Source organism: Streptomyces sp. CA-179760 (assembly GCF_050937045.1).
Taxonomy (GTDB): domain Bacteria; phylum Actinomycetota; class Actinomycetes; order Streptomycetales; family Streptomycetaceae; genus Streptomyces.
The window spans coordinates 1,254,619-1,485,304 of the sequence record NZ_JBNJLZ010000001.1 but is presented as its reverse complement, the minus strand read 5'-3'; the positions used below and the strand labels follow the sequence as shown (position 1 = coordinate 1,485,304).

166 protein-coding genes and 25 pseudogenes (1 of these 191 cut by a window edge) are annotated in these 230,686 nt (G+C 71.5%); 86 read left to right on the top strand and 105 right to left on the bottom strand.

Translation table 11 applies throughout. From position 1 onward, the window contains the following. Positions 1 to 58: 58 nt before the first annotated feature. Positions 59 to 964, top strand: a complete 906-nt coding sequence (locus tag ACQEV8_RS06435) for an NADP-dependent oxidoreductase (protein ID WP_432972484.1) — start codon at positions 59 to 61, stop codon at positions 962 to 964. A gap of 564 nt (positions 965 to 1,528) precedes the next feature. Here the strand turns inward: ACQEV8_RS06435 and ACQEV8_RS06430 are convergent. The 4 genes and pseudogenes from ACQEV8_RS06430 to xylB form a co-directional block, all read right to left on the bottom strand. Beyond that, entirely contained in the window at positions 1,529 to 1,924 is a 396-nt protein-coding gene (locus ACQEV8_RS06430) for a luciferase family protein (RefSeq protein WP_432958093.1), read from the bottom strand. A gap of 144 nt (positions 1,925 to 2,068) precedes the next feature. Beyond that, a pseudogene (locus ACQEV8_RS06425) lies at positions 2,069 to 2,665 on the bottom strand (N-acetylmuramoyl-L-alanine amidase); the annotation flags it as partial. Positions 2,666 to 2,859: 194 nt separating this feature from the next. Then, positions 2,860 to 4,068 (bottom strand): ROK family protein, encoded by a 1,209-nt coding sequence (locus ACQEV8_RS06420; RefSeq protein ID WP_432958092.1) that lies wholly within the window; start codon positions 4,066 to 4,068, stop codon positions 2,860 to 2,862. Between the two features lie 15 nt (positions 4,069 to 4,083). Continuing rightward, positions 4,084 to 5,526, bottom strand: coding sequence for a xylulokinase (gene xylB, locus ACQEV8_RS06415; RefSeq protein WP_432958090.1), 1,443 nt, complete (start codon positions 5,524 to 5,526; stop codon positions 4,084 to 4,086). 161 nt (positions 5,527 to 5,687) lie between these two features. On the opposite strand from xylB, the gene xylA reads away from it, so the two are divergent. Both xylA and ACQEV8_RS06405 read left to right on the top strand, forming a co-directional pair. Then, positions 5,688 to 6,854 (top strand): xylose isomerase, encoded by a 1,167-nt coding sequence (gene xylA, locus ACQEV8_RS06410; RefSeq protein WP_432958089.1) that lies wholly within the window; start codon positions 5,688 to 5,690, stop codon positions 6,852 to 6,854. Positions 6,855 to 7,037: 183 nt separating this feature from the next. Beyond that, positions 7,038 to 7,358, top strand: coding sequence for a hypothetical protein (locus ACQEV8_RS06405; protein ID WP_432958087.1), 321 nt, complete (start codon positions 7,038 to 7,040; stop codon positions 7,356 to 7,358). Here the strand turns inward: ACQEV8_RS06405 and ACQEV8_RS06400 are convergent. Both ACQEV8_RS06400 and ACQEV8_RS06395 read right to left on the bottom strand, forming a co-directional pair. After that, positions 7,347 to 8,624 (bottom strand): SWF or SNF family helicase, encoded by a 1,278-nt coding sequence (locus ACQEV8_RS06400; RefSeq protein WP_432958086.1) that lies wholly within the window; start codon positions 8,622 to 8,624, stop codon positions 7,347 to 7,349. The genes ACQEV8_RS06405 and ACQEV8_RS06400 overlap by 12 nt on opposite strands. Then, positions 8,621 to 11,481, bottom strand: a pseudogene (locus ACQEV8_RS06395) (DEAD/DEAH box helicase); the annotation flags it as partial. The gene ACQEV8_RS06400 and the pseudogene ACQEV8_RS06395, both read right to left, overlap by 4 nt. A gap of 271 nt (positions 11,482 to 11,752) precedes the next feature. Here ACQEV8_RS06395 and ACQEV8_RS06390 point away from each other — a divergent pair. After that, on the top strand, positions 11,753 to 11,935 hold the full coding sequence (locus ACQEV8_RS06390; RefSeq protein ID WP_432958085.1) for a hypothetical protein: 183 nt from the start codon (positions 11,753 to 11,755) through the stop codon (positions 11,933 to 11,935). A gap of 81 nt (positions 11,936 to 12,016) precedes the next feature. On the opposite strand, the gene ACQEV8_RS06385 is transcribed toward ACQEV8_RS06390, so the two are convergent. After that, on the bottom strand, positions 12,017 to 12,910 hold the full coding sequence (locus ACQEV8_RS06385; protein WP_432958083.1) for a hypothetical protein: 894 nt from the start codon (positions 12,908 to 12,910) through the stop codon (positions 12,017 to 12,019). Positions 12,911 to 13,041: 131 nt separating this feature from the next. After that, entirely contained in the window at positions 13,042 to 13,341 is a 300-nt protein-coding gene (locus ACQEV8_RS06380; RefSeq protein WP_432958081.1) for a hypothetical protein, read from the bottom strand. A gap of 99 nt (positions 13,342 to 13,440) precedes the next feature. Here ACQEV8_RS06380 and ACQEV8_RS06375 point away from each other — a divergent pair, with 99 nt between their 5' ends. After that, positions 13,441 to 14,343 (top strand): oxygenase MpaB family protein, encoded by a 903-nt coding sequence (locus ACQEV8_RS06375; RefSeq protein WP_432972481.1) that lies wholly within the window; start codon positions 13,441 to 13,443, stop codon positions 14,341 to 14,343. 9 nt (positions 14,344 to 14,352) lie between these two features. Here ACQEV8_RS06375 and ACQEV8_RS06370 read toward each other — a convergent pair whose 3' ends face one another. Next, positions 14,353 to 14,952 (bottom strand): class I SAM-dependent methyltransferase, encoded by a 600-nt coding sequence (locus ACQEV8_RS06370; protein WP_432958079.1) that lies wholly within the window; start codon positions 14,950 to 14,952, stop codon positions 14,353 to 14,355. A 152-nt stretch (positions 14,953 to 15,104) separates the two neighbouring features. Between ACQEV8_RS06370 and ACQEV8_RS06365 the strand changes: the two genes are divergently transcribed. The 5 genes and pseudogenes from ACQEV8_RS06365 (at position 15,105) to ACQEV8_RS06345 (ending at position 19,995) form a co-directional block, all read left to right on the top strand. Next, complete coding sequence (locus tag ACQEV8_RS06365) at positions 15,105 to 15,878, top strand: MHYT domain-containing protein (protein ID WP_432958078.1); 774 nt, start codon at positions 15,105 to 15,107, stop codon at positions 15,876 to 15,878. 53 nt (positions 15,879 to 15,931) lie between these two features. Beyond that, positions 15,932 to 18,447, top strand: a pseudogene (locus ACQEV8_RS06360) (sensor histidine kinase). Then, positions 18,444 to 18,881 carry a roadblock/LC7 domain-containing protein gene (locus tag ACQEV8_RS06355; protein ID WP_391108126.1) on the top strand — a complete coding sequence of 146 codons (438 nt, stop codon included), beginning with the start codon at positions 18,444 to 18,446 and terminating at the stop codon, positions 18,879 to 18,881. The pseudogene ACQEV8_RS06360 and the gene ACQEV8_RS06355 overlap by 4 nt, the downstream one beginning before the upstream one ends. Before the next feature lie 22 nt (positions 18,882 to 18,903). Further along, entirely contained in the window at positions 18,904 to 19,314 is a 411-nt protein-coding gene (locus ACQEV8_RS06350; protein WP_432958076.1) for a DUF742 domain-containing protein, read from the top strand. Between the two features lie 75 nt (positions 19,315 to 19,389). After that, positions 19,390 to 19,995, top strand: a complete 606-nt coding sequence (locus ACQEV8_RS06345) for a GTP-binding protein (protein ID WP_432958075.1) — start codon at positions 19,390 to 19,392, stop codon at positions 19,993 to 19,995. 25 nt (positions 19,996 to 20,020) lie between these two features. On the opposite strand, the gene ACQEV8_RS06340 is transcribed toward ACQEV8_RS06345, so the two are convergent. Then, complete coding sequence (locus ACQEV8_RS06340; RefSeq protein ID WP_432958073.1) at positions 20,021 to 20,449, bottom strand: PPOX class F420-dependent oxidoreductase; 429 nt, start codon at positions 20,447 to 20,449, stop codon at positions 20,021 to 20,023. A gap of 103 nt (positions 20,450 to 20,552) precedes the next feature. On the opposite strand from ACQEV8_RS06340, the gene ACQEV8_RS06335 reads away from it, so the two are divergent. The 4 genes and pseudogenes from ACQEV8_RS06335 (at position 20,553) to ACQEV8_RS06320 (ending at position 23,256) form a co-directional block, all read left to right on the top strand. After that, the gene (locus tag ACQEV8_RS06335; protein WP_432958071.1) at positions 20,553 to 20,966 is read left to right on the top strand and encodes a roadblock/LC7 domain-containing protein; all 414 of its coding nucleotides are present in this window, start codon (positions 20,553 to 20,555) and stop codon (positions 20,964 to 20,966) included. Between the two features lie 126 nt (positions 20,967 to 21,092). Beyond that, the gene (locus tag ACQEV8_RS06330; RefSeq protein WP_432958069.1) at positions 21,093 to 22,022 is read left to right on the top strand and encodes a DUF6397 family protein; all 930 of its coding nucleotides are present in this window, start codon (positions 21,093 to 21,095) and stop codon (positions 22,020 to 22,022) included. Positions 22,023 to 22,086: 64 nt separating this feature from the next. After that, the gene (locus ACQEV8_RS06325) at positions 22,087 to 22,458 is read left to right on the top strand and encodes a VOC family protein (protein WP_432958067.1); all 372 of its coding nucleotides are present in this window, start codon (positions 22,087 to 22,089) and stop codon (positions 22,456 to 22,458) included. A gap of 10 nt (positions 22,459 to 22,468) precedes the next feature. Further along, positions 22,469 to 23,256 (top strand): annotated as a pseudogene (locus tag ACQEV8_RS06320) (Fpg/Nei family DNA glycosylase). Between the two features lie 60 nt (positions 23,257 to 23,316). On the opposite strand, the gene ACQEV8_RS06315 reads toward ACQEV8_RS06320, so the two are convergent. The 4 genes from ACQEV8_RS06315 to ACQEV8_RS06300 all read right to left on the bottom strand — a co-directional run bounded on the left by ACQEV8_RS06315 (position 23,317) and on the right by ACQEV8_RS06300 (position 28,562). Continuing rightward, positions 23,317 to 24,063 carry an SDR family oxidoreductase gene (locus tag ACQEV8_RS06315; RefSeq protein WP_432958065.1) on the bottom strand — a complete coding sequence of 249 codons (747 nt, stop codon included), beginning with the start codon at positions 24,061 to 24,063 and terminating at the stop codon, positions 23,317 to 23,319. A 15-nt stretch (positions 24,064 to 24,078) separates the two neighbouring features. After that, positions 24,079 to 24,987, bottom strand: coding sequence for a DMT family transporter (locus ACQEV8_RS06310; RefSeq protein ID WP_432972477.1), 909 nt, complete (start codon positions 24,985 to 24,987; stop codon positions 24,079 to 24,081). 151 nt (positions 24,988 to 25,138) lie between these two features. Continuing rightward, the gene (locus ACQEV8_RS06305; protein WP_432958064.1) at positions 25,139 to 26,011 is read right to left on the bottom strand and encodes an acyl-CoA thioesterase; all 873 of its coding nucleotides are present in this window, start codon (positions 26,009 to 26,011) and stop codon (positions 25,139 to 25,141) included. Positions 26,012 to 26,048: 37 nt separating this feature from the next. Further along, complete coding sequence (locus tag ACQEV8_RS06300; protein WP_432958062.1) at positions 26,049 to 28,562, bottom strand: DEAD/DEAH box helicase; 2,514 nt, start codon at positions 28,560 to 28,562, stop codon at positions 26,049 to 26,051. Between the two features lie 144 nt (positions 28,563 to 28,706). Here ACQEV8_RS06300 and ACQEV8_RS06295 point away from each other — a divergent pair, with 144 nt between their 5' ends. Further along, a complete protein-coding gene (locus tag ACQEV8_RS06295) occupies positions 28,707 to 29,501 on the top strand; it encodes a metal-dependent hydrolase (protein ID WP_432958061.1) in 795 nt (264 codons plus the stop codon). A gap of 25 nt (positions 29,502 to 29,526) precedes the next feature. Here the strand turns inward: ACQEV8_RS06295 and ACQEV8_RS06290 are convergent, their stop codons facing one another. The 4 genes from ACQEV8_RS06290 to ACQEV8_RS06275 form a co-directional block, all read right to left on the bottom strand. Next, positions 29,527 to 29,772 (bottom strand): type B 50S ribosomal protein L31, encoded by a 246-nt coding sequence (locus ACQEV8_RS06290; RefSeq protein ID WP_376384044.1) that lies wholly within the window; start codon positions 29,770 to 29,772, stop codon positions 29,527 to 29,529. A gap of 35 nt (positions 29,773 to 29,807) precedes the next feature. Further along, positions 29,808 to 30,278 (bottom strand): DUF5709 domain-containing protein, encoded by a 471-nt coding sequence (locus ACQEV8_RS06285; protein ID WP_432958059.1) that lies wholly within the window; start codon positions 30,276 to 30,278, stop codon positions 29,808 to 29,810. Positions 30,279 to 30,727: 449 nt separating this feature from the next. Next, the gene (locus ACQEV8_RS06280) at positions 30,728 to 32,509 is read right to left on the bottom strand and encodes an ABC transporter ATP-binding protein (protein ID WP_432958058.1); all 1,782 of its coding nucleotides are present in this window, start codon (positions 32,507 to 32,509) and stop codon (positions 30,728 to 30,730) included. Beyond that, on the bottom strand, positions 32,506 to 34,311 hold the full coding sequence (locus ACQEV8_RS06275; protein ID WP_432958057.1) for an ABC transporter ATP-binding protein: 1,806 nt from the start codon (positions 34,309 to 34,311) through the stop codon (positions 32,506 to 32,508). Before ACQEV8_RS06275 ends, ACQEV8_RS06280 begins: the two co-directional genes overlap by 4 nt. Before the next feature lie 226 nt (positions 34,312 to 34,537). Between ACQEV8_RS06275 and ACQEV8_RS06270 the strand changes: the two genes are divergently transcribed. Continuing rightward, positions 34,538 to 36,145 carry a peptide-N4-asparagine amidase gene (locus ACQEV8_RS06270; RefSeq protein ID WP_432958056.1) on the top strand — a complete coding sequence of 536 codons (1,608 nt, stop codon included), beginning with the start codon at positions 34,538 to 34,540 and terminating at the stop codon, positions 36,143 to 36,145. A gap of 175 nt (positions 36,146 to 36,320) precedes the next feature. Beyond that, entirely contained in the window at positions 36,321 to 37,757 is a 1,437-nt protein-coding gene (locus ACQEV8_RS06265) for a cation:dicarboxylate symporter family transporter (protein WP_432958054.1), read from the top strand. 403 nt (positions 37,758 to 38,160) lie between these two features. On the opposite strand, the gene ACQEV8_RS06260 is transcribed toward ACQEV8_RS06265, so the two are convergent. Then, positions 38,161 to 38,610, bottom strand: coding sequence for a MarR family winged helix-turn-helix transcriptional regulator (locus ACQEV8_RS06260; RefSeq protein WP_432958052.1), 450 nt, complete (start codon positions 38,608 to 38,610; stop codon positions 38,161 to 38,163). A 105-nt stretch (positions 38,611 to 38,715) separates the two neighbouring features. Between ACQEV8_RS06260 and ACQEV8_RS06255 the strand changes: the two genes are divergently transcribed. Together ACQEV8_RS06255 and mltG are read left to right on the top strand one after the other, a co-directional pair. Continuing rightward, positions 38,716 to 40,518 (top strand): ABC transporter ATP-binding protein, encoded by a 1,803-nt coding sequence (locus tag ACQEV8_RS06255; RefSeq protein ID WP_432958050.1) that lies wholly within the window; start codon positions 38,716 to 38,718, stop codon positions 40,516 to 40,518. A gap of 43 nt (positions 40,519 to 40,561) precedes the next feature. Then, positions 40,562 to 41,407, top strand: coding sequence for an endolytic transglycosylase MltG (mltG, locus tag ACQEV8_RS06250; RefSeq protein WP_432958049.1), 846 nt, complete (start codon positions 40,562 to 40,564; stop codon positions 41,405 to 41,407). Between the two features lie 87 nt (positions 41,408 to 41,494). Here mltG and ACQEV8_RS06245 read toward each other — a convergent pair. The 5 genes and pseudogenes from ACQEV8_RS06245 to ACQEV8_RS06225 form a co-directional block, all read right to left on the bottom strand. Next, positions 41,495 to 42,570, bottom strand: a pseudogene (locus tag ACQEV8_RS06245) (NAD(P)-binding domain-containing protein). Between the two features lie 52 nt (positions 42,571 to 42,622). After that, entirely contained in the window at positions 42,623 to 43,651 is a 1,029-nt protein-coding gene (locus ACQEV8_RS06240) for an ABC transporter substrate-binding protein (protein WP_432958047.1), read from the bottom strand. 102 nt (positions 43,652 to 43,753) lie between these two features. Then, positions 43,754 to 44,494: an ABC transporter ATP-binding protein gene (locus tag ACQEV8_RS06235; protein WP_432958045.1), complete on the bottom strand. Its 741-nt coding sequence runs from the start codon at positions 44,492 to 44,494 to the stop codon at positions 43,754 to 43,756. After that, the gene (locus tag ACQEV8_RS06230) at positions 44,467 to 45,336 is read right to left on the bottom strand and encodes an ABC transporter permease (protein WP_432958044.1); all 870 of its coding nucleotides are present in this window, start codon (positions 45,334 to 45,336) and stop codon (positions 44,467 to 44,469) included. The genes ACQEV8_RS06235 and ACQEV8_RS06230 overlap by 28 nt, the downstream gene beginning before the upstream one ends. Before the next feature lie 134 nt (positions 45,337 to 45,470). Continuing rightward, entirely contained in the window at positions 45,471 to 45,554 is an 84-nt protein-coding gene (locus ACQEV8_RS06225; protein ID WP_349817350.1) for a putative leader peptide, read from the bottom strand. 121 nt (positions 45,555 to 45,675) lie between these two features. On the opposite strand from ACQEV8_RS06225, the gene ACQEV8_RS06220 reads away from it, so the two are divergent. From ACQEV8_RS06220 to ACQEV8_RS06205, 4 genes and pseudogenes are all read left to right on the top strand, one after another. Further along, the gene (locus tag ACQEV8_RS06220) at positions 45,676 to 46,098 is read left to right on the top strand and encodes a secondary thiamine-phosphate synthase enzyme YjbQ (protein WP_432958042.1); all 423 of its coding nucleotides are present in this window, start codon (positions 45,676 to 45,678) and stop codon (positions 46,096 to 46,098) included. A gap of 1,080 nt (positions 46,099 to 47,178) precedes the next feature. Then, positions 47,179 to 51,821: pseudogene (locus ACQEV8_RS06215) on the top strand (RICIN domain-containing protein). Positions 51,822 to 51,827: 6 nt separating this feature from the next. Next, entirely contained in the window at positions 51,828 to 52,460 is a 633-nt protein-coding gene (locus ACQEV8_RS06210) for a contact-dependent growth inhibition system immunity protein (RefSeq protein ID WP_432958040.1), read from the top strand. 564 nt (positions 52,461 to 53,024) lie between these two features. After that, the gene (locus ACQEV8_RS06205) at positions 53,025 to 54,347 is read left to right on the top strand and encodes an aldehyde dehydrogenase family protein (protein WP_432958038.1); all 1,323 of its coding nucleotides are present in this window, start codon (positions 53,025 to 53,027) and stop codon (positions 54,345 to 54,347) included. A 77-nt stretch (positions 54,348 to 54,424) separates the two neighbouring features. On the opposite strand, the pseudogene ACQEV8_RS06200 reads toward ACQEV8_RS06205, so the two are convergent. After that, positions 54,425 to 55,947 (bottom strand): annotated as a pseudogene (locus ACQEV8_RS06200) (alpha/beta hydrolase). Between the two features lie 122 nt (positions 55,948 to 56,069). Between ACQEV8_RS06200 and ACQEV8_RS06195 the strand changes: the two are divergent. Continuing rightward, positions 56,070 to 57,014: a MerR family transcriptional regulator gene (locus tag ACQEV8_RS06195; protein ID WP_432972473.1), complete on the top strand. Its 945-nt coding sequence runs from the start codon at positions 56,070 to 56,072 to the stop codon at positions 57,012 to 57,014. Between the two features lie 236 nt (positions 57,015 to 57,250). On the opposite strand, the gene ACQEV8_RS06190 is transcribed toward ACQEV8_RS06195, so the two are convergent. The 3 genes from ACQEV8_RS06190 to ACQEV8_RS06180 all read right to left on the bottom strand — a co-directional run bounded on the left by ACQEV8_RS06190 (position 57,251) and on the right by ACQEV8_RS06180 (position 59,249). Beyond that, positions 57,251 to 57,808 (bottom strand): DUF3291 domain-containing protein, encoded by a 558-nt coding sequence (locus ACQEV8_RS06190; RefSeq protein WP_432958036.1) that lies wholly within the window; start codon positions 57,806 to 57,808, stop codon positions 57,251 to 57,253. Positions 57,809 to 58,264: 456 nt separating this feature from the next. After that, positions 58,265 to 58,507, bottom strand: a complete 243-nt coding sequence (locus tag ACQEV8_RS06185; RefSeq protein WP_432958035.1) for an ArsR/SmtB family transcription factor — start codon at positions 58,505 to 58,507, stop codon at positions 58,265 to 58,267. 457 nt (positions 58,508 to 58,964) lie between these two features. Further along, a complete protein-coding gene (locus ACQEV8_RS06180; RefSeq protein ID WP_432958033.1) occupies positions 58,965 to 59,249 on the bottom strand; it encodes an AbgT family transporter in 285 nt (94 codons plus the stop codon). Positions 59,250 to 59,386: 137 nt separating this feature from the next. Here ACQEV8_RS06180 and ACQEV8_RS06175 point away from each other — a divergent pair, with 137 nt between their 5' ends. The 8 genes and pseudogenes from ACQEV8_RS06175 to ACQEV8_RS06140 all read left to right on the top strand — a co-directional run bounded on the left by ACQEV8_RS06175 (position 59,387) and on the right by ACQEV8_RS06140 (position 72,004). Continuing rightward, positions 59,387 to 60,046, top strand: a complete 660-nt coding sequence (locus ACQEV8_RS06175) for a hypothetical protein (protein WP_432958031.1) — start codon at positions 59,387 to 59,389, stop codon at positions 60,044 to 60,046. A gap of 299 nt (positions 60,047 to 60,345) precedes the next feature. Next, positions 60,346 to 63,393, top strand: a pseudogene (locus tag ACQEV8_RS06170) (SpoIIE family protein phosphatase). Between the two features lie 104 nt (positions 63,394 to 63,497). After that, a complete protein-coding gene (locus tag ACQEV8_RS06165; protein ID WP_432958029.1) occupies positions 63,498 to 65,063 on the top strand; it encodes a sugar ABC transporter ATP-binding protein in 1,566 nt (521 codons plus the stop codon). After that, the gene (locus ACQEV8_RS06160; protein ID WP_432958027.1) at positions 65,060 to 66,133 is read left to right on the top strand and encodes an ABC transporter permease; all 1,074 of its coding nucleotides are present in this window, start codon (positions 65,060 to 65,062) and stop codon (positions 66,131 to 66,133) included. Before ACQEV8_RS06165 ends, ACQEV8_RS06160 begins: the two co-directional genes overlap by 4 nt. Before the next feature lie 83 nt (positions 66,134 to 66,216). Continuing rightward, positions 66,217 to 67,379 (top strand): annotated as a pseudogene (locus ACQEV8_RS06155) (substrate-binding domain-containing protein). A 168-nt stretch (positions 67,380 to 67,547) separates the two neighbouring features. After that, positions 67,548 to 68,653: pseudogene (locus tag ACQEV8_RS06150) on the top strand (NAD(P)/FAD-dependent oxidoreductase). A 156-nt stretch (positions 68,654 to 68,809) separates the two neighbouring features. Next, positions 68,810 to 70,209, top strand: a pseudogene (locus ACQEV8_RS06145) (cytochrome P450). Between the two features lie 313 nt (positions 70,210 to 70,522). Beyond that, positions 70,523 to 72,004, top strand: coding sequence for an MFS transporter (locus ACQEV8_RS06140; RefSeq protein ID WP_432972470.1), 1,482 nt, complete (start codon positions 70,523 to 70,525; stop codon positions 72,002 to 72,004). Between the two features lie 18 nt (positions 72,005 to 72,022). Here the strand turns inward: ACQEV8_RS06140 and ACQEV8_RS06135 are convergent. The 5 genes and pseudogenes from ACQEV8_RS06135 to ACQEV8_RS06115 form a co-directional block, all read right to left on the bottom strand. Continuing rightward, positions 72,023 to 74,931: pseudogene (locus ACQEV8_RS06135) on the bottom strand (ATP-binding protein). Positions 74,932 to 75,140: 209 nt separating this feature from the next. Next, entirely contained in the window at positions 75,141 to 76,148 is a 1,008-nt protein-coding gene (locus ACQEV8_RS06130) for a (-)-alpha-amorphene synthase (RefSeq protein ID WP_432958025.1), read from the bottom strand. After that, positions 76,132 to 77,579: pseudogene (locus ACQEV8_RS06125) on the bottom strand (cytochrome P450). Before ACQEV8_RS06125 ends, ACQEV8_RS06130 begins: the two are co-directional and overlap by 17 nt. A 293-nt stretch (positions 77,580 to 77,872) precedes the next feature. Beyond that, positions 77,873 to 79,027, bottom strand: coding sequence for a M20 family metallopeptidase (locus tag ACQEV8_RS06120; RefSeq protein ID WP_432958023.1), 1,155 nt, complete (start codon positions 79,025 to 79,027; stop codon positions 77,873 to 77,875). A gap of 40 nt (positions 79,028 to 79,067) precedes the next feature. Then, complete coding sequence (locus ACQEV8_RS06115; protein ID WP_432958021.1) at positions 79,068 to 80,642, bottom strand: AbgT family transporter; 1,575 nt, start codon at positions 80,640 to 80,642, stop codon at positions 79,068 to 79,070. A gap of 95 nt (positions 80,643 to 80,737) precedes the next feature. On the opposite strand from ACQEV8_RS06115, the gene ACQEV8_RS06110 reads away from it, so the two are divergent. After that, entirely contained in the window at positions 80,738 to 81,844 is a 1,107-nt protein-coding gene (locus tag ACQEV8_RS06110) for an Lrp/AsnC family transcriptional regulator (RefSeq protein ID WP_432958019.1), read from the top strand. A gap of 64 nt (positions 81,845 to 81,908) precedes the next feature. Further along, the gene (locus tag ACQEV8_RS06105) at positions 81,909 to 83,228 is read left to right on the top strand and encodes a M20 family metallopeptidase (protein WP_432972467.1); all 1,320 of its coding nucleotides are present in this window, start codon (positions 81,909 to 81,911) and stop codon (positions 83,226 to 83,228) included. Here ACQEV8_RS06105 and ACQEV8_RS06100 read toward each other — a convergent pair. Further along, a complete protein-coding gene (locus tag ACQEV8_RS06100; protein WP_432958017.1) occupies positions 83,225 to 83,698 on the bottom strand; it encodes an SRPBCC domain-containing protein in 474 nt (157 codons plus the stop codon). The two genes, ACQEV8_RS06105 and ACQEV8_RS06100, sit on opposite strands and share 4 nt — an antisense overlap. A gap of 35 nt (positions 83,699 to 83,733) precedes the next feature. Further along, on the bottom strand, positions 83,734 to 84,153 hold the full coding sequence (locus tag ACQEV8_RS06095; RefSeq protein ID WP_432958015.1) for a DUF779 domain-containing protein: 420 nt from the start codon (positions 84,151 to 84,153) through the stop codon (positions 83,734 to 83,736). A 102-nt stretch (positions 84,154 to 84,255) separates the two neighbouring features. Here ACQEV8_RS06095 and ACQEV8_RS06090 point away from each other — a divergent pair, with 102 nt between their 5' ends. After that, complete coding sequence (locus tag ACQEV8_RS06090; RefSeq protein WP_432958013.1) at positions 84,256 to 85,011, top strand: thioesterase II family protein; 756 nt, start codon at positions 84,256 to 84,258, stop codon at positions 85,009 to 85,011. A 269-nt stretch (positions 85,012 to 85,280) separates the two neighbouring features. Here ACQEV8_RS06090 and ACQEV8_RS06085 read toward each other — a convergent pair whose 3' ends face one another. The 6 genes and pseudogenes from ACQEV8_RS06085 to ACQEV8_RS06060 all read right to left on the bottom strand — a co-directional run bounded on the left by ACQEV8_RS06085 (position 85,281) and on the right by ACQEV8_RS06060 (position 90,984). Then, a complete protein-coding gene (locus ACQEV8_RS06085; protein WP_432958011.1) occupies positions 85,281 to 86,132 on the bottom strand; it encodes an SDR family oxidoreductase in 852 nt (283 codons plus the stop codon). Positions 86,133 to 86,203: 71 nt separating this feature from the next. Further along, positions 86,204 to 87,391: an NAD(P)/FAD-dependent oxidoreductase gene (locus ACQEV8_RS06080; RefSeq protein ID WP_432958010.1), complete on the bottom strand. Its 1,188-nt coding sequence runs from the start codon at positions 87,389 to 87,391 to the stop codon at positions 86,204 to 86,206. Beyond that, positions 87,388 to 87,585 carry a ferredoxin gene (locus ACQEV8_RS06075; RefSeq protein ID WP_432972464.1) on the bottom strand — a complete coding sequence of 66 codons (198 nt, stop codon included), beginning with the start codon at positions 87,583 to 87,585 and terminating at the stop codon, positions 87,388 to 87,390. Before ACQEV8_RS06075 ends, ACQEV8_RS06080 begins: the two co-directional genes overlap by 4 nt. Positions 87,586 to 87,626: 41 nt before the next feature. Further along, positions 87,627 to 88,868 carry a cytochrome P450 gene (locus ACQEV8_RS06070; RefSeq protein ID WP_432958009.1) on the bottom strand — a complete coding sequence of 414 codons (1,242 nt, stop codon included), beginning with the start codon at positions 88,866 to 88,868 and terminating at the stop codon, positions 87,627 to 87,629. An 81-nt stretch (positions 88,869 to 88,949) separates the two neighbouring features. Then, positions 88,950 to 89,327 carry a hypothetical protein gene (locus ACQEV8_RS06065; protein WP_432958007.1) on the bottom strand — a complete coding sequence of 126 codons (378 nt, stop codon included), beginning with the start codon at positions 89,325 to 89,327 and terminating at the stop codon, positions 88,950 to 88,952. A gap of 173 nt (positions 89,328 to 89,500) precedes the next feature. Next, positions 89,501 to 90,984 (bottom strand): annotated as a pseudogene (locus ACQEV8_RS06060) (MFS transporter). 94 nt (positions 90,985 to 91,078) lie between these two features. On the opposite strand from ACQEV8_RS06060, the gene ACQEV8_RS06055 reads away from it, so the two are divergent. After that, positions 91,079 to 91,579, top strand: a complete 501-nt coding sequence (locus tag ACQEV8_RS06055) for a MarR family winged helix-turn-helix transcriptional regulator (RefSeq protein WP_432958005.1) — start codon at positions 91,079 to 91,081, stop codon at positions 91,577 to 91,579. 11 nt (positions 91,580 to 91,590) lie between these two features. Here the strand turns inward: ACQEV8_RS06055 and ACQEV8_RS06050 are convergent. Both ACQEV8_RS06050 and ACQEV8_RS06045 read right to left on the bottom strand, forming a co-directional pair. Next, positions 91,591 to 91,878, bottom strand: a pseudogene (locus ACQEV8_RS06050) (CocE/NonD family hydrolase); the annotation flags it as partial. 3 nt (positions 91,879 to 91,881) lie between these two features. Then, positions 91,882 to 92,103 (bottom strand): annotated as a pseudogene (locus ACQEV8_RS06045) (ATP-grasp domain-containing protein); the annotation flags it as partial. A gap of 244 nt (positions 92,104 to 92,347) precedes the next feature. Between ACQEV8_RS06045 and ACQEV8_RS06040 the strand changes: the two are divergent. After that, positions 92,348 to 92,680, top strand: coding sequence for an SDR family oxidoreductase (locus ACQEV8_RS06040; RefSeq protein ID WP_432958003.1), 333 nt, complete (start codon positions 92,348 to 92,350; stop codon positions 92,678 to 92,680). Between the two features lie 7 nt (positions 92,681 to 92,687). On the opposite strand, the gene ACQEV8_RS06035 is transcribed toward ACQEV8_RS06040, so the two are convergent. After that, a complete protein-coding gene (locus tag ACQEV8_RS06035; protein WP_432958001.1) occupies positions 92,688 to 95,090 on the bottom strand; it encodes a SpoIIE family protein phosphatase in 2,403 nt (800 codons plus the stop codon). A 110-nt stretch (positions 95,091 to 95,200) separates the two neighbouring features. Here ACQEV8_RS06035 and ACQEV8_RS06030 point away from each other — a divergent pair, with 110 nt between their 5' ends. Beyond that, on the top strand, positions 95,201 to 95,332 hold the full coding sequence (locus tag ACQEV8_RS06030; protein WP_432958000.1) for a hypothetical protein: 132 nt from the start codon (positions 95,201 to 95,203) through the stop codon (positions 95,330 to 95,332). A 143-nt stretch (positions 95,333 to 95,475) separates the two neighbouring features. Here ACQEV8_RS06030 and ACQEV8_RS06025 read toward each other — a convergent pair whose 3' ends face one another. Continuing rightward, a complete protein-coding gene (locus ACQEV8_RS06025; RefSeq protein ID WP_432957998.1) occupies positions 95,476 to 96,105 on the bottom strand; it encodes a LysE family translocator in 630 nt (209 codons plus the stop codon). A 111-nt stretch (positions 96,106 to 96,216) separates the two neighbouring features. Between ACQEV8_RS06025 and ACQEV8_RS06020 the strand changes: the two genes are divergently transcribed. Next, a complete protein-coding gene (locus tag ACQEV8_RS06020) occupies positions 96,217 to 96,669 on the top strand; it encodes an Lrp/AsnC family transcriptional regulator (RefSeq protein WP_432957996.1) in 453 nt (150 codons plus the stop codon). A gap of 12 nt (positions 96,670 to 96,681) precedes the next feature. On the opposite strand, the gene ACQEV8_RS06015 is transcribed toward ACQEV8_RS06020, so the two are convergent. From ACQEV8_RS06015 to ACQEV8_RS06000, 4 genes and pseudogenes are all read right to left on the bottom strand, one after another. Continuing rightward, positions 96,682 to 97,635 (bottom strand): phosphotransferase, encoded by a 954-nt coding sequence (locus tag ACQEV8_RS06015; protein ID WP_432957994.1) that lies wholly within the window; start codon positions 97,633 to 97,635, stop codon positions 96,682 to 96,684. Positions 97,636 to 97,683: 48 nt separating this feature from the next. Further along, the gene (locus tag ACQEV8_RS06010) at positions 97,684 to 99,018 is read right to left on the bottom strand and encodes a Gfo/Idh/MocA family protein (protein WP_432957992.1); all 1,335 of its coding nucleotides are present in this window, start codon (positions 99,016 to 99,018) and stop codon (positions 97,684 to 97,686) included. Positions 99,019 to 99,062: 44 nt separating this feature from the next. After that, positions 99,063 to 99,614, bottom strand: coding sequence for a hypothetical protein (locus ACQEV8_RS06005; protein ID WP_432957990.1), 552 nt, complete (start codon positions 99,612 to 99,614; stop codon positions 99,063 to 99,065). A 14-nt stretch (positions 99,615 to 99,628) separates the two neighbouring features. After that, a pseudogene (locus ACQEV8_RS06000) lies at positions 99,629 to 99,850 on the bottom strand (carbohydrate ABC transporter permease); the annotation flags it as partial. Positions 99,851 to 99,866: 16 nt separating this feature from the next. Here ACQEV8_RS06000 and ACQEV8_RS05995 point away from each other — a divergent pair. Beyond that, the gene (locus tag ACQEV8_RS05995; RefSeq protein WP_432957988.1) at positions 99,867 to 100,073 is read left to right on the top strand and encodes a helix-turn-helix transcriptional regulator; all 207 of its coding nucleotides are present in this window, start codon (positions 99,867 to 99,869) and stop codon (positions 100,071 to 100,073) included. A 66-nt stretch (positions 100,074 to 100,139) separates the two neighbouring features. Further along, on the top strand, positions 100,140 to 100,811 hold the full coding sequence (locus tag ACQEV8_RS05990; protein ID WP_432957986.1) for a DUF5701 family protein: 672 nt from the start codon (positions 100,140 to 100,142) through the stop codon (positions 100,809 to 100,811). Between the two features lie 199 nt (positions 100,812 to 101,010). On the opposite strand, the gene ACQEV8_RS05985 is transcribed toward ACQEV8_RS05990, so the two are convergent. From ACQEV8_RS05985 to ACQEV8_RS05950, 8 genes are all read right to left on the bottom strand, one after another. Then, a complete protein-coding gene (locus tag ACQEV8_RS05985; RefSeq protein ID WP_432957984.1) occupies positions 101,011 to 101,538 on the bottom strand; it encodes a toxin-antitoxin system HicB family antitoxin in 528 nt (175 codons plus the stop codon). A gap of 79 nt (positions 101,539 to 101,617) precedes the next feature. Next, positions 101,618 to 102,820, bottom strand: coding sequence for an acyl-CoA dehydrogenase family protein (locus ACQEV8_RS05980; protein WP_432957982.1), 1,203 nt, complete (start codon positions 102,818 to 102,820; stop codon positions 101,618 to 101,620). Position 102,821: 1 nt separating this feature from the next. Further along, positions 102,822 to 103,772, bottom strand: coding sequence for an SDR family NAD(P)-dependent oxidoreductase (locus tag ACQEV8_RS05975; protein WP_432957980.1), 951 nt, complete (start codon positions 103,770 to 103,772; stop codon positions 102,822 to 102,824). Beyond that, on the bottom strand, positions 103,769 to 104,515 hold the full coding sequence (locus tag ACQEV8_RS05970; RefSeq protein WP_432957978.1) for an acetoacetate decarboxylase: 747 nt from the start codon (positions 104,513 to 104,515) through the stop codon (positions 103,769 to 103,771). The genes ACQEV8_RS05975 and ACQEV8_RS05970 overlap by 4 nt, the downstream gene beginning before the upstream one ends. 6 nt (positions 104,516 to 104,521) lie before the next feature. Beyond that, complete coding sequence (locus tag ACQEV8_RS05965; protein ID WP_432957976.1) at positions 104,522 to 105,298, bottom strand: crotonase/enoyl-CoA hydratase family protein; 777 nt, start codon at positions 105,296 to 105,298, stop codon at positions 104,522 to 104,524. Between the two features lie 85 nt (positions 105,299 to 105,383). Then, complete coding sequence (locus tag ACQEV8_RS05960; protein ID WP_432957974.1) at positions 105,384 to 106,550, bottom strand: CaiB/BaiF CoA transferase family protein; 1,167 nt, start codon at positions 106,548 to 106,550, stop codon at positions 105,384 to 105,386. 143 nt (positions 106,551 to 106,693) lie between these two features. Continuing rightward, positions 106,694 to 107,605 carry a LysR family transcriptional regulator gene (locus ACQEV8_RS05955; protein ID WP_432972461.1) on the bottom strand — a complete coding sequence of 304 codons (912 nt, stop codon included), beginning with the start codon at positions 107,603 to 107,605 and terminating at the stop codon, positions 106,694 to 106,696. A gap of 40 nt (positions 107,606 to 107,645) precedes the next feature. After that, complete coding sequence (locus ACQEV8_RS05950) at positions 107,646 to 108,329, bottom strand: CGNR zinc finger domain-containing protein (RefSeq protein WP_432957972.1); 684 nt, start codon at positions 108,327 to 108,329, stop codon at positions 107,646 to 107,648. 90 nt (positions 108,330 to 108,419) lie between these two features. Between ACQEV8_RS05950 and ACQEV8_RS05945 the strand changes: the two genes are divergently transcribed. The 5 genes from ACQEV8_RS05945 (at position 108,420) to ACQEV8_RS05925 (ending at position 112,469) form a co-directional block, all read left to right on the top strand. Continuing rightward, positions 108,420 to 109,211 carry an MBL fold metallo-hydrolase gene (locus tag ACQEV8_RS05945; protein WP_432957970.1) on the top strand — a complete coding sequence of 264 codons (792 nt, stop codon included), beginning with the start codon at positions 108,420 to 108,422 and terminating at the stop codon, positions 109,209 to 109,211. A gap of 110 nt (positions 109,212 to 109,321) precedes the next feature. Further along, entirely contained in the window at positions 109,322 to 109,963 is a 642-nt protein-coding gene (locus tag ACQEV8_RS05940; protein WP_432972458.1) for a DNA alkylation repair protein, read from the top strand. Positions 109,964 to 110,375: 412 nt separating this feature from the next. Continuing rightward, complete coding sequence (locus ACQEV8_RS05935) at positions 110,376 to 110,606, top strand: hypothetical protein (protein ID WP_432957968.1); 231 nt, start codon at positions 110,376 to 110,378, stop codon at positions 110,604 to 110,606. Continuing rightward, positions 110,603 to 111,496, top strand: coding sequence for an XRE family transcriptional regulator (locus ACQEV8_RS05930; RefSeq protein ID WP_432957966.1), 894 nt, complete (start codon positions 110,603 to 110,605; stop codon positions 111,494 to 111,496). The genes ACQEV8_RS05935 and ACQEV8_RS05930 overlap by 4 nt, the downstream gene beginning before the upstream one ends. 10 nt (positions 111,497 to 111,506) lie before the next feature. Continuing rightward, positions 111,507 to 112,469, top strand: a complete 963-nt coding sequence (locus tag ACQEV8_RS05925; RefSeq protein ID WP_432957965.1) for a DUF6207 family protein — start codon at positions 111,507 to 111,509, stop codon at positions 112,467 to 112,469. On the opposite strand, the gene ACQEV8_RS05920 is transcribed toward ACQEV8_RS05925, so the two are convergent. Together ACQEV8_RS05920 and ACQEV8_RS05915 are read right to left on the bottom strand one after the other, a co-directional pair. Next, entirely contained in the window at positions 112,453 to 113,139 is a 687-nt protein-coding gene (locus tag ACQEV8_RS05920) for a DUF4397 domain-containing protein (protein WP_432957963.1), read from the bottom strand. The genes ACQEV8_RS05925 and ACQEV8_RS05920 overlap by 17 nt on opposite strands. Before the next feature lie 139 nt (positions 113,140 to 113,278). Further along, positions 113,279 to 113,860 carry an RNA polymerase sigma factor gene (locus ACQEV8_RS05915; RefSeq protein WP_432957961.1) on the bottom strand — a complete coding sequence of 194 codons (582 nt, stop codon included), beginning with the start codon at positions 113,858 to 113,860 and terminating at the stop codon, positions 113,279 to 113,281. 113 nt (positions 113,861 to 113,973) lie between these two features. On the opposite strand from ACQEV8_RS05915, the gene ACQEV8_RS05910 reads away from it, so the two are divergent. After that, on the top strand, positions 113,974 to 114,993 hold the full coding sequence (locus ACQEV8_RS05910) for a MerR family transcriptional regulator (protein WP_432957959.1): 1,020 nt from the start codon (positions 113,974 to 113,976) through the stop codon (positions 114,991 to 114,993). On the opposite strand, the gene ACQEV8_RS05905 is transcribed toward ACQEV8_RS05910, so the two are convergent. The 4 genes from ACQEV8_RS05905 to ACQEV8_RS05890 form a co-directional block, all read right to left on the bottom strand. Further along, positions 114,982 to 116,481, bottom strand: a complete 1,500-nt coding sequence (locus ACQEV8_RS05905; RefSeq protein WP_432957958.1) for a cryptochrome/photolyase family protein — start codon at positions 116,479 to 116,481, stop codon at positions 114,982 to 114,984. The genes ACQEV8_RS05910 and ACQEV8_RS05905 overlap by 12 nt on opposite strands. A gap of 15 nt (positions 116,482 to 116,496) precedes the next feature. Beyond that, complete coding sequence (locus tag ACQEV8_RS05900; RefSeq protein ID WP_432957956.1) at positions 116,497 to 117,870, bottom strand: cryptochrome/photolyase family protein; 1,374 nt, start codon at positions 117,868 to 117,870, stop codon at positions 116,497 to 116,499. Positions 117,871 to 117,918: 48 nt separating this feature from the next. After that, positions 117,919 to 119,490: an SDR family oxidoreductase gene (locus ACQEV8_RS05895; RefSeq protein ID WP_432972455.1), complete on the bottom strand. Its 1,572-nt coding sequence runs from the start codon at positions 119,488 to 119,490 to the stop codon at positions 117,919 to 117,921. A gap of 209 nt (positions 119,491 to 119,699) precedes the next feature. Then, positions 119,700 to 120,593, bottom strand: a complete 894-nt coding sequence (locus ACQEV8_RS05890; RefSeq protein ID WP_432957954.1) for an SDR family oxidoreductase — start codon at positions 120,591 to 120,593, stop codon at positions 119,700 to 119,702. 144 nt (positions 120,594 to 120,737) lie between these two features. Here ACQEV8_RS05890 and ACQEV8_RS05885 point away from each other — a divergent pair, with 144 nt between their 5' ends. After that, positions 120,738 to 121,364, top strand: coding sequence for a glyoxalase (locus ACQEV8_RS05885; RefSeq protein ID WP_432957953.1), 627 nt, complete (start codon positions 120,738 to 120,740; stop codon positions 121,362 to 121,364). A gap of 34 nt (positions 121,365 to 121,398) precedes the next feature. Here ACQEV8_RS05885 and ACQEV8_RS05880 read toward each other — a convergent pair whose 3' ends face one another. After that, positions 121,399 to 122,007 carry a peroxiredoxin-like family protein gene (locus ACQEV8_RS05880; protein WP_432957951.1) on the bottom strand — a complete coding sequence of 203 codons (609 nt, stop codon included), beginning with the start codon at positions 122,005 to 122,007 and terminating at the stop codon, positions 121,399 to 121,401. A gap of 64 nt (positions 122,008 to 122,071) precedes the next feature. On the opposite strand from ACQEV8_RS05880, the gene ACQEV8_RS05875 reads away from it, so the two are divergent. Then, entirely contained in the window at positions 122,072 to 122,686 is a 615-nt protein-coding gene (locus ACQEV8_RS05875) for a TetR/AcrR family transcriptional regulator (RefSeq protein WP_432957949.1), read from the top strand. Positions 122,687 to 122,708: 22 nt separating this feature from the next. Here ACQEV8_RS05875 and ACQEV8_RS05870 read toward each other — a convergent pair whose 3' ends face one another. The 6 genes from ACQEV8_RS05870 to ACQEV8_RS05845 all read right to left on the bottom strand — a co-directional run bounded on the left by ACQEV8_RS05870 (position 122,709) and on the right by ACQEV8_RS05845 (position 129,519). Further along, positions 122,709 to 123,920 (bottom strand): NAD(P)/FAD-dependent oxidoreductase, encoded by a 1,212-nt coding sequence (locus ACQEV8_RS05870; RefSeq protein WP_432957948.1) that lies wholly within the window; start codon positions 123,918 to 123,920, stop codon positions 122,709 to 122,711. 102 nt (positions 123,921 to 124,022) lie between these two features. Then, positions 124,023 to 124,967: an RNA polymerase sigma-70 factor gene (locus ACQEV8_RS05865; RefSeq protein WP_432957946.1), complete on the bottom strand. Its 945-nt coding sequence runs from the start codon at positions 124,965 to 124,967 to the stop codon at positions 124,023 to 124,025. 101 nt (positions 124,968 to 125,068) lie between these two features. Further along, on the bottom strand, positions 125,069 to 126,073 hold the full coding sequence (locus ACQEV8_RS05860) for a TAXI family TRAP transporter solute-binding subunit (RefSeq protein ID WP_432957944.1): 1,005 nt from the start codon (positions 126,071 to 126,073) through the stop codon (positions 125,069 to 125,071). Further along, complete coding sequence (locus tag ACQEV8_RS05855) at positions 126,070 to 127,461, bottom strand: sensor histidine kinase (protein ID WP_432957943.1); 1,392 nt, start codon at positions 127,459 to 127,461, stop codon at positions 126,070 to 126,072. Before ACQEV8_RS05855 ends, ACQEV8_RS05860 begins: the two co-directional genes overlap by 4 nt. 27 nt (positions 127,462 to 127,488) lie before the next feature. Beyond that, on the bottom strand, positions 127,489 to 128,148 hold the full coding sequence (locus ACQEV8_RS05850) for a response regulator transcription factor (protein ID WP_432957941.1): 660 nt from the start codon (positions 128,146 to 128,148) through the stop codon (positions 127,489 to 127,491). A gap of 21 nt (positions 128,149 to 128,169) precedes the next feature. Beyond that, positions 128,170 to 129,519: an MFS transporter gene (locus ACQEV8_RS05845; RefSeq protein WP_432957940.1), complete on the bottom strand. Its 1,350-nt coding sequence runs from the start codon at positions 129,517 to 129,519 to the stop codon at positions 128,170 to 128,172. 245 nt (positions 129,520 to 129,764) lie between these two features. On the opposite strand from ACQEV8_RS05845, the gene ACQEV8_RS05840 reads away from it, so the two are divergent. Together ACQEV8_RS05840 and ACQEV8_RS05835 are read left to right on the top strand one after the other, a co-directional pair. Further along, the gene (locus ACQEV8_RS05840; RefSeq protein WP_432957938.1) at positions 129,765 to 132,230 is read left to right on the top strand and encodes a SpoIIE family protein phosphatase; all 2,466 of its coding nucleotides are present in this window, start codon (positions 129,765 to 129,767) and stop codon (positions 132,228 to 132,230) included. 216 nt (positions 132,231 to 132,446) lie between these two features. Continuing rightward, on the top strand, positions 132,447 to 133,487 hold the full coding sequence (locus ACQEV8_RS05835; RefSeq protein WP_432957936.1) for a 5'-nucleotidase: 1,041 nt from the start codon (positions 132,447 to 132,449) through the stop codon (positions 133,485 to 133,487). Here ACQEV8_RS05835 and ACQEV8_RS05830 read toward each other — a convergent pair. Beyond that, on the bottom strand, positions 133,429 to 134,616 hold the full coding sequence (locus tag ACQEV8_RS05830; RefSeq protein WP_432957935.1) for a polyamine ABC transporter substrate-binding protein: 1,188 nt from the start codon (positions 134,614 to 134,616) through the stop codon (positions 133,429 to 133,431). The genes ACQEV8_RS05835 and ACQEV8_RS05830 overlap by 59 nt on opposite strands. A gap of 211 nt (positions 134,617 to 134,827) precedes the next feature. Between ACQEV8_RS05830 and ACQEV8_RS05825 the strand changes: the two genes are divergently transcribed. Further along, a complete protein-coding gene (locus ACQEV8_RS05825) occupies positions 134,828 to 135,238 on the top strand; it encodes an MmpS family transport accessory protein (RefSeq protein WP_432957933.1) in 411 nt (136 codons plus the stop codon). A gap of 94 nt (positions 135,239 to 135,332) precedes the next feature. Here ACQEV8_RS05825 and ACQEV8_RS05820 read toward each other — a convergent pair whose 3' ends face one another. Both ACQEV8_RS05820 and ACQEV8_RS05815 read right to left on the bottom strand, forming a co-directional pair. Continuing rightward, positions 135,333 to 137,096: an acyltransferase gene (locus ACQEV8_RS05820; protein WP_432957932.1), complete on the bottom strand. Its 1,764-nt coding sequence runs from the start codon at positions 137,094 to 137,096 to the stop codon at positions 135,333 to 135,335. 241 nt (positions 137,097 to 137,337) lie between these two features. Next, the gene (locus ACQEV8_RS05815; RefSeq protein WP_432957930.1) at positions 137,338 to 137,682 is read right to left on the bottom strand and encodes a hypothetical protein; all 345 of its coding nucleotides are present in this window, start codon (positions 137,680 to 137,682) and stop codon (positions 137,338 to 137,340) included. A 454-nt stretch (positions 137,683 to 138,136) separates the two neighbouring features. Between ACQEV8_RS05815 and ACQEV8_RS05810 the strand changes: the two genes are divergently transcribed. Both ACQEV8_RS05810 and ACQEV8_RS05805 read left to right on the top strand, forming a co-directional pair. Beyond that, positions 138,137 to 143,374 carry a family 43 glycosylhydrolase gene (locus tag ACQEV8_RS05810; protein WP_432957928.1) on the top strand — a complete coding sequence of 1,746 codons (5,238 nt, stop codon included), beginning with the start codon at positions 138,137 to 138,139 and terminating at the stop codon, positions 143,372 to 143,374. Positions 143,375 to 143,474: 100 nt separating this feature from the next. After that, positions 143,475 to 144,467 carry an aldo/keto reductase gene (locus tag ACQEV8_RS05805; RefSeq protein WP_432957926.1) on the top strand — a complete coding sequence of 331 codons (993 nt, stop codon included), beginning with the start codon at positions 143,475 to 143,477 and terminating at the stop codon, positions 144,465 to 144,467. A gap of 230 nt (positions 144,468 to 144,697) precedes the next feature. On the opposite strand, the gene ACQEV8_RS05800 is transcribed toward ACQEV8_RS05805, so the two are convergent. Next, positions 144,698 to 145,282 (bottom strand): DinB family protein, encoded by a 585-nt coding sequence (locus tag ACQEV8_RS05800; RefSeq protein WP_432957924.1) that lies wholly within the window; start codon positions 145,280 to 145,282, stop codon positions 144,698 to 144,700. 74 nt (positions 145,283 to 145,356) lie between these two features. After that, positions 145,357 to 145,506 (bottom strand): annotated as a pseudogene (locus ACQEV8_RS05795) (MFS transporter); the annotation flags it as partial. 88 nt (positions 145,507 to 145,594) lie between these two features. Here ACQEV8_RS05795 and ACQEV8_RS05790 point away from each other — a divergent pair. Beyond that, positions 145,595 to 146,575 carry a winged helix-turn-helix domain-containing protein gene (locus ACQEV8_RS05790; RefSeq protein ID WP_432957922.1) on the top strand — a complete coding sequence of 327 codons (981 nt, stop codon included), beginning with the start codon at positions 145,595 to 145,597 and terminating at the stop codon, positions 146,573 to 146,575. Between the two features lie 117 nt (positions 146,576 to 146,692). On the opposite strand, the gene ACQEV8_RS05785 is transcribed toward ACQEV8_RS05790, so the two are convergent. The 10 genes and pseudogenes from ACQEV8_RS05785 to ACQEV8_RS05740 form a co-directional block, all read right to left on the bottom strand. After that, positions 146,693 to 147,943 (bottom strand): diaminobutyrate--2-oxoglutarate transaminase, encoded by a 1,251-nt coding sequence (locus ACQEV8_RS05785; protein ID WP_432957920.1) that lies wholly within the window; start codon positions 147,941 to 147,943, stop codon positions 146,693 to 146,695. A gap of 60 nt (positions 147,944 to 148,003) precedes the next feature. Beyond that, entirely contained in the window at positions 148,004 to 149,005 is a 1,002-nt protein-coding gene (locus tag ACQEV8_RS05780; RefSeq protein WP_432957918.1) for a TauD/TfdA family dioxygenase, read from the bottom strand. A 23-nt stretch (positions 149,006 to 149,028) separates the two neighbouring features. Beyond that, a complete protein-coding gene (locus ACQEV8_RS05775) occupies positions 149,029 to 149,238 on the bottom strand; it encodes an MbtH family protein (RefSeq protein ID WP_432957917.1) in 210 nt (69 codons plus the stop codon). Between the two features lie 202 nt (positions 149,239 to 149,440). Further along, positions 149,441 to 161,731, bottom strand: a pseudogene (locus tag ACQEV8_RS05770) (amino acid adenylation domain-containing protein); the annotation flags it as partial. 32 nt (positions 161,732 to 161,763) lie between these two features. Beyond that, positions 161,764 to 164,160 (bottom strand): annotated as a pseudogene (locus ACQEV8_RS05765) (amino acid adenylation domain-containing protein); the annotation flags it as partial. A gap of 137 nt (positions 164,161 to 164,297) precedes the next feature. Continuing rightward, positions 164,298 to 165,905, bottom strand: a pseudogene (locus ACQEV8_RS05760) (condensation domain-containing protein); the annotation flags it as partial. 2 nt (positions 165,906 to 165,907) lie between these two features. After that, positions 165,908 to 166,165 carry an acyl carrier protein gene (locus tag ACQEV8_RS05755; RefSeq protein ID WP_432957916.1) on the bottom strand — a complete coding sequence of 86 codons (258 nt, stop codon included), beginning with the start codon at positions 166,163 to 166,165 and terminating at the stop codon, positions 165,908 to 165,910. A gap of 122 nt (positions 166,166 to 166,287) precedes the next feature. Further along, the gene (locus ACQEV8_RS05750) at positions 166,288 to 168,018 is read right to left on the bottom strand and encodes an acyl-CoA dehydrogenase (protein ID WP_432957914.1); all 1,731 of its coding nucleotides are present in this window, start codon (positions 168,016 to 168,018) and stop codon (positions 166,288 to 166,290) included. Next, on the bottom strand, positions 168,015 to 169,760 hold the full coding sequence (locus ACQEV8_RS05745) for an acyl-CoA dehydrogenase family protein (RefSeq protein WP_432957912.1): 1,746 nt from the start codon (positions 169,758 to 169,760) through the stop codon (positions 168,015 to 168,017). Before ACQEV8_RS05745 ends, ACQEV8_RS05750 begins: the two co-directional genes overlap by 4 nt. Beyond that, entirely contained in the window at positions 169,757 to 171,511 is a 1,755-nt protein-coding gene (locus tag ACQEV8_RS05740; protein ID WP_432957910.1) for a fatty acyl-AMP ligase, read from the bottom strand. Before ACQEV8_RS05740 ends, ACQEV8_RS05745 begins: the two co-directional genes overlap by 4 nt. 139 nt (positions 171,512 to 171,650) lie before the next feature. Between ACQEV8_RS05740 and ACQEV8_RS05735 the strand changes: the two genes are divergently transcribed. From ACQEV8_RS05735 to ACQEV8_RS05710, 6 genes are all read left to right on the top strand, one after another. Continuing rightward, a complete protein-coding gene (locus ACQEV8_RS05735) occupies positions 171,651 to 172,610 on the top strand; it encodes an ATP-binding cassette domain-containing protein (protein WP_432957908.1) in 960 nt (319 codons plus the stop codon). Continuing rightward, positions 172,610 to 173,506 carry an ABC transporter permease gene (locus ACQEV8_RS05730; RefSeq protein WP_432957907.1) on the top strand — a complete coding sequence of 299 codons (897 nt, stop codon included), beginning with the start codon at positions 172,610 to 172,612 and terminating at the stop codon, positions 173,504 to 173,506. Before ACQEV8_RS05735 ends, ACQEV8_RS05730 begins: the two co-directional genes overlap by 1 nt. 75 nt (positions 173,507 to 173,581) lie before the next feature. Continuing rightward, positions 173,582 to 174,736, top strand: coding sequence for an LLM class F420-dependent oxidoreductase (locus tag ACQEV8_RS05725; protein ID WP_432957906.1), 1,155 nt, complete (start codon positions 173,582 to 173,584; stop codon positions 174,734 to 174,736). Beyond that, positions 174,723 to 175,433, top strand: a complete 711-nt coding sequence (locus tag ACQEV8_RS05720) for a thioesterase II family protein (protein WP_432957904.1) — start codon at positions 174,723 to 174,725, stop codon at positions 175,431 to 175,433. The genes ACQEV8_RS05725 and ACQEV8_RS05720 overlap by 14 nt, the downstream gene beginning before the upstream one ends. 54 nt (positions 175,434 to 175,487) lie before the next feature. After that, entirely contained in the window at positions 175,488 to 176,312 is an 825-nt protein-coding gene (locus ACQEV8_RS05715; protein WP_432957903.1) for an SDR family oxidoreductase, read from the top strand. A gap of 85 nt (positions 176,313 to 176,397) precedes the next feature. Beyond that, positions 176,398 to 179,079 (top strand): non-ribosomal peptide synthetase, encoded by a 2,682-nt coding sequence (locus tag ACQEV8_RS05710; protein WP_432957901.1) that lies wholly within the window; start codon positions 176,398 to 176,400, stop codon positions 179,077 to 179,079. Between the two features lie 296 nt (positions 179,080 to 179,375). Here the strand turns inward: ACQEV8_RS05710 and ACQEV8_RS05705 are convergent, their stop codons facing one another. The 10 genes from ACQEV8_RS05705 to ACQEV8_RS05660 form a co-directional block, all read right to left on the bottom strand. Beyond that, a complete protein-coding gene (locus tag ACQEV8_RS05705) occupies positions 179,376 to 180,575 on the bottom strand; it encodes a threonine aldolase family protein (RefSeq protein WP_432957899.1) in 1,200 nt (399 codons plus the stop codon). A gap of 72 nt (positions 180,576 to 180,647) precedes the next feature. Next, entirely contained in the window at positions 180,648 to 181,928 is a 1,281-nt protein-coding gene (locus ACQEV8_RS05700; RefSeq protein ID WP_432957897.1) for an MFS transporter, read from the bottom strand. After that, positions 181,921 to 183,168, bottom strand: a complete 1,248-nt coding sequence (locus tag ACQEV8_RS05695) for an ATP-grasp domain-containing protein (protein WP_432957896.1) — start codon at positions 183,166 to 183,168, stop codon at positions 181,921 to 181,923. Before ACQEV8_RS05695 ends, ACQEV8_RS05700 begins: the two co-directional genes overlap by 8 nt. Next, positions 183,165 to 184,796 carry a class I tRNA ligase family protein gene (locus ACQEV8_RS05690; protein WP_432957894.1) on the bottom strand — a complete coding sequence of 544 codons (1,632 nt, stop codon included), beginning with the start codon at positions 184,794 to 184,796 and terminating at the stop codon, positions 183,165 to 183,167. The genes ACQEV8_RS05695 and ACQEV8_RS05690 overlap by 4 nt, the downstream gene beginning before the upstream one ends. Then, positions 184,793 to 185,896, bottom strand: a complete 1,104-nt coding sequence (locus tag ACQEV8_RS05685) for an NAD(P)/FAD-dependent oxidoreductase (RefSeq protein WP_432957892.1) — start codon at positions 185,894 to 185,896, stop codon at positions 184,793 to 184,795. The genes ACQEV8_RS05690 and ACQEV8_RS05685 overlap by 4 nt, the downstream gene beginning before the upstream one ends. Then, positions 185,889 to 186,266: a cupin domain-containing protein gene (locus ACQEV8_RS05680; protein WP_432957890.1), complete on the bottom strand. Its 378-nt coding sequence runs from the start codon at positions 186,264 to 186,266 to the stop codon at positions 185,889 to 185,891. The genes ACQEV8_RS05685 and ACQEV8_RS05680 overlap by 8 nt, the downstream gene beginning before the upstream one ends. Further along, complete coding sequence (locus ACQEV8_RS05675) at positions 186,263 to 187,492, bottom strand: lysine N(6)-hydroxylase/L-ornithine N(5)-oxygenase family protein (RefSeq protein ID WP_432957888.1); 1,230 nt, start codon at positions 187,490 to 187,492, stop codon at positions 186,263 to 186,265. Before ACQEV8_RS05675 ends, ACQEV8_RS05680 begins: the two co-directional genes overlap by 4 nt. A gap of 16 nt (positions 187,493 to 187,508) precedes the next feature. After that, positions 187,509 to 188,732, bottom strand: coding sequence for an ATP-grasp domain-containing protein (locus ACQEV8_RS05670; RefSeq protein WP_432957886.1), 1,224 nt, complete (start codon positions 188,730 to 188,732; stop codon positions 187,509 to 187,511). Positions 188,733 to 188,858: 126 nt separating this feature from the next. Further along, positions 188,859 to 189,323, bottom strand: coding sequence for a hypothetical protein (locus ACQEV8_RS05665; RefSeq protein ID WP_432957884.1), 465 nt, complete (start codon positions 189,321 to 189,323; stop codon positions 188,859 to 188,861). A 128-nt stretch (positions 189,324 to 189,451) separates the two neighbouring features. Continuing rightward, positions 189,452 to 189,586 (bottom strand): hypothetical protein, encoded by a 135-nt coding sequence (locus ACQEV8_RS05660; RefSeq protein ID WP_432957882.1) that lies wholly within the window; start codon positions 189,584 to 189,586, stop codon positions 189,452 to 189,454. A gap of 250 nt (positions 189,587 to 189,836) precedes the next feature. On the opposite strand from ACQEV8_RS05660, the gene ACQEV8_RS05655 reads away from it, so the two are divergent. Then, complete coding sequence (locus tag ACQEV8_RS05655) at positions 189,837 to 190,325, top strand: GNAT family N-acetyltransferase (RefSeq protein WP_432957880.1); 489 nt, start codon at positions 189,837 to 189,839, stop codon at positions 190,323 to 190,325. A gap of 429 nt (positions 190,326 to 190,754) precedes the next feature. Here the strand turns inward: ACQEV8_RS05655 and ACQEV8_RS05650 are convergent, their stop codons facing one another. Then, positions 190,755 to 191,264, bottom strand: a complete 510-nt coding sequence (locus tag ACQEV8_RS05650) for a winged helix-turn-helix transcriptional regulator (protein WP_432957878.1) — start codon at positions 191,262 to 191,264, stop codon at positions 190,755 to 190,757. Positions 191,265 to 191,384: 120 nt separating this feature from the next. Here ACQEV8_RS05650 and ACQEV8_RS05645 point away from each other — a divergent pair, with 120 nt between their 5' ends. Continuing rightward, on the top strand, positions 191,385 to 192,296 hold the full coding sequence (locus tag ACQEV8_RS05645; protein ID WP_432957876.1) for an alpha/beta hydrolase fold domain-containing protein: 912 nt from the start codon (positions 191,385 to 191,387) through the stop codon (positions 192,294 to 192,296). A 75-nt stretch (positions 192,297 to 192,371) separates the two neighbouring features. Beyond that, positions 192,372 to 193,385, top strand: a complete 1,014-nt coding sequence (locus ACQEV8_RS05640; RefSeq protein WP_432957874.1) for an NADP-dependent oxidoreductase — start codon at positions 192,372 to 192,374, stop codon at positions 193,383 to 193,385. 465 nt (positions 193,386 to 193,850) lie between these two features. On the opposite strand, the pseudogene ACQEV8_RS05635 reads toward ACQEV8_RS05640, so the two are convergent. Beyond that, positions 193,851 to 194,060 (bottom strand): annotated as a pseudogene (locus ACQEV8_RS05635) (YceI family protein); the annotation flags it as partial. A 158-nt stretch (positions 194,061 to 194,218) separates the two neighbouring features. After that, positions 194,219 to 194,407, bottom strand: a pseudogene (locus tag ACQEV8_RS05630) (integrase core domain-containing protein); the annotation flags it as partial. Between the two features lie 307 nt (positions 194,408 to 194,714). Between ACQEV8_RS05630 and ACQEV8_RS05625 the strand changes: the two are divergent. Continuing rightward, positions 194,715 to 194,912 (top strand): annotated as a pseudogene (locus tag ACQEV8_RS05625) (transposase); the annotation flags it as partial. Positions 194,913 to 195,072: 160 nt separating this feature from the next. Beyond that, a complete protein-coding gene (locus ACQEV8_RS05620; protein ID WP_432957872.1) occupies positions 195,073 to 197,127 on the top strand; it encodes an alpha-L-fucosidase in 2,055 nt (684 codons plus the stop codon). Positions 197,128 to 197,448: 321 nt separating this feature from the next. Here ACQEV8_RS05620 and ACQEV8_RS05615 read toward each other — a convergent pair whose 3' ends face one another. The 6 genes from ACQEV8_RS05615 to ACQEV8_RS05590 form a co-directional block, all read right to left on the bottom strand. After that, positions 197,449 to 198,534: an NAD/NADP octopine/nopaline dehydrogenase family protein gene (locus tag ACQEV8_RS05615; RefSeq protein WP_432957870.1), complete on the bottom strand. Its 1,086-nt coding sequence runs from the start codon at positions 198,532 to 198,534 to the stop codon at positions 197,449 to 197,451. Positions 198,535 to 198,689: 155 nt separating this feature from the next. Continuing rightward, on the bottom strand, positions 198,690 to 200,282 hold the full coding sequence (locus ACQEV8_RS05610; RefSeq protein WP_432957868.1) for an AbgT family transporter: 1,593 nt from the start codon (positions 200,280 to 200,282) through the stop codon (positions 198,690 to 198,692). Between the two features lie 524 nt (positions 200,283 to 200,806). Then, positions 200,807 to 201,529: a GntR family transcriptional regulator gene (locus ACQEV8_RS05605; RefSeq protein ID WP_432957866.1), complete on the bottom strand. Its 723-nt coding sequence runs from the start codon at positions 201,527 to 201,529 to the stop codon at positions 200,807 to 200,809. 331 nt (positions 201,530 to 201,860) lie between these two features. Beyond that, positions 201,861 to 203,378 (bottom strand): aldehyde dehydrogenase, encoded by a 1,518-nt coding sequence (gene adh / locus ACQEV8_RS05600; RefSeq protein ID WP_432957864.1) that lies wholly within the window; start codon positions 203,376 to 203,378, stop codon positions 201,861 to 201,863. An 82-nt stretch (positions 203,379 to 203,460) separates the two neighbouring features. Further along, complete coding sequence (locus ACQEV8_RS05595; protein ID WP_432957862.1) at positions 203,461 to 203,769, bottom strand: hypothetical protein; 309 nt, start codon at positions 203,767 to 203,769, stop codon at positions 203,461 to 203,463. A gap of 8 nt (positions 203,770 to 203,777) precedes the next feature. Beyond that, on the bottom strand, positions 203,778 to 204,701 hold the full coding sequence (locus ACQEV8_RS05590; protein ID WP_432957859.1) for a GAF domain-containing protein: 924 nt from the start codon (positions 204,699 to 204,701) through the stop codon (positions 203,778 to 203,780). A gap of 317 nt (positions 204,702 to 205,018) precedes the next feature. Here ACQEV8_RS05590 and ACQEV8_RS05585 point away from each other — a divergent pair, with 317 nt between their 5' ends. Beyond that, complete coding sequence (locus tag ACQEV8_RS05585; RefSeq protein WP_432957856.1) at positions 205,019 to 205,519, top strand: hypothetical protein; 501 nt, start codon at positions 205,019 to 205,021, stop codon at positions 205,517 to 205,519. On the opposite strand, the gene ACQEV8_RS05580 is transcribed toward ACQEV8_RS05585, so the two are convergent. Continuing rightward, entirely contained in the window at positions 205,485 to 205,973 is a 489-nt protein-coding gene (locus ACQEV8_RS05580; protein WP_432972452.1) for a hypothetical protein, read from the bottom strand. The two genes, ACQEV8_RS05585 and ACQEV8_RS05580, sit on opposite strands and share 35 nt — an antisense overlap. A 711-nt stretch (positions 205,974 to 206,684) precedes the next feature. On the opposite strand from ACQEV8_RS05580, the gene ACQEV8_RS05575 reads away from it, so the two are divergent. From ACQEV8_RS05575 to ACQEV8_RS05485, 19 genes and pseudogenes are all read left to right on the top strand, one after another. After that, complete coding sequence (locus ACQEV8_RS05575) at positions 206,685 to 208,550, top strand: phage tail sheath subtilisin-like domain-containing protein (RefSeq protein ID WP_432957854.1); 1,866 nt, start codon at positions 206,685 to 206,687, stop codon at positions 208,548 to 208,550. A 33-nt stretch (positions 208,551 to 208,583) separates the two neighbouring features. Continuing rightward, the gene (locus ACQEV8_RS05570; RefSeq protein ID WP_015662275.1) at positions 208,584 to 209,108 is read left to right on the top strand and encodes a phage tail protein; all 525 of its coding nucleotides are present in this window, start codon (positions 208,584 to 208,586) and stop codon (positions 209,106 to 209,108) included. Positions 209,109 to 209,236: 128 nt separating this feature from the next. Further along, the gene (locus tag ACQEV8_RS05565) at positions 209,237 to 209,971 is read left to right on the top strand and encodes a hypothetical protein (RefSeq protein ID WP_432957852.1); all 735 of its coding nucleotides are present in this window, start codon (positions 209,237 to 209,239) and stop codon (positions 209,969 to 209,971) included. Continuing rightward, on the top strand, positions 209,964 to 210,719 hold the full coding sequence (locus ACQEV8_RS05560; protein ID WP_432957849.1) for a hypothetical protein: 756 nt from the start codon (positions 209,964 to 209,966) through the stop codon (positions 210,717 to 210,719). Before ACQEV8_RS05565 ends, ACQEV8_RS05560 begins: the two co-directional genes overlap by 8 nt. Before the next feature lie 73 nt (positions 210,720 to 210,792). After that, positions 210,793 to 211,668: a Pvc16 family protein gene (locus ACQEV8_RS05555; protein ID WP_432957847.1), complete on the top strand. Its 876-nt coding sequence runs from the start codon at positions 210,793 to 210,795 to the stop codon at positions 211,666 to 211,668. A 32-nt stretch (positions 211,669 to 211,700) separates the two neighbouring features. Next, a complete protein-coding gene (locus ACQEV8_RS05550; protein WP_432957845.1) occupies positions 211,701 to 213,677 on the top strand; it encodes an ATP-binding protein in 1,977 nt (658 codons plus the stop codon). Beyond that, complete coding sequence (locus ACQEV8_RS05545; RefSeq protein WP_432957844.1) at positions 213,668 to 213,976, top strand: hypothetical protein; 309 nt, start codon at positions 213,668 to 213,670, stop codon at positions 213,974 to 213,976. Before ACQEV8_RS05550 ends, ACQEV8_RS05545 begins: the two co-directional genes overlap by 10 nt. Next, positions 213,973 to 215,451: an eCIS core domain-containing protein gene (locus ACQEV8_RS05540; RefSeq protein ID WP_432957842.1), complete on the top strand. Its 1,479-nt coding sequence runs from the start codon at positions 213,973 to 213,975 to the stop codon at positions 215,449 to 215,451. Before ACQEV8_RS05545 ends, ACQEV8_RS05540 begins: the two co-directional genes overlap by 4 nt. Further along, entirely contained in the window at positions 215,400 to 220,925 is a 5,526-nt protein-coding gene (locus ACQEV8_RS05535; RefSeq protein WP_432957840.1) for a hypothetical protein, read from the top strand. Before ACQEV8_RS05540 ends, ACQEV8_RS05535 begins: the two co-directional genes overlap by 52 nt. 30 nt (positions 220,926 to 220,955) lie before the next feature. After that, the gene (locus ACQEV8_RS05530) at positions 220,956 to 221,471 is read left to right on the top strand and encodes a hypothetical protein (protein ID WP_432957838.1); all 516 of its coding nucleotides are present in this window, start codon (positions 220,956 to 220,958) and stop codon (positions 221,469 to 221,471) included. Then, entirely contained in the window at positions 221,468 to 221,641 is a 174-nt protein-coding gene (locus ACQEV8_RS05525) for a hypothetical protein (RefSeq protein WP_432957836.1), read from the top strand. Before ACQEV8_RS05530 ends, ACQEV8_RS05525 begins: the two co-directional genes overlap by 4 nt. A 42-nt stretch (positions 221,642 to 221,683) precedes the next feature. Further along, a pseudogene (locus ACQEV8_RS05520) lies at positions 221,684 to 222,384 on the top strand (hypothetical protein). 8 nt (positions 222,385 to 222,392) lie between these two features. Continuing rightward, the gene (locus tag ACQEV8_RS05515; protein WP_432957834.1) at positions 222,393 to 222,770 is read left to right on the top strand and encodes a hypothetical protein; all 378 of its coding nucleotides are present in this window, start codon (positions 222,393 to 222,395) and stop codon (positions 222,768 to 222,770) included. Next, complete coding sequence (locus ACQEV8_RS05510; protein WP_193483452.1) at positions 222,763 to 223,902, top strand: hypothetical protein; 1,140 nt, start codon at positions 222,763 to 222,765, stop codon at positions 223,900 to 223,902. Before ACQEV8_RS05515 ends, ACQEV8_RS05510 begins: the two co-directional genes overlap by 8 nt. Before the next feature lie 53 nt (positions 223,903 to 223,955). Then, positions 223,956 to 224,492 carry a phage baseplate assembly protein V gene (locus ACQEV8_RS05505; RefSeq protein ID WP_432957833.1) on the top strand — a complete coding sequence of 179 codons (537 nt, stop codon included), beginning with the start codon at positions 223,956 to 223,958 and terminating at the stop codon, positions 224,490 to 224,492. 19 nt (positions 224,493 to 224,511) lie between these two features. After that, the gene (locus ACQEV8_RS05500; RefSeq protein ID WP_432957831.1) at positions 224,512 to 224,856 is read left to right on the top strand and encodes a hypothetical protein; all 345 of its coding nucleotides are present in this window, start codon (positions 224,512 to 224,514) and stop codon (positions 224,854 to 224,856) included. Beyond that, positions 224,853 to 225,248: a GPW/gp25 family protein gene (locus ACQEV8_RS05495; RefSeq protein WP_432957829.1), complete on the top strand. Its 396-nt coding sequence runs from the start codon at positions 224,853 to 224,855 to the stop codon at positions 225,246 to 225,248. Before ACQEV8_RS05500 ends, ACQEV8_RS05495 begins: the two co-directional genes overlap by 4 nt. After that, entirely contained in the window at positions 225,245 to 228,355 is a 3,111-nt protein-coding gene (locus tag ACQEV8_RS05490) for a putative baseplate assembly protein (RefSeq protein WP_432957827.1), read from the top strand. Before ACQEV8_RS05495 ends, ACQEV8_RS05490 begins: the two co-directional genes overlap by 4 nt. Further along, positions 228,352 to 230,686, top strand: the 5' portion of a protein-coding gene (locus ACQEV8_RS05485; protein ID WP_432957825.1) for a putative baseplate assembly protein. The gene runs 1,526 nt beyond the window's last position; only the first 2,335 of its 3,861 coding nucleotides appear in the window; it begins with the start codon at positions 228,352 to 228,354; the stop codon falls past the right edge of the window. The genes ACQEV8_RS05490 and ACQEV8_RS05485 overlap by 4 nt, the downstream gene beginning before the upstream one ends.

Sequence of the window (230,686 nt, the reverse complement as noted above, 5' to 3'; positions counted from 1 at the left end):
AGTAACGGGCGTCCAGCGAACACCATCATTTCGACCTATAAAGGTAAGGAAGGGCATTATGCGTGCAGCCCGCTTTCACGAATACGGCGGAGCGGAGAGCCTTGTGATCGAGCAGGCCCCCGACCCCCAACCCGGGCTTGGTGAGATCCGTGTCCGCGTCGCGGCGGCCAGTGTCAATCCCATTGACTGGAAGCTGCGCGCCGGCTCCCTGCGTCAGCTGATTCCTCTGGAGCTGCCCGCCGTTCCCGGGCGCGACGCCACCGGCGTGGTCGACGAAGTCGGTGATGGAGTGCAGGGGGTGAGTATCGGCGACCGTGTCTTCGGGCTGGGCGGTGTCAGCGGCTCAACCGCAGAGCTGGTCATCCTCTCGGCCTGGGCCCACGTCCCCGGCACGTGGAACGATGAGCAGGCTGCGGGTGCCGGCCTCGCGTCCGTGACCGCGATGCGTGGCCTGAACGCGCTTGGCTCCCTCGCGGGGCGCACCCTTCTCGTCGAGGGCGCCGCCGGGGGCGTGGGTAGCGCGGCAGTCGAGATCGCTGTGGCACGAGGTGCTGCCGTGATCGGGACAGCCAGCGAACGCAATCACGAGTTCCTCATCTCTCTCGGCGCCGTTCCCACCACCTACGGCCCCGGCCTCGCGCGTCGCCTGTCCGCTCTCGCTCCGAACGGCGTCGACATCGCGCTGGACACCGCGGCCTCCGGATCCCTGGCCGACCTCGTCGCGATCACGGGCGACCCGTCGCACGTTGCGACGGTCGCCGACCATGCAGGCGGGCAGCGCCTGGGCACACATGTGGTCAACGCGGAGAACGACTCCACTCTCCTGTCCGCGGCTGCGGAACTGGGCCGGCAAGGCCGTTACACACCCCGTGTCGAACAGACCTACCCCCTGGAGCGGATCGTCGACGCTCACATGCACGCCGAGCGCGGACGCACGCGCGGAAAGATCGTGATCTCCATCTGAAGCGGGGCCCTGACACTGAAGCGCCAGCCCGCCAAGCGAGTCCGACTCCTGCGCGCCGGCCGCACTGTGGTCCGCGCCGACAACTGTCCCGGCTCGGCCACCCGAATCCGCATCGATCTGGACGGTGACTGCCGGGTCTTGCTCCTGGATGCCCCGTTTTGGTGGGCCGACAGCACCAGCCTCTACGCGCTGCCGATCGGTGTGACCGCTCCCGTCGGCGCGGAGCCACCTACCGGGCGGCGCCCGAGACCGCGCTGCGGATGGTTGTCTGCGATGCGCCGCAGTGTTCCTTCGGAGCAGCGAGCGAGGACAGGCGACTGCCCGCCGGGCCCGATGCGGTGGGCCAGGTCTGCGGCGATCCGCTCGCACAGACCAATCCCGCTGTCAGCGCTTCCAGCAGGAGGGGGACGACGAAGAAGTCGGCGAGTGCGCGGTACACGGCGGTGCGGTCGTCACCCGCGCGCGTCCTGCCGATGGCGACCAGTACGGTCGAAGGCCGGGACGGGCCGGCGGAGGCCAAGTCCGAGACAGACGGTGCGCATCCTCCGACGGTGTCACCAAGGCTCAGCCGCCCGCGACGGCGTCGCGCGGAAGCACCCTGACACGGTGGAAGTTGCATCCGGCGGGCCGCGGCTCGTCGGCGGTGGGCGGGGTCTGATGGGCCTTGAGCGCGATGCTCACCAGACTCAGCAGCAGGTCGACGTCCGCCTCGCAGTCGAGGTGGACCGTCACCCAGGACGATCCGGGAACCAGGTGGATCGCGCTCGAACCGGCGAGGTCGTAGTGGATGCGCTGGATGGCCCGGCGGGTGAGGTGGAGGTCCACGTCCCGTGCCGAGTGGAAGTGGAGGATCTCGTCACGGACGGAACGGAGCGCCTGTCCGGTACCGCAACTCGCCGGGCCCGGCATCAGGTCGGGCCAGGCCTGCAGGCGCTGCATGGCGCGCTGGGCCAGAGTCATGGCCCCATCGTCGCGCGCTTACCGCGCCGCAACCAGAGGTTGAGCGCTTTGTAACCGGGACGTGAGGTGGGGGGAGGGGCCGGGGGAGGGATGACGGGGGAGAGCTGACGGGGGAGGTGCGGCTCGGGCGGCCTCATCTCTGGCGGCGTCTCTGATGAGTCTCATGTAGCGCTTCCAGTCCCAGTGGTGGCCCGGGTCGGTGTGGTCGCTGCCCGGTACCTCGTGGTGGCCGATGATGTGTTCACGGTCCCGGGGGATGCCGTGCCGCGCGCAGATCGCCGCGGTGAGCCGGGCCGATTCCTCGTACGCGACATCGGTGAAGTACGCGGGCTGGTCGACCCAGCCTTCGTGCTCGATGCCGATGCCGCGCTTGTTGTAGTCCCAGTTCCCCGCGTGCCACGCGATGTCGGCCTCGCGCACGCACTGCGCCACATGGCCGTCGGCCGAGCGCACCACGTAGTGCGCGGACACCTGCTTTCTGGGGTTCCGGAAGATGGACAGGGTGCCGGCGAAGGTCGTCTGCGCGACGTGGATGATCACGCGGTCGACGGGATGGCCGCGGGGGCGGTTCGACGCCGTGTAGTTGGCACCGGTCGCCGGGTGCCACTCGGCCGCGGGGTGGTCGGGGGCTTGGGGCCGGGCCGCGGCCCGTGCGCCGGGGAGCAGGACGTACGGGACGGCGGTGAGGGCGGCGCCCACGAGGATGCCTCGCCTGCCGGGGAGCGGTGCTGTCTGGTCCATGACGGGATGCCTTTCGCTTCGACGGATCATCACGTTACGGCGCCTGCCGGACCGTCAGAGGGGAGCGGCGTGATTCGGTGGAAGGGTCGTTGATTGTGGATAACTCGCCTACACCATCGGGTGATTCGGGGCCGGGCGAGGCAGTCCGGAGGACCCCGCCCGGGTTCGTCCGCCCGTCCGTCGCCGGCCGGTGCTCAGGCCCGCTCGGCGACGGCCGCCGGATCGTCCAGCACCGCCCGCACGACCGAGTGCGCGGCCCCCAGCAGCGGTCCCTCCGGGCCCAGCCGTGACACGGACACGGGACAGGCCGGGCCCGCGGTGCGCCGCGCCAGCTCCTCCCGCAGCGAGGGCAGCAGCCAGGGCGCGAGAGCGGACAGCTCCCCGCCCAGCACCACGCTCTCGGGGTCGAGCAGATTGACCGCCCCGGTCAGGGCGACACCGAGCGCGGTGCCCGCGTCGCGCAGGGCACGGCGTACGTGCTCGTCGCCCTCGGCGGCCCGTCCCGCGAGCAGTCCCACGCGGTCCTCGTCCGGCTCCAGGCCCGCCGCACGCAGCACCGCTTCCTCGCCGGCGTACTGCTCCAGGCAGCCGCGCCCGCCGCACGCGCACGCCGGCCCGTCCGGCCGGACCGGCACGTGGCCCAACTCGCCCGCGAAGCCACGGGTTCCGCGCAGCAGTCCGCCGTCCACGACGACGGCCGCACCGATGCCGATCTCCGCCGACACATGCAGGAAGTCGCGTGGTGTGCCGTCCTGGAGCCAGAGTTCGGCGAGCGCTCCGAAGTTGGCCTCGTTGTCCACCGTCAGCGGCAGGTCGGCCGGCAGCAGGGCACCGAGGTCCGTGTCGTGCCAGTCGAGGTTGGGGGCGCGTACGACGGTCCGGGCGTCGCGCGCCACCAGGCCCGGTACGGCCACGGCGAGACCGGCGGGCCACAGACCCTCGCCCTCCGCCTCGGCGACGACCCGGCCGATCAGCTCGGTGAGTTCGGCTGTGACGGGCCCGGGGGAGCGGCCGCGGTTCGCGCCCTGCCGTATCGCCCGCGCCCTGGTCGTGCCACGCAGGTCGACGGCACAGACCGCGAGATGGTCGACGCCGATCTCCGCGCCGATCCCGGCCGGGCCGCGTCCGCTGACGGCGAGCGCGGAGCCGGGGCGGCCCACTCGTCCGGGCCGCTCCGGCCCCAGCTCCTCGATCAGACCCGAGCGGACGAGTTCGTCGACCAGCGTCGACACCGCTGCCCGGGTCAGCCCGATCCGCGAGGCGACGGCGGCCCGGGACAGCGGCCCCTCGGCGCGGACGGTGTGCAGGACCCGGGCGAGGTTGCGGCGGCGCATGCCCTGCTGGGTGTCGGGCAGCGCGCGGCCCGGCCCGGCGGAGTGAGCCTCGTGCGGCGGTGCGGTCATGCCTGACGCCAGTCCTCAGTGGGTGTCGGTGGGCCGCTCCAGCAGCGGGGCCGCGTCGGAGAGTACCCCGGCGATCCTGGCCAGCGTCTCCTCGTCCCTTTCGACGGCGTCGAGCACCGGCCCGGCCGCGGTGTCCCAGCGGCGTGCCACGGCCGCCGCGTCCTCCCCGGTGAGCAGCCCGGCCGCCTGCGCGGCCGCGCCGAGCGCCACCAGCTCCTTGGCCTCGGGCACCTGCACGGGACGCCCCGACAGCCTTCTTACGGTCTGCTGCCAGGCCGTGCCCCGGGCGCCGCCACCGATCAGCAGCAGGGGCGCCGCCGGGTCGGCGTCCTGGTCCAGGACCAGGTCGAGCGCGCCGAGCAGGGAGTGCACGGCACCGTCGTAGGCGGCCTGGAGCAGCTGGCCGCCGGTCGTGTCGTGGCGCAGGCCGTGCAGCAGGCCGGAGGCGTTCGGCAGGTTCGGGGTGCGTTCGCCGTCCAGGTAGGGCAGCAGGGTGACGGCCGTTCCGGGTTCGACGGCCTCGCGGTCCAGACCCAGCAGCGTCGCCACGCGGTCGACGGCGAGCGTGCAGTTCAGGGTGCAGGCCAGCGGCAGCCAGTCACCGCGCGCGTCGGCGAAGCCCGCCACGGTACCGCTCGGATCGGCGGGCCGGTGCCGGGACACCGCGTACACCGTGCCCGAGGTGCCGAGGCTCATCACCGGCACGCCCGGACGCAGCCCGAGGCCCAGCGCCGCCGCCGCGTTGTCGCCGGTCCCGGGCGCGACCAGAGTGCCCTTGGAGAACGGCAGATCGTGGCTGTGCACCGTGCCCGCCACCTCCCCGGGCCGGACCACACGGGGCAGCAGGGCCGGGTCGAGCCCCACGTGCGCCAGGACCTCCTCGTCGTACGACTCCGTCCCGGACGCCCACCAGCCCGTCCCGGAGACGTCGCCGCGGTCGGTCGTGCCCTGCCCGGTGAGCCGCTCGGTGAGGTAGTCGTGGGGGAGGCGCACGGCCTTCGTGGCCCGGACCGCCTCCGGTTCGTGCTCCGCCAGCCAGGCCCACTTCGTGACCGTGAAGGAGGCGGCGGGGACACTCCCGGTGCGCTCGGCCCAGAACTTCGCGCCGCCCAGTTCCTCAGTCAGCCGACGGGCCTGCGGCGCTGAGCGCACGTCGTTCCACAGCAGGGCCGGACGCACCGGCTCGCCCCGGTCGTCCAGGGTGACCAGGCCGTGCTGCTGCCCGCCGACCGACACCGCGGCGGCCTCGTGCGCCGCGTCACCGCACTGGCGCAGGGCCTCGCACAACGCGTCCCACCACTGGCGCGGATCGCTCTCGCGGCCCGCCCCCGAGGAGACGGTGTGCGAGGCCTGGCCGCTCGCCACGACCCGGCCGGTGGCGGCGTCGACCACCAGGGCCTTCGTGGACTGGGTGGACGAGTCCACGCCGACGACGAGCGGACCCTCGGCTGCTGACATCGGGTTTCTCCCTCTGCTCTCGTCCTTCTCCGGTCCTGCTTCTCTCGTTCAGCGACACCTTGTCTCTTCCCAGAGGGGGTTGTCTCTTCCCAGAGAGGTGCTCGCATACTAATTTGTAAATCGCCATGACGAAATAGTCTCAGCGAACGAGGAGCCGCGGCATGAGCTACCAGCCCACCCCCGAGGACAGGTTCACCTTCGGCCTGTGGACCGTCGGCTGGCAGGGACGGGATCCCTTCGGCGACGCCACGCGGCGTGCCCTCGACCCGGTCGAGTCGGTGCAGAGGCTGGCCGAGCTCGGCGCGCACGGCGTCACCTTCCACGACGACGACCTGATCCCGTTCGGCTCGAGCGACACCGAGCGCGAGGCCCACATCAAGCGCTTCCGGCAGGCCCTGGACGCCACGGGCATGAAGGTCCCGATGGCGACCACCAACCTCTTCACGCACCCGGTCTTCAAGGACGGAGCGTTCACCGCCAACGACCGCGACGTGCGCCGCTACGCGCTGCGCAAGACCATCCGCAACATCGACCTCGCCGCCGAGCTCGGCGCCCAGGTGTACGTGGCCTGGGGTGGCAGGGAGGGCGCTGAGTCCGGTGCCGCGAAGGACGTCCGCGCCGCCCTGGACCGGATGAAGGAGGCCTTCGACCTGCTCGGCGAGTACGTCACCTCCCAGGGGTATGACCTGCGCTTCGCGATCGAGCCCAAGCCGAACGAGCCGCGCGGCGACATCCTGCTGCCGACCGTCGGGCACGCCCTGGCGTTCATCGAGCGCCTGGAGCGCCCGGAGCTGTACGGCGTCAACCCCGAGGTCGGGCACGAGCAGATGGCCGGGCTGAACTTCCCGCACGGAATCGCGCAAGCCCTGTGGGCGGGCAAGCTGTTCCACATCGACCTCAACGGCCAGTCCGGCATCAAGTACGACCAGGACCTGCGCTTCGGAGCCGGCGATCTGCGTGCCGCGTTCTGGCTGGTCGACCTGCTGGAGTCGGCCGGCTACACCGGCCCGCGGCACTTCGACTTCAAGCCCCCGCGGACCGAGGACCTCGACGGGGTGTGGGCGTCGGCGGCCGGCTGCATGCGCAACTACCTCATCCTCAAGGACCGCGCCGCGGCCTTCCGCGCGGACCCGGAGGTCCAGGAGGCGCTGCGCGCGGCCCGCCTGGACGAGCTGGCCCAGCCCACCGCCGCGGACGGCCTCCAGGCTCTGCTCGCCGACCGGTCGGCCTTCGAGTCCTTCGACGTCGACGCGGCCGCCGCGCGGGGCATGGCCTTCGAGCACCTGGACCAGCTGGCGATGGACCACCTGCTGGGGGCGCGCGGCTGAGTTCGCGCGCGTGTACGGATGACCGTGTACGGATGACCGTGTGCGCGTGCCTGTGCGCGTGCCTGTGCGTGCGCCGACCGAACCGCCTGGAATGCTACGGAATCATGCGATCCACGCCATGAGTCCGTAGCAACTCCCGTGCACCGCTCGCGCCTTGAGCGGTGCACGGTGACCCTGGTCGGTATGGCCATGCCGTCCGTACCGCCTCAGCGGCGGAATCCGCTGTTCATCCTGCTCACCGTGCTGGTGGCCCTCGCCGCCGTGTCCGCCGTGGTGCTGATGGCGAGGGCAGGCGACGACTCGCCGGACGGGAAGCAGCCCGCCGAGAGCACGAGCCGCACCCCCGCCCCGTCCTACGGCATCCCCACGAAGCTGCCCAGTGAGCTGCCCAGCGAACTGCGGACCCGGTTGCCGTCGGGCTTTCCGAGCCGATTGCCGAGCGATCTGCCCAGCGATCTCGAATCGCTGCTCCCGTCCCTGGACACCGGCGAGCTACTGCCGTAGGGGCGCCTCCTCCGGAGCGGATCCCTCTCCGGCGGCCGGATCCGCCGATGTCAGGGCCGTCGCCGGATCCTGTGCGGCTCCTCCCGCGGGCATCCAGCGGCCGCGTTCCTCGACGTAGGGCCACCATCGGCCGTCCCGGCCGAGGCGCAGCTGGACCGATGCGCCGACGACCGTCCACCGGTTGCCCCGCGCCCGCAGCTCCGGCCGCTCGTCCGTGTCCCAGGCCGCCTCCAGGGCGGCACGCGCGCGTGCGAGCGCTTCGCCCTCCACCCACCACTCCTCGTCGAGCACGGCCAGCGCGGCCGTACCGCCGAAGTGCCAGGCACGCACCGCCGCTTCGAGTCCCTCCCGGCCGCGTCCCGACCCGTCGGCGAGACGGTCCGCCACCTCGCGTCCGGGATCGCCCGCGGCCAGCCGCACCGCGTCCTGCGTCAGCGTCAGCTCCGCGTCGGAGGTGCCCCGGAGGGCCTCCGCGAGCAGGCGGTGGGCCTGTACGGCGGTCCGAGCGGCCAGGAACTCCAGCGCGTCCGGGTCGATGCCGGGAGCGGGCGGCGTCCCGGTGTCCAGGGACGGCGGCACCCCCGGCTCGTCGGGGAGCCCGGGCAGGGCCGGCAGCGGGGGCAGGATGTCACCGGCCGCAAACGCCTCGTCCGCGTCCACACCCTCCGGCACGGAGGGCTCCGCGGCGGAACCGCCTCCGCGGATCTGGAGATCGTCCAGCAGGGCGGCTTCGTCGCGGCCCCGCATCAGCATCAGGACGAACGGATCCTGGTCCAGCAGCCGCGCCACCTGGTAGCAGAGCGCCGCCGTGTGCCCGCAGTGGTCCCAGGCGCCGCAGTCGCACTCCGGCTCCAGATCGCCCAGGCCCGGCAGCAGTTCGACGCCTGCGTCCGCCGCGTCCTCGACCAGATGCGGCGGCATCTCCCGGTCCAGCAGCGCCGCCACATGCCCGGCCCGTTCCACCGTCATGTCCAGCAAGCGGTCCCACTGTTCGGGCGAGAGCTCCTCCAGCAGGACATCGGCCCGGTGCGCCGTGCGGTCGCGGTCCTGGACGACGGCCGTGAGCCGTCCCGGGCGCACCGACACCGCGCCGACCGCTCCCGCGCGGGCGAGCCGGCGGCCCGTCTTGAGCTGCGCCGAGTCCAGTGCCGTGTCCTCCAGCGCCTTCAGCCACGCCTGGCCCCACCAGGTCTGCGCGAAGCCGCGTCCGTGCGCGGGCGGCAATGCCGCGAACGTACGCTCCATGTCACCGTCGTACCGGGTCATCGCGCCCCTCGCAGTTCGACCAGTTCCGCCAGCTCCGCGTCCGTCAGCTCCGTGAGCGCCGCCTCTCCGGAGCCCAGGACGGCGTCCGCCAGCTCCCGCTTGCGGACAAGCAGTTCGGCGATGCGGTCCTCGATGGTTCCCTCCGCGATGATCCGGTGCACCTGCACGGGCCGGGTCTGGCCGATGCGGTAGGCGCGGTCGGTGGCCTGCGCCTCGACGGCCGGGTTCCACCAGCGGTCGTAGTGCACGACGTGTTCGGCCCGGGTGAGGTTCAGACCGGTGCCCGCCGCCTTCAACGACAGCAGGAACACCGGCACTTCGCCGTCCTGGAAGCGCCGCACCATGGCCTCGCGCTCGGTGACGGGCGTCCCGCCGTGCAGGAACTGCGACGGCGTGCCGCGGGCGGCCAGGTGCCGTTCGAGGAGGCGGGCCATCTGCACGTACTGCGTGAAGACCAGCACTCCCGCCTCCTCGGCGAGAATCGTGTCGAGCAGTTCGTCCAGCAGTTCCAGCTTCCCGGAGCGTCCGGCGATCACCGGGCTCTCCTCCTTGAGGTACTGCGCCGGGTGGTTGCAGATCTGCTTGAGGCCGGTCAGCAGCTTCACGATCAGGCCGCGTCGCGACATGCTGCCGGCGCCGGAGATCTCCGCCAGCGCCTCGCGCACCACCGCCTCGTACAGACCCGTCTGCTCCTGGGTGAGGGAGACGGCGTGATCGGTCTCGGTCTTCGGAGGCAACTCGGGCGCGATTCCCGGGTCCGCCTTGCGGCGGCGGAGCAGGAACGGCCGTACGAGCCGGGCCAGCCGGTCGGCGGCGGCCGGGTCCCGACCGCCCTCGACGGCCTCCGCGTACCGCCTGCGGAACGTGCCGAGCCGGCCCAGCAGCCCCGGAGTGGTCCAGTCGAGGATCGCCCACAGCTCCGACAGGTTGTTCTCCACCGGGGTGCCGGTGAGCGCCACGCGCGCGCGTGCGCCAATGGCCCGCAGCTCCCGAGCGGTCGAGGAGAACGGGTTCTTCACGTGCTGGGCCTCGTCCGCCACGAGCAGCCCCCATGCCACCCCGGCGAGCCGGGGGGCGTCCAGGCGCATCGTGCCGTACGTGGTGAGCACGAACTCCCCGTCGGCCAGGTCGTCGAGGCTGCGCCGCGCACCGTGGAAGCGCCGCACGGGGGTGCCGGGCGCGAACCGCTCGATCTCCCGCTGCCAGTTGCCCATCAGGGACGTCGGGCAGACCACCAGGGTGGGCCCGGCGGACGCGGCGTCGGTCTGACGGTGGAGGTGCAGGGCGATCAGCGTGATCGTCTTGCCGAGCCCCATGTCGTCGGCGAGGCAGCAGCCGAGGCCCAGGGAAGTCATGCCGGCGAGCCAGGTCAAGCCCCGACGCTGGTAGTCCCGCAGGGTGGCCGCGAGGTCGGCGGGCTGTTCCACTGGCTGCTGGGCCGCCTCGGGGTCCGTGAGCCGCTCCCGCAGGGCCGCCAGCCATCCGGTGGGCCGCACCTCGACCCGGCTGTCGTCCACCTCCGCCCAGCCCGTCAGCGCCGCGCCCAGCGCGTCGACCGGTGTGACCTTGTGGTCCTGCCGGGAGCGGGCGAGCCGAACCTCCTGAGGGTCGATCAGGACCCACTGGTCCCGCAGCCGCACCACGGGGCGCTTGGCCTCGGCGAGCCGGTCCAGCTCCTCGCGGCTCAGCCGTCGGTCGCCCAGCGCGAACGACCAGTTGAAGGCGAGCAGCGCGTCGGCGGACAGGAACGACGGCAGGGCGGCGACGGACCTGCCGGACTCCTGTTCCTCGTCCCCGTCCCCGGAGGTGCCCACCGGTCCCACCTCCGCGCGCGTGGTGAACTCGCGGGTCAGCCCCTTCGGCCAGTGCACGTCGACTCCGGCCGACGCCAGTGCGCGGGCGCCCGCGCCGAGCAGCGCGGTGACCTCCTCGTCGGCGAGTTCGACCGCGTCCGGAACGGTCGCCGACAGCAGCGGCGTGAGGGGGTCCCAGGCCCTGGCCGCGCGGCGCAGCGCGAGCAGGGCGTCCATCCGCGCGCGCGGGCCGAAGGCCTCGCCCCTGGCACCGGCCCAGACGTCGGCTGCGTCCGCGACCAGCGCGGGATCGCTCACGCTGTGCACCTGGAGCACGGCCCGGAACGTGAGGTCCGCGTCGGCCACCGTGTCCGTCAGACCGGGTGCCTCGATCCGCAGCGACAGCCGTACGCCCGCGTCGTGGCCCGCGGCGACGTCGGCGGCCCAGGCGCGCTGCTCGGGCAGGTGCACCGGCTCGGGCGACGCGTAAGCGGCACCGCCGGTCACCAGCGGTGCGGCGGGGGAGCGGGGCAGTGCGTCGGCGACGGCGTCGAGGAAGGCGCGCAGGAGCCGCTCCGGGTCGGGCAGCCGCAGCGGCCCCGGGCCCGCGAGCGGAACGGCATGCGCCTCGGGCGGCATCGCGGCGGCGAGCCGGCGGACGGCCTCGGCGTCGTGGGCGCGCAGGGGACCCGCGCGCCAGGCGTCGTGGTCGCCCGGGACAGCCCCGGCAACAGCAGCCCGCGCGCCACGAGGTGCAGGGCGCGCACGGCCGCGGCGCCCCAGAACAGGGTGGACCGGTGCCCCTGTGCGCCGACCCGCGCGCGGGTGAGGACCGGCAGGGCCGCGTGCACCGGCAGCAGGAGGGCGGACACGCTCTCCACCTCGATCCCGTCGCCGCCGGGCACGGCGACGGTCAGGTTCGTGGTGGCGGGCGCAGATGCCGCGGTCGCCGAGGCCACGACCGGAGGAGCCTCGCCGTCGGGCCGCCAGAAGGCGATGCCGCCGGTGCGGGCAGGGTCGCCGGGAAGGAAAACGGCGCGGCAGTCGGCCAGTTCTGAGGACATGACGGAAGGTGTGGAGGAGGGTGCCGGGGGAGTCGAGTGCTCGGCTATGGCTGATTCCTCAAACTTGACTAGTGGGTAGGAGTCGCCGAGGGTACAGCACGTCTGGCGCATACGGGTATGACTGGAGTATGAGCTGGGTCACTATGAGGAGATCAGGGGTGTGTAGGAGGCGCACCTCAGGGATGTCTCAGGGTCGCGGTCAGGAACCGCCGCAGGCGCGGGCCCGTTTTCGAGACAGAGAGCGGCAGTGGCCGCGAAGGAGGCGACAGTCATGTCCAATAACACCAAGATCGCCGCAGGCGGTGTGGCAGTCGGGCTCATCCTGTTGATCTGGCTGCCCTGGTGGGCATCGCTCCTGATCATCCTGGGAGTCCCGGCCGCCGCGTATCTCATGCTGGACCCGTCGCAGCGCCGCAGGCTGCGCCGTGCCACCCGTAAGGAGATCGGCCGCTGAGATGCTGACCCGGCGCGGTCAAAGGCTGTCGCCGGATCGGCCGGATCGGCCGGATCGGCCGGATCGGCCGGGTCAGCCGGATCAGTTCGGCCGTACGGCCATCTTGTCGAGCGCTTCGAGGAGTCCCGGCAGTTCCGGCCCACGGCCCACCGGCAGGACCTCGCCGGGTTCCTCGTCGAGCAGCACGAAGGCCATGTCGTCGGTCCTGGCCACGAGCGACCAGCCCGGGCCGTCCGCCCGCAGGGTCCGTGCGTCGGCCGTCGCGAACGACGACCGAACCCGGCCCAGCGGTGGCGGCGAGTCGATGTAGGTGCGGGCCTCCGCGAGGACCCGCCGGATACCGCTGTGGCCCGGCCCGCCGTTCTCCCCGCTCCCGTCCTGGGCGTCGGCCACCTCGCCCTCGTCACCCGGCCCGTCCGAGCGCTCCGGCTCGTCCGAGGGCTCCGGGGTCCCCGTGGGCACCGGTGCCGGAAGGGGCGAATCGTCGACCTGCTCCCGCCATGTGGCCCACTGCAGCGCGATCTCGTCCGCGCCCAGGCGCCGCTGGGCCGGCCCCCAGACGGTGGTGTCCGGCGGAGCCAGCGGTGGCCGGTCGTCGGCCTCCGGAGCGGGATCGTGCGGTGCGGGCACCCCGGGCGCCGCGACGGCGACCGCGAGCGGCCAGCCGGGCAGCGCCGCGACGACCGAGCGTTCGTCGGGCGACAGCTCGTACTCCATGCCGCAGTCCCAGGAGGCGATCGCGACGGCGACCAGGGAGACGTCGTCGATGGCGACGGTCCACCGGGAGCCGTCGCCGTCCTGGCCGAGCACCAGCCCGTACCCGTCGGCGAGCGGTGCGAGCCCGAGCGCCGCGCACGCCTCCGGATAGTCGTCGCCGAGGACGCTCGGGAACTTCGCAGGTGTCAGCAATACCGCCGTGAGCACATAGAGCGCGTCGTCCGCGGCGGCGACGACGTCCTCGTCCGTCCCGGCCATCCCAGCCTCCCCATCGGTTCGTCCAACCGCGCGCACCCTAGTGCGCGCGGAAGCCGCTTGTCACGGCCCCGCAAGCGCACCCGAGCTGCAGTTTTCCGGCGGACGGGGCGAATCGGCCGTCCGGACCGTGCTCAGGGCGCCGTCGGCAGCCCCAGCAACTCGCGGGCCACGGTCCGCGGCGACTCGCCGCGTTCCCGCGCGAGCGCGTTGACGGCCCGGCAGGCCAGCTCGTTCACCCCGAACGACAGGGCCTCCGGCGATACCCAGCCGGCCGCCTCGTCGGCCCGCTCCTGGTCGTCCTCCGCGCCCGCCGCGACATAGACCGCGGCGGCCTCGAACAGGTTGTGCGGACGTTTGTCCCCGTCGGCCTTGGCCTCCGAGCGCAAGGCGCCGGCCACTCTTCCCCCGGCCCTGCGGAACCTGCCCCACATACTGACCACCTTCCCCCTGTGCGGTTGTTGTGTCTGATCTTTCATCTCCCGGCCCCCAACGTAAAGTTGGTGAACCTGTGGCAGAAGGGGGACGGCACGGTGGAGCGCTTTGACCGGCTGGTGCAGATCCGGCGGATGGACCCGTACGAGGAGGCCACGGAGATCTACCGGCTGAGCGTGGCGTACGAGTTCCCCTGGGACTTCACCCGCGCCCTGGAACTGGCCCTGTACCGCACCTACGCCGTCCCGAGCATCGGCCGGCTGCTCGCGCGGACGGCGGAGCTCACGGAGCGGACGCAGAAGCGCTACGACGACACCTCGCTGCTCCTCGACGCCGTCGTCGAGCACGGGTTCGGCAGCGACCAGGGGAAGACCGCGATCCGCCGCATCAACCAGATGCACCGCAGCTACGACATCAGCGACGACGACATGCGCTACGTGCTCTGCACATTCGTCGTGATGCCCAAACGGTGGATCGACGCCTACGGGTGGCGCAGGATGTCACGCCACGAGATCGTCGCCAGTGCCGTCCACTACGGCACGCTGGGCCGGCACATGGGCATCAAGGACATCCCCGGGACCTACGAGGAGTTCGAGACCTGCCTCGACGACTACGAGGCGGCCCACTTCGCCTGGGACGCGCAAGCCCGGCGGGTCTCGGACGCCACGCTCGACGTGATGGCGTCCTGGTACCCGCGCCCGCTCGCACCGCTGCTGCGCACCACGACCCTCGCACTGCTCGACGACTCGCTCCTGCACGCCTTCCGCTACACCCCGCCGAGCCCCGCCACGCGCGCGTGGGTGCGGCGCGCGGTGCGGCTGCGAGGGCGCGCCGTCCGTCTCATGGCGCCCCGGCGCGCCCCGCACTTCGCCCGCCAGAACTGGGAGATCAAGGGCTACCCGTACGGATACCGGCTCGCCGACCTCGGCACGCGTCCGCTCCCGGGCCTGCGGGGCTGCCCCGTGCGGCACGCGGAGGCGACGGGCACCGAGGGCGGGTGACGCGGCAGCTCAGTCCTCGCGGACGGCGAGCGCCAGGAAGTGGGTGTCCTCGTCGACGTACGACGTCATGCGCCACCCGGAACCGGCCAGCAGTGGACGGAGGTTGGGCTCGGCCCGCAGGTCGTCCGGGGTGAGCGGGCGGCCGTGGCGGGCGGCCAGTGCCGCCCTGCCGATCGGATGGAACAGCGCCAGCACACCACCGGGGCGCACCACACGCGCCAGCTCGCGCAGGTTCTCGGCCGGACTCGCCAGGTGCGAGACGAGTCCCGCCCCGAACACCGCGTCCAGCGACCGCGAGCGCAAGGGCAACGCGGCGACGTCCGTGAGCAGCAGCTGCCCGTCGCGGCCCCGCCCGGCCCGTACGGCTTCCCGCAGCATGGCCGGGGTCAGATCGGCCCCGAGAACCGCCCCCGAGGGCCCCACGGCGGCACGCAGCGGCGGCAGGGCCCGTCCGGTGCCGCACCCCGCGTCGAGCACCCGGTAGCCCGCGCGCAGTCCGAGCTCGGCCACCGCTGCCGCGTAGGCCGGACCGTCGTCCGGGAATTTGCTGTCCCAGCCGGCGGCACGGGGGGTGAAGAACTCCTGGACACGCGTCTGGTCGTCGCTCATGCACCGCATGATTCCTCACCGGCAGGGATGACGCCTCTGTGCACATGTTCGAGCGTGATGCGATCGTTCCGGTACATCCTTGCGTCATATTCCAACACCTTTCGAAATGCGCCCCCTTCACGCGCCCTTGCCGGGTCTAGCGTCCCGGGGCCATGGGACACCTGGACCACGCCGCCCTGGGGTGGCTGACCCCCGCGCTGTCGTACGCGATGGCCTGCACAGGCGCCGCGCTCGGGCTGCGCTGCACCGTCCGCGCCCTTGCCGCCACCGGGCGCTCGCGTCGCAACTGGCTCGTCACGGCCGCCTCGGCGATCGGCACCGGCATCTGGACCATGCACTTCGTGGCCATGCTCGGCTTCGCCGTCACCGGTACCGACATCCGCTACGACGTGCCGCTCACGCTGCTGAGCCTGCTCGTCGCCATGGTCGTCGTCTGCGCCGGCGTCTTCGCCGTCGGCTACGGCCGGGACCGCGGCCGGGCCCTCTTCCTCGGCGGCCTCACCACCGGCCTCGGCGTCGCGAGCATGCACTACCTGGGCATGGCGGCCGTCCGTCTGCACGGCGATGTGACCTACGACCCGGTGCTCGTCGGGCTCTCCGTCCTGATCGCCGTCGTCGCGGCGACGGCGGCCCTGTGGGCGGCGCTCAACATCAAGTCGCCCGTCGCGGTCACCATCGCCTCCCTGATCATGGGCGCGGCCGTCAGCAGCATGCACTACACCGGGATGTTCGCGGTGAGTGTGCGGGTCACTCCCTCGGGGGCGGTACTGCCCGGGGCCACGGCGATGCAGTTCATCTTCCCCCTCGCCGTCGGCCTCGGGTCCTACCTCTTCCTGACCTCGGCCTTCGTCGCGCTCTCGCCGACGGCAGGCGAGCGAGAGGCGTCCGCCTCGGCCCAGCGGCCGGTCGAGGGCGTCGCTCCCTAGGCCGTCTCCGAGCCTGCCGCGCCCGGCCCGAACCACTCCCGAGCGAGGAGTCCATGCGTACACCCCGTAGGACGCCCACAACCGGCGCCGAGGCGCCGCCCCCGCCCGCGCGCGGTCGCCGCGCGCACGCCGGACCACCGGCCGACGAGGGCCCGGAGGCGCCCTTCGGCGCCGCACCGGACGGGACGGTCACGCGCGCGGAGCGCTGGCACATACGTCCGCGCACCGTGCGCGCCAAGATCGTCTGCCTGCTGATGGTGCCGGTCGTCTCCCTCCTGGCCCTGTGGGCCTACGCCACGGTCACCACCGCCCAGGACGTGTCCCGGCTGCGGCAGGTCCAGCGCGTGGACGCCATGGTCCGCGCCCCCGTCTCCGCGGCGGTAGCCGCCCTCCAGGCCGAACGCGCGGCCGCGGTACGCCACGCCACCGACCCGTCGGCCGTACCGTCCGGCGAACTGGACGAGCTCGCGCGGCGCACCGACCGCGCCGTCGCGAGACTGCGGCTCGGCGAGGACAACACCGTCGCCGACAGCGAGGAACTGCCCGCCGGAGTCGCCCGCCGGCTGGAGGCGTTCGTCACGAGCGCCGAGCGACTGCTGCCGCTGCGGGCCGCGGTAGAAGACCGGCGGGTGGGATGGGCCGAGACGTACAGCCGCTACACCCGGACCATCTCGGCGGCCTTCGGCGCCGGCGGTGCCCTCACCGGCATCCAGGACGCCGATCTCGGATCCGACGCGCGCGTGCTGCTCGAATTCGCCCGCGCGGGCGAGGCGTTGGCACAGGAGGACGCGGTGCTGGCGAGTGCCCGCCCTTCCGGCACCCTCGCCGGGGAGCGGCTCCGGCTCTTCACCGGCGCCGTCGACCTGCGCCGCACCCTCACCGCGTCGGCCGTCGCGGACCTGCACGGTACCGAACGCTCCGTGTGGAAGGCCCTCGCCGACAGCAGCGCCTACGAGGGCCTGAGCGGCGCCGAGGAGGGCATCCTCGCCCGCGGGCCCGGCGCCAAAGCGGTCGAGACAGTGCCCGAGAGCACCTGGAACACCGTCCACGCGCGCGTCCAGCTTGGCATGCGCACCCTCGAGGACGACGCGGCGCGCGGCGTCGCGCAACGGGCGGACCCGTTCACCCGCGGACTGCTCACCCCGGCCGGCGCCGCCGTCCTCCTCGGTCTCGCCGCTGTCGCCGCCTCGCTCGTCATCTCCGTACGCATCGGACGCGGCCTGGTGGTGGAACTGGTGAGCCTGCGCAACGGCGCCCTGGAGATCGCCCGGCGCAAACTCCCCGAGGCCATGCGGAGACTGCGCGCGGGCGAGGAGATCGACGTCCGCGCCGAGGCACCGCCGGGACCGCCGGCCGGGGACGAGGCCGGGCAGGTCGCCGAAGCCCTCGACACCGTCCACCGTGCCGCGCTGCGGGCCGCTGTGGAGCGCGCCGAGCTCGCCAGTGGCATCTCCGGAGTCTTCGTCAACCTCGCCCGCCGCAGCCAGATCCTCGTCCACCGCCAGCTGAGCCTCCTCGACAGCATGGAACGCCGCTCCGACGACCCGAACGAGCTGAGCGACCTCTTCCGCCTCGACCACCTCACCACCCGAATGCGGCGCCACGCGGAGAGCCTGATCATCCTCTCCGGAGCCGCCCCCGGCCGGGCCTGGCGCATGCCCGTCGTCCTGACCGACGTGGTCCGCGCGGCCGTCTCCGAGGTCGAGGACTACGCGCGCGTGGAGGTACGGCAACTCCCCGAAGCGGCCGTCATCGGCACGGCCGTCGCCGACCTCACCCACCTGCTCGCCGAGATCATCGAGAACGCCGCCCAGTTCTCACCGCCCCACACACGCGTGCGCGTCACCGGCGAACCGGTCGGCAACGGCTACGCCGTCGAGATCGAGGACCGCGGCCTCGGCATGGGCCAGGAGACCCTCGCCGAAGCCAACCGCCGCATCGAGCAGTCCGAGGCACTCGACCTGTTCGACAGCGACCGGCTCGGCCTGTTCGTGGTCAGCCGGCTCGCCGCCCGGCACGACGTCAAGGTCCACCTGAAGACCTCGCCCTACGGCGGCACCACCGCCGTCGTCCTGCTGCCCACCGCCCTCCTGCACACCGCGGCGACGGAACGATCCCCCGATGAGGCGGCACACCCGCCGCGGCCCGAGGACCGCGCCCACGCACGCGTGTCCGACGACACCCCGCTCCGGGACGTCGTCCCCGCACCGGCCGACCGGCGCGCCCTCGTGGCCCCCGTACCGGCCGCGGCCGAGACCACGAGCCACACCGCACCCCCAGGAGTCGCCACCTTGCGACTGCACCGACCCCAGGAGCAGCCCGAAGGCTCCGAGGACCTCCCGCGTCGCGTACGACAGGCCAGTCTCGCCCCCCAGTTGCGTGACGGGCGCCCCGAGGAACCGCCGCCGACGCCGGCCCCCGGGACGACGAACGCACGCCCGAAGTCGTACGCGACCGCATGGCGGCGTACCGCGACGGCTGGGCACGCGGCGGCGGCAGGAAACCCGGACGCGCCACCACTCCCGGCCCCGCGACGGGCAGAGACAGCAGCGAAGGAGACCCCGCATGATCCAGGACCCGAGCACGCGTTCCGCCCGGCGCTCCGGCGAACTCGACTGGCTGCTGGACGATCTGGTGCTCCGCGTCAGCGACATACGGCACGCCGTGGTCCTCTCCAACGACGGCCTCGCGGTGGGCGCCTCGACCGGCCTGCGCCGCGAGGACGCCGAACACCTCGCGGCGGTCGCCTCGGGCTTCCACAGCCTCGCCAAGGGAGCGGGACGGCACTTCGGTGCCGGTGGTGTCCGCCAGACCATGGTGGAGATGGACGAGGCGTTCCTCTTCGTGGCCGCCGCCGGCGACGGCTCCTGCCTCGCTCTTCTCACCGCCGTGACAGCCGACATCGGCCTCGTGGCGTACGAGATGGCCCGTCTGGTCAAACGTGTCGGCGAGCACCTCGGCACGGCCCCTCGTGCCGGCGCGCGGCCGCCCGCCGCCGGATGAGCCGAGAGAGCGGTCCGCACAGATGACCGAGGACATGACCGGCACCCTGAGCGAGCAGGCCAGCCAGTGGTACGACCACGAGGCCGGACCTCTCGTGCGCCCCTACGCCATGACAGGCGGACGCACCCGGCCCGGCCCCACCGGCGTGCGGTTCGACCTGATCGCCCTGGTCACCCTGGATCCCGGAGCGCCCGGCGTGGACGACGCCCCGCTCGGCCCGGAACACCGGACCCTGCTCGACCTGTGCCGCTCGGAGACCCAGTCGGTCGCCGAACTCGCCGCCGACGCGGACCTGCCCGTGGGTGTGATCAGGGTCCTCCTCGGCGACCTCCTGGAACTCGGCTGCGTCACCGTCAGCCTCCCCGTGCCGCCGGCCCAGTTGCCCGACGAACGGATCCTGCGCGAGGTGATCGCGGGCCTGAGGGCGCTGTAGCGGACCCCACACCCCACCGAGGACCGCACACCCCACCAGTACCGCACACCCCACCCGACACGAGAGAAGTGATCAATGGTCTCCGAGCACTCCGACGCCTCGGGCGGCGACTCCGCCGCGCTGGCGTTGAAGATCCTTGTCGCCGGCGGATTCGGCGTGGGCAAGACCACGCTGGTGGGCGCCGTCAGCGAGATCCGGCCGCTGCGCACCGAGGAACTGCTCAGTGAAGCGGGGCAGTCGGTGGACGACACGGACGGCCTGGACCACAAGACCACCACGACCGTCGCCATGGACTTCGGGCGCATCACCATCCGGTCCGGTCTCTCCCTGTACCTGTTCGGCACACCGGGCCAGGATCGGTTCTGGTTCCTGTGGGACGAGTTGTCCCAGGGGGCGCTCGGCGCGGTCGTGCTCGCGGACACCCGCCGCCTGGAGGACTGCTTCCCGGCGATCGACTACTTCGAGCACCGGCGCATCCCTTTCGTGGTGGCCGTCAACTGCTTCGCGGGCGCCCGGCAGCACAGCGCCCCGGATGTCTCGCGCGCCCTCGACCTCGACCGGGGGACGCCCGTGGTGCTGTGCGACGCCAGGGACCGCGACTCGGGGAAGGAGGTGCTGATCAGGCTGGTCGAGTACGCCGGGCGGATGCACACCGCCCGGCTCCTCGACTCGGTCGGCTGACCGGAGGTACGCGAGGCGGCCGCGGTCAGTCCGCGATGTCCCGCTCCGCCAGGACCCGGTCGACGGCGACACGGACGAGCAGCTCGCCCGGGACGCCGTTGCGCACGCCGAACTCCTCGGCGCGGTCCTCGCCCATGTACCGGGCGCCGATGCGGGTGGCCCAGAGCCGCACCTCGTCGAGGTCGCTCACCAGTCGGGCACGCCCCTGGACCACCACGAAGGAGTACGGCGGCCGGTCGTCGTCCACGCACAGGGCGACCCGGCCGTCACGGGCGAGATTGCGCCCCTTCACGGTGTTCTCGCCGGTGTTGAACACCACCTCGTCCCCGTCCAGCAGAAACCAGATCGGGGCCACGTGCGGACTCCCGTCGGCCCGGACGGTGGAGAGCTTCGCGGTGCGGGTGCCGTGGGAAACGAACTCCCGCCATTGCGCATCGGTCATCTTCTCTGCCATGGCTCCCATCCTCCTTGCCCCGGCAGCGGTCGTGGGGAAGGCTGGCGTGGAGATCCTCCGGCCAGGGGAGAATCGCACGGGGAGAAAACGGGGAGATCGGAACATGGCGCAGAACCAGGGACTCGACTGGCTGCTGGACGACCTGACCGAGCGCGTCCACCAGGTGCGGCACGCGTTGGTCCTGTCCAACGACGGCTTGGTGACCGGGGCGAGCACGGGACTGCGCCGCGAGGACGCGGAGCATCTCGCGGCCGTGTCGTCCGGGTTGCACAGCCTGGCCAAGGGCTCGGGACGGCACTTCGGCGCGGGCAGCGTACGCCAGACGATGATCGAGTTCGACGACGCGGTGCTCTTCGTCACCGCGGCCGGCACGGGCAGTTGTCTGTGCGTCCTCAGCGGCGCCGAGGCCGACATCGGCCAGATCGCGTACGAGATGACACTTCTGGTCAACCGGGTCGGCGAGCATCTCGACGTGGATGCCCGCCAGCCGGAACTGAAACCGACCACGGACGTCTGACCTGCAGATTCGTCTTCCCTCACGGAGTTATCCACAGGCTCGTCACGCAGAGCGCCGGAGCGGTTACGGTTCTCTCACGGTGACCGCACACGGCGTGAGCCGCCGACTCCACGGGGGAGACCGACCATGTCAGGCACCATCGCGAAACTCGACCGCCTCACCTGCGCTCCGAGCCGGGCCGCCCGCGAACTCGACCTCAAGCGCGGTGAGTTCGATCTCGCCGTGAGTCTCGGGCTCATCCGGACCGTCCCCGACGAAGGGGGCGGAGGGCCACGCGTCGCCCGCGCCGAGATCGACCGGCTGCGCGCCGAGGACCGCTTCCCGGACGCGCTGCGCGGGCGCGTCGCGACCGTCGGCACCAGTGAGGGCGCCGGTCTTCTGCGGGTGACACCCGCCAGATTCACGAGTCTCGCCCGCTTCGGCCTGCTCGTGCCGGTGAAGTTCTACCTGAACCGCTACCGGGCGGTCGTCTGGCTGTATCTCGCCGAGGAACTCCGGCAGTTCGCGGCCGAGGGGAGCAACGCCCGGCTGCTGAAGGGGCGCACACCCGCACAGATCCGGGAAGGGCAGAAGGACGGGCTGGACCGGCGGCCCCGCAACTGGCGGGGACGCCACATCGGGTTCCTGACGCGGCAGGCCGGGGACGACGCCTGGGCGCGCGCGGCGGCCGTCGCCGCTCTTCTCGACCCCACCGACGTGGCGGACGCTGTGGCCGACCCCTACGAACGCGCCTACCTGGACCGCCGCCGTCCCCGCCTCCCGGCGCACGGCGCACCCGGCTCACCCGCCGCCGAACGGGCCGAGACGCTCATGACGGCGAGCGAGCCGGACGAAGTGGCCTGGTTCCTGGCGGACCTGGCTCACACGATGGAGACGGCGCGAAGGCAACACGCGGCACCGGGTCCAGCCCTGGAGCCGCCGGCCCCGACACCACCGGCAGTGCCGACCGCGCCCACCCCGGTTCCGGCTGGGGGCCCTCCCGAGCCCCCGGACCGCACCCCTTCACACGGCCTTCTGGGATGGCTGCACCGCAGAGGCCTGCGACGTCCAGGGTGAAGAGCGATGAGTTTCCGGATGCGTCCCGGTCGAAATTCTGAGGAGATGATTCCAGGAGGCGATCATGTTCGGTACGACGAAAGCGTTCAGCGGGTTCTCGGTGAACGACATCGACGCGGCCAGGACGTTCTACGGCGACACCCTCGGACTCCGGGTGTCGGAGGAGAACGGCCTGCTGTTCCTGCACATCGCGGGTGACCGGGACACCCTGGTCTACCCCAAGGAGGACCACACCCCGGCGACGTACACCATCCTCAACTTCCCCGTCGACGACATCGAGGCCGCCGTCGACGAGCTGAACAGGAAAGGAGTCCGGTTCGAGCACTACGACCACCTCAAGGCGGACGACAAGGGCATCTTCCGCGGCGGTGGCCCGCTGATCGCCTGGTTCACCGACCCCGCGGGGAACGTGCTGTCCGTCCTGCAGGAATCCTGACGCGCCGGCGATGCCCGAGCTCCCCGACGTCGAAGGCTTCCGGCAGGTGCTCGAGTCCTGTGCGAGGGGACGGATCATCCGGCGTGTCGACGTGCGGGACGCGGGCGTGCTGCACGGGGTAAGTGCCCGGAGACTGCGGGACGCGCTGGAGGGTCGGCGGTTCGGCACGCCGGAGCGGCACGGGAAGTGGCTGCTCGCCCGCACCGGCGCCGGCCCGACCCTCGTGCTGCACTTCGGCATGACCGGCCGGCTGGTCTGCGGCCATCCCGATGATGCCGTCGAGGCGCACGACCGTGTGCTGTTCACACTGAGCGGCAGCCGCCAGCTGCGCTTCCGTGACCAGCGCAAACTCCAGGGAATCTGGCTGGCGGGCGACGACTTTGACGTCGACCGGATGCTCCGGGGGCAGGGCCCCGACGCACTGGCGGTGGAGCGGACGGATTTCGAGGCCGTCCTGTCCACACGCCGGGGCATCTCAAGACCGCGCTCACCGACCAGTCCGTTCTCGCCGGTCTCGGAAACCTGCTCGCCGACGAGATCCTTTGGCGAGCACGGTTGCGACCCGACCGCACGGCGCGTGATCTCACCCAGGCCGATCGGCGCCGGCTGTACGGCCAGATGCGCCGCACCCTGCGCTCTTCCGTCACCGCCGGCTGCGTCCCGCCGCGTGACTCCTGGCTCACCGGCCACCGCGACGACCCCGACCCGAGGTGCCCACGCTGCGGCACCGGCCTGCGCAGGACGCGTATGGGAGGCCGCGGCACGGTGTGGTGCCCGCACTGCCAGCCGGGCGGGTGATCCGGCAGAACCCTTGAGAACACCGGATCAGTCTGTGGGAGTCAGCTGTGAAACACCAGGTCAGTCCGTGGGAGTCAAGACGGCCGGCGCCCCGGCCAGGATGCCGCCGTCCACGATGAACTCGCAGCCCGTCGAGAAGGTCGCCTCGGCGACGACGAAGAGCACCATCCGGGCGACCTCCTCGGGCTCGCCGAATCGGGGAATGGGCTGTCCCGCGGTGTACGCGTCGCCGAAGCCGGCCGTCATCCGGGTGCGGATGGCGCCGGGATGCACGGAGCAGACCCGGACCCGGTCGGGCGCGAGTTCCAGCGCGGCGACCTTCGTCAGGCCGCGCAGACCCCACTTGCTGGCCGCGTACGCCCCGACACCGGCGTAGGCGGTCAGCCCGGCGAGGGAGGACATGTTCACGATCACGCCGCCCCCGGCCCGGCGCAGCGACGGTGCCGCCGCGCGCATGCCCAGCCAGGCGCCCGTGAGGTTGACGTCGACGACCCGGCGGAACGACTCGGGGCTCTGCTCCTCCATCGTGCCCCAGTCGACGACCCCCGCGATGTTGACCAGGACCGAGAGCGGACCCAGGTCCCGCTCTGTCTCGGCGAGGGCCCGCTGCCAGTCGTCCTCGTGGGTGACATCCAGGTGCAGGTAGCGCGAACCACCGAGCTCGGCCGCCAGGTCCGCCCCCTCGGTGTCCCGGATGTCGGCGATCACCACGGAGGCGCCCTCGGCCGCGAGCGCGCGGGCCACCGCGGCTCCGATGCCCCCGGCCCCACCGGTGACGATCGCCACCTGTTCACTGAGACGCTCCATCGTGACCTCCTCGGTTCAGGGTGCTCCCGCTGTCTGACGTTCCTCGCCCGGAGCCTCGCCCGGAGCCACCAGCGACCGGGTGAGCGGAATCCGCGCTAGGGCGAGCACCCCCGCGGCGATCAACGCGACACCGAACAGCTGGGGCAGCAGCCACCAGCCGGAACGGATGCTCTCCTCGTAGAGGAGGATGCCGAGGGCGAGGCTCACCAGCGCGTCACCGAGGGTGAGCGCGGGCTGCGAGGCGACCAGCGGGCCGGCCTGCATCGCGTTCTCCAGCAGGAACAGCGCGCACACACCGGTCGCGGCGAAGGCATAGGTCTGCCAGGCGGTGAGGAAGGCCACGAGTCCCTGATCGTCGAGGATGTGGGTGGCGGCCTTCATCAGGGCGGCGGTCACCGCGTAGCTGATCGCCGTCGCGGCACCCAGGCAGGCCGCCCGCGCGCGGCCCTCCGGGCGCTTGAGGGCGGCGAGCGCGAGGACGACGACCGCGCCCGCGCACACGGCGAGCGCGGGGATCCAGCGGTCCAGCTCCACATGGGTGCGATTGCCCGAGGGGGACGCGGCGGCGAGCGCCACCGCCAGTCCGGCCACCACCACCGCGACGGCCAGCCAGCCCACGCCCGGCAGATGCCGGTGCATCAGCAGCGAGGCGACGATGAGGGTGAGTGGCAGCTCCAGCACGAAAAGCGGCTGCACGATCGTCAGCGGTCCGGTCGCCAGCGCCAGCGCCTGGCAGACGGCCGCGGCGATCACCGCGAGGATGCCGGCCAGCCAGACGCGCCGGCGCAGCAGATCGAGGATCAGCCCGGCCCGCAGCCCCTGGGAGCGCGGGACGGTGAGCGCCGCCTTGCGTTGCAGCACCGTCGCGACGGCGTTGCTGAGGGCCGCGCAGATCGCGAAGAGGACGGGGAGCACGGTGTGCAGCGTGGCCACCTCCCGGATCGGCGGGCGTGTGACGCCTGCGGTGCCTCCTCCTCCTGCCATGGTCACCGGATCGGGGCACGGGCGCGAACGGAGTGCCGGAGCGCGCGTGCCCCGAGCGGCGGAAAGCCAGGTCGGGCGGGCTGCGGACCGGTCAGTCCAGCTTGCGGAAGAGTCCCTCCTGCACGACGGAGACGACCAGCCGGCCCTCGGTGTCGTAGATCCGGCCCCGGGCCAGACCGCGGCCCCCGACCGCGATCGGCGACTCCTGGTCGTACAGCAGCCAGTCGTCGGCGCGGAACGGACGGTGGAACCACATCGCGTGGTCCAGGGACGCCATGTCGAAGCCCCGCGGGCCCCACAGCGGCTCGACCGGGATGCGGACGGCGTCCAGGAGGGTCATGTCGCTGGCGTAGGTGAGGGCGCAGGTGTGGACGAGCGGGTCGTCGCCCAGCGGCCCGACCGCGCGCATCCACACGGCGCTGCGCGGTTCGGAGTCCCGGGCCTCCTCGGCGCTCCAGCGCAGCCGGTCCACGTAGCGGATGTCGAAGGGCTGGCGGCGGGCCATGCGCTCCAACTGCTCGGGCAGCGCGCCCAAGTGCTCCCGGATCTCGTCCGTGACCGTGGGCAGCGACTCCGGGTCCGGGACCTTGCGGGCCGGCGGCAGCTGGTGCTCGAAACTGCCCTCCTCCGGCTTGTGGAAGGAGGCGGTGAGGTTGAATATCGTGCGGCCCTGCTGCACGGCCGTGACCCGGCGGGTCGTGAACGACCGCCCGTCGCGCACCCGTTCCACCTGGTAGACGATCGGCACACCCGGGATGCCCGGGCGCAGGAAGTACGCGTGCAGCGAGTGCACGGGGCGGTCGCCCTCCGTGGTGCGGCCGGCGGCGACCAGGGCCTGGCCCGCCACCTGGCCGCCGAAGACCCGCTGGAGGGACTCCTGCGGGCTGCGGCCGCGGAAGATGTTGACCTCGATCTGCTCCAGGTCGAGCAGGTCGACGAGTCTCTCGGCCGGGTTCGTCGTCATGAGTGGGATTCTCCTGTGCTCGCTGCGGTCCGGCCGTTCACAGCTGGCCGACGTCGGTGACGCGGACGATGGCGCGGCCCTCCGCGTCGGAGGCGGTCAGGTCGACCTCCGCGCTGATACCCCAGTCGTGGTCGCCGTTCGGGTCGTGGAAGATCTGCCGGACCCGCCACAGGGCGTTCTCCGGCTCCTCCTCGATCAGCAGCAGCTTGGGGCCGCGGGCGTCGGGGCCGGTGCCGAGGTCCTCGTACTCGTCGAAGTACTTGTCCAGCGCCTCGCCCCACGCGTCGGCGTCCCAGCCGGACTCCCCGTCCATCTCGCCCAGCGTCTCGACCTGGTCGAGGGCGGCCAGCTCGACCCGCCGGAACATGGCGTTGCGGACCAGCACCCGGAAGGCGCGCGCGTTGGCGGTGACCGGCTTGACCTCGTCGGCCTTCTCCTGGGCCTCCTCGGCCGTCATCTCCGCCGGGTTCGCGAGCTGCTCCCACTCGTCCAGCAGGCTGGAGTCGACCTGGCGCACCATCTCGCCCAGCCACGCGATCAAGTCTTCCAGGTCCTCGGACTTGAGGTCGTCCGGGACGGTGTGGTCGAGGGCCTTGAAGGCGCTGGCGAGATAGCGCAGCACGATGCCCTCGGTGCGGGCCAGCTCGTAGTGGGAGACCAACTCCGTGAAGGACATCGCCCGTTCGTACATGTCGCGGATGATGGACTTCGGTGACAGCGGATGGTCGCCGACCCAGGGGTGGCTCTTGCGGTACGTGTCGTACGCGTGGAAGAGCAGCTCCTCCAGGGGCTTCGGGTACGTGATGTCCTGGAGGCGCTCCATGCGCTCCTCGTACTCCACCCCGTCGGCCTTCATCAAGGCGACGGCCTCGCCGCGCGCCTTGTTCTGCTGGGCGGCCAGGATCTGCCGCGGATCGTCGAGCGTCGACTCCACGACGGACACCATGTCGAGGGCGTACGACGGGGACTCGGGGTCCAGCAGCTCGAACGCGGCGAGCGCGAACGTGGACAGCGGCTGGTTGAGCGCGAAGTCCTGCTGGAGGTCCACCGTGAGGCGGACGATACGGCCCTCGGAATCCGGCTGGTCGAGCTTCTCGACGATGCCGCCGTCCAGCAGGGAACGGTAGATCGCGATGGCCCGGCGGATGTGCCGCAGCTGCTGTTTGCGCGGCTCGTGGTTGTCCTCCAGCATGCGGCGCATCGCCTCGAAGGCGTTGCCGGGGCGGGCGATCACCGAGAGCAGCATGGTGTGCGTCACCCGGAACCGGGAGGCCAGGGGTTCCGGTTCGGAGCCGATGAGCTTCTCGAAGGTCTGCTCCGACCAGGCGACGAAGCCCTCCGGTGCCTTCTTGCGGACGACCTTGCGGCGTTTCTTCGGGTCGTCGCCCGCCTTGGCGAGCGCCTTCTCGTTCTCGACGACGTGCTCGGGCGCCTGCGCGACGACGAAGCCCTCCGTGTCGAAACCGGCCCGCCCGGCGCGGCCGGCGATCTGGTGGAACTCCCGGGCCCGCAGGGTGCGTACGCGGGTGCCGTCGTACTTGGTGAGGGCGGTGAACAGCACGGTGCGGATGGGGACGTTGACGCCCACGCCGAGCGTGTCAGTGCCGCAGATGACCTTCAGCAGGCCGGCCTGCGCGAGCTTCTCCACCAGGCGGCGGTACTTGGGCAGCATGCCCGCGTGGTGGACTCCGATGCCGTGCCGGACGTAGCGGGAGAGGTTGCGGCCGAACTTCGTGGTGAAGCGGAAGTTGCCGATCAGCTCGGCGATCTGCTCCTTCTCCTGCTTCGAGCACATGTTGATGCTCATCAGCGCCTGCGCCCGCTCCACGGCCTGCGCCTGCGTGAAGTGCACGATGTAGACGGGCGCCTGCCGGGCCTCCAGCAGGTCGGTGAGCGTCTCGGTCATCGGGGTGTAGCGGTACTCGTACGACAGCGGCACCGGACGGGTCGCCGAGCGGACCACCGCGGTCGGGCGGCCGGTGCGGCGGGTGAGGTCCTTTTCGAAGAAGGAGACGTCGCCGAGCGTCGCCGACATCAGTACGAACTGCGCCTGCGGCAGTTCCAGGATCGGGATCTGCCAGGCCCAGCCGCGGTCGCCCTCCGCGTAGAAGTGGAACTCGTCCATCACGACCTGGCCGACGTCCGCGTCCTTGCCGTCGCGCAGCGCGATCGAGGCCAGGACCTCGGCGGTGCAGCAGATGACGGGGGCGTCGGAGTTCACGGACGCGTCGCCGGTCAGCATGCCGACGTTCTCCGTGCCGAAGATCTTGCACAGTTCGAAGAACTTCTCCGACACCAGCGCCTTGATCGGAGCCGTGTAGAAGGTGACCTCGTCGCGGGCCAGCGCGGCGAAGTGCGCGCCCGCCGCGATCATGCTCTTGCCGGAACCGGTGGGCGTCGACACGATCACGTTCGCGCCGGAGACCACTTCGATCAGCGCCTCCTCCTGGTGGGGATAGAGCGTGAGACCCCGCTCGCCGGCCCATGACTCGAAGGCTTCGTACAGGGCGTCGGGGTCGGGGGTCCGCGGCAGCTGATCGATGAGGGTCACGCCCCCATCTTGCCTGGCCTGATGCCCGAGGGGGGAATCGGCTGCGGGCTCGAAGATCACGAACGCTACGCTGGGTCGCCGACGACACGTCAGCGCACCCGGTCAACTGGACAGCGGCACACGAGGAATGGGGCGGCAACGGCCATGATGGGACCAGCACACTCACTGTCGGGCGCCGCCGCCTGGCTCGGCGTCGGCGCCGCGGCCGCCGCGGCCGGGCATCCGATGCCCTGGCCGGTCCTCCTCGTGGGTGCCCTGATCTGCGCCGGTGCCGCGCTCGCCCCGGACCTCGACCACAAGGCCGCCACCATCTCCCGGTCCTTCGGGCCCCTGTCGCGCTGGCTGTGCGAGATCGTGGACAAGCTGTCGTACGCCGTCTACAAGGCGACGAAGAAGCAGGGCGACCCGCGCCGCTCCGGCGGGCACCGGACGCTCACGCACACCTGGCTGTGGGCGGTCCTGATCGGTGCGGGCACCTCTGCCGTGGCGATCACCAGTGACCGGTGGGGCGTGCTGGCTATCCTCTTCGTGCACCTGGTCCTGGCCATCGAAGGGCTGCTGTGGCGGGCGGCGCGCGGCTCCAGCAGCGATGTCCTGGTGTGGCTGCTGGCCGCGACCACGGCGTGGATCCTCGCGGGCGTCCTGGACAAGCCGGGCAACGGCGCGGACTGGCTGTTCACGGCGCCGGGGCAGGAGTACCTGTGGCTGGGGCTGCCGGTCGTGCTGGGGGCGATCGTCCACGACATCGGGGACGCGCTGACCGTGTCCGGGTGCCCGATTCTGTGGCCGATACCGGTGGGGCGCAAGCGCTGGTATCCGCTCGGGCCGCCGAAGGCCCTGCGGTTCCGGGCGGGCAGCTGGGTCGAGCTCAGGGTGCTGATGCCGGTGTTCATGCTGCTCGGCGGGGTGGGCGGCGCGGCGGCGCTCAACTTCATCTGAGCGTTCCGCGGCTTCGCGCTCGGGTTCAGGTGCCGCCGTACCGCCGCTCGAACCGGGCGACCCGGCCCTCCGAGTCCACCGTGCGGGCCTTGCCCGTGTAGAAGGGATGGCTCTCCGAGGAGATCTCCACGTCCACGACGGGGTAGGTCTCGCCGTCGTCCCACTCGATGCGTTCGCCGCTGGTCGCGGTGGACCGGGTCAGGAAGGCGTATCCGGCGGTCCGGTCGCGGAAGACGACGGGGTGGTAGTCGGGGTGCTTGTCCTGCTGCATGGATGCTCCTCGTGCGGCTCGGGCGGGCTTTCGGATCAGCCGGAGAGGGTGTCCTCGTCCACGACGTGCACGGCGGCCTCCTCGGCCGATGCCGCGGCGCCGTCGATGCCCACGTCCATGGCGACCAGCGCGCTCTCCTCGTCCTCGTGCGCCCCCTCGTCGGGTGCCACGAGCCGGCCGGAGCGGACGTCGCCGACCTCGTTGTCCAGGAGTTCCCCGTCGGTGCCCTGGCAGTCCCCGAGACCGTCACCGTCGGGGGCCGCGGCGTCCGGCAGCTCCTCGGCGAGCCGCTGGTCCAGCGTCTCGCCCTCGTGCCGCTCGGCGGCCGTCACACCGAGGTGCTCGACGGCCCAGGGCCGCTCGGGAGGGGACCAGCCCCGGTCCAGGGGATCGTCGACGCCGTCGTCCAGCAGGGTGTCCTCGGCGTCGAGCAGACCGGTGTCCTCTCTCTGCTCGTCTTGATCCGGCTGGTAGACATCGTCTCCCCAACCGTCGGACCTGTTCACGGGTACCTCCAGGGGGTGGGGACGGGCCCGTTCTCACCGGGGCCCGCGCCGGGCCGCCGCCGCACGGAGCACTGGCGCCGCCCGCCGCCGAACCGCTCCGGTTCCCGGGCGTTCCCCGAGCCGGTGCCTGCTTCCAGCCTTCCACCCGGTCTCGTCCCCGCGCAACGCCACGGGCCCCTGCCGGGGGCTTCGCAGCCCAGGCACCCGGGACCGCGCCCGGCCTGCCGCTCGCAGACGCCGACGCGGGGCGCCCCTGCCCCGTGGCAGAGCCCGGACCAGTCGGCAGGACCCGGGGCTCGGCCGCTCGTGCGCGTCACGCGTGTCGGCGCCGAGCGTGCCGAACGGGTCGGGACCAGCGCCCTCGGCCCACCGGCCGGGCACCGGCCGCCGAGCCCCCGAGCCCCCGAGCCCTGGCCGGACCGGCCGGACCGGCCGGACCGGCCGGTGCGTCAGCCGTGCCAGGACCTCCACAGCGCCGCGTACGCCCCCTCCGCCGCCACCAGCTCCTCGTGGCTGCCCAGTTCGCTGATGCGGCCGTTCTCGACGACGGCGATGACGTCCGCGTCGTGGGCGGTGTGGAGGCGGTGGGCGATGGCGACGACGGTGCGGCCGTCGAGGACGCGGGCCAGGGAGCGTTCCAGGTGGCGGGCGGCTCGGGGGTCGAGCAGGGATGTCGCCTCGTCCAGGACCAGGGTGTGCGGGTCCGCGAGGACCAGGCGGGCCAGTGCGATCTGCTGGGCCTGGGCCGGAGTGAGCGCCAGGCCGCCGGAGCCGACCTCGGTGTCCAGGCCGTCGTCGAGCCCTTGGGCCCAGCCGTCCGCGTCGACCGCGCCCAGCGCCGCCCAGAGCTCGGCGTCGACCGCGTCGGTCCGGGCGAGGCGGAGGTTGTCGCGCAGGGAGCCGACGAACACATGGTGCTCCTGGTTGACCAGGGCGACGTGGGACCGGACGCGTTCCGCCGGCATCCGGGACAGCTCGGCCTCGCCCAGGGTGATCCGGCCGTCCCGGGGCGCGTAGATCCCGGCGAGCAGCCGGCCCAGCGTCGACTTGCCCGCGCCCGAGGGCCCGACCAGAGCGAGCCGGGTGCCGGGGGAGACCTCCAGGGACACCTTGCGCAGGACGTCCACGCCCTCCAGATAGCCGAAGTGCACCCGGTCGGCCCGCACATGGCGTCCGTCAGGGGCCACCGAGGCGTCACCGGCCTCCGGTTCGATGTCCCGGACGCCGACCAGCCGGGCCAGCGACACCTGGGCCACCTGCAGCTCGTCGTACCAGCGAAGGATCATGCCCACCGGGTCGACCAGCATCTGGGCGATCAGCGCCCCCGTCGTGAGCTGGCCGACGTCGATCCAGCCCTGGAGGGCGAACACACCGCCGACCATCAGGACCGAGGCGAGCACGGTCACGTGGGTGACGTTGATGACCGGGAAGAGCACAGACCGCAGCCACAGCGTGTAGCGCTCCCAGGCCGTCCACTCCTTGATCCGCCGCTCGGACAGCGCCACCCGGCGGGCACCGAGGCGGTGCGCCTCGACCGTACGGCCGGCGTCCACGGTCTCGGCGAGCGCGGCGGCCACCGCGGCGTACCCGGCGGACTCCGAGCGGTAGGCGGCTCCCGCCCGCCGGAAGTACCAGCGGCAGCCGACCACCAGCAGCGGCAGGGCGAGCAGCACGGCGAGCGCCAGCGGCGGCGCCGTGACCACCAGCCCGCCCATCAGCAGCACCACCCACACCACGCCGATCGACAGCTGCGGCACGGCCTCGCGCATGGCGTTGCCCAGCCGGTCGATGTCCGTCGTGATCCGTGACAGCAGATCCCCGGTCCCGGCGCGCTCCAGCACACCGGGCGGCAGCCCGACCGACCGCACGAGGAAGTCCTCGCGCAGGTCGGCCAGCATCCGCTCACCGAGCATCGCGCCGCGCAGCCGCACCTGACGGACGAACGCCGCCTGGACGGCCAGCGCGGCCACGAACAGCCCCGCCGTGAGTTCCAGCCGCAGGTCGCGCGCCCCGTCGGACACCCGCTCCACGAGCCCGCCCAGCAGCCACGGACCGGCCATCGAGGCGATGACGGCGATCGTGTTGACGGCGACGAGCAGCAGGAACGCCCGGCGGTGCCGGCGCAGCAGTTCGGCCGCGTAGGCGCGGACGGTCGCGGGGGCACCGACCGGCAGGGTGTTCGCCGTCGTCGGGGCCGCCGGGTCGTAGGCCGGTGGCGCGACGCCGATCATGCCTTCTCCTCGATCTCTTCCAGTTCAGCCAGTACGTCGGTCAGGTCGGCCGCGCCGTCCAGGGCGGCCTCGTCCTCGGTCTCGCGGGTGACGACCGCCCGGTAGCGGGGCTCGGCGCGCACCAGCTCGCGGTGGGCGCCGACCGCGGCGACCTCGCCGTCGTGCAGGAACACGACCCGGTCGGCGCGGTCCAGCAGCAGCGGGGAGGACGTGAACACCACGGTCGTGCGCCCCGCGCGCAGCTCCCGCACGCCCTGGGCGATCCGTGCCTCGGTGTGCGAGTCGACGGCCGAGGTCGGCTCGTCCAGGACCAGCACCTCCGGGTCCGTGATCAGCGACCGGGCGAGCGCGAGCCGCTGGCGCTGCCCGCCGGACAGGGACCGGCCGCGTTCGGTGATCCGGGCGTCCATGGGGTCGGCGGCGTCCAGCGAACCCTGCACCAGCGCCGCCAGCACGTCGTCGCACTGCGCGGCCGCCAGCGCCTCCCGCGGCTCCACGGCACCCGACGCGGGTACATCGAGCAGTTCGCGCAGCGAGCCGGAGAGCAGCACCGGGTCCTTGTCCTGGACGAGGACGGCCGTACGGGCCGAGGCCAGCGGGAGTTCGTCGAGCGGCACACCTCCCAGCAGCACCGCGGTGCCCGCCTGAGACGGGTGCCCGCCCAGCCGTTCCGCCAGCCGGCCCGCCGCGTCCGGGTCGCCGCACACCACGGCGGTGAGCCGGCCGGTGGACGCGCGCAGCCCGGTCTCCGGGTCGTACAGCTCTCCAGAGGGGACCTCGGCGGCGCGGGACCCGGCGGTGTCCGTGGCCCGCTCCAGCGACAACACGCCCGCGGCCCGCTTGGCCGAGGGCCGTGAGAAGGCGTACGCCATGGCGATCTCCTCGAAGTGCCGCAGCGGATAGGTGAGGACCATCACCGAGCTGTAGACGGTGACCAGTTCGCCGACGGTGATCCGGCCCTGGCGGGCCAGCTGCACGCCGTGCCAGACGACGGCGATGAGCAGCAGGCCGGGCAGCAGGACCTGGATCGCGGAGATCAGGGACCACATCCGGGCGCTGCGCACGGCCGCGTGCCGGACTTCCTGGGAGGCGCTGCGGTAGCGGTCGAGGAACAGTTCCTCGCCGCCGATGCCGCGCAGCACGCGCAGACCGGCGACGGTGTCCGAGGCGAGTTCGGTGGCACGTCCGGCCTTCTCGCGCTGGGTGTCGGCCCGCCGGGTGGCGCGGGGCAGCAGGGGCAGCACGGCGAGTGCCAGCACGGGCAGGCCCACGGCCACGACCACGCCGAGCGCGGGCTGGTAGACGACCAGGCCGACGCAGACCAGCACGATGGTGACCAAGGCCGCGGTGAACCGCGACCAGGCCTCCACGAACCAGCCGATCTTCTCGACGTCACCCGTGGACACGGCGACGACCTCACCGGCCGCGACGCGCCGGGTCAGCGCCGAGCCCAGCTGGGCGGCCTTGCGGGCGAGCAGTTGCTGGACGCGGGCGGCCGCCGTGATCCAGTTGGTGATGGCGGTGCGGTGCAGGAAGGTGTCGCCGACCGCGTTGCCGACGCAGGCCAGTGCCAGCAGGCCGCCCGCCAGGGCGAGCCGTGCGCCGGAGCGGTCGACGACGGCCTGCACGGCGACACCGACGCAGAACGGCAGCGTGGCGACGGAGGCGAAGTGCAGTAGTCCCCAGGCCAGCGACTTGAGCTGTCCGCCCAGCTGATTCCGGAAGAGCCACCACAGGAATCGGGGACCCGAACGCGCGTCCGGTACGCCGGGGTCGGCGTAGGGAAGGTCTTGAATCTGCATGACGTCCCAGTGGCTCGTGTCAGGGGGATGGGGAAGGGGGAGGGTGGAGGTTCGGCCGATGGCAGCAAACCGTGACAGGTTCGCGTCGCGGCATGGTCGGAGGCAACCGGTTTTACGGCGCGTGCGCGGCCCACCGACGGGAACCGGCCGACAGGGGTGGGAACGGCGCTGCCCGACGGGCGGTTGCTCATTGCGGAGGCGGTGGACTCCCCGTAGAACACCGGCCATGAAGAGACGGATAGTCATGTCCATGCTTGCGGGGGCGACCCTCCTGGCGAGCACCCTCCTCGGAACCGGTCCCGCCCGGGCGGCCGACGTCCCCGCCGATGTTCCCGCCGAGTTCGGCACCGACTGGCACGACCCGGTCACGGCCGCCCCGCCCGTCGGCAGGCCTACGGGCAGGTCCTGCGAAGTCACCGTCGCCCAGGCGCAGTTCCGCGACTTCACCCCGTACCGGGGCAGGTACACCCCGCCCGGCGGCTGCGGCGACCGGTGGAGCAAGGTGGTGCTGCGGCTCGACGGGAAGGTCAAGGGGCGCCAGTACGACCGGCTGGGCTATCTGCACGTAGGCGGGGTCGAGATCTTCCGTACGTCGACGCCGCAGCCCTCGCCCGACGGCATCCAGTGGTCCGTGGAGAAGGACGTCACGCGCTACGGCGACACCTTCCGAGGCCCCCAGGACGTCGAGATGCTCATCGGCAACGTCGTCGACGACACCTACACGGGCGTCCTCGACGTCAAGGTCACGCTGACGTTCTACGAAGGCCGCCCGGACGGCGAGAGCCCCGACCGGGTCCTCACCCTCGACGGCGACTCGGCCCTCACCACCCCGCGCAACAGCGAGCGCGTCGTCGCCGAGGTGTACGCCACCGGCTCCGGAGGCGGCTGCGAGGAGTACTGGTACCTGTCGGTGCCCGATCCCGCGCCGTACTCCTGCAAGGCCGGGGAGGGCCCCTACCGGGAAGTCCAGATCCGCGTGGACGGCCGGCTCGCGGGCATCGCCACGCCCTTTCCGACCGTGTGGACCGGCGGCTGGTCCAACCCCTTTCTCTGGTACGTGACCCCGGGCCCGCGCGCCTTCGACATCAAGCCGATCACCTACGACCTCACCCCCTTCGCCGGGCTCCTCAACGACGGCCGGCCGCATCGCGTCGAGGTCTCGGTCGTCGGTGTGCCGGAGGGACAGGCCGGCTGGAGCACACCCGTGAACGTCCTCGTCTGGCAGGACGAGCGGCGCGCCCAGGTCACCGGAAAGCTCACCGTGCACCGGGAGGGCGACCTCACCGACTCCTCGGCCTACACGCCCGGTTCGGAGCACCAGGTGGACACCGAGGGCGCGCACCGGCTGACCGTCGCCGGATACGTGGACACCTCGCACGGCCGCGTCACCACGACCGTCGGCCGCTCGCTCGCCCACACCTCCGAGCACCGCTGGACCGACGGCGAGACGAGCGACGGGCTCGAGGCCACCTGGACGGACGACGAGTCGGTGACCGTCGACGGGCGCGGACCGGCCCGAAGCACACGCACGCACCGGATCTACACGATGGACGGCACGACCACCGTCGGAGCGGGCGACCGGCTGCGCACCGTGCTGACCCTCGGCGACCGCGCCACTGCCGTCGAGTCGCGGGGCGGCCGGCGCGCCGCCTGGTCGCGCCTCGACGACTCGTACTCGGGCGATGCCACGTACACGGCGAACGTGCCCCGTGACCAGCGGCACGCGGTCGGCACCACGAGTGAGCGCTACCGGCTGTACGGTTCGCACGGCTGCTACGACCGCACCCTGAGCACGGTGCAGGGGGTGCTCACAGGAGACCGCGACCGCTGCTGACGGGGCCCGTGTGGCCGGTGTGACATGCATCACTTAGGCCACTTTTACGTGGCCGAAACATTGCGGTCTTGTGCGCGATCAAGACAGCCTCCAGAGTGATCGGTTACGGAAGCGCCTTTCCGTATCGCAGAAGTCCCCTCCGGCCTCTGTGTAGTCCGTCCCCCAAGGAGGCTCCGTGCCACCGTCCGTACCGTCTCTGCCGCGACGTGTCGCACGCACACTGCGTACCTCGCTTTTCGCGCAGGTTCTCTGCGCGCTCGTTCTCGGAATCGTCGTCGGAAAGCTGTGGCCGGACACGGCCACGGCTCTCCAGCCGCTCGGCGACGGTTTCACCCGCCTCATCAAGACCGTGATCTCGCCGCTGGTGTTCTGCGTGGTCGTGGTCGGCATCGCCAAGGCCGGTGACCTGAAGGCTTTCGGCCGGATCGGGGTCAAGGCCCTGATCTGGTTCGAGATCGCCTCCACGGTCGCCCTGGTCATCGGTCTCCTCGCCGCCAACGTCGTGGGGCCCGGCAAGGGCATGAACGTCGACCCCGCCTCGCTGGACGCCTCCGCAGTGGAGAAGACGACCGGCGGCGAGCATCTGCCCTCGACGTCCGAGTTCCTCCTGCACGCGCTGCCCGAGAGTTTCGTCGGAGCCTTCGCCGAGAACGAGTTGCTCCAGGTCCTGATCCTGGCCTGTCTGGTGGGCGCCGCCCTGCTGCACCTCGGGCACACCAAGGTGCCGAAGATCCTTCCCGCGATCGACCAGGCCCAGGAAGTCATCTTCGCGGTCGTCGGCTTCGTCATGCGACTGGCGCCGATCGCGGTGTTCGGCGCGATGGCCCATCTCGTCGGTAACTACGGGCTGGGCGTGATGAAGACGTACGCCAAGCTCATCGTGCTCTGCTATGTCGCGGCGGCGTTGTTCATCGTGCTGCTCGCCGTCGCGCTACGCCTGGTGACCGGGCTCAGCCTCTGGAAGTTCCTGCGCTACATCCGCGAGGAGATGCTGCTCGCGCTCGGTACCGCGTCCACGGAGGCGGTCATGCCGCGTGTGATGCAGAAGCTGCGGCGGGCCGGTGCCCGCGACGACGCCGTGGGTCTGGTGCTGCCCACGGGCTACTCCTTCAACCTCGACGGCGCCTCGCTCTATCTGTCCATCGGCACGCTGTTCATCGCCCAGGCGGTGGGCGTGGACCTGACTCTGGGCCAGCAGGTCACCGTGGTCCTGGTGCTGATGCTGACCAGCAAGGGCATGGCGGGCATCCCCGGCTCGGCGTTCCTCGCCCTGTCCGCGACCGCCTCTTCCCTGGGCGCCATTCCGGCCGGAGCGGTCGCCCTGCTGCTCGGCGTGGACCGCATCATGGACTCGATGCGTGTCGTCACCAACCTGCTCGGCAACTGCGTCGCCGTGTTCGCGGTGTCCCGCTGGGAGGGGGCCCTGGACACCGACCGGGCGAAGAAGACGCTCGACGGGGACTACGCGGCTCCGCCGGAGGGCGACGACGAGGGTGACGGCGGGAAGGGTGCCGCCGCCGAGGCCCCGGCGGTAGAGCCGACGACGGCCGAGACCCCGGCATCGGCCATCCCCACCCAGAAGCCCAAGGAGCCGGCCCCCGAGGTCGGTTGACCGAAACCGAACGCGCCGCGGCCGCCGCTCCAGCAGAACGAGCGGCGGCCGCGGCCCGTTTCGCGCGCGGTGTCGTCACGGGACTTCAGCCCCTCTGCCACACCGGCTCCCGCCCGACCGTCAAGACCTTCGACGCCACCGGGCCGGCGCCCGTGAGGCTCTTGGCGCCGCCGGCCGGCTCCCGGTCGATCGGCGAGGTGCTTCGTCCCGCCGGGCTGGTGCCTGGTTGACGGGTGAAGCTCTCGGCGCCGCCAACTGGCTCCCAGCCGATCGGCCAGCCCCCTCCCGTCGGGCCGGTGTCCCTTCGGTGGGCGAGGCTCTCAGCGCCGTGGGGTCGGCGCCCGTGTGGTCGGGCGAGGCTCACACCCCCGCAGGGCCGTCTCCCGTTCGATCGGCGCAGCCCTCAGCATCGCCCGATCGGCGCCCCGTCGATCAACGTGTCCAGCAGCCCCCCGAGCGCCGCGCGCTGACCCTCCGTCAACGGTGCGAGGATCTCCTCCGCGGCCGATCTGCGCGCCGCCCGCAGCTCGCGCAGGGCGCCATGCCCGTCGTCCGTGAGCTCGATGCGGATCACCCGCCGGTTCGCCGGGTCCGGGACTCGCCGTACCTTTCCGCTCGCCTCCAGCGCGTCGACCAGCGTCGTCACGGCCCGGGGTACCACCTCCAGGCGCTCGGCCAGATCGGCCATACGCGGCGGCGAGCCCCAGTGCGCGAGGGTGCGCAGCAGCCGGGACTGGGCCGGGGTGATGCCGAGGTCGCGCTGCTCCAGATGGCGCTTCTGGATGCGATGGACCCGGCGGGTGAGCCGCAGCAACTGCTCGGCGAGCAGGCCGTCGGAGTCGGGCGTGGTCATGCGGGAACAATATCAGGATGTAGTTCATTGTGAGTATAGGTAACAATGAGCTACGATCCGACCCGCCCGGCGCCCGCCGGTGCCGTACCGCTCTCGAAGGAGCCCATGCCTCCCGACCACGAAAGCCGCTGGACCCCACCCGACGGCTCGAAGGAGCAGCCCCGGCAGGTCCGCCGCATCCTCAGGCTCTTCCGCCCCTACCGAGGCCGCCTCGCGATCGTCGGCCTGCTCGTCGGCGCCGCCTCGCTGGTCTCGGTCGCCACGCCCTTCATGCTGAAGGAGATCCTCGACGTCGCGATCCCCGAGCGGCGCACCGGCCTGCTCAGCCTGCTCGCCCTCGGCATGATCCTCAGCGCCGTCCTCACCAGCGTCTTCGGCGTGCTGCAGACCCTGATCTCCACGACGGTCGGCCAGCGCGTCATGCACGACCTGCGCACCGCCGTCTACGGCCGGCTCCAGCGCATGTCCCTCGCGTTCTTCACGCGCACCCGCACGGGCGAGGTGCAGTCCCGCATCGCCAACGACATCGGCGGCATGCAGGCCACCGTCACCTCCACCGCGACCTCTCTGGTCTCCAATCTGACCAGCGTGGTCGCGACGATCATCGCGATGGTCGCCCTCGACTGGCGCCTGACCGTCGTCTCGCTGCTGTTGCTGCCGGTGTTCGTGTGGATCAGCCGCCGCGTCGGCAGAGAACGCCGGAAGATCACCACCCAGCGCCAGAAGCAGATGGCCACCATGGCGGCCACGGTCACCGAGTCGCTCTCCGTCAGCGGCATCCTGCTCGGCCGCACGATGGGCCGCTCCGACTCGCTGACCAAGTCCTTCGCCGACGAGTCCGAGGAGCTCGTCGACCTCGAGGTGCGGTCGAACATGGCCGGCCGCTGGCGCATGGCCGTGATCACGATCGTGATGGCCGCCCTGCCCGCCGTCATCTACTGGACCGCGGGCATGGCCCTCCAGCTGGGCGGCCCCGAGGTCTCCATCGGCACGATCGTCGCGTTCGTCTCGCTCCAGCAGGGCCTGTTCCGCCCGGCTGTGAGCCTGCTGTCGACCGGTGTGCAGATCCAGACCTCGCTCGCCCTCTTCCAGCGCATCTTCGAGTACCTCGACCTGCCCGTCGACATCACCGAGCGCCCGGACCCGGTCCGTCTCGACCGCATCAAGGGGGAGGTCCGCTTCGAGAACGTCTCCTTCGGCTACGACGACAAGAGCGGACCGGTCCTCGACGCCATCGACCTCACCGTCCCGGCGGGCAGCAGCCTCGCCCTCGTCGGCTCCACGGGCGCCGGCAAGTCCACGCTCGGCTATCTGGTGCCCCGGCTCTACGACGTCACCGGCGGCCGCGTCACCCTCGACGGGGCCGACGTCCGCGACCTCGACTTCGACACCCTGGCGCGCGCGGTCGGCGTCGTCTCGCAGGAGACGTACCTCTTCCACGCCTCGGTCGCCGACAACCTGCGCTTCGCCAGGCCCGACGCCACCGACGAGGAGCTGACCCGGGCGGCCAGGGCCGCGCAGATCCACGACCACATCGCGTCCCTGCCCGACGGCTACGACACCGTCGTAGGTGAGCGCGGCCACCGCTTCTCCGGCGGTGAGAAGCAGCGCCTGGCCATCGCGCGCACGATTCTGCGCGACCCACCGGTCCTCATCCTCGACGAGGCCACCAGTGCCCTGGACACCCGGACCGAGGCCGCCGTCCAGGAGGCCATCGACGCCCTGTCGGCCAACCGCACCACGCTGACCATCGCCCACCGGCTGTCCACGGTGCGGCGTGCCGACCAGATCGTGGTGCTCGACTCGGGGCGCGCCGTCGAACGCGGTACCCACGAGGAACTCCTGGAGCGGGACGGGCGGTACGCGGCGCTCGTACGCCGGGATGCCCAACTGGAACCGACAAACTGAAGATATGCCAGGTTTATGGCGAAATGCGGGTTACCGTGCCCGCATGCAGCCGAACACTCCGCCACGAAGCGCCATGCGACTGACGCGCCGTGGCCGTATCGTCCTCGTCGCGACCGGAGCCGTCCTGGTCGGCACCGCCGTGGCGGTGCCGCTGCTGATTCTGGGGCCCGGGGACGGCGGTGGCCGGACCGCGACCCTGGTCATCCCGGAGGGCTGGCGCGCGAGCCAGGTCTACGCCGCCGTCGACAAGGCCCTCGCCCTGCCCGCCGGCAGCGCGAAGAAGTCCGTCGCGAAGGTCGCCACGAAACTGCCGGACGACGCACACGGCAACCCGGAGGGGTACCTCTTCCCGGCGACCTATCCGCTCCCCTGGAAGGCCAAGCCGGAAAAGCTCCTGGCGCGGATGGTCGACACCGCCAACGAGAAGTTCAACGGCGCGCCCATCGCAGCGGGGGCGCAGCGCAACGCGATGAACGTCTACCAGGCCGTCACCATCGCCAGCATCGTCCAGGCGGAGGCGGCCACCACGGCAGACATGGGCAAGGTGGCCCGAGTCGTCTTCAACCGCCTCGAGCGCGGTATGCCGCTCCAGATGGACTCCACCGTCAACTACGCGCTGGGCCGCTCAACCCTGCGGACGACGGAGAGCGACACCCGGATCGACAATCCCTACAACACGTACCAGCGCATGGGCCTGCCGCCCACACCGATCGACAACCCGGGCGAGGAGGCGATGCACGCCGCCGTCAACCCGCCCGCGGGCGACTGGCTGTACTTCGTCACGGTCCGGCCGGGCGACACCCGCTTCACCGCGGACTACGCGGAACACCAGCGCAATGTCGCGGAGTTCAACACCCAGGCGAAGAGCACGGGCACAGCGGCCCCATAGGGGCGCGGAGCCGCGTCGATGTGCGGCTCCGCCGCGCGCGCTCGACCGGCCGTGGACGGCCCGCAGCCGACGTCACGTCCGTCGTTGTCACGCCGCGGCCGGCTCTGGTGTCAGCAGTCGCCTGATGTCGCGGACGGCCGACCGGCCGGCCCGGTTCGCTCCGATCGTGCTGGCCGACGGTCCGTAGCCGACGAGGTGGATCCGCGGGTCGGCGGCCGCGCGCGTGCCCTCGACGCGGATGCCGCCGCCCGGCTCGCGCAGCCGCAGCGGTGCGAGGTGGTCGACGGCGGGCCGGAAGCCGGTGGCCCAGAGGATGACGTCGGCATCGAGGTGCCGGCCGTCCTTCCAGTCCACGCCGGTCGGCGTGATGCGGTCGAACATCGGCTGCCGGTCGAGCACCCCGTCCTCGATGCCCCGCCGGATCGCGTCGTTGAGCGGCAGCCCGGTGACCGAGACGACGCTCCTCGGCGGCAGCCCCTGCCGTACCCGTTCCTCGACGAGCGCGACCGCCGCCCGGCCCGCGTCCTCGTCGAAGGGCCCCGCACGGAAGACGGGCGGGCGCCGCGTCACCCAGGTGGTGGCTGCGGCGTGCGCGGCGATCTCCAGCAAGTGCTGCGTGCCCGACGCGCCGCCCCCACCACGACGACCCGCTGCCCGGCGAACGCCTCGGGACCGGGGTACCGCGCGGTGTGCAACTGCCGTCCCCGGAAGGTCTCCTGCCCGGGATAGCGCGGCCAGAACGGCCGGTCCCAGGTGCCGGTCGCGTTGATCAGCGCCCGCGTCGACCAGACTCCGTCCGAGGTCTCCACAAGCAGCCGCCCGCCGGGGCCCTCGCGCACGGCCCGTACGTCGACCGGGCGCCGCACCCGCAGGCCGAAGGTCCGCTCGTAGCGGTCGAAGTAGTCGCCGATCACCTCGGCGGACGGCCGCGCCGGGTCCGCGCCGGTGAGTTCCATCCCCGGCAGCGCGTGCATGCCGTGCACCTTGCCGTACGTCAGCGACGGCCAGCGGAACTGCCAGGCGCCGCCGGGCCCGGGGGAGTGGTCCAGCACGACGAAGTCGCGGTCCGGCTCGTAACCGGCTCGCCGCAGGTGATAGGCGCCGGCCAGACCGGCCTGACCGGCGCCTATGACGACCACCTCGACCTCGCGTGTGTTGTTCACGCTTCTGCCAACCGTGTCGGAGGCCTGGATCTTCCCGCACGGTCAGGTCAGGTCACGAGCCTTCCGAGGGCCGGGGCGCGGTGGTCGACGGCGGCAGGTCGCCGTTGAACCGGGTGTCGGTGAAGTCGGCGAAGTCGACCTTGCGCGGGATCAGCTTCAACGCCGTGAACGTGTCGGCGATCTCCTGCTCGGAGGCGATCAGCGGCTTGTCGACGGCGACCTCGACCCGGGTGGTGTAGGTGCGCTTCACCGCCGCCAGCGCCACGTCCTCGGGGAGCCCGGTGTCCTTCGCCCAGACCTTCGCCCACTCCTCCTCGTGGTCGTACACCCAGGTGTAGGCGCGCCGCAGCCGCTCCAGGTAGTCCTTGACGGCGGCCGCCTTCTTCTTGTCCTTGAGCGCGTCGGGTGCCGCGACCTGGAAGGTGAGCCCGTTGGTCACACCGTCGCCGTCGGACAGCACCCGTCCCTGCTTGGCCTTCAGCACCTGCGAGGTGTACGGGTCCCACACCGCCCAGGCGTCGACCTTGCCGGCGGTGAACGCGGCGAGCGCGTCGGCCGGCTGGAGGTACTTGACCTTGACGTCGCTCAGCTTCAGCCCGACCTTCCTCAGGTTCGCGACCAGCTGGTAGTTCGCGGAGGATCCCTGGGCGACGGCGACCGACTTGCCCTTGAGCTGCGCGGGGTCCTTCAGCGGCGAGTCGTTCGGGACGAGGATGGTGTCGCCCTTGGATGTGCCGTGCCAGGCGGCGACGACCTTGATCTTCGAGTCCGCCCCGGCCGCGAACACCGGCGGGGTGTTGCCGACGCCGCCGATGTCGACGGCCTTGGCGTTGACGGCCTCCAGCAGGGGCGGGCCGGAGGTGAACGTGGACCACTTGATCTTGTAGTCGAGGTTCTTCAGCTCCCCCGCGGCCCGCAGGATGGCCTCCGAACCGCCCTTCTGGTCACCGACGTCGATCGTGACGTCGCCCTGGCCGTCGGTGCCGCCGTCCGACGTGCCGGCGGCCGAGTTCCCGCCGCAGGCGGAGAGCAGAAGGGCGAGGGGGAGAAGCAGGGCGGCGGGGGCGAGGCGTCGTCGCATGGCGGTTCCGTTCGTGTGGGTCGTACGGGTCGTGCGTGAGAGGTTCGCGCAGGTCAGGCGGCTTCGGTCGTACGGGGTCGTACATGAGGTGCGCGGGGCGGTTCAGGCGGCTTCGGCTGCCGCCTCCTCGACGCCCAGGCGTTCGAGGAGGCCGGCGCGCAGCGTGGCGAAGCGCGGGTCGGCGATGCCGCGGGGACGGTCGAGGTCGATGTGCTGCTCGTGGGCGATGACGCCGTTGTCCATCACCAGGACGCGGTCGGCGAGCAGGACGGCCTCCTCCACGTCGTGGGTGACGAGAAGCACCGCGCACCCCCGGCGCTGCCACAGCTCGCCGACCAGCCGCTGAACCTTGATGCGGGTGAGCGCGTCGAGCGCGCCGAACGGCTCGTCGAGCAGCAACAGATCGGGTTCGCGCACCAACGCCCTTGCCAGGGAGGCGCGTTGGGCTTCGCCGCCGGACAGGGTCTTGGGCCAGGCGTCCGAGCGGCGGCCGAGGCCGACCTCGTCGAGGGCCTGCTCGGCGACGGCCCGTTCGGGCTTGCCGGGCAGACCCAGCAGGACGTTGCGCCACACCTTCTTCCACGGCATCAGCCGCGGTGCCTGGAAGGCGACGGCCTTGCGGCGCGGAACCAGGACGCTGCCCTCGATGTCGCGGTCGAGCCCGGCGAGGATGCGCAGCAGCGTCGACTTGCCGCAGCCGCTGCGGCCGAGCAGGGCCACGAACTCGCCCGGCTCGACGTCCAGTCGCAGGTCCTCGATGACGGCACGGCCGTCGAAGGAGCGGGTGAGCCCGTCGACATGGACGGCCTGGGGGGTCACCGGCCGGTGAACGTCGGTCGCCATTGCAGCAGCACCTTTTCGAGAGAGCGGACGATGAAGTCGGCGAGCAGGCCGAGGAAGGCGTAGACGACCAGGCAGACCACGATCACGTCGGTCCGCAGGAAGTCCCGCGCCTGCACCATGAGGAACCCGATGCCGGAGTCGGCGTTGACCTGCTCGGCGAAGACCAGTGCGAGCCAGGCGATGCCGAGGGAGTAGCGCAGACCGGTCATCGCGCTCGGCAGCGCACCCGGCAGCACGACATGCCGTACGAGGCCCCATCGCGACAGTCCGAGGGACTCCCCGGCCTCGATCAACTGGGCGTCCACGCCACGGATGCCGGCGTAGACGTTGAGGTAGAGCGGGAAGGTCACGCCGAGCGTGATGATGGCGACCTTGGGGGCCTCGCCGATGCCGAACCAGATGATGAACAGCGGGATGAGACCCACGAACGGCACGGTCCGCAGCATCTGCAGGGGCGCGTCCACGAGGTCCTCGCCGATCCTGAACAGGCCCGAGAGCAGGGCGAGTCCGGTGCCGACGACCAGACCGAACAGCAGCCCGGCCGCGACTCGCTGGAGTGAGGTGCCCATGGCCGCGGGCAGCGAACCGTCGGCGACCATGTCCCCGGCGACCTGGGCGATACGGCCGGGCGATGCCAGCACGTCCGGCGGCAACGCGCCCGTGCCGCTGAGGAGTTGCCACAACACCAGCAGCAGGGCCGGGCCGGTGGCGCGGCGCAGCCAGCGGGGGACGCGGGTGCGGCGGGAGGAGGTGGGGACGAGGGGCTGGAGATCGAGGCCAGAGACCGACTTGGGTGAAATGTCGGGTGCCGATGACCTCGGCGGGGCATGGCTGATGCTCATGAAGGGGCTCCACAGGGGGAGAGCGAGGGCCGTTGGAGGCACGCCTCGTCATCGCCGCGCCCACGGGATCAGGAGCGATCGGCGGACAGGTGCGACGAAGGCGAGGTGAGGAAGGGTGAGGAGAAGGAAGGGCGTCAGCAGCCGCGGCGACACGCGGCGGAGGCCACCCGCAGCAGGTCGATGTGACCGCGCGTGGTGAGCAGGGCTGAACGCAACATGCGGCTGAACCTAGCCAGGTGGCATGCGCACGGTCAACGGTGTCTCGTCCAGTGGACGCCGGTATCGCCACTCGGTCCGGCGTGACCTGGTGAACCCCCGTGGGTGCGTCAGGATGGAGGCATGTCAGATGTCTTCACCACCCGAGTCCTGAACATCACCTCCGGCTCCACGGAGAAGGTCGTCGACATCACCGGCGACTGCGAGTCCTTCCTGCGCGAGGCGGCCGCCGGGCGCGACGGCCTCCTCAACGTTTTCGTGCCCCACGCAACTGCCGGGATCGCGGTCCTCGAGACCGGTGCCGGGAGCGACGACGATCTCCTGGCCGCGCTGCACACGCTGCTGCCCGCCGACGACCGCTGGCAGCACCGGCACGGCAGCCCCGGCCACGGGCGCGACCACGTCCTGCCCGCCCTCGTCCCGCCCCACGCGACCCTGCCGGTGCTGGACGGCCGGCTGGAGCTGGGCACGTGGCAGTCGGTCTGTCTGGTGGACACCAATAAGGACAATCCCAACCGTCAGGTGAGGTTGAGTTTCCTGGGGTGACCGGGGTGACCGGGGTGACCGGGGTGACCGGGGTGACCGGTGAAACGGGGTGTCTCCAATGCCCGCCGGCACGGGACGCCGCCGACAGCCCGGTGCTCTCGACGCCCCGCGCGAACTGGGTCATCCGCAGCCCCGTGAACGTCTCTGTCCACACCCGTTCAGCCCTCAGCACCCCAAGGCCGTCCCACAACTGTGGTTGCGGACAGCCGCAGCCTGGTCAGGTGCCCGGGTTCTTCCACGGTGCCGCTCCTCCAGGGGCCCGACCGGACGTCTCCGCGTTCAAGGTCGACGGGGACGGGCCGGCAGTCCAACGACTGCTCTCCCACATCGCGCGAGGGTCCCCAGTGAGGCGACCGACGTGGCCGTACTTCCGGCGAATCCGTGACCTGGTCGGTCGACCATGGGTAACTTCCGGTCAATTTTGATGCGGTAATCGCGCCAACTTGACAGGCCTTCACGTCTGCTTCACAGGTAATCCCGAGCTTGAGCACGGAAGTTGTCCACGTCGAGATCCGTGAGCCTCGACTGGCACGTTTGCGCCAGCCAACTCCGACATCAAGATGTGACTTGTCCTGTCCCTTTCATGTGCGCGTATGGTGATCGTCGCGACGGGCGGCTTCTGACCACTCCGCCATCGCGCGTGTCAACCGGCGGCCGGGGGAACGGTGTCGCCACGGGGAGAGGTTGGTCGTCATGCCGCGATTCCGGCACGTCACGCATGCCGTTCCAGTCTGCTGCGCCCTTTTCTCCGGTCTCCGTACCGAGACGACGGCCTGATCTCACCTGTCGCTTCCGCCTCTTGGGACGGTCGTCGCCCCCGCCTGCCTTCCTTTGCGATGAAGGGATGCTCTGTTGCGCCCGAGACCAGGGTTCTTCAGCTCCAGAACCAGTACCAGATCAAGAAAATCCGGCTTCCTCACTCCCGCCGTCACGTCCGTCGTGGCCGTCTCCGTGCTGAGCGGTCTGGCTGTCCAGCCGGACGTGCTCCAGTTGACCGCGGCGAAGTCCGCGGCGGCGAACGACTCGTACGACTGGAACGAGGACACGGCTGCCGAGCAGTTGCGGCAGGACCAGTGCCTGATGGCCGATGTGCTGCGCCTGGGTGGGCCGTCGATGGCCACGACGGCGCAGGACGGTCTCAACCAGACTCCGGCGAAGCTGCGTGAGCTGGCCAACCGGGACCACTGGGAGAACACCCCGCTCTCCGCGGCGTACCAGAAGGACAAGGACGCGGCGAGCAAGGAGCTGAACGCCCTCAACACGCTGCGGGACGGGTGGGGCAAGCCCCTTACCGGGCTGACCACTCCGGCCGGCTTCACCGAGACCGGCTTCCACTGGCCTCCTGGAACGGCCAATGACGGCAAGGACGACTTCTATGGCCAGACCGGCCTGACGAAGTGGACCGCGGAGCGGTTCTGGAAGGACGAGGACGACTTCTACCAGGACTCCACCCCGAGCGCTGACGCGGCGACGGTCAAGGCCGTGAAGGACCTCGGTGCCCCGCTGTACGGCAAGGACCCGGATCCGGGCCTTCCCAGTGACGAGTGGAATCGTGCGCTCGCCGAGCAGGCCGCCTTCGAGCACCTGTCCGACTGGTCGCTGGAGCCCACCGGCGCGGACAACGCCCGTCTCTTCCTCGCCTCCGGTGGCTTCCCCCGTACGGCCCCGCAGCCGGGCACGGCGGAGTACCGCATCGCGGTCGAGGACCTGAAGAGCCGGTTCTCGGCGTGCGCGTGGCGTGACCCGATCGACCCGAGCAAGGTGCTGGGCGACATCTCCTCGACGGCCGCCGCCGAGTGGCAGCAGGAGGTCTCCTCGCAGACCGCGCAGCGCAACCAGATCCTGGGCGCGAACAAGGACGCCACCACGGCGCTGGCCGCGGGCGCGAAGGCGCTGGGCGACATGCTGGGCCACTCCTGGACGGCCGACCACCTCACGCGTTGGCAGGACTACTGGTCCGCGGGCGGCGTCGGCTACGTCGGTGACGCGCCGGCGGTGATCGAGGTGCCGGGCGCGTCGGGCAAGTGCCTCGACATCCCGGGTGGTGCGAAGACCAACGGTTCGCCGGTGCAGATCTACACCTGCAACGGCAAGGCGCAGCAGCAGTGGGAGGTCTACGGCGACGACAAGGGCCTGCACCTGCGCAACGTCAACTCCCTGAAGTGCCTTGATGTGTCGGGGACCAACGAGGCGAACGGCACGAAGATCCAGATCTGGACGTGCAACAGTTCCCCGGCGCAGACGTGGGAGTACAACCTGCGCGCCGCCACGGCCCTGAAGAACACCGCCACGGACAAGTGCCTGGACCTGGCCAACTTCACGAACAGCACTGACGGTCGGCTGTGGACGTGCTCCGGCGGCAACTCGCAGAAGTACCGAATCAAGCCGTCCGGGCACACCGGGACGGTTCCGCCGAAGGCACAGTTCGACAAGGCCAAGGCCGGTGTCACGGCCGCTCAGGCGGCGGCGAAGAAGCAGCTCGCTGTGCTGAAGGCCCAGCTGGGGCAGCGCAGAAGGCCGTCACCACTTCCGACACCGCCGAGCAGGCCGCCTACACGATCGCTGACCAGGCGGGTGCTCCGCGGGGTCGTGGTCTGCTGGTGGGTCAGCAGAAGGCGCAGGTCACCAAGGGTGCGGCGGCTGCGCTGACGGCCATGGTGAAGGCCGGTGAGACCGCTGAGGCGGCCACCCGTGCCGCGGCCGCGGACAGTGAGACGATCACGCAGCGTGCGCTGGCTCAGGCCGCGCAGGCGAAGGCGGAGTTCCGTAAGAAGGCCGCGGAGGCGGCCGAGTGGCAGGCCAAGGCCGCAGCGGACGCCGCGAAGGTGCACCGCGACAACGCCAAGAAGGACAAGGAGACCGCCGAGGCCAAGCTCGCCGTCGCCTTGAAGGCGGAGGGTGACGCGAAGGCGGCTGCGGCCGACGCGCACGCCGAGCGGCTGGCCGCGGAAGCCGAAGAGAAGACCGCGAAGACGGAGAAGGAGACCGCCGAGGCCAAGCAGGCCGAGGCAGCCCGCCACAAGGAGAACGCCCAGGCGGAAGCGTCGAACGCGAAGGAGGCCAAGGAGAAGGCCGAAGCCGCCGAAGGCACCGCGGTCGAGAAGAAGAACGCCGCCGTCGAGGCCCGCGACAACGCCAAGGCCAAGCGGGACGATGCGTGGGACGCCGAGCACAAGGCCAACGCCGCCCGGGCCAAGGCCGCGGCCAAGGACGCGTACGCCCAGGCCCACGAGTCCGACAGCAACGCGAAGGAGTCCAGGGCGGCTGCCGACGCGGCGGACGGACACGCCGACGATGCCGAAGCCGCGGCGGGCAGGGCGCGTTCCGAGGCCGACGCCGCAACCCAGGCCGCAGCGGACGCGGACGCTGCCGCCACCCGTGCCGAGGCGGCCGCCAAGCGCGCCCGCGCCCACGCGGACGCTGCTCAGGCGGCGAAGCTGCGGGCGGATGCCGCGGTGAAGACCTCGACCGCCGCTGTGGCCGATGCCATCAAGGCCGCCGCGCACGCCGCCGCCGAGGCGAAGACGGCTGTCGAGTTGGCCGATGAGGCGGAACAGCACGCCAAGACCGCCAAGTCCCAGGCGGACGAGGCGAACAAGGAGGCAGCCAAGGCCGTGGTGGCCTCGGCCAAGGCAGCAGGCTTCGCCCACGTCACCGCCCAGGCCGCGGTGGACGCGGGCAACGCGGCCGCGCAGGTCGCCCAGCCGGCCAACGACGCGATCCAGCTCGGCTCGCCCTACGTCACCACCGACTCGGCCGCCGGACTGGTCGTCCTGACCGGGCAGGCGTCGAAGTCGATCGCCGAGCAGCAGAAGGCCGTCGCCGACGCCCACGCCAAGAACGCCCAGGAGGAAGCAGCCGCCGCCAAGGCCCTCGCCGAGCAGGCGAAGGGTGACGCCAAGGCCGCCTACCAGCACGCGGCCAACGCGGCAGGGCACGCGGCCGACGCACGCGGCTACGCCAAGGAAGCCCTCGGCTACGCCGCCGACGCCGCCCTGGCCGCGTCCAAGGCCAGCCAGTCACTGGCCCGTTCGATCGAGTACCAGCGCCAGGCCACCGAGGACGCAGCCGCCGCCGACAAGGCAGCCGGCCGCGCCGAGGGCTACGCCAAGGACGCCCGCGACGCAGCCGACCAGGCCGCCCTCGACGCCGCAGCGGCCCGCGCCGCGGCCTCGGAGGCCGAGCAGGCGGCCAAGGACGCCCGCGACGCAGCCGAACGCGCCGATGCCGCCGCGACCGAGGCCGAGGAAGCGGCCAAGGACGCCCAGAAGTACGCGGACTCGGCCCAGCAGGCGGCCGACCAGGCCGGCCGCGAGGACGCGAACAAGCAGGTGCAGGCGGGCGCGGGCACCGGGGTCGGCGGGGTCTTCTCCGTCATCGACGACCTCAAGCAGAAGGGAGACCCGCAGCGTCTGCCCGACGACTGCTCGCGCCTTCCGTGCGACCTGGTGTACGAGGTCACCTTCGACGCCGTCGTCAGCTACTACCTCTGCGCCAACCCGGACGTGCCCGCCACCGAGTCCGGCTGCCCCGCCGAGGACACGTTCTTCCTCACCACGAAGACGTTCCCGAACCTGACCAAGACGGTCAAGGTCTCCTCCTGGGAGGCGACCAAGAACCTGTGGAAGGGCCTCTACGACTCGATCATCGGCGACTTCACCGGCTGCTACCACAAGCTGAACGGTGACGGCTCGGGCAGCTACGGCGACTGCGCCTGGGCCGCGTCCAACTTCATCCCGGGCAAGACCTTCGAGAAGATCGCCGACGCGGTCCGTGCCCTGAACACCGCCCTGCGGCGCGGGGACGGAGTCGACGATGCGCTGAAGTCCCTGAAGGAACTGGACGTCGACCCGGAGACCCTCGCCGACATCGAGCGGACGGTGGACAGGTTCGAGGAGGCGCGGACGGCCTGCCGGACCAACAGCTTCCCCGGCGGAACCGAAGTGGTCCTCGCCGACGGCAGCCGCAAGCCGATCCGGGAGGTGCGGTTCGGCGACCTGCTCCTGGCCACCGACCCCGGAACCGGAACCACACGGGGTGAGACGGTCACCCGCACGTTCTCCCACACCACCGAGGACCTGCTGGACATCATCCTGGCGGATGGGGGAAGTCTCACGAGTACACCGGGTCACCAGGTCTTCGTCGTCGGCCGCGGCTGGACTCTCGCCTCCGACCTGCGCACCGGCGACCGCCTGCGCACGCCGGACGGCACGCTTCGCACGGTCACCGCACTGCGTGACCGGGACGATGCGACGCCCCGGACCGTGTACGACCTGACCGTGTCCGGCCTGCACACGTTCTACGCCGTGGCGGACGACACGCCGGTCCTGGTCCACAACTGCAACGACCTCATCGCCGACGAAGGCCGGTTCCCCGGCCAGGCTCACATTCTCAAGAAGCATGTGGACCAGGACCAGGCCGAAGCGCTCGCGATGGCCCAGGCCGACGGTGAGAAAGTCAGTGTGTTCATCGACCTGCAGACGGCACAGCAGGTCGTGGACTACGCGGTCGTCAACAAGGCAGGGGAGATCTCGAGGTGGCTTCGTGGCTCGGATCAGAAGAAGACGTTGACCGGTACGTTCGGAGCGAGAAACTCTCTCGGCTGGGTCGCCCATCCGGACGGAAGGACGGTCACCCAGGCCGGAAACCGGTACACCCTCGTCCTGAAACGCGCCCCCGGTCATAAGAGTGGCTTCTACGTCTTCACCGGCTACCCAGGGTGACATGTGATGGAGCGACACACGGAGTTCATGTTCGGCGTCCCGTGGATCATGGGATTCTTCCACCAGGACTGGAAGCTCGACGCCTCGACGCCGGCAGAAGCGGTGGCCAACGAGTTCGTGGAGGAGCTTGAGCCGGCAGCCGTGCTGTCGGTGCGGCGTGACGCCCGGCTGCTCCTCGACCATCTCACCTCGGCCCAGATCAAGGCGTTGTGGAAGGGGGGCGCGGAAGCGACGGAGTCCTTCTTCCAGCGCCATGTCGGGGAAGGCGACGAGTGGATGCGGCAGGTGATCGGGGTGTGCGATGCGTGGCTGTCCCGCCGCGCGGACACCCCGGCTCTCTCCGAAGCCGACCGGTACGGGGGCGTGGAGCTGGCCGGTGACGTCCTCGCGGAAGTGCACGAGTTCAGGAGCGTCCTGGACACGGAGGTGACGGATGCACTGGCCGAGTGCGCCCGCAGTTGCACTCCCGATCTCGCTCTCAGGCTGCTCCTGCGAGCTCTGCCCATGAAGAGTGCTTCGTTGTCCCCGGAGTACCTGTATCTGTCGAGGGAGCAGTACGCGAGGTTGGAGGCACTGGGGAACGCGTTCCACTACGGGGAGTACGTCGTGAGCGACATCAAGTACCTCGTGGACACGTAGGCCGACACCCGGCTCGCATTGCCCGGCCCGCGCCTTTCCGCCAAGGGCGCGGGCCGCCTTCGTGGTCCACCGCGACGATACCCATCTCGGTGTGCAGCTCCCGAGGTAAGGCAGTCACCAGCCCTGCGCGAGGCCATTGGCAACCTCCCAGGTCGGCGGAGACGAGGCTGTGCAGGAGCGCGCGCACGTTCACGGCTGTCGCTGGGAGATCTTGGGGACTTCCATTCCCGATCATGTGGGTGGAGCCCGGTGGGTCTCGTGACGGTTGCCTCAACGGAGTTTGGCGGACGCCGACAGGGACCCCCCGAGCGGCAGGGTGCGCTTGAGTTTTCTGGGTTGACCCAGGGCAACCAAGATCGTCCTGGGTTTCGGCCGCCGGTCCCACCGAAGCGCGGTCCGTGGCTGCGCCCAGGTCGCGGAGCCGGACGGCCGGCAGTTCGAACATCGGCGGGCGGACTCGACCTGCTGTGACGCGTGGCACGAATCTGGGGCGGAAACGATGGAATCCAGGGGAGCGGTCAGAAGGTTGGTATATACATCCGACTGTGATCCTGTGAGGTACCCGTGAGCCACTCCACCCCTGAGCAGCCCGCCGACGTCGTCGCCCGCCTGCGTGCCACTTTCCGCACCGGCCGTACCAAGCCCGTCGAGTGGCGCACGGCCCAACTGCGCCGACTGCGCGACATGCTCACGGAGAACGGTGCGGACGTGGCCGCCGCCCTCCACGCCGACCTGGGTAAGAGCGCCACCGAGGCCTACCGTACCGAGATCGACTTCACCGTCCGTGAAATCGACCACACTCTCGACCACCTCGCCGGCTGGCTGAGCGCCGAGCCCGCCCCGACCCCGGCCCACCTCGGCGCGGACGTGACGGCCTGGACGCAGTACGACCCGCTCGGCGTCGTCCTCGTCATCGCGCCCTGGAACTACCCGGCCCAGCTCCTGCTCGCCCCTGTCGTCGGCGCCCTGGCCGCGGGCAACGCGGTGGTCGCCAAGCCGAGCGAGCTGTCCCCGGCCACCTCCGCCGTCATGGCCCGGCTGATGCCGGCCTACCTCGACGCGGACGCGGTCGCCGTGATCGAAGGCGGGGTTCCCGAGACCACGGCCCTGTTGGCCGAGCGTTTCGACCACATCTTCTACACCGGCAACGGCACGGTCGGCCGTATCGTGCTGCGCGCCGCCGCCGAGCACCTCACCCCGGTCACCCTCGAACTCGGCGGTAAATCACCGGCGTTCGTCGACCGTGACACCGACCTGACCGTCGTCGCGGACCGGCTGGCCCGCGGCAAGTTCCTCAACGCCGGACAGACCTGCGTCGCTCCCGACTACGTCCTGACCGATCCGGGGACCGCGGCGGCTCTGGAACCGCTGCTCGCGAACGCCGTGAAGACGCTGTACGGCAGCGACCCGGCCGACTCGGGCGAGTACGGGCGGATCATCAACGAACGGCACTTCGACCGGCTCACCGGCCTGCTCGACTCCGGCCGCACCGTCGTGGGCGGCACGAGTGACCGAACGGCGAAGTACCTCGCGCCCACCGTCCTGGCCGACGTCGACCCCGACGCGCCCGTGATGCGGGAGGAGATCTTCGGCCCCATCCTGCCGATCGTGACGGTCCCCGGCCTCGACGAGGCGATCGACTTCATCAACGACCGGGACAAGCCGCTCGCCCTGTACGTCTTCACCGAGTCCGGGGAGACGCGGCGCCGGTTCGCCGCCGAGACCTCCTCGGGCGGACTGGGCCACGGCCTGCCGCTGGCCCATCTCACCGTCTCCGACCTGCCGTTCGGCGGGGTGGGGGAGAGCGGCATGGGCAACTATCACGGCCGCTACTCCCTCGAGACCTTCAGCCACCGCAAGGCGGTCCTGGACAAGCCGCTGCGCTGACGCCCACGGCGGGTCCGGGGAGTGCGACAGCGCCGCCGCCCTGAACCCGCCGTTCGGCAGTCGCTACCCGATGGGGGTCACCTGGTCAGGTGGGTGACCACCGAGCGCATCGCGTGGTGCAGGGCCGGGCGTGTCTCCTCCGGTGCGTTGAGGGTTTCGAACCCATGGTGGCCGTTCGGGACGTCGACCAGTTCGAGTCGCGCCGCGCAGTCGTCGGCCGCGGTCACGAACGCCTCGACGGTCGCGGCGATCTCCGGTGTCTCCCGCCCGGCGCGCAGGAGGACGACGGGCAGGGACCCCGCCCGTCCGACCGCCCTGGCGGGGTGGAAGCGGCTGCCGGTCAGCCCCAGGCGGGCAGGGGGGCCAGGATGGGATAGGAGGCGGCAAGGCAGCGCAGCCAGGCGGGGGGTTGGGCCAGCCAGTCCGCGGTGAGCAGGCCGCTGCCGGAGAAGAACCACAGGGCGATCCGGTCGGCGTCCACCCGGGCGTCGGCCCGCACCAGTTCCACCCCGGCGGCGATGTCCTCGGCGGCGCGTTCGTAGTCCGCGAGGTCGTGGAGGCGGTGGTCGAGGGTCGCGCCTACCAGGCCCTCGGTGGCGGCCAGGCGGCCATATCCCACCAAGGTCGGCCATTCCCGCGGGCGCGGCCGTGCTCCGGCGGGTACCGGTCCGCCGTGCACGAACACCACGGCCGGTCGCGGGCTCTCGCCGTCGGGGACGTACAGATCGACATGACCCTGGCGGTCGCGAGGCAGCTCGGGCAGGTCCAGCGGGAACGGGCGCAGGTGGGCGGGCAATGGCGCATCGTCGCCGGTCGGCCGCAGGCGGTGCCCCTCACCGGCTGCGGCCCGCAGCAGGACGTCTGTCAGCGCGGCAGGGCAGGACAGCATCGGCCAGTGCCCGGTGGGAAGCTCGAAGAAGGTGGTCTGAGGTTCGGTCAGAACAGCGAGCGCGGGGTCGCCGAAGTCGACGCGCATCTGCACCAGGTCGATGGTGGCGCCGTTCCGGGCGCACAGCACGCCGGTGACGGGAATCGCGGCCACCGCTCCGGCCAGCCGCAGCGGCTGAGTCAGGGTGCCCAACGGTTGAGGCGCTGCCAGGGCGGTCAGCCGCTCCAGGGCTGCCTCGCCGACGCCGTCGGTGCTGCCCCAGCGCTCCCACTCGTCAGGGGCCGGTGGCGCCAGCACACCCTCGCGTTCGCCTGCCTCGGCGCGTTCGGCCAAGCGCGCGCGCAGAGCCTGGTCCGGTACGGCGGCCAGCGCCGGGACACCGTTCTGCGGCATTCCGCAGTCCAGGTACACGACGCGTGCGATGCGCTCTGCCCGCCGGTCGGCGGCGCCGAGCACCGGGTGGATCCCGTAGTCGTGACCGACGAGCACGATCTCCCGCCCGGAGGTCACGTCCACCGCGTCTACAGCCGCGATCACGTCTTCGATGTGCGTTTCCAGATTGACGTGGGCCGGCGGGCCGGGCCGGGCCGGGTCGATGCCCGTCAGAGGGACCGCGTGCGCCGCGCTGCCCGCCGCGACCAGCCGCGCTGCCGTCTCCTGCCAGACTTGGGCCCCGGTGAACGCACCCGCCACCATGATGAACACCTGCACAAAGCCCTCCCCGGACTCGTCACATGACGCCACGCCGGTCGCGTACGCCATCGTTCGCGGGCCACGGCGTCTGCCCCGCCCGCGCACCGGTACCGTAGGAGCTCCCCTTAAGGGAGGTTCAACTGTCCGGTACGCATGAGCTGTTGTGGAGCATCGGGGAGCTCGCCGAGCGCGCCGGAGCCACCGTGAAGACCGTCCGCTTCTACTCCGACCAGGGTCTGCTCCCCGAAGCCGCTCGCAGCAGTGGAGGACACCGCCGCTACGGCCCCCAGGCACTGGACCGACTGCGGCTGATCCGCTCCCTGCGCACCCTCGACCTGCCCTTGCCCGAGATACGCCGAGTCATCGAGGGCGACGACGCGGCCGACCGGGCCCTGGAGAGCGCCCTCGACAGCCGTCTGAGCGAGCTCGGCCGTGAGGTGAAGGTCCTGCGCTGGCGGGAAGCGGCACTCCAACTGGTGCGGGACTGCCCGCCGGCTCAGCGCGCCGGCCGGCTGAGGTTGATCGGCGCGCTGAACACCCCTCCTAGCACCGCACCACTGGCCGGCTTCTGGCGCACCTGGCTGCCACCGCGGATGCCGCGCCTGGCGCTTGCGGCATTCCTGGAGGCGGCCGTCCCCGAGCCACCCGACGAGCCGCACCCGTCCCAGGTACTCGCCTTCGCCCGGCTGCACGCGATGACGACGGCTCCCTGCCCGGGCGGTCGGCAGCCCCAGCCGGTCGTGCACCGCGTGGCGGGACCCCGCGGCGCCGCCCTGCTGTATGCGGGCCTCATCGAAGCATTCGACATCGCGGCCCCCCACCTGCGCCGGGCACACGACCCAGATCCGGGCGAGGCTCTGGATGCCTACGTCGCGGCTTACGCGAGTGCCTACCGCAGCCGTGACACACGCGAGTTCCGCCGTTCGCTCGCCGCCCGTCTGTCGGCCGAGGCGCGCCTGGACCGGTACTGGGAACTCGCCGCCATCGTCCTGACTCCGCCGGGCGGCAGCCCGCAGCCGACCCCGGGCTCCGCGGACGACTGGCTGCGCGAGGCACTGCGGCTGGACAACACCACAGCAGCGTGAGCCGCCCTCGCCCGCCACGTCCGGGCCGCGGCCCGGCGGCGCTGGTGGCCATGCCGGCGGTGAGGGCCCGGCACAGGAGGCGTCCGGTGTACTGGACGGCGCTGGGAGTTGTCCGGTGGGGCAGCGCTGACTTCGAGCCGCTGCACGGACGCGGGTCGTGGAGGAAGAAGCCGGCCGCTGGCAGACCATCCGCGGGCGGCGCCTTTTCAGTGAATCCAGTCGTGCAGGCTTCCTCGTCAGCGAACCTGGTCGCTCGTCGGCCCGATGCCTCGGATCCTGGTCGGAGTTCCGTCCGGGGCGAACGAGTCGTGGAAGGTGAAGGCGTGCGGCGCGGAGCCGTGGCCGTGGAGGTGCTCCAGCCTGGAAACCCCGTCCCGCCAGGTGGGTATCACGCCGTCGCAGACCCACCAGAACACGTGATTCGGGTGCCCTGTCCTCTCGAACCAGTCGTGACGTCTGTTCAGCGCCTCACGGTGCAGACCGGTGTAGACGGCTTCGAAGGCGGGGCCCAGGCCGGTCCAGCGCGAGAGGGTCGCCGCCAGGGCGGTGGTCTCCAGCGTCTGGCCTTTGCCGTACCAAGCCGGTACGGCGAACTCTCCCCACGCACCCCAGTCCGCCTCGAAGAGCGCGCCCCGGTCACCGTCTGCCGCTTCAGCATGCCCGAGGTATCCGGGGTGCCGACTGATCTGGCGGTAGACGGTCTCACCAACGTCGTAGAACTCGCGCGTGAGAGGTCCGGGATCGACGAGAGGTGACTTCAGGACACCGAATGTGTACAGAGCAAGTTGGGGCATGCGTCTCTCCCTGATTGGGGCTGCCCAGCCTGAAGGAACCCTGGGCGACCGTCCGGCGACCGCCGAAGACAGACGAAGGTAGCTACCTCTGCGAGCCATGTCGAAGTTGCGATTTCCCTGTCCGAGTGGCCTCGTGCGCAGGTCCTTGCGTGAATTGGGTCCTTTCGGACGAATTGCAACAACCATCCTTTGACAGTGAACCCAGTCGCTCCGTCGTCCAGCCTCATGGGACGGCCGGGAGGGATCAGGACTTCGGTGCCGGTTCGGTGCCGGTTCGGCGATGCGGGCGGGGAACGAGCTGTGCACCCTGACCCGCAGCCACCAGTACGCGCGCCCCGCCGACGGGCGCCCGCTGCTGTGGACCACCCGACGCGTCCGCCCCGGCCGCGCGGCGAGACGTCCTCGGGCCCGCGCTTCGACCAGGGAGAGGTGTGACAGGCAAGGACGGCCGTCGGTTCACCGCGCCACGGTCGCGAGGACATCGTGGCCCAGTCGCTGCACGACGTCCGTGGCGAGCCGGTGCCGCACCAGTTCGCCGTCCCGGGTGGAGTGCACCGGGCCTGCGTCGCGCAAGGTCCGCAGGGCTCGGGAGACCTGCGGTTCGCTGGAGCCGAGCCGGGTGGCGAGTTCCGAGGTGGTGATGGGCTCGCCCAGCAGATGGCGGCACAGCACCATCCGGGCGGGCGAGGTCAGCGCCATCAGCCGGGCGTGCAGATCCCGCAGGGTCAGCTCCCCGGCCGGGGTGGTGCGGCCACACCCGGGCGGAGGGGACGAGGACGAGGGGCCGCGGGGCCACCCTCACCTCGTCGATCTGCAGCTTGTCCAGCCGTACCCGTTGCCCGGGCCCGACCCGGGCCGCGGTCGGCAGCAACTCGGTGAGCACATCCGCCGGCGAGCGAAGCGAGATGGGGTCCCCCCGGCCGAAGGCTGGGGAGGACCGCCAGTCGGCGGCAGGCAACGGCGTGCGTAGTCCTCGGCGGCGGCGGTGCCGGCCCGCAGCTCGTGGGCCGGCGGCACGCGCAGCCCGGCTGAGCCGAGGATCCCGGGCGCCACCAGTTCGACTGAGTCCTCGACGGGCAGCGCCGCGATGGCCGCGAGCTCCTCGTCCAGGCTCGCCGCGAGCGGCACCGTACGGGGAAAGAACAGGCGGCAGCCGTCAGCTCCGACAGCGCGGAGGGCCGGCCACCAGCAGGTACCAGGCGAAGAACAGCAGCACCCAGACCACCAGCATGATCATGGCAACGGGCAGGGTGAAGGAGGCCAGGGTGCCGATGCCCGCCTTGCGGCGCAGGGTCTGAAGGTAGCCGACACAGAGCGTGAACGAGGTGCTCATCGGGGTGATGGAGTTCGTACAGGAGTCGGCGACCCGGTAGAGCGCCATGGTGGTGGCCGGGCTGGTGCCGAGCAGCATGAGCATCGGCACCAGGGCCGGGGCGACCACACCTTCGAGTGTGGCTCGCAGGAGGAGCGAGCGCCCTGACGTAGCCGGACGGGCCCCGCATCCACCGGCTTGGTGCGCATACGTCATCGGAAGGCGAATGCAGGACGGGCAGGCGCCAGGTCGATAGTTTGACCGGCATGAGTGACGGCATCGCGTGGATGGGCGCACACCACCACACCCCTTCATCGGCCGTGCCCGGCATGCTCGGCGACATCTCGCTGACCTTGGCCCGAGGCGTGGAGACGGACGAGTTCCTCATCAGCCTGGGCGCCGATTTCGACGAGCTGGCCGCGCGCACCCCGTGCAGCGAGGTGCGCGCACCGGCCGGGCAGCCGGGCCAGGCCTCCCCCCGCCTCAACCGCGCCATGTACGGCATGTGCGGTGAGTGGACGTACGTGCTCGAGGACTGGGGGATGGCGACCTGGGCGACCGGCTGCCAAGGCAAGGCCGAGTCGATGCTTCCCCGCGAGGGTGAAGAGGTCCTCTGCCTGACCGCCAGCCGTTTCAGCCCCCCGGCCCTGATCATCCATGCGCCCGATGCCTGCGCGTACCGGGCTGAATTCGGCACCGGTACCGGGCAGGGCTCCACCCTCGATGCCGCCCTCAGTGCCGCGGGCGCGGTGTTCCCGTCGATGGCTGAGGCCAGCGAGGCCGAGGTCGTCGCGTACTTCGAGGAGCATGGGGAGCACCTGCCCGAGCTGGTGTTCACCGCCGTGGGCGCTTATACGGGTGTGGCCATCGACCAGGACGCCGTGAAGGCCGGTGACCTTCCCGGCGTGCTCATCGCTCCGGCCTGACCGTCGGCCGCGCACATGAGACCGGCCCCACTCTGATCGCGTGGTGGGGGGCAACGCCGTTGAGGCCAGGGGGGATTACTCCGCAGCCGGCTGGCCGCCCCCTCATCCGGTGGCGGGCCCTTGTGGAGCCCATGGCCCCGGCAACGAACCGAGAGGACCGCGCTCGAGCTTCCTGGGCTCAGGGCGGCTGCCCTGACGGGTCAAGCGAATCGTGACTCATGACCGCAATGCCCGTATCCTCATCAATGCACGATTCTTTCCGATGAGCGGATTCACCGCAGGCGCAGGTGAGGCGAAGCGTGGTTCGGTCCGGCGAGGAACCCAAGCCGGCGGGGCGTGCGACTGACGGCACGGGGCCCGCCCGTCCTCGCGAGCGGTTTCTCCAGGGCGAGTCCGTCGAGGCGGGCGTACGGACGTCCATCCTGGACTCGTGGCAGCGCTGCCGGACCCTGGGCCTGTCGCCGGACGAGTCCGACCTCCCCTACCGGGACGACTTCGACCCGGGGGCCGTATCGTCCGCGCGGCCGTTCCCGTGCTCGACCGGCTGCAGTCCGCCTTCTCCGGCAGCAAGGTCAACATCTCGGTCGCGGACGCGAACGGGACGGTCCTGCTGCGCCGCTTCGGGGATCCGGCGATGGCCAGGAACCTGCCGGCGATCCAGCGGGTCCCCGGGTTCGTGTTCGCCGAGCGGGTCGCCGGCACGAACGGCATCGGTCTGGCCCTCGCGGAGCGGCAGCTCATCCGCGTCCACGGCGCCGAGCACTTCGCGGAACGCGCCCAGCAGAGCGCCTGCGTCGCGCTTCCCGTCCGTGATCCGCTCAGCGGTCGCATCGAGGGCGTCCTGTGTTTCGGCTATCCGCGCGGTTTCGACCGCCCCGCGCTGGCCGAGGCGATCCGCCGGGCGGCCGAGGCCATCGAGCGGCGGCTGCTGGGCAGAGTTCCGCGCACGAGCGTGCGCTGCTGCGGGCGTATCTGGCGACCGCGCCGGGGGCCGGGGCCGTCGGCCTGCGCGGCGGCCCCGCGGCGGGTGCGCCGGTGCACGAGTTCCACCCTCGTGACCAGGCGGTCCTGCGGGAGAAGGCGGCCGAGCTGATCTCCCGTGCACAGCGAGCCGCCGTCGATGTGACCCTTCCCGACGGCCGGCGGGTGACGCTCGTGAGCCGCCCGATGACGAGTGCGTCCGGGGTGCGGGGCGTCGCCATCGAGGCGGTGCCGCACGACCTCTCGGTGAGCGGCTCCCTCCTCCTCCCGCCACGGGCCGACGGACTGCCGGCCCTTCCCGCCGTCCCGGGCGCCCCCATGGCCGCCCGGCCCTCGCTCACCCTCCCGTCCGGGCGCCCCGCCGGACCCGGCCCGGTCCTCTCGGCCGACGGCGGCCGGGGGGCAGGGAAGCCCGGCGGGGGCGTCACGGACGACGGCGATCGGAGTGCCGCCGGGCTTGGCGAGACCGTCGCCGACGGGCCGGGCGACTCCGTCGCGGCCAACGGCGAACGGGGCTCCGACGGCCCCAGCGGGACCGCCGCGACCGGGCCGGGCGACGCCGTCGCGGCCGACGTGCGTCGCGACGCCGAGGCCGACGGAGGCCGCGACGGTGGGGACAACGGAGGCCGCGACGGTGGGGACGATCGCACCGAGGCACCCTTCCCGGCCCGAGGGCTCGTGATGCTGGGGGAGCCGCACGTCGGGGCCTACGCCCTGGCCGCGCGCCGGCGGCTGGAGCTGCTGTCCGAGGCCAGCGCCCGCATCGGCACCACCCTGGACGTGCGCCGCACAGCAGAGGAACTGGCCGAGACGGCGGTCCCGCGACTGGCCGACTACGTCACCATCGACCTGCCCGACGCCGTCCTGCGCGGCGAGGAGTCCGCCGATCCCCTCGCCGACCTGCGCCGCACGGTGCTGTACGGCGTACGCGAGGGCCTGCCCTTCACCCCGCCGGGCAAGCGCATCGACTTCGGTCCGACCTCACCCCAGCTGCGCTGTCTGAACAGCGGCGAGGCGGTGCTGGAACCGGATCTGAAGGCCGCTGCGGGCTGGCTCGCCCAGGACCCCGAGCACACCGCACGCCTGCTGTCCCACGTCCACTCGCTCATCGCGGTGCCCCTGCTCGCCCGCGGTGTCCTCCTGGGCATCGCCAGCTTCTACCGCGCCGGGGGCTCCTTCGACGATGACGACTGTTCGCTGGCCCAGGAGCTCGCCACCCGGGCCGCCCTGTCCATCGACAACGCCCGGCGCTACACCCATGAACGCACCATGGTCCTGGCCCTGCAGCGCCGGCTGCTCCCGCACGGTCTGCCCGACCAGGACGCCGTCGAGGTCGCCCACCGCTATCTGCCGGCCGAGTCCGACGTGGGCGGGGACTGGTACGACGTCATCCCCCTCTCCGGTGCCCGCGTCGGGCTCCTCGTCGGCGACGTCGTCGGCCACGGCATGCTCTCCGCGGCCACCATGGGCCGGCTGCGCACCGCCGCGCGCAGCTTCGCCGAGCTCGACTTCCCCCGGACGAGGTCCTCGTCCACCTCGACAACCTCGTGGGGCGCCTGGACCGTGAGGACCCCGACGGCAAGGGCGCCGGCGTCATCGGCGCCACCTGCCTCTACGCCGTCTACGACCCGGCCTCGCAGCGGTGCCTGATGGCCCGCGCCGGGCACCCGCCGCCCGCGCTCGTCCACCCCGACGGCACCGTGACCTACCCCGACCTCCCGGCCGGGCCCCCGCTCGGCCTCGGGGGCCTGCCCTTCGACTCCGTCGAGGTCGACCTCCCCGCGGGCAGTCAGCTGGTCCTCTACACCGACGGCCTCATCGAGGACCGCAACCGCGACGTCGACGTGGTCCTGGAGCAGTTGCGTGCGGCCCTGGCCCACCCGGAGCGCGCGCCCGAGGACACCTGCCAGGCGGTCCTGGACACCGTGGCGCCCGCGCACCCGCACGACGACATCGCCCTGCTCGTGGCCCGCGTCCACGCCCTGGACGCCGACCGGATCGCCACCTGGGAGCTGCCCGCCGACCCGGCACTCGTCGGCGAGGTCCGCGCGGACGCCATGCGGCGGCTGACCGAGTGGGGGCTCGAGGAGACCGCGTTCGCCGCGGAGCTGATCCTCAGCGAGCTGATCACCAACGCCATCCGGCACGGCGCCGCGCCCATCCGGGTACGGCTGCTGTACGGCCACGCCCTGATCTGCGAGGTCTCCGACGCCAGCAACACCGCTCCGCATCTGCGCCGGGCGGCCAGTACCGACGAGGGCGGACGCGGGCTGTTCCTCGTCGCGCAACTCTCGCAGAGCTGGGGCACGCGCTACCTCCCGGAGGGCAAGGTCATCTGGGCCGAATGCGGGCTCGACGCCGCGTGACGCGTACGCGGCCCGGCTGGAGCCGCAGCGCTCCGTCGGAGCCCCAGCGCCCGGTCGGAGCCCTAACGTCCGGCAAAATGCCCGAAATGCTGTAATTTGATCGAGTGCGCGACGCTCCCGACACACCGGCGAAGGCGGCTTCGCCCTTCGGACCGGAGCCCTTGGTCCGTATCCGCGGGCTCAGCAAGCGGTTCGGCGGGACCGTCGCGCTGGCCGGAGTCGACCTCGATGTGCACGCGGGCAGCGTGCTCGCCTTCCTCGGGCCCAACGGGGCCGGAAAGTCGACGCTGATCAAGGTGCTCGCCGGAGTCCATCACGCCGACGCGGGGCAGATCACGGTGGACGGGCAGCCGCTCGGCAGTCCCGCCGCCTCCCGCGGCATGTCCTTCATCCACCAGGACCTCGGTCTCGTGGAGTGGATGACGGCAGCCGAGAACATCGCCCTGACCGCCGGGTACGGGCGCCGGACCGGGCTGATCTCCTGGCGCCGCACCCGGGAGCGCTGCGTCGACGCCCTGCGCGTCGTCGCCCACCTCGACCCCGACGCCCCGGTCTCCGGTCTCGCACCGGCCGACCGCTCGCTGGTCGCCATCGCCAGGGCCCTGGCGGCACGCGCGAAGCTCATCGTCCTCGACGAGCCCACCGCCCGCCTGCCCGCCACGGACAGCGCCCGGCTCTTCCACGTCCTGCACGACCTGCGCGACCGCGGCCACGCCGTCCTCTACGTCAGCCACCGCCTCGACGAGGTCTACCAGGTCGCCGACACCTTCGCCGTCCTCCGCGACGGTCGCCTCGTCAGCCACGGCAGCTTGAGGGGCCACAGCCCGGCCCGCCTGGTCCAGGACATCGTCGGCGAGGAGGACCCCCTTGCCGTCCGCACCGCTCCTGCTCACCCACCCACGCCCCCGGCGGCAAGCGCACCCCCCGTCCTGACCCTCGACTCCGTACGCACCCCCCTGGCCGGACCCGTCAGTCTGGAACTCGCGCGCGGGGAGGTGCTCGGGCTGGTCGGGCTCTCGGACGCCGGGCACATGGACCTGGGCCGGGCCCTCGCCGGGGCGCGGCCGGTCCTGGGCGGGCGGGCCGTGCTGCACGGGCTGTCGTACCACCCCCGTACGGTCGCCGAGGCCGTCGCCCTCGGTGTGGGGTTCGTGCCGGGGGACCGGCTCCGGGAGAGCTGCCTCGCCGAGCTGAGCGTGCGGGAGAACCTCCTGGCCAACCCGCGCGCGGGAGGCGTGCCGGGACCGCGCTGGATCGGTCCCCGCCGCGAACGCGCCACGGCCGCCGCTCTGATCGACCGGTTCTCCGTGCGCCCCCGCGACAGCGAGACCCCCATCGCCACGCTCTCCGGCGGCAACCAGCAGAAGGTCGTGATCGGCCGCTGGCTGCGCACGGACCTGCGGCTGCTGATCCTCGAGGAGCCGACCGCGAGCGTGGACATCGGCGCCAAGGCCGCGATCCACCGCCTGCTCGACGAGGCCTTGGAGGCAGGCCTGGCGGTCCTGCTCCTGTCCACCGACTTCGAGGAGGTCGCGAGCGTGTGCCGGCGCACCCTGGTCTTCGTCCGCGGGTCGGTGACGGCCGAGCTGAGCGGCAGGGCGCTCACCGTCGCCGGGCTCACCCGGGCCGCCTCGGCCATGCCCCCGTCCACCGCCGCGACGAACCCATGACGACCCCCCGGACCAGACCGCGCCGGCCAGGCGGGCACCACATCGGCGCCTACGGCCTGCTCGCCCTCACCGCCGTGCTCTACCTGGTCTTCTCCCTCGCCCTGCCGAACACCTTCCCCACGCTGGACACCCTCGACTCGATCCTGTCCAACCAGTCGATCCCCGCCGTCATGGCGCTCGCCGCCATGGTCCCCATCGTCACCGGCGCGTTCGACCTCTCCATCGGCTACGGCATCGGCCTGGCCCACGTCATGGTGCTGCAGCTCATCGTCAACGAGTCCTGGCCCTGGCCGCTCGCCTGCCTCACGGTGATCGCCGGAGGCCTGGTCGTGGGCGTCCTCAACGGCGTCATCGTCGAGTTCGGCCGCATCGACTCCTTCATCGCCACCCTGGGAACCGGCAGCATGCTGTACGCCGTGACCGGCTGGATCACCGACGGCAGCCGGGTCGTCCCCGGCCCGCAGGGCCTCCCGCCCGCGTTCACCGACCTCTACGACTCCTCGTTCCTGGGCCTTCCGGTCCCCGCCTTCTACGTCCTCGCCCTCGCGGGGGTCCTCTGGCTGGTGCTGGAACGGCTGCCGCTCGGCCGGTACCTGTACGTCGTCGGGTCGAACCCGCGCGCGGCCGACCTGGTCGGCATCCCGACCCGCAAGTACACCGTCTACGCGTTCGCCGCCTCGGGGCTGATCGTCGGCTTCGCCGGTGTGCTGCTCGCCTCCCAGCAGCAGATCGGCAACCCCAGTGTCGGCCTCGACTATCTGCTGCCCGCCTTCGTCGGCGCCCTCCTCGGCTCCACGGCGATCAAACCCGGCCGGCCCAACGCCCTCGGCACCGTCGTCGCCGTGGCGGTCCTCGCCGTCGGCCTCACCGGCATCGCCCAGCTGGGCGCCGAGTTCTGGACGGTTCCGCTCTTCCACGGCGGCACCCTGCTCATCGCCGTGGGCCTGGCCGGATACGCCGCCCGGCGCAGGCTGCGCGGCGGGGCCGCGGCACGCGACTCGCCCGCTGCGCCGCCCCCGCCCCCGTCCTCCCCGACGCCCGAGGCCGGAACGGCGGGAACACCCCCCTGACGCCCGGCACGACCCGTGCCCCACCGGTACGTCCCGCGACTCCCGGCAGGTCCCGCCGCGTCGATCCCCTCACAGGAGCTCCCGTGCACCGCAACCACAAGCACGCCCCCGCGGTCCGCACCGCGCGGCTCGCCTCCTGCGCCCTGCTGGCGACGGCGGCCGCCCTGGTCGGCTGCGAACGCGGTTCCTCGGACGGCGCGGACGAGACCGCCACGGGCCCGAGCGGCTGCCCCACCGTCCACGCCAGGGCCCAGGCCGCCGTCACCCGGGCGGAGCGGACCGACACCCCCTGGGGCGGTCCCACGAGCGGCCCCGCGGCGGTGTCCGGCAGGACGATCGTCTACGTCGCCCAGACCATGACCAATCCCGGCGTCGCGGGCGCGGCGAAGGGGGTGCGGGAAGCCGCGCGGGTCATCGGCTGGGACGTCCGGGTGATCGACGGCGGAGGCACCCCGGCCGGTATCCAGGCGGCCATGAGCGAGGCCGTGGCCCTCAGGCCCGCGGGCATCGTCATCGGCGGCTTCGACCCCGACTCCACGGCACAGCAGGCCGCGCGGGCCAACGCGCAGGGCATCCCGCTCATCGGCTGGCACGCGGTCCCCGAGCCCGGCCCCAGCCGCCGGCCCGACCTCTTCACCAACGTCACCACCCGCGTCCAGGACGTGGCCCGCATCAGCGCGCAGTGGATCATCTCCGACTCGGACGGCCGCGCCGGGGTCGTGGTCATCACCGACGCCTCGATCCCCTTCGCCAGGAACAAGTCCGACCTGATCAGAAAGGAACTCGCCGCCTGCTCGGGTGTGAAGCTGCTCTCGGTCAAGAACATCCCGATCCCCGACGCGAGCAGCCGCACCCCCCGGGAGATCTCCTCCCTGCTCTCCCGGTTCCAGGAACGCTGGACCCACTCCGTCGCCATCAACGACCTGTACTTCGCCGACGCCGCCCCGCCTTCCGTGCGGCCGGGGAGAAGGGTTCAGGCCCGCCCTTCAACATCGGGGCGGGCGACGGCGACCCGTCCGCCTTCCAGCGCATCGACAGCGAGCAGTACCAGGCCGCCACCGTGCCCGAACCGCTCACCCTCCAGGGCTGGCAGATCGTCGACGAGTTCAACCGCGCCTTCGCGGACCGTCCGGCCAGCGGGTACACGGCCCCCGTCCACATCGCCACCGCCGGAAACAGCGAGGGCGCCACGACCTGGGATCCGTCGGGCTACCAGGAGGCGTACCGGAAGATCTGGGGGAAGTGACGGGCGCTCAGGGTGCCGATCCCTTCACGGAACATGCACGGAACCTCAGAATCCCTTTAACTTTCAAACGCTAATCTCACCGTCAGTCGAGTGGCCGCCGGGGGTCGATCCGAGCGGGGCCCGTCCGCGGCGGCACTCGCACCCCCCACCAGGCACAGGAGACTCGGTGTGTACGACGGCGACGTAGTGGTGATCGGTGGCGGCTACGCCGGTGTCCGGCTGGCGAAACGGCTGGACGGCCTCGCCCGGGTCACCCTGGTGGACCGCAAGGAGGTCTTCTTCCACCGAGTCGCCTCCCTGCGTGCCGGTGTCCGCCCCGAGTGGACCCACACCCCCTTCATCCCGTACGACCGGCTGCTCGGCAACGGCCGGGTCGTAGCGGGCAAGTGCGTCCGCATCGACACCGCCGAGCGGCAGGTCGTCCTCGCCACCGGCGAGCGGCTGCCCTACGACGTCGTCGTGATCGCCACCGGCGCCGACTACCCCGAGCCGGCCCGCTTCACCGGTACCACCACCGAGGAGGCGGCCAAGTCGTTCGCCGAACACCAGCGCAGCGTCGCCGCGGCCGAACACGTCCTCGTCGTCGGCGGCGGCCCCGGGGCGTGGAACTCAGCGCCGAGGTCCGCCTCGCCCGCCCCGACGCCCGGGTCACGCTCGCCCACTCCGGGCCGGCGCTGCTGGACTCCACGGGCAGCACCCGGCCGGGGCGCAAGGCCCTGGCCTGGCTGGAGTCGCATGACGTCGAGGTGCGGCTCGACGCCTTCATGTCCCCCGGCAACGACTTCGGCACCTACCGCGACGCCCGCGGCGCCGTCATCGAGGCCGACCTCTCCTTCTGGGCGACGGGCACCACCCCCAACACGCTCTGGCTCCGCCTGGCCGGACTCGGCGACTGGCTCAACAGGGACGGACACGTCAAGGTCGACCGGACGCTGCGCGTCGAGGGAAAGCTCGACGTGTTCGCCGTCGGCGACGTGAACGACGTCAGCGAGCTCAAGATCACCCCCGCCGCCCTCGCCCAGGCGGACATCGCCGCCCACAACATCCGTGCCTACCTGCAGAGTTCCGGCAAGCACCGCAAGGAGCCGCGCTTCTACCGGCCGATCCAGCGCACCCCGCTCATCGTGCCGTTCGGCCCGGCCGACGGACTGACCGTGCTGCCCGTGCCCGGCGGCGAGTCCGCCGTCCTCGGCAGCCGCACCACCACCCTGGCCAAGGCGAAAACGCTCATGACGCCCTACATGCGCCGTCAACTCGGCTACACGGCCGCCTGATCCACGCCGCCCCGCCGCCGGGCCGCTCCCGTCACCCCGCCACGTCACCCCACCCCGTCGTTACCCACGAGTTCGCCCTGGGGTAGGGTCCCCACCGTTTCCGGTTACCGGCTGATGGGGTGCCGGTACGGGGCGTGTCGGAGGGGTGGCAAGACGATGGAATCCCAGTGGGGTGACGGCGGATCAGTGGACCTGGACGACACGCGGCTGGAGGGGTTGAGCCCCGAACCGCTGCTGACCCGGGACTACGAGACACGTCCCTCGCTCGTCTACGAGCGACTGCGGCACGAGCACGGCCCGGTCGCGCCGGTCGATCTCCTGGGCGTGCCCGCCTGGCTGGTCCTGGGCTACCGCGAGTCGCTCCAGGTGCTCCAGGACAACGACGGCTTCCCGAAGGGGCTGGAGAACTGGCGGGCCCGCTCCGAGGGCAGGGTGCCGGCCGACTGGCCGCTCGGCCCGTCCCTGGAGGTCAACCACATCCTGATCCAGGGCGGCCCCGGCTACCGGCCGCTGCGGTCCGCGTGGGACGTGGCCCTCAAGCCGTTCCAGGACCCGCGCCACCCGCAGGCGAAGCGCCTGAAGTCCGCCGTCACCGCCTACGCCGACGAGCTGATCACCCTGGTGGGGCAGGGCGGCAGGACCGGTGTGGCGGACCTGTCCGCGCAGTTCTCCCGGCCGCTCCCGCTGATGGTGGCGAGCCATCTGCTCGGCTTCCCCGGCTCACAGGGCGACGACGCGCTGATGGACATGTGGCGCGTGCTCGACGCCGGCCCGGACGCCGAGGCCGCGCTGGAACGCCTGCTCGCGACCCTGGCGGAACTGGCCGCGGGCAAGCTCCAGAAGCCGGGCGACGACTTCCCCTCGTACCTGCTGGCCGCGCACCCGGACCTCTCGCTCGACCATCTGGCCCGCGAGCTGTTCATGCTGCTCGGCATGACCTCCGACCACGTCGGCATCCTCATCTCCAACACCGTCGTCGAGGTCATCTCGGGGGAGAGCAGCGTGCGCGCCAGCCTGTCCGCCGGGATGGTCAGGGAGAGCATGAACCGGGTGGTCATGCGCAAGCCACCCCTGGTGAACTTCGTCCCGCGCTTCGCGGCCCAGGACACCCCGCTCGGCAACTACACGATCCGGGCCGGCGACCCGGTCTGGGTCTCCCCGGGTGCCGCGCACGCCGACCCGCTCTTCGCCGACCACGTCGCCTCCGGTACCACCATCAGCACCCGGGCGCATCTGTCCTGGGGAGCCGGCCCACGCCAGTGCCCGGCCCGGGAGCTCGCCTCGACGGTCGCGGCGGCCGGGGTGGGCCGCCTGTTCGAGCGGTTCGACCACCTCGACCTCGCGCTGCCGGCCGACCAACTGCCCTGGCGTTCCTCCCCGTTCATGCGGGGCCTGCGCTCGCTGCCCGTGCGGTACGAACTCGCCTCGGCGCCCGCGCGCCCGGCGGCGGACGACCCCGCAAGGGGGTGGCGGAGGAGGTCCTGCCGGATCCGTCCGCCCGGCAGCGCTCCTCGTTGTGGCGCTATCTGACCGGTCTGATCCGCGGCGGCCGCTGACCGCACGGCCGGCCCGGCGACCGGCCGGAACGCCCACCTCGTATCGCCGTTTCCCCCGGTCGCGGGATGACGGTCTCACGCCGCACGCGTGACGAACGGTGGTGTCGCGTGGCGCCTCGCCCTGGGACGCTCGTCAGAGATCCCGGGAAGCGCGTGAGGGCCCGCGGGGGCAACCGCAGGAGCTGACGGTGATCGAGTGGTGAGGTCCAGGGGGCGGGCGTACCGTCGAACGGTGGACACCGCAGGCAGCAGCCCGCAGCCGGCTTCACCACAGGCGACCACCACCAAGGACACCGGTGGTGGCGGTAACGCGATGGCGCTGCTCGTCATCGCCTCCTGCCAGCTGATGGTGGTCCTCGACATCACCATCGTGAACATCGCGCTGCCGCACATCCAGAGCTCGCTGGAGTTCTCCACGACCAGCCTGTCCTGGGTGGTCAACGCCTACACCCTCACCTTCGGCGGCCTGCTGCTGCTCGGCGGCCGGGCCGGCGACATCCTGGGCCGGCGGCGCGTCTTCGTCTTCGGAGTGCTGCTCTTCGTACTGGCCTCCCTGCTCGGCGGGTTCGCCCAGAACGCCGGCCAACTCCTCGGCGCCCGCGCCCTCCAGGGCGTCGGCGGCGCCATCGCCTCCCCGACGTCCCTCGCCCTGATCAGCACCACCTTCCGCGAAGGACCCGAACGCAACCGCGCCTTCGGTGTCTTCGCCGCGGTGTCGGCCGGCGGCGGCGCGATCGGCCTGCTCGCCGGCGGCATGCTCGTGGAGTGGCTGAACTGGCGGTGGGTGCTGTTCGTGAACGTGCCCATCGGCCTGCTCATCGTGCTGGCCACGCCCCGCTACATCAGGGAGTCCGAACGCCACCCCGGGCGCTTCGACATCACCGGCGCGCTCACCTCCACCGCGGGCATGGTGCTGCTCGTCTACGGCTTCATCAGAGCCGCGCAGGACGGCTGGCGGGACCCGCTCACCCTCGCCTCGTTCGCCGGGGCGGTCATCGTCCTGGCGGCCTTCATCCTGATCGAGCGACGCTCCAGACAGCCCATCACGCCCCTGCACATGTTCGCCGACCGCAACAGGGCGGGCACCTACGGCATCATGCTGTGCCTCGCCGCCGCGATCTTCGGCATGTTCTTCTTCCTGACGCTGTTCGTGCAGAACGTGCTGGGCTTCAGCCCGCTGGCGGCCGGGCTGGCCTTCCTGCCGGTCAGCGCGGTCATCGCCGTCGGCGCCGGACTGGCCTCGCGTTTCCTGCCCGTCTACGGGCCCAAACCGTTCATGGTGGTGGGCGCGATCCTGGCAGCGGCGGGCCTCGCCTGGCTCACCCTGACCGATGTGCACTCCACCTACGCGGGCAGTGTCCTCGGCCCGATGCTCGTCTTCAGCCTCGGCATGGGCATGGAGTTCGTGTCACTGACCCTCATGGCGCTGTCCAACGTGCCCACACCGGAGACCGGCGCGGCATCCGGACTCCTCAACGCCACCCAGCAGGTCGGCGGCTCGCTCGGACTGTCCATCCTGGTCACGATGTACGGCACGGCCAGCACCAACGAGGCGGAGAAGCAGATCCCGGACTTCCTCCGGCAGGCGACCCCGGCCGAGCGCCTGCGGTTCGAACAGACCGGGCAACTGCCCAAACCCTGGTCCGACGAGATCCTCACCGCCGGCGTCTCGGCCGCCTTCATCATGGCGGCGATCTTCACCGCCATCGCCGCGCTGATCGCCCTGATCGTCATCCAGGTCCGCCCCTCCGACCTGGAACGCCTCAAAGGCGGGGCGGGCCCCGGCCCGATGTGAGGCCCGCCCCCGGGCCCGTTACCGCCCCGGCCGGGCGCAGTTCTCCAGGGCGTCGGCGAGGCCCGCCGTGTCCGTGCCGAGCTTGCGGTACACGGAGGACAGCAGCTGCCGTACGCCCTGCTCGGTGATCCGCAGGTCCTTCGCTACCACCGGCGCCGGGTGGCCCTGGGCCGTCATCTCGGCGGCCCGGCGTTCCGGGCCCGTCAGCATGTCCGTCTGCGCGTAGCGCAGGGGCAGCGGGCGCAGTCCCGCGGCGGAGAGTTCGCGCCTCGCCCGGTCGGCCAGCCCCTCGGCACCGCAGTGCACCGCTCCCTCCAGCCCCTGGTAAAGCCGGTCGGCGGCGTCGTGCAGCCGGCCGCTGCGGACCAGCGCGGCGCCATGGCCCACCAGGGCACGGGCCAGTTCGTACGCCGCGGGCGACCGCTCCAGATGATCGACGGCCTGCGTGTGCAGCTCGAGTGCCGCCTGCCCGCCCGTCACCTCCGCCTGAACCCGCAGCGCCTGGCCGATCGCGGACGCCGCGCCGAAGTCGCGGGCTCGCTTGGTGGCGTCCTGCGCGTGCAGCACCGCCTGGTCGGGAGCGGTGCGGGCGAGTGCCGAGGCCAGTCCCAGCTGCCAGGGGCACCACGACGGGTTGTGCCAGTCCCGCCCCTCCAGCCAGTCCCCGACCTTGGACAACAGACGCGCCGCCTCGGAGAGTCGGCCCTCCGCCAGGAGCAATTCGGCGTAGACCGTGCGGGGGTCGGGGAAGATGACGGCGTTGGGCACCACGTCGCCGTAGTGGTAGGTGTCGGCGAGCCGGCGCGCGTCGGTGGTCCGCCCGCGGGCCAGCAGGATCTGGATGAGGATGCCGATGGCGAACCACTGGGCGGGCACCGCTCCTTCGACGCGCTCGGCGGTGTGCAGCCCGGCGCGGACGAGTTCCTCTGCCTCGGGCAGGCAGCCCCGGCGGTAGCGGATGTAGCCCAGCAGCGTCTGGCCCTGCGCCAGATGGGAGCCACGCCACCCCCGGTGCTCGCACTCGGCCATTCCGTCGGCGAACAGGTCCTCGGCCCGCCGCGGCTGGTCGCAGTACATGAACAGCAGGGCGACCGCGGCGGGCACCTCGAAGCCGCGGTTCTCGTCGGTCCAGCTCATCCCTCCGCTCAGCGCCTCCTCGGCATACCCGAGGGCGCTTCGCCGCGACTCGCCGCGCACGAGGGCGTCCCACGCCCGCAGACCGAGGATGTAGCGCTCCTCCAGGCCCCGGCCGGTCAGCTTGTCGGCCAGCTTCGCCAGCCGGCGCGAGCGGGCGGGGAGTCGGACTCATCGGCGCGAAAGGCGCTCCACACGAGGTGATCCGCCTGCATGCGCAGTTTGACGCGCGGGTTGGTGGCGCGCCGCGCCTCGTCGTCGGCCACGGTCGCGGCCTCGGTCAGCCGGTCGGTGTGGGCCAGCGCCTGGGTCAGCCGGTAGACCATGGAGGCGCGCAGGCCGGGGTCGATTCCGGGTTCCTTCAGCGCCTCCCGGAGATGGCTCACCGTGGCCGTGGGATCGATCAGGAAGGTCGAGCCGGCCAGCTCGTGGAGCAGAGTGGCGCGGTCCTCGGCGGGCGGCGGTTCCCGCAACGCACGGGTCAGCACGCGCCGGGCGGCCTCCGGGGCGCCGGCGCGGAGGTACTCACCCGCGGCGGCGCGCAGGCACGCGACCGTCTCGGGCCGCCCGTCGCAGGGCACCTCCAGCAGGTGGCGGGCGGCGGCGGTGGGATCGGAATCGACCGTCCGTGCGGCGTTGGCGGCCGCGTCGTGCATGCCGACGCGCAGGCCCGAGGGGATGTCGCGGTAGACCGTCGTGGCGATCAGCGGATGGACGAACTCCAGGGCGCCCACCGCCTCGTCGGCGTCCCTGAGGATGCGGCAGGCGCGCAGCTTCTCGGTCGCTTCCACGGCCTCCGCGCTGCCGACCACGGCGAGATCCGCGGCGGCCTCCGCTTCGAAGGGACCGCCCAGGACGGCCCCGGCCCACGCGAAGCGGACCGTGCCCGGGCCGAGGCGCTTGAGGCGCTCGATCAGGCCCGGTCCCTTGACCGCCGCGGCGAGGTCCCGCATCACGGGCACCTCGTCCTGGGTCCCCCGCAGCCGCCGCTCGCGGAGCCTGATGGCCAGTTCGACGGCCTCGAAGGGGCTTCCGTTGGTGACCGTCCAGCACTCGCCGCAGAACTCGTCCTCGGCTTCCTCGCCCACTTCCTCCCTGATGATCCGCGCCACGCCGGCCTCGCCGAGCGGAGACAGGACGTGCGGGCGCTGCTCGTGGCGTTCGACGAGCGTACGGAAAGAGGTCGCGTCGGGCGGGAGTTCATGCGGACGGTAGCCGACGACGACCAGGAGCGGGAGGTCCGCGACCCGGGGCGCGAAGGAGGCGAGCCAGTCGAGGGATTCGGTGTCGGCCCAGTGCAGGTCGTCCAGGAGCAGAACGACGGGCGCGTTCAGCATCGTCAGGCGCGTCATGACCCAGTCGAGGCCGTCGCGCACTCCGGTCGGGTCCGGCATCCGGCCGGTGTCCGTCGCCTCGAGACCGAGCGCGGCACCGACGATGTCGTACCAACTGCCCAGGAAGTCCCGGCGCTCAGTCCCGCTCATCTGGGCCAGGACGGGCTGCATGACCTGGCGGACGACGCGGAACGCCAGCCCCTGCTCGTTCTCGCCGCCCTTGCCCGAGAACACCGTGAACCCCAGTGCGGCGGCGCGGGCGCGCGCCGCCGCGATCAGGGTCGTCTTGCCCAGCCCGGCCTCACCCGTGAAGGCGAGCAGCCCACCGCGCGGGACCCGGGGCACGCCGTCGACGGCGTCCCGGAGCCCCGCCAGTGCGCGGTCGATGGCCCGGAGCTCCTCGTCGCGTTCGAGGAGAGGCCGGTGTTCGGTGATCGGTTGCCGCAGCCCATGGGCCATGTGATCCACCGCTTCCTGTCGTTGCTCCCCGCTGGACGGGGCGAGCGTACGCCCAGAAACAGGTCGTTTGGCCTGGTCGTAACAGGAGGTAGACAGGGCGAGTGAATTTCCCGCAGCAGCGCTTTGGATCCCCGCCTTTCGGGGTAGCGTGGCCCGTTTCCGCCCCTTTCGGGAGTCCTGAGGGGGGAGGCGACCGGTCGCGTCAACGGTCAGAGCTCTGCGGGTGCCGCCATCGTGTCGGCGTACCGCGGCACGGTCCGGGACCAGAAGTAGCATCCGCGGATCCAGCCGGCCATGCCCTCCACATAGCCGACGCCGGAGGGACTCAGCTCCGGCCTGATCTCACCGTAGAGCTCCTCGAACTCGTGGATCGTGCGGTTGATGTGCCGTACGGCCAGGGTGACGGCCACCGGGAGGGAGCACCGGTGCGTCCGCTGGTAGGCGAGGGCCAGGTTGATCATGCCGCCCGCGCGCTGTTCCTTCACCGCGGAGAAGAGGTCGGGTATCCACACCGCCGCGTCGGCCGACAACCGGCTCAGGCGTCGCATGACGGGGTGATGGATCTCCTGCGGCGTCAGTTCGCACGGCTGCGCGGCCTCGCACAGCGGGTAGAACGGCTCGACGCCGGCGATGAGGGAGCGTATGGACCGGCACAGCCCGCTGCCCACCGGGTCGGAATGGGCCTGGGCCACCGCCTCGTACAGGAGGCCGTGCACGTACTCACGGCTGTGCCAGGCCCATCGTGCGGCCTGATCGGGTGTGCACCGCTCGCGGACCTGTCGATACAGGTCGGCCAGGGCCGCCCCGAGCGGGGTGGCGGGCGGCCGGCCGTCCCGCAGGATCGCGACGCTCTCGCTCAGCATGGGCAGCAGCCGGCCCGGCGAGCGCCGGCCGACGTCCTCCGCCCGGTCGTCGAAGACGAATTGGTAGGCGATCTGATTGGCCACGATCTGGAGGAGCCCGGAATCCATGGACGGACTGTTGCAGGCGGCGAGTTCGGCGGGGCGTGTATAGGAGATCATGGCCGCCACGGCCGGGTCGTCGGTCAGCCCCCATGCGCTCAGCCAGGTGTCGACGCCCGCCGACGCTTCGGAAGCGTGAGGACTGCGCTCGAACGGGAACGGCATGTAGAGGTTCGCGTCGATCAGTTCCCGCAGATCGACCGCCTGCATTCCGTCCTGCGCGGCGAGCGCTATTTCCTCATGCGTCGTGGACATCGTTGCCACCTGCCGTTCGGGAGTTGTGGGCGACGGGCACGGCAGCTGTGCCCGCCGGCCTCCTGACGCGCTGTTCGCAGGTCATGACCAGTCCCCGCGGCCCCAGGGACGCCGCCGGACGCAGCCGCTCCTCGTAACCGGGCAGATGACGCAGCCGCCAGTGGCGGGTGATGAACGCGACGGCGACCACGGCCTCCGTCAGGGCGAGTGTCTCCCCGATGCATTTCCGGCGGCCGGCCCCGAACGGGATCATCGCTCCGGGGCGGGCGACGGCCTGCCCGGGCAGCCAGCGGCCGGGAGGAAGCGGTCGGGGTCGGGGAACAGGGCGGGGTCGTGGTGCAGGAGGTACGGGCTGAACACGACCGTGGTGCCCCGTGGGAGCCGGTGCCCGGCGAGCTCCGTCTCCTTCGTGGCGACGCGGGTGAAGAGCCAGCCGGGAGGGCGATGGCGAAGTGTCTCGGTGAGGACGGACCGCGTGTGGACGAGGCGCGCCAGTTCGTCGGGGCCGGGCGGCCGTCCGGAGGCGAGCACGGTGTCCACCTCGGAGTGCAGACGGCGCTCCTCCTCGGGGTGCCGCCCCACCAGTTCCAAGGCCGAGGAGAGGCACAGGGCGGTGCTCTCGGCGCCGGCGAACATCAGCGTGATCACCTGGCCGTGGACTTCCTGATCGGTGATCGGTTTCTCCCCGCCTTCCCCGCGCGCGGCCGCCAGCAGGGTGCCCAGCAGATCGTCCCGGTCGTCCCGGCAGGCGCCTCGCCGGCGCTCGGCGACAGCCGCGTCGACGATCGCGCGCAGGCGGTCGGAAGCGTGCCGGTAGCGCCGGTTCGCCGGAGTGGGAACACGGAACAGAGCGTCGACCGGCATGACCGTCCGGACGAACATGCCGCGGACCACGATGGCAAGGCACTCGCGCATCTCGGTGGCGGTCGCGGCGTCGAGCGAGTCGGAGAAGAGGAGGCGGCTGATCACGCGGGTCGACAGATCCATCATGGTCGCGCTGACGTCGACCGCCTGCCCGCTCCGCCATCCGCGGCACACCGACTCCACTTCCTCGCCCATCAGTTGCACCTGGCCGGCGACGCGGGCCTTGCGGAAGCCGGGCTGGAGCAGCCTGCGCTGGCGCCGGTGATCCTGATGGCGGCAGGTGCCGACGCCGTCCCCCAGCAGTATCCGCAGCCGGTCGTAGAGCGGGCCGCCCTTGTCGAACGTCTCCGGGTCCGCGAGTACCTGGTGGACGAGATCCGGGTGACAGGCCATCCAGGCACGCTGCGGACCCAGGCGTATTTCGACCAGATCCCCGTGCGCGGACAGAGATTCCAGAAAAGCCAGCGGGCGACGGACCAAGTCGATACCGTGGCCCAGGAATGGGAATATGCCTGGAGCAGTGCCCACTGTCCAATTTCGGGCCGGTCCGGGAACGGAGCCGCTCATCGAATACCACCTGCCTCGGTCGGCACACGGGATTGTGGTGCGGTCGCGTCGATTTGACGCATGCCTCAGTCCTGCCCAGTGAAATCTGCCGACGGCTCGCCGAATCCTTTCTCCATAGGGGCGCACGGAAGCACGGAGGGGCGTCGAGTGCCTCACGATTGCTGCGTGCATTCAGTTGGTCAATGAATTTCTGTGCACGGAGGAATCCGTGTTCCGGCTGTGCTCCTGTAGCTCGCCGCTGTCGTTCTGTGTGCCTGGCATGAACATGGAGGGTGGAGCGACGGGAGGTCCCGCTAAACGGCTGCCGCCAGGAGAATCCCGGCCAACAGCGCGGTACGCGGCGGGACATGGTCCAGCAGGACGTGTTCGTGCCGGGCGTGGGCGCCGTCGCCCACCGCTCCCAGGCCGTCGAGGACGGGACGGCCCAGCGCGGAGACGAAGTTGCCGTCGCTCGCACCACCCACGGCGGTCTCCCGCAGCGCCCACCCCAGTTCCGCCGCTGCCGCGCGCGCCTGCTCGAACAGGAGTCGCGAGGCGGGTGCCGGCACCATCGGGGGACGGTTCCATTCGCCGGTGACCGCGACCCGCACCCGGGGATCGGAGGGGACGAGGGAGGTCAGTGCGGCGTCGACGCGGTCCGCTTCGGCGGGGTCGGTGATCCGCACGTCGATGCCGCAGCTCGCCCGGCCCGCGATGACGTTGCGCCCCGTACCACCGCCGATCAGCCCGACGTTGACCGTCGTCCCACGCTCCCGCGAGCTCAGCCCGGCGATCCGGGTGACCAGTTCGGCGAGCGCGTGCACGGCGCTGGCACCCTTGTCGGGGTCGAGACCCGCGTGCGCCTCCACGCCCTCCACCGTCGCCTCGAACAGACCGACCCCTTTGCGGGCCGTCTTGAGCGCGCCCTCCGGCCCGGCCGACGCCTCGCACACCAGCGTGGCCGTCGCGTCCTCGCTCAGCCGCTCGATCACCGGCCGGGAGGCCGGGCTGCCGACCTCCTCGTCGCCGTTGAGCAGCAGCCGTACCGAAGGGCGCGGCAGATCCAGCTCCCGCAGCAGGCGCAGCGCCCACACCGCCTGCACCAGGCCGCACTTCATGTCGAAGACGCCCGGCCCCGTGGCCCGGCCGTCCTCGCTCACCCGGAAGGGCCACTCGGCGAGGGTGCCGGCCGGCCACACCGTGTCGTAGTGGCACAGAACCAGCACCACCGCGGGCGACGTGCCCCGGTGGAGCAGCTCCAGGATGTCGCCGTGGGCGCCGCCGTCATGGCGCCGTGACTCGTCCGGCGGGCCGAGCCGGCGGTGCGTCCAGGCCTCGACGGCGGCGAGCCCGGCGGTCAGCAGCGCCTTGTCGTCGCTGGGTGTCTCCAGCTCGACCAGCGTCCGCAGATCACCGGTGATCTCCGGCAGGGCGGCCCGGGCCAGCGACTCGACACGGGTCAGGGACATGCGCGCTCCTTGTCGTACGTACAGCGATGCGGCACGGCGGTCAGCGGACGGGTACGCCCGGGCCCAGCGGAATCCCCAGCGCCCACCAGGCGTAGAACAGCAGAGTCCAGGCCACCAGCATGACCAGGCACAGCGGCAGGGTCAGCGACAGCAGCGTGCCGATGCCGGCCGAGCGCCGGTAGCGCTGTACGACGCTCAGGGTCATGACGAAGTAGGCGCTCATCGGCGTCGCCGCGTTGGTGCACGAGTCCGCGATGCGGTACACCGCCTGGGTCACCTCGGGCGGGATGTCGAGCAGCATGAACATCGGGACGAACACCGGGGAGACCAGGGCCCATTGGGCGGACCCGCTGGTGACCAACAGGTTGATCACCGTGCAGATGAGCAGGACGCCGAGGAACGCGACCGGTCCCGTGATGCCGGCCGACTTCAGCAGGCCGGCGCCGCGGATCGCCAGGACCTCGCCGACACCGGTCCACTTGAAGTACGCCAGGAACTGGGAGATGGCGAAGAACAGCACCAGGATGGGCGCCATCTCGCGCAGGCCCTGCGCCATCTGGTCGGGGATGTCCCGGCCCCTGCGTACCGTCCCCACCGTCCGCCCGTACACGGCGCCCACGATCAGGAACGCCACCGCCAGGACCACCGCGATGCCGGTGAGCACCGGCGACTGCACGATGCTGCCGCCCTCGCCGCGCAGCGGCGACCCGGCCGGGACCATCACCACCACGACCAGCGCCGCGTACGCCAGCAGCACCAGGCCGGCGTTGCGCAGTCCCCTGCGCTCCTCCGGGCGCAGCGTCAGACCCTCGGAGACCTCGCCCGCGCCCTCGGGGACGTCCTCCGGCTCCGGCTCCTGAGGCATCGCCGCCACCCGTCGGGCGATCACCTTCTCCGTGACGACCGTGATCACCAGGGCCAGGACGACGGACGAGACCAGGGAGAAGAAGTAGTTGGACAGCGGGTTGACCACGTACGACGGGTCGACGGTGTGCGCGGCGGCCGTCGTGAGCCCGGACAGCACCGCGTCCGTCGGCGTGACCAGCGGGCTCGCGTCGTAGCCGGCGGCCACCGAGACGAACGCCACCACGGCGCCCAGCAGCGGGCTGCGCCCCACCGCCCGGAACGCCATCGCGCCCAGCGGCACCAGCACCACATAGGCCGCGTCGGACGCGACATGCGCGACCATCGCCGTGAAGGCCAGCGTGAACGTCAGCCGGCGGGCCGGGACCCGGGCGACGGCCGCCCGCAGCATCGCGGGCAGCAGCCCCGACCGGTCGGCGACGGCCACGCCCAGCATGACCACCAGGATCGTGCCGAGCGGCGGGAACGTGGCGTAGTGGGTCACCGCGTCGGAGATCATCATCCGCAGCCCCTCGCCCGAGACGAGACTGCGCACCCCCACCGTCTTGCCGGTGGCCGGATTGAGCGCGGAGGCGCCGGTCGCCGACAGGAGCCAGCTGACCAGGGCCAGTACGACGCTCAGCACTCCGAACAGCCAGAAGGGGTGGGGGAGTCTGTTGCCGAGGCGTTCTATGCGACCGAGTACGGCGAGCAGCCGGGAGAGCTGCTTCGAGGGGGCGTCAGGCGGTGGGGGTGAAGTGGTGGTGGTCACACCCCTATTGACGACGCCCTGACGAAATCATGCAAGTGAAAAGGTTGTTGCGGTCGTATCGGTCGCGTGAAGCCGCTGGTTGACGGATTCGTTCCATGAAGGGATGGGCGCTGATGGACCCCGTGGAGAACGCCCTGGACGACGACGACCTCGATCTGGTCGCCGCGCTCCAGCGTGCGCCGCGCGCCCCGCTCAGCCTGCTGGCCCAGGCACTGGGTGTGTCGGCCAGCACCGTGGGACGGCGGCTGGCCCGGCTGGAGTCGAACCGGCTGCTGCGGGTGATCGGCCAGGTCGACCTGTCGGTGTCCGGCGAGGGCACGCCCTGGCACATATGGGTGACCGCGGCGCCGGGACGCACCGACGACGTCGCCCGGCGGCTCGTCGCCCTGCCCGAGACGGCCCATGTCGCGGTCACCGCAGGGCAGGCCGACGTCTACTGCGTCGTCCAGCCCACTCGCCGCACCGACGCCCACGACCTGCTCACCCGGCGCGTCGCCGCACTCCCCGGCGTGCACTCCACCCGCACCGCACTCGTCCTGCGCGCCGACACCAAGTCCGACTCCTGGCGGCTGCCCCGGCTGACGGCGGACCAGCACCGGCTGCTCGCCGAGTACGCGGCGCAGGACGGCGACGCCGCACCGGACGGCGCAGACCGGCCCGCCCGCCTCGCCGGCGACGAACTGCGCACACTGCGGCTGCTCGCCGCCGACGGCCGCATGACCGCCGCCCAGGTCTCCCGGGAGCTCGGCATCGGCCGGTCCACCGCCTACCGCGTCACCCAGTCCCTGCTCCAGCGCGAACTGATCCGGCCCCGCGTGGAGATCGAGCCCGGACTGCTCGGCTACGCCCTGGAGGCGGTGGTCGCTCTGACCGTGTCACCGAGCGGAGTGGGTGAGGCCGCCCGGACACTCGCCCGGCACCCCTCCGCCCGCTACGTGTCGACCAACGCGGGCCCCTTCTCCGTCGTCCACCAGGGCGTCTTTCGCGACGAGGCGGGCCTCGCCGCGTTCCTCACGCGCGATGTGGCGGACCTTCCCGGGGTGCTCTCCTTCGACGTCTCCGTGGTGCTCCGGGCGCTGCGGCGGCACTGGCTCGACCGGGAGGACGGCCGCCTGGCGAACGCGCCCGGACCGGCGGACCAAGGGCGGGACCGCATGCCGACGCTCGAACGGGACAGCGACCAGTGGGAGTGCAGCACATGACGACACGTGAGACCGCCATCGGCCTGGCCGAGGCCTACTACGACTCGGGGAGTTCCTCGCCGACCTGCGGCGCCGGGTCGCTTCCCCGACCCAGAGCCCACCGCCCGACGGCACGGGCCCGCTGCGCACCTACCTCACCGACGAACTCGCCCCGGCCGTAAGCCGTTTGGGCGCGACCGTACGGATCGTCGACAATCCGCTGCCGGGCGCGGGGCCGTTTCTGCTCGCCCACCGGCACGAGGCCGACGACCTGCCCACCGTCCTGGTCTACGGCCACGGTGACGTCGTCCCCGGCCAGGACGACCGGTGGCGCACCGGCCTGTCCCCCTGGGAACTCGTCGTCGAGGGCGACCGCCTCTACGGGCGCGGCACCGCCGACAACAAGGGCCAGCACACCGTCAACCTGGCCGCGCTCGAGCAGGTCCTGGCGGCCCGCGGAGGCAGGCTCGGCTTCAATCTGAAGGTACTCGTCGAGACCGGGGAGGAGTCCGGCTCACCGGGCCTGCACGAGACGTGCCGCCGGCTGAAGGACGACCTGGCCGCCGACCTGCTGATCGCCTCCGACGGGCCACGCCTCGCGGCCGGCCGCCCGACCCTGTTCCTCGGTTCGCGGGGTGCCGCCAACTTCCGCCTGCGCGTGGCGCTGCGCGAGGGCGCCCACCACTCGGGCAACTGGGGCGGCGCCCTGCGCAACCCCGCCACGGTCCTCGCCGGAGCCCTGGCGACCCTGGTCGACGCCCGGGGCCGCATTCTCGTGGACGGACTGCGACCGCCCGCGCTGCCAGGGCCCGTCGCCGCCGCCCTGGCCGAACTCACCGTGGGCGGCGGGGACGACGACCCGGACGTGGACACCGACTGGGGCGAGCCGGGCCTCACCCCGGCCGAACGCGTTTTCGGCTGGAACACGCTGGAAGTCCTCACCCTGGCCGCCGGCGACCCCGCCAAGCCCGTCGGGGCCATCCCCGGCACCGCCCATGCCGATGTCCAGCTCCGTTTCGTCGTCGGCACCCCCTGGCACGACCTCGAACGCATCGTCCGCGACCACCTCGACGCCCACGGCCTCACCATGGTCGACGTCGAGGTGCTGCAGGCCGTCCCCGCGACCCGCCTCAGCCCCGACGACCCGTGGGTCGGCTGGGCCGTGGACTCCCTGCGCCGCACCACGGGCAAGGAACCGGCGATCCTGCCCAACCTCGGCGGCACGCTCCCCAACGACGCCTTCGCGGACATCCTCGGCCTGCCCACCGTCTGGATCCCGCACTCCCACCCGTCCTGCTCCCAGCACGCCCCCGACGAACACCTGCTGGGAGCGGTGGCCCGAGAAGGGCTGGGCATCATGGCGGGCCTGTTCTGGGACCTCGGCGAACGATGCCCCGCGCCCTAGACGGCGTCCGGGCCGGACTCGACGAACCGGGCCAGCTTCGCCAGGGCCATGCGCGTGCCCGTCTCGTTGTCCGCGGCGGGCACGACGTCGGGGATGCCCTCGTGGACCATGAGGACGTGCGTGCCGCCGCCCTCCGCGTCGGTGAGCGTCGTCGTCATGGTCATCGAGCCGCCCAGCGCGGGGTCGGCGGACTCGAACGCGAGCACCTCGACCACCTGCTCGTCGGGCACGAGCCGCGCGAAGTGGCCGTGGTAGGTGTCGGTGTGCGCGGCCGACTTCCCGGTGGCGTCCGGCGCGTCGTACGTCAGCGAGACACGGAACCTGCCGCCCTCGCGGGCATCGAACTCGTGCACCTCGCTGCTCATCCCGTCCGGCACCCGCCAGCGCGCGATCGCCTCCGCGCTCACCAGGGCCCGGTAGACGGCCGGACGCGCCGCGTCGACATGGCCCGAGACCCGCGTCGTGTACATGCGACCACCCTACGGCGACGCGCGCACCGAGCCCTTCAGGCCCGGCCGGGCTCGTCCGCCCCGGTCGGCAGCGGTGGCTCCGCCTCGATGTGCCGCAGTTCCTCGTCGGTGAGCAGCCGGGAGCGGATCAGGAAACGGACGCCCTCCGGGGCCTCCAGGGAGAAGCCGCTGCCGCGGCCGGGGACCACGTCCACCGTGAGATGGGTGTGCGACCAGTACGTGTACTGGTCCCCGCTCATCCAGAACGGGGTGTCCCCGGCGACCTGCCCCAGCAGGACGTCCGAGGCGCCGACCCGGAACTCGCCGCGCGGGTAGCACATCGGGGCGCTGCCGTCGCAGCAGCCGCCGGACTGGTGGAACATCACCGGCCCGTGGGTCCCGGCCAGCCGCCGCAGCAGTTCCTCGGCGGCCGGGGTCAGTTCGACACGTTCCGTGCGGGTGGGGTGGTTCGTCATGCGATCCCTCCTGGCCGGTCGGTCCGTCTATCTTGGCAATCGGTACGAGCATGTCGTTCCGAGCATGAGAAGTCGTTCCGAGCATGAGAACAGGAAGGCCCCATGACCGCCACCGATCCGTGGATACGACGCTTCTTCCCGAGCCCCGACGCCCCCGTACAGCTGGTCTGTCTGCCCCACGCGGGCGGTTCGGCGTCCTTCTTCCGGCCGGTGGCCCAGGCGTTGCACCCCCGGGTCGAGGTGCTCTCCGTCCAGTACCCGGGCCGTCAGGACCGGCACCACGAGCCCATGATCGACACCATCGACGGTCTCGCGGACCTTGTCAGCCGGGCCGTGACGCGCACGGTGGACCGCCCCTTCGCCCTGTTCGGGCACAGTATGGGAGCGACCGTGGCCTTCGAGGTCGCCGTACGGCTGGAGCGGGCCGGGCGATTCGCCGAGCGGGTCTTCGTCTCGGGGCGCCGCGCTCCGTCGTGCCACCGCGACGAGCGGGTGCACCGGCGTGACGACGCCGGGATCATCGCCGAACTGCGCGGGCTCAGCGGCACCGACCAGCAGATCTTCGGAGACGAGGAGCTGATGCGCATGATCCTCCCGGCCCTGCGCAACGACTACCGAGCGGTGGAGACCTATGTGTGGGCGTCGGACCACCGGCTCCGCAGCCCCCTCACCGCCCTGACCGGAGACGACGACCCCAAGGCGAGCCACGACGAGGTACGCGCCTGGAGCGCCCACACCGAAGGCGACTTCGAGATGAAGCGCTACCCCGGCGGACACTTCTTCCTCATCGACCACGCGCCGGACGTGATCGGCGTCATCGACGAGCGGCTGGCCCGGCCCGCCACGACCCCACGCTGACGCACCGGCCGTTCAGATACGCCAGTACGGCCGGCACCCTGCGGTGACCGCTGTCGCCGGGCGGCAGGCCGAGCGCCTCACCCGCCATCCACGCCCCGACGACGGAGACCGCGGCGATCGCCGTGAGCAGCAGCACGGTGATGAACAGGTACAGGCCGAAGGCCGGCGGCGCGGCGGTGAACAGCTGGAGCGTGGCCCGCCCGGCCTGCCACGACGCCGCGCTCAGGCGCGCCGGGCCGGTGACCGGAAGGCCGGGCCGGCCACCGTCATCAGGGGCGCCGCATGTGCCGGCGGATCCAGGCCGCCTGCCCGCCGTCGACGAGCAGATCGGTGCCGGTGACGTACCGCGCCTCGGGGCCGGTGAGGAAGGCCACGGCGTCGGCGATCTCGCCCGGCGTGCCCGGCCGGCCCGCGCCGCACGCGTCGAGCATCTTGAGCATGTGTCCGTCGGCGTCCGAGTCGGCCTCCGCCTTCGCCATGGCGGTGGCGATGACACCGGGGCTGAGGGTGTTGACGCGGGCGCCGAGCCGGTTCCAGGCGAGGGCGGCGGCCTGCACGCGGACGTGGTTGGCGCGTTTGGCGAGGATGTACGCGGCGGTCGCGTCGTCGCCGAGGGCCGTCACGGCGTCAAGACCGAGCAGTTCCTCGGCGGGAGCCGTCGCCAGGGCGGCCTCGTCCTCGGCGCCGACCGAGGCCATGTGCCCGGCCAGGCTGGCGACACAGACGAGCGAGGTGCCTCTGACGGCCACTTTCTCGAATGCCTCGATCACGTACACCGTGCCGAGCAGATCCACGTCGAGGATCCTGCGGACCGAGGCCGTCGCGGCGGCGACCCCGGCGGTGTGCACCACCGCGGTGATCCGTCCCTGCACCGCCGCGGTCCGGGCGAGTTCCTCGACCGAGGCACGGTCGGAGACATCGGTCGGTACGCCCTGCACGGCGTACCCTTCGGCGCTCAGCTCGGCCACCACCTGATCGAGCCGCTCGCGCGAGTGGTCGGCGAGGATCAGCGTCCGTCCACTGCCCAGGCGGCGCGCGACCGCCGTTCCCATCCCGCCCGCTCCGGTGACGACGACCACGTCACGGGGGTCGTCCGTACGGTTCTGCATCTGGTCCTCCATCTGCGATCTCCTTGCTGAACGGGCGGGGGCGGCGACAGGGCCGCCCCCGCCCGGGGTCGATGTGCCGAAGGTCAGGCCGCCCCGGTGCCGGCGGCCGGTACGGCGTCGTTCCAGGCCGTCCCGCCCGCGATGGCCTGCCGCCAGCCGCGGACGGCCTTGGGCGGCATGCCGACCGCCAGGGCGCCGGTCAGCCGCTCGCCGGTGCGATAGGCGGCCACGAACCTGCGCTCGGCCAAGTCCCCCTCGACGACCGCGACTTCGTCGTGCCCGCGCAGATGGCCGTACGCCTGGATCTTCGTGTCGTACTGGTCGGACCAGAAGTACGGCACCGGCGCGAACGGCCTGCGCGCATCCGGCTCGGCGAGCAGGTTGCGGGCGGCGGCCATGCCCTGCTCGGCGGCGTTCGTACGGTGCTCGATCCGCATCGACGTCCCGAACAGCGGGTTGTCCCAGCGGGCCACGTCACCGGCCGCGTACACACCCGGCCCGGCCGCGCAGTACGCGTCGCAGAGCACACCGTCGCCGACCGGCAGCCCGCTGCCAGCCAGCCACTCGGTGTTGGGCAGCGAGCCGACGGCGACCAGGACCTCGTCGGCCTCGACCGGTTCGCCGTCCGCGAGCCGCACGCCCCCGTCGGTCACCTCGGCGACGGTGACGCCGGTGCGCAGCTCCACGCCGTGGTCGAGGTGGGCCCGCGAGAGCACCTGCCCGACCTCGGTGCCGACGGCGTGCGCCAGCGGCACGGGAGCCGGTTCCAGCAGGGTCACCCGGGCGCCGAGCCCCCGGGCCACCGCGGCAGCCTCGGCGCCGAGGAACCCGGCGCCCACCACGACCAGCCGGCAATCAGGCTTCAGCCGCTCGCGCAGCGCCAGGGCGTCGTCCAGGGTGCGCAGCACGTGTGCGCCACCGTCACCGGGCAGCCGCCGGGGACGCACCCCGGTGGCCACGATCAGCCCGTCGTAGGGCACTGACTCCCCGTCGGCCAGACACACCGTACGGTCCGTCATGTCCAGCCCGGTCGCCGCCGACCCCAGCCGCAGGTCGAGGCCGAGGGCGTCGAGGTCGGTCCGCCGGCGCAGCGGCAGCCGCTCGGCGCTCCACTCCCCGGAGAGGATCTGCTTGGACAGCGGGGGACGGTCGTACGGGGCGCGCGGCTCGTCACCGACGAGGGTGAGCGTGCCGTCGTAGCCCGCCCGGCGCAGCGTCTCGGCCGCCGCGAGCCCGGCGGCAGAGGCTCCGACGACCACGACGCGCCTCACGACTCCACCAGCCGGATCGCTGCGGCCGGGCAGATCGCCACGGCCTCCTCCACCTCACCGCGCAGCTCCTCGCCGGGCCGCTCCGCCAGCAGGATCGCGACACCGTCGTCCTCCCGCTGGTCGAAGACGTCAGGAGCGGCCATCACGCACTGCCCCGACGCCACGCACTTCGGCACGTCCAGTTCCACACGCATGCTTGTCATCTCTTGTTCCTTCAGGAGGGGAGAGGGAGGGTTCACCAGGCCACGGGCAGGCTGTGCACGCCGTAGGTGGTCCCGGTGTGGTCGAACTCCAGGTCCTCGACGGCCGCGTCCAGCCGCAGGGTCGGGATGCGGCGGTAGAGGGTGCCGTAGACGACCTGGAGCTCCAGGCGGGCCAGGTTCTGGCCCAGGCACTGGTGCGGGCCGTAGCCGAACGCCTGGTGGATACGGGCCGGGCGGGTGATGTCCAGCCGCTCGGCCTCGGGGAAGACCTCCGGGTCCCAGTTGGCGGCGTGCAGGTCGAAGATGATGCCGTCGCCCTTGCGGATGACGACGTCACCGATCTCGATGTCGTCCTTGGCGACCCTGCGTACGCCGGTCTGGACGATGGACAGATAGCGCAGCACCTCGTCCACCGCGTTCGCGACCAGCTTCGGGTCGTCGGTCTCGCGCAGCAGGGCGAGCTGGCCGGGGTGCTGGAACAGGGCGAGGGTGCCGAGGCTGATCATCGTCGCGGTGGTCTCATGACCGGCGATCAGCATCGCGACGCCCATGTGGACGGCCTCGGTGTGCGTCATCTCGCCGGCCTGGACGCGGCCGGCCATCTCCGACAGCACGTCGTCGTCCGGGTCGGCCGTCTTCAGCTTGATGAGGTTGTCCAGGTAGGCGGCCAGAGCGCCGCTGGCCTTCGTGGCTTCCTCCGGTGCCGCCGAACTGTCCAGAACCAGGCTGCTGCTGCGCTGGAAGAAGTCGTGGTCCGCGTACGGCACTCCGAGCAGCTCGGCGATGACCAGCGACGGCACCGGCAGCGCGAGCGCCCCCAGCAGGTCGGTCGGGTTGGGGCCCGCGAGCATCCGGTCGACGAGTTCGTCGACGATCTTCTGCACCGGCTCCCGCATCTTCTCGATGCGCTTGACCACGAACGGTCCGTTGACGGTCCGCCGCAACCGCGTGTGCTCCGGAGCGTCCGTGTTCGTGATGAGCCGCGGAGTGACCGGCGCGATCTCCGCCCGGTGCGCGTTGACGTACGGGAAACCGGGATCGAGGTCGTCGTCGCTGACACGGGAGTCGGGCAGCAGGGCCCGCTGGTAGGCGTGGCGGGTGACCAGCCAGGGCGTGGTGCCGTTCCAGATCCGCACCTTGGTGATCGGCTTCCGGTCCCGCAGTTCCTGGGCGACCGGGGCCGGAGCCAGTGGGCACTCCGCCGCCCGCGGCAGCGGGTACTCGGGCAGCGGGCCGGTGGCGCCGGTGACGGGGCAGGACGGGGCATCGGACATGACGTCTCCTCAGTGAAGTGAATTGAAGTGAAGTGGGGTTAGGAAGGGGCAGAGTTCGGACACCGGTGCGGACGCGGAGCCTCAGGCGTGGGCCGCACCGCGGTGGTTGGCGAGGATCCCGCCGGCCGCGCCGAGGGAGACCAGCCCCATGGCGGCAGCGGCTGCGATGGCCTTCACACCGTCCAGGGCGAGATACATCGCCACAGCAGCACCCCCGTTGAACAGGAACAGGAACCACAGCGTGCCCGGCCTGGACAGGAAGCCCTTGATCTTCGGCTTCTTCGCGAGGCGCGTACCGGTGACGAGCGCGACGGCGGACCCGGCGATGGTCGCCACGTCCTTCCCGGTGCCGTCGAGGGCTGCACCGGCGCCCAGGGCGGCGCCGAGACCGACGGTGAAGAAGCTCCAGAGCAGCAGGTTGGCGACGAACGATTTGACGGTGGCGAGGAGCGCGGACATGGAGGTACCTCTCGGGGTGGAATGCGGGGGAGGGAAGGGTGGGTTCGGAGTTGCCGACCTGCTCACCACGATCCCGTCCGCCGTGTGCCGCGACGAGGGAGCGCGCTCCCGGACCGGGGGTGCAGCGGGCTGCACCACGGCCGTCCAGGGGCCGGCGTCTCAGCGGACCCGCACTAGGAGCGCGCTCCGGAGATCTCCGCCGGTTCGGCGGGGGCTTCGGCCGGCCCGGCCGGTTCGCCGGCTGCCTGCCGTCGTGGCAGGAACGAGGCGAAGAAGAGGGCCAGCAGGGCGGCGCCGGCACCGATGGCCATGACCGTCTTGAAGCCGTTCTCCGAGGGCAGGGCGTGCCCCCGAAGTCGGTGGTCAGCTGCGCCAGGATGACGCCCGCGAGGGCACTGGCGAACGACGTTCCCATGGAGCGCATCAGGGTGTTGAGGCTGTTGGCCGCCGCCGTCTCGGAGGCCGGCACCGCGCCCATGATCAGGGCGGGCATGGCCCCGTAGGCGAAGCCGACACCGCCGCCGATGACACAGGCGACCAGCATGATGTGCCAGACCTCGGACATCAGCACGAGGCTCAGTCCGTACCCGGCGGCCACGACGACCGCGCCGATCATCAGAGTGACCTTGGGGCCCTTGGCCTTGGTGAGGGCGGCGGACACCACGGACATGGCCATCATCACCAGTCCCTGCGGGGCCAGGATCAGGCCGACGGCCAGCATGGACCTGCCCAGCCCGTAGCCGGTCTGCTCGGGCAGCTGGAGGACCTGCGGCAGGACGAGCGACATGGCGAACATCGAGAAGCCGAGCGCGACCGAGGCGAGGTTGGTGAACAGCACCTGGCGGCGGGCGGTGGTGCGCAGGTCCACCAGCGGCTGCGCGGTGCGCAGTTCGTACCGTCCCCACAGCAGGAAGACCACGACCGCGGCACCGAACAGCCCCAGCGTCGTGCCGCTGGTCCAGCCCCAGTCGCCGCCCTTGGATACGGCGAGCAGCAGGGACACCAGTGCGGCGGACAGGCCGAGGGAGCCGAGCAGGTCGAAACTGCCGCCGGTGCGGACCTTCGACTCGGGCACGATCAGCACCAGGAGCGCCAGGGCGACGACCGCGAGGGCGGCGGAGATCCAGAACAGCATGTGCCAGTCGTAGCGGTCGGCGATGAAGGCGGCCGCGGGCAGGCCGAGGGCGCCGCCGACCCCCAGGGAGGCGCTCATCAGGGCGGTGGAGCCGGCGAGCCGCTCGGCGGGCAGGACGTCCCGCATGATGCTGATGCCGAGCGGGACGACGGCCGCGGCCAGGCCCTGGAGCGTTCGGCCGACGATCATCGGGACGAGCGAGTCGCTCAGGGCGCAGACGACCGAGCCGGACACCAGCAGCACGACACTGACGAGCAGCATGCGGCGCTTGCCGAACATGTCCCCGAGGCGGCCGACGACCGGAGTGGCGACGGCGGCGGCCAGCAGGGTGGCGGTGATCGCCCAGGCCGCGTTCGCGGGGGAGGCGTCCAGGTACCTCGGCAGCTCGGGAACGATCGGGATCACCAGGGTCTGCATCAGCGAGACCACGATCCCGGCGAAGGCCAGTACCGCGACCACGGCGTTCGGTCTGGGTGGGGCGGGTGATCCGGCCTTCGCGTGGCCGGCGACGGGGTGGGACATGGAAGCCTCCGTGAGCGACGGGACAGCGCGGTTGCTTGACTTAGGCAAGCAGATTCTTCTTGCCTAAGTCAAGCAACTTTTTTAATCTGTTCCCATGCCCACACCCCATCCCGTGGCGGAGCCCGCCTCGACGGCCCTGGCCGAGATCGAGCAGGCCCTTACACGCATCACGTACCTGGCCGGCCGGTCCCGGCAGCACGAGCGTCTGATGGCCGAGTCGGGACTCTCGCTGGACCGGGCCGCCGTGGCGATCCTGCGGTACGTCGCCGAGAGCGAGCCGCTGCGGCCCGGGGTGCTGGCGGCCCGGCTGTCGGTGGAGGCGTCCCACGTCACCCGGCAGCTTCGGCAACTGGAGCGGGCCGGCTACGTGACCCGCGTCCCGGACCCGGACGACCGCCGCGCCCAGCGCGTCCGGCTGACCGAGGCCGGTCTGGCCGCGGCCGATCGCATGCGGCGGGTGCGCCGCCAGGGCATGGAGCTGGCCCTGGCGGCATGGTCACCCGAGGAACTGCGGCAGCTCGCGGTGCTCTTCCACCGGCTCGTGGACGACTTCGTGACGCACACCGAGAGTGACCTGCCGGGCCGTCCCGCGTAGCCGGCGCGTTTCTACAGCAGGTCGCGCGGCACCTTCTCGTTCCAGGTGCGGGAGAAGACGCGGCGGTCGGCCTCGTACGCGTGAAGGGTCGCGTCCACGAAGAAGTCCGTCTCGTCGCACCGGAGCTGGGTGTGCGTCACTACCGGTACGTCCCAGTCGTCCCGCTGGAACCGCATGGTCCACGTGGACTCGCCGGAGGCCGAGGTGAAGTCGTCGGCGATCGCCGTGTAGCGCTCGTGGGCGCGGAGGCCGGCCTCGACGCCGATGTCGTCGAAGCGGACCGTGCCCCGGTCGTTCATGACCCAGTAGCCGACGATCGCGTCGATGCTCCCGTCGAAGGCGTCCAGCACGCCCTGGGCCTTGTCCGGCAACGTGGGCAGGTGTACCTCCCCGACCTGGAGTTCTTCGACGGTCAGCAACTGGTGAAAACGCAACCGCTGAGCTCCCGGAACCTGCCGGAGGGTCGGCAGATTGGCCTCGTCGAGCCCGATCACGAACACGTTCTTCACCGTCTCATCAGACACGGCTCTGCCTCCGTCGGCGTCCGGCTCGAAGCCGGGCTTGCAAGATCGTCGGAGTACCCGTCGTGACTGCCCGCATGCCGATCCCGGTACATTGCCCCTTCCGGGCAATGCGGAACAGGCCTGCCGCCGTGCTGGGAACGCGGTGCCGGAAAGAACGGCGCGGCCCTCAGGTGAGCATCGCCGTGGACGGCAGCGGTGAAGGGGAAGCTCTTGCGGCCCGAGCAGGAAATCCGCACCCCAGGTCGTGTCCGAACCGGGCAGTACCACGATGATCGACTACGCGGCGTCCAAGGCCGCGCTGATCACCCTGACCAAGTCCGTCGCCGTGCAGCTGGCCAAGCGGGGGGTGCGTGCCAACGTGGTCGCGCCGGGCCCGACCTGGACGCCGCTCAACGGGGCGGACCCGGACATGCCGCCGGACGGGCTCGCCCACATCGGCAGCGAGGCCCCGCTGGAACGCGCGGCCCAGCCGGAGGAGATCGCGCCGACGTGCGTCTACCTCGCCTCCGACGCCGACTCCGGTTGCACCGTCGGTGAGGTCATCGCCGTGACGGGCGGCATCGTCGACACCCGGTAGCCCCGGCTCATGTCCCGCCGGACAGCGGCTGTTCCGTCCAGATCGTCTTGCCCGTGGGGGTCTGGCGGGTGCCCCAGCGGTCGGAGAGCTGGGCGACGAGGAGCAGTCCGCGTCCGCCCTCGTCGAAGACGCGGGCCCGGCGCAGGTGGGGTGCGGTGTTGCTGCCGTCGGACACCTCGCAGATGAGGGTCGAGTCGCGGATCAGGCGCAGCTCGATGGGGGCGCCGCCGTAGCGCAGGGCGTTGGTGACCAGTTCGCTGACGATCAGCTCCGTGGTGAACGCCGCCTCCGTCAGTCCCCAGGCGGCCAGTTGCCCGCCCGCCAGCTTGCGCGCCCGGGCCACGGCAGCGGGGTCCGGTGGCAGCTGCCAGGTGTGCACCTGCCCGGCGTCCAGCGCGGCGGTCCGGGCCAGCATCAGCACGATGTCGTCGGCGGAACGGCCCGCCAGCACGGTGCGCAGCACCTGGTCACAGGTCTCCTCGAGCGCTTCGACGGGGTTGCTGAGTGCCTGGCGCAGCAGGCCGAGCCCGACCTCGATGTCGTGGTCGGCGGCCTCGATCAGCCCGTCGGTGTAGAGGGCGAGAAGGCTGTTCTCCTCCAGCCGCACCTCGCTCGCCTCGAACGGCAGGCCGCCCAGGCCCAGCGGCGGTCCGGCCGGCAGATCGAGGAACCGTACGCCGCCGTCGGGTGTGACCAGCGCCGGCTGCGGGTGCCCGGCGCGGGCCATGGTGCAGCGGCGGGACACCGGGTCGTACACGGCGTACAGACAGGTCGCTCCGACCTGACCCGACGCCTCCGCCGAGCGCCCGCGCACATCCGGGCCCTCTTCCCGGTCGAGCCTCAGGACGAGATCGTCCAGCTGGGTGAGCAGCTCGTCGGGGGCGAGATCGACATCCGCGAGCGTCCGTACGGCGGTCCGCAGCCTGCCCATCGTGGCCGAGGCGTGGATGCCGTGGCCCACCACGTCGCCCACGACCAGGGCGACCCGGGCGCCGGACAGCGGGATCACGTCGAACCAGTCGCCGCCGACCTCCGCCCCGGAACCGGTCGGCAGATAGCGGTAGGCGACCTCCATCGCCGCCAGTTCCGGAGGCCGGTCGGGCAGCAGACTGCGCTGGAGCGCCAGAGCCGTACGGCGTTCCCGGGTGTAGCGGCGGGCGTTGTCCACGCTCACCGCCGCCCTGGCCACGATCTCCTCCGCGAGCAGCAGGTCGTCCTCGCTGAACGGGTCCGGGGTCCGGTGCCGCAGGAAGTGCACCAGCCCCAGGGTCACCCCCCGGGCGCGCAGCGGCACCATCATCACCGAGTGGATCATGTGCGTGGTCACGGACTCGGCGCGGGCGGGCGAGGACCTGATCCACTCCCGCATCCCCGGCTCCCCGGGCCGGTGCCGCGTGCCCCGGCCGGCGACGAGCGTCCGCACCGGCAGCGTGCCCACCGGGTAGAGGGTCGTGTCCCCGGAGGGGATCACCGACTCGGGGCAGCCCTCCAGCACCGACCGCTGTGCGGTGCGCCGTACGGTGACCGGCGCGTCCGGCGGCAGCGGTTCCGGCTCGTCCCCCAGGGCGACGGATTCCAGCAGGTCTACGGTGACGAAGTCCGCGAACCCGCTCACCGCCACCTCGGCCAGCTCGTCCGCCGTCCGGGCCACGTCCAGCGTGCTCCCGATGCGGAGACTGGCGTCGTTGAGCACCGCCAGCCGGCGGCGCGCCCAGGACTGCTCCGTGGTGTCGAACACGGTCGCCGACAGCCCCTGGACCGTGCCGGTCTCGTCCTTCAACGGCGACATGAACATGGACCAGGCGTGCGGCCGGGTCTCGCCCGGGGCCAGGCCGTGCTCCTCGTGGAAAATCATCTCGCCGGTGCGCAGCACCTCCCGCTGGAGGCGGTCGTACTCGTCGAAGGGCCAGGTGGGGTGGATCTCCCACAGGGTCAGGCCCCTCATCTCGTCCTCGGTCCGGCCCATCACCTGCGTCATGACCTCGTTGGCGGCCACGAGCCGGGCCTCACGGTCGTAGACCGCCACCGGTACCGGGAGCTGGGAGAGCGTGAGGTCCCACAAGGCCAGGGCTCCGGGCTCGGCCCGCCGCGCCGTGTGCGCCGGTGCGATGCCGGTCACCAGCCAGAGCCGCTCGCGGCCGGTGTCCGTCAGCGGTGTTCCCTGCAGCCGCACCACGACTCGGTGGCCCTCCCGGTGCCGAAGCGCCACCTCGCCGGCCCAGCGCTGCCGGTCGGCCACATGCCGCCGGGTGGATTCCGGGAGGTCGGCGGTGAGCAGCTCGGTGACGGACCTGCCCACGATCTCGGCGGCGTCGTATCCGAGCAGGCGGCGAGCGCCGTCACTCCAGGCCATGATCGCCCCGCGGGCGTCGACGACGACCGCGAGATCCTCCGGTACGCGTCCCTCCACGGTGCCTCCGCAGGTGACCCCGACCTGTTTTATGCCCTTTCTATTCGCATCTGACCATATTCGGAGGCGGGTACCCCGACAGGGCGCCCGCTATCGCGACTCCCGGTGGGGTGGATCAGGCGGCCCGGCTGCGGCGGGTCAGAATCGAACGCTGTGTCCACTACATGATCGCCCAGCTCCCCGAGGGCGACATCGCCCCGCACCTGTGGGCCACGTCGGCGGGACGGCCCCGCCCGGGCTGAGACCCAGGGACCCCGGGCCTCTCGTCGCGCTGTCAGATGGCCGCTCGAACCGCCCGCTCGAACCCCTCGACGTGACCGCGGGCGAGCTGTGCCGCCTTCTGCTCTCCTTCGGTGGCGGGCACCGGGTGCGGGGGTGGATTTCGTCAGCCGGCCAGGCGTTCCACGATCAGGAAACCCCCGATGGCGATCATCATCGCACCGGAGACGCGCGTGACCGCCAGGGCCGCGGAGGGCCTGGTCCTGAGGACGGTGCGGGCGAGGACGCCGACGGCGAGATAGACGACGGCGCAGGCGGTCATGTGCAACGTGCCGAGCAGGCCGGTCTGCCCGGCGACCGGCCAGCCGCCCGCCGGGTCGATGAACTGCGGGAACAGCGAGAAGTACAGCAGCAGGGCCTTGGGGTTGAGGCCGGAGATCCCGGCGCCCCTGAGCATGGTTCGCAGCCGGGAGGATCCGGAGGTGGCCACCACCTCCGCCTCGGATGCCTCGAGGACGGCCGGCTGCCGCAGCACGCCCCAGCCGAGCCACACCAGATAGCCGGCCCCCGCCATGGTCAGCGCGGTCAGCAGCGTCCCCGAGCTCGCCACGATCACCACCAGCCCCGCGACCGCGAGCAGTGTGTATCCGGCGTATCCGGCCACCAGCCCGGCGACCGCCGGCACGACCGACCGCTCCCGAAGACCCGCCGAGATCGCGTAGGCCCAGTCCGCGCCAGGGGTGAATATCAGCAGCAGATCCACGGCCAGAAATGCCGCCAGCGTCGTCGTTTCCATGGATCGGCCCCTCTCGCGTGCAGTGTTGCGAGAGGAAGGCTAGGCCGGATCTGCCCGAAAGTGTTCCCTTCTTTTCTCCTTGATCGCGGGATCTGGGGCAGAATCTTCTCCATGGATGCCCTGGATCGGAAAATTCTTACCGAGCTGCAGTTGGACGGCCGTCTCACGGTCACCGAGCTGGCCGCGCGCGTGAAGCTGAGCGTCTCCCCCTGCCACCGCCGCCTGCGCGATCTCGAACGCGAGGGCGCGATCCGGGGCTACCGCGCGGTCGTCGACCCGTCCGCCGTGGGCCTCGATTTCGAGGCCCTCGTCTTCGTCACCATGCGCCGGGAGGACGCCGACACCGTCACCGCCTTCGAGGAGGCGGTGGCCGCCGTCCCGCACGTGCTCCAGGCCCAGCGCCTGTTCGGCGACCCCGACTACCTCCTGCGCGTCGCCACCACCGACCTCGCCGCCTTCCAGCAGCTCTACGACCAGCAGCTCGCCCGCCTCCCCGGCATCCAGCGGCTGACGTCCACCCTCGTCATGAAGCACGTGGTCGACGACCGGCCCTTGCCGGAGTGAGCGGAGCCCCGGTCACCCGGCTCCCAGGCCACCCGCGAACGGCATGGTCCGCCACTGCTCGACCGCCGGCTTCAGCGCCTCCACGAGCAGGGGCAGTTGCGGGGCGAGGGCGAGGCATGCCACCGCGCGGGACATGCCCACGGCGTTGACGAAGCGCAGCACGCCCTCGTCGAGCTGCCGCAGACCCCGGCGTTCGGCGGCCGTGTTGTACGCGGCCTCGCACTCGGGGCCGAGTGCCGCCAGGTCCCACTCGACCGGGCCGAGCGTGGTCAGCTCGAAGTCGGAGTACAGCTCGCCGTCCGCGGTGGAGACGATGTTGGCGGCGGGGGAGTCCCCGTGGACCGGCTGGAAGTCGATGCCGGGGAACGCCGCCTCGAATGCCGCGCGGGAGCTGACGACAGGCTCAAGGATCTCCCACTCGCGCCGCGCGCGGTCGAGGTCGGCCGGCTCCAGGAGGTCGGGCCGGCCTTCGAGCACGGCAAGCCCCTCGGAGACGAACCGCGGTTCGGCCGCGGACAGGAACGGCAGCTCACCGGGGTACTCGCGCAGCGCGGCGTGCAGATCGGCGACCAGCGCGGAGTTGTGCGCGTAATCCGGCTCGGCGCTCTGGTCCAGCTCGACGAACTGCCAGAACGTCATGGAGAAACCGTCCCGCTGTACGGGCTCCCGCGGCACGAGCGGGCTCGGCGGAATCACCGGGTGCCCCTGTTCCGCGAGCCACGCCACGACATCGAGCTCCATCCGCTGCCGCGCCGACTGGAAGCCGGGGTCGGAGTACGACGGCAGGACGGTCGGCACCCGCACCACCACCGGCGACGGAGCGAGATGCACCACGACGGAGAACACGTCGTAGATCACCGTCGCGTCGGTCACCGTGAGCCCCAGATCACGACCCGCGGCGACGGCGGCAGCGAACGCACGAAACTTTCGGGCCTCGATCTGATCAGGCATCAAGAATCCATCCATGCGGCCGATCGTGTCACGCCAGGGACGCGCCGTGCGATGAATTAACGATCAGTCAGGAGGGAGCAGGTCCCGCGTCCGCACCGGGAGTCCCGTCTCGAAGGAGCGGTTCGCGGCCAGACCGGTGACCAGGGAACGGGCCCCGTCGGCCGCGTCCGCCGCGCGGTGCAGGGGGTCCGGGGCCCGCGTGCCGAACAGATCCTCCAGCATGCGCACGTCGCCGCCGCCGTGCCCGCCCTCGCCGCTCGCCACCTTGATCTCGCGCGGCTCCTCCCAGAAGGGGCGCAGCAACAGCTCGGTACGTCCGGCGGTGTCCTCGGCCTCGGCACCGTGCAGAACGGGGTCGGAGCCGTTCACACCCACCCGGGGGCGGGTCCACGTCGACTCCTCCACCAGCAGCTCCAGGCGCCCCCGGCTGCCGTTGAAGGCGACCCGGTAGCCCTCCCACGGGGAGTACGCGGTCAGGTGGTACGTCAGGGTCGCGCCGGTGGCGTACCGGACCAGCACCGCCATGTCGTCCTCGATCGTCACCCCGGGCCCGAACACGTTCTGGTCGCGGTGGTAGCCGTCCTCCGCCTCCGCGTCCAGGTACAGCGCGCTGAGCACGGACGAGTCGGAGAGGTGCACGGCGAACGGGTCGGCTTCGGCGGCCGGGGACCCATGAGCGCGGACGTACTCCTGGGCGAGGTTCCGGCGCCGGCCGGCCTCGTCGCCGTAGAAGAACAGGCCGCCCTGTGCGAAGACCGTCTCGGGACGGGTGCCCAGCCACCAGTTGACCAGGTCGAAGTGGTGCGTGGACTTGTGCACCATCAGGCCGCCGGAGTTGGCCTTGTCGCGGTGCCAGCGGCGGAAGTAGTCGGCGCCGTGCCGCAGGTCGAGCAGCCACTCGAAGTGCACCGAGCCGACCTCGCCGATCTCCCCGGAGGAGATCAGTTCCCGTACGGCCGAATGCGCCGGGTTGTAGCGGTAGTTGAAGGCGACCCGGACCTCGCGCCCGGTGCGCCGCCGCGCTTCCAGGATGCGGCGGGCCTTCTCGGCCTCCGTGGTCATGGGCTTCTCGGTGACCACGTCGCAGCCCGCTTCCAGGGCCCGCACGATGTAGTGGTCGTGGGTGTGGTCCACCGTGCAGACCACGACCAGGTCGATGCGCTCGCGGCGCAGCATCTCCTCGAAGTCGTCGGCCGGGTACGCCGGTACGGGAGGCAGCCCCGGGCGGGCGTCCGCGATCCAGGCGTTGTGGACCGCCATGCGGTGGGAGTTGACATCGCAGAAGCCGGCCAGTTCGAACCGGTCCGCGTAGGGACCGGCCAGCGCCTGGGCGAACAGCCGGGCGCGGGCACCCAGGCCGACCACGGCTGCTCGGCGGCGTGCGGTGTCGGACGACATGCAGGTCTCCTTCGGTTGAGGGGGAGGGGAACGTACGGGGTGGCTCAGGGCGTCACGGGCCGCCAGGCGTCCGCCGCAGTCGCGGCGAGGGCCAGCGGGCCGAGAACGACGAACAGCACCACCGGCGTCAGGGCCAGCAGCACGACCGCGGCGCCGACGGCCCCGGCGAGCAGTACGGGCGCGAGCGGGTACCGCGGCACAGACCGGAACACGACGGTGAGCGTCGCACGCCAGGGCGTTCCCTCACGCCAGGCGGCGGCGCAGCGCAGACCGAGCGCCGCGAGGACCGCTGCGGCGGCGGCGAAGGCGGCACCGGGGCCGGGGCCCCGGGCGTCCAGGGCCAGCGCGTCCAGCCACAGCAGCGCCAGTGCGGCGGTGGGCACGGCCCACACGGCGGGACCCGATCTCAGCACAGCACGCAACCGCCTCAGGAAGTTCCTGGCCGTCACCCCCGCGCCGTCACCGGCCTGTTCGCGCAGCACCGCGCATCCCGCGACCAGCGCCGGGAACGCGGTGACCACCGGCAGCGAGGCGAGCAACAGCAGGACGCCGAGCAGCAGACAGTCGGCGAAGCGGGCGAACCACGTACGGGTCATGGCGGGTTGTCCTCTCAGCCCTTCAGGCCGGTCGTCTGCACGCCCTCCACCAGCATCCGCTGGAAGGCGAGGAAGAACAACAGCACGGGAACCAGGGTGAGGACGGACATCGCGAACATGGGGCCGAACATGGCGCTGCCGTCCATGTCGACGAACATCCTCAGCCCGAGCTGGAGCGTGTAGGTCTCCGGCTCGACCAGGTAGATCACCTGGGAGAAGAAGTCGTTCCAGCTCCAGCTGGAGGGCGTCACGGTGGGGGAGTGGATCCGGACGCAGCGCCTCGAACGGTGCCGCAAGGATCTGCTGCTGTCCCCGGCCCCGGCCCACGGGGTCGCGACCGTCGCCCGGCGCTGGGGCTTCGTGAGCCCCAGCCATTTCAGCCGTGCCTTCCGGGCGGCCTATGGTGTCACGCCCCGTGAGTGGCGGGAGAACGGTCTGTCCGGCCGATTCGATGCCTGAGTCCGGGAACGTCCCGGCGATTCGCCGCGTTGCATCGATGTTCACGCCGCCGACCCAGGGAGCATCGTGCCCGAGACCACGCCCGGAACCACCGCCGTTCTGCCCGTACTCCCGGCCCTGACCGCGCAGGCAGAGCGACTGATCGAGACGGGGGTGCACGAGATCGCGGGCCTGCCGGCCGCCGAGATCCGTACGTACGCGGCCGACGCCGAGGCCTCGGTGGGCAGCGAGGGCGCCCTGCTCGCCGTTCACCCGGACCGGGCGCCCGCCTCCGCCCTCGCACCGCTGCTCCGCCGCGAGGGCAAGCCCGGCTTCGTCGTCGTCGACATGTCCGACGTCGACGAGTTCACCCCCACCGGCGTCGAGCTGCCCGACTCACCGCTCTACGTCCTCACCGGCCTCGACCGCGGTGACCACATGAGTAACTGGAGTCCGGACGAGGCACTGCCCGCCCTCACGAAGGAGGACCGCACCCCGCTGCTGCTCACCGAGGGCATCCACTGGGTGCTCCAGCAACAGGACGTCCTGGACCGCAACCTGTGCTTCATGACCATCGGCTCCCGGCTGCGCAAGCCGAACGGCACGTTCGACGCCCGCACCCCGGCGATCTGGATCAGCAACGGCACCGGCCGCGACGGCCGTGAGCGCCGCGAGGCCCCGAAGGTCGGCTGGTGCTGGTGGAACAACCGCCACACCTGGCTGGGCTTCGCCTCCACCACGGGCCGCAAGCACTACTAGCCTCCGGGCACCGGCCCGCCCTTCACTGCACGAGCGGGCCGGCCGGTGCCGGCCGGCCCGCGGCCAGGGCGGCCAGTCCCGCGTGCGCCTCGTCCCGTACGTCCGCGGGGACGCGGTCGCCGAGGGCGAGCACGGCACGGTACTCGGCGGCGGCCTCGGCCTTCTCAGCCCGTGGCGCGACGGATGTCGAGGGAGGGCGTCAGCGCACCCAGCCGGTGTAGCGGTTGCCGCCGCCGCGGGTCGACTCGGTGGAGCGGGCCCGGGTGCCGTCGCTCTCCACGGCCGCGTTCACCGCGCGCACCAGCCAGGCATTGACCGACAGGCCCTCGCGTGCGGCGGCCTCCTCGGCGCGCCCCTTGAGGTGGGCGGGCAGGCGCAGATTGATCCGCGCGGTCGTGCTGTCGTCGTCGGCGGGCGCAGGGGCCGGTGCCGGTGCCCTCGGCGGCTGCGGGCGCGGGTCCGGCTCCTCGAAAGAGCCGCCGGCCGGCGGCGGTGTCACGACGAAGGCGGGGTCGAGCCCGCGCAGCCGTACGTCGACCGAGCCGGGGGCGAGTTCGCGCGTGACCTCGTCCATGGCGGCGGACAGCACGTTCAGCAGTGTCAGGCGGGCCGCCGACTCCAGCGGAGCGGTCAGCCGCTCGGCCAGCTCGCGGGCGTCCTCCCCACCGGCTTCGGCAGCCACCGCGAGTTCCCGGCGGAGTGTGTCGACATAGGGCGTGAGGTCCATGGCGGCATGATGGCATCAAGGTGGCGCCATGAGAAAACCCCAGGTCGAAGGACCTGGGGGTTCACTGTTGCCGCATGTGTCACACGAAGGCGCTCTGGCCTGTGATCGACTTGCCGACGATCAGGGTGTTCATCTCGCGGGTGCCCTCGAAGGAGTAGATGGCCTCGGCGTCGGCGAAGAACCGGGCGATGTCGTGCTCCAGCAGGATTCCGTTGCCGCCGAAGATCTCCCTGCCCCAGGCGACGACCTCCCGCATCCGGGAGGTGACGAACGCCTTGGCCAGCGCGGAGTGTTCGTCACGGAAGATGCCCGCGTCCTGCAGCCGGGCGAGCTGAACCAGCATGCCCCAGGACGCCGTGATGTTGCCCAGGCTCTTGACCAGCAGGTCCTGCACCAGCTGGAAGCCGCCGATCGGGCGGCCGAACTGGCGGCGCTCCCGGGCGTAGTCCAGGGCGAGTTCGTAGGCGCCGACCATCACGCCCAACGCCTGCCAGGCCACTCCGCTGCGGGTGGCGCGCAGAATCTCGGCGACGTCCCGGAAGGAGTTGATGTTCCGCAGGCGGTTCGCCTCCGGCACCCGGACCTCGGTCAGCGTGATCTCGGCGTTCTCCACGATCCGGAAGGCGATCTTGCCCTCGATCTTCACCGGCTCGAAGCCGGGCGTGCCCTTCTCGACGACGAAGCCCTTGACGTGGTTGTCGTCGACATCGCGGGCCCAGACCACGACGTAGTCGGCGAAGGTCGCGTTGCCGATCCACTTCTTGGCGCCGTTCAGGACCCAGCTCTCGCCCTCGCGCCGGGCGGTCGTACGCATGCCGCCCGCCACGTCGGAGCCGCCGAGCGGTTCCGTCATGGCGAACGCGCCGATCTTGTCCATCGCGGCCATCTCAGGGAGCCAGCGGTCCCGCTGCTCCTGGTCGCCGCCCGAGTGAATGGAGTACATCGCCAGGCCGTTGTGGACGCCGAAGAAGGTGGACACGGAGGCGTCGGTGCGGGTCATCTCCAGGGCGAGCATGCCGCTCAGGAGGTTGCTCACGGCCGGGCGGTGTTCGCCGTAGCCCTCGTAGGGCAGCCCGGCGAGGCCGCTGTCGCGGAACAGCGAGATGAGCTCCGTGGGGAAGCGGTCCCTGGCCCAGTTCTCGTTCACCAGCGGCTTGACCTCGTCCCGCATGAGGGCGCGGGCCTTGAGGAGGATCTTGCGCTCCTCGTCCGGCAGCAGGGCCTCGTAGCCGTAGAAGTCGGCGGTCAGCTGGTCGTCGAGCGGTTCCATGAAGGTGGTCATCTCAGTTCTCCTCCTTGTCGGCGCCGTCCAGGGCGGACAGCACGGCGAGTTGCCTGCGGTCGCGCGTCTCGGTGAGTTCCGGGTACGTGGAGGAGCCGTAGGCCTTTTCCACGGCTTCGATGAGCCGTTCCTGTTCTTCCTCGTTCTGCGACGGCGTGCCGAGGCCCGCCCACATCTGCTTCATCGAGGCCCCGATGTGCTCGGCCATGTGCCGGTAGCCGCCGGGGCCGCCGCCCAGGTGCGAGCCGAGGAACGGCCCGACCGTGGCCCAGCGCAGGCCCAGCGAGTTCGTCATCACCTTGTCGAGGTCCTCGGGGGTCACCACGCCCTGCTCGACGAGGTACACCGCCTCGCGGCTGAGCGCGTTCTGCAGCCGGTTCCCGACGAAGCCGGGGATCTCCTTGCGCTCGACGACCGGAGTGCGGCCGACCGAGGCGTAGAAGTCCACCGCGTCCTGCACGGCGTCCTCCCCGGTGCGCTCCCCGGGCACGACCTCGACGAGCGGGACCAGGTGCGGCGGGTTGAAGGGGTGGCCGATCAGGACCCGGGCGGCGGCCTCGTCCGGCAGTTCGCGTGTGAACGCGCTGGACGGGATCGCCGACGAGGAGCTGAGCAGCAGCGCGTGGTCGGGTGCCTCACGGACCAGCGTGGCGAAGAGGTCCCGCTTGAACTCGACCCGTTCGGGGCCGTTCTCCTGGACGACGTCCGCGTCCCGGACCGCCTCGGCGACATCGGCCGCGATGTGCACCCGGTCGGCGAGGTCCGTCACGTCCAGGCCACGGGCGGCCAGATGCGGGGCGTTGCGGTCCAGGGCCTCGGCGACGGCCTCGGCGAGGTCCGGCCGCGGGTCGGTCACCTTGACGGTCAGGCCGTGCGCGGCGAACAGCGTCGCCCAGGACAGTCCGATGGTCCCGGCGCCGATCACGGCGGCCGTACGGAAGGCGCGGGTCATGACAGGGCTCCCTTCAGGTAGTCGTGGACCGGCTCGACGCCCGCGAGCGTCAGGTCGGTGAGGATGTGGCTGGCGGAGACGACCTCCAGCACCGGCAGGTCGGCCAGCGGGGCCAGCACGTGCTGGAAGAGCTGCAGCCGGGCAGGGCCGGTCCAGGCCTCCTTGACGGTGAGGTCGGTGATGCGGGTGCGGACGAGTTCCTGCACACGCGGCAGACCGTCGTAGCCGGGAACGGTCTTGAGCATGAAGGTCGGCACGGTGATCTGCGCCGCCGCCTCGTCCCGGTCCAGCTCGTGGTGCTTGTAGCCCATGGTCGCGGTGGCCACCCGCTGCGTGCCGTGGTCGAGGGTGCCGACGAGCGCGCCGGTGTCGACGCGGAGCGCCGGGGAGCCCATGACCTTCGGGTAGGCGGAGACCTCGCGGCCGGACGCGGTCGCCGGGAAGTTGTCGAGGTACATGGCGTGCAGGTATTCGCCCCGCTCGCCCTCGAAGCTGACGGGGATCGCCTGCCCGGCCTCCGTGTAGGGGCCGTAGCCGCTGACGTCGCCCATCTTCATGACCTCGAACCGGACCAGCGGATCGTCGATCCGCAGCGGCTCGGGGACGACCGCCCGCAGTGCCTCGGAGTCGGTGCGGTAGACAACGTTGAGGTACTCGCGGTCGGTGAACCGAGGCACCATCGGCGCGTACGCCGGGCTGCTCAGGGGGGTGGTGACGTGCTGTCGTACGTCCTCGGCACGCATGTCGCCTCACCGCCCCGTCCACCGCGCGGGGCGGCGCTCGGCGAAGGCGGTCATGCCCTCGCGGACGTCGGCGGAGGCCATCAGGGTCTTCATCTGCTCGCGCTGGAAGGCGAAGGCCTCGGCGTCGGGCGCCCCGTCGGCGGCGCGGACGACGCGCTTGACGGTGGCGAGCGCGAGCGGGGCGTTCTCGGCGAGCCGTTCGGCCAGCCGGAGCGCCTCGGCGACGGACCGGCCGCTGCCGGTGACCCGGTTGGCCAGGCCCAGTTCGCCGGCGCGGCGACCGTCGACGGGCTCGCCGGTCAGCAGCAGTTCCATGGCGAGGTGGTGCGGGATCCGCTTGGGCAGCCGGATCACGCCGCCGCCCGCCGCGATCAGCCCGCGCTTGACCTCGGGCAGGCCGAACCGGGCGTCCTCGGCCGCGACGATCAGGTCGCAGGCCAGGGCCAGTTCGAAGCCGCCGCCCATGGCGAAGCCCTCCACGGCGGCGATCAGCGGCTTGGCCGGCTCTGACTCGGTCAGTCCGCCGAACCCGCGGCCCTCGACCTCGGGAGACTCGCCGCGCAGCGCCGCCTTGAGGTCCATGCCGGCGCTGAAGGTCCCGCCCTCACCGGTCAGGACACCGGCCCGCAGGGCGGGGTCGGCCTCCAACTCGTCAAGCGCTGAGGTCAGTTGGGCGGCCACCGCCGCGTTCACGGCGTTGCGGGCCTCGGGCCGGTCGAGGGTGATCAGCAGGGCGGAGCCGATGCGTTCGGTCCGTACGACAGGGGTTTCGGGGGTGCTCATGGTTGTCCTTCTGTCCTTCTGTGACGGCCGTCGGGGAGCACGGGCCGCTCCCCGACGGCGAGATGGGGGGGGAGGGCGGCGGCGCTCAGCGGGCGGCGTCGAGTTCCGCGAGGACGTCCTCGGTGTCCTGGCCCGCGACCGGCGCCAGCCGGCGGATCGAGCCGGGGGTCGCGGAGAAGCGCACCGGGATGCCGATGGTGCGGACGGTGCCCTCGGTCGGGTGCTCCACGGTGTCGAGCAGGTGGCCGTCACGGACGTAGGGGTCCTCGTGGGCGTTCTCCAGCTCCAGCACCGGGGCCATCGGGATGCTGTGCTTGGCGCAGACCTCCGCCCACTCCTCGGTGGTCAGCGCCGGGGCGCACACGCCGATCAGCTCGGCGAGTTCCTCGTGGTCGGCGCTGTCGATGGCGTCCCCGCCGACGCGCGGGTCCTCGGCGAGGTCCGGGCGCCCGGCGGCCGAGAAGAAGTCACGGTAGTTACGCGGGTTGTACGGGATGACACAGGCCAGGCCGTCCTTGGTGCGCACCGCCTTGTGGCCCTTGAGCATCGACAGCGGGAAGCCGGTGGGGCTGGTCTCGGGCACGTGGGTGTGTCCCGCCAGGTGCTCGACGAGGTTGAAGGCGATCAGCGTGTCCGTCATCGGGATCTCGACCTGCTGGCCCCGGCCGGTCCTGTCGCGGTGCAGCAGGGCCGCGAGCACGCTGTAGGCGATGGTCAGGGAGGAGACCTTGTCGCCGATGATGGTCGGCAGGTAGACGGGCTCGCCCAGGGCGCGGTCGGCGATGTCGACCAGACCGGACGCGGCCTGCACGGTCTCGTCGTAGGCGGCGTGACCGGCGCGGTCCGAGTCGCCGCGGAAGCCCTGCGCGTGCGCGTACACGAGCCGCGGGTTGCGGGCGGCGACTTCGGCGTACGACAGACCCAGGCGGTGCAGCGCGCCGGGCCGCATGTTCGTGATCAGCACGTCCGCGGTGTCGACCAGTTCGAGCGCGCGCTCCCGGTCGGTCTCGTCCTTGAGGTTGAGGGTCACGCTCCGCTTGTTGCGGTTGACGTTGAGGTTCAGCGGGGTCATGCCCGGCGTGGTGCGGTAGTGGCCCACGCGCACGGTGTCGGCGGGCGACTCGATCTTGATCACGTCGGCGCCCAGGTCACCGAGGATCTGGGCGGCGTACGGGCCCATCACCACGGTCGAGAGGTCGATCACGCGCACGCCGTCCAGGGGGCCGGCGGTGGTGTCCGTGATTTCCGTCATCGTTACCTTCACTCCTAGCTTCGCCGCATGTGTGTATCTGGAAACTAAGTTAGCAAGGGTGGGTCTCGAACGGAATGACCAAAGAACGAAAGGCGGTATGACCGCAGTGGTCATACCGCCTTTTCGGGAGGTGTTCCTGGAATTCAGGCGTGCAGAGGTTCGGCGAATACTTCGCGGGCGGTGGCGACGACTTCTTCCAGGTCACCGCCATCAGCTCGGTCCTTGCGCCAGAACAGGCCGGTCTCCAGTGTCGGATGGAAATCAGAGAAGGGGAGGACCGTCACATTATCCAGACGGTAATTCTGTACCGGGCTTCTGGAATCCAGCATGGAAATGGAGAATGCCAGCCCGCTGGCCACTATCTCGGAAACTCCGTCGAAGGTGACGCTGCTGAGTTCGATTCGCTTCTTGATGCCGAGATCGGACAGTTGCTGGTCGAGTCCGCGGAGATACGCGTTGGTCACGGCCGTGGGTGAGCCGGCGTAGGCGAGTTCGGCCAGCTCCGCGAGCGCGACCGACTCCCGCCCCGGGAAACAATCCCTGGGCACGACCGCGCCGAGCCGCTCCGACATCACCGGCAGCTGTTCCAGGGCGGGGTCGCCGCCGACCGGGAGCCGGGCCAGTGTCAGCGCGAGCCGTCCGTCGCACACCGCGTCGACCAGCCGGTCGGTGCCGCCCGGCCAGCGTTTGATCTCGAACCGGTCGCCGACCCGTTCGGCGAGGGTGTCCATCCGTTCGCGCAGGTCCGGATGGATGCCGCTGGGGACACCGAGCAGCAAGGTGGTCCGTCGTGGCCGGGCCGTCTCGTCCAGTCGCCACCGGATGGAATCGACCTGCTCCAGAACACCGCGCGCGATCGGCAGCAGCGCGGTACCGGCGGCGGTGAGCCTCACCTTGTGCGTGTCGCGGTCGAACAGCCGGTGCCCGAGTTCGCTCTCGAGATCCTTGATCCGCCGGCTCAGCGGGGAAGCCGCCATGTGCAGTTTGCGGGCCGCGGTGGAGAAGTTCAGTTCTTGGGCGACGGCGACGAAGTAGCGCAGGTGTAGGAGCTCCACACGGCCCACCCTAGCGACCGCACATCCGGATGACGGGGCCTCACCCACCCCCCGGGTGCGTCCCGAGCGTGGAAGCCCCGGCCCCGGCCCCGGACCCGCCCCCGCCTTCGCCTGCACCTGCGCCCCCGGCCCGGGTCCGGCGTGCGTAGGCGCGGGCCGCGCGTGCGCGGTCGCCGCAGCGGGTCGAGCACCAGTGGCGGCGGCCGTGGCGCAGCAGATAGCGGCCGCAGGGCGGGGAGTCGCAGGCGGTGAGGCGCTCGGCGTCGGGGCCGGTGAGCAGGTCGGCCGCGTCGGCGGCCAGGGTCGCCAGGGCGTGGTCGACGATCTCGGTGGTCGGGTGCGGGGGCGCGCGGTACGGGCCGTTCTTCTCGTCCCACTGGAGCAGCGAGGCGGTGGGCACCTTGGTCATGGCGTCGTTGACGGCCGACAGGGCGGCGGGCAGGGCCGGCAGCGCCTCGACGCGGGAGGCGAGCAACGACCTGATCTGTTCGCGCAGCGACCGCAGTTGTGCCGTGCACATCTCCCGGAGGCCCGCGTCCACGGGGGCGAGACCGCGGTCCGCCAGCCACTGATTCGCCTGCCCCGGTGTGCCGAGGAAGTCGGTGATCCTTCCGCCGGGCGAGGCGATGGCGCTGTTGGCGAAGGCGAGGGCCAGGTGCTGCTCCTCGCCCGGCGCGGGGGGCACGGCTGGTTCGGCGAATCCGGCGGCGGCGTTCACATCCATGGATCTCATGGTACGGCGTGCCCGTATCCGTGAGAGGCGTGCTACGGTCTCTCACGGATAAACCGACTCCATCCGTGAGGTGTTTCTTCTGTGGCTCCTTCAGTGACGACCCGTGAGCAGTTCCCCGTCCGCGTCTTCGGCGGCCCGACCGCTCTCTTCGAGTACGGCGGCCTGCGGTTCCTGACCGACCCCACCTTCGACGCTCCCGGCGACTACCCGGAGCCGGGCGGCCCGGGCCTGACCAAGACCGCCCCTGCCTCCGGCAGCCCGGCCGAACTCGGCCCCGTCGACGTGGTCCTGCTGTCTCACGACGAGCACGCCGACAACCTCGACCGCGCCGGCCGGGCCCTGCTCGCCGAGGTACCGCTGACCCTCACCACCCCCGGTGGCGGCAAGCGGCTCGGCGGCAAGGCCAGGGGGCTGGCCGACTGGGAACCGGTCGAGCTGGACCGCCCCGACGGCGGCACGGTCACCGTGACCGGCGTCCCCGCCATCCACGGCCCCGGTCCGCGCGAGGAGACCGAGGCGATCACCGGACAGGTCGTCGGATTCGTCCTGACCGGAGACGGACTGCCCACCGTGTACGTCAGCGGTGACAACGCCTCCCTCGACGCGGTCAGGGAGATCGCCGAGCGTCTCGGACCGGTGGACGCTGCCGTCCTCTTCGCGGGCGCACCCCGCTTCGCCGGCCTGTTCGACGGAGGCACCCTCGTGCTGGACAGCGCCCAAGCCGCCGAAGCCACGCGGATCCTCGGCGCCCGCCGGGTCGTTCCCGTCCACTACGACAGCTGGACCCACTTCACCGAGGGCCGCGACGAACTCCAGGCCGCCTTCACCGCCGCGGGGCTGGCCGACCGACTGGACTGGGGGCACTCGGGCTGATCGCGGGCACCGCGGCAGCCGGATTCCGTCGTAGGGTGAATGCCGCTCGCGAGGGACGGGAGGCCGAGGTGGCCGAGACGACGCAGCCCGGGGCGACGGTCGCCGAGGTGATGGCCGAGCTGGCCGCGCTCGAGGACCCGAAGGCGCGCGCGGTGAACGAGAGGCACGGTGACGATCACGGTGTGAACCTCGGCAAGCTGCGCGCGCTCGCGAAACGGCTGAAGACACAGCAGGAACTCGCGGTCCGGCTCTGGGAGACGGATGACACCGCGGCGAGACTGCTGGCGATCCTGATCTGCCGCCCGAAGGCGTTCGAGCGTGCTGAACTGGACGTCATGCTGCGCGAGGCGCGCATCCCCAAGGTGCACGACTGGCTCGTGAACTACGTGGTGAAGAAGAGCCCGCACTCCGAGGAGCTGCGCCTGGCCTGGTTCGCCGATCCGGATCCCGTGGTCGCGAGCGCCGGCTGGGCGCTGACCGCCGAACGCGTGGCGAAGAAGCCCGAGGGCCTCGACCTCGCGGGACTGCTCGACGCCATCGAGGCGGAGATGAAGGACGCCCCGGACCGCTTGCAGTGGGCGATGAACCACTGCCTGGCCCAGATCGGGATCGAGCGCGCGGAGTGCCGCAGCCGTGCCATCGGCATCGGCGAACGCCTGGAGGTGCTCAAGGACTATCCGACGTCCCCCGGCTGCACATCCCCGTTCGCGCCCGTCTGGATCACCGAGATGGTGCGCCGGCAGCGCGGCTAGCGCTGTGTGCCGGCGGCTCCCGCCCAGCACGGGGTCTGGGCGGGAGCGGTGCGGTCCCCTCCGGTCGTTCTTCAGCACGAAGGGACCGCTCGTCCTTCCGGACTGGAAGGTGCGACGCCCGGGGAGGCGTCCGCGTTCCATGGTGCGCCTTGCTCCCGGTGTCGCGACGAGAAGTACGTTTCCGCCTCCAAAAGCGTTCGATCCGCCATGTTTTGCACGTGCCTGTGACCGACATGGCTCGGTGCGGCGCGCTGCGGACACAGGGGCACCCGGCTGGCATTGTTCCGTAACTCCATGATCACGTTGAGTGTGCGGCGGTCGACACACCATGCTGACGTCCAACTCCTCCGCAGCGCCTCAGCACCGCCGTGGAAGAGCCTTCCGGACGCCTCGAGTTGAGAGACAAGGTGCGATGTCCAGTAAGCAGGTGTTGACCGTCGTCGTGATGGTGGCGGTCTTCGCGTGGAGCACGGTGATGACCGTGCTGGGGCACCTCGCGGCGGTGGCCGCGCTGCTGCCGTCGCTCGGACTGCTCGTACAGCAGATCGTCGCCGCCCTCCACGCCACGCAGTCCCCGCGCCACACCCCGGTGGACCCCGCCCCGACGGCCATAGCGGCCGGGCCCGAGGAGTCGGTGCGATGACCCCCTTCTCCGCGTACGAGCAGCCCGACGGCGAACCGCCGAGCAGGCGCGGCCGCAAACCGGAGTCGATCGGGGAGCAGGTGGGCCCCTCCCACCGGGCCTGGCTGGAGCCGGTGCGCAACAGGCTCTTCGCCACTGGGCTCACGCTCGACGACCTCGTCGGCCGCTCCGGCTACTCCAAGGCCCGCATCAGCGAACTGCTGCGCGGCAAGGGCTACTACCCCGGCTGGGAGATCACCTACAGCGTGGTCCGGGCCCTGGACATCCCCGTCTGGCCGCTGCGCCGGCTGTGGACGGCGGCGGCACGTGAGGCGGCCAAGGACCCCGCCTGGATCGAGAGCCGCATACACGCCGTCCAGCCGCTGCCGCCGGAACGGCCCCCGCTCGCACATCAGGGCTTCACCGAGGCCATGCGCCACCCCTACACCGCCTACGCCCGCGCCTTCCTGCAGAGCGACCGGCGCGCCCACTGGGTCGTCTCGGAGGCCAGCGACATCCTCTGGCTGGGCTGGGACGACGCCGTCGCCGGCCCCAACGTCCCCCGCCACGCATGGCGGCTGCTGCGCTCCCGCGTCCTGTTACGCGCGCACCTTCACCCGGCCGGACACCCCGATCTGCGCCCGGCGGCGTTCCAGACCGTCGACCAGAGCCGGATCGACGACCTGACGGCCCGCTTCGCCCGCATCGGCCGGCTCGCAGACTTCTTCGACGCCGTCGCCCGGCTGCCCCAGAACCAGCTCGACGTCACCGTCCTGCGCTATCTGTGCGGCATCCACCCCGACGCCATCCCCGACGTCGTCGGCCTGTCCACGGCCATCACCCAGTCCATCGACCACCACGCCCGAGGCGCCCTGGAAGGCACCTACCACCGCCATGACAACCGGGAGTGAGCACCCCGCCATGACCGCCATCGACGATCTCCTCTCCCGCTCGCTCCTGCTGCACGACCCCCACGTGCCGTCGGACACCGTCCCGTACGAGGACACCGCCTACCCGGCCTTCGCCCCGGACGGCACCCCGCTGTGGGACGTCGTCGGGGGCGACCTGGCCGACGACAACGCCGCCCGGAGCCTGCGGGCCCTGTGCGAGGCCGTCGTCGTCCACTCCACCCCCGGCCAGCTCGCCGACTTCGTCACCGAACAGCTGCCCTCCCCGCGAGGCGCCTGGATCCTGGGCTGCGTCCTGCAACTGGCCGACGAGCGGGACGGTGCGCGCTTCTGGTGGCAGTACGCCGCCGGGGCCGGTGAACCCGCCGCCTCCTACTGCCTCCACCTGCATCACCTCGCGCTCGGCGACAGGCAGGCGGCCGCCCTGTGGCACAAGCAGGCCGGCGACGACGCACCGGCCGACAGCGGCCTCGGTGTCGACACCAGCATTCCCACGGTCCTGCGCATCCTCAGCCGACTGGCCCCGACCGCCCCACGTGACCGCACCGAGGCGTTCACCGCGGTCAAGTCCTACGTCACCAACGCCGTCGCCGCCGGATACGCCCGCAACCCCGGCTACGAAATCCCGCTCCCCGGCCCACACTTCGCCGAACAGCTCGAGATCATCCTGGCCGCCACGTCAGCGGTCTCCCGGTCCGTGCGGCAGGCCGAGCCGCAAGCCGCCGGTCTGCCCAACCGCATCAGGCCGCGAGCCGACGCCGGGGACCGCTCCGGCGAGTCCGCGCACGAGCCGGAACGGGTCCTGGTGGAGACCGCCGCACGCGACGAGTCCGCCTCCAGCTTCTTCCGGGAAGCCCTCGCGGCCTGCTGGGAAACGGCCGTCGCGGACCGTACGGCCAGGGGAGCCGACCGTCGTGATGTGCGGCTGCGCTACCTCCTGGACCGCCGGCCCACCGAACCTACTTCGTGGCGCTGAGCGTCTGTGTCGCCAGAGCCAGGTTCTTGTCCTCGGCGCTGCCCCAGGCGTAGACGACATTGGCCGTCCCGTCCTTGAGGGGCAGGTCGGCCGGGCCGATGGCCACGGTGTCCGTGCCGGCGAGCACGACATCGGCACTCACGGTGCCCGCCGCGACCTCGGCGGTGTCCTCCTTGGGGTTCTCAAGTCCGGTGAAGAGCGGCTGCCCGTTCGCGCGGACGTCGACCGCCGGGGCTGCGGCGACGTGACGCACCGTGAGACGTGCCTTGCCGTCATCGACCTGCGCGACATCGTTGGTGAAGGCCGTCAGCTGGGGTTCGCCGGCGGCGGTGAGGTGGGCGGCGATCGTGGCGTTACCGCCCTCGGGCACCTTGATCTCCTTCTGGAGGGCGGGTGTGCCGTCCGGGTTCTGGTCCGCTTCGAAGATCTGTATGTCGTAGGTCCCGGCTTTGAGGGCCTGCGGATCGGTCACCGTGCCGGGCTTGAAGTCGCCGAGCAGTTCGTCGCCATTGGCGTAGACATCGACGGTCATCCCGGGGATGCCGTGGAAGACGGACACCATGGCCTCGTTCTGAGAGGCGGCACCCGCCATGGCGGGTGCCGTGGCGCCCAGGGCCAGGGCGCAGGCGGCGGCCGACGCGGCGACAGCGAGAGAGGTCCGGGAAGTCATGGGGGTCATCCCTTCGAATGGGCTCCGCACGTTGCGGGGTCTCGCTGTCGTTTCGCGCAGGGCGACCGCCGCGGATGCGGGGGCGGCACCTTTCGTCGGTGGCTTCGTCCGGCTTTCGCCGGTGGGCCCGGTGACGCGCCTAGACGCCCGTCCAGCGGACCTGGCCCGGTTCGATCGCCCTGCGCAGCCGCTGCAGGCCGCGGCGGGCGTGGCTCTTCACCGTGCCCAGGGGCATTCCGGTCCGTTCCGCGATCTGGGCCTGGGTCAGGTCCTCGTAGAAGGCCAGGCACAGCACGTGCCGCTGGTGCCATGGCAGACAGGACAACTCGTGCACCAGCAGGACCCGGTCCAGGACGTCCTCTGCCGCCGACTCGTCCCGTCCGAGCGTGTCGTCCGTGTGGGCGAGCGAATCGGCGAGAGCCAGCCGTCTGGTCCGGGCGGCCAGCGCGTCGACGATCTTGCGCCGGGTGATGCCCACGAGCCAGGCGCCCAGCGGGCCCCGCTCCGGGCGGAAGCCGGCCTGACCGCGCCAGGCGCCCAGGAACACCTGCTGGGTGACGTCGTCGGCCTCGTGCGTGTCGCCGAGCGACCGGGTGGCCATGGTGTGGACCAGGGGCGCCCAGCGCCGGTAGACCGCGGCGAACGCGTCCTCGTCGGCGGCACGGAAGCCATGGGCCAGCTCGTCCTCGTACCGGGTTTCTTCTCGGGTGTCGATGGTCATGGCCTGGTTCCTCCTGCCATGCGCGATGTGCGGCCGTCCGCACACGTCCCAGTCTTGTGACGCACAAACGACGCAGGCAACATGCGTCGTTTGTGCGTCGTACAGTGAGGCCCGTGACCAGAGGTGACGGCGACAGCCGGCACGACGAGGACCCGCGGCGCGGCGGGCTCACCACCGGAGAGGTGGCGAGACGCTTCGGGGTGGCGCCCACCACGGTCCGCTCCTGGGACCGCCGCTACGGCATCGGTCCCGACGCGCACACCGGCGGCAGGCACCGGCGCTGGACCGCCGGGGACGTGGCCCGCCTGGAGCGGATGTGCGCCCTGACGGCCACCGGTCTGCCCCCTGCCGAGGCCGCGCGCATGGCGCTCGGTGATACGCCGCCGGACGCGGCCCCGGCCACACGCGTGCATCTCCCGCCACCGCCACCGCCACCGCCACCGCCACCGCCGCCCCGCGGCCGCAGCCGGGCAGGGAGCGGCATGCGGCTCGGAGATGTGCGCAAGGAGTCCAGGGGGATCGCCCGTGCCGCCCTGCGTCTCGACGCCGCCGCTCTGGACGAACTGCTGCTGGCGGCCATCGCCGACCACGGACTGGTCACCGCCTGGACCGAGGTGATCATGCCGACCCTGCAGGCGACCGGCCGCAAGTGGGAGAGCTCGGGGGAGAAGTACGTAGAGGTGGAGCACTTCCTGTCGTGGCACGTCTCCGGGGCGCTGAGGCGCAGCGCGCCACCCGTGGTCGCCGACGGCCCCGGCATCACCACGGTGCTCGCCTGCGTACCGGGGGAGAACCACACCCTGCCGCTGGAGGTGCTGTCCGCCGCACTGGCCGAACGCGGATTGCCGGTACGCATGTTCGGTGCCGCGCTGCCCGTCGAATCGGTCGTCGCGGCGGTGCGCCGGACCGGCCCGGCCGCGGTGGGCCTGTGGGCGCAGTCCCGCACCACGGCCAGCCGGCCGCTGGCTCAGCACGTGGCGGCGATGGAATGGGGGGTGCGCGGTGCCCGCAGGAAGCCGGTCGTCCTGACCCTGGGCCCGGGCTGGGCCGGTCAGACCCTTGCCGGGCTGCCTCATCCTCCCGGTCTGGCCGAGGCCCTCGCGGTGCTGGAGTCGGTCGTGTCAGGGCGGTGAGTCACCCCGGGCCCGCTCCTGGCGACGCACGTCGGCGAGGTCGACGAGCCGGTCCAGGCCGCGCACCGCCTGTGCCATGCGGTGGTTGTGCTCCAGCCCGGAGCGGTGCCGGTCGAGGAAGGACCAGTAGCCCGCGGTGTAGGGGCAGGCGTGTGCGCCGGTCCGCTCCGCGGGCCGGTAGACGCACGAGCCGCACAGGTCGCTCATCCGGTTCACATAGGCGCCGCCGGACGTGTACGGCTTGGTGGTCATCCGGCCGCCGTCGGCGTACTGGGACATGCCGACGACATTGGGCACCATCACCCAGTCGTAGCCGTCGACGAAACAGCGGTGGAACCAGTCCGTGACCGCGGCCGGATCCCAGCCCCGCTGGAGCGCGTAGCTGCCGAGGATCATCAGCCGGGGGATGTGGTGGGTCCAGCCCGTGTCGCGTACCTGGGACAGCACCGTGCGCAGACAGCGCGCCTCCACGTCGTCCGCGTCCAGGTCGTTCCACCAGTTGGGCAACGGGGCGGTGTGGCGCAGTGCGTTGGAGTTCCGGTAGTCCTCGCCGAAGTACCAGTACAGCTGCCACACGTACTCGCGCCAGCCGGCGATCTGCCGCACGAAGCCCTCCACGCTGTTCAACGGCGCCCGCCCCTCGCGCCACGCCGTTTCGGCCCGTTCGACGCACTCGGCGGGGTCGAGCAGGCCCAGGTTGAGCGAGGACGACAGCAGGCTGTGGCTCATGACGGGGTCGGCGGCGAGCATGGCGTCCTCGTACGGGCCGAACGCGGTGAGCCGGCGCTCGACGAAGCGCCGCAGTGCCGCCCGGGCCTCGGCGCGGGTCGCGGGGAACAGGCGTGGCCCGTCCCGCCCGACGAAGCGCACGTCGCCGTCCTTCTCCCAGCGGTCGAGGTCGTGGCGGACCTCCTCGTCGATGCCGTCCTCGCGCGGCCGGTAGGGACGGTCGACCGGCAGGGCGGCCGCGTCACGGGGCGGCGGCTGCCGGTTGTCGTGATCGAGGTTCCACCGGCCTCCCACGGGCCGGTCACCGTCCATCAGCAGGTCGTGTCCGCGCCTGACCCAGCGGTAGAAGCTCTCCTGCCGCACGCTCCCGCCGCCCTGACCGTCGGCCCACGCGGCGAAGTCGTCCATGGGCACCAGGAATCCGCGCGCCGGGCCCGTCGTGACCTGCGGCAGCGAGCGCACCAGCCGCAGCGCGGCGTACGAGGTCGGGTGGTGAACGGTCAGGGCCCGTCCGCGCGCCGCCCGGGCGAGCCCTTCGCGGTAGGTGCCACTGCGAATGTAGGTGACGCGGTCGCCGAGTTCGGCAGCCCGGTGACGCATGGCGGACAGCACCAGGTGCGCCTTGGCACGGTGGAAGCGCCGGCGCCGGAACACCGACCGGGCCTCGATCATCAGCAGCGGTGTGTCCCGGGTGAGACCGCTGTCCTCCGACGGCCGCAGGAAACGCGGACCCAGCTGATCACCGAAGAGCCAGTGCATGCGGCGCTCCCGCCGTCAGTCCCGGCCGCGCGCGTGCTTGAACCGTGCCAGGCCCTCACCGAGATCGATGAGCGGCTGCGGGTAGTCCACCCGCGCCCGTTCCTCTTCGGGCAGCCGCCAGGGCTCATGGATGCGGGCATCGGGCACGTCCGACAGTTCCGGCACCCACCGCCGTACGTATCCGCCCGCCGGGTCGAAGCGCTTGCCCTGGACGACCGGGTTGAGGACGCGGTGGGGGCGGGTGTCGGTGCCGGTCCCGGCGACCCACTGCCAGTTGAGCTGGTTGTTGACGATGTCGCCGTCCACCAGCAGGTCCAGGAAGTGCCGGGCGCCGATCCGCCAGTCCACGTACAGGGTCTTGACCAGGAAGCTCGCCACCAGCAGCCGCGCCCGGTTGTGCATCCACCCCTCGTGGCGCAGCTGGCGCATGGCCGCGTCGACGACCGGGTAGCCGGTGCGGCCCTCCCGCCACGCGGCGATGTCCTCGGCTGCCTCGTCCTCGGACCGCCACCGGTCGTGCCGCGTCCGGTAGTCCTGACCGGAGGCGTCGGGGCGGGCCGCCAGCACCTGGTGGTGGAAGTCGCGCCAGCACAGCTGCCGTACGAACGCCTCCACGCCCGGTCCGCCGCGTTCGCGGGCCCGCTGGACCAGCTCCACCGGCGACAGGGCACCGAAGTGCAGATACGGCGAGAGCCTGGAGGTCGCGTCGCCCGCCAGGTCGTCGTGCCGGTCCTCGTACTCGGAAAGGCCGCTGCGGGCCCACCGGTCGAACCGGTCGCGCCCGGGTGTCTCGCCCCCACTGGGCAGGCCCGGCGAGATGCCGGACAGCTCCTCCCGGGAGGGCAGCGGCTCGCCCCGCACGGCGTCGGGGACGCGGACGACGCGCGGCGCGGGGCAGACGTCCCTCAGCCGCTCCAGCGACCACCGGCGGAAGTAGGGGGTGAACACGGCGAAGTGGTCGTTGCCCGCGGGCGTCACGGCGCCGGGCGCGACGGCCGTGATCACGCTGTCGTGCACGTGCAGCGCCACGCCCTGCCCGCGCAGCGCGTCCCGCAACTGCTCCTCCCGCCGGTGGGCGTAGCCGGTGACGCCCGCCGCGATGTGCACCTCCGTCGCCTCGCACTGCGCGGCCACCGCGCAGACCTCCTGGACGACCGGCCCCTTGCGCACGACGAGCCGGCCGCCGCACCGGCGCAGCGAGGCGTCGAGGTCGGCCAGGCAGTCGGCGAGGAAGGCGCTGCGGTTGGGCACGTCGAAGCCCGCCGCGTGGACACCCGGGTCGCGGACGAAGAGAGGCACCACCTCGTCCGCCCACGCCAGTGCGGCGCGCAGCGGCGGATGGTCGTGCACCCGCAGATCCGAGGTGAACAAGACGACCGCGACGGTCATGGCGATTCTCCCGAGGGTGCCGTGCGATGTGGATCGCGATGTGGATCTCTACTGCCTGACTTTTCGGTCGCGGCGCGTGATCCGGATGCGGCCGGGACGCGGACCCGCCCGGCGCGCGCTCATGCCCTTGGCGGCGGCCTGGGTGATGTTGCGGGCCATGCCGCCGAAGACGACGGCGTGAAACGGGGCGAGGGACCACCAGTAGGCGTGACCCAGCAGACCCCGGGGATGGAAGAGGGCGCGCTGCCGGTAGCGCGTACGGCCCGCGTCGTCCGTCTCCGCGTACATCTCCAGCCACGCCAGGCCGGGCAGGCGCATCTCGGCCCGCAGTCGCAGCAGGCGGCCCGGCTCGATCTCCTCGACCCGCCAGAAGTCCAGTGAGTCGCCGGCCCGCAGGCGCTCGGCGTCACGTCGTCCGCGGCGCAGACCGACACCGCCGACGAAGCGGTCCAGCCAGCCGCGGACCGTCCAGGCGAGCGGGAAGGAGTACCAGCCGTTGTCGCCGCCGATGCCCTCGATCACCTTCCACAGCGATTCCCGGGACGCGTCCACCGGGAGGTGCCGCTCGTCCTCGTAGAGGCTGCCGCCCGCCCAGTCCGGGTCGGTGGGCAGCGGATCGCTGGGCGCCCCGGGCACGGCGGCGGACGACCAGCGGGTGACGACCTGCGCCTCCCGCACCTTGCGCAGCGCCAGTGCCAGCGCCGCGTCGAACGGCAGCGGCCGGCCCGGAAGGTCGGGCACGTACCGGGCGATGTCGTGCTCGCGGCACACGACCTCGTGGCGCAGCGACTCCGTCAGCGGCCGGGCGAGGGCGGCGGGCACCGGGGTGACCAGGCCGACCCAGTGGCTGGACAGCCTCGGGGTGAGCACCGGCACCGGAACGATGAGCCTGCGCCGCAGCCCGGCCACCTTGGCGTACCGGTCCATCATGTCCCGGTAGGTGAGGACATCCGGCCCGCCGATGTCGAACGCACGGTCGACGTCATCCGGCATCGAGGCCGAACCGACCAGGTACCGCAGCACGTCCCGCACGCCGATCGGCTGAGTCCGGGTGTGCACCCAACTGGGTGTGACCATGACCGGCAGCCGCTCGGTCAGATAGCGCAGCATCTCGAAGGACGCCGAACCCGACCCGATGACGACCGCCGCCCGCAACACGGTGGCCGGCACCGGCGCGTCCAGGAAGACGCGTCCCACCTCGGCCCTGGACCGCAGATGCGGAGAGAGGGACTTCTCGGGAACGCCCTCGGGTGTGAGCCCGCCGAGGTACACGATCCGCCGCACACCGGCGGCGCGCGCCTGCTCGGCGAAGACCCGGGCCGCCCTCCGGTCGGTGTCCTCGAAGCCCGGACCGGTGCCCAGGGCGTGCACCAGGTAGTACGCGACGTCGACACCGCGCATCGCGGCGGCGACCGAATCGGCGTCCGTGACATCGCCCCGGACCGTCTCGGCGTGCCCCGCCCAGGGGTGATCGCGAAGCTTGCCGGGGGAGCGGGCCAGGCACCGGACCCGGTAGCCGGCCTGGAGCAGTTCCGGCACCAGACGCCCGCCGATGTACCCGGACGCCCCGGTCACCAGACAATGCGGTGGCTGTGCGTCCCGTTGTCCGTCCGTCTCCACGATCGGCTCCTCCACGCATGCGCTCCGGCGGTGCGGCCTCGTTCCCTCGATCATGGCCGCACCGGCGGGACCGCGCCTGTCGCGGCGGGGCGACCGGCCGCATTCGCTCTCACGCGACCACTTCGGACTCGTCGCGGCCGACGGATGCACGACGCCGCCGACGGATGCCCGACGATGCCGACGGACGCACGACGCCGCCGAGCCGGCGTTCAGCCGGGCGGAGCGTCGGCGCCGGCCGCCTGGTCGGCCCGGCCACCGGCGCCGAGCAGCCCCGTGGCCGTGAACGGCTCGCGGGCGGCGAGACGCGGCAGTTCACGGCGCGACAGCCGCGTGACGACCGGCGGCATCGCCGCCCGCACCAGCTGGGTGTACCGCAGCCAGCGGGGCATGTAGACCGACGGCCGGCGCCGTTCGACCGCCGTGACCAGCCGGCCGGCGACATACGACACGGGGTACACCTTGCGCGCCGGCGCCGGCATGTGGCCGCGCAGTTCCCGCAGCACCGGGTGCGCGTCGGCGTCGCGGACCATGTCCGTGTCCGTCCAGTTGATGTACGCGATGCCCACACCCACGTGCTGATGGGCGACCTCCGCCTGCAGCGCGTGGGCGAACGACTCGACCCCGGCCTTCGACGCGCAGTAGGCGCTCATCATCGGCGCGGCCCCGATGGACGCGAGCGACGCGACCTGGAGGAAGTAGCCCCGCGTCTCCAGGAGGTCCGCCAGGAACGTTCGCGCGGTGACGGCACTGCCGACGAGGTTCACCTCGACGACCCGGCGCCAGACGTCGAGATCGGCCTCGGCGAACGGCCCGCCCTCGGCTACCCCCGCGTTGGCGATCACCACCGAGGGCGGCCCGAACCGCGCACGGATCCCGTCGGCGGCGCGAGCCATCCCGCGCTCGTCCGTGACATCGACCTCCCAGCACTCGGACACACCCCGAAGCCCGTCCCGCACCCGGGCCAGCGTCCGCTCCTCACGGCCGAGCAGCGCCACCCGCGCCCCCCGGCGGCACAGCTCCCGGGCCATCGCCTCCCCGAGGCCGCGCGCCGCACCGGTCACCACGGCGGTCCGGCCGTGCAGGGGACTCCGGGCGACCGGCATGGGACGTTCCTCTCCGCGGCGGCGCTGGCCAGGCCCACGTTAGGCGCGGACCGGGCCGTCGGCACGCCGGGCATCGCGGCCCGGTCGCCGTTCCGGTCAGGATTCGAGAAGCGTGTGTTCCGAAGCCGCTCTAGCGTCGACGGCATGACTTCCATCGCATCCGTCACCCTCGAGGCGTCCGACCCCGCCGCCGCCGAACGCTTCTGCACCACCGCCTTCGGCCTGGGCGGACAGGTACGCCTGCGGGCCTCGCAGGCACCGACCTCCGGCTTCCGCGGGTTCACGCTGTCGCTCGTGATGTCCCAGCCGGCCGACGTCGACGCTCTCGTCGACGCCGCCGTGAACGCCGGTGCCGAGACCCTGAAACCCGCCGCCAAGTCGCTCTGGGGCTACGGGGGCGTCGTACAGGCCCCCGATGGGACGCTCTGGCAGGTGGTCTCGTCGTCGAAGAAGAACACCGGCCCGGCCTCCCGGCAGATCGACGAGATCGTGCTCCTGCTCGGCGTGGAGGACGTGAAGGCCAGCAAGCGGTTCTACGTCGATCACGGCCTCGCCGTGGCGAAGAGCTTCGGCGGCAAGTACGTCGAGTTCGCCACCGGGCCGGGTCCGGTCAAGCTGGCGCTCTACAAGCGCGGGGGCCTGGCCAAGCTCGTCGGCATCTCACCCGACGGCACCGGCTCGCACCGCCTCACGGTCGACAGCGACGCCGGGACCTTCACCGACCCGGACGGATTCGCCTGGGCGACGGCGTCGGAGAACGCCTCGCTGTGAACCTGGTGCCGTCCGGGTGGTCCGCGGCCCTCGGTCACCGGGCCGCGGGATTCGTACGGGGTGTGCGCGGGGTGCGGGCCGCCAGTTCCAGCAGTTCGTCGACCAACCACTGGTCGTAGACGTGCTCGCCGTACTTGGCGGCGAGGACGCGCCCGCCGGGTGCGATGAGGAAGTCGGCGGGCAGGCCGAGCCGGCCGCCGTGCGGGCTGGTCGAGGGCAGGTGCTCCCGCCCGCGGGCAACCTCCCGTACGCCGCTGAGGACCGCGCGGACGATAGGTCCCCAGGCTCGCGGGCTGAGCAGGGCGCGGGGCGACCGCTCCACACCGAACTCCCTGTACAGCCTCCTGGTGGGATCGGCGACGACGGCGAACGGCAGGTCGGTCGTGTGCGGCGACAGTTCCTCGGCGGGCGAGTGGAAGACCACGACCTCGCGTACACCGGCGGCCTCGATCTCCCCGTGCCGCCGTGTCACCGACCGCAGGTGCAGGTTGCAGACCGGGCAGCCGGCGAACCGCCGCAACTGGAGATGGACCAGCCGGTCGGGGTCGGGAACGGCGACCTCGTCGCCGGCGACAGCGGTGAGCGTGCGTGCGTTCACGGTGGACCCAGGCTTCACCGGACTACGGGACAGGCGCATCGACATTCCCTCTGTTGGCGTACGGCATACGCCTACCAGCGTAGGCGTATGCCGTACGCTGTCAACCGTCATGCCTCGTCCCCGTTCCCTCACGTCTGATCAGCTCGCCTCGGCCGCCCTCGCCGTCATCGACCGCCACGGGCTCGCCGGGCTGTCGATGCGCGCCGTCGCCCAGGAGCTCGGCATGAGCACCATGGGGCTCTACCGGTATGTGCGCGACCGCGAGGAGCTCGAACGGCTCGTCGTCGAGCTCGTACTGAGCGCCGTGGACACCGAGCCGCCGGATCCCGACGCGTCATGGCGCGAGCGGATCGAGGTCATGGCGCGGCGCCTGCGCGGCGCCGTGGGCGCCCATCCGGCGGTCGTCCCCCTGACCATCACCCACCGGCACCGCTCCCTCGGCGGACTTCGCTGGTCGGAGACCGTGACCGCCATCCTCACCGAGGCTGGGATCGAGGGCGACCGTCGGGTCGTCGCCCTGCGCGGCCTGCTCGGCTACATCATCGGAGCGATCCAGCTGGAACACCTCGGGCCCCTGTCCGGACCGGGGACGACAGCCATCACCGAGCTGCCGCCCGACGAGTTCCCCCACATGACCGAAACCGCGCGAGACGCCCGGAACATCAGCGCGGACCAGGGGTTCCTGGGAGGGCTCGCCGTGCTGCTCGACGGCCTCGGGGCATGAGGCCGTCGGGCTGCCGTGCGCGTCAGGCCGCTGTCCTGACCGGCGAGGCCGTCCGGGCCGGCTGCGGTACGACGCGGCGGCGGCGGGTCGGCAGGCCGAGCAGCGGGTTGGCGACGGCCCAGGCCGCGCCCTTGCAGATCAGTTCCTTGTAGACGGCGGCGAGCCGGCCCGTCAGGGCAGCCCGGACGGCGCGGTCGTCGGCGGTGACGTACTGGATCAGGCCTTCCTTGCGGCCCAGCGAGATGCACTGGTTGAAGTAGCGCAGCGGGACGGTGGGGAGCTTCCCGCCGGTCAGACGGGCCGCGATGGCGTCGGCGGCCTGCCATGCCATGGGGGTGCCGGAGGCGCAGGACATCCGCAGCGGCTTGTCGCAGGGGCCCATGGCCAGGGCCGCGTCGCCGATGGCGTACACGTCCGGGTGCGAGACCGAGCGCATCGTTCCGTCGACCAGGATCTGGCCGGTGTCGGTGACGTCCAGGGTGGTGGCCCGCGCGAGCGGGTGGACGGCGAAGCCGGTGGTCCACACGGTGGCGGCGGCGGGGATCGTCTCGCCGTCGGCGGTGATGACGCGGTCGGCCTCGACGCCGGTGACGGAGGAGTTCTCGTGGACCGTGATGCCGAGCTTGCCGCAGACCTTCCGCAGGTGCCGGCGGCCCTTGGGCGAGAGCCAGTCGCCGAGTTCGCCGCGCGCGGCGAGGGCGACGTCGAGGTCCGGGCGGGCCTCGGCGATCTCGGTCGCGGCCTCCAGGCCGGTGAGGCCACCGCCTACCACCACCACCGGCTCTCCGGCATCCAGGCGGGCCAGGCGCTCGCGCAACCGCAGTGCCCCGGGGCGGCCGGCGATCTGGTGGGCGTGCTCGGCGACGCCGGGGACGCCCTGGTCGTTCCAGCCGCTGCCCAGCGCGTACACGAGGGTGTCGTACTCCAGCTCCTCGGTCTCCGGTTCCCCGGGGCGGCTCTCGTCGACGACGGCGACGGTCCCGCGGTCGACGTCGACGCCGGTGACCTTCGCGAGCTTCAGCTCGACACCGGTACCCGCGAACATCTCACCGAAGGGCCGGGGCCTGAGATCCTGGCCCGCCGCGAGCTGATGCATCCGGACCCGCTCGACGAAGTCGGGCTCGGCGTTGACGAGGGTGATGGCGACGTCTTCACGGTGCAGCCGCCTGGCGAGGCGGCCGGCGGCGATGGCTCCGGTGTAGCCGGCTCCGAGGACGACGATGCGGTGCTGCATTTCGGGCTCCTGTCTCGAGCGGGATTCGCCCCTTGAACCGGGCGGCCCGCCGATTCCTGACAGGAACGCGGTGTGAAGCACGTCACATCACCGTCGGCGGTGTCAGAAGACCTTGAGCAGGGGATCGCCGTGGTCGGTGGCCGCCCACTGCCTGGTCGCGCGTTCGAGCTTGTCGGGGTTGACCTGGTTGCGGAACGCGGCGATGCCCTCAGCGGTGATCTCCAGGCACATCACGCCGATGACCCGCCCGTCGAGGACGACCACGAGGGCCGGGTCGCCGTTGGCGGTCGTGGCGTAGACGTCGGGCGATCCGCCGACCAGGTCGCGCTTGGCCTTGCCGGGCTTGAACAGACCCCGCATGAACTTCGCGACCGCGAGGGCACCCTCGAACGCCCTGGCACGGGCCGGGACCTTCCCGCCGCCGTCGCCGACCGCGATGGCGTCCTGGGTGAGCAGCCGCACGAGCGGCTCGGTCCGGCCGCTGGTGGCGGCCGCGAGGAACTCGTCGACGACCCGCCGGGCGGCGGCCTCGTCGACCTCGGTGCGGGCCCTGCCGTCCGCGACGTGCTTCTTGGCACGGTGGAAGATCTGCTGGCCGGCGGCCTCGGTGATGTCGAGGATCCCGGCGATCTCCCGGTGCGGGTAGCCGAACGCCTCCCGCAGGACGTACACCGCCCGCTCGTTGGGTGAGAGGCGCTCCAGCAGGGCGAGGACCGCGTACGAGACCGATTCGCGCTGCTCGGCGGTGTCGGCCGGGCCGAGCATGGGGTCCCCGGCGAGCACCGGCTCGGGGAGCCACTGGCCCACGTAGGTCTCGCGCCGAGCGCGGGCCGAGGTGAGCTGGTTGAGGCACAGGTTGGTGAGCGCCTTCGTCAGCCAGGCCTCGGGGACCTCGACGCGGTCGATGTCCGCGGCCTGCCAGCGCAGGAAGGTCTCCTGCACGGCGTCCTCGGCCTCGCTCGCGGAACCGAGGAGACGGTAGGCGATGGCCTCCAGGCGGGGCCTGGCAGCTTCGAACCGGTCCACGTCGTTCATGGTCAGGGCCATGACCGGGATCTTAGCCCGCGCGTGGCCGCTGAGGGACGGGACCGGGGCGGCGTCGCCAGGCCCGCCCTCCGGGCTGACGACAGGACTTTGCGGACAGGCCCTCAGCCGTGCAGTTCGCGATACGCGGCGACCGCCCCCGGATGCAGTGGGACGGCGCCCGTGGAGATCAGGCTGCGGGCGTCGAGGAACTGTGTGCCGAGGGCCGGGGCCGGGACCAGGCGGGTGGCGCGGCGGACCAGGACGTGGGTGAGAGCGGCGGCGACGGGGGCAGGGAGGTCGGGCCGGCAGAGCAGGAGGTTGGCGACGCCGATGGTCGGGACCTCGGGGGTCTTCCGGTAGGCCCCGGCCGGCACCGACACCGCTTCCAGACCCGACCCCGCCGGGCCCAGGCCTGCCCGCAGCCTGGGCAGCAGGCCGGACAGGGGCAGCAGGCGGATACCGGGGTGCGTGTCGAGCCCGGACAACACGGGGAGCGGAACGCCCCCGGCGACCAGCAGGGCGTCGATCGTTCCGGCCCGCATCGCGCGCGCAGCCTCCGGCATCAGCAGATGCCGGACCCGTACGTCGGTGCCGGGGATCAGGCCCGCGACACGCAGCAGCCGGTCGCCGAGCACCGCCCCGCCGGACGCGGCCGCGCCCAGCGAGACGGTACGGCCGGCCAGGTCGGTCACCGTGCGGATCGGCGCGTCCGAGCGCACGGCCAGCTGGACGTAGTTCTCGTAGACCCGGCCGATCGCGCGCAGCGGGACGCGGCGGCCGAAGGGGGCGGTCCCGCCGTACGCCGCCCACGCGATGTCCGACAGGGCCGGCGCCACATCGGCCCGTCGGGCCCGGAGCAGCCGTACGTTGTCCACGCTGCCCTCGCTGTTGACCACCTCGCAGGACAGTCGCGGGTAGACGGCCGCGACCTGGGCGGCGAGCAGTCGGCCGAAAGCGGCGTAGAAGCCGTCGGTCTCGCCGGTCGCGATCCGCAGCTCTCCCTGCGGGCCGTTGTCCGCGCGGCGCGTGTCGGCCGCCGCCGAGCCTGCGAGCAGTCCGGTGCCCGCCGCGCCGAGCGCGGCGCGCAGGGCGGTGCGGCGGGTCGTGGCGTGGCCGGGGCCGGTCATACGGTGCGCCCCTTCGGGAGCACGACCCAAACGCGCAGGCCGTGCGGTTCGGCCGCCGTGAATTCGACGCGTCCGGCGTGACCGGCCACCAGCCGCTCGGCGATCGCCAGCCCGAGGCCGCTGCCGCGTACCTCACGGTGCCGTTCCGAGCGCCAGAAACGGGTGCCCGCCCGGGGGAGTTCGGCGGTCGCGAGGCCCGGCCCGTCGTCCCGTACCTCGAGCACCGCGTCCGGGCCCTCGGTGAGGCAGCGTGTCTCCACACGCGCGCCGCTCCCCGCGTACTTGATCGCGTTGTCGAGGAGGATGCCGGCCACCTGGGCCAGCTCTCCCTCCGGACAGGCCATGAGGACGGCGGGGCCGGTGACGAACTCCAAGCGGACTCCGGCCTGTTCGGCCACCGGCTGCCACAACCGGGCCTGGGCCGCGGCGACCGCCGTCGCGTCGCAGCACGACTCGTGTACGTCCGTGACGGCCAGTTCGCCCGCGCGGTGCTCGGCGTTCGCCAGGGTGAGCAGATCGTCGAGGAGATGCTCCATGCGTTCGAGTTCGGCCGTCACCCCCGTGTAGGTGCGGGTGGCGGAGGTGCGCAGATGCGGCTGGAGCGAGTCGATGCGCAGCCGCAGGGCGGCCAGGGGGTTGCGCAGCTGGTGCGAGGTGTCGGCGACGAGCCGGCGCTGCTGTTCCAGCGCGGTGGTGACCCCGTCGGCCATGCGGTTGAAGCCGGTGGCCAGCTGGCGCAGCTCCGGCGGGCCGCCGGCCCGCGCGTGCTCGGGCGGCAGCCCGGCGGCCAGGGTGCCGACCGCGCGGTCCAGACGGTGCAGCGGCCGTACGACCCACTGCGTGGCCCGGCGGGCGAGCAGCACACAGGCCACGGCCAACAGCCCGGCGCCGGCCAGGACCAGCGCCCAGCGCAGGGCGATGTCGTCCGCCGCGACCCGCACCGAGGCGCGCAGCACCACGGCGCCGGACACCCTGGTGCCGGTGCCCACGGGACGGGCGAGCAGCCGGTCGGCCCGGGACCAGGGCCGCAGCGTCCCGCCGGGGGAGACGGGCTGGTTGCGCAGCGCCGCGTCGACGAGCCGGGCGACGGCCGGGTCGGCGGCGCGCAGGCCGCCCGTCTGCACCACCGGGGCGCGGCGGGCGTCCACGACCACGACGGCCTCGCCGTACAGCTCGGTGTAGCGGCGTACGTCGGCGATGAGCGCGCCGGTGTCGTCGCTCTCGGCGGCCTGCTCGGCCAGCCCGGCGAACCGGTCGAGGTCGGCGGTGCGCGCCGAGACGAGCTGCTGGGTGCGCTGCGCCGAGGTGACGGCCAGCAGCGGGACGGCGAATCCGGCCACGGCGAGGACCACGAAGGCCAGGACCACGGTGAGGACGCGGGTGCGCATGAACAGGCCTGCCGTGAGAGACCCGGCTCAGTCGCCGAAGCGGTAGCCGAAGCCGCGGATGGTGGTCAGCACCTCGGGGCGGCCGAGCTTGGCCCGCACCTGGGTGAGGTGCACGTCGAGCGAGCGGGACACGGCGAGGAAGGCGTCGCCCCACACCTCGTCCATCAGCTGCTGGCGGCTGACCGCCGTGCCGGCCCGGGCCGCCAGCGCGGCGAGGACCTCGAACTCCTTGGTGGTCAGCCGCACCTCCGCGCCGCCGACCGTCACCCGGCGCGCGTCGAGGTCGACCTCGACGTCGGCGACGCGGACGGTGCGCGACGCCGGTGCGGCGGGTGTCGTGGCGCGGCGGGTGACGGCCTCGATACGGGCCAGCAGCTCGGCCAGCCGGACCGGCTTGACCAGGTAGTCGTCGGCGCCCAGCCGCAGGCCGCGCACCACCGACCGTTCGTCGCCCCGCGCGGTGAGCACCACCACCGGCAGGGGGCTGACCGCGCGCAGCTTGCGCAGCACCTCCAGACCGTCCAGGTCGGGCAGGCCGAGGTCGAGCAGCAGCAGGTCCGCCTGCCGGTGGCGGGCGAGGACGTCCTCGCCGCGCCTGACCCTGGCCGGCTCGTGGCCGTTGTCGTACAGGGCCTCGGTCAGCGCGCCCGCCACACCGTCGTCGTCCTCGGCCAGCAGCACCCGCACGGTCGCCTCCTTCCCGCCTCGTCAGTCGCGAGACCGGGACACGTCCTCGTCCAGCGGCGACGCGTCGGAGGTCTCGCGCATCCGAATGTAGACGAGCAGCGAGATCAGGACACAGGCGGTCACGTAGTAGAAGTACCAGTTCTCGTGTCCGGCCTTCTTGAACCACAGGGCGATGTACTCGGCGGTGCCGCCGAAGACGGCCACGGTCAGCGCGTACGGCAGGCCGACGCCGAGCGCCCGGATCGAGGTCGGGAACAGCTCCGCCTTCACCACCGCGCTGATCGATGTGTACAGGGAGCTGACGGTCAGCGGCCCGACCATGAGCAGGAACGCGTACACGGGGTCGCTTGTGTGCGACAGCAGAGTGAGCGAGGGCACCACCACCACGGTGCCCAGTACCCCGAACGCGATCAGCAGGGGACGCCGCCCCACCCGGTCGGAGAGCAGCCCCATGACCGGCTGGAGCAGCACGAACACGAGCAGCGCGAAGAAGTTGATCCAGGCAGCCGTAGGCTTCTCGATGCCGCTGGTGTTGACCATGAACTTCTGCAGGTACGTCGTGTACGTGTAGAAGAACAACGTGCCGCCCATGGTCAGGCCCACCACGACCAGGCACTGGCGCGGGTATGAAAGCAGCAGCCGCAGGCTGCCGCGGGCCGGGCCGTCCTGCTCCTTCTCGTCCTCCGACGCGGCGCGCTCGAAGCTCTCGGACTCGTCCATGCCGCGCCGCAGCCACAGCACGATCACCGCCCCCGCGGCACCGACGACGAACGCGATCCGCCAGCCCCAGGAATCCATCTGCCCGGGGCTGAGCACCTGCTGCAGCACGATCTGCAGGCCGAGCGCGGTCAGCTGCCCGGCGATGAGGGTGACGTACTGGAAGCTGGAGTAGTAGCCGCGGCGGCCGGGGGTGGCCACCTCGGACATATAGGTGGCGGAGGTCGAGTACTCACCTCCCACCGAGAGCCCCTGCAGCAGCCGCGCGGTGACCAGGAGGACCGGCGCGGCCACCCCGATAGAGCCGTACGACGGGGTCAGCGCGACGATCAGCGAACCGGCCGCCATCAGTGTCACCGACAGCGTCAGCGCCGCGCGGCGGCCCCGGCGGTCGGCGTAGCGGCCCAGGACCCACCCGCCGATCGGCCGCATCAGGAAGCCGACGGCGAACACCGCGGCGGTGTTCAGCAGCTGCGCGGTCTGGTCGCCGGAAGGGAAGAAGACGGACGCGAAATAGACGCTGAACGCGGTGTACGCGTACCAGTCGTACCACTCGATCAGATTGCCGATCGATCCGCGCATGATGTTGCTGACGACCCTGCGTTCGTCGCGACGCGGCTTGCGCGCACGCTCGGCTGTGGTCTGTGTGGCCATCGGAACTCCCTTGTCTGCGGCCCGGAAGCACACAGAGTCGACGGCCCGAACAGGGCAGTTCAACGCCGGGAGCCAAGTCCTTACAGTCCCTTAGGGCTTCCCCGAGCGACATGATCGGCACGGCGACGGTTAATGCGGAGATCCGCTCAGCTGGTGACCACGGATGAATACTCAATTATCCTGGTTTGCAATCAATACCGTGTATAACGATCAGGGTCCGGTGCTGCTTTGGGCAGGATGGCGCGATGACGCAACCGGGAACCACCGGGGGCGAACCGGTTGCGGAGCCGGTGAGGTCCGACGGCGAGGCGGCAACGGCCACGGCGGTCGTGGACGCCCACGGCAGGCTGACCGGGTGGAGCGAAGGCGCGCGGCGGCTGCTGGGGTACGAGGAGCCGGAGGTCACGGGCCTTTCCGCGGCCGTGCTGCTCGCCGACGAGCCGCCCACCGGCACGCTGCGGTCCATCATCGCGGGACTACGCCGGTGGAACGGCTCGGTGGACCTCCGCCACAAGGACGGCCGCCTCGTCCGGGTGAGCCTGCTGGCCCACCGCCGAGAGCGGGACCCCTCCGGCGACGGCCGCGGCCCCGAGTGGCTTCTGGTCTCTCCGGTCGCCCGTTCCCGTACGGAACCCGAGGAGGACGGTCTGCTCGGGTGGTCACTCACCCAGTCCCCGTGCACCACGGCGCTCTACGACACGGAGCTGCGGCTGCTGCGGGCCAACGCGGACATGGAACGCGTGATGGGTCTGACCGAAGCCGAGATGCGCGGGCTACGGGTGTCGGAGATCGTCCTCGACGCGGAGAGCCGCCGCACCGAGGACTCGATGCGGCGGGTCCTTGCGACCGGCGAACGACAGCACCTGCGAGCCGCCCTGCAACTGTCCGGCGATCCGCGGGAGAGTCTGTGGTCGGTCACCCTGGCACCGGTGCACGACCCCGACGGCATGGTCCGGGGTGTCCTCCTGTCCGCCCACAACATGACCGAGGAGCACCTGGCCCGGCAGCGCCTCGCCCTGGTCGCCGAGGCCGGGGTCCGCATCGGCACCACCCTCGACCTGACCCAGACCGCTCAGGAAATGGCCGACGTCGCCGTCGGGCAACTGGCGGACTTCGTCACGGTGGACCTGCTCCCCGACATCGAGGACGACCAGGAACTGCGCGCCATGACCCTGCCCAGTCCGGTCATGCTGCGCCGGGTCGCCAACCAGTCGGTGCTGCCGGGCTGCCCCGAAGCCGTGGTGCCGCTGGGCACGGTCGCGGTCTACCCGAACGTGTCACCGGCGGCCGAGGTCCTCGCTTCGGGACAACCCCTGATCCACGAGGTGACCCCGGCCGCGGTGGCCAAGTGGGAGAGCCAGGCGCCGGACCGGGCGGAACGGGTGCGACGCTTCGGCTTCCACTCGGTCCTGGCGGTGCCGATGCGGGCCCGCGGCATCACGCTCGGCGTGGCCACCTTCACCCGGCACCGGAATCCGGAACCCTTCACGGAGGACGACCTGCTCCTGGGACAGGAGATCACCGCCCGGGCCGCGCTGAGCATCGACAACGCCCGCCGCTTCACCCGGGAGCGCACCACCTCGCTGACCCTGCAGAGCAGCCTGCTGCCGCAGGGACATCCCCGGCAGCCCGCGGTCGAGACCGCCTCGCGCTATCTGCCGGCCAGCGCGCAGGCCGGTGTGGGCGGCGACTGGTTCGACGTCATCCCGCTCTCCGGCGCCCGGGTGGGCCTCGTCGTCGGCGACGTCGTAGGGCACGGGATCCAGGCCTCGGCCTCCATGGGGCGGCTGCGCGCGACCGTGCGCACCCTGGCGGACGTCGACCTCCCGCCCGACGAGCTCATGACACACCTGGACGATCTGGTGGACCGGCTCTCGGCCGAGGGCGAGGACGACGCACCCGGCAGCGCCGCCGCCGACATCGGAGCCACCTGTCTCTACGCCGTCTACGACCCGGTCAGCCGGCGCTGCTGCGTGGCACGCGCGGGCCACCCGGCGCCGGCGCTGCTCATCCCCGGCAGCGAACCGTTTCTGCTCGATCTTCCCGCCGGGCCGCCCCTGGGGCTGGGAGGCCTGCCGTTCGAGTCGACCGAGATCGAACTGCCCGAAGGCAGCCTGCTCGCCCTGTACACCGACGGTCTCGTCGAGGCGCGCGGGCGCGACATCGACCAGGGAGTCGACGACCTGCTCAAGACGCTGGCCCGAGCGGGTTCCTCGCTGGAGAGCACCTGCGACGACGTGCTGCAGGCCCTGCTCCCGGACCGCGCGGAGGACGACGTGGCGCTGCTGCTGGCCCGGACCAAGGCCCTGGACTCGGGCCATGTGGCCACCTGGGACGTTTCCCCGGAACCCTCCGAGGTGGCCCGGATCCGGCGCAGCGTCACCCGGCAGTTGCAGGAGTGGAACCTGGAGGAGGACGCGTTCGTCACCGAACTCGTGGTCAGCGAACTGATCACCAACGCCATCCGCTACGCCGAGCCGCCCATCGAACTGCGCCTGATCCTGGACCGCAACCTGATCTGCGAGGTGTCCGACACCAGCAGCACCGCACCGCATCTGCGCCGCGCCCTCACCTACGACGAAGGCGGCCGCGGCCTGCTCCTGGTCGCCCAGCTCAGCCGGAGGTGGGGCACCCGCCACGCCCGCCGCGGGAAGATCATCTGGGCGGAACAGGCCCTGTCGACCGGCGACGCGGGGCCGGCCAGGACGTGATCCGGCTGTGGCGGGGGCGAACTTCCCAGGGGCGGAGTCGCGCGGGCTCTCCCGCAGCGTCTGTCAATGCCACACTGTGCCCCCGGGAAAAAGGGGGCGGGCATGGGATTCGGATTCCGTGTCGGTGTGGACGTTCAAGCCTCCGTCCGAGCCATGGTCATCGTCGAGCTCTGGACGGCGCCCGGCTCACCGTAATTCTCACCAGGGGGAACCACCATGCCGCCTTACAGTCTCGAGAACCGGCTGGTCATCGGGATAGCGTCAAGCGCCCTCTTCGACCTCGAAGAATCCGATGGCGTGTTCCGGCAGGAAGGTGAGAAAGGATATCGTGTATATCAGCGGGCCAATCTCGGCAACACACTCCAGCCAGGTGTCGCTTTCCCTTTCATTCGCCGCATCTTGTCGCTGAACGACTTGAACCCGGAAGGCGATCCGCTGGTCGAGGTGATCATCCTTTCCCGCAACGACCCTGACACGGGACTTCGAGTCATGCGGTCCATAGAATCGCACGGCCTGCCCATCAGCCGTGCCATATTCATGCAGGGCCGGGCGCCGTACAAGTTCATGCGCGCCCTGCACATGTCCCTCTTCCTGTCCGCGGATGAGAGCGACGTACGGGAAGCAGTGGCCGCCGGGCTACCTGCCGGGCGGGTCCTCGGGTCCGTCGTTGCCGACGACCCGGAGGACAGGGACCTGCGGATCGCCTTCGACTTCGACGGCGTTCTCGCCGGCGATGAATCGGAGCGTGTCTTCCAGCAGGGCGGCATGGAAGGATTCCGTGCCCACGAGACCATGAACGTCGCCACCCCTCACGACGCGGGCCCGCTCCGCGACTTCCTGCGTGAAATCAACAAAGTGCAGCGAAGGGAGGAAGAATGCCGCGGGGAGGACGAAAATTACGCGATCCGCGTCCATGTATCCATCATCACGGCCCGCAGTGCACCGGCGCATGAGCGCGCGATACTGAGTTTGAACAAGTGGGGAGTAACGGTCAATGACGCCTTCTTCCTCGGTGGCATCGACAAGAGTTCGATCATGGATGTACTGCGCCCCCATATCTTCTTCGACGACCAGGAGATCCACCTCAGGGGGACTTCCGGGACAACGCCGAGCGTCCACATTCCCTTCGGGGTAGTCAATCAAGGGGAGGGGGCCGAGAGGTCTGATCAGGTACCTGGGAGGAGGGCTCAGTCAGGCCCTACAGCCCCGCGATCCCGTTCCACCGCTTCCCGAACTCCACCCGCTCCACCGAGGTGATGTCACGTGCGACGGCGAGCCTGCCGCGCAGCTCCGCGTCAGGAAAGACCAGCGGGTTCTCGGCCAGGGTCGCAGTCTCCTCGTCCTTGGCGGAGGCGAGGATCTCCTGGGCGGCCGGGACCGGGCAGACGTAGTTGACCCAGGCGGCGAGTTCGGCGGCGACCTCGGGGTCGTAGTAGTAGTCGATCAGCCGCTCGGCATTCGTCTTGTGCCGGGCGAGGTTGGGGATCATCAGCGACTCGGCCCACAGCTCGGCTCCTCCTTCGGGGACGACGAACTCGATGTCCGGGTCGTCCGCCTGGAGCTGGATCACATCACCCGAGTAGGCCTGACAGGCCAGCACATCCCCGCTCGACAGATCCTTGATGTAGTCGTTGCCGGTGAAGCGGCGGATCTGTCCCCGGCTCACCTGCTCCTCCACCTGATCGCAGACCGTGTGGAAGTCGTCGGCCGTCCACCCGGTGATGTCGACTCCGTTGCCCTGCATCAGCAGCGCGAACGCCTCGTCCAGGCCGGACAGCAGCGTGACCCGGCCCTTCAGGTCGCTCGCCCACAGGTCGGAGACCTGCCGTATCTCCCGGCCGGTCCTGCGCCGGTTGTACGCGATCCCGGTGATCCCGGACTGCCACGGCACCGTGCACCTACGGCCGGGATCGAAGGCCGGCGAACGCAACTGCGGGTCCAGGTACCTGGTCACGTTGGGCTGCCGCGCCCGGTCCATCTCCTGCACCCAGCCGAGGCGCACGAACCGCGCGCACATCCAGTCACTGACGACGATCAGATCGCGGCCGGTGGACTGATGGTTCATCAGTGCGGGGCTGACCTTGCCGAAGAACTCGTCGTTGTCGTTGATCTCCTCGACGTAGTCCACCGATACGCCAGTGCGCTTCTCGAAGTCCTCCAGCGTCGGCCGCCGCGCCTGATTCTCGTCGTCCGTGTCGATGTACAGCGGCCAGTTCGCCCAGATCAGCCGCCGATCGGTAGCGGACAGATCGGCAGCGGCCCGGTCACCGGGCCGTACATACGCGGCCGGCACACCGCACCCGGCCAGTCCGCCGAGCACCGCACCGGAACCGAGCGCACGCAGCAGGCCGCGCCGGGAGAGCGGAGGGATCGTCTTCAGGGGCATTCGGGCAGCATGCCGCGCCCTTCGGGGCCGGACAATTGACACCCCGTCCGGAAGCCCGGCCTGCGCCCGGACACCTTGTCGAGGGGTGGGCACCGCTGTCGCTTGCGGCAGTCCCTTGACCTGCGAATTCATTGGTCCGCATGGCAGTTGACTTTGCTTTCCCTTTGCGGTTGGCTGCGGACTCGACCATCACGATCCGGGGGGGATCTCCATGCACCGCACCATCCGCGCTGCCGTCTGTTCCGTCGCCGTCATCGGCCTCGCGCTCGGCCTCAGTTCGTGTTCCGAGGCGGTCGACCAGGTCGACAAGGCCGTGGACGAGACGTACGAAGTCACCTACGAGGTGACGGGGAAGAACGTCGACTCGATCGAGTTCCACGGCGGCGGTGGCAAGGCCACGGATCCGAAGATCGAGTCGGTGTCCGGGCCCGAGCTGCCCTGGAAGAAGACGGTCGAGCTGCGCGGCATCATGCCGGCGGCGGTCATGCCGGTCGCGGCGGACCCCGAAGGTGCCCAGGTCGCCTGCAAGATCACTTACAAGGGCAAGGTGATCGAGGAGCAGAGCGCCAAGGGCCTGGTGACCGCCGGCGGTTGCACCGCGGAGTCCCCGGTCACGGGGTAACCCTGCAAAGGCTTCGGCGGGACCCCGGCAGGAGGTCCCGCCCCAGCTTCAACCGGCCGTGCCGCGAGGGGTCATGCGATCCGGTCCCCGAATGTCAGGAAGGTGACGCGCGACCTACGCGGCGGCGCTGCGACAGACGGCACTCGGCATGGGTGTGCCCGTGGGCGCTGACCGGCACTGGTTCGGGCCGGTGGACGCCGCGCGGCCGGTAGCCGAGTGCGTCGGAGACGCCGGCCAGGTCGGCGAGGTACCAGACGATGGCGAGCCACATCTCGGTGCCCTGCAAGCCGGGGCGGGTCTGTCGCTCGCCCATGGTGGTGGGGTGCGGGGCGCGGAAGGCGAATCCTTCACCGTCCACCCAGTGCTGGAGCGCGTCGGCGAGCAGTTGCCGTGCCAGGGTGACGACGTCGTCGGCGCGGTGGCCGGTGGCGCGGGTCAGCCACAGTGGATGGGCGATGTCCAGGATGTTGCAGGCGGTCTGCCTGTCCCGGCGGGTGTAGCGGGCATCGCGGGCGTGCCGGAGCACGGAGTCGATGGTCTGCTCGGGGTAGGGCACGGGCAGTCCGTACTGGGCGAACGTGCCGCGGCTGGCGCGGTAGAAGCCGTTGACGACCGGCATCAGACCGTCTGCGGCACTGGGTGTGCCCCACAGGCCGGTGTGCGGGTCGGCGTGGCTGAGCAGCCATCCGAGGAGGGCGTCGAGCGCGCCGGGCTGTCCGCGGACTCCCTTGCCGCGGTTCCACATGAGGGCGGTGCCCAGGGTGTCGGCCCAGTCGCCGCTGTACCAGGGGTTCTCCTGCCAGGGCAGAGCCTCCAAGTGCTCGACGACGTCACCCGCGGTCAGCGCGGCGACGCCCTTCAGGGGATGCGCGAACTCGCTGCCCAGCAGGTCGAGGGCGTAGCCCACGCACAGGAAGTGGTAACCGGTCTCCTCGCTGAAGGGGAGGGCGCCGACAGGGCGTTGGCGTCCGTCCTCGTCGAGCGCGCCGACGATGCCGGTGTGGGGGTCCTGCCAGGAGCGCAGTCGTGCGATCTGCTCGTCCGCGGACAGCGGCAGCGGGGCGCGTCCGAGGAGCAGGTCGGCGATCTCCACGGCGTCGCACTGGGCGCGCACGGTGGGCGGACCGCCGGGTGCGTCGACGAAGAGCCCGCCACCGTCGGGTCCGGGCACGAAGCAACGGGCGATGACGTCCTCGGCCTGGGCGCGGGCGGTGTCCGCGAACGCGGCGAGCCGGCCGGCCAGGTCCGTCGGTGTCCCGTGGGGTTCTGTGGGAGGTGCTCCGCGTCGACGCAGGAGGCGGGCGGGGTTGCCGGCGACTACGGCCCTGGCCGGGACGTCCTTGGTCACCACGCTGCCCGCTCCGATCACGGCACCGTCGGCGACGGTGATCCCGTCGAGCACTACGACGTGGGAGCCGATCCATACGTCGTCGCCGATCCGGATGCCCTGGGAGGACATCGGCTGCCGGAACACCTCGGTGTCGGGGTCCTCGAAACCGTGATTGAAGGCGAGCAGGGAGGTGTGGGCGCCGATGCGTACACCGTCGCCGAGTTCGATGGTGCCGCGGACCACGGCGTAGGGATTGACGGTGCAGTCCCGTCCCGCGCGCAGGGTGCCGGTCAGGTAGGCGCCGGCCGCGATGTAACTGCGGGGGCCGAGCCGGAGGCGCTCGTTCTGGACCGCGGCCAGCGGTGAGACGTAGCAGTCCTCGCCGATGCTGTACTCGTCGCCCGCCTCGCACAGTGTCTGCTGGAAGTGGTGCTGCCGGGCGCGGTCGTCGGCGGTGGCCCGTTCCCAGTAGTGCCAGGGCGAGTAGTCGAACAGGGCGGGCGGGGCGGCGGCGTTCGAGTCCGTCATGGGGTTCGTGTCCCTTCGGGTTCTGCAAGGTCATGTTCTCCGACCCGTCGATGACGAAAACCCCGCTGTGCGCAGGGCGAGGTGTCCGGCGACGGTTCGGGTCGGACCTTCTCCCGGGGCCACACCCGACGCCGTTTCGCTCTCCGGCACCGCGGGCGGGCAGTCCGGTAAGGCGCCCGCTCGCGGAATCGCCGGCGGAGTCACACGGCTCGGGCCCCGTCACGGTCGGTTCGACCCACGCTCAGCAGGGAGCGGTGACGTTGCCGCAGTAGATCCAGCCGTGGACGGTCTTGGGATGGCCGTTGCCGAACGTGTACTCGACGTAGTACCAGAGGTTGTTGTGGGTGTTGTACGCGTTGTGGCTCCAGTACACCGTGTCGCCTGCGTTCGTCCGTGCGACCACGTCGCACGTGGCCGCGTAGCACTTCCTGATCGGGGCAGCGCTCAGTGTGGTCGTGGGGGTCCACGCCGCGGCTGAGACCTCGCCGCTGCCGGGGTTGTCGCCGGCTGCCGCGGGCGTGGCCGCGAGACCGGTGGTGAGTGCGGCGGTGGCTGCCGCGAGTGCGAGCATGCGTCGGATTCGCATGATCTTCCTCCTCAAGTCGGTGGCACGAGAAGTCGGTGGCACGAGCGTGAGGTGGGGCCGGCCGGCGGGACAAGGTGTGCGGGTGTCCGGGGGCGTCCGAGACAGCCGCGGGCCGCTGACCTGCGGTGTCCGGGTGGTGTCCGGGGCGGCCGACGAGGTTGGGATCCGGACCCGCGGAGAACCTGCGACTCCTCTGTGGGCGCTGCGACCGTCGCAAGGGCGTGGGCTGACGAGGAGAGGGCCGACCACCGCGACCCGGTCGGATCTGTTCGACCTGTCGGACATTGTTCGAAACCTATTGACGCTGCCCTGGGCGTCGACTGAGACTCTCGCAACACACGTCACCTGCGTGTAACGGCAGGCCCACGGCAAGAGATTGCCGTCGCCCGGTCGGCACCTCGTTCCGCGTTCCGCCTTGCCCGCAATCAGCCATGCCTCAGCAGGGAACCTCGACATGACGCACGTCGCACGATGCGCACGACTTCGCAGCCGCGCGAGACGCCTGGCGGGCCATCTCGCCGGACTGACCGCCGCGTCGATGCTGTTCACCCTCGCCGGACCCACCGCTTCCGCACAGGCGGCACCGGCGGCGCCCGCGGCACCGGCGGCAGAAGCCGCGGACATCACCGACGGCCTGGCCCTGTGGTACAAGCTCGACGCGGGCTCCGGCGGAACCGTGACCGACGCCTCCGGCAACGGCCGCAGCGGCACAATCAGCGGCACCGCCGACTGGTCGGCATCCGGTCAGGGGCTCGCCTTCAACGGGTCGGACACCTACATCAAGGTCCCGGACGACGTCATGAAGGGCATGGACGCGATCACCGTCTCCATGGACGTACTGATCGACTCCGCCCAGAGCACGCCCTACTTCCTCTACGGCTTCGGCAACACCAGCGCGGGCAGCGGCAACGGCTACCTGTTCACCACCGGGAACTCCCTCCGCACCTCCGTCGCGACGGGCAACTGGTCGACCGAGCAGACCACCAAGCCGTCCGACTCCCACAACCTGACACGCGGCGTGTGGAAGCACCTCACCTACGCCCAGACCGGCTCCACGGGCGTGCTCTACGAGGACGGCGTCGAGGTCGGCCGCAACACCTCGGTCACCACCACGCCCGGCGCCATCGGCTCCGGCACCACCAAGGCCAACTACATCGGCAAGTCCGTCTACGACGGCGACAAGCTCTTCAAGGGCCGGATACGCGACTTCCGTGTGTACGACCGGGCCTTGGCCGGCTCGGAGGTCGAGCAGCTCTCCCTCCCCGTCGCCACACAGGGCGTCGCCGACGACAAGCAGGCCCTGAGCCTCGGCGACACCAGCGGCGTCACCGCCGACCTGGACCTGCCGAAGACCGGTCCGGCCGGCGGCTCCGCCATCAGCTGGGACAGCGACAACCCGTCCGTGGTGTCCGACACCGGCAAGGTGACCCGCCCCGAGGCCGGCTCACCGGACGGCCGCGCCACCCTCACGGCGACCCTGAAGAAGGGCACCGTGACCGGCACCAGGACCTTCGACATCACGGTCCGGCCCGCACTCGACGACGATGCCGCCACCCGCGACGCCGCCGAGGCACTCGCGGTCCACAACCTCGACGACGCCCGCGGCAACCTCACCCTGCCCAAGAGCGGCAAGTACGGCACGGCCGTCACCTGGTCCTCCGCGAAGCCCGACGTCGTCTCCGCAGATGGCGAGGTCCACCGCCCCGCGCACGGCGACGGCGCCACCACCGTCGAGCTGACCGCCACCGTCACCAAGGGCGAGGCGAAGGCCACCCGCGTCCTGACGGCCAAGGTGCCCGAACAGCCCGCCGAAGCGGCCCTCAAGGGCTACATGTTCAGCTACTTCACCGGCGAGGGCACCTCGGACGGCGAACAGCTCTACGCCGCCCTCAGCAAGGGCGACGACCCGCTGCACTGGCGCGAGCTGAACGACGGCAAGCCGGTCCTCACCTCCACGCTCGGCGAGAAGGGCCTGCGCGACCCGTTCATCATCCGCTCCCCGGAGGGCGACAAGTTCTACCAGATCGCCACCGACCTCAGGATCTACGGCAACGGCGACTGGGACGCCTCCCAGCGCACCGGCAGCAAGTCCATCATGGTCTGGGAGTCCACCGACCTGGTGCACTGGACGAACCAGCGCCTGGTCAAGGTCTCACCCGACAGCGCGGGCAACACCTGGGCGCCGGAGGCGTTCTACGACGCCGAGCGCGGCGAGTACGTGGTCTTCTGGGCGTCGAAGCTGTACGACAACGCCGACCACTCCGGCGACACGTACAACCGCATGATGTACGCCACCACCCGCGACTTCTACACCTTCAGCGAGCCAAAGGTCTGGATCGACCGCGGCTACTCGGTCATCGACTCCACGATGATCCGGCACGACGGCACGTACTACCGGCTGTCCAAGGACGAGCGGAACAACAGCTCCTCCACGCCCAACAGCAAGTTCATCTTCCAGGAGAAGAGCGACTCGATCCTGAACCCGTCCTGGACGCCGGTCGCCGAGGGCATCGGCAGGGGTGCGATGAACGCCGCCGAGGGACCACTGGTGTTCAAGTCCAACACCGAGGAGAAGTGGTACGCGTTCCTCGACGAGTTCGGCGGCCGCGGCTACATCCCGTTCGAGACGACCGACCTCGACTCCGGCACCTGGACCCCCTCCACCGGCTACGACCTGCCCGCAAAGCCCCGCCACGGCACCGTGCTGCCGGTCACCAAGGCCGAGTACGACCGGCTGCTGCGCGCCTACCAGCCCGACCAGATCGTGAAGAGCGTCGAGGACGTGTCGGTGAAGACCCGGGTCGGCTCCGCCCCGGTCCTGCCGGCCACGGTCGTCGCCGAGTACGCCGACGGCGTCAAGCGGCCCGTCTCCGTCGACTGGGCGGACGTGCCGGCGTCGTCGTACGCGCGGCCCGGCACCTTCACGGTGACCGGCAGCCTGCCGAACGGCGCCGCGATCCCGGTGCGGGCCGAGGTCACCGTGTCGGAGCAGGGATCCGACGTTCCGGCCGATCTGCTGCTGCACTACGACTTCGACGAGACGGGCGGCAGCATCGCCCGTGACTCCAGCGGCCACGGCTACCACGGCACCTACGTCCGCACGCCCGACTTCGGCACCGGTGTCGAGGGCGGCTCGTTCAAGATGTCCGGTGACTCGTCGAGCTCGCCGTACGTGAAGATCCCGAACGGTGTGCTGAAGAACGCCGACAGCGTGACCGTGTCGACGTACGCCAAGTGGAAGGGCGGCAGCGGCTTCCAGTGGCTGTTCGGGCTCGGCCCGGACAGCGACAAGTACCTGTTCGCCACTCCGTCCAACGGCGGCTCCAGCCTCTACTCGGCCATCACGAAAGCGAGTTGGTCGGCGGAGTCGAAGCTGACAGCCGGCTCGCAGCTCACGCCCGGTCAGTGGCGGCACGTCACGGTGACGCTGGACGGCGCCACCGGCACGATGGTCCTCTACGCAGACGGCGTCGAGGCGGCCCGCACCACGACCACCATCAAGCCGTCCGAGCTGTACAGCGCGGCCAAGGACTACAGCGGCTACATCGGCCGCTCCCTGTACGCGGCCGACCCGTACTTCGGCGGCGAGGTCGACGACTTCCGCGTCTACGACCGCGCCCTCACCGGCACCGAGGTCATGGAACTCAGCGGCAACACGGCGGGCATCGCCAAGGTGACGCACCCGGCACTCAAGGTCGACGCGCTCATCGACAACGGCAGCGGCACGATCACCCTGCCGATGAAGGCGGGCACCGATCTCACCGCGCTGGCACCGGAGTTCACGCTGGCCGAGGGCGCGACGATCAGCCCCGCCTCCGGCAGCGTGCGCGACTTCACCAAGCCGGTGACGTACGAGGTCACCGGGTCGGACGGCAAGAAGCGCACCTGGAAAGTCTCGGCGCTGATCATGAAGACCCCGGTCCTGCCGGGTCTGAACGCCGACCCGAACATCGTGCGCTTCGGTGACACTTTCTACATCTACCCGACGACCGACGGCTTCGAGGGCTGGAGCGGCACACAGTTCAAGGCCTGGTCCTCCACGGACCTGGTCCACTGGAAGGACCACGGCGTCATCCTCGACCTGGGGCCTGACGTCAGCTGGGCGGACAGCAGGGCCTGGGCGCCGGCGATGACCGAGAAGGACGGGAAGTACTACTTCTACTTCTGCGCCGACGCGAACATCGGCGTGGCCGTCTCCGACTCGCCCACCGGCCCCTTCAAGGACGCCCTGGGCAAGCCCCTGCTGAAGGCCGGTGACTTCCCCGGCCAGATGATCGACCCGGCCGTCTTCACCGACGACGACGGCAAGCAGTACCTCTACTGGGGCAACGGCCGCGCCTACGTCGTCCCGCTGGGCGACGACATGACCTCCATCGACACCTCGAAGGTCACGGACATCACCCCGAGCGGCTACAACGAGGGCACTTTCGTCATCAAGCGCAAGGGCACCTACTACTTCATGTGGTCGGAGAACGACACCCGGGACGAGAACTACCGCGTCGCCTACGCGACCGGCCCCTCGCCCACCGGCCCGTGGACCAAGCAGGGCGTGATCCTGGAGAAGGACCTCTCCCTCGGCATCAAGGGACCGGGCCACCACTCCGTCGTCCACGTCCCGAACACCGACGACTGGTACATCGCCTACCACCGCTTCGCCATCCCCGGTGGCGACGGCACCCACCGAGAAACAACCATCGACAAGCTGGAGTTCGACTCCGACGGCCTGATCAAGAAGGTCGCCCCGACTCTCGGCGGCATCGACCCGGTCACCGTCGTCCACGCCGGTCCGGACGCCACGGGCACCGAGGGCGGTCCGATCACGCTCGCCGGCACCGTCTCCGGGGCGGGAACCCCCAAGTGGAGCGTCCAGGACGGCGCCCCGTGCACCGTCAAGGACCCCGCGGCAGCCCGCACGACCCTCACCTGCACCGACGACGGCACCTTCCAGGTCACCCTGGCCGGCGGACGCGGCACCGACACCGCGACCGTCAAGGTCGCCAACGCAGCCCCGGCGATCACAGCCGCCAAGGGCCCCGGCTCGCCCCTCCCGGTGGGCAAGGCCGCCGTCGTCACCGCCTCCTTCGACGACCCGGGCACGGCCGACCGCCACACCTGCACGGTCGACTGGAAGGACGGTGGCCGGCCGACGACCGGCACGGTCACCGGCACCGGCTGCCGCGCCGCACACGTCTACGACGACGCGGGCATCCACCGCCCGGTCGTCACGGTCACCGACGACGACAAGGGCACGGACACCACCACGCTCGCGGAGCTGATCGTCTACGACCGTGCCGCCGGACCCGCCGCCGGCGCAGGCACGATCACCTCCCCGACGGGCGCCTACCCGGCCAGGCCGGGGCTGACCGGAAAGGCGGCCTTCGCCCTGGGCGCCCAGTATCGGAAGGGATCCACCGTCCCCAGAGGCAAGGCCACCTTCGTCTTCGGCCCCGCCCGGCTCACCTTCCGTTCGACCGGCTCCGACTGGCTCGTGGTGAACGGCTCCCGGGCCGTCTACCAGGGCACCGGCACGGTGGACGGCAGGGGCGGCTACGCCTTCAGAGTCACCGCCACCGACGGCCCGGACACCTTCCGCATCAAGATCTGGAAGAAGTCCACCGGCGATGTCCTCTACGACAACAGGACCGGCGCCAGGACGAAGGGCATCGTCACCATCGGGAACCAGCGCGGTTAGGCGGGATGCTGGAAGCCGTGTGGCAGGTGTGTGTCACCGCGGTGCGGGACGCGGAGTTGTGCTTGCCTAGAGCGCACTCCACGCGACTAGCGTGCAGTCCATGAAGTACACGCAGCTCGGACGCACGGGACTCAAAGTCAGCCGGCTCGTCCTCGGCACCATGAACTTCGGTCCCCAGACCGACGAGGCCGACAGCCACGCGATCATGGACGCGGCGCTGGACGCGGGCATCAACTTCTTCGACACGGCGAACGTGTACGGCTGGGCCGAGAACAAGGGCCGTACCGAGAGCATCATCGGCAACTGGTTCGCGAAGGGCGGCGAGCGGCGCGACAAGGTCGTCCTCGCCACGAAGGTGTACGGCAACATGGGCGCGGACGGCGCGGCCTGGCCCAACCACGACAAGCTGTCGGCGGTGAACATCCGGCGGGCCGTGGACGCGTCGCTCAAGCGGCTCCAGACCGACCACATCGACGTCTACCAGTTCCACCACATCGACCGGGACACCCCGTTCGAGGAGATCTGGCAGGCCATCGACGTACTGGTCCAGCAGGGGAAGATCCTTTACGTCGGGTCCTCCAACTTCCCGGGCTACAAGATCGCCCAGGCCAACGAGATCGCCGCCGGTCGCGGCGGCACCATCGGCCTCGTGAGCGAGCAGTGCCTCTACAACCTCTACGAGCGCCGCGCCGAGATGGAGGTCATCCCGGCCGCGCAGGAGTACGGCCTCGGCGTCATCCCGTGGTCGCCGTTGCACGGCGGTGCGCTCGGCGGCGTACTGAAGAAGGAGGTCAAGGGCGGTCGCCGCAGCGAGGGGCGAGCCGCGGGCGCCATGTCCGGTCCTGAAGTACACGCGAAGATCCAGGCGTACGAGGACCTGCTCGACAAGCACGGTCTGGAGCCCGGCGAGGCCGCCCTGGCCTGGCTGCTCACCCGTCCCGGCGTGACCGGCCCGATCGTCGGCCCACGCACGGAGGAGCAGCTCGAATCCGCCCTGCGCGCCATCGAGTTGGATCTGAGCGAGGAGCTGCTGGCCGGGCTCGACGAGATCTTCCCGGGACCGGGACCGTCTCCGGAGGCCTTTGCCTGGTAGCGGTCGAGCCGCAGTCGTTCGCAGTCGCCGCCACCGCGACCAGGACGAACATCATCACGAGTGCACTGGCCATGATCTGGTTCCGGGTTATGGGATTCACAGGACCGAGCCTGACCGGCCCATACGAGCGGCCGGCGGACGACCGCCTCAGTGGCGGGACTGCTCGCCCGCCGCCGCCGGCGCCCTGCGCCCGCTGTGCGAGCCGATGCCAGGATGCCTGATAAGCCCGACTAAGCCTTGATCGGTGCGGCCGACCTGGCGGCCTGCTCGATCTTCGCGCAGTAGGCTGCACGGGCTTCCGCGTCGATCCGCTGCTCGTTCTCGGCGCGCACCCCGGTCCGGCCGTCTAGGCCCTCGCGCAGGATGTCGGCGTGCCCGGCATGCCGGATGGTCTCGCCGAGGACATGGACCATGACGGCGAACAGGTTGGTGTTGGGACAAGGCTCCGGCCACCACGGCACGTGGCCGGGGGCGTCGAGGAGAAGCTCGTTGATCGTTGCGTCCGAGTGCTCCCACGTGCGCCGGTAGAACCCGATGATCTGATCGCGGGTCTCGTCCTCGGTCGCCCACTGATCGCTGCCGTCGGAGTCCTGCCACCGGGACAGTGATTCCGGGGAAGGGCGGTCGAAGACCTCGCCGAAGTACCTGGCCTCGACGGTGGCCACGTGTTTGACCAGGCCGAGGAGGTTGGTCCCGGTCGCCGTCAGAGGTCTGCGAGCGTCGTACTCGGACAAGCCGTCGAGTTTCCAGAGCAGTGCCTCGCGGTCCCGCCGCAGTCTCCCGTGCAGGTTGTCCTTCGCGAATTCATCGATCATGTGGCATGAACCTTCCATGGGCTGTTCGTGGTCTCAAGATCCCGTACGTGGTCCGCGACGGCCGGCAGAGCCGAGACCAGCACCGAGAACGTGGTGATCCGCAGCGAGCCCGCAGTGATCGCGACGGCGCGGGTCGAGAAGAGCAGCCGGAATCGCGGCTCGGCCAGCACCTCCCCGTAGGTGGCACGGTGGTTGACCTGCGCGGGTTCGGCGGTTGGGGTCATGACGCCCAGCCTCGCCGTGCGCCCGAGCCACTCACCAATGATTCGTCGCTGGACGAATCGGAACAGACGCCAGGCGTAGCATCACAGGGTGCTCCGCTTCGAAGTCTCCGTCGAGGACCTGCTGCGCAGCCGCTTCGCACTGTCGCCCGCGATGGACCTCTGCTTGCTGCTGCGCTCGCTCGCCGGCCAGAACCGGCCGCTGCCGCGAGCCTGGGCCGCCCGGCTCCTGCCGGCCTTCGAACGGCTTCGCCGCGAGACCGAACTGGACGCCGCCCTCGCCCTGCACACCCCGCGATCCGGACCGAACTTCGTCGCACCGCCCCCGCGCGGTCTCCACCAGACCTGGGCAGACGACCTGGCCATGATCCGGGCCACACCGCTGGAAGCGGCCCGCCACGAATTCGCCACCACCGCGACCGGCCCGTCCGCCCATGATCCCCGGGTACGCGCGGTGCTGGACTCCACGGACGCCGTCTCCAGGATCGCCGAGGCGATGGACCAGGCGTGGCACGAGCTGCTCGCCCCGGACTGGCCGCAACTGCGCGCGATCTGTGAGCGCGATGTCGTGCACCGGGTGGGTGTGATCGGCGAACACGGATGGGCCACGACCATCGAGAGCCTGCACCCGAGCATCGCCTGGCGCGCCGGCGGCATCGAGATCGGCTTCTTCCCCCCGGTCGGAAACGTCCGCCTCGCCGGCGACGGGCTCCTGCTGATCCCTTCGGTCTTCGTCGGGAACATCGCCGCCCACCTGGAAGACCCCTGGCCCAGGACCTTGGTCTATCCCGCCCGCGGCACCGCCGCTCTGTGGGGCGAACAGGCGACCGTCCCCCGACCGGACGCGCTGACCGCTCTGGTCGGCCGGGCCCGAGCCCGGCTGCTGTTGGCGCTGGACGCCCCGGCCAGTACCAGCCACCTCGCCCGAAGCCTCGCCATGGCACCCGGCGCGGTCGGAGACCACCTCGCCATCCTGCGAGGCGCGGGGCTCCTCGTCCGCGCCCGGTCCGGACGGTCGGTGCTCTACCGGCGCACCCCGCTCGGCGAGGCGCTGGTCGCCGGTTCGGGCTGAGGGCTCAGCGGCGTCGGCCGAGGCCTGGGAAAGCGGCATCCGTCAGATCGCCCCGTCCCATGATCGCAACAAAGAACCCAGGCACGGGGCAGTCACATGATCGCCCGGACAGCACACCTAGGCCGTAGCGAGTACCTGGACGGTGTCGCCCACAGTGTCCGCCACCTTCTTCCACTCGGTGAGGGAGATCGTCAGGGGTGGCAGGAGCTTCAGTACATGCCCCGACCCCGAGGTCTCGGCGACGATGCCGCCGCGGAACAACGCCTCCCGTATCCGCCCGGCCGTCCCGGGGGCGGGGAACCTCAGTCCACTCATCGCTCCCTTGCCGACGACTTCGGCGGCACCCACCGGGAGGGCGTCGGTGATGCTCGCGAGGCTGGTGCGGATCGCGGTGGTCAGTTCGGCGGCGTGGGTGGTGAAGTGCGGGTCGGTCCAGTGGTCCAGGGCCGCGGAGCCCGCCACGAAGGCGAGGTTGTGGCCACGGAACGTGCCGTTGTGCTCGCCGGGTGCCCAACGGTCGATCTCCCGCCGGATCAACAGCGCCGCCATCGGCAGCCCCATTCCGCTGAGGGACTTCGACAGGCAGACCAGGTCGGGGCGGAGTTCGGGGGCGTCCTCGAAGCTGAAGAAGGTACCGGTGCGTCCGCAGCCCGCCTGGATGTCGTCGACGATCACCAAAGCGCCGGTGGTATCGGCGAGTTCGCGGATCCGGGCCAGCCAGGGGCGGGGCGCCGTGTGGAGTCCGCCTTCGCCCTGGACCGTCTCCAGCAGGATCGCCGCGGGCGGGTCGGCGGCCTCGGCGCGGTCCAGGGAGGCGACCGCGTCGTGGGCATCGCCGTACGGGAGGACGGTGACGTCGGTCAGCGGGACCCCCGCCGCTCCGCGCAGCAGCGGTGAGGTCGTGGCGGCGAGGGCTCCCAGGGACGCGCCGTGGAAGCCTCCGGTGAAGGCGATCACCTCGGTGCGCCCGGTGACCTTGCGGGCCAGCTTCAGGGCGGCTTCGACCGCCAGGGTTCCGGCCGGTCCGGGGAACTGCGTCACGTGGTCGCCGAGCCCGCGCGGTTCCAGGACGAGGTTCGTGAACCGCTCCAGGAAGTCGGCCTTGGCCACCGTGTGCAGGTCCAGGGACTGCACCGGGCCTCCGGCCCTGAGGTAGGCCGTGACCCTTTCGACGATCGCGGGTGGGTTGTGGCCGTAGTTGAGCGAGCCGGCCCCGCACAGCAGGTCGACGTAGCGGCGCCCGGAGGTGTCCCACAGATGGTGTCCGGCGGCTCGCTCGAAGACCACCGGGAAGTCGCGGCAGTAGCTGCGTACGTTCGACTCGTGACGTTCGAACACCGCGACGGGCGTCCGGGCGGTCTCTGTCATGTCAGCGCGTACCTTCCATCGGATTTCGTAACGCGTAGGGGGCCGACGTCACTTGAGATGTCACCTGACCAGCACCGTTCCGTCACCGGGGCGGTGGTCGCGGGAGCGGCGCAGGTCGCTGAACGCGAACGTCCGCTGCAGCCAGCGGTCACGGCCGTCGTAGCGCGGGCTGAACGCCGAACGGCCGTGCAGGGTGACGCGGTTGTCGACGACGGCGAGGTCGCCGGGGCGCAGCAGCACCCCGGTGTATGTCCGGTGCGCCACCTCGGCCACTTCGGCGAGGGCGGCCCCGCCCTCGGGGGTCACCGCCTTGGTGGCCGCCTCGTCGAAGCACCAGTCGGGGTCGTCCGGGTCTCCGGTGAGCACGGCGTGCGCGGTGCCCTCACCGGTCAGGCCGAAGGACGGTGGCGCCTCCGTGAGGTATTCGGGCCTGCCGAGCGCCTCGCGGGTGCCGGGCGTGAGCAGCGGCAGGACACGCCGTGCACAGCTGGTGCGCAGTTCCGCGACACCCTCGTGGTCGGGGCGCAGGCAGAGCAGCATCACGTGGTCGGGCCGGTGGGGATGGAAGGCGTTCTCGGTGTGGAAGGTGAGTTCGACCGAGCCGACGTTGCCCTGGACCGCCTCCTGGCCCGGCACCGGCACCACGTCCTGGACAAGGGCACCGGACTTCTCCGCCCCGAACGCGGCCGGGTCGCCGAGCCCGGCCGCGAACAGCAGCAGCGTCGCCGCCGGCAGCGACGGGCTGTGCTGGACCGAGCCCCTCACCATGGGGGTCGGCGGCAGGTGCGCGGCACCGATGGGCAGCCTCCGGAGGACGAGGGCGCCGTCGGGGCCGGAACACCTGCGGAACTCCCTCACGGTGCGCCGCAGTTCGGCGGGGACGTCCTCCCAGGCGTGCCGGGCGAGGGCCACCCATGCCGGGTCGTCGACCAGGTCGCCCGCCTGGTCCAGCAGTTCCGCCGCCACATGGCCCAGCCGGGCCAGGGTGCGGGCGTCGCACCGTACCGTGCCGTCGGCGCTCGCCGGAACGTACGGTGCCTGCGTCATGTCGACGCTGCTCACGTGTGTGTCCCCTTTCGCCGGTGTCACTCGCCCATGGCCTGCACGAGGCTCTTGGGGCGCAGGTCGGTCCACTCGCGCTCGACGTACTCCAGGCAGGCGGTGCGGCTGTCCGGGCCGAAGACGGTGGTCCAGCCGGCGGGCACGGCGGTGAAGTCGGGCCACAGCGAGTGCTGGCCCTCGTCGTTGGCCAGGACCCGGTAGACGCCGTCGGGGTTTTCGAAGGGGTTGGTCATGATGGGTCGGTGTTCCTTTCGGGAGCCGGGAGGCGCTTCGCCTCCCGGTGCGGGGGAGTCGAGCCACGGTTGCGGCCGGTGGTCCGGGCGGTGTGGCCGGTCAATCAGGTCAATGCGGAGGGCTGCGGCCGAGCCTCGGTGCCGACGGACGGTCACTGGTCTGTGGAAGCCGGGCCACCGAGGCCGGTCCGCGCGGCTCGCCTCACCGCTCGACGAAGTCCCAATAGCGGGAGATCGCGGCCTCGTCGACGTCCGGGATCGCGACCGCCAAGTCCCGCAGCCGCTGAAGCGTCCTTTCGTTCTCGAACTCCAGAGTCGGCTGCTGCGGGTCCGGAGCCTTCCTCGCGTGCTCTTCGAGATACGCCTGGTAGGGCAGGATCGGCAGGTCCTGTCCCCGTTCGCTCGCGCGCCGCAGGCACCGCAGCCACTCGGTGAGCGGGACCGCTTCGGAGACCGTCCCGCGCATCCGGTCGTACCCGCTCATGAAGTCACCGGCTCCGACCCCGCGCGGGTGGTGGAGGTGGTGCACACGGGCGGTTCCGGCCCCGGTCAGGATCAGCTCCACGACGGCGCGGGCCAGGACATCGACGGGGAGCAGCGCTTCCTCCAGACCCGGTCCGGCCGGATGGCAGCCGAGCGCGGCGCAACTGGTGAGCAGTCGGGAGAACATGTCGTCCGGACTGACGGCACCGGTCGAGGTATGCGCCCAGATACGGCCGAGCCGGTGGATGGCGCCAGTGGCACCCCGCTCGAAGGCACGCTCCACCAACCGGTCTGCGACCCATTTGCTCGCCGCGTACCCGTTCCCGAAGGGGTGTTTCTCACCGTCGATCGGTGAATCCTCCGTGACCAGCCGGGAGTCCTGGGCGGGCCTGAACACACCGAGGGTGGAGAGGTGGTGGAACGCCTTCGGCCGGCCCTCGGCGGCCAGGCGCAGCAGGGTCCGGGTGCCCTCCACGTTGGCCGCTTTCAGCCGGGTGTACGGCGAGAGGTGATGGACGTGTGCGCCGCTGTGGACGATGGTGTCGATCCGCTCGCGCAACCTCGCCCAGTCCGCAGGGGCGAGGCCGAGGTCGACTGCCGCCAGCTCTCCCCGGACGACGTTCAGCCGCGGGTCGTCCGGCGTCGGCCCGAGGCCGATGCCGTAGCGTCGCATGGCCCCGGTCAGCCGCTCGATCGCCTCGGCGTCGGTCCGCGCACGGACGAGGCAGTGCACCCGCGCCGAGGTCCGGTGCAGCAGCTCGGTCAGGAGGAAGGCTCCGATGAACCCTGTGGCTCCGGTCAGCAGGATCTCTTGAGGGTCACCGTCAGACGGGCCGGCATGGGGCATGTCGGGTGGGCCGGCGGGGGATGTGCCGGACGTGAAGTGCAGGGTGGCACTCAGCTCGGCTTCCGAGTCCGGTACCCATGACGCGGCGTGCGGGCCGCCCTCCATGAGGTGGCGGGCCAGTCCCGCCGGGGTCGGTGCTTCGAGAAGCGCAGACAGGTTGAAGCGGACCGCCAGAGTCTCACCGATCCGGCCGGCCAGACGGGTGGCGAGCAGGGAGTGACCGCCCGACGCGAAGAAGTCGTCGTCGGCGGATACCTCGGGCACCCCCAGCACTTCGGCGAACAGCCCGCACAGCAGGGCCTCCTGTTCGGTCCGCGGCGCCCGGCCGGTACCGGTACCGGTGGTGGTGTCCCGAGGGGCGGGCAGTGCCCTGCGGTCGAGCTTGCCGTTGGCGTTCAGCGGGATCGCGTCGACCTCGACGAACGCGGACGGTACGAGGTGGGCGGGCAGCGTGGCGGAGAGTTCGGCCCGCAGGTCGTCAGGGTCGAGCGGCGCCACGCGCTCCGCTGGATGGGCCGTGCGTTCACTGCGGGCCAGTGGGGGCTGGTCGCGCGGTTCCCCGAGCCCCCTACGGGGCGCGGTTCCGCGCCCGCCTTCGCAGAGGCCACTCCTGGAGGCGTGACGCGGCACGACGTAGGCGACCAGCCGCTGGTCGCCCGAGCGGTCCTCGCGGGCGGTCACGGCGGCTCGGGCCACCCCGTCGAGTGCGGTCAGCGCGGTCTCGATCTCGCCGGGCTCGATCCGGTAGCCCCGGACCTTGACCTGGTCGTCGACGCGTCCGGCGTACTCCAGCACCCCGGCACGGTTCCAGCGGGCCCGGTCGCCCACCCGGTACATACGGGTGCCTGGCGGGCCGTACGGGTCGGCGACGAAGCGTTCGGCACTCTGACCGGGCCGCCCGGCGTAACCGCGGGCGAGTCCGGCGCCGGCGAGGTACAACTCGCCCCACACACCGTCGGGGACGGGCTGGAGGCGGTCGTCGAGCACGTACACCCGCGCGCCCCCGATGGGGCGGCCGATGGGCACCGGCCCCGCGGCGAGGTCGTCGTACGGTTCGAGCCGGTGGACGACACAGCCGACGGTCGCCTCGGTCGGGCCGTACTCGTTGATCACCACCGCCTCGGGGTGCCGCTCGCGCCACGCCTGGAGGGCGGTGCCGTCGAGTGCCTCGCCGCCGATGACCAGGTTTCGGGCGTCACTGACGCGGTCGGGCAGCGACTCCAGCAGCCGCAGGTGGCTCGGGGTGACCTTGAGCAGGTCGGGGGTGGGTGTGTCCTCGTCCAGTTCCCCGAACCGCACCCGGCCGCCCGTGATCAGCGGAGTGAACAGCGTGGTCACCGGCATGTCGAAGGCGAGGGAGGTGTGGACCAGGGATTCGCCCGTGGCGGCCGGGTACATCGCCGCGGCCTCGCTCAGATAGGCGGCGAGCGAGCCGTGTTCGACGACCACTCCCTTCGGGCGGCCCGTCGATCCGGAGGTGTAGATCAGGTAGGCGGCCTGCCGAGGGTGGACGCGGACGCCCGGGGCACCGTCCGCGCCGGTGTCCGGGGCGGCGGCGAGGGCGTCCTCGTCGAGCACGATCGCGGCGCCCGCGTCGGTGACCAGGGCGTCGATTCGCGCGCGGGGGTTGGCCGGGTCGATCGGCAGGTAGGCGGCCCCGGTCTTCAGGACGGCGAGCAGCGCCACGACCACGTCCGGGCGGCGAGGCAGCACCACGGCGACGACGGTCTCCGGTCCGGCCCCGAGGGCGGCCAAGTGCCGGGCGAGCCGGTTGGCGCGGCGGTTCAGCTCCTCGTACGACAGCTCCGTACCGTCCGCGAGTTCCGTACCGTCCGCGACGACGGCCACGGCGTGCGGGGTGCGCGCCACCTGTGCCTCGAACATCTCCGGCAGCGATGCCCGCGGCAGGGGCCGGGCGGTGTCGTTGCGGCGGACGAGGGCGTCCTCGCGTTCGGAAGGGGTGAGCAGGGGCAGGGCGTGCGGAGGCCGCGCCGGGTCGGCGGTCACCTCCTGGAGCAGGCGCAGATAGCGGGCGGCGACGCTCTCGGCGGTGGCACGGTCGAACAGGTCCGAGGCGTACTCGACCCATCCCGACCAGCCGCCCTCGCCGCTCTCGGCGAGCATCAGCGACAGGTCGAACTTGGCCCGGTCGCCGGGCACGTCCCCGACAGTCACCTCAAGCCCGGGCAGCGTGGGTGCGACGGCCTCCTGGTTGACCGTCAGCATGACCTGGAACAGGGGGTGCCTGGAGCGCGAGCGCGCCGGGTTGAGGACCTCGACCAGCTGCTCGAACGGCACGTCGGTGTGGTCGTACGCCGCCACGTCCGCCGCTCGCACCCGGTCGAGGAGTTCCTCGAACGTGGGTGCGCCGGAGGTGTCGGTGCGCAGCACCAGGGTGTTGGCGAACAGCCCGACGAGGTCTTCGAGCGCGGCGTCCGGGCGGCCTTCCACGGGCGTGCCGATCACGATGTCGTCGCCGGCGCCGAGCCGGTTCAGCAGGGTGACGAGCGTGGCGTGCAGCACCATGAAGGCGCTGGCGCCCCGGCCCCGGCCGAGCGCATCGACACGCTCCCGCACTCCGGCCGGGACGGTGAAGGGCACCGTGCCACCGCGCTGGGAGGCTACGGCGGGCCGGGGCCGGTCGGCGGGCAGCTCGATCTGGTCGGGGATCCCGGCCAGCTCCTTCGTCCAGAAGTCGACCCGGTCGGCGGGCAGTTCCCGCTCCCACAGCGCGTAGTCGGCGTACTGGACGGGCAACGCGGCCCAGTCGGGGGCGCGGCCGGCGAGGCGGGCGGCGTAAGCCGTGGAGAGGTCCTCGGCGAGGGGCCGCATGGACGCGCCGTCGCCCGCGATGTGGTGCAGGAGCAGCAGCAGGGCGTGTTCGCGGTCCCCGTCGGTGAACAGCACGGCACGGACCGGTAGTTGGTGGTCCAGGGAGAACGGCGCGATGGCGGCCTCCGCGATACCCGCGTCGAAGTCGGCCGGCTCGTACGACCGGATCACGAAGCGCGGTTCTGTGTCGACGACGACCTGGTGAGGCCCCTCCGGCCCCTCGGCGATCACCGTGCGCAGCACTTCGTGCCGCCGGACCAGGTCGCCGAAGGCGTCCCGCAGGGCGTCCCTGTCGAGGGCGCCGGTCATCCGCAGGACGACGGGGATGGTGTACGTCCGCGCCTGTCCGTCGAGCCGGTCGAGGAACCACATCCGCCGCTGCGCCGCCGACAGGGGCACCCGCTCGGGCCGTTCCCGGCGGACCAGCGGCGGCCGGGAGACGTGGATCGGCCGGCCCGACAGCAGTTCCGCGAGCCCGGCGACGGTCGCGTGCTCGAAAACCTCCCTGATGGACAGTTCGGCGCCGAGGCCGGCCCGGACGCGGTTGACCAGCCGTGCGACGAGCAGGGAGTGGCCGCCGAGGCGGAAGAAGTCGTCGTCGGCGCCCACCTCGGGCACGCCGAGGACGGCGGCGAAGAGGTCCGCCACGCGCCGCTCGGTGCCCTCGGCGGGCGGTCGGCCCGAGCCCTGCGAGCCGAGGTCCGGGGCCGGCAGCGCCTTGCGGGCGATCTTGCCGTTGGCGGTCAGCGGCAGGGTCTCCAGGACGACGAAGGCGGCGGGGACCATGTAGTCGGGCAGGGCCCGCGCGGCGGCGGTGCGCAGGGCGGCCGGGTCCGCCGGGCGGTCCGGCTCGGGCACCACGTAGGCGACGAGACGCTTGTCGCCGGGGGTGTCCTCGCGGACCACCACGGCGGCCGCGTCGATGCCGGGCCGGCCCGTCAGAACGGCCTCCACCTCGCCGAGTTCGATGCGGAACCCGCGGATCTTCACCTGGTCGTCCACGCGGCTGACGAACTCCAGCAGCCCTGCGGCGGTCCAGCGGGCCAGGTCACCGGTGCGGTACATCCGGGATCCGGGCGGGCCGAACGGGTCGGCGACGAAACGCCCGGCGGTCAGGCCGGGGCGGCCGTGGTAGCCGCGGGTGACGAGGTCGCCCGCGACGTACAGTTCGCCCGCCGTGCCGACGGGGGCCGGGCGCAGCAGCGCGTCCAGCACGTACATCCGCGTGTTCCAGGCCGGGGTGCCGATGGTGATGACGCCGGGCGGCACCGGGGCGCCGGGGTCGATGCGGAACAGGCTGCAGCCGATGGTCGTCTCGGTCGGTCCGTACTCGTTGAGGACGGTCACCCCGGGGTGCCGGGCGCGCCAGGCGTCCAGCACGTCGCCGAGCAACGACTCGCCGCCGACGACGAGTTGGCGCTCCGGGGAGTACTCCTCGGGCACCACGCCCAGCAGGTGCAGATGGCTCGGCGTGGCCTTGACGAAGTCGGGCCGGGTGACGTCGGCGTCGGGATCGGGGCCGCTCGAAGTCCAGCGGACCAGTTCCACGGTGCCGCCGGAGATCAGCGGGCCGAACATGCCGGTGGCGGTGAGGTCGAAGGAGACCGGCGAGTGCACCAGGACGCGCCGGCGCAGGCTCTCGTACTCGTGCGTCGCCCAGGCCAGGTAGGCGACCAGCGAGCGGTGCTCGACGACGACCGCCTTGGGGCGCCCGGTCGAGCCCGAGGTGTAGATGACGAACGCGGCGTGCTCGGGCCGCCGGACCACTCCGGTGAGCGGGGCGGACGACTGTTCCGCGATCGCCGGATCTTCCGTGTGGATCACTGGTGCGTCCGTCAACGGCCCAACGGCATCCGCCAGTCCAGCCGTCGTGACCACCGCGGCCGGCGCGATGTCCCCCAGCATGAAGGCGAGCCGTTCCGCCGGGTGCGCCGGGTCGAGCGGCAGATAGCCGGCACCGGTCTTCAGCGCCGCCAGCAGGGTCACCGGGAGGTCCTCGCCGACCGGCAGCAGCACGGCGACATACCGCTCCGGGCCGGCGCCCAGGCCGATCAGGTGCCGGGCCAGCCGGTTGGCGCGGGCGTCGAGTTCGGCGTACGACAGCTCGGTCGCCCCGAAGACGACGGCCGGGGCGACCGGGGTGCGGGCGGCCTGGGCCTCGATCAGGTCGGTGAGGGTGGCCGACGGCACCTCGTGGCCGGTGGTGTTCCACTCGGTGAGCAGCAGCCGCCGCTCGTCGTCGTCCACAACGTCGAACTCCCGTACCGGGCGGCCGGGTTCGGCGGTGACGGCGGCCAGCAGACGGGTGAAGCGCTCCGCGATCCGGGCGGCCGAGTCGCGGTCGAACAGGTCGGTGGCGAACTCCAGGAGCCCGCTCACCCCGCCCTCGGGCTGCTCGGTGAGGAAGAACGACAGGTCGAACTTGGCGGAGGGCGACGCGACCGGCTGGACGCGCGCCGTGAGCCCGGGCAGGTCGACGGCGAGGTCCAACGCCGCCTGCTGGTCGGCGTTGTTGAAGTTCAAGCCGGTCTGGAACAGCGGGTGCCGGGCGGTGGAGCGCGCCGGGTTCACCGCCTCCACGACCCGCTCGAACGGCACGTCCTGGTGGGCGTAGGCGGCCAGGTCGGCGGCCCGCACCCGGCGCAGCACCTCGGTGAAGTCGGGGTCGCCGGTCAGGTCGGTGCGCAGCACGAGGTTGTTGGCGAAGAAGCCGACGAGGGGCGTCAGGGCGTCGTCCGTGCGGTTGGCGACCGGGGAGCCGATGACGATGTCGTCGCCCGCGCCGAGCCGGTGCAGCAGGGTGGCCAGGACGGCGTGCACGACCATGAAGACGGTCGTGTGGTGCTCCCGGGCGAGCCGGACCAGGGCCGCGTGGACGTCGGGTTCGACGGCGAAGGGCACCGTGTCGCCGCCGTGGGTGGGCACGGCGGGCCGGGGCCGGTCGAAGGGCAGCTCCATCTGCTCGGGCAGCCCGGCGAGTGCGGCGCGCCAGTGGTCGAGCTGCCGGGCCAGGGCACTGTCCGGGTCGTCGGCCGCGCCCAGCGCCCGCCGCTGCCATACCGCGAAGTCGGCGTACTGGACGGCGAGTTGCACCCAGGCGGGTTCCTCACCCTGGGTCCGGGCCGCGTAGGCGGTGGCGAGGTCGCGGGCGAGTGGGGCCATGGAGGCGCCGTCGCCGGCGATGTGGTGCAGGACGAGGAGCAGCACGTACTCCCCGGCGCCGAGGTCGAACAGGGTGGTCCGCAGCGGAGGCTGGGCGGTGAGGTCGAACGGGGCACGGACAGCTTCGGCCATGCGTGCGGCGAGCCTCTCCTCGTAGACCCGCACGACGGTCAGCGCCGGTACGGACGGCAGGACGACCTGGTGGACGCCGTGTCCGTCCTCGGCGAAGACCGTGCGCAGCGCCTCGTGCCGTGCGGCCAGGTCGTCCAGGGCGGTGGTGAGCGCGGCGGCGTCGAGGTCGCCGGTCAGCCGCAGCGCGACCGGCAGGTTGTACGTGGGGGACGGGCCTTCGAAGCGGTGCAGGAACCACAGCCGTTCCTGGGCGTACGACAGCGGCAGGCGCCCGTCGCGCGGCTGTGCGGTGATGCCACGGCGGCGCGGTCCGTTGCCGTCCAGCCGGGTCGCGAGCCTCGCCACGGTCGTCGCCTCGAACAGCACCGACAGTTCGATGTCGGCGTCGAGGGCGGCGCGGATGCGGCTCGCCAGCCGGGTCACCAGCAGGGAGTGGCCGCCGAGCGCGAAGAAGTCGTCGTCGATCGACACTTCGGGGACGCCGAGCACGTCGGCGAACAGCCCGCACAGGATCTCCTCCTGCGGGGTGCGCGGCGCGCGTCCGGTGGTGTGCGTGACGTCGGGGGCGGGCAGGGACTTGCGGTCGAGCTTGCCGTTCGGGGTGAGCGGCAGCATGTCGAGGGTGACGATCTGGGCCGGGACCATGTACTCGGGCAGCCGGGCGGCGAGCCGGTCGCGGATGTCGTCCGCGGCGTCGAGCGGGGTGTTCGGGTCGGCGGGGACGACGTAGCCGACGAGCCACTGGCCGTGGACGGCCGCGGCGGCCTGGGCCACGGCCGGATGGTCGGCGAGCGCGTCCTCGATCTCGCCGAGTTCCACCCGGAAGCCGCGCAGCTTGACCTGGTTGTCGGCGCGGCCGAGGTACTCCAGTTCGCCGTCCGCCGTCCAACGGGCCACGTCACCCGTGCGGTACATACGGGATCCGGGCGGGCCGTAGGGGCTCGCGACGAACCGCTCGGCGGTCAGGGCGGGCCGGTCGAGGTAGCCGCGAGCGAGCTGGACGCCCTCGCAGTACAGCTCCCCGGGCACGCCCGGCGCGACCGGGGCCAAATCGGCGTCCAGCACGTACATGCGGGTGTTGGGGACGGGGCCGCCGATCAGCACGGTCTCGGTGTCCGGGCCGGCCGGCCAGGTGGTGACGTCGACGGCGGCCTCGGTCGGGCCGTAGGCGTTGAGGAGTACGGCGGCCTCGTTCGCCGCGTGCTCGTGGAATCGGCGGACCAGTTCGGCGGGCAGCGCCTCGTCGCCGGAGACGACCAGGCGCACCGAGTCCGGCAGCCGGGTCTCGGCGAGGTAGGCGCCCAGCATCGAGGAGCTGAGGTGGACGACCGTGACGCGCTGCTCGCTCATCAGCCGCTCCAGGTAGAGCGGGTCGCGATGGCCGTCGGGGCGGGCGACGACGAGGGTGCCGCCGTGGCTGAGGGTCCAGAAGACCTCCCATACGGAGACGTCGAAGCTCACCGGGGTGGACTGCGACACCCGGTCGTTGGCGGTCAGTTCGTGATCGCGCTGCATCCACCACAGGCGGTTGGCCATGCCGGCGTAGGTGTTGACGGTGCCCTTGGGGCGGCCGGTGGAGCCGGAGGTGTAGATGACGTAGGCGGCGTTCTCACCGTGCACCGGCACACCCGGGTTCTCCGCGCGCTCCCCGCTCTCGGGTCCGATCCGGTCGAACCCGTCCACGTCCCGGTCGGAGATGAGCAGGGTCGCGTCGGAGTCCTCAAGGATGTAGGCGATCCGGTCGGCCGGATAGCCGGTGTCGATGGGCACGTACGCGGCGCCCGCCTTGAGCACCGCCCACAGCGCCACGACCAGGTCCACCGAGCGCGGCAGCTTCACCGCGACCCGAGACTCGGGGCCGACACCCCGGTCGCGCAGGGCGTGCGCGAGGCGGTTCACGCGGGCGTTCAGCTCGCCGTAGGTGACGCGCTCGCCCTCGAAGCGGACGGCCTCGGCGTCCGGGTCCTGCTCCTCGAAGCGTTCCACGATCGAACGCGGGTCGTCCCAGGCGAGGCCGGTGCCGTTCCAGCCGTGCAGGACGAGGGCGCGGTCCTCGGCCCCGAGGACGTCCACCTCGGACAGGCGCTGCGCGGGATCGGTGGTGACGTGCTCCAGGACGCGTACGAACCTGGCGGCGAAGCTCTCCGCCGTGCGCCGGTCGTACAGGTCGGTGGCGTACTCCAGGCGGCACAGCAGCCCGCCGTCCTCGTGGACGTGGCAGTCGAAGTGCACGTCGAACTTGGCGGTGCCGCTGGTCACCGGGCCCGGGTCGGCGGTGACGCCGGGCAGGTCGAAGCGGGCCTCGGTGAGGTCCAGCCAGGCCAGCATCACCTGGAAGAAGGCGTGCCGCGAGCGGGAGCGCTCCGGGTTCAGCTCCTCCACCAGGCGTTCGAAGGGGACGCCCTGGTGGGCGTAGGCGGCGAGGCCCGTCTCCCGGACGCGGACCAGCAGCTCCTCGAAGCTCGGGTCGCCGGAGGTGTCCATGCGGTAGACGAGGGTGTTGATGAAGACGCCGACCACGTCGTCGAGCACCGAGTCGGGCCGGTCGGCGATCACACCGCCGAGCGGGATGTCCTCGCCCGCGCCGAGCCGGGTCAGCAGCAGCGACACGGCGGCCTGGAGGATCATGAACGGGGTGGTGCGGGTACGGCCGGCCAGGTCCAGCATCCGCTGGTAGAGCTCCGGGCCGACGGGGAACTCCACGTGGTCGCCGCGGTGCGTGGCCACCGCCGGGCGCGGCCGGTCGCCGGGGAAGGTGACCTCGGGCGGGAGGCCGTCGAGGTGCTGCTTCCAGTAGTCGATCTGGCGGGGCAGGTCCGCGGCGAGTGTCCCGCGCTGCCAGATCGCGAAGTCCGGGTAGTGGACGGCCAGTTCGGGGAAGCCGGATGCGCTGCCGCCGGTGCGGGCACGGTAGGCGGACGTGATGTCCTCGGCCATCGGGCGCAGCGAGGCGCCGTCGGCCGCGATGTGGTGCACGACCAGCAGCAGCACGTGGGTGCCGGGGCCGGTCTCGTACAGCGTCGTCCGCAGGGGCACGTCGCGGGTCAGGTCGAAGGGGCGGGCGGCGTCGGCGGCGAGGTCGGGGGCGGCGTCCCGTACGACCTCCGTGGTGTACGGCGTCTCGGGGGGCATGACGACCTGGTGCGGGCCGTCGGCGTCCTCCGGGTAGACGGTGCGCAGCGCCTCGTGGCGGGCGACGAGGTCGGCCAGCGCGCCGGCGAGGGCGTCGGTGTCGAGGGCGCCGGTCAGCCGGATCTGGAGGGGGATGTTGTACGTGCCGGAGGTGCCCTGGAGCCGCTGCAGGAACCACATGCGTTCCTGGGCGAACGACAGCGGGACACGGTCGGGCCGCTCCTCCGCCGTGAGGCGCTTGGCCTGAGGGGAGAGCCGGGTCAGGCGTTCGGCGACGCCCGCGACGGTCGGGGCGGCGAAGAGGTCCCGCAGGGACAGGTCGACGCCGAACTCGTCGCGTACCCGGTGGACCAGGCGGATCATCAGGATCGAGGTGCCGCCGAGCGCGAAGAACTCGTCGTCGACACCGACCCGTTCGACGCCGAGGACATCGGCGACGATGGCGCACAGCGTCCGTTCCTCGGGCGAGCGAGGCTCACCGCCGCCGACGGTGGGGGCGGTCCTCGCGGGGGCCTCTGCCGTACGGACGCCGGTGACGAGCCGCCGGTCGTCCTCGCTCACCGCGGTCAGCTCACCGGTCCGGACGTCGAGTCCGGCCGCCGCGCCACCGATCAGGTCCGCCAGGAGGCCGGCGAGCCGTGCGACGGCCGTCGCGTCGAAGGCACCGGCGAGGTACGAGAACCGCAGCCGCAGCCGCTCCTCCGGGAAGACGGACAGGCTGACCGGGTAGTGGGTGCGCTCGACGAGCTCGGCGTGGGCGAGGCGCAGTCCGCCGGCCACGATGCCGTCGCTCATCGGGTAGTTCTCGAAGGCGACGACGGTGTCGAACAGGGCGTCGAAGCCGGACGCGCGGGTCATCTCCGCGAGGGAGGCGTGCTGGTGGGGGTGGAGGGACCGCTGCTCGTGCTGGAGCCGGGCCAGCAGCGCGGCCAGTGACTCGTCGCGGTCGACGCGGACGCGGACCGGGAGGGTGTTGACGAACAGTCCGACCATCGACTCCGCGCCGGGCAGCTCGGGCGGGCGCCCGGAGACGGTCGCGCCGAACACGACGTCGTCGCGGCCGGTGAAGGCACTCAGTAACAGGCCCCACAGCCCCTGGACGACGGTGTTGAGGGTGAGCCGGTGAGCCCGGGCCGTCGCCGACAGGGCGTCGGTCAGCGTTTCGGGCAGGACGAGCTCGTGGACGTCGTGCTCGTCCGAGGTGCGGTCGGCGGGGGCGAGCAGGGTGGGTGCGGCGAGGCCGGCGAGCTGCCGGCGCCACACCTCGGCGGAGGCGTCGTGGTCCTGCCGGCCGAGCCACGCCAGGTAGTCGCGGTACGGGGCGGCCGGGGGCAGTTCGGTGCCGCCGTACAGGGTGAACAGGTCGCGCACCAGCAGCGGCAGGGACCAGCCGTCCAGCAGCAGGTGGTGGTGGGTCAGCACCAGGCGGTCGCCGAGCGCGGTGAACCGCAGCAGGGGCGGCCGGACGACACTGAAGCCACGGGCCCGGTCACGGGCGAGGAACGCCTCCAGGTCGTCCTCGTCGCGCTCGTCCCAGTCCACCTTGACGTCGGCGGGGACCACCTGCACGGGGGCACCCGCCGAGCGGCTGCGGAAGGCGGCGCGCAGGTTGGGGTGGCGGTGCAGCAGGGCCGTGGCGGCGGCCCGCATCCGCGCGGGATCGAAGCCGCCGTCGATCTCCAGGACGAGCTGGCCGACGTACGGGTCGTCGGGCTCGTACAGCGCGAGGAACAGCAGTCCCTCCTGGAGCGGGGAGAGCGGCAGGACGTCCGTGGCGCCGCGGAAGCGGTCCAGTTCCTCCTGGGTGATCCGCACGTGGGGCACGTCGGAGACAGTGAGGCCGCCTCGCGTGTGCGCGGCCAGCTCGGCCAGGGCTCGGGTCCACGCCTCGGCGAGGGCGCGCATCTCGCCGTCCGTGAGGACGCCCGGGGGTAGGTCCACTCGGCGGTGAGCGCGCCGTCACGGACACAGGCGTCGACCTGGACGGCGTGGGTGAGGGCGAGGTCGTCGTCGGCGAGCAGTTGAACGGCCGTTTCGCCTTCGGCGAGGCGCCAGCCACCGAGATCCCGTGCGTCCAGCCGCCCCAGATAGTTGAAGGAGATCTGGGGCGTGGGCAGTCCGGCGAGGTGGTCGCGCAGCAGGTCGTGGCCGCGCCCGCCGTGCGGGACGGCGCGCAGTTCCTCCTTGGTGCGCTTGATCAGGGCGGCGTCGATCCCGGTGCCGGGGCCCAGGCGCACCGGGTGGATCCGGGTGAACCAGCCGACGGTGGTGGACAGATCCATCCCGTCGGGCAGGTGGTCGCGGCCGTGGCCCTCCAGGTCGACCAGGACCGGTCCTTCGCCACGGTGGCGTTGTACGGCCGCCGAGAGCGCGGCGAGCAGGATGTCGTCCGGGGTGGCCCGGTAGGCGGCGGGCAGGGTGGTCAGCAGGGTGCCGGTGAGGTCGGCCGGGACGGTGACGGTGATCGAGCGGGCGGTGCCGTGGACGTCCTCGGCGGGGTCGAGCGGGCGGGTGCCGAGGACCGGCTCGGAGACGGACAACAGGTCTTTCCACAGTGGGAGTTCGTCGTCCGGGGCCGTGCCGAGGTGTTTGGCCCAGCGGCGCAGGGACGTCCCGGGCGGGGACAGTGCGCCGTCGGCGAGCGCCTCGGCGAGGTCGGTCAGCAGGATGCGCCAGGAGACTCCGTCGACGACCTGGTGGTGGAGCACCAGCAGCAGCCGGCCGGACTCGAACCACACGGCCCGCATCATCACCCCGTCGTCGGGCGACAGGGCGCGCCGGGCGGCCTCCTTCTGCCCGGCCACGTCCTCGTCCCCGGCGCGGGTCAGGCAGTCCTCGGCCCGTACGGCGCCCATGGGCCGGATGTGCCGGCCTCGCATGCGCAGGGCGTCATGCCGGTCGAGCAGCTTCTGGAGTCCGGCGGCCAGCGTGTCGTACGACAGTCCGGGCCGTGCGGCGAGGAGGAGCGACTGGGCGAATCCGGCAGTGTGGCCGCCGCGTTCGGCGAGGCGCCGGGCCATCGGCGTCACGGGGAGCTCGCCGACCGGGTCGTCCTCGACGTGCGGAGGCGTGGCCGGGGCCGTGGTGGCGACGGCGGCGAGCCGGGCGACGGTCGGGTGGTCGAAGACGTCCTGGGGGGTGAGGTGGAGGCCCTGGCGGCGGGCCCGGCTGACGAGCTGGATGGCGTGGATGCTGTCCGCGCCGAGGGCGAACAGGTCGTCGTCCACGCCCAGTTCGGGGCGGCCGAGCAGGTCTGAGGCGAAGGCGTGCAAGGTGCGTTCGGTGGCGGTCCCGGGCGCGCGTCCGCCGGCCGGCCGGTCCGGGACGGGCAGGACGCGGCGGTCGACCTTGCCGTTGGGGGTCACCGGGATCGACGGCAGCACGAGCACGCTCACCGGCACCATGTGCGCGGGCAACCGTTCCGCGAGGTGGGCCCGCGGGTCGGTCTCCGGCGTGCCGGTCACGTAGCCGATGAGCTGCCGGGCGCCCGCCGCGGACTCATGGACGAGGACCACGGCCTGCCCGACGCCTGGCACCGACGCCAGTACGGCCTCGACCTCGGCCGGCTCGACGCGCTGTCCGTTGATCTTGACCTGGTCGTCGGCCCGTCCGACGAACTCCAGGTCGCCGTCCACCCGGCGGCGCACCAGGTCCCCGGTGCGGTACATGCGGGTGCCGGCCGGGCCGTGAGGGTCGGCGACGAACCGCTCGGCGGTAGCTCCCGGCCGGTCGAAGTAACCCCGCGCGAGCTGAACGCCCGCGAGGTACAGCTCGCCGGTGACACCGTCCGCCACCGGTTGCAGGGCCGGATCGAGCACGTAGGCACGGGAGTTGTGGGTGGGGAAGCCGATGGTGACAAGCTCGCCGGGTGCGCAGGCGTGGGAGGTGGCGGTCACCGAGAACTCGGTGGGACCGTAGGAGTTGTGCAGCCGCGCGCCGCACTCGCGCTGGAAGCGGTCGGCGAGCCCGGCGGGCAGGGCCTCGCCGCCGCAGCTGACCATGCGTAGGGAAGCGGTCGGGATGTACTCGTCGAGGAACGGGCCGAGCATCGCCGGGACGAAGTGGATGACGGTGACGTGCTCGTCGCGGACCAGGCGGGCGAGGTAGGCGGGGTCGCGGTGGCCGCCGGGGCGGGCGACGACGAGGGCCGCGCCGCGGGTGAGGGTCCAGAACACCTCCCACACCGACACGTCGAACCCGACCGGCGTCTTGTGCACGACCCGGTCCGCCGGGGTGAGCCGGTACTCGTCCTGCATCCAGGCGAGCATGTTGGCGATACCGGCGTGGGTGACGACGGTGCCCTTCGGCCGGCCGGTGGTGCCCGAGGTGTGGATGACGTAGGCGGCGCTGTCCCCCGCGGGACGACGCCGGGGTTCGAGTCGGGCTCGCCCTCACCGAGGACCCGTACGTTCTCCTCGTCGAGCACGAACGACACGCGGGCGTCGGCGAGGACGTAGGAGATCCGCTCGGCCGGGTAGCCGGTCTCGACGGGCACGTACGCGGCACCGGTCTTGAGCACCGCCCACAGCGCGACGATCAGGTCGAGCGAGCGGGGCAGGCGCACCGCGACCCGCGACTCCGGCCCCACGCCCCGCCCGCGCAGGGCGTGCGCGAGACGGTTCACGCGCGCGTGGAGTTCGCCGTACGTCAGCCGCTCACCCTCGCAGACGACGGCCTCGGCCGCCGGGTCCTGGGCCTCGAACAGCTCCACCAGGGAGCGCGGGCCGGCCGGGTGTGCGGTGGCGTTCCGGGCGCGGAAGCGCTCCCGTTGCGTGTCGTCGAGAAGGTCGACCGCGCCGATCGGCAGCTCGGGATGCTCGGTCACGGCGGCCAGCAGCCGGATGTAGCGCGCACGGTGCTCGGCCGCCGTGCCGGGCGTGAAGCGGCCCTGGTGGGCGTTGAGTACGAGCTCGATGCCCTCCGCGGCCCCGGGATCGCCGAACGCGTGCAGGGCCAGGTCCCGGACCGGGCCGGAGCCCAGCTGGTGGGCCTCGGCCTCGACGGTGCCGAAGGGCACGCGGGGGGAGGCGAACGACAGGATGTTCACGGACGGCCCGCCGAGACTGCCCGGGTGGGCGGCGGCGGTGAGGTCACGGCGCAGCGACTCCTGCGGATAGCGCTGATGCCGGGTGGCCTCGCCCAGGCGGGCGGCGACCCGGTCGAGCAACTCGGCAAAGCTGGTGGAGCCGTCGACGGACACGCGCAGCGGTACCTCGTTGACCAGCATGGCGGGCGTCGCCAGGGCGTGCGGGCTCAGCCGGGCCGCCATGAACACCCGGACGAGCACGTCGTGGGCGCCGGTGACGCGGTGGGTGTAGGCGGCCACGGCGGCGATCACGGGCAGGGACCAGCGGGTCCCGGTGAAGCCGCGCAGCCGGTGGGTCACGCCCTTCGGCAGCCGGCCGGCCGCGCTGGGCAGACTGGGTGCGAGGCCGGAGGTACCTGAGCCGAGTTCCGTGGAGTCGGGCAGATCCGCGAACTCGCCCTGCCAGTAGGCGGCGTCGCGCTCCCGGCGCCCGGAGGTGCGGTAGGCGTCCTGCTCGGCCAGGACCTCGCCGAGGCCGGCGAAGCCGGAGGCGGGCGGTTCCTCGCCGGCGGCGAGCGCCGAGTACGTCTCCAGCACCCGGCGCATGTGCAGCACCTGTCCGCGGCCGTCGAGGAGGATGTGGTGATAGCCGAAGTGGAACCAGTGCCGCTGGGGTCCGAGCCGCAGCAGGGTGTGCCGGAACAGCCGCTCGCCGTCCACGTCGAGGCGCATCGGCCGTGTCTGCCCGGCGTCGGTCCAGGCCCGCGCGGCAGCGGCCGGGTCGCTCTCGCCGCTCACGTCGACGTACGCCGACTCGCCCGTCACGGACGGGTCCAGGAGCTGGCGTACCTCGCCGTCGGTCTCGTGGAAGCGGACCCGCAGGGCCTCGGTCTCGGCCACGGCCCGCTCCACGGCGTGGGCCAGCAGGGCGCGGTCCACCGGTCCGGGGACGTCGAAGTAGATGCCGCAGGTGTACATGGGGCTGTCGGGGGCGAGCCGCTGTGCGACCCACACCCCGTGCTGGGCCGCCGTCAGGGGGAGCGCGGTGTTCATCGTCAGGCCTGCTTCCCGCCGACCAGCCCGGACAGAGCCGCGCTCAGCGCGTCGACCGTGGGGTGGTCCCAGGTCAGCGCGTCGTCCACGGTCACCTCGAACTCGTCCTCGATGTCGGCGGTGATGGCGAGCGCCGTCAGGGAGTCCAGTCCGTAGTCGGCCAGCGGTACGGACGTGTCGATGTCCTCCGGCGAACGCCGCAGGTAGGTCGCCACGCGCTCGGTCAGCCAGATGTGCACGTCACGGTTGCCAGCGGTCATGAGGGGTCTCCTTCTTGAGCGGAGAAGCAGGAAAGACGGAGCGAGGACGAGGCAGGAGCCCGCGCCGGCGAGGCTGCGGACACGCAGCGGCACGGGGTACGGCCTTGAGGTGGTGTGCGGCGTCAGAGCACGGACGGTCTGTACGCGGCCAGCGGTCGTCCGGTCAGGCCGAAGGAGCGGCCGGTGGCCCGGCGGTCCAGAAGCTCGTCGAAGAGCATGTCCTCGACCGGGGAGGGCAGTGGGCCCGGCCGGTGCGGGCCGGGTGCCGAACGGTGCAGGGCCGCGCGCACCCAGGCCGGGTCGGTGAGGAAGTCCCCAGGTCCGGCGTGCCGCCAGACCTGGACGCAGGCGGTCCGGGACAGGAGGCGCACGTACCGGGTGACGAGGTCGTAGTGCTCGGGGCGGGCATCGACACCGAGGTCCACCGGCGACAACGTCCCGCACACAGCGGCCAGTTCGTACAGTGCGGCGAGGTCGGCGGTGACGGCGGCCCGCAGATCGGCGTGCTCCGGCGTCCAGGGCGCGTCGAGCAGGGCGTGCAGGGAACCGGCGATCGGGTCGCGGCCGGCGGCGTGCAGGGCCAGCCGGTCGTACCGCAGGGGCGGAAGCGCCCGGTCGAGCGCGAACAGGTCGCCGGGCGCCTCGGTGCCGGGACGGTCCCAGGTGCGGCGGGCCAGCAGCGGGAGCTGCGGCAGCAGGCTCATCTGGCACGCGGCGCGCGCGATGTGTCCGAAGCCGACGGGGGCGAGGTCGCGCAGCAGCTTCTGGAACAGCGCGGTCGGTCCCTCGCGCAGGTAGAAGTGGGCGCCGAGGAGTTCCGCGAGCCTGTCCATGGCCTCCAGGAGCAGCCGGGACACCTCGAACTTGACCGCGGAGGCGTACACGCCCGCCGCGCCGGGCACCAGGTGCAGCGCCCGGGCGCCGACCGCGCCGAGCGCCTCGGCGCGCAGCAGGTCGGCGAAGACGCCGGCCAGAACCGAGCGGACGTGCGGGATGGCGATGGCGGGGCCGCCGTAAAGCCGACGTTCTGTCAGGTGGTCGACGGTGATGCGCAGTCCGGTGTCGAGGATTCCGCTGGCCATCGCCGGCAGGACCGTGCGGGTGATCTGGAGGGCCTTCAGCGCGGTCTCCAGTCCGGAGCCGACGGGTCCGAGCACCGCGGCGGCGGGCACGGGCAGTTCGTCGAAGCTCAGGCCGCCGAGCTGGACTCCCCGCATGCCCACCGTGCCGAAGCGCGGCAGGTCGGTGAGGTGCGCGGGGTCGACGCTCGGCCGGTCGACGAGGACCAGGGAGTGGCTGCGCGGGCCGGGCCGGGGATCGGTGCGGGCGAGGACGACCATGGCGTCGGCCCGGGCGATGTTGGTGACCACCTCCTTACGGCCGCTCAGCCGCAGGCCGCCGTCCGGTGCGGTGTGCGCGGCGAACTCCGTGCCGGCCATGTCGTTGCCGTGGGCCAGTTCGTGGAAGGCGATGGCGATGCGCCGGCCGTCGAGGAGCAGGCCGGCGGCGTGTTCGGTCTGCCGTTCGTCGCCGGCGGTCCACAGGGTGACTCCGGCGATGAGCGAGCTGGCGCCGTAGCCGAGGCCGAGTGCGGGGTCGCGGCGGTAGAGGACGCGCATGACCTCGGCGAGATGGTCGGCCCGCTCCAGACGGCCGCCCAGCTCGGGGGGTACGAACTCGGCGTTCAGCCCGTAGGCGTGCAGCAGTGTCTCTCCGGCGGCGAGCGTCTCGGCACGCTCGTCGGCGGCGAGGACGGCGCTCGCGCCGGTGGGGTTGGCCGGGTCGGAGAGGGCGCCGAGCAGGTGGTCCAGTTCGTCGGCGCGCTTGGGGGCCAGGCCCGTGGCGGTGGTCATGCGGTGCCTCCCCACAGGGTGAACTCCGTCTCGGGCGTGGCGAGAACGACATCGGCCAGGGCGTCGAAGACGTCATGATCGCTGTCGCTGTCGCTGTCGCTGTCGCTGTCGCTGTCGCTGTCGCTGTCGCTGTCGCTGTCGCTGTCGCTCGCGCCGGCGTCGGCGTCCTCGCCGAGCAGGGCGGTCAGACAGGCCCGCAGCCACAGGCCGCCGGTGCCGAGCGGTCCCGTGCGCAGCGTCGGGTTCTCCCGCCACAACAGCAGCACGGCGGCAGCGGCGTAGGCGCGTTCGTAGGCCTCGGCAAGGCCGAAGGCGGTGCTGGGCAGTCCGCCCGCCACCGGCAGGAAATCCGCCGAGTCCGCCTCCAGCCGGGCGAGTTCGGCGAGCAGCCGGTCGACGAGCGCGCCCGCCTGCGGTGGCCCTTCCTCCCGGATGCGCTCCGCCAGGTCCGGCAGGGCCTGCACGGCGCTGCAGCCCGTGACGGACAGCAGCGTCATACGGTCCCGGTCGAACGGGGGCAGGGGCGCGGTGAGGTCGGCGGCGGCCCGCAGGCCCTCGGCGTCGGTGCGGCGACGGCTCAACTGACGAACCAGGCGCGGCATCTGGTGGAGCAGGGCAGCGCGGTTGACGACCGTGCTGCCGTCGAAGATCGCGCAGATGCGGTGGTCGCGCTCCAGTTTGGCGAAGCCACCGCCGGGCGGTGAGGTGAGGAAGCCGCGTACGCCCAGCAGTTCGCCGAGCGAGCCGAGCGTCTCCTGAGTCAGCGCGGGGACGTAGGCCTTGGTGATCGCCGAGATCGCGCTCAGTTCCCCGGGCAGGGTGTGCACCGAGCGGGCGGAGAGGGCGCTCACCGCCTCGGCGGTCAGCGCGGCGGCTGCGGCCCGGCCGAGGATGCGCCGTACGTGCGGGACTTCGGCCAGGCGGCGGCCGTACAGTTCGCGTCCGGAGACGAAGTCCCGGGCCAGCCGCAGTGCGTGGTCCGCGGCGCCGAGGGAGAGCGCCGTGCAGGCGATGCGGGTGAGCTGGAGCGTTTTGAGGACCACGGCGACGCCGTCGCCTTCCTCGCCGACGAGGGCGTCGGCGGGAACCGGGGCACTGTCCAGGACGAAGCCGCTGATGTCGGCGCCGCGAATGCCATGGGTACGGACCTTCGGCAGGCTCAGCCAAGCACCCTGTGGCAGGCGGCGCTTGTCCACGACGAAGAGGCTGAAGCCGCGTCCGCCGCCGGCCGGGTCGGTGCGGGCGAGGACGCAGGCGAGGGAGGCGCGGGTGGCGTTGTTGATGAGCCACTTCTCGCCCGTGAGCCGCCAGCCGCCGATGCCGCGGGTCCCGGTGTCCGTGTCGGGAACCGCCGCCAGCTCACCCGCGAGCAGGTCGGCGCCGTGGTCGCGCTCGGTCAGTCCCCAGCAGACGGCCTCGCCCCCGCGGACCCGCTCTGCCAGCCGGGTGGCCTGGTCCGGGGTGCCGGCCACCCACACCGGTGCCGTCCCGAGGAAGGTCTTGCCGTGCGCGATGGCCACGGTCAGATCGCGGCGCGCGACGGCACGCAGCAGCCGTACCGTCTCGCTGACGTCGCCGTCCGGGGGCAGGACGTAGTGGGCGGGCAGCCCCGCGTCGTCGAGGACGCGGACCGCGTCGCCGGGGAACTCCTCACGGGCGTCGAGCTCGGCGAGCGCATCCGGCGAGAAGGCGTCGCCCTCGTGAGCGGCGAGCAGGGACTCCAGGTCGGTCGTGGTGGTCATCGCGCGGTCACCCGCCGGTGTTCGGCCAGGGCCTCGGTGAGGAGCTTGTCCTCTCCGAGGTGGAGGGTGTCCAGTTCGCCGGCGAGGTAGAGGGCGCGCATCGCCGAGCGCTGTACCTTGCCGCTGGTGGTGCGCCGGACTCCGCCGGGCCGTACCAGGGCTATGGCCGCCACCGGCACGCCGAACTCCCGGGCCACGGTCTGTTTCATCTCCACCGCGATCTGGCTCAGCCGCTCGGTGCCCCAGTGGGCGCGTATCTCGTGCACGGCGACGATCGCGGGGGAGAGGTCCACTCCGTCGTCGTCTCCGACCATGAAGGCGGCGCCGTGCAGGCCGTCCAACTCCTCGTGCTGGGACCGTAGTTCGTACTCGATGTCCGAGGGGTGCAGATTGCGCCCGTGCAGGACGAGGACGTCCTTGCGGCGGCCGGTGATGTACAGGTCGCCGTCGAGCAGGCCGCCGAGGTCGCCGGTGCGTAACAACGGTCCGCGTCCATCCCCTGTGTACGCCCGGAACGTGGAGTCCGTCGCGTCCTCGTTCTCCCAGTAGCCCGCGGTGACACAGGGGCCGCTGAGCCAGATCTCGCCGATGCGTCCATCGGGCAGGGCGTCCTCGGTGCCGGGATCGACGATCAGCACATCGGACCCGGCGGGCTCGCCGCACCCGATCAGCACGCGGGACGCGTTCGTGCCGTCGGCCCGCCTGAGCTCCCGGTTCTCGAGTGCCGTGGCGTCGACCGTGGTCCGCAGGGGTGGCCGCCCGGTGGTGCCGGAGGCCATCAGAGTCGCCTCCGCCAGGCCGTACACCGGGATGACCGCGTCGGGCCGCAGCCCCGCGGCGGCGAACCTCTCGGTGAAGGCCGCGACGACGTCGGCGCGGACCGGCTCGGAACCGTCGGCGGCCTTGAGCCGGGACAGGTCGAGGGTGGCGAGCTGCTCGTCGGTGACCCGTCGTACACAGAGCTCGTAGCCGAAGTCGGGTGCGGCGGTGAATCCGACGTCGCAGGCGTCCAGCATCCGCAACCAGTGGTACGGGCGGCGCAGGAAGGACATGGGGTCCATCTGCACATACCCGCTCCCGCTGAGGAGGCCGGGCAGCATCAGGCCGATCAGCCCCATGTCGTGGTACAGGGGGATCCAGCCGCCGTACGTCGTGCCGCTGTCGTTACCGAACAAGCGGACCATCCGGTCCACATTGGCGACCAGATTGCCGTGGGTGACCATGACGCCCTTGGGGTCGCCGGTCGATCCCGACGTGTACTGGAGCAGTGCCAGGGTCTCGGAGGACACCTCGGGAGCGGTCCAGGCGTCCACGTCCCCCTCACCGGAGTCGGTCGCTTGGCAGACCGCGCCGACGACACCCTCCTCGGCGATCCACTTCTCGACGTCCGGGAGATCGCTTCGCTGCGTCAGGACGGCTCGCACCCCCGCGTCGCGTGCGATGGCGGCGAGCCTGCGGCGCTCGTGCCGGTAGCGGCCCGGGAGTGGCGCGGGAACGGCGATGACGCCGGCGTAGAGACAGGCGGAGAACGCGGTGGTGAATTCGATTCCCGGGGAGTAGAGGAGCAGCGCCCGGTCCCCTGGGACGAGTCGCTCCTGGAGCGAGGAGGCAATACGCCGGGAGTGCATATCGAGTTGTGCGCGGTCGCGCACCGTGCGTCTGATGTCGCTGACGTCCGAAACGAATGTCACGGCAGGCTGCTGCGGATCACGCGCTGCCCGTTCCCTCAGGGTCCTGAGTAATTCTGGCACGGCAGAAACCGTACGCACTCGTGATTCCAGAACCAGTACTGAAACATTAAAGCAAGCTTCAAACAATGCCATGGAACGTACAAGAATCCTTGAATAATCCTGGATCGACTTCGGTCGTCGGCAGACGTAGAACGGGTCTGTGCATACCCAAACCGCGCCGGCCGTCGCCGCTCAGGGCTTACGCAAGAAATTTCAGGAGAGTCACGCCTTATGCGGCGTCGACCTGCAGGTGAGCCCGGGAGAAGTGCTTGGCCTCCTGGGTCCGAACGGAGCCGGAAAAACCACGCTGGTAAAGATCCTGACGACTCTCCTCAAGCCGGATTCCGGACAAGTTTTCGCCAATGGCTGGAATGTGACGGCCGAGCCGGAGAAAGTGCGCTTCACGATCGGAGTGGCTGGCCAGTATTCGACTGTCGACGGCACGCTGACCGGGTTCGAGAACCTCTACCTCATCGCGAAACTGCGCGGTGTGGGCCGCCGTACGGCCCGCCGTACCGCCGATGACCTGCTGTCCCGGTTCCGGCTCTCCGCCGTCGCGGGACGCCCGGCGAGCACCTACTCCGGCGGTATGCGCCGACGGCTGGATCTGGCCGCCGCCCTCGTCGGCTCCCCACCCGTGGTCGTCCTGGACGAGCCCACCACGGGACTCGACCTCGAGAGCCGACTCGACACCTGGGACGCGGTCGGGGAACTCGTCGCCGGCGGCACCACGGTCCTGCTCACGACCCAGTATCTGGAGGAAGCGGACCGTCTCGCCGACCGGATCACGGTGATCGACCGGGGCAGGGTGGTGGCGGAGGGCACCAGCGACGAGCTGAAGGCAGCCGCCGGAAACCGGCTCGTGGCGTGTGTCGCCGAGGACCATCAGCTCGACGCGGCGGCTCGGGCCGCCGCACAGGCCACCGGCACGGCCCCGACGGTGGACCGTCGTACCCGGCGTGTGGAGGCGGTCGCCGCCGACGGCCCGGCCGCACTGGGTCGCGCCCTCACCGCATTGCAGGACGCCGGGGTCGAGGTGCTGGAGATCGGGCTCAGCCGCAGCACCCTGAACGACGTGTTCCTCGGCCTGACCAGCCGCGCCCGGCAGACGGCGGCGTGATGAGCGCGCCCACGGACGTCCACAGGACCGGCTCCCCGCACCGTGGCGCACCCGCCACCGGCCTCCCCCCGACCGCGGTCCCGACCCGCGCCAGGCGCAACCCCGCACTCCGTGTCGTCGCGGAGAGCGCGGACCTCGCCCTGCGCAATCTCCTGCACCTGCGGCGCACTCCGGGGCTGCTCATCTCGTGTCTGGTGGAGCCGGTCGTCTACGCGATGCTCATCGGGTACGTCTTCGGCAACAGCCTGGGCGGCACGGCCTACCGTGAGTACATGGTGGCCGGGCTGATCGCCCAGACCGTGGCCTTCACCACCACCTTCACCACGGTCGGGCTCTCCCGGGACCTCGACGAGGGCATGGTCGACCGCTTCCGCACCCTGCCGATCTCCCGCGTGGCCCTGCTGCTCGGCCGTACCACCTCCGACCTCACCACCTGTGTAGCGAGCGCCGCCATCACCACCGTGTGCGGGCTGCTGATGGGCTGGCGACCGCACACCGGACCGGTCGAGGTGGCCGCCGGCGTCCTGCTGGTGCTGCTGTTCTCCTTCGCGATGTCGTGGATCGGCGTGTTCGTCGCCCTCATCACCCCGAACGCCCAGGTGGCCGGCAGCCTCGGCGTGATCTGGCTGTTCCCCGCGACGTTCATCTCCTCCGGCTTCGTCTCCGGCGCGACCCTGCCCGGGCCGTTGGCCACCCTGGCGGCCTGGAACCCGATCACCTCACTGGCGAACGCCCTGCGCCGCCTCTTCGGCAACACCGCCCCGCCCGGCTTCCCGGTGCAGCACTCCTGGCCCGCCCATCACCCCGCGCTGTACACCGTGGGCTGCTCGGTCCTGGTCATCGCCGTCTTCATCACGTTGTCGACCTGGCGCTACCGCACCCGCACCAGCCGCTGACCGCGGCCGCGCACCCCTCCCGATAGCCCCGCGCCCGGCCCGGGAACCGGCCCGCGCGTCCGTACAGGAGCCCCCATGACCGTCCCCTCTCTGCGTCTCGGCCTCAACCTCGGCTACTGGGCCGGCGGCAACGACGCCTCCAACCTCCCCCTCGCCTCCCTGGCCGAGGACCTCGGCTACTCGGCGGTCTGGGTCTCGGAGGCCTACGGATCCGACGCCGTCACCCTGCTGTCCTGGATCGCCGCCCGTACCTCCCGCATCGACGTCGGCAGTGCGGTCCTCCAGATCCCGGCCCGTTCGCCCGCCATGACGGCGATGACCGCCGCCACCCTCGACACCCTTTCCGGCGGACGGCTCAGGCTCGGGCTCGGCGTGTCCGGCCCCCAGGTCTCGGAAGGCTGGCACGGCGTCAGGTTCGCCTCGCCACTGGGCCGTACCCGCGAATACGTCGACCTCGTACGCCGAGCACTGCGCCGGGAGCCCCTGGCGTACGAAGGCAGCCACTTCACGCTTCCGCTGCCGGACGGCCCCGGAAAGCCCCTCACCCTCACCATCCGGCCACCGCGCGAGCGGATCCCGGTCTATCTGGCCGCCCTCGGGCCGAGGAACCTGGAACTGGCCGGGGAGATCGCCGACGGCTGGCTGCCGGTGTTCTTCTCCCCAGCCCACGCCGCCCAGCAGTTGGAATCGCTCAGGGCCGGTCTCGCGAAGTCCGGGCGCACCCTCGACGGATTCGACATCGCCCCCGGCGTCCCCCTGGTGACCGGCACCGACTGGCGGGCCTGCGCCCGCCGGGTACGGGGGTACGCCGCGCTGTACCTCGGTGGCATGGGCGGCCGGACGGACAACCACTACACGCAGCTGGCCGAGCGCATGGGCTTCGGCCCCGAGGCCCATGCCGTCCAGGAGAGATTCCTGGCCGGGGACTACCCCGGCGCCATGGCCGCCGTTCCGCTCGCGTTCCTCGACGCCACCTCGTTGCTCGGGCCCCGGGAGCGGATCGCCGAGCGGATGGCGGCGTTCGCCGAGGCCGGTGCCACCACGCTCAACGTCATGCCGGTCGGCCCCGGCCTGCCCGGCCCGGAACGTGCCGCCGTCGCGCTGCGCACCGCCGTCGAGGCGGCGGAACTCGCCGGCCTGCTCGCGTCCGACGCCCCCGCTCTCAACGGTTCGCGCCCACCAGGCCCGCTCGACTCCCAAGGAGACACCCGCATCCATGACCATGCATGACACGACCAAGCTGATCTGCCTCCCGTACGCCGGGGCGGGCGCCTCCACCTACCGGCCCTGGACGGCGCTGGCCGGGGACGCGGTGGAAATCGTTCCCTTGCAAATGTCCGGCCGGGAATGGCTGATCGACGAGGAGCCGTACCGCAACGTGCCCCAGGCCGTGGACGGTCTCCTGACCGAACTGCGGGACAGGCTCGGTGCCGGCGGCGGCAGGGTGGCCCTCTTCGGGCACAGCCTCGGCGCGGTGCTCGCCTACGAACTCGCCCACCGGCTGGCCGCCGAGCCCGGCATCGAGCTGGTCCACCTGTTCGTCAGCGGGTCGCCGGAACCGGCCCGGGGCCGCGAGCGGCGGGCCACCGGTCTGTCGGACGAGGAGTTCCTCGCCCAGGTCGGCGAGTTCGCCGGCTACCACCATCCCGCGCTGGACGACCCGGAGATGCGCGAGATGATCCTGCCGGCCCTCCGTGCGGACGTGGAGATGCACGAGAACTACGTCCCCTCCACCGGCCTCCCGCTGGACGCACCCCTCACGGTGGTCCGGGGCGAGGACGACGACCTCGTCGACTACGACGACGCGGAGTCCTGGAGCAAGGTCGCGGGCCGCGAGTTCGAGCACGTCGAGGTCCCCGGCGGCCACATGTACCTCACCGACGCCGCGCCCGCCTTGGTCCGGCTGATCGTCTCGACGGTCCTGTAGCCCAGCCCGTCAGCCCCACCCGTTCGCGCTTCCTCGAGCTTCAAGGAGTACCCGATGCGACTCGACGGCAAGTCGGTCCTCGTCACCGGTGCCGCCCGCGGACTCGGCAGGGCCACCGCGCTCGCCTGTGCCGCCGAGGGCGCCGACCTCACCTTGCTGGACATCTGTGCCGACCTGCCCGGTGTGCCCTACCCGCTGGGCGCCCCGGGGCAGTTGGCGCACACGGCCGCGCTGTGCCGGGAGGCGGGAGCGGCCGTCCTCACCGCCGAGGCCGACATTCGTGACCTGCGGGCCGTACGGGAGGCGGTGACCCGTGCCGAGGACCGGTTCGGCCGGATCGATGTCGCCGTGAACAACGCGGGCATCGCCGCGCCCTCGGGCAAGCCGGTGCACGAGATCGACGAGGACGAGTGGTCCCTGATGATCGACGTGGACCTCTCCGGCGCCTGGCGGGTGATCCGCGAGGTCGGCAAGGCGATGGGCGCCCGGCGCGCCGGAAGCATCGTCAACATCGCCTCCACCGCGGGCCTCGTGGGCTACCGGCACTTCGCCGGGTACGTCGCCGCCAAGCACGCCGTGGTCGGGCTGACCAAGGCCGCGGCGCTCGACTACGCGCCGACGAAAGTGCGCGTGAACGCGGTGTGCCCCGGGTCGGTGCGCGACGACGCCCAGGCCGAGGGCCGGATGCTCGCCGAGATCGCACGGGCACTGGAGGTTCCGCCAGACGAGTACGAGAAGGTCTTCGTCGAGGCGCAGCCGATGAACGCGCTGATCGAGCCCGAGGACGTCGCCGCCGCGGTGGTCTTCCTCGCGTCCGACGAGTCCCGGCAGATCACGGGCTCGGTCCTGACCGTGGACGGCGGATTCAGCGTCCGCTGAGCTCGCGTGCCCCGCATCCGCCCTCCGGAACAACTCCCCGCAACAACTTCCGAAACAACTCGCCGGACCAGCAAGGAGTATGACCGTGTCAGGCCTACTTCACCCCACGGCCCGCTGCCACGCGGTGCGCATCCGCTCGGACCGCTCGCCGTATCCGACGGCCCCTCCGGGACTGTGGACCGAGGACGTGCCCGTGCCGGCGGCACACCCGCTCGCCGAACGCCGCCGCGCCACCGAACTCGCCCGCCCGGCCGACGGACTTCGCAGGGTCCTGCTGTGCTACACCGACGGCCCCTGCGACCTGATCCTGGTGGCTCCGCGCGACCGCTGGGACCGTGCGGCCCTCGCACGGCTGGCGGCCGGTGAGCCGGTCGAGCCGGAGACCGGCCATCCCATAACCGAGGCACCGCCGGCCGGCCACGCGACCCCCGCGGCACCGGCGGCCGACCACCGCGCCTCCGAGGCACCGGCCACCGCGCCGGCCCCTGCGTGGGGACTGGGCGACGACGGCCTCACCGTCCCGCACCTGTTCTCCCTGGCCGACGGAGGCGACGAGGCGAGCTGGCTCACGGCCCTTGCCATCACCCTGCGCCGCTACGACGCCGAGACCCCGCCGGTCATAGGCACCGAACACGGCTCCTTCACCGTCCCCGAGGCCCCCACGCTCGGCGAGCTGAAGCCCGCACCCGCGGACGGTCCCGTACTCGCCGGTCTGCTCTTCGACGAGGCGGAGCTTCCGGGCGCGTACGTGCCGTGCCTCGCACCGCCGTTCCCGCTCACGCTGTCGGTGTTCAAGGACGCCGACGGCTGGCGGCTGCGCTGCGACCACGTCCGCGGGTACGTCTCCACGGAGATCGCCGCCCAGTTCGCCCGGCACCTCGTACGCGTGCACCAGCTCGTGCTGGGCTCGCCCCGGACCCCGGTCGAAGAAGTCGACCTGCTCGACGAGGCCGAACGCGACCGGGTGGCGGCACTCGGCCGCCCGCCCCACACACTCGTCACCACGCCGGTGACCCTGCCGGAGGAGTTCGCGCGGATCACGGCGGCGACTCCGGACCGCATCGCCGTGACCGACGGCGCTGCCGGACTGACCTACCGCGAACTGGACACGCGGTCCGCCCAGTTGGCGCACGGCCTGCGGGAGCGCGGAGTCAGCGCCGGCGACCGGGTGGGAGTCTGCCTGGAGCGCACCGCCGAACTCGTCGTCACCCTGCTCGCCGTACTGAAGGCCGGCGCGACGTACGTACCCGTCGACCCGGCCCACCCGGCGGACCGCATCGCCCATACCGCACGGGACGCGGGGCTGCGCATGATGATCACCCGGCTACCGGAGTTCCCGGACGTAACGGGCTGCGTGCCTGCCACTCCGGACGAACTGCTGGACGCCGCCCAGCGGTTCGCCGACCTCCCGGTCCCGCCGGCGGCCACCGCGCCCGACGCCGCCGCCTACGTCATCTACACGTCCGGCTCCACCGGTCGCCCCAAGGGCGTCGAGGTGCCGCACCGCAATGTGATCGCCCTGATCGACGCGACCCGCGACGAGTACGGGCTGGGGTCGGGCGACGTGTGGACCTGGTTCCACTCCAGCGCCTTCGACTTCTCGGTGTGGGAGATCTGGGGGTGCCTGCTGACCGGCGGACGGCTGGTCGTGGTGCCGTACTTCGTCTCCCGCGAACCCGACCGCTTCCGCGATCTGCTGGTGGCCGAGAAGGTCACCGTGCTCAGCCAGACCCCGTCGGCCTTCGCGCAACTGCTCGACGTGGACCACACCCGGGTCGCGGTCCGGCTGGTCGTCTTCGGAGGCGAGCCACTGGACGCGCGCATGCTGCTGCCCTGGTTCGACCGGCACTCCGAGTCGGTCTGCCGACTGGTGAACATGTTCGGCATCACCGAGACGACGGTCCACGTCACAGAGCAGACCCTCACCCGGCGACTGGCGCTCGCCGCCACCCGCTCCGTCGGACGGGCACTGCCCGGCTGGCACCTGTATGTGACCGACCCGTCCGGACGGCTGCAGCCACCCGGAGTGGCGGGCGAGATCTGCGTCGGCGGGGCCGGGGTCGCGCTCGGCTACCTCGGCCAAGAAGAGCTGACCGCCCGGTGCTTCGTCCCGGACCCGTACACCGGCGGCACCATGTACCGCAGCGGCGACCTGGGACGCCTGCGCCCGGACGGCCGTCTCGAACACCTCGGGCGCATCGACAGCCAGGTCAAGATCCGCGGCTTCCGCATCGAGCTGGACGAGATCCGCTCAGTGCTGCTGGAAGATCCGGAGGTCCGGGCGGCGGCCGTGGTGGTGCGGCGCGACGACCCGGGCGACGCTGCCACCGCCAGGATCGATGCCTACGTGGTCCTCTCCGGCGGCGATCCGGTGACAGTCCGCAAGCGGGCCGCGGGCATCCTCCCCGACTACATGCTCCCCACCACAGTCACCGCCCTGGGCACGCTGCCGCTGACAGCCAACGGCAAACTCGACACGGCACGGCTCCCCACACCCACGACGCCCGCCGCTCCGGCCCGGGGCGCCGAGCCCGTCACGGCCGAGGATGACCTCACCGACCGGCTGCGGCAGATCTGGAGCGAAGTGCTCGGCACGCCCGTCGGCCTGGACGACGACTTCTTCGAGCTGGGTGGCAACTCACTGTTCGCCGTCCGCATCGGCGCCGCACTACGCGCGCGCGGTCTGCCGTCGCTGCGGCTACGGGAGCTGTACCGCCATCGGACCATCCGCGGCACGGTCAGGAGCCTCGCCGCCTCGGACGGCTGAAGCCACCGAGGTACGCGCCGGTCAGGCTGTGACGCAGTACGTGCGCGTGCTGGTGAACTCGCGGATGCCGGCGACCGCGAGCTCCGGGCCGTGACCGCTGTGCCTTGTGCCGCGGAAGGGCATGTGAGGTTCGGAGGCGACCGGTCCGGGTCCCATGTCGTCAGGCCCGAACATGATCACCGACCATGCGCGTCGGCGGCCTGCCGAGCAGTGGGACCTGGAACCGGACGACCTCTTCGTGCTTCTCCTGCCCGGGGGGCAGGGCGCTCGCCCGGCCTCCCAGGCTCCGCCGCCGGCTACTTCGTCTTGCGGTTCGCGGAGAAGGCAGGCTCTTTCCCGAGCGCTTCGATCGTCTCTTCCATTTCGCGGACCTTACGGCGCAGTTGCACCAGTTCCTCGCGCTCGGCCACGGTCAGCGCGCCCGACGGTCCTTGGCCTCGCTCCGCCGCCAGTTCCTGCGCAATCGCCGCCGCGAACGCGTCCACGTCGCCCTCGGTGGTGTCGAAGGAGGTCATCCAGCGGACCTCGCCGGCCTGCTCGTCCCAGGTGTAGAAGCGGAAACGCTTCTGGAGACGCTCGGTGACGGCCGGCGGCAGGACGGCGAAGATCTGGTTGGCCTGCACCGGGCGGGGGATCTCCAGGCCCGGCAGTTCGCGCACCGCCTCGTACAGCCGCTGGGTCATCACGTTGGAGCGGGCCGCCGAGCGCAGCCAGAGGTCGCCGCCCAGCAGCGCCTCGAACTGCACCGACATGAAACGCATCTTGGAGCCCAGCTGCATGCTCGTCTTGCGCAGGTGGGCCATGCCGCGCACCGCGTCCTCGTTGAGCACGATCACCGCCTCGCCGAAGAGCAGCCCGTTCTTGGTGCCGCCGAGCGAGAGGACGTCCACGCCGGCGTCGGTGGTCATCTCACGCAGGGACACGCCGAGGGTGGCGGCGGCGTTGGCGAGCCGGGCGCCGTCCAGGTAGACGAGCATGCCGAGGTCGTGCGCGTGGTCGCAGATCGCACGGATCTCGTCCGGCGAGTAGCAGGTGCCGAGCTCGGTGGACTGGGCGATCGAGACGACCCTGGGCCGGGCCCGGTGCTCGTCCTCGAAGCCCCATGCCTGACGGTCGATCAGCTCAGGGGTGAGCTTGCCGTCCCATGCGGGCACCGTCAGGAGTTTGATCCCGGCGACCTTCTCGGGCGCCCCGCCCTCGTCGACGTTGATGTGGGCCGACTCGGCGCACACCACGGCGTCCCAGCGGTCGAGCATGGTCTGCAGCGCGACCACGTTCGCGCCGGTGCCGTTGAAGACCGGATACGCCTGCGCGGTGGGGCCGAAGTGGCCGCGCACCACTTCCTGGAGGCGCTCGGTGTAGACATCGGCGCCGTAGCTGACCTGGTGGCCGCCGTTGGCCAGGGCGATCGCCGCAAGGATCTCGGGGTGCGCACCCGCGTAGTTGTCGCTGGCGAAGCCGCGCTCGTCCGGGTCGTGTCGTCGCTGAACGGTCATGGTGCGCTCGCTTACTTGTTTCGGTCGTAGGGGTGTGACACATGTGGTCCGGACGTGCGCCGGCCGGTCCGCTCAGGCCGGCGCCGGCTCCGTCCGCGCGCGGGCCCTCTCCAAGCCGCGCACCAACGGCGGCGCGGCGAGCCCGAGCAGGGCGAAGAGCGCCGCGAGGACCAGCCAGCCGGTCCCCGCCGCACCGACGACCAGGGAGGCCATCAGCCACGGCCCGGCGAACTGCTGGAACCCGCGCCCCAGGGAGAACACCGCCTGGTACTCCCCCTGCCGGCCCGCCGGGGCGAGCCCGAAGGACAGGCCCCAGCTCGCCGACGCCTGGTACAGCTCGCCGAGGACGAGCACCAGCGCACCGCCCAGCAGGGCCGCACTGTCCAGAAGCGCGCCGTGCCCCCCGCTCACCGCGAAGACAAGGCAGGACGCCCCCAGCGCCCACCCCGCCCAGCGCAGCATACGGGCCGCTCCCGCCGGGGTACGCGCGCCCTTGCTGACCGCGACCTGGAACAACAGCACCAGGACGGTGTCCAGGATCAGCAGGCCCGACACCAGCAGTGCGGGCGCGTCGGTGCCGGTGACGATCCACAGCGGCAGACCGACCGTCAGCAGCGGGTGATACAGCTCCAGAGCGCCGCAGACCAGCGCGACCGCCACATAGCGCACGTCCCGCAGCGCGGCGCTGCGCAGCACCCCGCCCGGCGCCTCGGCGGCGGGGGAGCGGAGCCCGGCGCCCGCGGGCAGCCGCATCCCGAGCAGCACGGTGACGGAGACCAACTGGAGGGCGGCGTTGGCGAGGACCGTGGCGTACAGGGCGGTCGAGGTGCCGGCCGCGATGGCGGCTCCGGCCAGCGCGGCGCCGCCGAGGAAGCCCAGATTGAACAGGCTGCGCATCTGCGCGCTCACCCTGACCCGCTCCGTCTCGCCCACCAGCGCGTCGGTGAGCGACGCCTGGAGCGCGCCCGCCGAGGTCTCCAGGACCGCGATGGCGCAGGCGACCGCGAGGAAGGCGGCGAAGCCGTCCACCAGGCAGTAAGCGGTGAAGCCGACGGCCGCGAGCAGGAAGTTGACGGTGAGCACCCGGCCCGCGCCGAGCCGGTCCGCGAGTCGGCCGATGGGCACGGTGCAGAGCAGACCGCAGAGCCCGGCGACCGACAGGGCGAGGCCCACGCGCTGGGCGGGGATGCCGATGGTCCGGGTGAAGAACACGGCGCTGGAGGTGAGGAACACCCCGAGCCCCAAAGACTGGATGAGTGTGAGGACGCCGAGTCTGCGCGCGTTCCCGGCGGCCGGAAGGGTCTCCCGGAACCAGGCGCGCGGCACGGCGCCGTACCGGCGTGCCTCAGCCATGCGACCCAGCTCCCTCGGCCCGCTCGGTCCGCAGCCCGTACACCTCCATCGCGGTGTGCACGGCGGCCCGCACCCCCGCGGCGCTCCGCCCCCGGAACCGGAAGATGCCGCAGCCCTCGTCATAACTGCCGGGGCCGGTCATGATCTGCCCGATCGCGGGCAGTTCCTCGTGGTAGACCTCGGGGACGGCCGACCTGGGCGAGGTACGCGCGACGACCCGTCCGGGCAGCTCGCGCGGAGCGGGGTAGATGAGCCAGCCGCCGGCCCGGGGCCCGACCGGTTCGGACGGCTGCCACAGCGGGGGCAGGCCCAGGGCCGCCCGGAACGCCTCGGCGAACAGGTCGATGCCGTAGAGGTCGACGTGCAGGAACGGCACCTGCGCGCCGCCCGGCCGCAGCCCGACCTCCAGGAACACCAGCTCGCCTCCGGGACGTCGGATCGCCTCCAGGTGGAACGCGCCGTCGCGCAGCCCGAGCGCCCGCAGACAGCGGTCGGCGAACGTGGTGAGCTCGTCGCGGTCGGGGCCCGGGTCGAGCAGGACCGAGCCGAGCGGGCGGCCGTGTGCGTAGTCCAGGCAGGTGTGGACGTACTGGGAAGCGGTGACGAAGTGGAGGCGGCCGGAGCGGCGGACGCCGTCGACGTGGAAGATGTCCCCCTCGACGTACTCCTCGCACTCGTACGCCGCGGGGTCGACGCGGCCCAGCGCGTCGCGCAGTTCGTCGGCGCCGCGGACGACCGTGACTCCCTGGGAGCCCGCCTCGGCGCGCGGCTTGAGGACCAGGGGCAGACCGCCGAGGGCGTCGACGACCGCCTCCGCCGAGGGTGCGTCGTCGAGACGCAGGAACCGGGGAACTCGCAGTCCGGCCGCGCCCACCGCGCTCTTCATGGCGGGCTTGTCCTTGAACCGCTCGACGAGGCCGAGACCGTAGCCGCCGGGGACGCCGAGTGCGGCGGAGAGCCGGGCGGCTGTCAGGATGTCGTACTCGGACTGGCCGAAGACGGCCTCGGGCGTGCCGTGCCGGTCCGCGATCTCCCGTACGAGGGGCAGCAGGTCGTCGTGGGCGAGGCTGTCGCGCACATGGACCTCGGTCGCCCCGTCCTGGTCGAGCGCGGGCAGCCCGCCGGGCGTGGTGAGGTACACCGTCCGGCAGGGGTGGCCGTCGAGGAAACGGTGGTACTCGCCGAACTCGTCGCCTGAGCGGTTGAGGACGACGTACAGCGGTGTGGTCGGGTCGGTCACGCGTCCGCTCCCGGTCGCAGGGTGTCGGGCAGGCAGGCGTCCAGATCGGCGGCGCTCACCCGGCCGAAGCCGGGCGCGGGCCGGTCCCGGTGGGCCGGGGTCCTGGCGAGGAAGGCCGCCGCGCGAGGCTCCCCGGCGCCGCCGAGGCGGTGCCAGAGGAGCTCGGCGAGGTCCGGCATCACCGGGAACGCCAGCAGGGACAGGCCCTTGAGCCACCAGTAGGCGCCGTCCTCGGCCGCGTGGGCGACCGCGTCCTCGGCGCACCAGCGGTCGAGCGCCGCGACCGCGCGCCGGGTCGAGACACGGGCGGCGTCGAGCGCCGCGGACTGCTCGGCGAGCAGGGACTCCAGCAGGTCGGCGACGGCCGGGGCGGGCGCCTGCGGCGCCCCCTCGGGCAACCGGCTCCAGGCGGCGTCGATCCGCTTGCCGAGGCCGTCGGCGAGCGTGGCGTTCGCGGTCCGAAGGAAGTCCGCCGTCTCGAAGCTCGCCGCCCCGGACTCCAGATCGGCCCCGGCGAGGTGGTACCGGACGGTGTCCACGCCGATGGCGGGCGACGCGGCGATGTCCGCCGCCCAGATGGCGTGCCGGGCGCTGGTGGAGAACTTTCGCCCGGCCAGCCGGTAGAAGTGGTTGATCAGGCACCGGTCGTACGGCTTCATGTCGCCGTGCAGCAGGCTGGTGCCGACGATCGAGACCAGGGTGGGGATCACGTTGTCGACCCCGAGGGTGGTGATCGTGGTGACCCCGGAGTCCGGGTCGAAGGCGTTCACGCCGGTGCCGGAGAGCCGGCCGTGGACGGCGCCGGCGAGGCGGGCGAACATGAAGATCCCGGCGTACGGGAAGAGAGCGCGCGGCACGTCCGGCTCCGCCGCGGGCAGCGGAAGTCCCCACGTCTGCGGGGCGCTCAGCCGTACGGCCAGGCCGTCGCGCTCCAGGAAGCGCGCCACGGTCGCCCGGTAGCGGTCGGCGACGCCCAGGTCCACGAGCGTGGCGTCCAGGAGGTCGCGGTCCGGCAGCCGCAGGAAGAGGCTGGAGATCTCCCGCCAGGTCAGCGGCCCCTCGTCGAGCAGGGGGCGCGGCTCGACGACCGACTCGGGCAGGAAGTGCGCACTGCACTCCTCGCAGAAGTAACTGGCGATGCCCGCACCGCACTCGGGGCAGCGGCCCTGGAGCCAGCCGCCCACCACCCAGCGGTCCGACGCCGCGCAGTGGGGCACGCGCTCGGTGCGCGTCAGCACCGCGCCCCGGGCCGTCAGCCGCTCCATCGAGGCGGCGACCTCCTGCTCGAACTGCTCTCGCCAGGGCTGCTGATCAGGGACGATGAACGCGTCGATGCCGATGCGCAGGGCCGCCAAGTCGTCCTGGATGCGCTGTCCGTAGCGGGCGGCGACCTCGCCGGGCGTGGAGTCCTCGGCGTGCGCCTTGAGCGCCACGTACGACTCGTACACATCGCTGCCGGTGATCACCAACGGCAGGTCGCCGCGGACCCGCAGATGACGCGCGATCATGTCCGACCACAGGAAGGGGCCGCCGATGTGGCCGAGGTGCAGGGGGCCGTTGGGCGTGGCCTCGGGCGGCACCAGGAGGTAGTGCCGGGGGGTGTGCGTGCCCCCGGTCAGCAGGCTCATGTTCGAGGTCTCCCGTCGAGCAGGTTCAGTGCGTCCTCGGCCATGGCCGGGGCGAGTCGATAACCGGAGCCGGAGCCGCCGATGGCCATGACCACGTCGTCGCCGCCGACCGTGTCCACGACCGGCAGATGGCCGGGGGTGAAGCAGTCGCTGAAGACCCGCCCGCCGAGCGGATGCGGCAGGAATCCCGGTACGTGCCGGGCGAGCAGGGCCCGGGCGAGTTCCCGGTCGCGGGCGTCGATGGCGAGCGGCTCGTCGGGGCCGCGGTCCCAGTCGGGCGAGGTGATGCTGAAGATCCAGTGGCCACCGGGGCGATGGGGCAGCAGGAAGGCGTCGGCGTCCTCCAGGACGAGTGCCGGGGCGAGGGGCGGGGGCGGCGTCATGATGTGGAACGCCACCACCTTCTTGACCCGGGCCCCGCACTCGCGGGCCGCCACCGCCACCGGGCCGTCGAGGGCCCAGGGGCCCGGCGCGAGGACGGCTTTGGCGGCGGTGATCCGGCTGCCGTCGGCGGCGACCAGTTCGACGTGCCCGCCCCTGCGGCGTACTTCGGTGACCCGGAAGCCCTCCAGGAGGGTGTTGTCCGGTCGGCCGAGGACCTCGTCGAGAAGCCGGTCCGTGAGCCATTGCGGCTGACCTGTCGTCATGGGAGCGGTAGCCAGAAGGACTTGGTCGTCGCCGTGGGCCAGCCCGGGGAACGTCCGGTCGAGCAGGGCCCGCTGCTCCCCGGTGACCGGGCGGGTGCGGCCGCCGTCCGCCATGGTCGCGTCGAGCGCGGCCGTGTTCTCGCGCGCCACCAGCCAGCAGACGTCGACCGGCGCGCGTCCGGTGTCGCCGAGTCCGGCGGCGAGCTCTTCGAAGAGCGCGGTGCTGCGGGCGGCCAGGGCGCGCTGGGCCGGGTTGTGCCCCGTGGGCGTGTCGAACCCGGCCGACAGACGGGTCGCGCCCGTCCCCCGTCCGGCGTGCGTGATCACGGCGACGCGGCGGCCCGGGTCCCGGCGCACGGCGTAGTACGCGGCGAGGGCGCCGACCGCGCCCGCGCCGACGACGGCCAGGTCGTAGTGGGGCGCCTCACCGGTCCCGGTGGTGCGCTCACTCATCGGTCGCCGACCACCAGAAGGAGTAGATGACCAGTTCCTCGCCCTGGTCGGCGAAGATCTCGTGAACGGCCTGCGAGGCGAAGCCCACCAGGGAGCCGGGCCCGACGAGCGACCGTTCGCCGTCCACGTCCAGGATGCCGGATCCGGCGTGGACCACCCAGATCTCCTGGACCGCGTGCTGGTCGGGCGAGCTGGTCCCGCCCGGCGGCACGGTGAAGCGGGCCGTCTTGAACGGCACGCGGGGGAAGACCGAACGGGCGAAGTCCGCCTCGGCGACGGTCACTCCGTCGGGTTCCACCTCGGTCGGGCCGAAGGGGACCAGGACGCCGACCGCCTCGGCCTGGAACTGTGCGACCTGACGAGCGGTCATACCGGATACCTCGTTTCACCGAGCACGCTGTTGAGGATGACCGCGCTGCGCCAGGCGAGCAGGCTGAGATTGGGATCGGCGACGCCCCAGGAATGCCGGGCGCCGTTCTGGAGGTAGATCCGGTTCTCCGCGGGCCCGTCCCACGCGACCGAGAAGTCGTCGCCGACGACGAGCATCCCGCTGTCCCGCCGCAGCCGGGAGTCCAGCGGAGCCATGAAGTCCGGCAACGCGTAGACGTATCCGGTGCTCAGGATCACGATGTCGGCGGCGACCACGGCGGGTGCGTCCGGGCCCGGGGACTCGACGACGAGCTTCCATTCGTCGGGGCCACCCTCGACCGCGGTGACCGCGCAGTCCGCCAGGAAGCGCAGCCTGCCGGGGTGGTCCTCGATGAACTCGTCGCGGTAGCTCAACCGGTAGATGTCCTGGAGGACTTGGAGGTCGATGCCGTCGCTGGTGTACCTCTGCCGCTCCAGGAGCCGGGCCTTGTGGTCGGCGGGCAGCGCGTGGAAGCGGCGTACGTAGTCGGGTGTGTAGAGGTCGTTGGCGAACGGCGAGTCGTCCATCGGCAGGAACGACGCGCGCCGGCTGACCCAGGTGATGCTCTCGGGGGCCGTGCCGGCCGCCAGGTGGCGCACGATCTCCGCGCCGCTCTGCCCGCCGCCGACCACGACGACCCGCCGCCCGGTCACCTCCGGGGCCCGCAGCAGGAACTCCCCGGAGTGGAAGACGGTGGGGCCGAGGAAGGGGCGGAACGGCTCGGGAACGGACGGGGCGAGCCCGGTGCCGAGCACAAGGTGACGTGCCGCCACTTCGTGCTCGCCGGTGCGGAGGTGGAAGGCCCCGTCGTGGAAGTCCACGCTGTGCACGTCCGCCCCGAAGGTCAGGCTCGGCAGCCGCCCGGCGACCCACTGGAGGTACTGGTTGAACTCGGCACGCAGGACGGCCGGGAAGTCCGCGGCCAGGAACCGGTAGAGCCGGCCCTCACTCGCGAGGAACGACAGGAACGAGAAGGGACTGGTCGGATCGACCAGCGTCACCAGGTCCTTGAGCAGCGAGACCTGGAGGGTGGCCTCGGGCAGCAGCAGTCCGGGGTGCCAGGAGAAGCTCTCACGGCGTTCCAGGTGGGCGCCGCGCAGCCCTTCGACGGGATGCGCGAGCGCGGCGAGGCTCATGTTCGCGGGGCCGACGCCGACGGCCGCGTAGTCGAGTATGTGTGCGTCCATGGTGGGCACCGCCGGGTCAGACCGGGACGACGAGGTCGCCGAGCGCCTGCCAGCGGTCCAGGGCGCCCTGCGGCGAGTCGGCGGTGAACAGGGCGTGGCCGAGGCGCGAGCGGCAGTCCTCGACGCCCGGGATGGTCTCGCCCGGTGCGAAGTACACGGCGGTCTCGGTGACTTCCGGCAGTGCCTCCAGCTCCGGCCACCCGGTGAGCTCCCGGTACGAGGAGCGGCCCGCGGCGGAGAAGAAGCGGATGCCGGCGCTCTCGGCCTGCGGCCGCGCGAAGGCACCGGCCGCCTCCAGGCCGACGCGGAGCGCGGTGGCGACGGCCACCCTGGGCAGGCTGACGCCGGTCACGAGCCGCAGCAGCTCCACGATCCGGTCGCCCGGCAGCCGGGCGCCGATCTCGATGAGCACCGGACCGTCGGCGCTCAGGCGCAGTTCGCAATGGAAGGGGCCGCTGGTGATGCCGACGGCGCGGACGACGTCGCCGACGTACGCCTCGACGTTCTTCAGGGTGGTGTCGTCGACGAGCGCAGGGGTGAGGTGGCCCAGCTCCACGAAGTCGGGCTCGGGACCGAGCAGCGTGCGGCTGAGGGCGACGACGGTGACCTCGCCGCTCTTGAGGACATAGCCGTCGGCGCTGAACTCGGGGCCCTGGACGTACTCCTCGACGAGCACCCGGTGCTCGTGCGGCTTGCCCATGTCGGGCTTCGGGTCGGTCACGAGCCGCTGGAACGCGGCGGTGAGCTGGTCGAGGTCGTCGGCGCGGCTGACGTGGATGCTGCCGGAGCAGGCGACCGGCTTCAGCACGCAGGGGAAGCCGACCCGTTCGGCCGCGGCGCGCAGTTCGGCGTCGGTGGTCGCCTGGGCGAAGCGCGGGGTGCGCAGCCCGGCGTCCGCCACGGCGGCTCGCATGACGCTCTTGTCCCGGACCCGGTCGACGGTCGCCACGGGCAGGCCGGGCAGGTCCAGTGCCGCGGCGACACGCGCGGTCGCCGTGACATAGATGTCGGAGCCCGGCAGCACCGCCTCGAACGGCTCGGCCCGGTGCAGTTCGAGCACGGCCGCTTCGAGGGCGGCCTGGTCGTTGGTCTCCACCATGAGCACCGAGTCGGCCGCCGCGCGCACGGCGTCGGAGAGCCGGCGGTCGCCGGAGTCGGCGGTGGCGACGACGACCCGCAGTCCCATTTCGGCGGCGACGCCGATCAGGGTGGCGCCTCCGGAGGAGGCGGGCTCGACCACGAGGACGCGGGCAGGACGAAGTGCATCTGTGTGCGGCAAAACGAAATCCCCCGGGGCAGCGCTGTTGGACCGGACTCGGATCGCGATCCTGGTCGTGATCTTTCTATCCGGGCGCCTTGGTCCCGGTCAACGGATCACCGCAAAATTGTCTGCGGGGGCGAACCTGAGCCGCATATTTTCCGGAATGAGAGCCCCATCGGCGCATGCTCCGCTCTCGGGAGTGACCGAACGCCTTCGTGGATCATGCCGTCGCCGCCGGTCGCCCGGCGGGGGCGGCCGACGACGACTCGCCGCCTCCCGGTACAGGTCGCAGGATCGCGTCATGGCTTCCGGTGCCGTGGCGTGCCGGGCGCCCATGGCCTGCGCGTGGACCAGCTCCTCGTCCGGGGTGAGCAGGTGCCGGCCCTGGCGCAGCCGCGTCGGGACCCGCTCGGCGTCGGCCGGCAGCGGCTGCGGCCGTGCGGCGCACTGCTTGATCCTTTCGAGGAGTGCGGTCGATTCCGTACCGTCCAGGAAGGCGTTGCGCTCCGCGTTGCCCCCGGGCCGGGCGGCAGCGTGGGCAGGATGACGGTCCCGCCGCGTGGCAACCACGCGCCCGGCTCCCGCCTTGTCGCGAAGTCGGCGAACTCCGCCGCGGCCGTCGTCCTCCGCAACGGCCGCGTCCTGCTGCAGCGCGCGACCGGGGAAAGCCAGGACTGCTACTTCCTTCCCGGCGGAGGTCAGAACCCCGGTGAGCCGCTCGACGCGACGGCCAGCCGCTGCGTCCAGAAGAAGCCCAGCTTCTTCCGCGAGTACGACACCAGCAGATTCTGGTTCAGTGGGGGCGCGTATGTCCAGGTCAGGGCCTTGTGCAAGGGCAGCGTCCATGAGGTCTGTGATTCCTGTGCGATAGATGGTGACACGGCTGGGCCCGTCGGAAGCCGTACCGGCGGGGCCTCCGCGCGGAGCCGTGAGACGCCGGAGCCGCACCGGATCGCTCCGGCGCGGCCTCCGGGTGAGGTCGGTTGTGCTCGCACGGGTGGTTCCCGGGAGTCGTGCGGGAACGCCTGCCCGAGCAGCCGACCCGTGGCAGGAAGGCACTCTGCGGTGCGAAATACTGTCCCGATGGGTTCACGCACTTCCCCGGTCAGTCAGCCGATCACGATACGGAGGGCCGTCGCGCGGGATGCCAAGCGGCTCACGCGGCTCGTGCGTGGCTCGGGCGCCTACGAGGGTAAGTACGCATCCGCAGTCGCGGGCTACCGGGTCGGTCCTGATTACATCGAGGCCCACCGCGCCTTCGTAGCAGTGGGGGCCGACGAGCATGGCGGCCGGGTCCTCGGGTTCTACTCCCTCGTCCTCGCACCACCGGAGCTCGACCTGCTGTTCGTCGCCGACGAAGCGCAAGGACGGGGTATCGGACGACGGCTCGTCGCGCACATGCGGTCCGAGGCGCGTGCCGCCGGGCTCGACCGTGTCAAGGTCGTGTCGCATCTTCCCGCCGAGGGCTTCTACCACCGCGCCGGCGCAGTGCGGACCGGGACCGCGTTTGCGAACCCGCCCGCCGTGCCCTGGGACCGCCCCGAGTTCGAGTTCCGCATTCCTTCGGAATGACGCGGTGCAGGTTCGCAGCGCACCGGCTTCGCCTGCATGGTGGCTGGCATGCGGGAGCCGCTGGACGCCGCGCGCTGCCGGGTGTGCCGTCGTCCCTGCCCTGGCGGGGAGATCGCCTGCGATAGTCGCCGCCACCGGCGACTCCCGCAGCACTGGTCAACCGTTTCCAGCCCATGATCAATATCTGACCGGACCGACGCGCGCTCGGGCTACAGCGTGCCTACGGCCCGGGGGCTCTGCCCGTTCCCCCACACTGTGCGCCAGGCGGCGGAGATGGGGTGCCATGCCTTCCCATGCGTCGGAGGGCGGATTGTCACCCCACGCAGGTGCAGGGTGCGGGCTTGGTGGTGGCACAGTCCACCGGGGACTTCGCCGTGCACAGCCCTCGGGATGCAGTCCTGTCCCCACCGTCGGCGCAGTGGAAAGATCTCATTGGGCCTGTTTCATGCGGAACCCGGGGCCGGGGATGCTATCGACGTCGTCGGCCTGGACGGGGTGGCCTTCTGAGCAGCGGATCTGAGTGTGGACGTGGGCGCCGCATCCGCGGTGCCGTGTCAGCACGGCCGGTCCTTCCGGGTCTGCGCGGTAACGGTCACCCCACTGCAGGAGCCCCATCACGGCGGGCACCAGGTCCATGCCCTTGGGTGTGATCACGTACTTGGGCCGGCTGCGCGCGCCGGGTTCCTTGTAGGTCTCGGTGGCCAGGATCCCTTCCTCCACGAGCATGCGAAGCCGGGTGGCGAGGAGGTTGCGGGGACAGCCCAGGACGCGTTCGAAGTCACTGAAGCGGGACGAGCCGTACCAGACCTCGCGCAGGATCAAAATCGTCCACTTTTCGCCCACGATCTCAAGGGTCCGGGCGATCGAGCAGTTCGACGTGTCCCGGTCGAGTCGTGGATCCAAGCCGGTGTCTGTCAGTGCCTCGCTCAATGCATCCATGTGGTGATACTAACCGCATCTGAGTTTACTTTTCTATACTCAGCGCGTAGCGTCATCACCAGCACACCGACCTCGCCGCGCACCGAACACGGGCGCGACCCCCTCGCAAGGAGCGCCACCATGGCAGTCAGCCGGCAAGCACACGAGTTCGCGGAGTTCCTCGCCGGCGTGAGCGCGAAGGCGTCCACGCCGGGTCTCGACCTGGCCGTGGTCCGCGACATCGTCGACTCCAACCACAAGGCCTCCACCGAGCCGGAAGGCGTCTCCTACGCCGAGGTCGACGCAGGCGGCGTACCCGCCCTGTGGGCCATCCCCGAAGGCGCCGACCCCGACAAGGCACTGCTCCACTTCCACTTCGGCGGCTCGGTCACCGCGTCCATGCACTCCGACCGCAAGGCCGCCGGCCACATCGCCAAGGCAGCCGGCGCCCGCTCCCTCGTCGTCGACTTCCGCCTCGCCCCCGAACACCCCTACCCTGCTCAGCTCGACGACGCCGAGACCGCCTACCGCTGGCTGCTCTCGCAGGGCTACGAGCCCCGCAACATCGGCAGCACCGGCCACTCCATCGGCGGCACCCTCGCCGTCCTGCTTCCCCTGCGCCTCCTCGCCAACGGCGAGGCCGCCCCCGGCGCCATCGTCAGCGTCTCCCCCTGGACGGACCTCACCATCCAGAACCCCTCGGTCGACGAGAACGAGGACAACGACAAGATGCTCAGCAGGGCCACGCTCGAACTCTTCCGGGCCGCCTGGCTGCAGGAGCCCGGCGTTGACCTCACCGACCCCCGCATCAGCCTCGTCAACGCCGACCTCACCGGCCTGCCGCCCACCACTGTCCACTACGGCGAGTACGAAACCCTCGCCGACGACGGCGCCGACCTCGGCCGCCGACTCGTGGACTTCAAGGTCACCTCCGAAGTCCACGCCATGCCGGAAGGGCAGCACTCCTTCATCCTCGGGGCGGGGCGCGTACCCGAGGTGGACCAGGCGATCCAGCAGATGGGTCAGTGGCTCCGTCGGCACCTCGGCAACTGAACGCACCAGCTGCCCGAACAAACGCACCCACCGTGAAGAAGCCCCCGAAGAAGATCACGCAGAAGGCTGACTGACATGAAGGCATTCGTCGTCGAGAAGTACGGCAAGGACGGCGCACGCGCCGCAGAGCTACCCGAGCCCACCATCGGGGACCGTGACGTGCTGGTCAGAGTGAGCGCCACCAGCGTCAACCCGCTGGACAAGATGGTCCGCAACGGGGAGTTCAAGCAGCTCCTGAAGTACAAAACTCCGTTCGTGCTCGGCCACGACGTGGCCGGCGTGGTGACTCGGATCGGCTCCGCCGTACGCGGCCTCGAGGTCGGCGACGAGGTCTACGCCCGCCCGCGCGACCTGCGGATCGGAGGCTTCGCGGAGTTCATCGCGATCGACCAGGACGACGTCGCACTCAAACCGGCCTCGCTGACCCACCAGGAGGCGGCCGCGGTGCCGCTGGTGGCCCTGGCTGCCTGGCAGGTTCTCGTCGACCGTGCCGCTGTGAAGCCGGGCCAGAAGGTACTCGTCCACGCCGGTGCCGGCGGCCTCGGATCCACGGTCATCCAACTCGCCAAGCACCTCGGCGCCACCGTGGCGACGACCTCCGGCACCGATTCCGAGACATTGGTCAGGAGCCTCGGCGCCGACGCCGTCGTCGACTACACCAAGGAAGACTTCTCGAAGGTGCTCTCCGGCTACGACCTGGTCCTGGACTCCGTGGGCGGGGCGAACCTGACGAAGTCGCTGACCGTGCTGAAGCCCGGCGGCCTGGCCATCAGCGTCGTCGGTCCGCCGGACGCCGGGTTCGCCAAGCAGCTCGGCGCCCCCTCGTTCATGGGCTTGGTGATGAACACCCTCAGCCGCAAGATCCGCAAGCAGGCCAAGTCGCTGGGCGTCCGCTACCAGTTCTTCTTCATGCAGGCCAACGGCTCCCAGCTACGCAAGCTTGCCGCGCTCTACGACAGCGGGAAGCTCCGCCCGGTCATCGATCGGACCTTCCCTTTCGACCAGACGCTCGAGGCGATGGCATACGTCGAGCAGGGCCGCACCAAGGCCGGCAAAGTCGTGGTGTCCATGGTGCCCGACAACGATTGAGAGTGCCGAGTCGGGTCGCTACCCGGACGGCGACCGAACCGCCGCTTGTGCGGCCGGAGTCGGCAAGCAAGGCGTTCGCCGCCTGTCGGGCAGCCAACGGGCTGCGCACTCCGGCGAACAGCGGCGGACGCTCCGTTCGCCGACTGCCACGGCTGGTCTCTCCCGGACATGTGGCAGGACGGTATACCGGCGACCATGGGCCTGGTGCGCTGGTCGCCGTGAGTGAGCGCAAGCCCTGCAAGACCGACCTGTCCGACACTCAGTGGGCGCTGGTTCGAGCCGGTGATCGCCGCGGGGCAGGCCGCGCACCCGTCGGCCCGGCGGCTATCAGAGCCGGTACGCGATGCGGGAGATCGTCAACGCGTGTGTCTACCAGGGCCGCACCGGCTGCCGGTGAGACCTGCTCTCGCACGGCTTTCCCTTCGCCCGGCGCGGAGTTCTGACCGGGGCCGGGGCCTGGGCTGTTCAGGCTGCTGTTCGCGCGAACTTGAGGGTGGCAGTGATCGTGGCGTGGCCGCGGATCATGCCGAGCAGGTTCCAGTCCATGCCGAACTGTGCGCGGTCCACGGGGAATTCGGCGTCCAGGGTGAGCGCGTCGGTGTCGGCCCCCGCCAGGTGGGCGGTGAGGGAGAGCGGCCTGCTGATGCCCCGGATGGTCAGCTGCCCGATGACCTGGACCGTCTGGTCGGCGAGGAGTCCGGCGCTGCGAAATCAATACTGAGAGTGCCTGTCGTGCTCGGCTGGGCGGCGCCAACGGTGCTCGACTCACTCTGACCGTCGCGGTGCCGGAGCGCCAGGTGTATTGAGCCCGCAGCGGTTGCTCTCACGGCTGATGGGGGGCGGTCGCAGAGTGCGGTGTGGCAGCGGTGGTGGTCGTAGGTGTGCAGGAAGTCTGCCAGGGCGGCGGTGCGTTCGGTGCGGGTGGTGTGGGGCCGCTGGTAGGCGGTAGGCCCACTGGTCGAGCAGGGTGCGGTTTGTAGCGGTTCGACCTTGCCGATGGTCTGGGGCCGGTAGGCGCGGGTGGGCGAGCGACTGTTGTCGGCGAAGCGCACCCGGCGGGACTCGGTCAGCTGGCGCGGCTCTCGGTACGTATCCCCATAGATCCGATGTATGCAGTTGGCTATAGCGAGCGGGCGCTCCCTCGGACTGTCCTGAACGCGCTTTAGAAGTCATCTCATCTGGCTGGGTAATTTGCCCGTCGTGGTGGGGATCGTGGAGCGGCTGGTGCCGGACGAGTTGTGGGAGCTGTTCCAGCGGGGGAGCTGACGGGTCCGAATCCTGTGGACCGGGGCAAGTACGGCTCAAAGATCCACTCTATCCGGCCGGGGCATCCGGCATCGCATCCCCCGCAAGGGCGTCGAGTCCTCGCAACGACTCGGCCGCCACCGCTGGACCATCGAACGCACCATGGCCTGGCTCGCCGGATGCCGGCGCCTGCACCGCCGCTACGAACGCAAAGCAGACCACTTCCTTGCCTTCACCAGCATCGCCTGCACCCTGATCTGCTACCGCACACTCGCCAAATGAGATGACTTCTTAGCTCCATTTGTAGTTGACCTTGCCTCACCTCTAGACATGACCACCGTCGGGATCCTTAAATTCATCCGATGTCTCCTCTCGGGGAGCGAGTACGGAATCAGGCGCCCCCCCTGTCCCCGCCGCCTTGCCCTACCCACGGAGTCCCGCCATGTCCTCAGCCCGCCTCAGCAGACGCTCACTGATGAAGGCCGCCGCCCTCGCCGGAGGAATGTCCGCCGTCGGCCTGCCGCAGGTCCTGTGGCCCTCCACCGCCGAGGCGTATACGGTCCCCTCGAAGATGGACTGGTGGTACCAGGCCAGGTTCGGCATGTTCATCCACTTCGGGTCCTACTCGCAGCTCGGCCAGGGCGAGTGGGCGTTCGACAGCCAGCGGTGGAGCAAGGCGGACTACCAGAACCAGGTCACCCAGAAATTCGACCCGACCGCGTTCAACGCCGCCGCCATAGCCGAACTGGCCAAGAACGCCGGCATGAAGTACCTCGTGATCACCGCCAAGCACCACGAGGGCTACGCGATGTGGAACTCCGATGTGGCGGGCTTCACCGACACTTCCGGCACGAAGCAGTACAACCTGCACGACTACAACGGCATCCAGAGCGACCCGCTCATGAACCTCAAGGCCGAGTGCGAGAACCGGGGGATCAAGTTCTGCCTGTACTACTCGATCCTCGACTGGAACCACCCGTCCCAGACCGACCGCCACCAGGGCGGTCTCACGACGATGTCCTCGCAGGCCGCCCGTACCGCCTACCTCGCCGACATGAAGGCGCAGCTCCAGGAGCTGCTGGACCGCTACGACCCGGCACTGCTGTGGTTCGACGGCGACTGGTTCGCCGAGCCCTCCAGTCCCACCCTGGAAGACTGGTGGCTCGAAGCGGACGGCATCGACCTCTACAACTGGCTGATCGCCCGCAAGCCCGGCCTCATCGTCAACGAACGGGTCAAGCGGGACCACGGTCTCGGCGACTACGCGGTCGCGGAGTTCGGGATACCCGGCGAACCGATGGGCCGGCCGTGGGAGCGGTGCGCCACCATGAACGGCGCCTGGGGTTACAACGCGGCTCTGGAGAACTCCTACCGATCCGTCAAGGACATCGTCCAGGAGCTCGTCACGGTGGTCTCCCGGGACGGCAACCTCCTGTTGAACATCGGTCCCAAGGGCGATGGCTCGGTCACGGCGGGAACGCAGACCGTCCTGAACGGCCTGGCCTCATGGATGTCGACGTACAGCGACAGCGTTCACGGCACCAGCGGCAGCCCGTTCGCCACCGAACCCGCGTGGGGAAAGGTCACCAGGAAGAGCGGCAAGCTCTTCGCCCATGTCTTCTCCTGGCCCACGAACGGCCGGCTCCGGATTCCGTTGGTCGACAACACGATCAGCCGCGTCTACCTGCTGAACAACCCCTCGGTGTCGCTCCCTTACACCGTGACCGACCAGATCGACGTCAGCGTGCCGGCCACCGCGCCGAACGCGAACGCCTCGGTGGTGTGTGTCGAGGTCCAGGGCATGCCCGTGAGGGCTTGCGCCATGGTGTTCCGGAACGTCGGCTACGACGCCGGTCGCGCCGTCCTGCCGCTGGGCAGTTACACCTCTTCCCAGCTGTCCGCCGCCGGGCTGGCGCCCGCCACGGCCTCGTCCGTCCTGGTGCCCGACGGCTTCCAGGTGACGGGCTACTCCGGCGACAACTTCACCGGCACCGCCTGGACGTTCACCGCGAACACCCCCGACCTTCGGTCGACCGGCAACAACGACGCGATCAGGTCACTGAAGGTGACGTTCAGGCCCGACAAGTACTACCGCCTGACCAACGTCACGAACCACTTGGTCTTGGACAGCGGCGGCAATGTCCCCAGCGGATCGATCCTTAAGCAGTGGGAGGCAGTAGTCCACGCGAACCTCCAGTGGCAGGCGATCGAACTCGGCAACGGCTACTACAGGCTCGTCAACCGCACCAACGGCATGGCCGCCGACGGATGGGGCGCCACCAGCAACGGCGAGCCGGCCCGGCAGAAGGCCTGGGACGGCAGCAACACCCAGCAGTGGCAGATCACCCACCGCGGCCAAGGCCAGTACTCGATCGCCAACCGAAGCACGGGACTGGTCCTCGACGGCGGCGGACTGGTCGCAGAAGGTGCCGCGACCAAGCAGTGGACGTGGCAGCAGAGCACCAACCTGCTGTGGACGTTCGGCCCGTTCGCCTGACCGGCGCGCCACCCTGGTGCCAACCCGCGGCCTTCGCCTGCGGGTTGGCACGGGCCGGTAGCTCGCGGGGCGGCACGGGGCACCGCACCCCATGGGCACTGCTGACGTTCCCCACTCCTTCCGGCTTGCCGAGAACCCGCTCGCCCTACGGCCGGGTTCCGTCGCCGAGTGGTTGTCCGGGCACACGGTGCCCGGGGGAGCGGCCCTACGAGGCCGGGCCGTAGGCGTGGACCATCCGCACCCGGGCCAACCACCCGTACACCGCGCTGACACGGCGGCCTCGACCGGGGCCGCGATACCGGTGCGCTCCCTCTCAGTGGGTCAGCAGACCGAACCGTCGATGAAGGCCGCTCGGATCGATCCGACGTGGGAGCCGAGCAGTCCCAGGGACTCTGCTGTCCTGCCGTCGGCGACGAAGTCTCGTCCGCACAGGGTGTTGCTCAGGGTGATGAAGGAGTCGGTCAGGGGCATAGCGAGGCCGATCTGGGCGGCCAGTGAGCTCCAGATGACCAGTCCGAAGGGGATGTCCTCGGTGAAGTAGCGGTGGTTGACCGAGTCGGGTTCGGGGAATGCCTGGCGGCCGTAGCCCTGCGCGATGCGTTCGACGAGGGTGCCTTCGGTGACGCCGTAGGCGCTGGAGAGGAAGTCCCAGAAGCTGGTCGCCTCCACTCCGAGTGCGTGGGCCAGGCTGAGGCGTTCGCGGTCGAGTGCGTCGATGACCTCGGCGATGCGGGGTGTCACGAGGGTGTGTTGCGGGTGGCAGGCGGCCTCCTCGACCGTCTTGAAGTTCAGCACGGCCGGCGGCACGTGGTAGATGGGGTTGCAGTTGAAGAGTCCGACGGACAGAGCGTCCCCGCCCGACACGTACCGCTGGCCGAAGTACGTCCGCAGTATCGCCAGGGCCTCGGGGGTGTCCGTGCTGGGTACGGCGGCCAGGGGGACGGAGTTCTTGATCGCCCCGATGTAGACGTGGGCGGGCTCGCGCAGGCGGCAGGTGTAGAGGCTGGTCGGTGTTTCCGCTATGAGGCAGCGCTTGCGGCCGGCGAGCGCGAACATGCGGGCGAGTTCGACGCCGCTGCCCAGCACCCCGGGCTGTATCAGGACGAGCTGGGAGGGTTCCAGGATCGCCGCGAGTTCCTTCGAGATGAAGGCATGCGCGAAGGCCGGCGCGGCCACGACGACGACCTGCGCTCCGTCGACGGCTTCCTTCAGGTCGGTGGTGAGCAGGGACGGCCTGCCGTGGCCCTCCACCTCGCCGACCAGGTCGATGCCGCCGCCATTGGCCCTGATCGGTTCGAGATCGTGGCCCCACCTGTCGAAGAGCCGTACGTCGTGGCCCTGGAGCGACATATGGCCGGCGATGGCCTGGCCGACGTTTCCGGCGCCGATGATGGCGATGCTACCCATGTGAGGGGTTCTCTCTTTCTGTTCTGGTCTGCGAGCTGGCCTCGGTTTTGCCGAGGATCGAGATTGCGTAGGGGCTGCTGAGGCGGTGAGTACCGCCCTGGGGTCGTCGGGCGCCGGCTGCTCGCAGGGGGCTGTGGGCAGCCGGCCCGCCGGGCTCATCTGATGGGCACGCCTGGTCCGAGGGGGATTCCGAGCGTGTACCAGAGGGCGAAGAAGGCCGACCAGGAGATGAGCACCGTGAGTCCGATGGGGACCGTGAAGGACAGCACGGTGCCGATGCCGGCGCCCCTGCGGAACTGCTGGACGAATCCCAGGGCCAGGACGAACCAGGCGTTCATCGGGGTGGGGTTGGTCACCGAGTCGCCGATCGCGAAGGCGACCATGGCGGCCTGCGGGGCGAGCCCGATGTACATGGCGAGGGGGATGATCACGGGGGCGAGGATGGACCACATGGCCGAGCCGCTGCTGATGATGATGTTGAGGCCGCTGATGGCCACGGCCAGCACCAGCAGGAGCACGAGGTGGGGCGCGTCCAGCGATTTCAGGAGCTCGGCGCCTTCGACGGTGATCACGGAGCCGATGCCGGTCCAGGTGAAGTAGGCGAGGAACTGCGCGACCGCGAAGAAGAGGACGATCACGGGGGCGATGGACCGGATGCCGTCGGCCATGACGGACGGGACGGACGACAGGGTGGGGATCGTGCCCATCTGCCTGCCGTACACGATCCCGAGGAGCGCGAACAGCAGCGAGATGAACACCGCGATGTTCGCGACGACCACGGACTGGACGATGCTGCCGCCCTCACCGAGGAACGGGGATCCCGGCAACAGCAGCGCGGCCACTGCAAGGACGTAGACCACGAGCACCGCGGCGGACACCTTCATGGCCCGCTTCTCGACGGCCGTGAGCGCGATCGTGTTCGGGGCGCCGGTGTGTTCGCCGGTGTCCGGGTGCCCTGCGTTGAAGATCTTGTCGGCGGCTGCCTCGTCCTCGGGGTTCGGCGTGAACTCCGGCCGCTTCGCCAGGAACAGGTCGACGGTGAGGGCGATGACGGCGGCGAGGAACACCGAGGACGCCGCGGTGAAGAAGTAGGTGGCGACCGGGGTGATGACGTAGTGAGGGTCGACGGTGTGTGCGGCCGCGGTCGCCAGCGAGGAACGAATGGCGTCGGACGGTGTCACAAGCGGGCTGGCGTTGAACCCGATCGCCGTCGACGCGTAGGCGACCAGCAGGCCCAGCAGAGGGCTGCGTCCCGCGCTCCGATAGGCCAGCGCGCCCAGCGGGATCATCACGATGTAGGCCGAGTCGCTCATGACGTGCGCGGTCATGGCACTCAACGCGATGGAGAAGGTCAGCCAGCGGCTGGGCATCCGGCCGATCGTGACGCGCAGGAGAGCGGTGAGCAGGCCGCTGCGCTGCGTGACGCTGACGCCGAGCAGAACCATCACAAGGACCGCCAGGGGCGGAAACCCGGCGAAGTTGTCCAGGGCGGACTCGGCCGCGAACTTGGCCCCAGCGGTAGAGAGCAGGTTCTTCACCGTGACGGCGTCGCCCGTCGAGGGCAGCGTGACGGACACGTGGGCTGCGGCCAGCACCGCGCTCGTCACAGCGAGGACCGCTGCCAGAATCCAGAAGAGCCAGAACGGATGAGGGAGTTTGTTTCCCGCTCGCTCGATGGCGCTGAGCACCCGGAACAGTCGTTTATCGGAACCGTCGGCGACCGGTCTGCTGCTCGCAGTTTGGGTCATCTCAGAGGCCTTTCGAGTCGATAGCTGGAGCGGTGAGGGCAATGGCGATGGTCCTTCCGACTCGCGCGTTGGACGGTGCAGGTGCATCCGTGCGGCGAGGGCCGGCTCGGTGGACGACGAATCGCCTGGACGATCGGGGCGGAGATCTGCCGTGTGAAACCGCGTCCGGGGAATGTGGACGCGACTGGGCGCTGAGTGGGCCGGGCGGCGCGACGGCCAGGCAGGTTCATCGGGGAGAGCTGATTGGTGAAGGCACCCATCTGACCTACTGTGGGAGCTCAAGCAGATGGGCATGATCGGCCGAGGCCGTGCGGGCACACTGTGGAGGCTTGCTTTAGAAAAGCGCTGGCCGAAGTGGCGCTGCGCGATCTCGATCGCGGGCCCGCAATCGCACGGAAAGGCCATGGCTCCGCGCGAACAAAACCGCATGTTTGGTGAAGGGCTCGACGAGACCTTGGCAGACGGTGTGCTGCGTAGCCTCGGTGAGCGGGCCCCGGTCGGGTCAACCGGCGGGTTTCAGGGGACTAGGAGCCCGGTGCGGGCTCAATAGTCTGTTCGAGATAGAACTCGATGAGGTCGGGGCGGGTGATGTCCCACCTCGCTTCGGCGAGTTTTCCGTCGATCAGCCAGGTCAGTCGGCGCAGCCGGATCACCGTCTGACCCTCGGGTACGCGCAGCTGTGCCGCGGTTGCGGCGTCGAGCGCGATGGGATCGATGTAGATGCGGGATTTGGCCGCGAGAATGCCCATGCGGGCGAAGTAGTCGTGCACCGTCAGGTGGCCGAGATCCTCCTCTTGCAGTCGCGGTGCCAATGAGAACGGGATGACGGAGAGCTCGACGGCGATCACGTTGTCGTCGACGTCGAACTTCAGCCGCCGCAGCTGATGCACAGGCGTGTCCTCGGCCACACCCGGCATCTCCAGGCCCGCATCGCGGGCCTGGACCACCGTCGCGGACTCCACCGCATGGCGCCCGAGGATCTTCGGCCCCGGCAGGGACGTGTTGACGAAGCGCAGCAGGTTCTCCTGCCGAGCTCCCTCGGTGACGAAGGTGCCCCGCCGCCGGTGGCGCTCCACCAGCCCAGCTTGCGCCAGCTCACTCAGCACTCGCTGCGCGGTCGCGCGACCGATCGAGTACAGCTCCTGGAGCTCGGCCTCCGTGGGAAGCCGGCTACCGGGAGGAAGTGTGCCAGAGCGGATCTGCTGCTCGTACTCGTTGCGGATCCGCAGGTATGCCGGGACTGCCATGGCCAGAAATGTAGACCCACCCAATTGACCGGTCAATAGCCGATTTTTGCAGTCAATTGTTCTCTGGTTACAGGGGCCCCACGCCGAACCGTTCGATGTGCACGCGGAGGAGACGTCCATGCGGGAGTGGGGCCGCGTCAATCCAGGAACGGTGCCTGACGGGTGAGTCCGGGGATTTGGTCCGTGACTGGTCCGGAAGAGCTGGTCAGGAGCGGTATACGTGTGGGAGATACTTGGGAGTTATGACTTGAACCGGGCTCCGTGTTGAAGGGGCTGAGCGCGAGGCGCCTGATTGGGTGCAAGCCCAGGTCAGGCGCCTTTTCGCATGCGTCTAGAAGAAGCCCAGCTTCTTCGGCGAGTACGACACCAGAAGATTCTTCGTCTGCTGGTAGTGGTCCAGCATCATCTTGTGCGTCTCCCGGCCGATCCCGGACTTTTTGTAGCCGCCGAACGCCGCGTGGGCCGGGTAGGCGTGGTAGCAGTTGGTCCACACGCGGCCCGCCTTGATCTCACGGCCCAGGCGGTAGGCCGTGTTGCCGTCGCGGGTCCAGACGCCGGCGCCGAGGCCGTAGAGGGTGTCGTTGGCCAGTTTGAGGGCCTCGTCGACGGAGTCGTAGGTCGTGACCGAGACGACCGGGCCGAAGATCTCCTCCTGGAAGATCCGCATGTCGTTGCTGCCGCGGAAGATGGTCGGCTCGATGTAGTAGCCGCCCTCGAGGCCGGGGACCGTGCGGGGGTTGCCGCCAGTGACGACCTCGGCGCCTTCCTTCCTGCCGATGTCGAGGTAGGAAAGGATCTTCTCGTACTGGTCGTTGCTCGCCTGCGCGCCGATCATGGTGTCCGGGTCCAGTGGGTCGCCGCCGACGATGGCCTGCGTGCGGGCGACGCAACGGGCCATGAAGTCCTCGTAGATGGAGGAGTGGATCAGGGCGCGGGACGGGCAGGTGCACACCTCGCCCTGGTTGAGGGCGAACATCACGAAGCCCTCGACGGCCTTGTCCAGGAAGTCGTCGTCCGCGTCCATGACGTCGGGCAGGAAGATGTTCGGGCTCTTGCCGCCCAGCTCCAGAGTGACCGGGATGATGTTCTCGCTCGCGTACTGCATGATCAGGCGGCCGGTCGTGGTCTCCCCGGTGAACGCCACCTTCGCCACGCGCGGGCTGGAGGCCAGCGGCTTGCCCGCCTCGACACCGAAGCCGTTGACCACGTTGACCACGCCCGGCGGGAGCAGGTCGGCGATCAGCTCGATGACGTAGAGCAGGCTGACCGGGGTCTGCTCGGCCGGTTTGATGACGACACAGTTGCCCGCGGCCAGTGCGGGGGCCAGCTTCCAAGTGGCCATCAGGATCGGGAAGTTCCAGGGGATGATCTGGCCGACCACGCCCAGCGGCTCGTGGAAGTGGTACGCGACCGTGTCGGCGTCGATCTCCGCGATGCTGCCCTCCTGCGCGCGGACGACACCGGCGAAGTACCGGAAGTGGTCGACGGCCAGCGGGATGTCGGCGGCCAGGGTCTCGCGGACCGGCTTGCCGTTCTCCCAGGTCTCGGCGACCGCGATCTTCTCCAGGTGTTCTTCCAAGCGGTCCGCGATCCTGTTGAGGATGCCCGCGCGTTCCGCGGTGGACGTGCGGCCCCACTTCTCGGCCGCCCGGTGCGCCGCGTCCAGGGCGAGGTCGACGTCGGCGGCGGAGGAGCGGGCCACCTCGCAGAAGACCTTGCCGGTCACGGGGCTCGGGTTCTCGAAGTAGCGGCCCTCGACCGGGGCGACGAAGTCACCGCCGATGAAGTTGTCGTAGCGCCGGGCGAAGCTGACGATGCTGCCGTCGGTTCCTGGCTGCGCGTACACCATGGCGGCTCTCCTCGGTGAAGGGCGGTGGCGGATGACGCCCTTCATGGTGCTCCCGGGAGGTTGGTGCGAGGTTGGCGCCGCGTCAGTCGCGCAGGGCCGTGGTCAGTCGGCCGGCCGCGATCGCGCGGCGGGGGTCGCGCGGCGCGAGGAGACGCAGTGCGTGCTCGTGGATCTCCGCGTCGTACGGGGCCCGTTCGCCGTAGCGCAGGGCGTGGTCCGGGCGGGTGCTCGCCAGTACGGCCTCGCGTACGGCCACTTCGAGGCGGGTGCGCCACTCCTCGATGCCGGGTGCCACGGAACGGGGAAGCAGGGGACCGCGGTAGCGGCGCAGGGCGGTGTCCGTGTCGCCCTGCTCCAGGGCGCGCAGGACGTCGGCGGCGTCGCAGGACACCGGGATCGTCAGGGCGTAGCGGCGGGGGCGATGCCGCCGCCGAGGGCGCGGCGCAGGTGGGAGATCTCCGCCTTGAAGGTGGACGCGGTGACCGGCCGGTCGCCGTACAGGGCGGCGCGCAGCCGGTCCGGGCAGAAGCCGCCGGGTTCGAGCGTGAGCAGCGTGAGGATCTCCAACTGGCGTGGGCGCAGGGAGAGTTGTCGACGATCCGGTACGGCGTGGACTGCTTGCTCGGCGCCCAGGCAGGTGAGCCGCAGCTGACTCGGCGGCTGGGGCAGCCGACCCGGGCGGACCTGGTCCGTGGCGAGGCGGGCCTCGATGGTGGACACCAGTGTCCGTACGGTGGACATGGCCAGGGGGTGCGAGCGGTCCCAGGTCGTGGACAGGTCCAGGACGCCGAGGACGCGGCCGTCCGGGCCGTGCACGGGGGCGCAGTAGCAGACCCAGCCGTGCAGCGCCGAGACCAGGTGCTCGGCTGAGAAGACGGAGCTGGGGCGGCCGGTGCGCAGGGCGAGGGACAGGGCGTTGGTGCCCATGGCCTGCTCGTCCCACCGGCCGCCCGGTGCGAAGTTGACCCGCTCGGCCTTGCGGCGCATGGTCGGGCCGCCGCAGGTCCACAGGATGGTGCCGGACTCGTCGGTGACCGCCGTGACGAAACCGGCGTCCTCGGCGATGCTGTGGAGTTCGCCGGCGAGCCCGGAGACCGGCCGGTACAGCGGTGAGGACGTCCAGCGCTGGTGCACCGGGCCGCCGTCGGTGACCGGGGCGCTGTCGCGGCCGGGGTCCACGCTGTCCAGCGAACGCGCCCAGGACTCGGTCACCTCGTGGCGCAGCGCCGCGCTGTCGTCCGGCCGCGTGCCGGGGACGACAGCGCCGCGCTGTCGTCCGGCCGCGTGCCGGGGACGCTCAGCCGCGGTACCCAGTGGGACCACTCATGCTCCAGCACGGCCCTGCGCTGCCGGAGGTCAGGGCGCTGTGACATGGCCTCTCCCTGCCGTCGTAGCCGTCGCACCGGTTCTCGGCGTGAGGTCAGTGTTACCGGATGCGCCGGGCCCGGTCGAGGAAACCGGCGGACCGGGGCCGGGGAGCCGTACGACTGACCGGGAAGTGCCCTGCTCTGAACGGGTGACCGCCTGACTGGATGTTTGTCCGGACCCCGCGTGCCGCCGTACGGGTGACGGGTTCACTCGACCCGACGGACGGGGTCCCGGCCGCGTACCACCGGCGCGCGGCGTCGCGTTGCCCTGGCATGGACAGCACTGCGACGGCGCGGCGCCCGCTCGGGAACGACGCCGCGCCCCGGCCGTACGCCGAACTCACCAGCGGATACTCGGGCCATCCGCCGATCTACGCGGCCCTGGTCGCCGAATGGGAGGCGAGGGGGCACACCGTCCCGGAGCACCGTGACGGCCAGTGGGTCTCCTTCGCCGCGCCGACCGAGAGCGAGACCTGGACCGCGGTCCCCGCGTGGAACACCGGCCCGCACCTGGGCCCGGTCGTCGTCCCCGGGAGCGCCCACCCGGCTGCCGTCCGGCACACAGGCCCGGTCGTCCCACCCGCAGTACATCCGGCCCAGAGCCGGTACGCAGGCATGGTCGCCTCATCCGGTCTTCGCCCGGCCGCCGATGGGCACTCAGGCGCCCCGGCCGCTCCTGCCGGCGCCCGCCCGGCCCCCGGCCGGCAACCACGCCCGGCCGATCCCCCCACCACCCGCCTCACCAGCCGTCAAGCGCCACCGGCTCCGCGCTGACCGGTGCCAGTACCGCGAGGGTGCCCGTGGCCTCGCGCAGGGCCGACTCGAGGGTGCCGGGGGCGTGCAGGGCGCCGGTGCCGTCCGGCGGGACGAGCCACTCCAGGCGGCCGGCGGGCCGGTACGGCGGCGGTACGGCGACCCAGGAACCACGGCCGACGTGCCGGACCCCGAAGCCGACCCACTCGCTGACGGGGTCGGGCGGCAGGAAGAAGCCCACTCTGCGCGCCGTGCAGTCCACCAGTGTGGGTCCGGGCACCTTCAGCGGGTCGCGCCACAGGTAGTCCAGGGCGAGCAGGCCGAGCCGGTCGGGAACGCTCAGCACGTCCCAGTACCTTCCGGCCTCCACGAGGACCGTGCCCGCGCCGTAGTCCCACTCACGCTTGCACTCCTGGGGGTCCGTGGCGGCCGCGGCGAGCCACTCGACGGCTTGCTTCCACATGACGCTCTGCATGGCCACCCCAGGCACAGTCGGCGCGCCCCGAAGGACGCACGCGGGACACGGGCCGGTGGCCCGCGGAGATCCGGGAGATCCGCGGTGCCGGCCCGGCCCCAGTCATGCTCGTAGATATTTCTAGGCGCCGGAAGGGGTGGCGAGGCCTGGCGTTTGGGTCGGGCATGTCCCGGTCGAAACAGGGCACTCGAGGACGCAACGCGTAAGGCCGCGGTCAACTCCGAGCGCGTCCATGTCGCCCATACGAAACCGGCCAGTGGCCGATGAACGACTCGGGGAGAACTCGGGGAGCGTGCCGGGCGGATGGGGCCTCGTCGCCGGAAATGCGCGGCCGTCCAGGCGTGCCCGCCACTCCGTGTTCGCGGCAGCTGTGTGCGAGGTGTGGACCAGTCCACGAGGGCACGCGGGCAGGATGTGCGAATCAGGGAAGTTTGCCTTCACAAAACCTTCCAGTGTGCTGGCCAGAACCCGTCTTGTTCGGTCAACTCCGAACGCACCAAGGTGGATTGAGCACTTGAGCATCAGGAGTCACAAGCGCGCTGCTTGACCCGTGCGACCGAACCGCACGGGTACTGACGGGGGAACTGATGAGGTGCGCGTGCCCACCGCCGACGCTCGGGGGGCAGTTTTTTCGCGCACGGCCGGAACGTCCCTCCCTCACCGTCTCTTGGTGCCTTCATCCGGTGCCCGAGCCAGGGATTAGGAGGGGGAATGCCGATGAGTGCAGTGAACGCCGCCAGGCCGACGTATCCCGGTGTCTACGTCGAAGAGCTTCCCAGCAGCACCCGCACCATCTCGACCCTGACCACTTCGGTGACCGCCTTCGTGGGTCACACCCGCCGCGGTCCGCTGAACGAGCCGGTGCGCGTCACCAGCTTCACGGAGTTCGAGCGCCGCTTCGGGGGATTGAGCGCCCAGAGCGCCGTCGGCTACGCCGTTCACCAGTTCTTCGGCAACGGCGGCACCGTCGCCGTCATCGTCCGGGTCGCCAAGGCCGGCAGCGGCCAGGCCGCCTGCGTCACGCTGGAGTCCACCGAGGGCCACAGCGAGTGCGACGTCCTCAAGGTGCATGCCAGGGAACCCGGCGTGTGGGGCAACGGCCTGCGGGTCGCCGTCGACTACGACACGCCCTGCCCCGACGAGACCTTCAACCTGCGCGTCCACGACGCCAAGGGCGAGGCCCGCGAGAGCTTCACCGGCCTGTCCGCCGACCCGTCCAGCGGCCGGTACGTGCAGACCGTCGTCAACGCCGGATCCCGGCTGATCCGCGTCGAGGTCGTCGGCGAGGGCCGGCCCGACCCGTCCGGCACTGTCTCCAAGCCGTTCGGGCACGAGCTGCCCGACCTCGCCGTCGACCTCACGGTCAAGATCGGCGACGTCGAGCGGGAGTTCACGCTCCACGCCCCCGACTGCGACGGCGAGGCCCCGTCCTCCGTCGCCGAGCTGGCGCTGCTGCTGGAGCGCAAGCTGCGGGCCCTGCCCGACGCCCCCGGCAAGCACGCCTTCGCCGGTGCCGAGGTCACCTCCTTCGGCCGGCGTGTCCAGGTCGTCGCGGGCTCCACCGACCCCGAGGACGTCGTCCGCTTCGTCGGCGAGTGCGCCAACGACCTCGGCCTCGAGGCCTCCGTCAACCCGCCCGTCTTCCCGCTGGAGGGCGGCGAGGACGGCGAGGCTCCCGGCCCGCGCGACCTCATCGGCTCCGAGGCCGACAAGTCCGGCATCCAGGCGCTGCGAGGCGTCGCCGACGTCAACCTGCTCGTGCTGCCCGAACTCGCGGCGTACGAGAAGGCGGAGGACGCCGTCACCGTCGTCTCGGCCGCCCAGCGGCTGTGCCAGGAGCGGCGGATCTTCCTGCTGGTCGACGCGCCGAGCACCTGGGTCAGCGTGGACACCGCCCGTGCCGGGCTCGCCGCGTTCGACGCCGTCCGAGGCAACCACGCCGGCCTGTACTTCCCGCACCTCCAGCTCACCGACCCGCTCACCGGCCGGCTGCGTTCCTTCCCGCCGTCCGGCGCCGTCGCGGGCGTCATCGCCCGTACGGACTCCGAGCGCGGCGTGTGGAAGGCCCCGGCCGGCACCGAGGCGCGGCTCGCGGGCGTGCACTCGCTCACGGTCAACCTGACCGACCGCGAGACCGGCCTGCTCAACCCGCTCGGCGTCAACGTCCTGCGGACGTTCCCGGTGACCGGCCCGGTCGTCTGGGGCGCCCGCACACTGGAGGGCTCCGACGCCCTCGACAGCGAGTGGAAGTACGTGCCGGTGCGGCGACTCGCGCTGCACGTCGAGGAGAGCCTCCAGCGGGGTCTGCAGTGGGTGGTGTTCGAGCCCAACGACGAGAACCTGTGGCAGCAGATCCGCCTCAACGCCTCCTCCTACCTGCACACGCTCTTCCGCCAGGGCGCCTTCAAGGGCGGCACACCGCGCGAGGCCTACTTCGTCAAGTGCGACGGCGACACCACGACCGACGAGGACATCGAGAACGGCATCGTCAACGTCCTGGTCGGCATCGCTCCCGTCCGCCCGGCCGAGTTCGTGATCGTCAAGATCCAGCAGACGTCCGGCCAGTTCGCGCTCTAAGGAACGCTCCAAGGAACCCCTGAGGACATTTCGATGGCAGAGTTCACGGTCAACGCCCATCGTTTCGACCCGTACAAGAACTTCAAGTTCCTGGTCCTGTGGGACGGTCGGACGGTCGCGGGCATCAGCAAGATCAGTCCGCTGAAGCGGACCACCGAGGTCGTCAAGCACCGCCACGGCGGCGACCCCTCGTCCCCGCGCAAGTCGCCGGGCCGCTCCGAGTTCGAGGGCATCACCCTGGAGCGCGGCGTCACGCACGACCCCGAGTTCGACCGCTGGGCCAACAAGGTCTGGCAGGTCGGCGCGGGCCTCGGCTCGGAGGTGTCCCTCGCGGACTTCCGCAAGGACATCGTCATCCAGGTCCTCAACGAGGCCGGCCAGGTCGCCGTCTCGCACAAGCTGTACCGGACCTGGCCGAGTGAATACCAGGTCCTCGGCGAACTGGACGCCAACGCCAACGCGGTGGCCATCCAGACGCTGAAGCTCGAGTGCGAGGGCTGGGAGCGGGACTACGAGGTGCCCGAGCCGGAGGAGCCGTCGTTCCTGAACCCGGCGTAGGCGCTCCGCTGGGTGCGCCGAGGTGGGGTTGTCGTTCGTCTGCGGGTTCGTGGGGGCTGGTCGCGCAGTTCCCCGCGCCCCTTTGGGGACGCACCCGAAACTGCTGAGACACGGGTACTGGGGGAGGCATGGCCATCACGCGGGCGGCCGACGTCCTGGCCACCTGGGAGACCGGGCTGGCTCAGGCGCCGGCCGGGCGTGCCCTGCTGCTGCACGGGGCCGCGCGGCCCGAGCTGGGCGGTGACCGGGAGCGCCTGCTGTCGCTCCCGGTGGGGGAGCGTGAGGCGGATCTCTTCGCCCTGCGCCGGGCCCTGTTCGGCGAGCGGATGCAGGTGCGTCTGGAGTGCCGGGCGTGCGGCGCGGACATGGAGTTCGAGCTGGACGCCGGGGAGTTCGGCCGGACCCTGGCCGACCGCGGCGATCCGCTGGTGCGGGTCGCCGAGGACGGCTGGGAGGTCGAGTTCCGGGTGCCGGGCGTCGCCGACCTGACGGCGGCGGCCCGGGACGCCGACCCGCGCCGGGCGCTGCTCGCCCGATGTGTGGTCACCGCCGTACGCGACGGGCGGCCCGTGTCCGCGGACACGCTGCCCGTCGCCGTACAGCGGCGGATCGCCGAGGCGGCGCAGGCCGCCGACCCGGGGGCCGACGTCACGCTCGCCATCGCCTGCCCCGAATGCGGGGAGCCCACCCGGGCCGAGCTGGACATCGCCTCCTACCTGTGGACCGAACTGGACGCCTGGGCCCGGGACCTGCTGCTCGACGTCCATCTGCTCGCCACCGCCTACGGCTGGAGCGAGCCGGAGATCCTGGCGCTCAGCCCGCTGCGGCGCCGCTACTACCTGGAGCTGTGTGCGGATGTCTGACTCCACCTCGCAAGGGCGGCCGGAGCCCGACTTCCTCGACCGGCTGCTCGCCCGGCACGCGGCGCCCGCCGCGCGGCGACCCGGCGTGGTGCGGGTACGGCCGCGACTGGCCGGCCCGTTCGAACGCGTCGAGGCGGTACGGGCCGCCGCAGCCGGCCCGGACGGCACCGAGCCGCTGTGGCCCGTCGCCGCACCGGCAGCCGTCACCCGGCCGGACGGGACGCGCCCGGCGGCCCGCGAGGTGGTCCGTACGGAACGGGAGCGGACGGTCGTAAGGACCGAGCCCGCCCCGGCACTCGACGAGCCCGCACTTCGTCCGGCCGCCCGGCCTGCCGAGTCCGAAGGGCCGCTGCTGCGACCCGTCACACCCACGGGCCCCGTGCTGCGGCCGGTCCCCGACACCGCCCGCCGTGCGGCGGGCCGGGGCCGCATCGAGCGGGCGGCCCCCACGAACGCGGCGTCCGTCCCGACCCCCCCTGGTGCGGACGCCGCTTCCCGCGCCGCCGTGTCCGCCCCGCTGCTCCCCAGCGCGGCGGACACGGCGGCCGCACGGGACGCCGTCCGGCAGGCGGCGGCCCGCCGTCCCGGGCGCCCGGCCGAGCAGGTGGTGCAGGTGCAGATCGGGCGGCTGGAGGTCACCGCGGGCGGGGCGCCGCAGGGCGCCGGAAACAGGCCCCGGCCACGGGACACGGAGCGCCCCCGGGCCGCGGTCAGCCTCGCGGACTATCTGGACAGGGGACGCGAGTGAGTGAGCCGCGCCGGCACGGCAGCCGTACGACGAGAAGGACCAGGACCAGGAGAGGGACCGAGGAACCGACGCCATGAGCAACGCACTTGCCCTCGCCCACGTCACCCAGGCCCTCGCCCTGCTGATCGAGGCCAACCTGCCGCCGGACATCGACATCGCGGTGAAGGTCGAGCCGCGCAAGCCGCCGGCGGATCCGCCTCTCGAGCCGACCGTCACCGTGTTCCTGTACCAGGTCACGCCCAACACCTCGCAGCGCAACAACGACCTGCCGGCCCGGGCGTCCGACGGGACCCTGGTCCGGCGGCCGGCCGCCGCGCTCGACCTGCACTACCTGATCAGCGCGTACGGCGAGGAGGCGGAACTCGTCGGGCAGCGCCTGATCGGCTCGGTGGTGCGCACTCTGCACGAGATACCCGTACTGCCCAGGGACATCATTGAACTCGCCGGTCAGCGCCCGCACTTGAACGGGAGCGACCTGGCCGAGGCCGTGCAGCGGGTGCGGTTCACGCCCACGGCGATGGACGTGGACGAGACGTCCAAGCTGTGGGGGATGCTCCACCAGACGCCGTACACGCTGTCGGTCGTCTACCAGGCGGTCCTGGTCCTCATCGACGGGCGCGAGACGCCGGTGCCGGCGAAGCGGGTGGAGCGGCCGGAGGTGCGGGTGCTGCCGTTCGGGGCGCCCGAGGCGCCGTCGCCCGAGGCGGTGTCGCCCGGGGCCGTGTCGGACGAGCCGGGCCGACCTTCGCAGACGGCCGAGGAGTCCGCCGACGTGCCGGCGAAGGCCGTGGCCAGGACCGAGGCGAAGGCGCCCGCCAAGCCGGCCCGGGGCCGCAAGCCGGCACAGCCGGCCAGGACGGCGAAGAAGCAGGCCGCCAGGCCTGCGAAGTCCGCACGGTCACAGCCGTCGGCCAAGAACGCGGACGGCAGTGAGGACACGGAGAACTGAGGCACATGGAAGCGACGGGGGCAGGTGAGGACATGGGAGCGCAGGGAACGGCCAAGGTCGCCGCCGCACCGGGCGACGGCACGACGCTCACTGCGGAGATCCGGCGTGTCCTGGGCCGCGTCGACGCCCACGCGCTCCGTGGGACGGACGGGACGACCGAGGGGCAGGAGGAACACACATCCCTGCCCGAGCCCGCCGACGGCCCCGGCACCGCCCCTCTCGACGCCCTGGTCGCCTGCTTCGGGCTCACCGTGTTCGAGCGTGACCTCGTGCTGCTCGCCGCCGCGCAGGAGCTGGAGCCGACGACCGGCGCCCGCTGTGCCGCCGCGAGCGGTGATCCGGAGCGGGCGTACCCCACCTTCTCGCTCGCCCTGGCCGCCCTGGACGAACCGCACTGGAGCGCGCTGCCGCCCGTGTCGCCGCTGCGTCGCTGGCAGATCGTGGAGCCGGACGACGCGTCGCGGCTGACGACCTCCCGGCTCCGGCTCGACGAACGCATACTGCACTTCCTGCTCGGCTCGCCCTACCTGGACACCCGGCTGCACGGCCGGCTGCGCCGCACGCCGGTGCCCGACCGGCTGCCACCGTCGTACGATCTCGCCGCGAGCGGGGTCGCGGCCGGCTGGACGGACGGCGCCCGACCTGACGCGCCGCTGCTCGTCGAACTGGTCGGCGGCGATCTGCGCAGTCGTGCCGACATCGCCGCCGCGGCCGCCGCGCGCGCCGGACTCGGGCTGTACGCCCTGAGCGCCGAGGACATCCCCGTCGACCCCACTGAACGCGACCGGTTCGCCCGGCTGTGGCAGCGCGAGGCGATCCTGCTGCCCGCCGCGCTGCTTCTGGAGTTCGGCGAGCCGGACAGGGATCAGCAGGCGGCCACGGAGGCGTTCCTGGCCGGGGCCGCCGTACCGGTCGTCGTGTCGAGCGCCGACCCGCGCCGCACGGACCGCCCGCACGGCACCCGGGTCAGCGTGCCGCGCCTAAACGACGAGGAGCAACTCGCCCTGTGGACGGACGCGTTCAGTGACGTGGCCGACATGGAGGAGCGTGAACTGCGGTCCCTGATCGCCCAGTTCCAGTTGCCACCGCACGTCGTACGGTCCGCCGCCGCCACCGTCCGCCGTGAACTGCCCCACGAGGACGAACTCGACGCCGCCGGCCTGGCCTGGCGGGCCGGCATGGACGAGGCCCGGGTCGGCATGGACGAACTCGGCCGCCGCATCGAACCGCAGGCCGGCTGGAACGACCTCGTACTGCACGAACGGCAGACCGGCGTGCTGCGGGAGATCGTCGCTCATGTGCGTCAGCGCGCCATGGTCCACCAGGAGTGGGGCTTCGCGGCCACCCTGCGCCGCGGCCTCGGCGTCACCGCGCTCTTCGCGGGCGGCTCCGGCACCGGGAAGACCCTGGCCGCCGAGGTGATGGCGAAGGAACTCGGCCTCGACCTGTTCGTCATCGACCTCTCGCAGGTCGTCAGCAAGTACATCGGCGAGACCGAGAAGAACCTCCGCCGCGTCTTCGACGCCGCCGAACGCGGCGGCGCGCTCCTCCTCTTCGACGAGGCCGACGCCCTGTTCGGCAAGCGCAGCGAGGTCAAGGACAGCCACGACCGGTACGCCAACCTCGAGGTCAGCTACCTGCTGATGCGGATGGAGGCCTACCGCGGCCTCGCCATCCTCACCACCAACATGAAGAAGGCCCTGGACAACGCCTTCCTGCGGCGCATCCGCTTCGTCGTCGACTTCCCCTTCCCGGCCGAGCACGAACGCGCCGAGATCTGGCGCCGCGTGCTGCCGCCACAGGCCCCGGTGAAGGACATCGACCCGCGGCTGCTCGCGCAGCTGACCGTGGCGGGCGGCTCGATCCGCAACATCGCCCTGTCCGGCGCGTTCCTCGCCGCCGAGGAGGGCGAACCGCTCCAGATGCGGCACATGCTCGCCGGGGCCCGCACCGAATACCTGAAGCTGGAACGCTCCTTGACGCCGACGGAGGTCCGCGGATGGGTGTGACACAGACGGGTGCGACGCCGTCCGGAGGGGCACCGGCGCCGCGCGAGATCCGCGTCGAGATAGGCGAGCTGGTCCTCGACGGCTTCCGCGCGGACCCCGATCGGGTCTCGGCCGCCTTCGAGGACGAGCTGACCCGGCTGGTCCGCGAGCGTGGCGTGCCCGCCGACGGTCCCTGGACGGCCGAAGTCCTCTCCGGCCTGCCCCCGCTGCCCGCAGGCCTGTCCGCCCGCCGCCTCGGGCAGGAACTGGCGCGCGCGGTGCACGAAGGCCTGTGCGGCCGCGGGGAGGTGACGTCATGAGCAACTCTCCGACCCAGGACAGCCGTTCCGAGCAGTCCGCCGAGCAGCGCCGCCGCAAGCGCAGGGAGCGTGCGGCGACGTCCCGCGCCCCCGAGCCGAAGAACATCGTCAGCGGCGCGGGCCAGCCGCTCGACCCCGGTGTCCGACGGGACCTGGAGGAGCGCCTCGGGCACGACCTGAGCCGCGTACGCCTGCACACCGGCCGGGACGCGGGTCAGCTCGCGGACCTGCTCGGCGCGGACGCGGTCGCCGTCGGCCAGGACATCTTCTTCGGCGAGGGAGCGTACCGGCCGGGCACGGACGAGGGCCGCCGCCTGCTCGCCCACGAACTCCTGCACACCGTCCAGAACCCGCACGGCCTCGGCACCCTGCGCGCCGGCCGTGACCTGGGCGCGGTGAGCCTGCCGCAGCAGGCCATCGAACGGGAGGCCGAGTCGGCCGCGCAGGACCTGGTCCGGGACACGGAACCCGGGCCGGACGCCGCCGCGGACCTCGACCAGGCACAGGCCACCCCCGGCTGGCTCCGCTACGCGACCGTCGACGCCGACCGCCGCCGCACGGAGCAACTGGACCCCGCGACCCTCGTGGACCGCCTCGCCAACGGCCTCCTGCGTTCCCTGCGCGGCGACCCGGAGGACCGGTCGGGCCGCGTCCGGATCCAACTGGCCCGTATGGCGCCCGAGGTGCAGGACAGCGTCCTGGACCGGCTGGAACTGCGGCTGCCCGTGCCCGTCGTCGACCGGCTGCTGGAGGGCGTGGAGGAGACGGAGCGGGCAGGACCGCTGCCGATGGACGCCGCGGCGGCTCCGCTGGCCGTCCCCGGTGCGGCGGAGGAGATCGAGGAGGAGCGGCGCGCTCGCGAGGACTCCGAGTCCGATCCCGTCCCCGAGCAGGACGTACGGCCCAACGATCCCGGCAAGCCGGACGGGAAACCGCAGGACGGCCGGCCCGTGCCCGGGGGCGACCGGGAAGAGGACGCCGGGAACCAGGAGGACGGAGGACCCGCCTCTGGCGACGCCGACCAGGAGAACGCCCAGGGCGGCGCCGGCTCGGCCGGGCGGCAGCAGGAGGGCTCCCGGGCCGAGCAGGAGCGCTCGCAGGACCAGCAGGAGGACAAGGACGCCTCCGGCCGGGACGCCGAGAAGGACGCCGCCGACGAACGCAAGGACGCCTCGGACACCGAGCGCGACCAGCAGGACCAGGACAAGCAGGACGAGCGTGACGCCGAGGAGGACCAGGGCGGCCCGAGGACGAGGCCGCCCAGGAGCCCGAGAAGCAGGCCGGTGAGCAGGAGCGGCGCGAGGACGAGGGCGCGTCCGAGGCGACCCGCCGCCAGGCCCCTGCCCCGGGCACCGTCGACCGCAGCGGCGCCGAACCCGGGGAGAAGTCCCGGACCGGCGGGGACACCGGAACGGCCCGTGCGGTGGGCGATCCGGAGAACGAACAGGACGCCGACGACGAGCCGTTGGGGCTGAATGCGGAGCCCGCGCAGGTCGAAACGGAACGGGAAGCGGGAGACGACACAGCCGGGGCAGCCGGCGCGCAGCCCGTGCCCGATGCCGACCTCGTCGGTTACACGGACGCGGCGAAGAACCCGAGCCTCGTCGAGGAACGGCGCAAGGGTACGGCGGCCCCTCTGCCCAGCCTGTCGTCCGCCTCCGGCGCCCTGGCGCCGGACACGGCACCGCAGGAGGCCACGCCCGGCACGTCCCGGGACGCCGCGGCGCGCTCCGAGGAGGAGGAAGGCAGCGGCAGCGAGTCCTTCGAGGACCTTCTGAGCGGTACGGCCGACGGGCGGCAGACCGATTCGTCCGGAATCGACGGTGCCCTCGGTGCGACGTCTGCCGGTGCGGCCTCGGCGGCGGAGACCGCCGGGGTGGACCGGGACCGGGAGCAGTCGGACGAACGCAAGGAGGACACCGAGGCCGCACGGCGCGACGAGGAGGCCCGGACCTCGGACGCCGCGGCGACCGGTGCGGCCGCGGGACCCGGTGAGACCGCCGCGCCGGACCAGTTGGCCAAGTCGGGCGAGGACGCTCGTACACAGGCTGCCGGTGCACCGTCGAGCACCGGGGCCGGGACGGACGGCGCGAGCCAGGCACAGAGCGCCAAGAAGCCGGAAGCCGGAGCTCCCGACCGCAGTGGCGGGAAGGAGGCGGGCTCCGGCGCGGAGAAGGGCAAGGACAAGCAGGCAGACAAGCCCGAGGGCACGACGACCGGCCCTGCCGGCCCACGCGACACCGCCGGGGACCAGGGGACCACGGCTCCCGCACCCGAGACCTCCCCCGGCGGCCAGGAGGCCACCGAGGGCAAGGGCCCGGCCACCACTCCCGGCCCGGCGAGCGGTCCGGACAAGGTCTCCACTCCGGGACCCGCGAGCGCGCCGAAACTGGCACCGGGCAAGGGGCCTTCGCCCATGGCCGCGGGTCCGGAAGCGAAGACCAACACCCCCAAGAGCACAGAGTCCCCGGCATCCGGCGGTTCCACGGGCTCGCGCTCCCGCCCGACGGGCAGCAAGCGCCAGGCGGCACGAAAGGCCGCGAAGACCGTGGCGCGCCGTGGCGGAGGCGGCGGAGGCGGAGGCCGCAAGTCCCCGGCTCCCGCACCCGTCCGCTCCGGCGGCCGCGGCGGCGGTGGCCGTGCCGCATCCGGCGGCTCCAATGCCAAGGCCAAGAAGGAGACCCCGCCCCCGGACGTCTCCAACGCCACCCCCGAGTCGGGCCTGTCGACGGCCGCGGGGCTCAAGCCGCACCAGGCTCTGGAGACGCTCAAGGGCGTCGGCAGCGCGGTCGGCCGCTCGGTCGACAAGGAGCGCACCACCCTGCGCAAGGCGCCGCCGAAGATGCAGCGGCCCTCCGGATCCCCGCGCACGGTCCCCGGCGGCCCGCGGGCGGCGGCCCCGGGCACCTACACGAACGCCAAGGTCGCCCGTACGGACGCGACTCAGGGCAAGACGCCCGAGATCAGCGGCGAACAGAAACCAGAAGGCGAGGTTCCGGGCGCGAATGTGCCGGAGCCGAGCTGGTGGGACATCGCCGTCACCATCGGCGCCCAGCTGTTCGGCAAGCTGCTGAAGGAGATCCTCCCGCTCGACGACCTGATCGACTCCATCCTGGGGCTGCCGACCAAGGACGAGGGGCTGAAGAACGCCCGCGTGGGCGACGCCCCGAGGCTTCCGCTGGAGAACGACTCGGACCCGCAGCGCACGGACGAGCAGGGCCAGAAGCTCGACGAGCGGAAGAACGAACTGCACCAGTCGGGACGTGACGACGCGGCCCGCCCGATGGGCGAGGACCAGATCTATCCCGACGTGCCCAAGGAGACCCTGACCGGCAAGGTGGCCGGCGGGAAGAAGACCGCGAAGTCCGGCGGCGGCCGGTCGGTGTCCGGCGGCGGTGTGCCGATCGAGTCCGCCTCCGCGGTCGCCGAGCACGACCGGGGCCCGCAGATCCAGGCCGGCTTCTCCCAGGGCCGGGACAAGATGGGCCAGGAGCGCCAGACCAAGGACAAGAAGGCGGCGGACGACCGCAAGCAGCACGACCGTGACCTCCAGAAGGAGGTCACGGCCAGCGGCAAGAAGCAGTCCGACGCCCGCGGCAAGGGCCGTTCCGACATCGCCGACTCCCGGGACCGGTGGCGCAAGGAGCAAGACGACAAGGTCTCGGAGATCGACGGCAAGAAGGGCAAGAAGTACGACAAGGTCCGCGACGACATCAAGAAGAAGGACGAGGACACCGACAAGGACGTCGACAAGCGGACCGAGGACGACAACAAGAAGATCGACGACGAGCAGACGGGCGCCGAGAAGGAGGCGGAGAGGAAGCAGGAGGACGGCAAGGACGACGCCGACAACTGGCTCGAAGAGGCCATCGAGAAGCTGAAGGAGTTCTTCGAGAAGCTCAAGAACGCCATCAAGAGCGTCTTCGAGAAGGCTCGTCAGGTCGTCACCGATCTCATCGACAAGTTCAAGCAGCAGGTCTTCAAGCTCATCGACGACGCCCGCAACTGGGTCATCGACCAGATCAACACCTTCGCCGACGCGCTGATCGCCCTCGGCGACGAACTCCTCGCCGACTACCCGGCGATGCGTGACAAGTGGCGCAACACGATCGACGGCGCGCGCGACTGGGCGGTACAGAAGGTCAACGAGTTCGCCGACGCGCTCAAGGAGGTCGCAGGCAAGCTCCTCGACGGCCTGTGCGGAGCGCTCCTGGCGGGCCTCGACGCGCTGGAAGGCGGCCTGCTGGCGGCGGTCGACATCGCCGAGACGGTCACCGTCGGCGCGCTGGAGTTCGGTGCCGCCGCGGTCGCCGCGCTCGGTGAGTGGGCGGCGATCTTCAACGACATCGTCTCCGACCCGGGCGACTGGATCAGCAAGGCCGGTGCCGCAGCGGAGACGGGCGCCAAGGAACACCTCTTCGAGGAGATCAAGACCGCGGTCAGGGCCTGGTTCAACCAGAAGGTCCAGGAGATCATCGGTGTCCCGATGGAGGACTTCCAGGAGCTGATCTCCGGCGGCGTCACCGTCGAGCAGATGGCGCAGATGGCCTGGGACGAGGCGTTGCCCCAACTCCCCGTCATCATCGGCGTGATGGTGGTCGAGAAGGTCGTCGCCAAACTCATCCCCGGCGCCGGCTGGGTCATGGCCGTCATCGACGCCCTCCAGACCGCGTGGGGCGCCCTCAGCGAGATCCTCGCCGCGTTCGGCCTGTTCATGGACTTCCTGAAGTCGGTCAAGAGCGGCAACGGCGCGCTGCCCTTCGCGAAGGCGGTCGCGGCGGGAGTCGTGGCGCTGCTCGAGCTGGTCTACGAATTCCTCATCGAGGGCGTCAGCCGTTTCATGGGCAAGGTGGCCGAACGACTCGGTGACATGCTCAAGGGCCTCCGCAGGAAGAAGAACAAGCAGGGCCCGTCCGACGGCCCGGACCAGCCGGACGCCCCCACCAGACCGAAGGACGAGCGCACGGCCCCGTCCGACGACCGCACCCCGGCCCCGGACCGCCCGGCCGACCGGCCGGACCGAACGGACGACAGGCCCGCCGACCGCCCGTCGGCGCCGCGCAAGCCGTCCCCGGACAAGACCTCCCGTCCCCCGTCGAAGCCCCGCCCCGGCAAGCGCTCCACGCCGGAGAAGAAGCGACGGCCCGCGCACACCACCCGCCCGAAGAAGCGCCGCGACGACGACGAACGCCGTGACGAGGGCCGCGACGTGAACGCCGCCCGGAAGCGGATGCGGGACGCGGACCGCAGGATGAAGGACGACGACAGGGACGACCGCCGCGACACTCCCACCCGCCGCGGCCCGGCCCGCGACACCGCCCGCCCGGACCGCCGCCGCGATTCGAACGACCGCGATCGTGAGCGCGACCCCAAGGACACGCGCTCTGGCGACCGCCGCGCTGACGACCGCCGCCGCGCCGACGACCGCCGCCGTGACGACGACAAGCGCCGCGACACCGGCAAGGACCGCCCCCGCCGCCGCCCGCTCCGCCGTGCCCGCCAGACCATCAAGTCGGCGGTCAACAGGGCCCGCCGGGCAGGCCGCAGGCTCTACGGCAAGGCCCGCCGCAGGATAGGCAATCATCTGAACGACCGACTGCGGCGGCTGCGGGACCAGTGGCGGCGCCGACAGGAGAGGGACCGTACGCGGGATCGGGACAAGAGGCGCACAGGAGATCGCGACCGGCAGGACGAGCAGAACGGGAGGAAGGACTACGAACTTCCCAAGGTACGTTTCCGCACGGACGACGGAGAACTGCACACACTGCTCTTCAATGGCAAGGGCCGCAGCGCCGATCTGAACGTACGCAGCACTCCGCAGGCGATGAGGAGCTTCTTCAGCTACTGGGCCAAGGAGAACGAGCTGCTCAAGGAGTCCGACCCCGAGCGCTTTGCCGAACAGAACAGGGCGCTCAAAGCGGCCATGGACCAGTACGAGGTCGTGGAGGGCAAGCAGGACAGGCTCCCGAACTCCACGCGCGAGAACCGGTCCAGCAAGCTCCGGTACGGCACCCCGGTGTTTGTCGGCAAGGCAGGTGACACGGCCTTCGAACAGGCGCTGGACCAGCTCAAGGAGCACATGGAGTATCTGGCTGAACTCTTGGAAGTCAGGGGGTCGGCCATGGAGATACCCCCCTTGCCGCCCACGATCCTTCCTCCCTTCGCGGACGGACCGCTAGCAGCCGAGTTCAGGGCTCACTACATCAAGAAGAGGACACCCAAGGGTACGGACATGGGTGAGCGTGAAAAGGTCTCGCCCCTCGGCTGGGACAGGCTGACCGTGAACGCCCGGAAGACCGACTGGGTGCGTATGCACATGCTGCCAGCTCGGCTCGGTGGCCACGCGACCACCTCGAATCTCGTGCCCGCCAGGAAGTCAGAGAACAAGGACGTGGAAAAGGTCGAGCATCCTGCGGCGCTGGCTGTCGGGAAGACCGGAAAAGACGGAAAGACTCTGGGGAAGCACAGTCTGCCGGCCAAGTTGGAGAAGATGGTTTGGTACGACGTAAGGAAGCTCGAGTACCACCCCGGGTATCCCGGATTTCCGAAGGCCGTTCATGTGCACTGGGGGAGTTACAAGGTCGAGGGAGGGCACTGGAAGCGAAGCGAGGAGATCGACCGTTGGCCCGGGTCTTTCGAAAAGCCCGAACCAGTTGATCTGAGCACTTCCGCCAGGCGCCTAAAGGTGAACGTGAACAAGTCCACCTCAGGTCAAGTGCAAGAGGTATTGCCCGGAATCTCCGACTACTTCGCCCAGGCCATTGTGCGGCTGGCGAAAAAGCGTAAGCAAAGCGGCAGGAAGTTCAACAGCTCGACGGAACTGGCGACTGCGCTGGAGACCGGAGAAGATCTTGAATCCGGAGGCACGCAGAGTGCGAACCGGAAGGAGAGGCAAGACGTGGTCGAGCTGATCAAGAAAGCGGGTGGCAAGCTCACCTATGGCAACTGAGCGACGTCCACCGATGGAACGGATCCAGAAATGACCACTCTTACTCCCCAAGAAAATATGTGGCGGGACCTCCTCGCAGAGTTGAGGAGTTCGCCGGGTATCCAGGTGTACAACGAGTACGACGAACCGATCGACAACTCTCTGGGAGACGCGGCAGCGGCTCTGAACGAGATTGCCGACGATTACGACATTCGTCTCGATGCGTCCTTCAGTGAGACGTACACGCGGTTCGGCGGAGTAGGAAGCTCCTGGCGGACTACAGAGGAATACCCCTTCATCGCGGGCGAGTTCCACATCGCGAGCATCCAGTTGTCGATCGAGCAGGCGCCGCCCGAACTGGGATGGAGTGAGTCACCCAGCGACGATCCGGATCTCAAGTACCAACTCCGGGCCATCGATGGCACACCGGACAGCGGTGTAGGGACCCTGGCAGCCGTGCGTGTGCAACCGGGCGTGACAAACCCTGAGATCTGGTTCGATCACGGCCCGCGGGGGCCTGGAAACTGGACCTGGACTATCGCGGCTACATGGAAACGCTCCGCGTGACAAAGGGCACCTTCGGATGGCAGTACCTCTTCACCGACGTGTCGTTGCGGGGTGACGACTTCGGCGAGACCGGCAGGCGGCTGAACGACATGTTGACAGTGTTCCCCGAGTTGTTCCCCGGATACGACTACCAGCCGCTCCGGAGTCGACTGGCCGCACGGCTCAGATAGCCGGCGTCACCCCGAACGCTCTGTCTCCAGAAGGTTAGGTCCATGACCCGCTACGCCGACATCCCCAAACCCATCCGCTCCGGCATCGTCGTCGTCAACCCCGACACCGGCACCCCCCAACGCATCATCGTGCTGCAGTTCAACCCGGACACCCTCGAACGCAGCGTGAGCCCCCAGTCGGCGGGTGACAGCGGTGACGCCGGCGGCGGGGGACCGGCAGCGGTGACCGGAACGAGGCGCTGCGGCTCAAGGGCCCCGCGCAGGAGACCTGGAAGTTCACCGCGGAGATCGACGCGACCGACCAGTTCGAGATCGCGGCGCCCGACGGGATCCACCCCCAGCTCGCCACGCTGGAGATGCTCGTACAGCCGACCACCGCGCAACTGCGCGCCGCGAGCAAGCTGTCGCAGAAGGGCGCAATCGAGATCAGCCCGATCGAGATGCCGCTGACGCTGTTCACGTGGGGGAGCAAGCGGGTCATGCCCGTGCGGTTGACGGAGTTGTCCGTGAACGAGTCCGCCTTCGACGTGAACCTCAATCCCATCCGCGCCTCCCTCAGCATCGGGATGAAGATCCTCACCGTCAGCGATCTGCCCGCCGGGCACCGCGGCGCCGACCTGTACATGGCACACCTCGCGCAGAAGGAGCGGCTGGCCGCGGCGGCAAGGGGCGGCAGCCTCGGCGCGCTGGGGCTCGGCGGCGGCATCGGAGCAGCGGCGAGCGCATCGATCAGGAGGGGCTGAGCCACACCATGGCCGACATCGAACCGTACGAGAGCGCCCTGGACGCCATACCCGGGGCACACCCCTATCCCCGCACCAGCCGCTATCACGACGCCGAGATCGGGGTGCACCGCCGCCCCGACGGGAGCGAGGTCCGGTACACCAAGCGCCGGTTGCTGCCGCCCCTCGACGACGACGGCGGCCACCAGGAGGCCCAGCCCCACGTCGTCGGCGCGGGGGAGCGGCCCGACCTGCTCGCCCAGCGGTACTTCGGCGACCCCGGGCAGTGGTGGCAGATCGCCGACGCCAACCCCGTGCTCGATCCACGCGAGTTGACCGAAGAGGCCGGGCGGATCATCGGCATACCGATCGCCGGCGGATTCCCGCAGGGGGACCGGCGTGTTTGACCTGCCCGTGGGGCAGGGCCCCGTGCACATCACCCTCCTCATGGGGCCCAAGCTCGCCCGCCCGGTGCCCGCCGAGGTCACCGAGGCCCTGCTCTCCGCGCAGATCACCGCCACCGCGGGCGAGCGCAGCGGTTTCCAGCTCGCCTTCGACCTCACCAAGAACGGCATCATCAGCCGCCGGCTGCTGCCCGAGGGGTTCTTCGATCCGAAGACCCGGCTCATCGTCACCGTCAACGTGCGGGGCACGGCCGCCGTGCTCTTCGACGGGCTCGTCGTACGGCAGGAGGTCGGTGCCAGCAACCGGCCCGGCCACTCCACCCTCACCGTCACCGGCGAGGACCTCACCCTGCTGATGGACCTGGAGGAGCGCACCGCCCGCTACCCCAACCTGCCGCCCTCCGAGCGGGCCCTCGCCATCCTGCGCCGCTATTCCGACTACGGCATCCGGCCCGACGTCTACACCGAGAAGGTCGCCCAGCCCCCGCACCAGGACCTGCGCGTGCACTACCAGACGGGCACCGACCTCCAGTACGTCACCGAGCTCGCCCGCGCCAACGGCTACACCTTCTACCTGGAGCCCGGGCCCAACCCCGGGCAGTCGTCCGCCCGGTGGGGCCCCGAGGTCCGGCTCGGCATCCGCCAGCACGCCCTCAACGTCAACATGGACGCCCAGTCCACCGTCGACCAGATGACGTTCGCCTACGACGGGACGGCCAGGGAAGAGCCGCAGGCCCGCTGGCAGGACCCCGGCACCCGGCAGTCCACCCTGCTGCCGCAACCGCCGATCAGCCCGCTGCGGCCGCCACTCGGCAGGCGACCCACCCCGGCCCTGAAGCGCAAGACGCTGTCCGGCACCGCCAAGCAGCAGCGCGAGCAGGCCGAGGCCGAACTGCTCGCCCGCGCGGCCGTCTCCGCCGACGTCGTCTCCGGTTCCGGCTCCCTCGACGTCAACCGGCACGGCTACATCCTCCAGCCACGTCAGCTCGTCGGCGTACGGGGCGCCGGACGCGCCTACGACGGGGACTACTACGTCAAGTCCGTCACCCACAACCTGCGTCCGGGCTCGTACCAGCAGAACTTCACCCTCTCCAGGGAAGGGCTCGAAGCCCGCAGCGACTACGTCCGGCCGTAAACCCCCCGACTCACAACCGACCCCCACGACCATCATCCAGGAGCACCCCCACCATGGCGGCACCCAGCAATCGCTACCTCGGCAAATTCCGCGGCCGGGTCGTCGACAACAACGACCCGCTGCGCATCGGCCGCGTCACCGTCGAGGTCCCCGACGTGCTCGGCGACGAGCCGTCGACCTGGGCGCTGCCCTGCCTGCCGTTCACCGGGCCGGAGTCCGGGCAGTTCGTGGTGCCGCCGCCCGGCGCGGGCGTGTGGGTGGAGTTCGAGCAGGGGGACCCGAGCTTCCCGGTGTGGACGGGGTGCTGGTACGGCGCCGCCGAGGAGCTGCCGCCCGACGCGCGCCGCGCACTCCAGGCGAACTCGCCGGACAAGCCGGTCGTCGTGCAGACACCGCAGGCGCACAAGCTCGTCATGAACGACACGCCCGGCGCCGAGCAGGGGATCCTCCTGCAGGCCCAGGGCGGCGCCTACATCCGCATCACCAAGGAGGCCGTGGTCATCGCGACCGGCGCGGGTGCCGAGGTCGTGCTGCGCGGACGTGAAGTGACGATCAACGAGGGCCAGTTGACCGTGCTCTCGAAGCGATAGACGACGGGGGATCCAGCAAGTGACAGGAAAGACCAGAAGACTTCTCGACGCCGGCACCGTGCTCGGCTGCCCGCACGGCGGGCGCGTCACCCCGGCCACCCCGCCCTCCGGCGGCGTCCGCGTCGCGGGTGCCGCCGTCGCCACGGCCGCGCACTCCTACGTGGTCACCGGCTGCCCGCACACCGTCGACCGGTTGCCCTCGCCGTGCGTCACGGTCCGCTGGACCGCCGACGGCACCGGCATCACGGTCGACGGCGCCCCCGTGCTGCTCGACACCTCCGGGGCCCAGTGCTTCAGCGCGGCCTTCGTCCCGCAGGGGCCGCCCGTCGTCCAGGCCGCGCAGCGAAAGGTCACCGTCCGATGAGTCCCACCAGCCGGGCCTCCGCGCCCCGTTCCGACATCGCGTTCCCCTTCCGCGCCGACCGCCGCGGCCGCACCGCGCACGCCGGCCACGGCGAGCACGTCCACGACCTGATCGAGCAGTTGCTGTTCACCAGCCCCGGCGAACGCGTGATGCGCCCCGACTTCGGCTGCGGACTCCTCGACCTCGTGTTCGCGCCCAACAGTCCCGAGCTCATCAGCACGCTCGAACTCTCCGTGCAGGCCGCGCTGCAGCGCTGGCTCGGCGACCTCATCGAGGTCACGGCCCTCGACATCGTCACCGAGGACCACTCCGTCCGTGTGTATCTGTCGTACGCCGTCCGGGCCACCGGCACCCGGCGCGACGACGTCTTCGAAGGGAGGGCCGCCGCATGACGACCGGCACCACAGCGTCCCGCCGCGCCAAGGTGAGGGCTGCCCAGCTCAACGGTGTCGACACCGTCGAGACAGGCGACGACGGCCTGCTGCTCACCGTCACCTTCCTCGGCAAGGCCCCGCACGGTCTGGGCCCCGAGAACGTCCGCGTCGACGGCGGCCGCCGTATCACCGGCATCACCGCCGTCGACGTCAGCGTCGAACGCGAGGAGGACCCGGAGCTCGACGACCGGCTCTACGTCACCCTCGACCGGGCGGGAGACACCTCCCGCTACCGGCTCTCCCTCGTCGAGACCGACCCCTACGGTCGGCCCGGCACCGAGCCGTACCGCGGCTTCGACCAGCGCTACCACAGCGCCACCTTCTCCTTCCGGCCCGACCGCCCCACCCCCTTCGACTGCGAGGACGAGGACCGGCCTCAGACGGACTTCCCCGCCGCGCCCGTCATCGACTACACGGCCCGCGACTACGACACCATCCGCAAGCTGCTCCTGGACCGGCTCGCGCTCACCACCCCCGACTGGGCCGAGCGCAACCCCGCCGACCTGGGCATGACCCTCGTCGAACTCCTCGCCCACACCGGCGACCAGATCAGCTACCACCAGGACGCGGTCGCCACCGAGGCCTACCTCGACACCGCCCGCCGCCGGGTCTCCGTACGCCGTCACGTCAAGCTCATCGACTACGCGATGCACGACGGCTGCAACGCCCGCGCCTACGTCACCGTCCGGACCGCCGACGACGTCACGCTCGCCCCGGGCACCTTCCGCTTCGCCTCCGTCGACGTTCGCAGCCTCGATCCGCACGACCGTCCCGAACCGGGCACGGTGATCGACGAGGCCGACCTCGGGGACCTCGACGAGCGCGGCTCGGTGGAGGTCTTCGAACCGGTCGTCGCCACCGACCCGCTGGAGCTGCGGGTCGCGCACAACGCCATCCGGCTGTGGACCTGGGGCGGAGAGGTGTGCACCCTGCCGCAGGGCGCCACCGCCGCCACCCTGCGGGACACCTGGGTGGACCCGGAGACCTGCCGCGAGCGCCGGCTGGCCCTCAGGCCGGGCGACGTGCTCGTCCTGGAGGAGGTGAAGGGCCCGCGCACCGGCACCCCCGGCGACGCCGACCCCGCCCACCGCCAGGCCGTCCGGATCACCTCCGTCACACCCGGCCTCGACCGGATCGAGGACCAGCCGGTCCTGGAGATCACCTGGGCCGCCGAGGACGCGCTGCGCTTCCCGCTCTGCCTCACCACCCGCGGCGGACGCGACTGCCTGCCCGTCGAGGACGTCACCCTCGCCCGGGGCAACGTCGTCCTCGCCGACCACGGACGGACGTTGACCGGCCTGCCCGAGACGGTCACCGTGCCGCCCGCGCCCGCCGTGACCGCCCCCTGCGACCCTCCCGCCTTCGGCTGCCACGACACCGAGGAGGGCAACGCCCCCGCACGGCTGATCAACGCCCTCACGGACCGGACCGAGTCGGGCCGGGCCCTCGTACCCGGTGACGTCCGCGAACTCTTCGACGTCGTAGGGGAGGCCGCGACCAACCGCGCCGGACTCGGCCTGGAGAGTGCCGGGCAGCGGCACGAACAGGTCGTCCCCGGCACCGCGTACGCCCAGGCCGCCGCCCTGCGCACCCTGCTCGCCCAGTCCGTCTACCCCGGTATCGCGCCCCGCTTCCGCCCGGTCATCGGCCGTACGCCCGTCACCCAGGCGGTGCCCTTCCCCGACCCCGGCACCGTCGCCGCCGGGCAGGCCGAGCGGATCTCGGCGATCCCGGGCCGGGTACGGCAGCGGCTCGTCGAGCTGTGGCGCAGCGCCCGCGACCGGGACGGACTCGGCCAGGAGGAGATCGCCGAACTCGCCGTGATCTACGGCCTGAACGTGCTGGAGCGGTTCGAACTGCACCGCCACCCGGTCCGGGCCCTGCGTGAACTGCTCTACCGCAGCGACCAGTTGCTCGACACCAAGCTGCGCCGCGTCGAGGTCCTCGCCGCCCGGGCCCGGGCCGGAACCGTCCTCGACGGGCACATCGCCTGGGAGATCGCCCACGCCTGGGGCCCGGTCTACGCGACCGGACTCCACCCCGAGGAGACGGTGCTGCGCGGCTCGGCGACCGCCGCCCTCGCCCAGGACCCGCGCCGGGCGCTGCCCGCCGTACGCCCGCACGACGGGGACCAGACCTGGGTGCCGCGCCGCGACCTGCTGGACAGCGGTCCCCGCGAGCGGCACTTCGTCGGCGAACTGGAGGACGACGGCCGCCTCGCGCTGCGCTTCGGCGACGGCCGGCACGGCGCGAGGCCCACGCCCGGCTCCCGCCTCGAGCTGCGCCACCGGCTCGGCGGCGGCACCGCGGGCAACGTCGGCGCCGAGGCCATCAACCACCTGGTCGTGCAGGGCGACTGCGAGGCGCCGGCAGCCGTGGTGCGCAACCCGCTGCCCGCCACCGGCGGCACCCAGCCGGAACCCGTCGAGCAGGTACGCCAGCTCGCCCCGCTCGACCTGCGCCGCACTCGGCTGCGCGCGGTCACCGCCGACGACTACGCCGCCCTCGCCGGCGCCCTGCCGGGCGTGCAGCGGGCGGCGGCCGAGATCCGCTGGACCGGCAGCGTCCAGGAAGCACACATCGCGATCGACGCGTACGGCACCGCCGACCCCTCGCCGGGCCTGCTCGACTCGGTCGCCCAGGCCCTGGAGACGTACCGGCGCATCGGCCACGACCTCGTGGTGGGGCCCGCCCGCCTGGTGCCGCTCGACATCGCACTGAGCGTCTGCGCCGAGCCGGGGCACCAGCACGGGCAGATCCTGGCCGAGTTGTACCGCGTGCTCGGCAGCGGACGGCTGCCCGGCGGACGGCTCGGCTTCTTCCACCCCGACGCGCTGACCTTCGGCGAACCGGTCCGGCTCAGCCGCCTGGTCGCCGTCGCCGCGGCCGTGCCCGGGGTGGAGAGCGTCGAGGTGACCAGGCTGCGCCGGCTGTCCGAACAGGACCGAGGAGAGAGGGAGGACGGCGTGCTGCGGCTCGGCCCGCTGGAGATCGCCACTTGCGACAACGACCCGGACCGGCCGGAGAACGGCCTGCTGGCGATATCCCTGGGAGGTGCCCGATGACGGACCCGCACCCGGTCCCCGCGACCGACGACTGCGGCTGCGGCTGCGGCGGTGCCTGCCGCGGCGGCCACGACGAGCGCCTCGCGCCGACGCCGCCGCACAACCCGCCCGGCCGCACAGCGCTCGACTACCGCGTCGGCGAGTACGGCTCCTTCCTGGCCGCCCTGCTCGACCGGCTCGCCTCGCCCGCCTACCCGGCGCTGAACCGCCTGACCGTCCGCACCCCGGACGACCCGGCGATCGGCCTGCTCGACGCCACGGCCGTCCTCGGCGACCTGCTCACCTTCCACTCCGAGCGGATCGCCGACGAGGCCTACCTCCGCACCGCCGACGAGCACCGCTCCCTGGTGCTGCTCGGCCGGCTCGTCGGACACCGCCCGCGTCCCGGTGTCGCCGCCGCCACGCATCTGGCGTACACCCTCGAACGCGACCCGCGTGCCGAGGCGCAGAACGTGCTGATCCCGCGTGGGGCGCGCAGCCACAGCGTGCCGGCCTCCGCCGATGAGGCGTCGCTGACGTTCGAGACCGCAAGGGATCTGACGGCCCGCTGGGATTTCAACGAGCTGAAGGTCCGCCGCCGCCGTCCCTCGCTGCTCACCCCGCAGGACCTCGAGAAGCGCTCCGAGCTGTTCGTCGAGGGCACGGGCCTCTCCCTGCAGACCGGCGACCAGTTGCTGTTCGTCTTCGGGGAGGGCGCGGGTGGTGCGCGCAAGCTGCTCCCCGTGGCGAAGACGCGCGTCGACCGGGACGACGAGATCACGGCGATCTCGCTGCCGAAGTCGGCGCCGGCGACGCTGAAGGAACTCGTCGATGAAGTACGGCGCTGGACGGCTCCGCCGGTCCAGCCGGGAGAGCCGGGGGAGGAGCCGCCCACGCCGGAGGTTCCCAACCCGCGGCCGGTCAGCCGGCTGATCGAGGACTTCGAGGACCAGGTCCTCGAACCGCTCCGTAATGACCTGGACGAGGTCAAGACGCCCGAGCGGCTCGCGGCGCGTCTTGCCGAGCCTCTTGCCCGCCTCGGTGAGGCGCAGGTGCTGGCTGCTCCGTATGAGGGTGTGGCGGCCTGGTTCGAGCAGCTGGAAGCGGTGCTTGCCGAACTTGCTGAGCAGGCACTGGAGTTGGCGCCCGCGCAGACGGATACGGACGAGGAGGGTGGGGTGGTGGGCGCGCGGCCGTCTGCTGCGCCGTCGGGGCTGGTCGCGCCCACGCGGCGGAGCCGCACATTGACACGGCCCGCGCCCCTGATGGGCGATTCGCGAGCTGCCGCTCTGGAAGCCCTGGGGGTTGTACTTCCGGCCCTGCGCGCCACCGCCCCCGCACCCCGGGGCACCACCGGCCGGCAGCTCCCCGGCACCGACACCGCCCGCCTCCTCTCCGCCCTCAACCCCGGCCTCGGCAGTCTCTACCCGGCCTGGCGGACGGCCGCCGCCCCCGGTGCCCCGCAGCTTCTGCGCGAGCTGCTCGCCCTGCGCGTCACGGCGGCCCCCTTCGGTGCCACGGCTCCGCTGAAGCCGGTCCAGGACGATCGCGGCCGGGTCATCCGTACCGCCGACTGGCCGCTGACCGGCGCGGTGCTGGCGACCATGCGGGTTGTCTTCGACACGGCGGGCAAGTCCCCGGTGCGGGCCGAGTTCCAGTACGTCGAGGGCAGCAGCTCCGACCAGCGTGCGGAGAACCTGCCCGTCACCCAGCCGGTCACCTTCACGCTCGGCCCCGGTCAGGTCGAGCTGTCCGTGCGCTCCGGCCAGGACCGCGACCTGAGCTGGCTGAACCGCAGGCCCGCCGACTCACAGGAACCCGGCGTCACCGCCCGCCTCCACTCGGGCCTGCCCGAGCGCACGCTCTTCGTGTCCCGGCCCGACGACGAGGGCCTGGTCCACGTCGGCGTCCACAACGGCACGTCCCAGCAGATCGCCCTGCGGCCGGGCGCCAGTGAGCAGTTCACGCACGGCGACCACGAGGTCAGCCTCACGTACACGGTGGGCAGCGCCGAGCCGGGCGTCGAGGTCGTCATCGCCAGCAAGCCGGAGCCCGTCAACCGCCGCACGCTCCAGCTGGACACCGTGCACGAGGGCATCACCGTCGGCAGCTGGGTGGCGATCCAGCGGCCCGCCAAGGGAGCCGAGGGCGGTGTGCCCGGCGATCCGAAGCTGGCGTTCGTCACCACCCAGGTGGTGGCCGCGCGTACCGCCGCTTACAGCAATTACGGCATCACCGGCCGCGGCACCGAACTCACCCTCGCCGACCCCTGGCTGGACGAGTTCGACGTCCTGCTGTCGCACATCCGCGACACCACCGTGCACGCGGCCGGGGAACCCCTGCGTCTCGCCG

Excerpts from the sequence above, each read along its gene's own strand:
- ACQEV8_RS05865 (WP_432957946.1), bottom strand. The coding sequence starts at position 124,967 with ATGGCCCTGACCATGAACGACGTGGACCGGTTCGAAGCTGCCAGGCCC.
- ACQEV8_RS05900 (WP_432957956.1), bottom strand. The coding sequence starts at position 117,870 with ATGACCGTCGCGGTCGTCTTGTTCACCTCGGATCTGCGGGTGCACGAC.
- ACQEV8_RS05515 (WP_432957834.1), top strand. The coding sequence starts at position 222,393 with ATGGCCGACATCGAACCGTACGAGAGCGCCCTGGACGCCATACCCGGG.
- ACQEV8_RS06090 (WP_432958013.1), top strand. The coding sequence starts at position 84,256 with ATGACCGCCACCGATCCGTGGATACGACGCTTCTTCCCGAGCCCCGAC.
- ACQEV8_RS06220 (WP_432958042.1), top strand. The coding sequence starts at position 45,676 with ATGTCAGATGTCTTCACCACCCGAGTCCTGAACATCACCTCCGGCTCC.
- ACQEV8_RS06335 (WP_432958071.1), top strand. The coding sequence starts at position 20,553 with ATGGCGCAGAACCAGGGACTCGACTGGCTGCTGGACGACCTGACCGAG.
- ACQEV8_RS06235 (WP_432958045.1), bottom strand. The coding sequence starts at position 44,494 with ATGGCGACCGACGTTCACCGGCCGGTGACCCCCCAGGCCGTCCATGTC.
- ACQEV8_RS05545 (WP_432957844.1), top strand. The coding sequence starts at position 213,668 with ATGGGTGTGACACAGACGGGTGCGACGCCGTCCGGAGGGGCACCGGCG.
- ACQEV8_RS05705 (WP_432957899.1), bottom strand. The coding sequence starts at position 180,575 with ATGACCGTTCAGCGACGACACGACCCGGACGAGCGCGGCTTCGCCAGC.
- ACQEV8_RS06015 (WP_432957994.1), bottom strand. The coding sequence starts at position 97,635 with ATGGATGGATTCTTGATGCCTGATCAGATCGAGGCCCGAAAGTTTCGT.
- ACQEV8_RS05980 (WP_432957982.1), bottom strand. The coding sequence starts at position 102,820 with ATGACCACCTTCATGGAACCGCTCGACGACCAGCTGACCGCCGACTTC.
- mltG (WP_432958049.1), top strand. The coding sequence starts at position 40,562 with ATGCAGCCGAACACTCCGCCACGAAGCGCCATGCGACTGACGCGCCGT.
- ACQEV8_RS05700 (WP_432957897.1), bottom strand. The coding sequence starts at position 181,928 with ATGGCTGAGGCACGCCGGTACGGCGCCGTGCCGCGCGCCTGGTTCCGG.
- ACQEV8_RS05800 (WP_432957924.1), bottom strand. The coding sequence starts at position 145,282 with ATGATCGATGAATTCGCGAAGGACAACCTGCACGGGAGACTGCGGCGG.
- ACQEV8_RS06075 (WP_432972464.1), bottom strand. The coding sequence starts at position 87,585 with ATGCGTGTGGAACTGGACGTGCCGAAGTGCGTGGCGTCGGGGCAGTGC.
- ACQEV8_RS05880 (WP_432957951.1), bottom strand. The coding sequence starts at position 122,007 with ATGTCGATGCGCCTGTCCCGTAGTCCGGTGAAGCCTGGGTCCACCGTG.
- ACQEV8_RS06010 (WP_432957992.1), bottom strand. The coding sequence starts at position 99,018 with ATGTCGTCCGACACCGCACGCCGCCGAGCAGCCGTGGTCGGCCTGGGT.
- ACQEV8_RS06355 (WP_391108126.1), top strand. The coding sequence starts at position 18,444 with ATGATCCAGGACCCGAGCACGCGTTCCGCCCGGCGCTCCGGCGAACTC.
- ACQEV8_RS06430 (WP_432958093.1), bottom strand. The coding sequence starts at position 1,924 with ATGACTCTGGCCCAGCGCGCCATGCAGCGCCTGCAGGCCTGGCCCGAC.
- ACQEV8_RS05965 (WP_432957976.1), bottom strand. The coding sequence starts at position 105,298 with ATGAGCACCCCCGAAACCCCTGTCGTACGGACCGAACGCATCGGCTCC.
- ACQEV8_RS05720 (WP_432957904.1), top strand. The coding sequence starts at position 174,723 with ATGACCATGCATGACACGACCAAGCTGATCTGCCTCCCGTACGCCGGG.
- ACQEV8_RS05560 (WP_432957849.1), top strand. The coding sequence starts at position 209,964 with ATGTCTGACTCCACCTCGCAAGGGCGGCCGGAGCCCGACTTCCTCGAC.
- ACQEV8_RS05640 (WP_432957874.1), top strand. The coding sequence starts at position 192,372 with ATGAAGGCATTCGTCGTCGAGAAGTACGGCAAGGACGGCGCACGCGCC.
- ACQEV8_RS05815 (WP_432957930.1), bottom strand. The coding sequence starts at position 137,682 with ATGCGAATCCGACGCATGCTCGCACTCGCGGCAGCCACCGCCGCACTC.
- ACQEV8_RS05875 (WP_432957949.1), top strand. The coding sequence starts at position 122,072 with ATGCCTCGTCCCCGTTCCCTCACGTCTGATCAGCTCGCCTCGGCCGCC.
- ACQEV8_RS06365 (WP_432958078.1), top strand. The coding sequence starts at position 15,105 with ATGGGACACCTGGACCACGCCGCCCTGGGGTGGCTGACCCCCGCGCTG.
- ACQEV8_RS05960 (WP_432957974.1), bottom strand. The coding sequence starts at position 106,550 with ATGACGGAAATCACGGACACCACCGCCGGCCCCCTGGACGGCGTGCGC.
- ACQEV8_RS06005 (WP_432957990.1), bottom strand. The coding sequence starts at position 99,614 with ATGACCCGTACGTGGTTCGCCCGCTTCGCCGACTGTCTGCTGCTCGGC.
- ACQEV8_RS06255 (WP_432958050.1), top strand. The coding sequence starts at position 38,716 with ATGCCTCCCGACCACGAAAGCCGCTGGACCCCACCCGACGGCTCGAAG.
- ACQEV8_RS05580 (WP_432972452.1), bottom strand. The coding sequence starts at position 205,973 with ATGCAGAGCGTCATGTGGAAGCAAGCCGTCGAGTGGCTCGCCGCGGCC.
- ACQEV8_RS05830 (WP_432957935.1), bottom strand. The coding sequence starts at position 134,616 with ATGCCCCTGAAGACGATCCCTCCGCTCTCCCGGCGCGGCCTGCTGCGT.
- ACQEV8_RS06130 (WP_432958025.1), bottom strand. The coding sequence starts at position 76,148 with ATGTCCACGACGCATGAGGAAATAGCGCTCGCCGCGCAGGACGGAATG.
- ACQEV8_RS06190 (WP_432958036.1), bottom strand. The coding sequence starts at position 57,808 with ATGCCCCAACTTGCTCTGTACACATTCGGTGTCCTGAAGTCACCTCTC.
- ACQEV8_RS06140 (WP_432972470.1), top strand. The coding sequence starts at position 70,523 with ATGGCGCTGCTCGTCATCGCCTCCTGCCAGCTGATGGTGGTCCTCGAC.
- ACQEV8_RS06305 (WP_432958064.1), bottom strand. The coding sequence starts at position 26,011 with ATGACGACGAACCCGGCCGAGAGACTCGTCGACCTGCTCGACCTGGAG.
- ACQEV8_RS05845 (WP_432957940.1), bottom strand. The coding sequence starts at position 129,519 with ATGGCCACACAGACCACAGCCGAGCGTGCGCGCAAGCCGCGTCGCGAC.
- ACQEV8_RS05680 (WP_432957890.1), bottom strand. The coding sequence starts at position 186,266 with ATGACCGCTCGTCAGGTCGCACAGTTCCAGGCCGAGGCGGTCGGCGTC.
- ACQEV8_RS05540 (WP_432957842.1), top strand. The coding sequence starts at position 213,973 with ATGAGCAACTCTCCGACCCAGGACAGCCGTTCCGAGCAGTCCGCCGAG.
- ACQEV8_RS05675 (WP_432957888.1), bottom strand. The coding sequence starts at position 187,492 with ATGGACGCACACATACTCGACTACGCGGCCGTCGGCGTCGGCCCCGCG.
- ACQEV8_RS05490 (WP_432957827.1), top strand. The coding sequence starts at position 225,245 with ATGACGACCGGCACCACAGCGTCCCGCCGCGCCAAGGTGAGGGCTGCC.
- ACQEV8_RS06330 (WP_432958069.1), top strand. The coding sequence starts at position 21,093 with ATGTCAGGCACCATCGCGAAACTCGACCGCCTCACCTGCGCTCCGAGC.
- ACQEV8_RS05505 (WP_432957833.1), top strand. The coding sequence starts at position 223,956 with ATGGCGGCACCCAGCAATCGCTACCTCGGCAAATTCCGCGGCCGGGTC.
- ACQEV8_RS05730 (WP_432957907.1), top strand. The coding sequence starts at position 172,610 with ATGAGCGCGCCCACGGACGTCCACAGGACCGGCTCCCCGCACCGTGGC.
- ACQEV8_RS06225 (WP_349817350.1), bottom strand. The coding sequence starts at position 45,554 with ATGTTGCGTTCAGCCCTGCTCACCACGCGCGGTCACATCGACCTGCTG.
- ACQEV8_RS05620 (WP_432957872.1), top strand. The coding sequence starts at position 195,073 with ATGTCCTCAGCCCGCCTCAGCAGACGCTCACTGATGAAGGCCGCCGCC.
- ACQEV8_RS05570 (WP_015662275.1), top strand. The coding sequence starts at position 208,584 with ATGGCAGAGTTCACGGTCAACGCCCATCGTTTCGACCCGTACAAGAAC.
- ACQEV8_RS06345 (WP_432958075.1), top strand. The coding sequence starts at position 19,390 with ATGGTCTCCGAGCACTCCGACGCCTCGGGCGGCGACTCCGCCGCGCTG.
- ACQEV8_RS06185 (WP_432958035.1), bottom strand. The coding sequence starts at position 58,507 with ATGGCGCTGACCTCGCCCGCCCGGATGGTGCTGTGCCGCCATCTGCTG.
- ACQEV8_RS06175 (WP_432958031.1), top strand. The coding sequence starts at position 59,387 with ATGAGTGACGGCATCGCGTGGATGGGCGCACACCACCACACCCCTTCA.
- ACQEV8_RS06085 (WP_432958011.1), bottom strand. The coding sequence starts at position 86,132 with ATGGAGGACCAGATGCAGAACCGTACGGACGACCCCCGTGACGTGGTC.
- ACQEV8_RS05530 (WP_432957838.1), top strand. The coding sequence starts at position 220,956 with ATGACCACTCTTACTCCCCAAGAAAATATGTGGCGGGACCTCCTCGCA.
- ACQEV8_RS05925 (WP_432957965.1), top strand. The coding sequence starts at position 111,507 with ATGACCGCCATCGACGATCTCCTCTCCCGCTCGCTCCTGCTGCACGAC.
- ACQEV8_RS06325 (WP_432958067.1), top strand. The coding sequence starts at position 22,087 with ATGTTCGGTACGACGAAAGCGTTCAGCGGGTTCTCGGTGAACGACATC.
- ACQEV8_RS05890 (WP_432957954.1), bottom strand. The coding sequence starts at position 120,593 with ATGCCGGTCGCCCGGAGTCCCCTGCACGGCCGGACCGCCGTGGTGACC.
- ACQEV8_RS06240 (WP_432958047.1), bottom strand. The coding sequence starts at position 43,651 with ATGCGACGACGCCTCGCCCCCGCCGCCCTGCTTCTCCCCCTCGCCCTT.
- ACQEV8_RS06295 (WP_432958061.1), top strand. The coding sequence starts at position 28,707 with ATGATGGGACCAGCACACTCACTGTCGGGCGCCGCCGCCTGGCTCGGC.
- ACQEV8_RS05970 (WP_432957978.1), bottom strand. The coding sequence starts at position 104,515 with ATGCGTGCCGAGGACGTACGACAGCACGTCACCACCCCCCTGAGCAGC.
- ACQEV8_RS06290 (WP_376384044.1), bottom strand. The coding sequence starts at position 29,772 with ATGCAGCAGGACAAGCACCCCGACTACCACCCCGTCGTCTTCCGCGAC.
- ACQEV8_RS05495 (WP_432957829.1), top strand. The coding sequence starts at position 224,853 with ATGAGTCCCACCAGCCGGGCCTCCGCGCCCCGTTCCGACATCGCGTTC.
- ACQEV8_RS06110 (WP_432958019.1), top strand. The coding sequence starts at position 80,738 with ATGAAGGGATGGGCGCTGATGGACCCCGTGGAGAACGCCCTGGACGAC.
- ACQEV8_RS06055 (WP_432958005.1), top strand. The coding sequence starts at position 91,079 with ATGCCCACACCCCATCCCGTGGCGGAGCCCGCCTCGACGGCCCTGGCC.
- ACQEV8_RS05785 (WP_432957920.1), bottom strand. The coding sequence starts at position 147,943 with ATGACAGAGACCGCCCGGACGCCCGTCGCGGTGTTCGAACGTCACGAG.
- ACQEV8_RS05685 (WP_432957892.1), bottom strand. The coding sequence starts at position 185,896 with ATGAGTGAGCGCACCACCGGGACCGGTGAGGCGCCCCACTACGACCTG.
- ACQEV8_RS06020 (WP_432957996.1), top strand. The coding sequence starts at position 96,217 with ATGGATGCCCTGGATCGGAAAATTCTTACCGAGCTGCAGTTGGACGGC.
- ACQEV8_RS05725 (WP_432957906.1), top strand. The coding sequence starts at position 173,582 with ATGACCGTCCCCTCTCTGCGTCTCGGCCTCAACCTCGGCTACTGGGCC.
- ACQEV8_RS05690 (WP_432957894.1), bottom strand. The coding sequence starts at position 184,796 with ATGAGCCTGCTGACCGGGGGCACGCACACCCCCCGGCACTACCTCCTG.
- ACQEV8_RS05860 (WP_432957944.1), bottom strand. The coding sequence starts at position 126,073 with ATGACCGGCCCCGGCCACGCCACGACCCGCCGCACCGCCCTGCGCGCC.
- xylB (WP_432958090.1), bottom strand. The coding sequence starts at position 5,526 with ATGTCAGCAGCCGAGGGTCCGCTCGTCGTCGGCGTGGACTCGTCCACC.
- ACQEV8_RS05585 (WP_432957856.1), top strand. The coding sequence starts at position 205,019 with ATGGACAGCACTGCGACGGCGCGGCGCCCGCTCGGGAACGACGCCGCG.
- ACQEV8_RS06270 (WP_432958056.1), top strand. The coding sequence starts at position 34,538 with ATGAAGAGACGGATAGTCATGTCCATGCTTGCGGGGGCGACCCTCCTG.
- ACQEV8_RS06210 (WP_432958040.1), top strand. The coding sequence starts at position 51,828 with ATGGAGCGACACACGGAGTTCATGTTCGGCGTCCCGTGGATCATGGGA.
- ACQEV8_RS05950 (WP_432957972.1), bottom strand. The coding sequence starts at position 108,329 with ATGGATGTGAACGCCGCCGCCGGATTCGCCGAACCAGCCGTGCCCCCC.
- ACQEV8_RS05650 (WP_432957878.1), bottom strand. The coding sequence starts at position 191,264 with ATGGATGCATTGAGCGAGGCACTGACAGACACCGGCTTGGATCCACGA.
- ACQEV8_RS05940 (WP_432972458.1), top strand. The coding sequence starts at position 109,322 with ATGGCCGAGCTGGCCGCGCTCGAGGACCCGAAGGCGCGCGCGGTGAAC.
- ACQEV8_RS05755 (WP_432957916.1), bottom strand. The coding sequence starts at position 166,165 with ATGACCGCTGGCAACCGTGACGTGCACATCTGGCTGACCGAGCGCGTG.
- ACQEV8_RS06385 (WP_432958083.1), bottom strand. The coding sequence starts at position 12,910 with ATGGCCGGGACGGACGAGGACGTCGTCGCCGCCGCGGACGACGCGCTC.
- xylA (WP_432958089.1), top strand. The coding sequence starts at position 5,688 with ATGAGCTACCAGCCCACCCCCGAGGACAGGTTCACCTTCGGCCTGTGG.
- ACQEV8_RS05775 (WP_432957917.1), bottom strand. The coding sequence starts at position 149,238 with ATGACCAACCCCTTCGAAAACCCCGACGGCGTCTACCGGGTCCTGGCC.
- ACQEV8_RS05555 (WP_432957847.1), top strand. The coding sequence starts at position 210,793 with ATGAGCAACGCACTTGCCCTCGCCCACGTCACCCAGGCCCTCGCCCTG.
- ACQEV8_RS06070 (WP_432958009.1), bottom strand. The coding sequence starts at position 88,868 with ATGTCCGATGCCCCGTCCTGCCCCGTCACCGGCGCCACCGGCCCGCTG.
- ACQEV8_RS05605 (WP_432957866.1), bottom strand. The coding sequence starts at position 201,529 with ATGGCAGTCCCGGCATACCTGCGGATCCGCAACGAGTACGAGCAGCAG.
- ACQEV8_RS06390 (WP_432958085.1), top strand. The coding sequence starts at position 11,753 with ATGTCCAATAACACCAAGATCGCCGCAGGCGGTGTGGCAGTCGGGCTC.
- ACQEV8_RS05575 (WP_432957854.1), top strand. The coding sequence starts at position 206,685 with ATGCCGATGAGTGCAGTGAACGCCGCCAGGCCGACGTATCCCGGTGTC.
- ACQEV8_RS05975 (WP_432957980.1), bottom strand. The coding sequence starts at position 103,772 with ATGACCCGCGCCTTCCGTACGGCCGCCGTGATCGGCGCCGGGACCATC.
- ACQEV8_RS05645 (WP_432957876.1), top strand. The coding sequence starts at position 191,385 with ATGGCAGTCAGCCGGCAAGCACACGAGTTCGCGGAGTTCCTCGCCGGC.
- ACQEV8_RS05935 (WP_432957968.1), top strand. The coding sequence starts at position 110,376 with ATGTCCAGTAAGCAGGTGTTGACCGTCGTCGTGATGGTGGCGGTCTTC.
- ACQEV8_RS05905 (WP_432957958.1), bottom strand. The coding sequence starts at position 116,481 with ATGCACTGGCTCTTCGGTGATCAGCTGGGTCCGCGTTTCCTGCGGCCG.
- ACQEV8_RS06275 (WP_432958057.1), bottom strand. The coding sequence starts at position 34,311 with ATGCAGATTCAAGACCTTCCCTACGCCGACCCCGGCGTACCGGACGCG.
- ACQEV8_RS05835 (WP_432957936.1), top strand. The coding sequence starts at position 132,447 with ATGCCGCCTTACAGTCTCGAGAACCGGCTGGTCATCGGGATAGCGTCA.
- ACQEV8_RS05750 (WP_432957914.1), bottom strand. The coding sequence starts at position 168,018 with ATGACCACCGCCACGGGCCTGGCCCCCAAGCGCGCCGACGAACTGGAC.
- ACQEV8_RS06025 (WP_432957998.1), bottom strand. The coding sequence starts at position 96,105 with ATGGAAACGACGACGCTGGCGGCATTTCTGGCCGTGGATCTGCTGCTG.
- ACQEV8_RS06160 (WP_432958027.1), top strand. The coding sequence starts at position 65,060 with ATGACGACCCCCCGGACCAGACCGCGCCGGCCAGGCGGGCACCACATC.
- ACQEV8_RS05825 (WP_432957933.1), top strand. The coding sequence starts at position 134,828 with ATGCACCGCACCATCCGCGCTGCCGTCTGTTCCGTCGCCGTCATCGGC.
- ACQEV8_RS05920 (WP_432957963.1), bottom strand. The coding sequence starts at position 113,139 with ATGACTTCCCGGACCTCTCTCGCTGTCGCCGCGTCGGCCGCCGCCTGC.
- ACQEV8_RS06095 (WP_432958015.1), bottom strand. The coding sequence starts at position 84,153 with ATGACGAACCACCCCACCCGCACGGAACGTGTCGAACTGACCCCGGCC.
- ACQEV8_RS06315 (WP_432958065.1), bottom strand. The coding sequence starts at position 24,063 with ATGGAGCGTCTCAGTGAACAGGTGGCGATCGTCACCGGTGGGGCCGGG.
- ACQEV8_RS05885 (WP_432957953.1), top strand. The coding sequence starts at position 120,738 with ATGACTTCCATCGCATCCGTCACCCTCGAGGCGTCCGACCCCGCCGCC.
- ACQEV8_RS05745 (WP_432957912.1), bottom strand. The coding sequence starts at position 169,760 with ATGACCACCACGACCGACCTGGAGTCCCTGCTCGCCGCTCACGAGGGC.
- adh (WP_432957864.1), bottom strand. The coding sequence starts at position 203,378 with ATGGTGTACGCGCAGCCAGGAACCGACGGCAGCATCGTCAGCTTCGCC.
- ACQEV8_RS05805 (WP_432957926.1), top strand. The coding sequence starts at position 143,475 with ATGAAGTACACGCAGCTCGGACGCACGGGACTCAAAGTCAGCCGGCTC.
- ACQEV8_RS05870 (WP_432957948.1), bottom strand. The coding sequence starts at position 123,920 with ATGCAGCACCGCATCGTCGTCCTCGGAGCCGGCTACACCGGAGCCATC.
- ACQEV8_RS06420 (WP_432958092.1), bottom strand. The coding sequence starts at position 4,068 with ATGACCGCACCGCCGCACGAGGCTCACTCCGCCGGGCCGGGCCGCGCG.
- ACQEV8_RS05840 (WP_432957938.1), top strand. The coding sequence starts at position 129,765 with ATGACGCAACCGGGAACCACCGGGGGCGAACCGGTTGCGGAGCCGGTG.
- ACQEV8_RS06405 (WP_432958087.1), top strand. The coding sequence starts at position 7,038 with ATGGCCATGCCGTCCGTACCGCCTCAGCGGCGGAATCCGCTGTTCATC.
- ACQEV8_RS05610 (WP_432957868.1), bottom strand. The coding sequence starts at position 200,282 with ATGACCCAAACTGCGAGCAGCAGACCGGTCGCCGACGGTTCCGATAAA.
- ACQEV8_RS06370 (WP_432958079.1), bottom strand. The coding sequence starts at position 14,952 with ATGAGCGACGACCAGACGCGTGTCCAGGAGTTCTTCACCCCCCGTGCC.
- ACQEV8_RS06340 (WP_432958073.1), bottom strand. The coding sequence starts at position 20,449 with ATGGCAGAGAAGATGACCGATGCGCAATGGCGGGAGTTCGTTTCCCAC.
- ACQEV8_RS05565 (WP_432957852.1), top strand. The coding sequence starts at position 209,237 with ATGGCCATCACGCGGGCGGCCGACGTCCTGGCCACCTGGGAGACCGGG.
- ACQEV8_RS06100 (WP_432958017.1), bottom strand. The coding sequence starts at position 83,698 with ATGTACACGACGCGGGTCTCGGGCCATGTCGACGCGGCGCGTCCGGCC.
- ACQEV8_RS06230 (WP_432958044.1), bottom strand. The coding sequence starts at position 45,336 with ATGAGCATCAGCCATGCCCCGCCGAGGTCATCGGCACCCGACATTTCA.
- ACQEV8_RS05915 (WP_432957961.1), bottom strand. The coding sequence starts at position 113,860 with ATGACCATCGACACCCGAGAAGAAACCCGGTACGAGGACGAGCTGGCC.
- ACQEV8_RS05550 (WP_432957845.1), top strand. The coding sequence starts at position 211,701 with ATGGGAGCGCAGGGAACGGCCAAGGTCGCCGCCGCACCGGGCGACGGC.
- ACQEV8_RS06260 (WP_432958052.1), bottom strand. The coding sequence starts at position 38,610 with ATGACCACGCCCGACTCCGACGGCCTGCTCGCCGAGCAGTTGCTGCGG.
- ACQEV8_RS05615 (WP_432957870.1), bottom strand. The coding sequence starts at position 198,534 with ATGGGTAGCATCGCCATCATCGGCGCCGGAAACGTCGGCCAGGCCATC.
- ACQEV8_RS05715 (WP_432957903.1), top strand. The coding sequence starts at position 175,488 with ATGCGACTCGACGGCAAGTCGGTCCTCGTCACCGGTGCCGCCCGCGGA.
- ACQEV8_RS06120 (WP_432958023.1), bottom strand. The coding sequence starts at position 79,027 with ATGTCCCTGACCCGTGTCGAGTCGCTGGCCCGGGCCGCCCTGCCGGAG.
- ACQEV8_RS06435 (WP_432972484.1), top strand. The coding sequence starts at position 59 with ATGCGTGCAGCCCGCTTTCACGAATACGGCGGAGCGGAGAGCCTTGTG.
- ACQEV8_RS06350 (WP_432958076.1), top strand. The coding sequence starts at position 18,904 with ATGACCGAGGACATGACCGGCACCCTGAGCGAGCAGGCCAGCCAGTGG.
- ACQEV8_RS05930 (WP_432957966.1), top strand. The coding sequence starts at position 110,603 with ATGACCCCCTTCTCCGCGTACGAGCAGCCCGACGGCGAACCGCCGAGC.
- ACQEV8_RS06065 (WP_432958007.1), bottom strand. The coding sequence starts at position 89,327 with ATGTCCGCGCTCCTCGCCACCGTCAAATCGTTCGTCGCCAACCTGCTG.
- ACQEV8_RS05810 (WP_432957928.1), top strand. The coding sequence starts at position 138,137 with ATGACGCACGTCGCACGATGCGCACGACTTCGCAGCCGCGCGAGACGC.
- ACQEV8_RS05655 (WP_432957880.1), top strand. The coding sequence starts at position 189,837 with ATGGGTTCACGCACTTCCCCGGTCAGTCAGCCGATCACGATACGGAGG.
- ACQEV8_RS06280 (WP_432958058.1), bottom strand. The coding sequence starts at position 32,509 with ATGATCGGCGTCGCGCCACCGGCCTACGACCCGGCGGCCCCGACGACG.
- ACQEV8_RS05855 (WP_432957943.1), bottom strand. The coding sequence starts at position 127,461 with ATGCGCACCCGCGTCCTCACCGTGGTCCTGGCCTTCGTGGTCCTCGCC.
- ACQEV8_RS05820 (WP_432957932.1), bottom strand. The coding sequence starts at position 137,096 with ATGACGGACTCGAACGCCGCCGCCCCGCCCGCCCTGTTCGACTACTCG.
- ACQEV8_RS05985 (WP_432957984.1), bottom strand. The coding sequence starts at position 101,538 with ATGGACCTCACGCCCTATGTCGACACACTCCGCCGGGAACTCGCGGTG.
- ACQEV8_RS06400 (WP_432958086.1), bottom strand. The coding sequence starts at position 8,624 with ATGACCCGGTACGACGGTGACATGGAGCGTACGTTCGCGGCATTGCCG.
- ACQEV8_RS06380 (WP_432958081.1), bottom strand. The coding sequence starts at position 13,341 with ATGTGGGGCAGGTTCCGCAGGGCCGGGGGAAGAGTGGCCGGCGCCTTG.